The organism is Peribacillus sp. FSL E2-0159 (assembly GCF_038643155.1).
GTDB lineage: Bacteria > Bacillota > Bacilli > Bacillales > DSM-1321 > Peribacillus > Peribacillus simplex.
Window position 1 is genome coordinate 32,501 of sequence record NZ_CP152053.1, and the last position, 230,686, is coordinate 263,186.

Annotated in this window: 209 protein-coding genes, 20 tRNA genes, 17 rRNA genes, 3 pseudogenes and 2 other annotated features (2 of these 251 cut by a window edge); of the genes and pseudogenes, 220 read left to right on the forward strand and 29 right to left on the reverse strand. The window is 42.0% G+C overall.

The genetic code is table 11. The features are described 5' to 3' along the window. The 13 genes from NYE63_RS00160 to rsmI form a co-directional block, all read left to right on the forward strand. A 23S ribosomal RNA gene (locus tag NYE63_RS00160) occupies nt 1–876 on the forward strand; it begins 2,057 nt to the left of the window's first position. Nucleotides 877–942: 66 nt separating this feature from the next. Then, nucleotides 943–1,058: ribosomal RNA gene (gene rrf, locus NYE63_RS00165) — 5S ribosomal RNA — on the forward strand. A gap of 207 nt (nt 1,059–1,265) precedes the next feature. Beyond that, the gene (locus NYE63_RS00170; protein ID WP_081113081.1) at nt 1,266–1,484 is read left to right on the forward strand and encodes a sigma factor G inhibitor Gin; all 219 of its coding nucleotides are present in this window, start codon (nt 1,266–1,268) and stop codon (nt 1,482–1,484) included. A gap of 237 nt (nt 1,485–1,721) precedes the next feature. After that, a complete protein-coding gene (locus NYE63_RS00175) occupies nt 1,722–3,176 on the forward strand; it encodes an aminotransferase class I/II-fold pyridoxal phosphate-dependent enzyme (protein WP_342603692.1) in 1,455 nt (484 codons plus the stop codon). A 39-nt stretch (nt 3,177–3,215) separates the two neighbouring features. Continuing rightward, nucleotides 3,216–3,857, forward strand: coding sequence for a dTMP kinase (tmk, locus tag NYE63_RS00180; protein ID WP_342603693.1), 642 nt, complete (start codon nt 3,216–3,218; stop codon nt 3,855–3,857). A 101-nt stretch (nt 3,858–3,958) separates the two neighbouring features. Next, complete coding sequence (locus NYE63_RS00185; RefSeq protein ID WP_063235895.1) at nt 3,959–4,288, forward strand: cyclic-di-AMP receptor; 330 nt, start codon at nt 3,959–3,961, stop codon at nt 4,286–4,288. Nucleotides 4,289–4,312: 24 nt separating this feature from the next. Continuing rightward, a complete protein-coding gene (locus NYE63_RS00190) occupies nt 4,313–4,753 on the forward strand; it encodes a YaaR family protein (RefSeq protein WP_342603694.1) in 441 nt (146 codons plus the stop codon). 14 nt (nt 4,754–4,767) lie between these two features. Next, nucleotides 4,768–5,766: a DNA polymerase III subunit delta' gene (gene holB / locus NYE63_RS00195; RefSeq protein ID WP_063235939.1), complete on the forward strand. Its 999-nt coding sequence runs from the start codon at nt 4,768–4,770 to the stop codon at nt 5,764–5,766. A 1-nt stretch (nt 5,767) separates the two neighbouring features. Continuing rightward, nucleotides 5,768–6,598 (forward strand): stage 0 sporulation family protein, encoded by an 831-nt coding sequence (locus NYE63_RS00200; RefSeq protein ID WP_061440314.1) that lies wholly within the window; start codon nt 5,768–5,770, stop codon nt 6,596–6,598. A gap of 14 nt (nt 6,599–6,612) precedes the next feature. Further along, complete coding sequence (yabA, locus tag NYE63_RS00205) at nt 6,613–6,987, forward strand: DNA replication initiation control protein YabA (RefSeq protein WP_063235896.1); 375 nt, start codon at nt 6,613–6,615, stop codon at nt 6,985–6,987. A gap of 178 nt (nt 6,988–7,165) precedes the next feature. After that, nucleotides 7,166–7,909: a tRNA1(Val) (adenine(37)-N6)-methyltransferase gene (locus tag NYE63_RS00210; protein ID WP_063235897.1), complete on the forward strand. Its 744-nt coding sequence runs from the start codon at nt 7,166–7,168 to the stop codon at nt 7,907–7,909. Beyond that, nucleotides 7,896–8,156 (forward strand): GIY-YIG nuclease family protein, encoded by a 261-nt coding sequence (locus tag NYE63_RS00215; RefSeq protein ID WP_342603695.1) that lies wholly within the window; start codon nt 7,896–7,898, stop codon nt 8,154–8,156. Before NYE63_RS00210 ends, NYE63_RS00215 begins: the two co-directional genes overlap by 14 nt. 1 nt (nt 8,157) lies before the next feature. Then, a complete protein-coding gene (rsmI, locus tag NYE63_RS00220) occupies nt 8,158–9,039 on the forward strand; it encodes a 16S rRNA (cytidine(1402)-2'-O)-methyltransferase (RefSeq protein ID WP_342603696.1) in 882 nt (293 codons plus the stop codon). A 49-nt stretch (nt 9,040–9,088) separates the two neighbouring features. On the opposite strand, the gene NYE63_RS00225 is transcribed toward rsmI, so the two are convergent. Beyond that, the gene (locus tag NYE63_RS00225) at nt 9,089–9,373 is read right to left on the reverse strand and encodes an AbrB/MazE/SpoVT family DNA-binding domain-containing protein (RefSeq protein WP_063235900.1); all 285 of its coding nucleotides are present in this window, start codon (nt 9,371–9,373) and stop codon (nt 9,089–9,091) included. A gap of 631 nt (nt 9,374–10,004) precedes the next feature. On the opposite strand from NYE63_RS00225, the gene metG reads away from it, so the two are divergent. From metG to NYE63_RS00375, 30 genes are all read left to right on the forward strand, one after another. After that, nucleotides 10,005–11,966, forward strand: a complete 1,962-nt coding sequence (gene metG, locus NYE63_RS00230; RefSeq protein WP_342603697.1) for a methionine--tRNA ligase — start codon at nt 10,005–10,007, stop codon at nt 11,964–11,966. Between the two features lie 209 nt (nt 11,967–12,175). Continuing rightward, entirely contained in the window at nt 12,176–12,943 is a 768-nt protein-coding gene (locus NYE63_RS00235) for a TatD family hydrolase (protein ID WP_063235902.1), read from the forward strand. Between the two features lie 278 nt (nt 12,944–13,221). Continuing rightward, nucleotides 13,222–14,376 carry a ubiquitin-like domain-containing protein gene (locus tag NYE63_RS00240; protein ID WP_342603698.1) on the forward strand — a complete coding sequence of 385 codons (1,155 nt, stop codon included), beginning with the start codon at nt 13,222–13,224 and terminating at the stop codon, nt 14,374–14,376. Nucleotides 14,377–14,627: 251 nt separating this feature from the next. Next, complete coding sequence (gene rnmV / locus NYE63_RS00245) at nt 14,628–15,191, forward strand: ribonuclease M5 (RefSeq protein ID WP_342603699.1); 564 nt, start codon at nt 14,628–14,630, stop codon at nt 15,189–15,191. Then, on the forward strand, nt 15,184–16,062 hold the full coding sequence (rsmA, locus tag NYE63_RS00250; protein WP_342603700.1) for a 16S rRNA (adenine(1518)-N(6)/adenine(1519)-N(6))-dimethyltransferase RsmA: 879 nt from the start codon (nt 15,184–15,186) through the stop codon (nt 16,060–16,062). The genes rnmV and rsmA overlap by 8 nt, the downstream gene beginning before the upstream one ends. Before the next feature lie 192 nt (nt 16,063–16,254). Next, nucleotides 16,255–17,133: a sporulation peptidase YabG gene (yabG, locus tag NYE63_RS00255; RefSeq protein ID WP_342603701.1), complete on the forward strand. Its 879-nt coding sequence runs from the start codon at nt 16,255–16,257 to the stop codon at nt 17,131–17,133. Between the two features lie 314 nt (nt 17,134–17,447). Then, a complete protein-coding gene (locus tag NYE63_RS00260) occupies nt 17,448–17,699 on the forward strand; it encodes a Veg family protein (RefSeq protein ID WP_061440325.1) in 252 nt (83 codons plus the stop codon). A gap of 151 nt (nt 17,700–17,850) precedes the next feature. Continuing rightward, nucleotides 17,851–18,027 carry a small, acid-soluble spore protein, alpha/beta type gene (locus NYE63_RS00265; RefSeq protein WP_342603702.1) on the forward strand — a complete coding sequence of 59 codons (177 nt, stop codon included), beginning with the start codon at nt 17,851–17,853 and terminating at the stop codon, nt 18,025–18,027. A 323-nt stretch (nt 18,028–18,350) separates the two neighbouring features. Beyond that, nucleotides 18,351–19,220, forward strand: coding sequence for a 4-(cytidine 5'-diphospho)-2-C-methyl-D-erythritol kinase (ispE, locus tag NYE63_RS00270; protein ID WP_034316338.1), 870 nt, complete (start codon nt 18,351–18,353; stop codon nt 19,218–19,220). A gap of 61 nt (nt 19,221–19,281) precedes the next feature. After that, nucleotides 19,282–20,106: a pur operon repressor gene (purR, locus tag NYE63_RS00275; protein WP_289314096.1), complete on the forward strand. Its 825-nt coding sequence runs from the start codon at nt 19,282–19,284 to the stop codon at nt 20,104–20,106. Nucleotides 20,107–20,119: 13 nt separating this feature from the next. Continuing rightward, the gene (locus NYE63_RS00280) at nt 20,120–20,494 is read left to right on the forward strand and encodes a RidA family protein (protein WP_063235909.1); all 375 of its coding nucleotides are present in this window, start codon (nt 20,120–20,122) and stop codon (nt 20,492–20,494) included. A gap of 193 nt (nt 20,495–20,687) precedes the next feature. Beyond that, entirely contained in the window at nt 20,688–20,984 is a 297-nt protein-coding gene (gene spoVG, locus NYE63_RS00285; RefSeq protein WP_034316332.1) for a septation regulator SpoVG, read from the forward strand. A 637-nt stretch (nt 20,985–21,621) separates the two neighbouring features. Further along, on the forward strand, nt 21,622–22,995 hold the full coding sequence (glmU, locus tag NYE63_RS00290) for a bifunctional UDP-N-acetylglucosamine diphosphorylase/glucosamine-1-phosphate N-acetyltransferase GlmU (protein ID WP_342603703.1): 1,374 nt from the start codon (nt 21,622–21,624) through the stop codon (nt 22,993–22,995). Nucleotides 22,996–23,010: 15 nt separating this feature from the next. Continuing rightward, a complete protein-coding gene (locus NYE63_RS00295) occupies nt 23,011–23,964 on the forward strand; it encodes a ribose-phosphate diphosphokinase (RefSeq protein WP_057276495.1) in 954 nt (317 codons plus the stop codon). 310 nt (nt 23,965–24,274) lie between these two features. Next, entirely contained in the window at nt 24,275–25,255 is a 981-nt protein-coding gene (locus tag NYE63_RS00300; RefSeq protein WP_342603704.1) for a sulfonate ABC transporter substrate-binding protein, read from the forward strand. A 13-nt stretch (nt 25,256–25,268) separates the two neighbouring features. Then, on the forward strand, nt 25,269–26,435 hold the full coding sequence (ssuD, locus tag NYE63_RS00305) for an FMNH2-dependent alkanesulfonate monooxygenase (RefSeq protein WP_342603705.1): 1,167 nt from the start codon (nt 25,269–25,271) through the stop codon (nt 26,433–26,435). Then, a complete protein-coding gene (gene ssuC, locus NYE63_RS00310; protein ID WP_342603706.1) occupies nt 26,410–27,186 on the forward strand; it encodes an aliphatic sulfonate ABC transporter permease SsuC in 777 nt (258 codons plus the stop codon). Before ssuD ends, ssuC begins: the two co-directional genes overlap by 26 nt. A 13-nt stretch (nt 27,187–27,199) precedes the next feature. Further along, a complete protein-coding gene (locus NYE63_RS00315) occupies nt 27,200–27,952 on the forward strand; it encodes an ATP-binding cassette domain-containing protein (protein ID WP_342603707.1) in 753 nt (250 codons plus the stop codon). Nucleotides 27,953–28,124: 172 nt separating this feature from the next. Then, a complete protein-coding gene (locus tag NYE63_RS00320; protein ID WP_342603708.1) occupies nt 28,125–28,763 on the forward strand; it encodes a 50S ribosomal protein L25/general stress protein Ctc in 639 nt (212 codons plus the stop codon). A gap of 257 nt (nt 28,764–29,020) precedes the next feature. Further along, the gene (gene pth, locus NYE63_RS00325) at nt 29,021–29,581 is read left to right on the forward strand and encodes an aminoacyl-tRNA hydrolase (RefSeq protein WP_342603709.1); all 561 of its coding nucleotides are present in this window, start codon (nt 29,021–29,023) and stop codon (nt 29,579–29,581) included. A gap of 105 nt (nt 29,582–29,686) precedes the next feature. Continuing rightward, nucleotides 29,687–29,917, forward strand: coding sequence for an anti-sigma-F factor Fin family protein (locus NYE63_RS00330; RefSeq protein WP_034316319.1), 231 nt, complete (start codon nt 29,687–29,689; stop codon nt 29,915–29,917). A 160-nt stretch (nt 29,918–30,077) separates the two neighbouring features. Continuing rightward, nucleotides 30,078–33,614, forward strand: coding sequence for a transcription-repair coupling factor (gene mfd / locus NYE63_RS00335; protein ID WP_342603710.1), 3,537 nt, complete (start codon nt 30,078–30,080; stop codon nt 33,612–33,614). 187 nt (nt 33,615–33,801) lie between these two features. Beyond that, nucleotides 33,802–34,338, forward strand: coding sequence for a stage V sporulation protein T (spoVT, locus tag NYE63_RS00340; protein WP_063235918.1), 537 nt, complete (start codon nt 33,802–33,804; stop codon nt 34,336–34,338). A 222-nt stretch (nt 34,339–34,560) separates the two neighbouring features. Then, complete coding sequence (locus NYE63_RS00345) at nt 34,561–36,183, forward strand: polysaccharide biosynthesis protein (protein WP_342603711.1); 1,623 nt, start codon at nt 34,561–34,563, stop codon at nt 36,181–36,183. Then, entirely contained in the window at nt 36,176–37,648 is a 1,473-nt protein-coding gene (mazG, locus tag NYE63_RS00350; RefSeq protein ID WP_342603712.1) for a nucleoside triphosphate pyrophosphohydrolase, read from the forward strand. The genes NYE63_RS00345 and mazG overlap by 8 nt, the downstream gene beginning before the upstream one ends. Nucleotides 37,649–37,671: 23 nt before the next feature. Beyond that, complete coding sequence (locus tag NYE63_RS00355) at nt 37,672–37,935, forward strand: RNA-binding S4 domain-containing protein (RefSeq protein ID WP_034316386.1); 264 nt, start codon at nt 37,672–37,674, stop codon at nt 37,933–37,935. Nucleotides 37,936–38,010: 75 nt separating this feature from the next. Next, entirely contained in the window at nt 38,011–38,319 is a 309-nt protein-coding gene (gene yabP, locus NYE63_RS00360) for a sporulation protein YabP (protein WP_207439951.1), read from the forward strand. Next, nucleotides 38,316–38,948, forward strand: a complete 633-nt coding sequence (yabQ, locus tag NYE63_RS00365) for a spore cortex biosynthesis protein YabQ (RefSeq protein WP_342603713.1) — start codon at nt 38,316–38,318, stop codon at nt 38,946–38,948. The genes yabP and yabQ overlap by 4 nt, the downstream gene beginning before the upstream one ends. A gap of 13 nt (nt 38,949–38,961) precedes the next feature. Next, nucleotides 38,962–39,348, forward strand: a complete 387-nt coding sequence (locus tag NYE63_RS00370) for a septum formation initiator family protein (protein WP_063235923.1) — start codon at nt 38,962–38,964, stop codon at nt 39,346–39,348. An 81-nt stretch (nt 39,349–39,429) separates the two neighbouring features. After that, on the forward strand, nt 39,430–39,885 hold the full coding sequence (locus NYE63_RS00375) for a S1 domain-containing RNA-binding protein (protein ID WP_342603714.1): 456 nt from the start codon (nt 39,430–39,432) through the stop codon (nt 39,883–39,885). 165 nt (nt 39,886–40,050) lie between these two features. On the opposite strand, the gene NYE63_RS00380 is transcribed toward NYE63_RS00375, so the two are convergent. Together NYE63_RS00380 and NYE63_RS00385 are read right to left on the reverse strand one after the other, a co-directional pair. Beyond that, nucleotides 40,051–40,122 (reverse strand) — tRNA-Glu (locus tag NYE63_RS00380). Between the two features lie 20 nt (nt 40,123–40,142). Then, nucleotides 40,143–40,216, reverse strand: a tRNA-Met gene (locus NYE63_RS00385). A 327-nt stretch (nt 40,217–40,543) separates the two neighbouring features. Here NYE63_RS00385 and spoIIE point away from each other — a divergent pair. The 98 genes and pseudogenes from spoIIE to rpsI all read left to right on the forward strand — a co-directional run bounded on the left by spoIIE (nt 40,544) and on the right by rpsI (nt 122,379). Further along, complete coding sequence (gene spoIIE, locus NYE63_RS00390; protein WP_342603715.1) at nt 40,544–43,018, forward strand: stage II sporulation protein E; 2,475 nt, start codon at nt 40,544–40,546, stop codon at nt 43,016–43,018. A gap of 188 nt (nt 43,019–43,206) precedes the next feature. Then, nucleotides 43,207–43,944, forward strand: coding sequence for a VWA domain-containing protein (locus NYE63_RS00395; RefSeq protein ID WP_342603716.1), 738 nt, complete (start codon nt 43,207–43,209; stop codon nt 43,942–43,944). Then, a complete protein-coding gene (locus NYE63_RS00400; protein WP_342603717.1) occupies nt 43,910–44,908 on the forward strand; it encodes a protein kinase family protein in 999 nt (332 codons plus the stop codon). Before NYE63_RS00395 ends, NYE63_RS00400 begins: the two co-directional genes overlap by 35 nt. A gap of 93 nt (nt 44,909–45,001) precedes the next feature. Further along, complete coding sequence (tilS, locus tag NYE63_RS00405; protein WP_342603718.1) at nt 45,002–46,396, forward strand: tRNA lysidine(34) synthetase TilS; 1,395 nt, start codon at nt 45,002–45,004, stop codon at nt 46,394–46,396. A gap of 31 nt (nt 46,397–46,427) precedes the next feature. Further along, on the forward strand, nt 46,428–46,967 hold the full coding sequence (hpt, locus tag NYE63_RS00410) for a hypoxanthine phosphoribosyltransferase (protein WP_101225937.1): 540 nt from the start codon (nt 46,428–46,430) through the stop codon (nt 46,965–46,967). A 117-nt stretch (nt 46,968–47,084) separates the two neighbouring features. Continuing rightward, nucleotides 47,085–49,145, forward strand: coding sequence for an ATP-dependent zinc metalloprotease FtsH (gene ftsH, locus NYE63_RS00415; RefSeq protein WP_081113083.1), 2,061 nt, complete (start codon nt 47,085–47,087; stop codon nt 49,143–49,145). A 167-nt stretch (nt 49,146–49,312) separates the two neighbouring features. After that, a complete protein-coding gene (locus NYE63_RS00420; protein WP_342603719.1) occupies nt 49,313–50,092 on the forward strand; it encodes a type III pantothenate kinase in 780 nt (259 codons plus the stop codon). 26 nt (nt 50,093–50,118) lie between these two features. Next, a complete protein-coding gene (hslO, locus tag NYE63_RS00425) occupies nt 50,119–51,000 on the forward strand; it encodes an Hsp33 family molecular chaperone HslO (RefSeq protein ID WP_063235929.1) in 882 nt (293 codons plus the stop codon). Between the two features lie 18 nt (nt 51,001–51,018). Then, nucleotides 51,019–51,915 carry a peptidyl-prolyl cis-trans isomerase gene (locus tag NYE63_RS00430; protein ID WP_342603720.1) on the forward strand — a complete coding sequence of 299 codons (897 nt, stop codon included), beginning with the start codon at nt 51,019–51,021 and terminating at the stop codon, nt 51,913–51,915. A 130-nt stretch (nt 51,916–52,045) separates the two neighbouring features. After that, nucleotides 52,046–52,972: a cysteine synthase A gene (gene cysK, locus NYE63_RS00435; protein ID WP_251436639.1), complete on the forward strand. Its 927-nt coding sequence runs from the start codon at nt 52,046–52,048 to the stop codon at nt 52,970–52,972. Between the two features lie 163 nt (nt 52,973–53,135). After that, nucleotides 53,136–53,972: a dihydropteroate synthase gene (folP, locus tag NYE63_RS00440; RefSeq protein WP_342603721.1), complete on the forward strand. Its 837-nt coding sequence runs from the start codon at nt 53,136–53,138 to the stop codon at nt 53,970–53,972. 1 nt (nt 53,973) lies between these two features. Further along, a complete protein-coding gene (folB, locus tag NYE63_RS00445) occupies nt 53,974–54,333 on the forward strand; it encodes a dihydroneopterin aldolase (RefSeq protein ID WP_063235933.1) in 360 nt (119 codons plus the stop codon). Between the two features lie 2 nt (nt 54,334–54,335). Next, complete coding sequence (gene folK / locus NYE63_RS00450; RefSeq protein WP_342603722.1) at nt 54,336–54,863, forward strand: 2-amino-4-hydroxy-6-hydroxymethyldihydropteridine diphosphokinase; 528 nt, start codon at nt 54,336–54,338, stop codon at nt 54,861–54,863. After that, complete coding sequence (locus tag NYE63_RS00455; RefSeq protein WP_063235935.1) at nt 54,815–55,027, forward strand: helix-turn-helix transcriptional regulator; 213 nt, start codon at nt 54,815–54,817, stop codon at nt 55,025–55,027. Before folK ends, NYE63_RS00455 begins: the two co-directional genes overlap by 49 nt. Nucleotides 55,028–55,050: 23 nt before the next feature. Next, nucleotides 55,051–56,049: a tRNA dihydrouridine synthase DusB gene (gene dusB / locus NYE63_RS00460; RefSeq protein ID WP_342603723.1), complete on the forward strand. Its 999-nt coding sequence runs from the start codon at nt 55,051–55,053 to the stop codon at nt 56,047–56,049. Nucleotides 56,050–56,237: 188 nt separating this feature from the next. Beyond that, nucleotides 56,238–57,737: a lysine--tRNA ligase gene (gene lysS / locus NYE63_RS00465; protein ID WP_342603724.1), complete on the forward strand. Its 1,500-nt coding sequence runs from the start codon at nt 56,238–56,240 to the stop codon at nt 57,735–57,737. A gap of 424 nt (nt 57,738–58,161) precedes the next feature. Continuing rightward, a 16S ribosomal RNA gene (locus NYE63_RS00470) occupies nt 58,162–59,712 on the forward strand. Nucleotides 59,713–59,888: 176 nt separating this feature from the next. Next, nucleotides 59,889–62,821 (forward strand): 23S ribosomal RNA (locus NYE63_RS00475). Between the two features lie 63 nt (nt 62,822–62,884). After that, nucleotides 62,885–63,000: ribosomal RNA gene (gene rrf / locus NYE63_RS00480) — 5S ribosomal RNA — on the forward strand. Nucleotides 63,001–63,010: 10 nt separating this feature from the next. Then, nucleotides 63,011–63,086: transfer RNA gene (locus tag NYE63_RS00485), tRNA-Val, on the forward strand. Between the two features lie 11 nt (nt 63,087–63,097). Continuing rightward, nucleotides 63,098–63,173, forward strand: a tRNA-Thr gene (locus tag NYE63_RS00490). 42 nt (nt 63,174–63,215) lie between these two features. Then, nucleotides 63,216–63,291 (forward strand) — tRNA-Lys (locus NYE63_RS00495). Nucleotides 63,292–63,300: 9 nt separating this feature from the next. Further along, nucleotides 63,301–63,382 (forward strand) — tRNA-Leu (locus tag NYE63_RS00500). A gap of 5 nt (nt 63,383–63,387) precedes the next feature. After that, nucleotides 63,388–63,462, forward strand: a tRNA-Gly gene (locus NYE63_RS00505). A 12-nt stretch (nt 63,463–63,474) separates the two neighbouring features. Further along, nucleotides 63,475–63,563 (forward strand) — tRNA-Leu (locus NYE63_RS00510). Between the two features lie 9 nt (nt 63,564–63,572). Next, nucleotides 63,573–63,649: transfer RNA gene (locus tag NYE63_RS00515), tRNA-Arg, on the forward strand. Between the two features lie 8 nt (nt 63,650–63,657). Further along, nucleotides 63,658–63,734: transfer RNA gene (locus NYE63_RS00520), tRNA-Pro, on the forward strand. Nucleotides 63,735–63,744: 10 nt separating this feature from the next. Next, nucleotides 63,745–63,820, forward strand: a tRNA-Ala gene (locus NYE63_RS00525). A gap of 158 nt (nt 63,821–63,978) precedes the next feature. Continuing rightward, a 16S ribosomal RNA gene (locus tag NYE63_RS00530) occupies nt 63,979–65,529 on the forward strand. 176 nt (nt 65,530–65,705) lie between these two features. After that, a 23S ribosomal RNA gene (locus NYE63_RS00535) occupies nt 65,706–68,638 on the forward strand. 63 nt (nt 68,639–68,701) lie between these two features. Beyond that, nucleotides 68,702–68,817, forward strand: a 5S ribosomal RNA gene (gene rrf / locus NYE63_RS00540). Together the 16S, 23S and 5S rRNA genes with 9 tRNA genes alongside form the textbook arrangement of a ribosomal RNA operon. A gap of 360 nt (nt 68,818–69,177) precedes the next feature. Beyond that, a complete protein-coding gene (locus NYE63_RS00545) occupies nt 69,178–69,639 on the forward strand; it encodes a CtsR family transcriptional regulator (RefSeq protein ID WP_098373579.1) in 462 nt (153 codons plus the stop codon). A gap of 21 nt (nt 69,640–69,660) precedes the next feature. After that, nucleotides 69,661–70,212, forward strand: a complete 552-nt coding sequence (locus NYE63_RS00550; protein WP_342603725.1) for a UvrB/UvrC motif-containing protein — start codon at nt 69,661–69,663, stop codon at nt 70,210–70,212. Then, nucleotides 70,209–71,285, forward strand: a complete 1,077-nt coding sequence (locus NYE63_RS00555) for a protein arginine kinase (RefSeq protein WP_342603726.1) — start codon at nt 70,209–70,211, stop codon at nt 71,283–71,285. Before NYE63_RS00550 ends, NYE63_RS00555 begins: the two co-directional genes overlap by 4 nt. Before the next feature lie 130 nt (nt 71,286–71,415). After that, on the forward strand, nt 71,416–73,857 hold the full coding sequence (gene clpC / locus NYE63_RS00560; RefSeq protein WP_063235778.1) for an ATP-dependent protease ATP-binding subunit ClpC: 2,442 nt from the start codon (nt 71,416–71,418) through the stop codon (nt 73,855–73,857). 198 nt (nt 73,858–74,055) lie between these two features. Next, a complete protein-coding gene (gene radA / locus NYE63_RS00565; protein WP_342603727.1) occupies nt 74,056–75,444 on the forward strand; it encodes a DNA repair protein RadA in 1,389 nt (462 codons plus the stop codon). Between the two features lie 2 nt (nt 75,445–75,446). Then, entirely contained in the window at nt 75,447–76,520 is a 1,074-nt protein-coding gene (disA, locus tag NYE63_RS00570) for a DNA integrity scanning diadenylate cyclase DisA (protein WP_063235780.1), read from the forward strand. Between the two features lie 226 nt (nt 76,521–76,746). Continuing rightward, nucleotides 76,747–77,844, forward strand: coding sequence for a PIN/TRAM domain-containing protein (locus tag NYE63_RS00575; protein WP_063235781.1), 1,098 nt, complete (start codon nt 76,747–76,749; stop codon nt 77,842–77,844). A gap of 21 nt (nt 77,845–77,865) precedes the next feature. Then, nucleotides 77,866–78,552, forward strand: a complete 687-nt coding sequence (gene ispD, locus NYE63_RS00580) for a 2-C-methyl-D-erythritol 4-phosphate cytidylyltransferase (RefSeq protein WP_342603728.1) — start codon at nt 77,866–77,868, stop codon at nt 78,550–78,552. A 14-nt stretch (nt 78,553–78,566) separates the two neighbouring features. Further along, a complete protein-coding gene (gene ispF, locus NYE63_RS00585) occupies nt 78,567–79,046 on the forward strand; it encodes a 2-C-methyl-D-erythritol 2,4-cyclodiphosphate synthase (protein ID WP_342603729.1) in 480 nt (159 codons plus the stop codon). A 90-nt stretch (nt 79,047–79,136) separates the two neighbouring features. After that, the gene (gene gltX, locus NYE63_RS00590) at nt 79,137–80,594 is read left to right on the forward strand and encodes a glutamate--tRNA ligase (protein ID WP_342603730.1); all 1,458 of its coding nucleotides are present in this window, start codon (nt 79,137–79,139) and stop codon (nt 80,592–80,594) included. 42 nt (nt 80,595–80,636) lie between these two features. Beyond that, nucleotides 80,637–80,885: a binding site (T-box leader), on the forward strand. An 84-nt stretch (nt 80,886–80,969) separates the two neighbouring features. Then, nucleotides 80,970–81,620: a serine O-acetyltransferase gene (cysE, locus tag NYE63_RS00595; RefSeq protein ID WP_342603731.1), complete on the forward strand. Its 651-nt coding sequence runs from the start codon at nt 80,970–80,972 to the stop codon at nt 81,618–81,620. A 1-nt stretch (nt 81,621) separates the two neighbouring features. Continuing rightward, nucleotides 81,622–83,019 carry a cysteine--tRNA ligase gene (gene cysS, locus NYE63_RS00600; protein WP_342603732.1) on the forward strand — a complete coding sequence of 466 codons (1,398 nt, stop codon included), beginning with the start codon at nt 81,622–81,624 and terminating at the stop codon, nt 83,017–83,019. Between the two features lie 3 nt (nt 83,020–83,022). Beyond that, complete coding sequence (locus NYE63_RS00605) at nt 83,023–83,445, forward strand: Mini-ribonuclease 3 (protein WP_034305071.1); 423 nt, start codon at nt 83,023–83,025, stop codon at nt 83,443–83,445. Next, nucleotides 83,442–84,185 (forward strand): 23S rRNA (guanosine(2251)-2'-O)-methyltransferase RlmB, encoded by a 744-nt coding sequence (gene rlmB, locus NYE63_RS00610; protein ID WP_063235788.1) that lies wholly within the window; start codon nt 83,442–83,444, stop codon nt 84,183–84,185. The genes NYE63_RS00605 and rlmB overlap by 4 nt, the downstream gene beginning before the upstream one ends. Before the next feature lie 4 nt (nt 84,186–84,189). Next, nucleotides 84,190–84,699 (forward strand): NYN domain-containing protein, encoded by a 510-nt coding sequence (locus NYE63_RS00615; RefSeq protein WP_144480974.1) that lies wholly within the window; start codon nt 84,190–84,192, stop codon nt 84,697–84,699. An 85-nt stretch (nt 84,700–84,784) separates the two neighbouring features. Further along, entirely contained in the window at nt 84,785–85,417 is a 633-nt protein-coding gene (gene sigH, locus NYE63_RS00620; RefSeq protein ID WP_094246690.1) for an RNA polymerase sporulation sigma factor SigH, read from the forward strand. 203 nt (nt 85,418–85,620) lie between these two features. Next, nucleotides 85,621–85,770: a 50S ribosomal protein L33 gene (gene rpmG, locus NYE63_RS00625; protein WP_101225867.1), complete on the forward strand. Its 150-nt coding sequence runs from the start codon at nt 85,621–85,623 to the stop codon at nt 85,768–85,770. Between the two features lie 51 nt (nt 85,771–85,821). Next, nucleotides 85,822–86,004 carry a preprotein translocase subunit SecE gene (gene secE / locus NYE63_RS00630; RefSeq protein ID WP_214751063.1) on the forward strand — a complete coding sequence of 61 codons (183 nt, stop codon included), beginning with the start codon at nt 85,822–85,824 and terminating at the stop codon, nt 86,002–86,004. 257 nt (nt 86,005–86,261) lie between these two features. Then, complete coding sequence (gene nusG / locus NYE63_RS00635; protein ID WP_063235790.1) at nt 86,262–86,795, forward strand: transcription termination/antitermination protein NusG; 534 nt, start codon at nt 86,262–86,264, stop codon at nt 86,793–86,795. A gap of 174 nt (nt 86,796–86,969) precedes the next feature. Next, nucleotides 86,970–87,395 (forward strand): 50S ribosomal protein L11, encoded by a 426-nt coding sequence (rplK, locus tag NYE63_RS00640; RefSeq protein WP_063235791.1) that lies wholly within the window; start codon nt 86,970–86,972, stop codon nt 87,393–87,395. 104 nt (nt 87,396–87,499) lie between these two features. Continuing rightward, a complete protein-coding gene (gene rplA, locus NYE63_RS00645; protein WP_061440375.1) occupies nt 87,500–88,195 on the forward strand; it encodes a 50S ribosomal protein L1 in 696 nt (231 codons plus the stop codon). A gap of 46 nt (nt 88,196–88,241) precedes the next feature. Further along, nucleotides 88,242–88,392: a sequence feature (ribosomal protein L10 leader region), on the forward strand. A gap of 39 nt (nt 88,393–88,431) precedes the next feature. After that, a complete protein-coding gene (gene rplJ / locus NYE63_RS00650; RefSeq protein WP_063235792.1) occupies nt 88,432–88,932 on the forward strand; it encodes a 50S ribosomal protein L10 in 501 nt (166 codons plus the stop codon). Nucleotides 88,933–88,995: 63 nt separating this feature from the next. Then, nucleotides 88,996–89,355 (forward strand): 50S ribosomal protein L7/L12, encoded by a 360-nt coding sequence (rplL, locus tag NYE63_RS00655; protein ID WP_053349071.1) that lies wholly within the window; start codon nt 88,996–88,998, stop codon nt 89,353–89,355. A 194-nt stretch (nt 89,356–89,549) separates the two neighbouring features. Next, the gene (locus NYE63_RS00660; RefSeq protein WP_342605653.1) at nt 89,550–90,155 is read left to right on the forward strand and encodes a class I SAM-dependent methyltransferase; all 606 of its coding nucleotides are present in this window, start codon (nt 89,550–89,552) and stop codon (nt 90,153–90,155) included. Nucleotides 90,156–90,393: 238 nt separating this feature from the next. Continuing rightward, complete coding sequence (rpoB, locus tag NYE63_RS00665; protein ID WP_342603733.1) at nt 90,394–93,963, forward strand: DNA-directed RNA polymerase subunit beta; 3,570 nt, start codon at nt 90,394–90,396, stop codon at nt 93,961–93,963. A gap of 184 nt (nt 93,964–94,147) precedes the next feature. Beyond that, nucleotides 94,148–97,747, forward strand: coding sequence for a DNA-directed RNA polymerase subunit beta' (rpoC, locus tag NYE63_RS00670; protein WP_342603734.1), 3,600 nt, complete (start codon nt 94,148–94,150; stop codon nt 97,745–97,747). 291 nt (nt 97,748–98,038) lie between these two features. After that, nucleotides 98,039–98,287 (forward strand): 50S ribosomal protein L7ae-like protein, encoded by a 249-nt coding sequence (locus NYE63_RS00675; RefSeq protein WP_342603735.1) that lies wholly within the window; start codon nt 98,039–98,041, stop codon nt 98,285–98,287. Between the two features lie 104 nt (nt 98,288–98,391). Continuing rightward, nucleotides 98,392–98,814: a 30S ribosomal protein S12 gene (rpsL, locus tag NYE63_RS00680; RefSeq protein ID WP_034305038.1), complete on the forward strand. Its 423-nt coding sequence runs from the start codon at nt 98,392–98,394 to the stop codon at nt 98,812–98,814. A gap of 41 nt (nt 98,815–98,855) precedes the next feature. After that, nucleotides 98,856–99,326, forward strand: a complete 471-nt coding sequence (rpsG, locus tag NYE63_RS00685; RefSeq protein WP_034305035.1) for a 30S ribosomal protein S7 — start codon at nt 98,856–98,858, stop codon at nt 99,324–99,326. A gap of 44 nt (nt 99,327–99,370) precedes the next feature. Next, complete coding sequence (gene fusA / locus NYE63_RS00690; protein WP_061440380.1) at nt 99,371–101,449, forward strand: elongation factor G; 2,079 nt, start codon at nt 99,371–99,373, stop codon at nt 101,447–101,449. A gap of 120 nt (nt 101,450–101,569) precedes the next feature. Continuing rightward, the gene (gene tuf, locus NYE63_RS00695; RefSeq protein WP_063235794.1) at nt 101,570–102,757 is read left to right on the forward strand and encodes an elongation factor Tu; all 1,188 of its coding nucleotides are present in this window, start codon (nt 101,570–101,572) and stop codon (nt 102,755–102,757) included. 422 nt (nt 102,758–103,179) lie between these two features. Beyond that, complete coding sequence (gene rpsJ / locus NYE63_RS00700; protein WP_019244375.1) at nt 103,180–103,488, forward strand: 30S ribosomal protein S10; 309 nt, start codon at nt 103,180–103,182, stop codon at nt 103,486–103,488. 40 nt (nt 103,489–103,528) lie between these two features. After that, entirely contained in the window at nt 103,529–104,158 is a 630-nt protein-coding gene (rplC, locus tag NYE63_RS00705; protein ID WP_034305028.1) for a 50S ribosomal protein L3, read from the forward strand. Nucleotides 104,159–104,183: 25 nt separating this feature from the next. After that, on the forward strand, nt 104,184–104,807 hold the full coding sequence (gene rplD, locus NYE63_RS00710; protein WP_053349064.1) for a 50S ribosomal protein L4: 624 nt from the start codon (nt 104,184–104,186) through the stop codon (nt 104,805–104,807). Continuing rightward, complete coding sequence (gene rplW, locus NYE63_RS00715; protein ID WP_057915217.1) at nt 104,807–105,091, forward strand: 50S ribosomal protein L23; 285 nt, start codon at nt 104,807–104,809, stop codon at nt 105,089–105,091. Before rplD ends, rplW begins: the two co-directional genes overlap by 1 nt. Nucleotides 105,092–105,117: 26 nt before the next feature. Next, nucleotides 105,118–105,948 (forward strand): 50S ribosomal protein L2, encoded by an 831-nt coding sequence (gene rplB / locus NYE63_RS00720; protein ID WP_053349063.1) that lies wholly within the window; start codon nt 105,118–105,120, stop codon nt 105,946–105,948. A 60-nt stretch (nt 105,949–106,008) separates the two neighbouring features. Further along, nucleotides 106,009–106,287, forward strand: a complete 279-nt coding sequence (gene rpsS / locus NYE63_RS00725) for a 30S ribosomal protein S19 (protein WP_034305018.1) — start codon at nt 106,009–106,011, stop codon at nt 106,285–106,287. A 17-nt stretch (nt 106,288–106,304) separates the two neighbouring features. Then, nucleotides 106,305–106,646 carry a 50S ribosomal protein L22 gene (gene rplV / locus NYE63_RS00730; protein ID WP_034305017.1) on the forward strand — a complete coding sequence of 114 codons (342 nt, stop codon included), beginning with the start codon at nt 106,305–106,307 and terminating at the stop codon, nt 106,644–106,646. Nucleotides 106,647–106,649: 3 nt separating this feature from the next. Continuing rightward, complete coding sequence (rpsC, locus tag NYE63_RS00735) at nt 106,650–107,306, forward strand: 30S ribosomal protein S3 (protein WP_063235795.1); 657 nt, start codon at nt 106,650–106,652, stop codon at nt 107,304–107,306. 1 nt (nt 107,307) lies between these two features. Then, complete coding sequence (gene rplP / locus NYE63_RS00740) at nt 107,308–107,742, forward strand: 50S ribosomal protein L16 (RefSeq protein WP_053349061.1); 435 nt, start codon at nt 107,308–107,310, stop codon at nt 107,740–107,742. Continuing rightward, nucleotides 107,732–107,935 (forward strand): 50S ribosomal protein L29, encoded by a 204-nt coding sequence (gene rpmC, locus NYE63_RS00745; protein ID WP_034305010.1) that lies wholly within the window; start codon nt 107,732–107,734, stop codon nt 107,933–107,935. The genes rplP and rpmC overlap by 11 nt, the downstream gene beginning before the upstream one ends. An 18-nt stretch (nt 107,936–107,953) precedes the next feature. Continuing rightward, on the forward strand, nt 107,954–108,217 hold the full coding sequence (gene rpsQ / locus NYE63_RS00750) for a 30S ribosomal protein S17 (protein WP_034305007.1): 264 nt from the start codon (nt 107,954–107,956) through the stop codon (nt 108,215–108,217). Between the two features lie 41 nt (nt 108,218–108,258). Next, nucleotides 108,259–108,627, forward strand: a complete 369-nt coding sequence (gene rplN, locus NYE63_RS00755) for a 50S ribosomal protein L14 (protein ID WP_061440386.1) — start codon at nt 108,259–108,261, stop codon at nt 108,625–108,627. 43 nt (nt 108,628–108,670) lie between these two features. Continuing rightward, nucleotides 108,671–108,982 (forward strand): 50S ribosomal protein L24, encoded by a 312-nt coding sequence (gene rplX / locus NYE63_RS00760; protein WP_063235796.1) that lies wholly within the window; start codon nt 108,671–108,673, stop codon nt 108,980–108,982. A 29-nt stretch (nt 108,983–109,011) separates the two neighbouring features. Next, nucleotides 109,012–109,551, forward strand: coding sequence for a 50S ribosomal protein L5 (rplE, locus tag NYE63_RS00765; RefSeq protein WP_063235797.1), 540 nt, complete (start codon nt 109,012–109,014; stop codon nt 109,549–109,551). A gap of 25 nt (nt 109,552–109,576) precedes the next feature. Then, a complete protein-coding gene (locus NYE63_RS00770; RefSeq protein WP_034304998.1) occupies nt 109,577–109,762 on the forward strand; it encodes a type Z 30S ribosomal protein S14 in 186 nt (61 codons plus the stop codon). A 30-nt stretch (nt 109,763–109,792) separates the two neighbouring features. After that, nucleotides 109,793–110,191: a 30S ribosomal protein S8 gene (rpsH, locus tag NYE63_RS00775; protein WP_034304995.1), complete on the forward strand. Its 399-nt coding sequence runs from the start codon at nt 109,793–109,795 to the stop codon at nt 110,189–110,191. 30 nt (nt 110,192–110,221) lie between these two features. Then, nucleotides 110,222–110,758, forward strand: a complete 537-nt coding sequence (gene rplF, locus NYE63_RS00780; protein ID WP_063235798.1) for a 50S ribosomal protein L6 — start codon at nt 110,222–110,224, stop codon at nt 110,756–110,758. 32 nt (nt 110,759–110,790) lie between these two features. Further along, nucleotides 110,791–111,153, forward strand: coding sequence for a 50S ribosomal protein L18 (gene rplR, locus NYE63_RS00785; RefSeq protein WP_063235799.1), 363 nt, complete (start codon nt 110,791–110,793; stop codon nt 111,151–111,153). Nucleotides 111,154–111,175: 22 nt separating this feature from the next. Continuing rightward, nucleotides 111,176–111,676 (forward strand): 30S ribosomal protein S5, encoded by a 501-nt coding sequence (rpsE, locus tag NYE63_RS00790; RefSeq protein ID WP_034304987.1) that lies wholly within the window; start codon nt 111,176–111,178, stop codon nt 111,674–111,676. Nucleotides 111,677–111,692: 16 nt separating this feature from the next. Next, nucleotides 111,693–111,875: a 50S ribosomal protein L30 gene (gene rpmD, locus NYE63_RS00795; RefSeq protein WP_063235800.1), complete on the forward strand. Its 183-nt coding sequence runs from the start codon at nt 111,693–111,695 to the stop codon at nt 111,873–111,875. Nucleotides 111,876–111,907: 32 nt separating this feature from the next. Further along, entirely contained in the window at nt 111,908–112,348 is a 441-nt protein-coding gene (gene rplO, locus NYE63_RS00800; RefSeq protein ID WP_063235801.1) for a 50S ribosomal protein L15, read from the forward strand. Continuing rightward, entirely contained in the window at nt 112,348–113,643 is a 1,296-nt protein-coding gene (gene secY, locus NYE63_RS00805; RefSeq protein ID WP_057276478.1) for a preprotein translocase subunit SecY, read from the forward strand. The genes rplO and secY overlap by 1 nt, the downstream gene beginning before the upstream one ends. 58 nt (nt 113,644–113,701) lie before the next feature. Further along, nucleotides 113,702–114,355 (forward strand): adenylate kinase, encoded by a 654-nt coding sequence (locus NYE63_RS00810; RefSeq protein ID WP_342603736.1) that lies wholly within the window; start codon nt 113,702–113,704, stop codon nt 114,353–114,355. Nucleotides 114,356–114,426: 71 nt separating this feature from the next. After that, nucleotides 114,427–114,878, forward strand: a pseudogene (locus NYE63_RS00815) (M24 family metallopeptidase); the annotation flags it as partial. 42 nt (nt 114,879–114,920) lie between these two features. Then, the gene (gene infA, locus NYE63_RS00820; RefSeq protein WP_028390440.1) at nt 114,921–115,139 is read left to right on the forward strand and encodes a translation initiation factor IF-1; all 219 of its coding nucleotides are present in this window, start codon (nt 114,921–114,923) and stop codon (nt 115,137–115,139) included. 40 nt (nt 115,140–115,179) lie between these two features. Continuing rightward, a complete protein-coding gene (rpmJ, locus tag NYE63_RS00825; protein WP_003156543.1) occupies nt 115,180–115,293 on the forward strand; it encodes a 50S ribosomal protein L36 in 114 nt (37 codons plus the stop codon). A gap of 22 nt (nt 115,294–115,315) precedes the next feature. Next, nucleotides 115,316–115,681 (forward strand): 30S ribosomal protein S13, encoded by a 366-nt coding sequence (gene rpsM / locus NYE63_RS00830; RefSeq protein WP_063235804.1) that lies wholly within the window; start codon nt 115,316–115,318, stop codon nt 115,679–115,681. 22 nt (nt 115,682–115,703) lie between these two features. After that, nucleotides 115,704–116,093 (forward strand): 30S ribosomal protein S11, encoded by a 390-nt coding sequence (gene rpsK, locus NYE63_RS00835; RefSeq protein WP_028390438.1) that lies wholly within the window; start codon nt 115,704–115,706, stop codon nt 116,091–116,093. Between the two features lie 177 nt (nt 116,094–116,270). Continuing rightward, entirely contained in the window at nt 116,271–117,215 is a 945-nt protein-coding gene (locus NYE63_RS00840) for a DNA-directed RNA polymerase subunit alpha (protein WP_034304976.1), read from the forward strand. 83 nt (nt 117,216–117,298) lie between these two features. Beyond that, on the forward strand, nt 117,299–117,661 hold the full coding sequence (rplQ, locus tag NYE63_RS00845; RefSeq protein WP_034304973.1) for a 50S ribosomal protein L17: 363 nt from the start codon (nt 117,299–117,301) through the stop codon (nt 117,659–117,661). A 366-nt stretch (nt 117,662–118,027) separates the two neighbouring features. Then, nucleotides 118,028–118,867, forward strand: coding sequence for an energy-coupling factor ABC transporter ATP-binding protein (locus NYE63_RS00850; RefSeq protein WP_144480972.1), 840 nt, complete (start codon nt 118,028–118,030; stop codon nt 118,865–118,867). Beyond that, a complete protein-coding gene (locus NYE63_RS00855; RefSeq protein ID WP_063235806.1) occupies nt 118,843–119,709 on the forward strand; it encodes an energy-coupling factor ABC transporter ATP-binding protein in 867 nt (288 codons plus the stop codon). The genes NYE63_RS00850 and NYE63_RS00855 overlap by 25 nt, the downstream gene beginning before the upstream one ends. After that, a complete protein-coding gene (locus NYE63_RS00860) occupies nt 119,709–120,506 on the forward strand; it encodes an energy-coupling factor transporter transmembrane protein EcfT (RefSeq protein ID WP_342603737.1) in 798 nt (265 codons plus the stop codon). Before NYE63_RS00855 ends, NYE63_RS00860 begins: the two co-directional genes overlap by 1 nt. 14 nt (nt 120,507–120,520) lie before the next feature. Further along, nucleotides 120,521–121,261, forward strand: coding sequence for a tRNA pseudouridine(38-40) synthase TruA (gene truA / locus NYE63_RS00865; RefSeq protein WP_342603738.1), 741 nt, complete (start codon nt 120,521–120,523; stop codon nt 121,259–121,261). A 267-nt stretch (nt 121,262–121,528) separates the two neighbouring features. Then, the gene (gene rplM / locus NYE63_RS00870) at nt 121,529–121,966 is read left to right on the forward strand and encodes a 50S ribosomal protein L13 (protein ID WP_034304960.1); all 438 of its coding nucleotides are present in this window, start codon (nt 121,529–121,531) and stop codon (nt 121,964–121,966) included. Nucleotides 121,967–121,986: 20 nt separating this feature from the next. Beyond that, nucleotides 121,987–122,379, forward strand: a complete 393-nt coding sequence (gene rpsI, locus NYE63_RS00875) for a 30S ribosomal protein S9 (protein ID WP_034304957.1) — start codon at nt 121,987–121,989, stop codon at nt 122,377–122,379. Between the two features lie 226 nt (nt 122,380–122,605). Here rpsI and NYE63_RS00880 read toward each other — a convergent pair whose 3' ends face one another. Then, the gene (locus NYE63_RS00880) at nt 122,606–124,054 is read right to left on the reverse strand and encodes a DHA2 family efflux MFS transporter permease subunit (protein WP_342603739.1); all 1,449 of its coding nucleotides are present in this window, start codon (nt 124,052–124,054) and stop codon (nt 122,606–122,608) included. A gap of 177 nt (nt 124,055–124,231) precedes the next feature. On the opposite strand from NYE63_RS00880, the gene NYE63_RS00885 reads away from it, so the two are divergent. From NYE63_RS00885 to NYE63_RS00905, 5 genes are all read left to right on the forward strand, one after another. Then, entirely contained in the window at nt 124,232–124,777 is a 546-nt protein-coding gene (locus NYE63_RS00885) for a TetR/AcrR family transcriptional regulator (protein ID WP_342603740.1), read from the forward strand. Nucleotides 124,778–125,054: 277 nt separating this feature from the next. Continuing rightward, the gene (locus NYE63_RS00890; protein WP_342603741.1) at nt 125,055–125,585 is read left to right on the forward strand and encodes an ECF transporter S component; all 531 of its coding nucleotides are present in this window, start codon (nt 125,055–125,057) and stop codon (nt 125,583–125,585) included. 594 nt (nt 125,586–126,179) lie between these two features. After that, complete coding sequence (locus NYE63_RS00895; RefSeq protein ID WP_342603742.1) at nt 126,180–126,605, forward strand: DUF2521 family protein; 426 nt, start codon at nt 126,180–126,182, stop codon at nt 126,603–126,605. An 83-nt stretch (nt 126,606–126,688) separates the two neighbouring features. Then, nucleotides 126,689–127,405 (forward strand): N-acetylmuramoyl-L-alanine amidase CwlD, encoded by a 717-nt coding sequence (gene cwlD / locus NYE63_RS00900; protein ID WP_342603743.1) that lies wholly within the window; start codon nt 126,689–126,691, stop codon nt 127,403–127,405. 139 nt (nt 127,406–127,544) lie between these two features. After that, the gene (locus NYE63_RS00905; protein ID WP_342603744.1) at nt 127,545–128,603 is read left to right on the forward strand and encodes an Mrp/NBP35 family ATP-binding protein; all 1,059 of its coding nucleotides are present in this window, start codon (nt 127,545–127,547) and stop codon (nt 128,601–128,603) included. Nucleotides 128,604–128,639: 36 nt separating this feature from the next. On the opposite strand, the gene gerD is transcribed toward NYE63_RS00905, so the two are convergent. Further along, nucleotides 128,640–129,218 carry a spore germination lipoprotein GerD gene (gene gerD / locus NYE63_RS00910; RefSeq protein ID WP_063235815.1) on the reverse strand — a complete coding sequence of 193 codons (579 nt, stop codon included), beginning with the start codon at nt 129,216–129,218 and terminating at the stop codon, nt 128,640–128,642. A gap of 137 nt (nt 129,219–129,355) precedes the next feature. Between gerD and NYE63_RS00915 the strand changes: the two genes are divergently transcribed. Next, the gene (locus NYE63_RS00915; protein ID WP_063235816.1) at nt 129,356–130,036 is read left to right on the forward strand and encodes a KinB-signaling pathway activation protein; all 681 of its coding nucleotides are present in this window, start codon (nt 129,356–129,358) and stop codon (nt 130,034–130,036) included. A gap of 92 nt (nt 130,037–130,128) precedes the next feature. Here the strand turns inward: NYE63_RS00915 and pdaB are convergent, their stop codons facing one another. After that, a complete protein-coding gene (pdaB, locus tag NYE63_RS00920; RefSeq protein ID WP_342603745.1) occupies nt 130,129–130,881 on the reverse strand; it encodes a polysaccharide deacetylase family sporulation protein PdaB in 753 nt (250 codons plus the stop codon). 132 nt (nt 130,882–131,013) lie between these two features. On the opposite strand from pdaB, the gene NYE63_RS00925 reads away from it, so the two are divergent. The 14 genes from NYE63_RS00925 (at nt 131,014) to rocF (ending at nt 138,428) form a co-directional block, all read left to right on the forward strand. Next, the gene (locus tag NYE63_RS00925; protein WP_342603746.1) at nt 131,014–131,250 is read left to right on the forward strand and encodes a hypothetical protein; all 237 of its coding nucleotides are present in this window, start codon (nt 131,014–131,016) and stop codon (nt 131,248–131,250) included. Between the two features lie 277 nt (nt 131,251–131,527). Next, a 16S ribosomal RNA gene (locus NYE63_RS00930) occupies nt 131,528–133,078 on the forward strand. Between the two features lie 176 nt (nt 133,079–133,254). Next, nucleotides 133,255–136,187: ribosomal RNA gene (locus tag NYE63_RS00935) — 23S ribosomal RNA — on the forward strand. 76 nt (nt 136,188–136,263) lie between these two features. Then, nucleotides 136,264–136,379 (forward strand): 5S ribosomal RNA (gene rrf / locus NYE63_RS00940). Nucleotides 136,380–136,424: 45 nt separating this feature from the next. Further along, nucleotides 136,425–136,499, forward strand: a tRNA-Asn gene (locus tag NYE63_RS00945). 3 nt (nt 136,500–136,502) lie between these two features. After that, nucleotides 136,503–136,575, forward strand: a tRNA-Thr gene (locus NYE63_RS00950). Nucleotides 136,576–136,606: 31 nt separating this feature from the next. Next, a tRNA-Glu gene (locus NYE63_RS00955) sits at nt 136,607–136,681 on the forward strand. Between the two features lie 19 nt (nt 136,682–136,700). Further along, a tRNA-Val gene (locus tag NYE63_RS00960) sits at nt 136,701–136,776 on the forward strand. 15 nt (nt 136,777–136,791) lie between these two features. After that, nucleotides 136,792–136,867: transfer RNA gene (locus NYE63_RS00965), tRNA-Thr, on the forward strand. Nucleotides 136,868–136,885: 18 nt separating this feature from the next. Next, nucleotides 136,886–136,969: transfer RNA gene (locus tag NYE63_RS00970), tRNA-Tyr, on the forward strand. Between the two features lie 104 nt (nt 136,970–137,073). After that, a tRNA-Gln gene (locus NYE63_RS00975) sits at nt 137,074–137,148 on the forward strand. A 3-nt stretch (nt 137,149–137,151) separates the two neighbouring features. Continuing rightward, nucleotides 137,152–137,223 (forward strand) — tRNA-Gly (locus NYE63_RS00980). Between the two features lie 21 nt (nt 137,224–137,244). Further along, a tRNA-Ala gene (locus NYE63_RS00985) sits at nt 137,245–137,320 on the forward strand. Between the two features lie 211 nt (nt 137,321–137,531). Then, complete coding sequence (rocF, locus tag NYE63_RS00990; RefSeq protein ID WP_342605654.1) at nt 137,532–138,428, forward strand: arginase; 897 nt, start codon at nt 137,532–137,534, stop codon at nt 138,426–138,428. 137 nt (nt 138,429–138,565) lie between these two features. Here rocF and NYE63_RS00995 read toward each other — a convergent pair whose 3' ends face one another. Next, nucleotides 138,566–138,751, reverse strand: coding sequence for an aspartyl-phosphate phosphatase Spo0E family protein (locus NYE63_RS00995; protein WP_342603747.1), 186 nt, complete (start codon nt 138,749–138,751; stop codon nt 138,566–138,568). Between the two features lie 170 nt (nt 138,752–138,921). On the opposite strand from NYE63_RS00995, the gene sigW reads away from it, so the two are divergent. The 10 genes from sigW to NYE63_RS01045 all read left to right on the forward strand — a co-directional run bounded on the left by sigW (nt 138,922) and on the right by NYE63_RS01045 (nt 148,796). Beyond that, nucleotides 138,922–139,485 carry an RNA polymerase sigma factor SigW gene (sigW, locus tag NYE63_RS01000; protein WP_063236211.1) on the forward strand — a complete coding sequence of 188 codons (564 nt, stop codon included), beginning with the start codon at nt 138,922–138,924 and terminating at the stop codon, nt 139,483–139,485. Between the two features lie 16 nt (nt 139,486–139,501). Continuing rightward, on the forward strand, nt 139,502–140,125 hold the full coding sequence (locus tag NYE63_RS01005; protein ID WP_063236210.1) for an anti-sigma factor: 624 nt from the start codon (nt 139,502–139,504) through the stop codon (nt 140,123–140,125). A gap of 217 nt (nt 140,126–140,342) precedes the next feature. Beyond that, nucleotides 140,343–141,167, forward strand: a complete 825-nt coding sequence (gene cdaA / locus NYE63_RS01010) for a diadenylate cyclase CdaA (protein WP_034304935.1) — start codon at nt 140,343–140,345, stop codon at nt 141,165–141,167. Then, complete coding sequence (locus NYE63_RS01015; RefSeq protein ID WP_342603748.1) at nt 141,160–142,524, forward strand: CdaR family protein; 1,365 nt, start codon at nt 141,160–141,162, stop codon at nt 142,522–142,524. Before cdaA ends, NYE63_RS01015 begins: the two co-directional genes overlap by 8 nt. A gap of 56 nt (nt 142,525–142,580) precedes the next feature. Then, nucleotides 142,581–143,930 (forward strand): phosphoglucosamine mutase, encoded by a 1,350-nt coding sequence (gene glmM, locus NYE63_RS01020; RefSeq protein ID WP_207440979.1) that lies wholly within the window; start codon nt 142,581–142,583, stop codon nt 143,928–143,930. Nucleotides 143,931–144,394: 464 nt separating this feature from the next. Continuing rightward, the gene (glmS, locus tag NYE63_RS01025) at nt 144,395–146,197 is read left to right on the forward strand and encodes a glutamine--fructose-6-phosphate transaminase (isomerizing) (RefSeq protein ID WP_342603749.1); all 1,803 of its coding nucleotides are present in this window, start codon (nt 144,395–144,397) and stop codon (nt 146,195–146,197) included. Between the two features lie 76 nt (nt 146,198–146,273). Next, a complete protein-coding gene (locus NYE63_RS01030; RefSeq protein ID WP_342603750.1) occupies nt 146,274–146,489 on the forward strand; it encodes a hypothetical protein in 216 nt (71 codons plus the stop codon). A 73-nt stretch (nt 146,490–146,562) separates the two neighbouring features. After that, nucleotides 146,563–146,934 (forward strand): iron chaperone, encoded by a 372-nt coding sequence (locus NYE63_RS01035; protein ID WP_342603751.1) that lies wholly within the window; start codon nt 146,563–146,565, stop codon nt 146,932–146,934. Between the two features lie 369 nt (nt 146,935–147,303). Continuing rightward, nucleotides 147,304–147,864 (forward strand): hypothetical protein, encoded by a 561-nt coding sequence (locus tag NYE63_RS01040; RefSeq protein ID WP_342603752.1) that lies wholly within the window; start codon nt 147,304–147,306, stop codon nt 147,862–147,864. Nucleotides 147,865–147,935: 71 nt separating this feature from the next. Next, nucleotides 147,936–148,796, forward strand: a complete 861-nt coding sequence (locus tag NYE63_RS01045; RefSeq protein ID WP_342603753.1) for a type II CAAX endopeptidase family protein — start codon at nt 147,936–147,938, stop codon at nt 148,794–148,796. 356 nt (nt 148,797–149,152) lie between these two features. Here NYE63_RS01045 and NYE63_RS01050 read toward each other — a convergent pair whose 3' ends face one another. Genes NYE63_RS01050 through NYE63_RS01060 form a run of 3 tightly spaced genes read right to left on the reverse strand, consistent with a single transcriptional unit; the run spans nt 149,153 to nt 152,588 of the window. Next, complete coding sequence (locus NYE63_RS01050) at nt 149,153–150,187, reverse strand: HAMP domain-containing sensor histidine kinase (protein WP_342603754.1); 1,035 nt, start codon at nt 150,185–150,187, stop codon at nt 149,153–149,155. Further along, nucleotides 150,184–150,858, reverse strand: a complete 675-nt coding sequence (locus NYE63_RS01055) for a response regulator transcription factor (protein ID WP_342603755.1) — start codon at nt 150,856–150,858, stop codon at nt 150,184–150,186. The genes NYE63_RS01050 and NYE63_RS01055 overlap by 4 nt, the downstream gene beginning before the upstream one ends. A 23-nt stretch (nt 150,859–150,881) precedes the next feature. Next, nucleotides 150,882–152,588 (reverse strand): ABC transporter ATP-binding protein, encoded by a 1,707-nt coding sequence (locus tag NYE63_RS01060; protein WP_342605655.1) that lies wholly within the window; start codon nt 152,586–152,588, stop codon nt 150,882–150,884. Between the two features lie 399 nt (nt 152,589–152,987). On the opposite strand from NYE63_RS01060, the gene NYE63_RS01065 reads away from it, so the two are divergent. From NYE63_RS01065 to NYE63_RS01125, 13 genes are all read left to right on the forward strand, one after another. After that, nucleotides 152,988–154,007, forward strand: a complete 1,020-nt coding sequence (locus NYE63_RS01065; protein WP_342603756.1) for an ATP-grasp domain-containing protein — start codon at nt 152,988–152,990, stop codon at nt 154,005–154,007. 13 nt (nt 154,008–154,020) lie between these two features. After that, complete coding sequence (locus NYE63_RS01070; protein ID WP_342603757.1) at nt 154,021–154,848, forward strand: HAMP domain-containing protein; 828 nt, start codon at nt 154,021–154,023, stop codon at nt 154,846–154,848. Next, nucleotides 154,811–155,710 (forward strand): methyl-accepting chemotaxis protein, encoded by a 900-nt coding sequence (locus NYE63_RS01075; RefSeq protein WP_342603758.1) that lies wholly within the window; start codon nt 154,811–154,813, stop codon nt 155,708–155,710. The genes NYE63_RS01070 and NYE63_RS01075 overlap by 38 nt, the downstream gene beginning before the upstream one ends. 333 nt (nt 155,711–156,043) lie before the next feature. Next, nucleotides 156,044–156,244: a cold-shock protein gene (locus NYE63_RS01080; RefSeq protein WP_034304915.1), complete on the forward strand. Its 201-nt coding sequence runs from the start codon at nt 156,044–156,046 to the stop codon at nt 156,242–156,244. 525 nt (nt 156,245–156,769) lie between these two features. After that, entirely contained in the window at nt 156,770–157,141 is a 372-nt protein-coding gene (locus NYE63_RS01085; protein ID WP_342603759.1) for a metalloregulator ArsR/SmtB family transcription factor, read from the forward strand. Beyond that, entirely contained in the window at nt 157,134–159,260 is a 2,127-nt protein-coding gene (locus NYE63_RS01090) for a heavy metal translocating P-type ATPase (RefSeq protein WP_342603760.1), read from the forward strand. Before NYE63_RS01085 ends, NYE63_RS01090 begins: the two co-directional genes overlap by 8 nt. A 283-nt stretch (nt 159,261–159,543) precedes the next feature. Continuing rightward, nucleotides 159,544–160,809 carry a GTPase HflX gene (gene hflX, locus NYE63_RS01095; RefSeq protein ID WP_342603761.1) on the forward strand — a complete coding sequence of 422 codons (1,266 nt, stop codon included), beginning with the start codon at nt 159,544–159,546 and terminating at the stop codon, nt 160,807–160,809. Between the two features lie 694 nt (nt 160,810–161,503). After that, on the forward strand, nt 161,504–162,868 hold the full coding sequence (locus NYE63_RS01100) for an NAD(P)-dependent oxidoreductase (protein WP_342603762.1): 1,365 nt from the start codon (nt 161,504–161,506) through the stop codon (nt 162,866–162,868). A gap of 26 nt (nt 162,869–162,894) precedes the next feature. After that, entirely contained in the window at nt 162,895–164,181 is a 1,287-nt protein-coding gene (gene preA / locus NYE63_RS01105; RefSeq protein ID WP_251435899.1) for an NAD-dependent dihydropyrimidine dehydrogenase subunit PreA, read from the forward strand. A 14-nt stretch (nt 164,182–164,195) separates the two neighbouring features. Further along, nucleotides 164,196–165,614 (forward strand): dihydropyrimidinase, encoded by a 1,419-nt coding sequence (gene hydA / locus NYE63_RS01110; protein ID WP_342603763.1) that lies wholly within the window; start codon nt 164,196–164,198, stop codon nt 165,612–165,614. Nucleotides 165,615–165,656: 42 nt separating this feature from the next. Then, nucleotides 165,657–167,141: an NCS1 family transporter gene (locus tag NYE63_RS01115; RefSeq protein ID WP_342603764.1), complete on the forward strand. Its 1,485-nt coding sequence runs from the start codon at nt 165,657–165,659 to the stop codon at nt 167,139–167,141. A 16-nt stretch (nt 167,142–167,157) separates the two neighbouring features. Continuing rightward, the gene (locus NYE63_RS01120; RefSeq protein WP_063236190.1) at nt 167,158–167,373 is read left to right on the forward strand and encodes a hypothetical protein; all 216 of its coding nucleotides are present in this window, start codon (nt 167,158–167,160) and stop codon (nt 167,371–167,373) included. Nucleotides 167,374–167,540: 167 nt separating this feature from the next. Further along, nucleotides 167,541–169,175 carry a PucR family transcriptional regulator ligand-binding domain-containing protein gene (locus tag NYE63_RS01125; protein ID WP_342603765.1) on the forward strand — a complete coding sequence of 545 codons (1,635 nt, stop codon included), beginning with the start codon at nt 167,541–167,543 and terminating at the stop codon, nt 169,173–169,175. A 126-nt stretch (nt 169,176–169,301) separates the two neighbouring features. Here the strand turns inward: NYE63_RS01125 and yhfH (NYE63_RS01130) are convergent, their stop codons facing one another. Genes yhfH (NYE63_RS01130) through yhfH (NYE63_RS01150) form a run of 5 tightly spaced genes read right to left on the reverse strand, consistent with a single transcriptional unit; the run spans nt 169,302 to nt 170,119 of the window. Beyond that, nucleotides 169,302–169,442, reverse strand: a complete 141-nt coding sequence (gene yhfH, locus NYE63_RS01130; protein WP_342603766.1) for a protein YhfH — start codon at nt 169,440–169,442, stop codon at nt 169,302–169,304. A gap of 29 nt (nt 169,443–169,471) precedes the next feature. Next, complete coding sequence (yhfH, locus tag NYE63_RS01135) at nt 169,472–169,609, reverse strand: protein YhfH (RefSeq protein WP_342603767.1); 138 nt, start codon at nt 169,607–169,609, stop codon at nt 169,472–169,474. A gap of 29 nt (nt 169,610–169,638) precedes the next feature. Beyond that, the gene (yhfH, locus tag NYE63_RS01140) at nt 169,639–169,776 is read right to left on the reverse strand and encodes a protein YhfH (RefSeq protein ID WP_328119179.1); all 138 of its coding nucleotides are present in this window, start codon (nt 169,774–169,776) and stop codon (nt 169,639–169,641) included. Between the two features lie 29 nt (nt 169,777–169,805). Then, entirely contained in the window at nt 169,806–169,943 is a 138-nt protein-coding gene (gene yhfH / locus NYE63_RS01145; protein WP_098372156.1) for a protein YhfH, read from the reverse strand. A gap of 41 nt (nt 169,944–169,984) precedes the next feature. After that, on the reverse strand, nt 169,985–170,119 hold the full coding sequence (gene yhfH / locus NYE63_RS01150) for a protein YhfH (RefSeq protein ID WP_342603768.1): 135 nt from the start codon (nt 170,117–170,119) through the stop codon (nt 169,985–169,987). Nucleotides 170,120–170,325: 206 nt separating this feature from the next. On the opposite strand from yhfH (NYE63_RS01150), the gene NYE63_RS01155 reads away from it, so the two are divergent. From NYE63_RS01155 to NYE63_RS01205, 11 genes are all read left to right on the forward strand, one after another. Beyond that, complete coding sequence (locus NYE63_RS01155; protein ID WP_342603769.1) at nt 170,326–170,523, forward strand: hypothetical protein; 198 nt, start codon at nt 170,326–170,328, stop codon at nt 170,521–170,523. A 99-nt stretch (nt 170,524–170,622) separates the two neighbouring features. Continuing rightward, the gene (locus NYE63_RS01160; RefSeq protein WP_342603770.1) at nt 170,623–171,513 is read left to right on the forward strand and encodes a diacylglycerol kinase family protein; all 891 of its coding nucleotides are present in this window, start codon (nt 170,623–170,625) and stop codon (nt 171,511–171,513) included. Between the two features lie 311 nt (nt 171,514–171,824). Continuing rightward, nucleotides 171,825–173,858: a Na+/H+ antiporter gene (locus tag NYE63_RS01165; RefSeq protein ID WP_342603771.1), complete on the forward strand. Its 2,034-nt coding sequence runs from the start codon at nt 171,825–171,827 to the stop codon at nt 173,856–173,858. A 117-nt stretch (nt 173,859–173,975) separates the two neighbouring features. Beyond that, nucleotides 173,976–174,494 carry a GNAT family N-acetyltransferase gene (locus tag NYE63_RS01170; protein ID WP_342603772.1) on the forward strand — a complete coding sequence of 173 codons (519 nt, stop codon included), beginning with the start codon at nt 173,976–173,978 and terminating at the stop codon, nt 174,492–174,494. A gap of 185 nt (nt 174,495–174,679) precedes the next feature. Further along, complete coding sequence (locus tag NYE63_RS01175) at nt 174,680–176,065, forward strand: protoporphyrinogen oxidase (RefSeq protein WP_342603773.1); 1,386 nt, start codon at nt 174,680–174,682, stop codon at nt 176,063–176,065. 168 nt (nt 176,066–176,233) lie between these two features. Beyond that, complete coding sequence (locus tag NYE63_RS01180) at nt 176,234–176,776, forward strand: XRE family transcriptional regulator (protein ID WP_342603774.1); 543 nt, start codon at nt 176,234–176,236, stop codon at nt 176,774–176,776. A gap of 63 nt (nt 176,777–176,839) precedes the next feature. Further along, nucleotides 176,840–177,949: an ABC transporter ATP-binding protein gene (locus NYE63_RS01185; protein ID WP_230301996.1), complete on the forward strand. Its 1,110-nt coding sequence runs from the start codon at nt 176,840–176,842 to the stop codon at nt 177,947–177,949. Then, nucleotides 177,939–178,742, forward strand: coding sequence for an ABC transporter permease (locus NYE63_RS01190; RefSeq protein ID WP_063236153.1), 804 nt, complete (start codon nt 177,939–177,941; stop codon nt 178,740–178,742). The genes NYE63_RS01185 and NYE63_RS01190 overlap by 11 nt, the downstream gene beginning before the upstream one ends. 1 nt (nt 178,743) lies before the next feature. Further along, the gene (locus tag NYE63_RS01195; protein ID WP_034304873.1) at nt 178,744–179,547 is read left to right on the forward strand and encodes an ABC transporter permease; all 804 of its coding nucleotides are present in this window, start codon (nt 178,744–178,746) and stop codon (nt 179,545–179,547) included. Next, nucleotides 179,544–180,617, forward strand: coding sequence for an ABC transporter substrate-binding protein (locus NYE63_RS01200; RefSeq protein WP_342603775.1), 1,074 nt, complete (start codon nt 179,544–179,546; stop codon nt 180,615–180,617). The genes NYE63_RS01195 and NYE63_RS01200 overlap by 4 nt, the downstream gene beginning before the upstream one ends. Nucleotides 180,618–180,923: 306 nt before the next feature. Continuing rightward, nucleotides 180,924–181,814: a peptidylprolyl isomerase gene (locus tag NYE63_RS01205; protein WP_342603776.1), complete on the forward strand. Its 891-nt coding sequence runs from the start codon at nt 180,924–180,926 to the stop codon at nt 181,812–181,814. A gap of 309 nt (nt 181,815–182,123) precedes the next feature. On the opposite strand, the gene NYE63_RS01210 is transcribed toward NYE63_RS01205, so the two are convergent. Next, nucleotides 182,124–182,648, reverse strand: a complete 525-nt coding sequence (locus NYE63_RS01210; protein ID WP_342603777.1) for a YtxH domain-containing protein — start codon at nt 182,646–182,648, stop codon at nt 182,124–182,126. Nucleotides 182,649–182,817: 169 nt separating this feature from the next. Between NYE63_RS01210 and NYE63_RS01215 the strand changes: the two genes are divergently transcribed. Further along, nucleotides 182,818–183,282, forward strand: coding sequence for a MarR family transcriptional regulator (locus NYE63_RS01215; protein WP_342603778.1), 465 nt, complete (start codon nt 182,818–182,820; stop codon nt 183,280–183,282). Then, a complete protein-coding gene (locus NYE63_RS01220; protein ID WP_342603779.1) occupies nt 183,283–186,399 on the forward strand; it encodes an MMPL family transporter in 3,117 nt (1,038 codons plus the stop codon). 119 nt (nt 186,400–186,518) lie between these two features. Here NYE63_RS01220 and NYE63_RS01225 read toward each other — a convergent pair whose 3' ends face one another. From NYE63_RS01225 to nagA, 4 genes are all read right to left on the reverse strand, one after another. Further along, nucleotides 186,519–187,241, reverse strand: a complete 723-nt coding sequence (locus tag NYE63_RS01225; protein WP_342603780.1) for an SIS domain-containing protein — start codon at nt 187,239–187,241, stop codon at nt 186,519–186,521. 63 nt (nt 187,242–187,304) lie between these two features. After that, on the reverse strand, nt 187,305–188,027 hold the full coding sequence (locus NYE63_RS01230) for a GntR family transcriptional regulator (RefSeq protein ID WP_342603781.1): 723 nt from the start codon (nt 188,025–188,027) through the stop codon (nt 187,305–187,307). 15 nt (nt 188,028–188,042) lie between these two features. Further along, nucleotides 188,043–188,777 (reverse strand): glucosamine-6-phosphate deaminase, encoded by a 735-nt coding sequence (gene nagB, locus NYE63_RS01235; RefSeq protein WP_342603782.1) that lies wholly within the window; start codon nt 188,775–188,777, stop codon nt 188,043–188,045. Next, nucleotides 188,777–189,955, reverse strand: coding sequence for an N-acetylglucosamine-6-phosphate deacetylase (gene nagA, locus NYE63_RS01240; RefSeq protein WP_342603783.1), 1,179 nt, complete (start codon nt 189,953–189,955; stop codon nt 188,777–188,779). Before nagA ends, nagB begins: the two co-directional genes overlap by 1 nt. Before the next feature lie 314 nt (nt 189,956–190,269). Here nagA and nagE point away from each other — a divergent pair, with 314 nt between their 5' ends. Beyond that, complete coding sequence (nagE, locus tag NYE63_RS01245; protein WP_342603784.1) at nt 190,270–192,180, forward strand: N-acetylglucosamine-specific PTS transporter subunit IIBC; 1,911 nt, start codon at nt 190,270–190,272, stop codon at nt 192,178–192,180. Between the two features lie 42 nt (nt 192,181–192,222). Here the strand turns inward: nagE and NYE63_RS01250 are convergent. Then, a pseudogene (locus tag NYE63_RS01250) lies at nt 192,223–192,438 on the reverse strand (ABC transporter ATP-binding protein); the annotation flags it as partial. On the opposite strand from NYE63_RS01250, the pseudogene NYE63_RS01255 reads away from it, so the two are divergent. Both NYE63_RS01255 and NYE63_RS01260 read left to right on the forward strand, forming a co-directional pair. After that, nucleotides 192,415–192,522 (forward strand): annotated as a pseudogene (locus tag NYE63_RS01255) (alpha/beta hydrolase); the annotation flags it as partial. The pseudogenes NYE63_RS01250 and NYE63_RS01255 overlap by 24 nt on opposite strands. A gap of 154 nt (nt 192,523–192,676) precedes the next feature. Next, the gene (locus NYE63_RS01260; RefSeq protein ID WP_342603785.1) at nt 192,677–192,865 is read left to right on the forward strand and encodes an SDR family NAD(P)-dependent oxidoreductase; all 189 of its coding nucleotides are present in this window, start codon (nt 192,677–192,679) and stop codon (nt 192,863–192,865) included. Between the two features lie 233 nt (nt 192,866–193,098). Here NYE63_RS01260 and NYE63_RS01265 read toward each other — a convergent pair whose 3' ends face one another. Then, nucleotides 193,099–194,832 carry an AAA family ATPase gene (locus NYE63_RS01265; RefSeq protein ID WP_342603786.1) on the reverse strand — a complete coding sequence of 578 codons (1,734 nt, stop codon included), beginning with the start codon at nt 194,830–194,832 and terminating at the stop codon, nt 193,099–193,101. A 250-nt stretch (nt 194,833–195,082) separates the two neighbouring features. Between NYE63_RS01265 and def the strand changes: the two genes are divergently transcribed. Beyond that, nucleotides 195,083–195,661 carry a peptide deformylase gene (gene def, locus NYE63_RS01270; RefSeq protein ID WP_342603787.1) on the forward strand — a complete coding sequence of 193 codons (579 nt, stop codon included), beginning with the start codon at nt 195,083–195,085 and terminating at the stop codon, nt 195,659–195,661. 42 nt (nt 195,662–195,703) lie between these two features. Here def and NYE63_RS01275 read toward each other — a convergent pair whose 3' ends face one another. Both NYE63_RS01275 and NYE63_RS01280 read right to left on the reverse strand, forming a co-directional pair. After that, nucleotides 195,704–196,405, reverse strand: coding sequence for an SGNH/GDSL hydrolase family protein (locus NYE63_RS01275; protein WP_342603788.1), 702 nt, complete (start codon nt 196,403–196,405; stop codon nt 195,704–195,706). Between the two features lie 129 nt (nt 196,406–196,534). Further along, nucleotides 196,535–198,049: an MDR family MFS transporter gene (locus NYE63_RS01280; RefSeq protein ID WP_342603789.1), complete on the reverse strand. Its 1,515-nt coding sequence runs from the start codon at nt 198,047–198,049 to the stop codon at nt 196,535–196,537. Between the two features lie 129 nt (nt 198,050–198,178). Here NYE63_RS01280 and NYE63_RS01285 point away from each other — a divergent pair, with 129 nt between their 5' ends. The 4 genes from NYE63_RS01285 (at nt 198,179) to NYE63_RS01300 (ending at nt 202,812) form a co-directional block, all read left to right on the forward strand. Next, nucleotides 198,179–198,658: a MarR family transcriptional regulator gene (locus tag NYE63_RS01285; RefSeq protein ID WP_342603790.1), complete on the forward strand. Its 480-nt coding sequence runs from the start codon at nt 198,179–198,181 to the stop codon at nt 198,656–198,658. Between the two features lie 179 nt (nt 198,659–198,837). After that, complete coding sequence (gene efeO, locus NYE63_RS01290) at nt 198,838–199,683, forward strand: iron uptake system protein EfeO (RefSeq protein ID WP_342603791.1); 846 nt, start codon at nt 198,838–198,840, stop codon at nt 199,681–199,683. After that, a complete protein-coding gene (gene efeB / locus NYE63_RS01295; protein ID WP_342603792.1) occupies nt 199,684–200,970 on the forward strand; it encodes an iron uptake transporter deferrochelatase/peroxidase subunit in 1,287 nt (428 codons plus the stop codon). An 87-nt stretch (nt 200,971–201,057) separates the two neighbouring features. Beyond that, the gene (locus tag NYE63_RS01300; RefSeq protein ID WP_342603793.1) at nt 201,058–202,812 is read left to right on the forward strand and encodes an FTR1 family protein; all 1,755 of its coding nucleotides are present in this window, start codon (nt 201,058–201,060) and stop codon (nt 202,810–202,812) included. A 42-nt stretch (nt 202,813–202,854) separates the two neighbouring features. Here NYE63_RS01300 and NYE63_RS01305 read toward each other — a convergent pair whose 3' ends face one another. Then, entirely contained in the window at nt 202,855–203,280 is a 426-nt protein-coding gene (locus tag NYE63_RS01305) for a DUF4395 domain-containing protein (RefSeq protein ID WP_342603794.1), read from the reverse strand. A gap of 476 nt (nt 203,281–203,756) precedes the next feature. Here NYE63_RS01305 and NYE63_RS01310 point away from each other — a divergent pair, with 476 nt between their 5' ends. From NYE63_RS01310 to NYE63_RS01330, 5 genes are all read left to right on the forward strand, one after another. Continuing rightward, nucleotides 203,757–204,188, forward strand: a complete 432-nt coding sequence (locus NYE63_RS01310; RefSeq protein WP_342605656.1) for a MerR family transcriptional regulator — start codon at nt 203,757–203,759, stop codon at nt 204,186–204,188. A gap of 189 nt (nt 204,189–204,377) precedes the next feature. After that, a complete protein-coding gene (locus NYE63_RS01315) occupies nt 204,378–205,676 on the forward strand; it encodes a hemolysin family protein (RefSeq protein WP_342605657.1) in 1,299 nt (432 codons plus the stop codon). 313 nt (nt 205,677–205,989) lie between these two features. Then, complete coding sequence (locus NYE63_RS01320; RefSeq protein WP_342603795.1) at nt 205,990–208,791, forward strand: response regulator; 2,802 nt, start codon at nt 205,990–205,992, stop codon at nt 208,789–208,791. A 28-nt stretch (nt 208,792–208,819) separates the two neighbouring features. Next, entirely contained in the window at nt 208,820–209,653 is an 834-nt protein-coding gene (locus tag NYE63_RS01325) for a protein-glutamate O-methyltransferase CheR (protein ID WP_342603796.1), read from the forward strand. A 280-nt stretch (nt 209,654–209,933) separates the two neighbouring features. Beyond that, entirely contained in the window at nt 209,934–211,076 is a 1,143-nt protein-coding gene (locus NYE63_RS01330) for a fused response regulator/phosphatase (RefSeq protein ID WP_342603797.1), read from the forward strand. A gap of 115 nt (nt 211,077–211,191) precedes the next feature. On the opposite strand, the gene NYE63_RS01335 is transcribed toward NYE63_RS01330, so the two are convergent. Together NYE63_RS01335 and NYE63_RS01340 are read right to left on the reverse strand one after the other, a co-directional pair. After that, the gene (locus NYE63_RS01335; protein ID WP_069981788.1) at nt 211,192–211,362 is read right to left on the reverse strand and encodes a CsbD family protein; all 171 of its coding nucleotides are present in this window, start codon (nt 211,360–211,362) and stop codon (nt 211,192–211,194) included. An 80-nt stretch (nt 211,363–211,442) separates the two neighbouring features. Continuing rightward, nucleotides 211,443–212,201: an alpha/beta fold hydrolase gene (locus NYE63_RS01340; RefSeq protein WP_342603798.1), complete on the reverse strand. Its 759-nt coding sequence runs from the start codon at nt 212,199–212,201 to the stop codon at nt 211,443–211,445. 644 nt (nt 212,202–212,845) lie between these two features. On the opposite strand from NYE63_RS01340, the gene NYE63_RS01345 reads away from it, so the two are divergent. The 3 genes from NYE63_RS01345 (at nt 212,846) to rrf (NYE63_RS01355) (ending at nt 217,684) form a co-directional block, all read left to right on the forward strand. Next, nucleotides 212,846–214,396, forward strand: a 16S ribosomal RNA gene (locus NYE63_RS01345). Nucleotides 214,397–214,572: 176 nt separating this feature from the next. Next, nucleotides 214,573–217,505, forward strand: a 23S ribosomal RNA gene (locus NYE63_RS01350). A 63-nt stretch (nt 217,506–217,568) separates the two neighbouring features. Then, nucleotides 217,569–217,684 (forward strand): 5S ribosomal RNA (rrf, locus tag NYE63_RS01355). Nucleotides 217,685–217,686: 2 nt separating this feature from the next. On the opposite strand, the gene NYE63_RS01360 is transcribed toward rrf (NYE63_RS01355), so the two are convergent. Beyond that, the gene (locus tag NYE63_RS01360) at nt 217,687–218,013 is read right to left on the reverse strand and encodes a DUF3951 domain-containing protein (RefSeq protein WP_342603799.1); all 327 of its coding nucleotides are present in this window, start codon (nt 218,011–218,013) and stop codon (nt 217,687–217,689) included. 567 nt (nt 218,014–218,580) lie between these two features. On the opposite strand from NYE63_RS01360, the gene NYE63_RS01365 reads away from it, so the two are divergent. The 4 genes from NYE63_RS01365 to NYE63_RS01380 all read left to right on the forward strand — a co-directional run bounded on the left by NYE63_RS01365 (nt 218,581) and on the right by NYE63_RS01380 (nt 224,538). Further along, nucleotides 218,581–220,131 (forward strand): 16S ribosomal RNA (locus NYE63_RS01365). Between the two features lie 176 nt (nt 220,132–220,307). After that, nucleotides 220,308–223,240, forward strand: a 23S ribosomal RNA gene (locus NYE63_RS01370). A gap of 63 nt (nt 223,241–223,303) precedes the next feature. Then, nucleotides 223,304–223,419: ribosomal RNA gene (rrf, locus tag NYE63_RS01375) — 5S ribosomal RNA — on the forward strand. Nucleotides 223,420–223,698: 279 nt separating this feature from the next. Further along, nucleotides 223,699–224,538: a tyrosine-type recombinase/integrase gene (locus NYE63_RS01380; RefSeq protein ID WP_342603800.1), complete on the forward strand. Its 840-nt coding sequence runs from the start codon at nt 223,699–223,701 to the stop codon at nt 224,536–224,538. 256 nt (nt 224,539–224,794) lie between these two features. On the opposite strand, the gene NYE63_RS01385 is transcribed toward NYE63_RS01380, so the two are convergent. Beyond that, entirely contained in the window at nt 224,795–227,923 is a 3,129-nt protein-coding gene (locus tag NYE63_RS01385) for an efflux RND transporter permease subunit (RefSeq protein ID WP_342603801.1), read from the reverse strand. A 189-nt stretch (nt 227,924–228,112) separates the two neighbouring features. Between NYE63_RS01385 and NYE63_RS01390 the strand changes: the two genes are divergently transcribed. The 3 genes from NYE63_RS01390 to NYE63_RS01400 form a co-directional block, all read left to right on the forward strand. Next, nucleotides 228,113–228,991, forward strand: coding sequence for a TetR/AcrR family transcriptional regulator (locus NYE63_RS01390; RefSeq protein ID WP_342603802.1), 879 nt, complete (start codon nt 228,113–228,115; stop codon nt 228,989–228,991). Nucleotides 228,992–229,123: 132 nt separating this feature from the next. Next, on the forward strand, nt 229,124–230,017 hold the full coding sequence (locus NYE63_RS01395) for a YegS/Rv2252/BmrU family lipid kinase (RefSeq protein WP_342603803.1): 894 nt from the start codon (nt 229,124–229,126) through the stop codon (nt 230,015–230,017). Nucleotides 230,018–230,145: 128 nt separating this feature from the next. Then, a protein-coding gene (locus NYE63_RS01400; RefSeq protein WP_342603804.1) for a hypothetical protein crosses the window boundary here: on the forward strand, nt 230,146–230,686 show its 5' portion. It continues 122 nt past the right edge of the window; 541 of the gene's 663 nt are visible here — the first part of the coding sequence; its start codon is at nt 230,146–230,148; the stop codon falls past the right edge of the window.

A 230,686-nucleotide genomic window follows, 5' to 3' on the forward strand; every position in this document is an offset into this window, starting at 1 on the left:
CCTGTGAAGATGCAGGTTACCCGCGACAGGACGGAAAGACCCCGTGGAGCTTTACTGCAGCCTGATATTGAATTTTGGTACAGCTTGTACAGGATAGGTAGGAGCCTGAGAAGCCGGAGCGCTAGCTTCGGTGGAGGCGTTGGTGGGATACTACCCTGGCTGTATTGAAATTCTAACCCGCGCCCCTTATCGGGGTGGGAGACAGTGTCAGGTGGGCAGTTTGACTGGGGCGGTCGCCTCCTAAAGAGTAACGGAGGCGCCCAAAGGTTCCCTCAGAATGGTTGGAAATCATTCGTAGAGTGTAAAGGCACAAGGGAGCTTGACTGCGAGACCTACAAGTCGAGCAGGGACGAAAGTCGGGCTTAGTGATCCGGTGGTTCCGCATGGAAGGGCCATCGCTCAACGGATAAAAGCTACCCCGGGGATAACAGGCTTATCTCCCCCAAGAGTCCACATCGACGGGGAGGTTTGGCACCTCGATGTCGGCTCATCGCATCCTGGGGCTGTAGTCGGTCCCAAGGGTTGGGCTGTTCGCCCATTAAAGCGGTACGCGAGCTGGGTTCAGAACGTCGTGAGACAGTTCGGTCCCTATCCGTCGCGGGCGCAGGAAATTTGAGAGGAGCTGTCCTTAGTACGAGAGGACCGGGATGGACGCACCGCTGGTGTACCAGTTGTCTTGCCAAAGGCATAGCTGGGTAGCTACGTGCGGACGGGATAAGTGCTGAAAGCATCTAAGCATGAAGCCCCCCTCAAGATGAGATTTCCCATGGCGCAAGCTAGTAAGATCCCTGAAAGATGATCAGGTTGATAGGTCAGAGGTGGAAGCGTGGCGACATGTGGAGCTGACTGATACTAATAGATCGAGGACTTAACCAACGCTTTAAAAAAATGAAACACCTTCTTCTTATTATCTAGTTTTGAAGGAACAACGTTCCTGATATGTTTGGTGGCGATAGCGAAGAGGTCACACCCGTTCCCATTCCGAACACGGCAGTTAAGCTCTTCAGCGCCGATGGTAGTTGGGGGTTTCCCCCTGTGAGAGTAGGACGCCGCCAAGCCACTTAAAAGATCAGCCATCCGGTTGATCTTTTTTTGTTTAATGCAAAGAAAAATCATTGGATATAAAGGGATTATCAATTATGGAAACTTTTATAAAGACATACACGTATTGAATTTCTTCATCATACATTGTTAAAAGCATCCCGGTTCTCTTAAACTATTTAAATTAATGTATGCGAACAATGGTTTTTGGGGAGAATGCAGGTATGGAGGTGGAGATGTTGGGGACAACAACAACCAAAACAACGGCAGGGGAAACGTGCGCGGTTTGTGAACAAATAAAAGGAATGGGTATACATCTTTATACGACTTTTATTTGTGAGGAATGCGAAAGGGATATGATCAGGACGGATACGAACGATCCCAAATACCAATATTACTTAAAGCAATTAAGAAAAATCACTAATCCTGAAATATTTTCATGAAAAAATAGTTTGTAGAAAGTTAAAGAGTCAGAGAAAAAAGAAATGGTGTGTTTCTTTATTCTCTGATTCTTTTTTTGGTACTTTAGAAGAATGCTTGGCAGTATGCTTCATATTTCTGCATGTTCCCTCCAAACAGACTGTTCGGAGTTACATAATTGCCTTTCTGTCTACGCAATGGGATAAAATTGAACTTATTTGATAAAATGAAAAAATACTATGATATGAGGGAAGAGAAAAATGAATCAATCACAGACACCATTGTTCGATGCAATGAGTGCATTTCATAAAAAAAGCCCAATATCACTGCATGTCCCAGGACATAAAAATGGATGGGTGTTTAATAAAAAGGGCCAAGCCTTATACAACCCCCTGCTTGGTATTGATGCCACGGAGATAAGCGGTTTAGATGACCTCCATGCTCCAGAGGGGGCCATTTTAAAGTCCGAGCAGCTACTCGCTGATCTATATGGGGTAAAGCGGAGTTATTTTTTGGTTAATGGGTCAACCGTAGGCAACATTGCCATGATTCTTGCTACCTGCCGTGAAGGTGATAAGGTCCTTGTCCAAAGAAACTGCCATAAATCAATTTTACATGGATTGATGTTAGCGAATGTACAACCGATTTTTTTACAACCAGTTTATTATGAGAAATGGGGCATTGCTGGCGGTTTAGGAACAAAATTAATTGAGGAAGCCTTGAGTGTACATCCAGATGTAAAAGCCATCGTTGTTACCTATCCGAATTATTATGGTCTTGGTGAAGACTTGACGGAAATGGTAAAACTCGCACATCAAAAGGGGGTCCCGGTGCTGGTGGATGAAGCACATGGCGCTCATTTTCAGTTAGGAAGTCCGTTTCCTAAACCGGCAATTTTGGCAGGGGCAGATGTAGTTGTCCATTCAGCGCATAAAACACTGCCAGCCATGACGATGGGGTCATTTCTTCATGTGAATTCTTCCTTAGTTGATGTAGATCAAGTATCATTCTATTTACAAATGCTTCAGTCGAGCAGTCCATCTTACCCAATTATGGGATCGCTCGACTTGGCCAGAGCCTACTTGGCCGCTTTTACATCTGAAGACAAAAGATTCCTTATTGAGAAGATATCAGATTTCAGAGGGGAATTAGGTGCCCTGCAAACAGTAAGGGTGCTGGAGGCTCCACTAGGCAGCTCGGCAGACCCTTTGAAAGTAGTCATTCAATCAACAAATGGTTTAAGCGGGTTTGAGTTACAGCAGCTATGTGAAGCCGAAGGCATTTTTACGGAATTGGCTGATCCTGATAATTTATTAATGATTTTACCCTTATTAAAAATGGGTACCGAATTTCCTTTTCATGAAATCGTTCAAACTATAAAAAGTGCCACTGAAGACAGAACTGGAAACAAGGAAGAAGATCTTGGGGTCCTCTGGCCCGATGGAAGGTCAATGACAAGTCTTGAAATGCCATACTCCGACATGAAGCTTAGTAAATCAAAACCTGTCGTATTACGGAAGGCGGTGGGTGAGATATCTGCCGAGATGGTCATTCCTTATCCGCCTGGCATCCCTTTAATTATGTCCGGGGAAATGATTACTCCTGAGCATATATCAAATTTGAGGAGACTGCTAGAACTGGGATCAAGGTTTCATGGCGGTTCCGCCCTTTCAAACGGAGAATTGATTGTTTATGAAAGCGGGCAGACGGGATAAAATGATATACTACAAACAAAGAACCTTGGAGGTACATCGATGAAACGTGGTATTTTTATAACAATGGAAGGGCCTGAGGGTGCCGGGAAAACAACAATTACCCAAATGCTTGGCAAGGCTCTGCAACAAGAAGGCTATCAAGTCCTATTAACGCGTGAGCCAGGGGGAGTTCCCATTTCGGAGCAAATTAGGGAAGTGATCCTTAATAAAGATAATACAGCCATGGACTCGAGAACTGAGGCTTTGTTATACGCAGCAGCAAGGCGTCAGCATTTAGTGGAAGTGGTCATGCCTGAGTTGGAACGAGGGGGAATTGTCCTCTGTGACCGATTTATAGATAGCTCGTTAGCCTATCAGGGTCATGCAAGGGGTTTGGATATAGAAGAAGTTTACAATATCAATAAATTCGCAATTGGAGATATGATGCCAGATGCCACTATCTTTTTTGATATCGACCCAGAAGAAGGATTGAGACGTATCCAGTCTAATGGGGAACGGGAAGTGAACCGGCTGGATCTTGAGGCCCTCGACTTCCATAAAAAAGTTTGTGAGGGATATCAGTTCATTATAAATAGATGGAAAGACCGTTTCATTATCGTGGATGCAGGCCGGACAATAGATGAGGTCCTCGAGGAAACGAAAGCCAGCTTGTTGAATTTTTTAGCGAAAGCAGGAAACTAAATATATAGGTTTCCATATTATTCAACCAATACTATTCCAGGCAAGGACTAGTTGCTATAATGGAGTTAGTAAAAATTCAGAGTAACCGGAGGATGATGAGAATGAAAATGATCATTGCTGTCGTTCAAGACAAGGATAGTCATCGCCTGCTGAATGAATTAGTGGAAAATAATTTCGGAACGACCAAGCTAGCCAGCACTGGCGGGTTTTTAAAATCGGGTAATACGACTTTTATGATTGGTACAGAGGATGAGCGTGTTGATAAAGCCATCCAGATCATCAAACAGAATTGTCAGTCAAGATCCCAATTAGTATCACCGGTTTCACCGATGGGTGGGAATGCTGAGTCCTATGTACCTTACCCAGTGGAGATTCAAGTAGGCGGTGCGACCATTTTTGTTCTGCCGGTTGAAAACTTTTTACAATTTTAACGGTTAGTTTCAGGGAGGTCCATTATGAAAATCAACCATGATCTCCCTATTAAGCTAGATAAATCGCGTAAGGATGCCAAACAGTTTCAAACAGGAAATGGAAGGTTTCAACAAATGGTCCAGACACAGGATCAAAAGATGCAAGTCCAAACATTAAACCGTTTGATAAGCGATATTGAAGGGGCAGGTCAGCGTTTAGTAAGATCACGTACTTTTAGGGAATTGGCAAAATATAAAACATTGGTGAAACGGTTTGTTAAAGAAGCGGTTGAATATGGACTGGAACTGAAGCAATCCACGAGCTGGAACGAATATGGACAGAGCCGGCCGTTGAAAACCGTGGAAACGATAGATGCAAGATTAGTTGAGTTAAGCGAGGAAATTCTTAATAAAGAGAAAAGCTCGCTTGAAATATTGGAAATGATTGGCGAAATTAAAGGTCTTCTGATTAATTTATATACTTAAGTGAGTTGATGGTTTTGGATAAAACATGGCAGGACATGAGTCAAATTCAGCCGCAGGTAATGACGATGCTGCAAAATAGCATAACGAAGAACAGGGTGGCTCATGCGTATTTATTTGAAGGGGAAAAAGGAACAGGTAAGCAAGAGATAAGCAATGCCTTTGCCAAAAGCTTACTATGTGAAGCCCCGACAGCAGGTTATGAGCCATGCGAACTTTGTCGGAATTGCAAACGGATTTCAAGTGGGAATCATCCTGATGTCCATTTGATAGAAAGAGACGGTCTCTCAATAAAGAAAGAACAAATTAAGGGTCTTCAAGAAGAATTTTCGAAAAAAAGCGTAGAGGCAGATCGAAAGGTTTATATGATTGCCGATGCGGACAAAATGTCGGTGGGGGCAGCCAACAGTCTATTGAAATTTTTAGAAGAACCTTCGGCTGATACTGTAGCAATATTGATGACCGAACAGCTTCAGAGGATTCTACCGACTATATTATCAAGGTGCCAAGTGATTTCGTTCAAGCCATTATCTCCTGAGAATGTGAAACGGAAGCTGATAGAACAGGATGTAGAACCACAGCTCGCCTCGGTTATCGCACACATAACACAGAATGTGGAAGCTGGAATCGAGCTTAGTCATGATGAATGGTTTGTACAAGCTCAAAAAATAGTGGTAAAATTATATGAAGTGTTAAAACTTAATTCCTTGAAGGCATTGCTGTACCTTCAGACGGATTGGTTCACACACTTTAAAGAAAGAGAACAGGTTGACAGAGGTCTTGATTTGTTACTTCTTATATATAAGGATTTATTATACATTCAGTTGGATAAAAAGGACTTCGTTGTATTCCAAAATAAACTGAAGGAATTTGAAACTCACGCTCTTCATCTTTCCCCAAGACGCCTTGCTGAACATATGGGTTGCATTTTGGAAGCAAAAAGGAAGCTGATGTCCAACACGAATCCACAGCTGTTGATGGAACAGCTTGTGCTGAATTTGCAGGAGGGATCATGATTTGTATGATGTTGTAGGTGTCCGTTTTAAAAAGGCGGGCAAAATATACTACTTTGATCCGGGTGAATTCGCTATTCCTAAGGACGATTTTGTAATAGTGGAGACTGTCCGCGGTGTTGAATTCGGTAAAGTCGTTACAGCCCGTAAACAAGTAGATGAAAACGATGTTGTCCTGCCATTGAAAAAAGTACTTCGGGTCGCTGATGCAAAAGATAAGCTGATTGTAGACGAGAACAAGGCGGCTGCAGAAGAGGCTTACTCTATATGTTGTCAAAAGGTTGTGGAGCATAAGCTGGATATGAAGCTGGTTGATGTGTCATATACTTTCGACAGAAATAAAGTCGTGTTTTATTTTACAGCGGATGGTCGCGTGGATTTCCGTGATTTAGTCAAAGATTTAGCTGCCATATTCAGAACTCGCATAGAACTGCGCCAAATTGGGGTAAGGGATGAGGCAAAGATGCTTGGTGGCATCGGACCTTGTGGCAGAATGCTATGCTGCTCCACATTTCTTGGAGATTTTGAACCGGTTTCCATCAAAATGGCGAAGGATCAGAATTTATCATTAAACCCTACAAAAATCTCAGGTTTATGCGGTCGATTGATGTGCTGTCTGAAATATGAAAATGATGAGTATGAAAGTGCGAAGGAAATGCTTCCTGATTTAGGTGAAATGATTAATACGCCTGGTGGCAAAGGCAAAGTAGTTGGGCTTAATATTCTAGAACGCGTACTTCAGATTGAACTAATCGAGCAAGAAAGAGTATTAGAGTATACTCTAGATGAGATTCTGAAAGAGGGAGCCGTTTCTATTCAAGCCACAGATTATTAAGGTGGTGGGAGAGCGTGGATAAGAAAGATATTTTTGAGTCGGTGACCAATATGGAAACCCAGATAGGCCAATTATATAAGCAGCTTGGAGAATTGAAGCAGAACTTAGCTGAAATCCTTGAGGAAAATCAGTCGCTCAAGCTGGAGAACGAGCATTTGCGCCATCGGTTGGGCCTTGTCGAAGTCGAAACTGCGCCTGCTGCAGTAAAGGTCAAACAAAAAGTGAAAAATCGTACTGCAAGTGCGGACAAGGTTATGGATATCGGCGAAGGCTATGATAATTTAGCACGTATCTATCAAGAAGGCTTTCATATTTGCAATCTGCATTTTGGCAGTTTACGAAAAGAAGGGGATTGCCTGTTCTGTTTATCTTTTTTAAACAAGAAGTGATAATGGAATAATATAAAAGATGTTCCATCTCTTTTACGTGATAGATAGACCGTTTACAATATATAGTGATTCGGGGTCTGACGCATACTATGAGTCAGACCCCTTTTTGTACGATAGTAATGTCGAAGCATGGACCCTAAACATGCTTTTTCCATACATGATTAGGAGGGTAACAGCAATGGTAGAACTTAAAGGAGATGAGCGCCTGGATTATCTATTGGCTGAGAATTTAAGAATCATCCAGAGCCCATCGGTGTTCTCTTTTTCATTAGATGCCGTTTTATTATCAAGGTTCGTAAATGTACCGATCCAAAAAGGTAAAATCGTAGATCTTTGCTCAGGGAATGGGGTCATACCTTTGCTACTGAGTACAAGAACGAAAGGGACAATTACCGGTGTAGAGATTCAAGAACGGTTATATGACATGGCCCAGAGGAGCATGGACTATAATGGCGTATCCTCCCAGATCGAGATGATTCATGGGGATATAAAAGAAATTCCAAAACAGATAGGGTATAGCAAATATGATGTGGTTACTTGCAATCCACCCTATTTCCCGACGCCATCCATCGAGGAAATTAACAAAAATGAACATTTTGCAATTGCCCGACATGAAATAATGTGTAATCTTGAGGACGTCATGCGTGTTTCAAGTCAATTGCTGCGTCAAGGTGGGAAAGCGGCATTCGTACATAGACCGGGCCGTCTGATGGATATCCTGCGTTTCATGAGGATGTACAGAATTGAACCGAAGCGACTGCAATTTGTTTATCCAAAGAGTTCAAAAGAAGCGAATACGATTCTTATAGAAGGGATAAAGGACGGCAACCCTGATTTGAAGATTCTTCCTCCGCTTGTTGTGTATAATGATCAAAATGAGTACAATCCGGAAATCAGAAGGATTTTATATGGAGAGGAATAAGCATTATTTTTATGTTTTAAAATGCAGGGACGGCAGCTATTATGCGGGCTATACAAATAATTTGACTCGTAGGATTGATGCTCATAATCAAGGCAGGGGTGCAAAGTATACACGAGGCAGGACCCCGGTTGAACTGATTTATCATGAAATATTCGAAACACAGACATTGGCCATGCAGGCTGAATATAAATTCAAGCAATTAACAAGAAAACAAAAGCAAAAGTGGATGGCAAAGGAGGATACATGATATGTGGCAGCAAAAGAGTTTTGAAAAAGAAGGATTGGAGCCAGCTCTATATCTGGTTCCTACTCCGATAGGAAACCTTGAGGATATGAGTTTCCGGGCATTAAGAATCTTAAAGGAAGCGGATGTCATTGCTGCTGAGGATACGCGAAATACGAAGAAATTATGCAACTACTTTGAAATTTCGACACCTATCGTCAGTTACCATGAACATAATAAGGAATATAGCGGGAAGCAGATGCTTGAGAGGCTTCGATCTGGAGAGGTCATCGCATTGGTAAGTGATGCAGGCTTGCCGACGATATCCGATCCGGGATATGAACTGGTCAAAGATGCCATTGCCGAACAGTTTAAAGTCATCCCGTTGCCGGGGGCCAATGCTGCATTAACTGCATTGATCGCATCTGGACTGATTCCGCAGCCTTTTTACTTTTATGGCTTTCTACAACGGGGAGCAAAAGAAAAAAAGCGGGAGCTGGAAAAATTAAAAAAAATGGAATCGACTTGGATCGTTTATGAATCGCCACATCGATTGAAAGAAACATTGAAACATATGCATGAAATTTTAGGTGACCGTCGTATAGTATTATGCCGCGAATTAACCAAGAAATTTGAAGAATTCATTCGAGGGACTGTGAGTGAAGCATTGACGTGGGCGATGGAATCCGAAATTCGCGGTGAGTTCTGTTTAATAGTAGAAGGTGGGCAATGGTCGGAGGATGAACCTGAAGAAGCTTGGTGGATGTCTCTTGACCTCGTCGGTCATGTTAATCATTATATAGAAACCAAGCAGCTCACTTCAAAGGACGCAATCAAGCAGGTCGCAAAAGATCGCAATTTGCAAAAACGCGATGTATATCAAGCGTATCACATTGATATACAATAATAATAAGCAAAAAAAAAACTTCCGAAGAACGGAAGTTTTTTTATATCATTTATTTAGCAGCAGTGAAGTTTTGTTGAATTTCTTGAATAAGTAATTCTGCACCTTCACGACTAAGAATCAATTTACCATTAGCAAGTGTAAGGTTGTTATCGGAAACTTCACCTGTAACTTGGCAAGTCATGTTTGGTTTGTATTTTTTCAAGATGATGCGCTCATCATCAACATAGATTTCAAGAGCGTCTTTCTCAGCGATACCCAATGTACGACGAAGTTCGATTGGAATAACCACCCGGCCTAACTCATCAACTTTACGAACAATACCTGTAGATTTCATTTAAAAAATTCTCCTCTCAGTTACAATCTAGTACCCTATTTCTATTTTTTTCGCCAATATTCGACAAATTTTTTTATAAATTTATAATACCAGCCATTCCCAAATTCGTCAATGATTTATTTTCATTTTTTTGTAAGAAATAGCATGGCTCATTTCGTGTAACAAAAAGGCTTTTAAAGAAGAAAAATCGGTTATGTCTTTAAAAGTAAAGAAATAGCAGGCTACAAAGAACTACTCACTTCACCACATTTCGACAAAGTGTGCATATAAAAACATACTTCACTATTATATGATTAAATATAATTTAGTTTCAAAACAAAAGTTCTGAATTAAGGACAATTTTTCGAAAAAGTTTGTGAATATGTGAGTTATTGCACAAAAAAAGAAATTTAGGTATATTTTGTTGAGGTAAGAGGTAATGCTGTCATAAGGGAAGTTCACGTCCAGGACCCTTATTTTTAAAATGAGATTTACTTATAATTTTTTTATTCTATTAACATGATGATTAGATTAGTGATTATTGTCGCGCAGAATTGTATATAGCGTTAAAATAGAGATATTAGCTTAAATATATTCTTATGGCTTGGGCCAGTCCTATAGCCGGTTTTTCAAAAGATGAGGAGGGAACGAAGTGCAAGATAAATTAAAAACATTCTATATCACGACACCCATATATTATCCGAGTGGTAATTTACATATAGGGCACGCGTATACGACAGTGGCAGGGGATGCCATGGCTCGTTATAAAAGGATGCGTGGCTTCGATGTCATGTATTTAACAGGCACTGATGAACATGGTCAAAAAATCCAGCGTAAAGCAGCTGAGGAAGGAATCACCCCACAGCAATATGTAGATAATATCGTATCAGGGATTAAAGAGCTCTGGGAAAAGCTTGATATTTCATATGATGATTTCATCAGAACGACGGAAGATCGCCATAAAGAGGTTGTAGCCAAAATATTCAAAAGGCTATTGGACCAGGGTGATATATACTTGGACCAATATGAAGGGTTATATTGTACACCTTGCGAATCTTTCTTCACGGAACGTCAGGTTGAAGAAAGCAATGGAAACTGTCCTGATTGCGGCAGGCCTGTTGAAAAGGTGAAAGAGGAATCTTATTTCTTTAAGATGAGTAAATATGCAGATCGGTTACTGAAGTTTTATGAGGAAAACCCGGATTTCATTCAACCGGAATCCCGCAAAAACGAAATGATCAATAACTTCATCAAGCCTGGATTGGAAGATCTGGCCGTTTCACGTACTACTTTCGATTGGGGCATCAAGGTGCCAGGAGATCCAAAGCATGTTATCTATGTCTGGATAGATGCTTTGACCAATTATATAACGGCATTAGGGTATGGAACGGATAATGATTCTAAATACTTGAATTATTGGCCAGCCGATGTACATCTGGTCGGAAAGGAAATCGTTCGTTTCCATACAATCTATTGGCCGATCATGTTGATGGCTCTTGACGTGCCGCTTCCAAAGAAAGTCTTTGCCCACGGATGGCTTCTCATGAAAGATGGTAAAATGTCCAAATCAAAAGGGAATGTAGTGGATCCCGTTACATTGATTGATCGTTACGGTTTGGATTCTTTACGCTACTATTTATTGCGTGAAGTACCATTTGGTTCCGATGGAGTATTTACACCGGAAGGGTTTGTGGAACGGATCAATTTTGACCTGGCAAATGATTTAGGGAATTTATTAAATCGAACAGTTGCAATGGTCAATAAGTATTTTGATGGTGTGATTCCAAAATACGAAGGATCCAATGGCGAATTCGAAAAGGCTTTGCTTGAAATGAACCAAGATACGGTAGGCAAATATGAGGAAGCAATGGAAAACATGGAATTTTCAGTTGCACTAACATCCATTTGGCAACTCGTGAGCAGAACTAACAAATTCATTGATGAGACCCAGCCATGGACTCTTGCTAAAGATGAATCAAGGAAAAAAGACCTTGCCAGTGTCATGGTTCATTTGGCGGAATCATTACGCAGGACGGCAATCCTTTTGAAACCGTTCTTGACGCAAACACCGGAAAAAATCTTTGCTCAGCTTAACATCAAAGATGATGTGTTAAAATCCTGGGACAGTTTAGCGGAGTTTGGTCAAATTCCTGCTGAAACAAAAGTCTTGAAGGGAGACCCGATCTTCCCTCGTTTGGATATGGAAGAGGAAGTTTTATATATTAAAGAACAAATGCAGGGCGGTGCCCCTAAGGCCGAGGAAAAAGTGGAAGAGACGATTCCCGAGGTTGATGAAATCACTATTGACGACTTTACAAAAGTGGAACTTCGTGTTGCTCAGGTCATGCAAGTTGAGCCTGTAAAGAAGGCGGATAAGCTTCTTAAACTTCAGCTAGATTTGGGCTATGAGAAACGGCAGGTCGTATCAGGCATTGCACAGCACTATAAACCCGAAGATTTAGTAGGCAAAAAAGTGATATGCGTAACGAATTTGAAACCTGTTAAACTTCGTGGCGAGCTCTCTCAAGGAATGATTTTGGCTGGAAGCCAGGATGGTGTGCTCTCAGTCGCTACAATAGATTCATCGATTCCAAATGGTTCAAAGGTAAAATAAACCGATGAAAACATAAAGGTGTTTCATATGAAACATTTTTATGTTTTTTTCTTTATCCTTTTGGAAAAAGTAATTTCATACAGGTTCAGTTTTTGGTTCTATATTTATTTGTTGGGCATATAGGCTCCTTTGTAATCTGTTTGTTACCTAAATGTGAAACATAAAACTTTCATTTTTATATAAAATAGTGCTAGAAAGGAAGAAAAATAATGTTATTTGACACACACGTACATGTTAATGCGGAACAATTCAATGAGGATCTCGAAGACGTAATAGAAAGAGCCAAGGAAGCAGGAGTCAATAATATGGTGGTCGTTGGTTTTGACCGGCCTACTATTATAAGGGCAATGGAATTAATAGAAGCTTATGATTTCATGTATGCCGCAGTCGGATGGCATCCTGTGGATGCTATAGATATGACAGAAGAGGACTTACAATGGATCGAGGAATTATCAAATCATCCAAAGGTTGTGGCCATTGGCGAGATGGGCCTGGACTATCATTGGGATAAGTCACCGAAGGAAGTTCAAATGGAGGTGTTCAGGAAGCAAATCCGATTGGCAAAAAAGGTGGGGCTGCCCATTATCATCCATAATCGGGAAGCGACCGCGGATATCGTGCACATACTAAAGGAAGAAGAGGCATCAAGGGTTGGAGGCATCATGCATTGCTTTAGTGGAAGTGCAGAAACGGCATTGGAATGCATCAATATGAATTTTTATATTTCATTGGGTGGCCCTGTTACCTTCAAGAATGCAAAAAAACCAAAGGAAGTGGCAGCAGCCGTACCTTTAGACCGTTTACTGATAGAGACCGATTGTCCATACTTGGCTCCCCATCCTTATAGAGGGAAGCGTAATGAACCTTCGTATGTGAAGCTTGTTGCTGAACAAATTGCAGAAATCAAACAACTCACAATAGAGGAAGTTTCCCAGGCAACAACGGAAAATGCCAAGAAATTATTCGGCATTAACTGACATTTTTTTTTACAATATCTCCCGGGATTCGCTAGCTAAAATCGCATTTTTTAAGGTTTCTACAAATCTCACTCCAACTATAAGCTTATTATGTCGAGAAGTCGCCCTTTTCTTTTCAATATGAAATATGCATAATAGGTAGTAATTTCCTGAATGAGAAGTGAATGGGTTGACAGCTTGATAACTAAGTCTATATAATCACCGGGAGGAAGGAGGAGTTTTTCATTCTATTAAAAACTATGAAAAACCTTATTCCCAAACCTTTTGGGAAGAAGAGAATGGCAATGGCCATTTGCAGTGCTATTCTTGTTTCTACAGCATTGGGAATACTAATATATCAAGGAACAAAGGATACAGTAACAATCATGCTAGACGGAAAAAAAGAGGTAGTGCGTACACACGCGGCTACTGTAAATGATATGTTGGAAGATTTAGAGATTACCGTTCAAGCCGCAGACTATGTCCACCCATCAAGAGCCACAAAGGTTGATGATGATTTAGAGGTGGTTTGGAAGCCTGCACAAAAAATCGTCATGGTACAGGATGGTAAGAGGAAGGAAGTTTGGTCCACTGCCGATACGGTAGACGAACTTTTAAAAGACCAAGATCTTAGTTTGAAGGAACAGGATAAGATCACCCCTTCAAAAAGTACGAAGCTGAAAGCGAATATGGAAGTTGCCATAGACAAAGCCTTTTCACTGAAATTAGTGGTAGGTGGAGACGAAAAGCAGGTATGGTCAACTTCGACTACTGTCGCTGACTTTTTAAAGCAACAAGGAGTAAAACTCAATGATTTGGATCGAGTTGAGCCAGAATTAACCGAAAAAGTTGAAGCTGAGAATACGGTAAACGTAGTTCGAATTGAAAAAGTCACCGATGTAGTGGAAGAACCAGTTGACTTTGCTGTCATAACAAAAAAAGATGACTCTTTATCAAAAGGGAAAGAGAAAATTGTCAAAGAAGGAAAAGACGGTCTCGTTTCTAAGAAATATGAAGTTATTAAAGAAAATGGCAAAGAGGTCAAAAGAGAATTACTTTCAGAAAAAGTAGTTAATAAAAAGCAAGATAAAGTTGTAACGGTCGGAACTCGAACGACGGTTGCCCAGGCATCACGCGGAGTAACTAACGTTAGTTCTTCGAGTGGGAAAGAAATATACGTATCATCAACGGCTTATACTGCCAGTTGTAAGGGCTGCTCCGGTGTCACGTCCACAGGTGTAGATCTAAAGAGTAATCCGGGTGCGAAAATCATTGCTGTCGATCCAAATGTAATTCCTATGGGGTCGAAAGTATATGTAGAGGGCTATGGCTATGCAGTAGCTGCTGACAAAGGCGGAGCAATAAAGGGAAATAGGATTGACGTCTTCTTTTCCTCAAAAAATGATGCCTATCGCTGGGGTGTAAAGAGAGTAAAGATTCGTGTATTGGACTAATAAGGTTTCTCTCGCAGGAGATGAATTCGTCTCCTGTTTTTTGCGTTTTATTTTCCATTTGTTGAAAAACCCCATATAAAACTGTTTTAATAAGATAGACGTCTCACTATTCCATAAGATTTCAATATATGCGTGTGAACTTTCATAAATGATACTGACTGGATTCTCTATCCAGAAAATTTTACGGGGGACCGGTTACGTTTATCCAAGAGCTAATCAAAGCGCTTGCGCTTTTCTGTATGGAGGAAACCATGAAAAAGATTAAAGAAATTATTGTTGTAGAAGGAAAAGACGATACGGTAGCGATCAAAAGGGCTGTTAATGCTGATACAATAGAAACCAACGGTTCAGCAGTGAATGAGTCCTGTATTGAGCAGGTGAGGCTTGCACAAAAGACACGTGGAGCCATCATTTTCACAGACCCTGATTTTCCAGGTCAAAAAATCAGGAATATAATTTCAGAACAAGTAAAAGGCTGTAAACACGCCTTTTTAACGAAGAAGGAAGCCCTTCCTAAGTCAGGTAGAGGAATTGGTGTGGAACATGCTTCTCCTGAGGCAATTCGTAATGCTTTAAAGGATGCCCAATTAATGGATGAAGAGGCTTCAGAAGAGATTTCACAGCAGGATTTAATAGATGCAGGTTTAATCGGGGGATCCGGTGCCAAGGAACGAAGGGAAAAACTTGGATCTATTTTAAAAATCGGGTTTACCAATGGTAAACAGTTATATAAGAGACTAAAAATGTTCCAAATATCAACTGAGGCTTTTGAGAAAGCAATTGTACAGATAAATCAGGAGGAAAAAAATGAATAAGGATATTGCAACCCCTGTCAGAACGAAAGAAATATTAAAGAAATACGGATTCTCCTTTAAAAAGAGCTTAGGCCAAAATTTTTTAATCGATACGAATATCTTGAAACGTATTGTCGAACATGCCAATTTGACAGAGGAAAGCGGCGCCATCGAAATTGGGCCGGGAATCGGGGCATTGACGGAACAACTAGCGAAAAGCAGCAAAAAGGTTGCGGCTTTTGAGATTGATCAGCGCCTACTGCCAATCTTATCGGATACACTGTCTCCCTATAACAATGTAAACATCATTCACGGGGATGTTCTCAAGGCTGATGTCAAGAAGGTCATCGAGGAAGAATTTGCTGGCTTCTCGGACTTGATGGTTGTTGCAAATCTGCCATACTATGTCACGACGCCCATCATTTTAAAGCTATTGTCCGAGGATCTGCCCATTAGAGGCATCGTATGCATGCTGCAAAAGGAAGTGGCTGATCGAATTGCTGCAAAACCTGGGACTAAGGAATACGGTTCTTTATCCATTGCCATTCAATATTATACCGAAGCCGAAACGGTGATGATAGTACCCAAAACGGTATTCATGCCTCAGCCTAATGTTGATTCGGCTGTAATCCGCCTTACTAGGCGCGTGAAGCCAATCGTCGAGGTCCTGGATGAGGATTTCCTCTTCATTGTGACCCGGGCGAGCTTTGCACAGCGTCGGAAAACGATTTTAAATAACTTAACCAGTCAGCTGCCAGATGGTAAATCGAAAAAAAAACTCATACTTGCCGCTCTCGAATCCGCAGAAGTGGATCCTTCCAGACGAGGAGAAACACTGAGCATCAAAGAATTTGGCCGCCTAAGTGATGCGTTATTGCCGGATTTCAAATAAAGAAGACTCAAGTCGGAATGGGGTAACTCCCAGCATCCGGCTTTTTTTATTTTGAAATTGGCGCATCATGATGGAACGTACCCGGAAATGTAATCAATTCCCACCTTTCACCATTCGAGAATGGTTCGCATAACTTAAGAATGAAAATAAACTAGGGCGGGCTGAAAATAAGTCTTCTCATGGGGTGGGGCCATGAATATTCAAATAAACGATATTGTTGGTCGGGTTTCTTATAAATGCGACGTGTTGTTCCGGGTAATCGATATCCGTGATATTGACGGAAGACGTGAAGCTATACTTTATGGAGAGGATATCCGACTGATTGCAGATGCACCTTTTCAAGATTTAATGATCATTAATGATAATGAAAGAAATGATCGACAAAGGTCGAATGAGGTACTTCAAGAACAATCCTACCGTTTATTAACACAAGATCTAGAGCTGCAACAACAAAAAAATGGCTATCAATCCAGTAATGGCTATCGTTATAGCGGTGAATATTTTCAGATACCAGGGAGGGTCCTCCATGTTGATGGGGATGCATCTTACTTAAGGAAATGCATGGAGCTATATCAGAAATTCAGCATTCCGGTCAATGGCATCTATTGCAATGAAAAGGAAATGCCCCAAAGAATCGGGGGGTTGTTGGAACATTATCGGCCGGACATCCTTGTTGTCACCGGTCATGATGCCTATTCAAAATCAAAAGGACCGATGTCTGATATAAATGCCTACCGTCACTCAAAGGATTTTGTACAGACAGTTAGAGAAGCGCGAAGGAGGGTTTCTCATTTAGACCAACTGATTATATTTGCCGGGGCTTGTCAATCGCATTTCGAATCGCTGATCCAAGCGGGGGCAAATTTTGCAAGTTCTCCTTCCCGTGTTAATATACATGCTCTTGATCCGGTATATATCGTCGGAAAGATAAGCTTTACGTCTTTTTCCGATCATATTCATGTTTGGGATGTCCTTCGGAATACATTAACGGGAGAAAAGGGGTTGGGAGGAATTGAGACAAAAGGGGTGTTACGGACCGGGCTGCCTTTCAAGCCATTTCAGGAAGAATGAACGAGCTGCATTTTGAAAGAATGCAGCTTGCTTTTGGTGGGGTTAGAATTCGGATATCCTCACAAAAAAACTGGTTTTTTGTTGAGTAATGTCACTAGGTAATGATTTAATTACGAAAATTCGGCTTAATAAATAATGAAATAGTTCGTTTACATAATTTTTCATTTCCCAGGATATAATAAAATTGTTCGCGATTTTGCCGAATTTCAGATAAAAATATATTGACTACATTTTTAAGTGCTGATATAATTTATTATTTTGTTTGCGTATATTTGTAAATTGTGATATACTTAACTTAGTGAGGTGGACCGAAAATGCCAAAAACTCTAGCTGATATTAAAACTGCACTTGATTCAAACCTAGGTAAAAGATTGCTCTTAAAAGCAAACGGTGGAAGAAGAAAGACTGTAGAACGATTTGGAACTTTGGCGGAAACTTATCCGGCTGTTTTTGTAATTGAGCTCGACCAAGATGAAAATGCGTTTGAAAGAGTATCTTACAGCTATGCGGATGTTTTAACGGAAACCGTAGAACTAACATTTTTAAACAAACAACAAGAGATTTAACTTAGACGAGGCAGCGAACAACTTTGTTTGCTGCTTTTTGTTTTGTATAGAATATCCTGTGAGCTCCAATTAAGGCTTAAAAAGGATGTAATGAAATAGCGTATGATGCAAACACTAGGCATGTGACGGCATGTGAAAGGGGTTGCTTCGCTTGAGCAGGAACAAAGGGATTATGTCAAATGATCTTAAAGAGGAATTGGCTAAAGAACTTGGATTTTACGATGTTGTCCAGAAAGAAGGCTGGGGAGGAATCCGGGCCAGGGACGCAGGGAACATGGTAAAACTTGCTATCGAAAAAGCACAACGTCAATTGGTGAACAAAGAGTAAGATAAAACACTTAATTGTATCATGCCGTTATGTCGAAAGATGCCGGACTCTTTATACAATGTATAGCTCTATTCATTTTTGCTTACATTGTAGTTAAGGAGTCTGGTTTTTTTATGTATCGGTGAATGCTATATGGATATGTAGCAAGTCTTTTGGGGTGCAGGAAGTGGCTGCTCTCCCAAGTACCTACATGTGTCTATTCTCCTCTAAGGGCCAATGTTAGCTTCATTACATTGAAATTACGATGAAAAAACCTTTAGAATATAAACAAATATGATAGAATAGGACAAGAACTTTTAAGAACGTTAAAGTAGGTGGACATATTGAAGCTTATGGAAAAAGCCCCGGCTAAAATTAATTTGGCTTTGGATGTGCTTTTCAAACGGCCTGATGGGTATCATGAGGTGGAAATGATCATGACGACAGTCGACCTTGCTGATAGAATTGAACTAAAGGAAATAACGGGAAATCATATTCAAATTCTATCCCATAATCGATTTGTTCCGGATGATCATCGGAATTTAGCTTATCAAGCCGCATTTATTCTAAAGGAACGTTTTGGGATCAATAAAGGTGTTTCTATAACTATAGAGAAAAATATACCCGTAGCCGCAGGTCTTGCTGGCGGAAGCAGTGATGCCGCAGCTACCCTGAGAGGCTTAAATAGACTGTGGAAGCTTGGTCTTTCCATGGATGAACTTGCGGAAATAGGAGCTGAAATTGGCTCTGATGTTTCGTTTTGTGTATATGGAGGTACGGCATTGGCCAGAGGGCGCGGGGAAAAAATCACGCATCTTCCTGCACCGCCAAAATGCTGGGTAATCTTGGCCAAACCGACGATCGGCGTTTCGACAGCAGATATATACAAAAGGCTCCAAACTTCAAAAATGGAACATCCGGATGTACCTGGAATGATTTCGGCTATTATGGAAAACAATTATCACGATGTATGTGAGGGGTTAGGCAATGTTCTGGAACAAGTGACATTGCAGTTATACCCAGAGGTTGCGAACATTAAAGATCAAATGAAGACATTTGGTGCAGATTCGGTCTTGATGAGCGGAAGTGGTCCTACCGTTTTTGGATTGGTGGAACATGATTCGCGCATGCAAAGAATTTATAATGGACTTCGCGGATTTTGTGATCAAGTTTATGCGGTCCGTTTACTGGGTGATCGAAACAATCTTGAATAGAAACGTACATTAGTGGTATAGTTGCTATATAATATTCGGAATTCACAAAGGGGGTGTCTCAATGAAATTTCGTCGCAGCGAGAGGCTAGTCGATATGACCAATTATTTATTAGAACATCCAGGGGAGCTTGTTTCGCTGACTTATTTTGCTGAAAGATATAGTTCGGCAAAGTCCTCGATCAGTGAAGATTTGACAATCATCAAGGATACCTTTGAACAACGCGGGATAGGATCTTTAACAACCGTTCCAGGTGCGGCTGGTGGAGTGAAATATATTGTGTCCATCAAGGAAGAAGAAACCAATGCTTTCATTGACGGATTATGCGATACGATTGCTAGTCCCGAAAGGCTACTTCCTGGCGGTTATCTATATATGACAGACATATTAGGACATCCGCAAACCGTGAATAAGGTTGGAAGGATAATCGCTTCAATGTATGCCAAGAAAAATGTCTCAGTCATCATGACAATGGCAACCAAAGGGATATCATTAGCATACGCCGTGGCAAATTATTTGAATGTTCCAGTTGTCATTGTAAGTAGGAATAATAAAGTAACGGAAGGTTCTACAGTGAGCATCAATTATGTTTCAGGCTCTTCAAAGAGGATTCAGACTATGGTACTCTCTAAGAGAAGCTTGGTTGAGGGTTCGAATGTATTGATTGTAGACGATTTCATGAAGGCTGGGGGTACCATTAACGGTATGGTCAGTCTATTGGATGAATTTAAGGCAACAGTTGCCGGAATTGCGGTGCTGGTCGAATCCGAACATACGGAGGAGTGCCTTGTCGAGGACTATGTTTCTTTAATCAAGTTGACACAGGTGGTCGAAAGAGACAAAAAAATCAAGGTCAGCCGTGGAAATTATTTTACGAAAAAGGAATAGGGGGAATCATTTCATGAAAACGATACATACGGATGAAGCACCGGCAGCGATCGGACCATATTCACAAGGCGTGATCGTGGATAAGTTATTTTTCAGTTCAGGACAGATCCCACTTACTGCTTCTGGTGAGATGGTAACAGGGAATGTCAAGGAACAAACACACCAGGTCTTTAAGAATCTCCAAGCTGTATTGAAAGAAGCTGGGGCTTCATTGGAAACTGTCATTAAGGCTACAGTATTCATTAAAAGTATGGACGATTTCGGTTCGATTAATGAAATATACGGAGAATATTTTTCTGGTCACAAACCTGCTCGCTCTTGTGTAGAGGTTGCTCGGCTTCCTAAAGATGCACTAGTGGAAATAGAAGTGGTAGCGCTCGTTAAATAAACGGGCGTTTTTTTATTTTTTTAAAGGGAATTCGTAATGGGTAATTTTCCTGTAATATAAGGGTGATTTTTAGTATTTTTGAAAACTAGGCTGAATTTTCTAAAAAAATTACAGATAATAGAAGGAGTTCACGTTTTTTTGTTGAATATGTACTTTAAGTTTTAACAACAACAAAAAGGGATGGTGAGCTTAAATGGAAGTAACTGACGTAAGATTACGCCGTGTGAATACGGATGGTCGTATGAGAGCTATCGCATCAATTACACTGGATAATGAATTTGTGGTTCATGATATTCGTGTGATCGACGGAAACAATGGTTTATTTGTAGCAATGCCAAGTAAACGAACTCCAGATGGAGAATTCCGGGATATCGCTCATCCAATCAATTCCTCGACACGCGGGAAAATTCAAGAAGCTGTCTTGACAGAATATCATCGATTGGGAGAACTTGAAACTGAATTAGAGGAAGCTGGAGCAGGTGCTTCTTAAAATAACCTTACTTTTAAACTTTAAATTTATAATTAGTGCATCTAGAGCCTACTTCATAAGTAGTGCTCTTTTTTATTTATTCAAAAACAGATCAGTTTAGAACTTATCCGCTTATCCTACCGACATTTGCTTAATAAATTGGTAAACATAAGTTGTTATCTTCAAAAGTTTAAGTACCCGTCCTTTTTATTTTTTAAACCTTTTTGTTCATCCTGATATTGAAATTCCCATGGGATTTAGGGGGAACCACTTACTCCATTTCATCTAATGTGCTGAAGATGAAATGAAACGGTAACCTGATTTCGGAATGGGATTTAACAAAGGGTGAAGTGCTCCTAAATGGCTTGTACATAGGGCATGGCGCGATCATGGCGATGTTTTGGGATAATGGGGGTGGCTGGTGTTATAAAGGGGAGGAGACATGGTTTCTATATTATGCTGTTCATGAAAATGACATCGACCATGATATAAAATAATGCTAAAAGGTCCAATAATAACATTTGTAAGCCTGTCGGAAACCGAACTTTTTTCACCTGATTGGTTGACAATTATATGTACTTTTAATTGTTACCTTGAAAAGCATCACTATTTGAGATAATATTTTTAGTGGATAAAAAGGTGAAAATGGAGGCCTGTTATGAGTAATCGCTATGCAATAATATTGGCCGCTGGGCAAGGTACTAGGATGAAATCTAAGCTTTATAAGGTTTTGCACCCTGTTTGCGGGAAACCAATGGTACAACATGTTATCGATCAAGTCAATCAACTTCAGATAGAAGATATTGTAACAGTCATCGGCCATGGTGCTGAAAAAGTTCAAGAACAACTTGGTGATTCATGCAAGTATGCCTTACAAGAACAGCAATTAGGTACGGCACATGCTGTAATGCAAGCGGAAAGCGTTTTATCCGTAAAGAGTGGTACGACCCTTGTTATTTGCGGTGATACGCCTCTGATTAAAGCGGAAACGATGAAAGAGCTTATAGCATTGCATGAGCAAAGTCAGGCGAAAGCAACAATCTTAACAGCATATGCAGATAACCCTGCTGGCTATGGAAGGGTCCTTCGCAGTGAAGGCGGACTTGTAGAAAAAATCGTCGAGCATAAGGATGCCTCTGATGAAGAAAGATATGTTAAGGAAATAAATACCGGTACATATTGCTTCGATAACCAAGCATTATTTAGCGCGCTGAAAAAAGTTTCAAATGAAAATGTCCAGGGAGAATATTACTTACCGGATGTTATTGAAATCTTAAAAGAGGAAGGCGAAGTGGTGACGGCCTTTCAATCCAGTGATTTCGAGGAGACATTGGGTGTAAATGACCGAGTGGCTTTATCGCAGGCGGAGCAAATTTTGCGGAAACGCATCAATGAAACGCATATGAGGAATGGTGTAACGATCATCGATCCGCTTACTACGTTCATTGAAGCGGATGTACAAATCGGACAGGATACAGTCATTAACCCTGGGTCATTCATTAAAGGAAAAAGTATTATCGGGCAGAATTGCTTGATTGGCCCGAATACGGAAATCAGTAATTGTGAAATTGGTGATGGAACGGAAGTCCTCCAATCGGTTGTACACGAAAGCAGTATTGGAAGTTTTGTTAAAATCGGTCCATTCGCACATGTTAGACCTCAATCAGATATTAAGGATTCCGTTAAGATCGGTAATTTTGTCGAAATTAAAAAGACCGTTTTTGGCGAAGGAAGCAAGGCTTCTCACTTGAGTTATATTGGTGATGCAGAGGTTGGGGAGAATGTTAATATAGGCTGCGGATCAATTACCGTGAATTACGACGGGAAAAATAAACATTTGACGAAGATTGAAGACAATGTCTTCATAGGCTGCAATTCTAATCTGGTTGCACCTGTGACGGTAGGAGAAGGGGCATATGTAGCTGCTGGGTCAACCATCACGCAAGATGTACCGCAAGAAGCCCTATCTGTTGCCCGGGCTCGTCAAGTTAACAAAGAAGATTATGTCAAGAATTTGAAATTTAATAAATAACCGACGGAGGTCATCATGTCAAATCAGTATTTAGATCCTAATTTAAAAGTATTCTCTTTAAATTCAAACTTCGATTTAGCTCAGGAAATTGCTGCTGCAATCGGTGTTGAACTTGGAAAATGTAGCGTAACAAGTTTCAGTGACGGTGAAGTTCAGATTAATATTGAAGAAAGTATTCGTGGCTGTGACGTTTACGTAATCCAATCAACAAGCCAACCAGTCAATGAAAATTTAATGGAACTTTTAATTATGATCGATGCTCTTAAACGTGCTTCAGCTAAAACGATCAATATTGTAATGCCATATTACGGTTATGCCCGACAAGATCGTAAAGCGCGTGCGCGTGAACCGATTACAGCTAAACTTGTCGCAAATCTTTTAGAAACGGCTGGTGCCCACCGTGTTATCACTTTAGATCTTCACGCACCACAAATTCAAGGTTTCTTCGATATTCTGATCGATCACCTTGTTGCTGTTCCGATTTTAGCTGATTTCTTCAAGGAAAAAGATTTAAGTGATATCGTCATCGTTTCCCCAGATCATGGTGGTGTAACACGTGCTCGTAAAATGGCCGATCGCCTAAAAGCACCGATTGCCATTATCGATAAGCGCCGTCCAAGACCGAACGTGGCTGAAGTCATGAACATCATTGGTAATATTGAAGGGAAGACAGCAATACTGATTGATGACATCATCGATACTGCAGGCACTATTACACTAGCGGCCAATGCCCTTGTGGAGAATGGTGCTAAAGCAGTGTATGCTTGTTGTACACACCCAGTCCTTTCAGGTCCTGCCATCGAAAGGATTCAAAATTCAACGATCAAGGAATTGGTCGTGACTAACTCGATTGCCCTATCTGAAGATAAGAAAATCGATAAAATTACTGGACTTTCTGTAGCACCTTTGATTGCAGAGGCGATTATTCGTGTGCATGAGGAACAATCAGTCAGCACATTATTCGATTGATAACAAAATTAATCAAAACACGGCGGGCCTTCGGGCTCGCCGTATTTTTGTTTGAAATTTTCAAAAAATATTAAATTCTTAGTTGACAGGTATGAATACTAATAATAAAATGACTATACAAATTCAATTCATATTCATGGAATGAAAACCTGTACTAACGCAAGTGCATATTGGTTAACGCCGATCGGACTACCGAAGGCTCCTTTTCACTTACCATTGAACATTAGGCATCTTTTTGCCCTATTGTTCTATTGGGAAGAAAAGGAGCCTTTTATTTTTATATAAATAGTTTAAGAAGGGTGTGCAGAATATGAAGAAAAAACGAAAGATATGGCTGCTGTCCATCTTCAGCATCATCATGCTGATAGTAAGTGCATGCGGGCAGGAAAAGAACAGTTCCACAAGTGCTGATGCAAAAGAATCGGATAAGACCATCCGAATCGGTTATCAAAAATTCGGGACATTAAATATTTTAAAATCAAAAGGGGAGCTGGAAACACATTTAAAGGAAGTGGGATATACAGTCGATTGGACTGAATTCCCTGCAGGACCTCAGCTGCTTGAAGCCTTGAATGTCGGCAGCATTGATTTTGGGCACACAGGGGAGGCACCGCCGATATTTGCACAAGCAGCCAATGCTCCGCTTGTCTATATTGCCAATCAGCCGGCAAACCCATCAGGAGAGGCCATAGTCGTACAAAAGGATTCACCCATTAAAAGTGTGAAAGATCTAAAGGGTAAGAAGGTTGGCTTGAATAAAGGTTCAAATGTTCATTACCTATTGGTCAAAGCGTTAGAGGAAGCAGGTCTTACTCTTGATGACATTCAGCCCGTCTATTTGCCACCGGCTGATGCGAGGGCTGCTTTTGAAGGAAACCAAATCGATGCCTGGGTAATATGGGATCCATTTTTATCAGCGGCGGAATTGGAACTTGAAACGAAAACGATTCAGGATGGAGAAGGGCTGGTGGCGAATCGGGAATTCTTTTTGGCAACTGATTCATTTGCCGAGAACGAAGAGGCTTTGAAGATTATCAAAGAAGAACTGATAAAAGTTGATAAATGGATTGAAGAAAACCCAAGCGACGTCGCTGAGTTTCTATCTCCGGAAATTGGAATGAGTGTGGAGGCATTGGAAAAAACATTAAATAGAAAAGAATATGGACTTGAGGAGATTTCCAATGGGGTTTTGGATGATCAACAAAAGATTGCCGATACGTTTTACAATCTTAAATTAATCCCAAGCAAGATTAATGTTCTGGATGCATCTGCAGATGTTAAAAAAAATTAAGGGGGAAATGAAAATGAAAGTATTTTGGTTTTTACCATCGCATGGGGAAAGTCGCTATTTAGGATCGACAAAGGGAGGGAGGGCAATCACGCTTCCTTATTTAAAACAAATAGCACAGGCGGTTGATCATTTGGGTTTTGAAGGGGCGTTGCTTCCGACGGGACGGTCTTGTGAGGATGCATGGGTAGTGGGCTCTTCACTGATTTCCGCAACGGAAAGAATGAAATTTTTAGTTGCGATTCGTCCAGGTTTAATGTCGCCAACCTTAGCTGCGCGTATGGCCTCAAGCTTCGACCGGCTGTCGAATGGCCGTCTTTTGATCAATGTTGTAACTGGGGGGGACCCAGTCGAATTGGCAGGTGATGGCGTGTTTCTAAATCATAAGGAACGCTATGAGCAAACAAATGAATTTCTCGATATCTGGAGAAAGGAAATGTCTGGTGAGAGTGTGGACTATGAAGGGGAGCACCTAAAGGTTGAAGGTGGAAATATTCTGTTGTCACCTGTACAAAAACCGTACCCACCGCTCTATTTCGGAGGTTCATCCGATCCAGCCATCGATATATCGGGAAAGCATATTGATGTCTACTTGACTTGGGGTGAGCCGCCGGTGCAAGTGGCTGAAAAAATTGAAAAGGTACGTAAAAAAGCAGCAGAGTATGGACGTGAGGTCAGATTTGGTATTCGCTTGCATGTCATTGTAAGAGAAACGGAAGAAGAAGCTTGGCAGGCAGCGGAGGAACTCATTAAATATGTAGATGATGAAATGATTGAAAATTCACAAAAGATTTTTGAACGATTTGATTCAGTGGGACAGAAGAGGATGTCGCAACTTCATAATGGAAACAGGGATTCACTCGAAATCAGTCCAAACTTATGGGCGGGTGTTGGTCTTGTGCGCGGTGGTGCCGGTACAGCACTAGTCGGAAGTGCAGAAAATGTTGCCGCCAGAATGAAGGAATATGAAGAAATCGGAATAGAATCCTTCGTTTTATCTGGGTACCCTCACCTGGAAGAAGCGTACCGTGTTGCGGAATTATTATTCCCTTTACTCCCTGTCGAACAGCTGCAAGTTCCGGTTTCGAAAGCGACGAGTCCGTTCGGGGAAATACTGGCAAATGACCACTACCCTACAAAAGGAAGTGAAATTGAAGATGCAGAAGTTAAACAAAAAGTTTAATAGGTTCCACCTCATATCATGGCTTGTGCCCATTCTCCTTTTGGTAACTTGGCAGCTGCTGTCTTTGTGGGGGATTCTGTCGGAACGGATATTGCCTGCACCGACTGAAGTCTTTCAAGCTGGCGTCACTTTATTGAAAACAGGGGAACTTATAGATTATATCGGCATCAGTGCTCAGCGGGCCTTCATCGGCTTTTTAATCGGCGGGATTATTGGTTTTGTACTAGGGTTGTTAAATGGGTTATCATCCATTGCTGAAAGCCTATTCGATACATCGCTTCAGATGTTGCGTAACATTCCGCATTTAGCTTTAATACCACTGGTGATCCTATGGTTTGGTATAGAAGAAGAAGCGAAAATTTTCCTTGTCGCTTTAGGGGTTCTATTTCCTATCTATTTAAACACATTTCATGGAGTGAAATCGGTGGATAAGGATTTAATTGAAGCGGCAAGGGTTTATGGGTTAAGTGGTTTTTCTTTATTCTGGAATGTTATCCTCCCTGCAGCCTTTCCATCCATTTTGGTGGGTATCCGCTTCTCCCTTGGAATCATGTGGGTCACATTAATTGTAGCGGAAACAATATCCGCTAATTCCGGAATAGGATATATGGCTATGAATGCCCGGGAATTCATGAGGATGGATATTGTTGTTCTCAGTATTCTCTTATATGCCTTATTGGGAAAAATATCGGACGTTGCGGCCAAATTAATTGAAAAAAGATGCTTAAAGTGGCATCCATCATACCAATGAGGAGGTCATTAATATGATAAATGGAAAATCGTTGGAGTTGCAGGGTGTAAGAAAGGATTTTGGGGAGTTTGAAGTGTTAAAGGGGATGGACCTCACATTTAAAAAAGGGGAATTTGTAGCCATTGTCGGTAAGAGCGGATGTGGAAAGAGCACCTTGCTTCGTCTTGTGGCAGGACTGGAAAAGCCGACGGGCGGGCAGATACTGGTGAATGGAAAGCCATTGAATGGATTAAATAAATCGTCACGTACGATGTTTCAGGATGGAAGGCTTTTTCCTTGGAAAAAAATCCTTGAAAATATTGGTGTAGGATTGAAAGGGGATTGGAAGCCAAATGCTATGGAATTACTGGAGCAAGTGGGCCTTGCAGATCGAGCAAATGATTGGCCGTCCGTTTTATCTGGCGGGCAAAAACAAAGGGTTGCATTAGCGAGGGCATTGGTGAACCAACCTGACATTCTCCTCTTGGATGAGCCGTTAGGGGCATTGGATGCTTTGACGAGAATTGGCATGCAAAGGCTGATTGAAGAACTATGGAGGAAAAGGGACTTTACTGCCTTACTTGTTACACATGATGTTGAAGAAGCCGTAATGCTTGCCGACCGTGTCATATTAATCGAAGAAGGCAAAGTCGTCATGAATAAGGAAATCAATCTGCCGAGACCGCGGAAAAAGGATAGTATTCAATATTCATCACTAGCAGCTCAAATCCTTAACCGAGTGATGCAAGTTGAGGGGGAAATGGAAAACAAAGCGATTCACGCTTGAATTAGAGAAAAAAGAATGAAAAAAGATTTTGCAGAGAATTCCTATGTTTACCATATGTTTATCCTCTTTTTGCTCCCTTTGGGTTTTACCTTCCATGTTTAATGATTCGCCATTTAGGGAAATGTTAAATATAGAGAAACTTGTAATTAATATTTAGGAAGGCGGAGGATGTATGAGTAATATATTAGCTGCAAAAGAACGTACGGATTCAAAACACTCTAATTTAAGGAATTTGAGAGAAAATGGCGAAATCCCTGCGATAGTATATGGCAATAAAAATGACAGTACGGCCATTTCAGTCAATAATATTGAGCTGCAAAAGACAATCAAGGAAATAGGCCGTAATGGAATCATTTCTTTGGACTTGGAAGGTACGAGTTATAAAGTCATGCTCTCTGACTATCAAAAGGATCCAATTAAGAACTCCATTTATCATGCAGACTTTTTAATTGTAAATATGTCCGCTCAATTACAGGCACAAGTTCGCGTTAACCTTGTCGGTGTTTCTAAAGGCGTGAAAGACGGTGGGGTCCTTCAGCAGTCCCTTCATGAAGTGACGGTTACGGCTAAACCTAATGACATTCCCGACTCCATCGATGTTGACGTTACCGAACTTCAGGTAGGGGATACAATCTATATATCCGATATCCAAACGAATAAGCAAGTTACAATCGAAAACGCTGGTGAAGAAGTCGTTGCATCTGTTTTGGCCCCTCGTCAGGAAGAGGAAATAAGTACAGGTGAACAGCAAGATGGCGGTATCCCTGAAAATGAAGAAGGCAGGGAAACCAAGGCATCACCAGAGTCATGATGTCGGGATTAAACAAGTGAATCGTGATATAATAGGCGTAGCTCTTAATGAGTTACGTCTTTTCAATCTCTGGATGCATCAATTTAAACCGGACCATTTTTCGGAAATGGTTCCTTTAATTAGGTTTTTTCCTAATTAGTTCTCCGGTCGCTTGCAGGCCAGCTGGAAATTAGGGTACTATTTTTCTAAGGTCAGATCTTGGGAAAACTTCGTCCCAGCGTAACTCCCTAAATAACCGTAATGACGGAGTGTGAATCATGAAAATTATTGTAGGGTTAGGGAACCCAGGTAAACAATATGAAAAAACTCGGCATAACGTCGGATTTGAAGTAATAGATGAGTTATCGAAAAGATGGTCAATTCCACTTGATCAAGCAAAACATAAGGGAATATATGGAGCAGGAATGGTAAAGGGAGAAAAGGTTTTATTGCTTAAACCCTTAACCTACATGAATTTGTCAGGAGAATCCATTTCGGCTGTCATGCATTTCTTTAAGGTGGATATTGCGGATGTAGTCATTATATATGATGACCTTGATTTGCCTCCAGGGAAGCTTCGCCTTCGTCAAAAAGGAAGTGCAGGCGGTCATAATGGGATAAAATCTTCAATTGCCCATTTGGGTACGCAAGAATTCAATCGAATCAGAATAGGCATTGGCCGCCCGATTGGCCGTATTCCGGTATCTGATTATGTATTAGGGCGTTTTTCGCCTGAAGAGTGGGATCATGTCGGGGCAACGATCGAAAAAAGCGCAGCTTCTTGTGAAGCCTGGATTGAAAAACCATTTATACAGGTCATGAACGAATATAACCAATAAGCAGAGAGTAGATATAAGTAAAGAATAATATCTTCCTGTTTCGCTGAATAAAAACCCTCTACTTTTGTACATACTAACACTATTACTAAAATAGGGGGTTACCAAATGGCTCTCCATTATCGATGCCGACATTGCGGAACTAAGCTGGGCTCAATCGAGGCACACTCACTGAGTACGGAGCAGTTAGGTTTTAATCAACTTACCGATGAAGAGCGACAAGAGATGATCGTTTATGATTCTGAAGGGGATATGCATGTAAGGGCGATATGTGAAGATTGCCATGAATCGCTGCAAAGAAACCCTGATTTATATGAAAACGATTATATTATTCATTAGCGGGAGAGGGCTTTGGACAAAATCCAAAGCATTTTTCCGTTTGTCTGGAATACCAGGGCACATTGCCGTTAGTTAATAAAGAGACGCTTGGTTAAATGGCCAAGTTCAAATACAAGGATTTCAAATGTTTTTCGCACGTTAAAGAGAGGGGGGAAAGAAAATGAATGGATTGCAGAACTTGTTCTCCAAACAAGATGATGTTCATTCGTTAATAGCCGGCATCGATGAAGGACTTAAGGAGCAAATCGTCTCTGGTCTGACGGGTTCCTCGAGATCACTATTGCTGGCTTCCGTATATGAAAAGACGAATAGGCCCATTTTATTAGTTACCCATAATTTATTGCAAGCACAAAAGTTCCATGAGGACTTATCCAGTTTCATACCCGAGGAAGAATTATATATATATCCAGCCAATGAATTGATTGCGGCTGATTTGAGTGTAGCCAGCCCGGAATTAAGGGCCCAACGTGTAGAGGCATTGAACTTTTGGGCGGAGGGAAAGAAAGGGATTGTCATTGCGCCAATTCCGGGGGTGCGTCGTGTGCTTCCTCCAAAGGATATTTGGAAGAGGCATCAGCTCGCGTTTAATTTAGGGGAAGACATCGAACTTGAAGCAACACTTAATAAATTCATTGCCATGGGTTATAACCGGTCTGAAATGGTTGCTTCTCCAGGTGAATTCAGTATCAGGGGCGGTATAATCGATATTTATCCGATCACCGAACCTAATCCAATACGAATTGAATTATTCGATACCGAAATAGATTCAATAAGGACTTTTTCAAGCGAAGATCAACGGTCCATCGAGAAACTCAAGAAAGTGACGATTGGTCCCGTCAGTGAGGCTTTGCTAGAGACGGAGCATATCGAAAGAATCATAACAAGGCTCGAGAGCGGATTAAGTAAAAGCTTGAAGAAACTTAAAGATGAAAAAACGAAGGAACAGCTGGTTCAAACGGTCAGTTATGAACTTGAACAGCTGAAAATGGGGAATAAACCCGACAAAATCTTTAAATACTTAAGTTTAGCGTATGAAGATCCAGCTAGTTTAATAGATTATTTACCGGTAAATGGTTTGGTTTTCTTAGATGAAATCAGTAGAATCCAGGAAATCAATGATTCTTTGGAAAAGGAAGAGGCTGGTTGGTACACGGACCTTTTAAGTCAGGGACAAATTATCCATGACATAAAATTGGCTCACCCCATGCAGGAATTAATAATGAAATCCAGCAGGCCGTTTGTATACCTTTCATTGTTTTTACGGCATGTACCGCATACGAATCCTCAGAATATCCTGAATTTTGCCAGTAAACAAATGCAAAATTTCCACGGACAGATGAATGTGTTCAAAGCTGAACTGGAACGTTGGAAAAAAGGGAAATATACAGTCGTCATACTTGGGCAAGATGAGGAACGGGTAAAAAAGCTGCATTCAGTTTTAGCCGATTATGATATAGAGGCAGCAGAACTATTTAATGCGAACAGCATTCTTCCAGGTAAAGTACAGATTTTACGCGGCAGTCTGAATAGCGGCTTTGAATTACCTATGCAAAAGTTCAGTATCATTACGGAAACGGAATTGTTTAATAAGAAGTCAAAGAAATCAGTACGGAGACAGAAGCTATCGAATGCGGAGCGAATCAAGAGTTATTCCGAGCTGAAGATCGGTGACTATGTCGTTCATGTTAATCACGGTATTGGTAAATACTTAGGTATTGAAACCCTTACGATAAATGGGGTCCATAAAGATTACCTGAATATTCGTTATCAAGCGGATGACAAATTGTATGTTCCTGTCGACCAAATTGATCTTGTCCAAAAATATGTCGGTTCTGAAGGGAAAGAACCGAAGCTTTATAAGTTAGGCGGAACGGAATGGAAACGTGTCAAAAGCAAGGTTCAATCATCCGTTGAGAACATTGCCGATGATTTAATCAAGTTATATGCAGAAAGGGAAGCGGCTAAGGGTTATGCCTTTTCTCCTGATGGTGATATGCAGAGAGAATTCGAAACCTCATTTGCTTATAACGAAACGGAAGATCAATTACGTTCCATCGTCGAAATCAAAAAGGATATGGAACGGGAACGGCCGATGGATCGTTTATTATGTGGCGATGTTGGATATGGGAAGACAGAGGTGGCCATCAGGGCCGCTTTTAAAGCCATAATGGATGGCAAGCAAGTTGCATTTCTTGTTCCGACCACAATCCTCGCCCAGCAGCATTATGAAACATTAAGGGAGCGTTTTCAGGATTATCCCATATCGATTGGTCTTATGAGCCGTTTCCGGACTAAAAAACAGCAAACGGAGACGATTAAAGGATTGAAGGCCGGCACGGTGGATATAGTGGTTGGCACGCATAGGATTTTATCCAAAGATATCGTGTACCGCGATTTGGGGTTGCTTATCATTGATGAAGAACAGCGCTTTGGCGTTACACATAAGGAAAAGATCAAACGGTTAAAAACTAATGTGGATGTACTGACTTTGACTGCGACACCGATTCCGAGGACTCTTCATATGTCCATGTTGGGGGTGAGGGATCTGTCCGTCATCGAAACACCGCCTGAGAACCGATTCCCGATCCAAACTTATGTTATGGAGTATAATGGCTCGTTGGTAACGGAAGCGATAGAACGGGAATTGGCCAGGGGTGGTCAGGTTTATTTCCTTTACAATCGGGTAGAGGATATAGCAAGAAAAGCAGAAGAAATTTCCATGCTGGTTCCCGATGCCCGTGTCACCTATGCTCATGGGCAAATGTCAGAGCAGGAACTGGAAGCCGTCATGTTCGGCTTTTTAGAAGGCGAATATGATGTTTTGGTAAGTACAACCATTATAGAGACGGGTGTTGATATCCCGAATGTCAATACGCTTATAGTGAATGAAGCTGATAGAATGGGACTTTCACAGCTTTATCAGCTGCGTGGCCGTGTAGGGCGATCGAATCGGGTGGCATATGCATTCTTCACTTATAGGAAAGATAAAGTGCTGACGGAAGTGGCAGAAAAACGTCTTCAATCCATTAAGGAATTTACAGAATTGGGTTCAGGGTTCAAAATTGCGATGCGTGATTTATCCATCAGGGGAGCTGGAAACATTCTAGGGGCTCAACAACATGGCTTTATCGATTCAGTTGGTTTTGATCTGTATTCACAAATGTTGAAAGAAGCTGTAGATGCGAAACGTAATGACCAACCAGCCGAAGAAAAGAACAACCTGGAAATTGACGTTGAAGTGGATGCTTATATCCCTGATGCCTACATAATGGATGGACATCAGAAAATAGAAATGTATAAAAGGTTCAGAGGGATTGCTTCGCTTGAAGAAGTGGAAGAATTACAAGATGAAATGATCGATCGTTTTGGTGAATATCCAGAAGAAGTTTCCTATTTATTCATGATTGCCGAAATGAAGGTACATGCTGAAATGGCCGGAATTGAAAGCATTAAACAATTGAAGCAGGAAATCAGCATTCTCCTTAGGGAAAAGGTCAGCAGCGATGTGGATGGACAAAAGGTGTTCGAGCTGGGATCGAAGTATGGACGTATGGTGGGCTTCGGCATGGACGGCAATCGAATGAAGCTGGTCCTGCACATAAAAGGCGTAGAACAAAGCAAGTGGCTTAATATCTTATTTGAGATGGCCAAGGGTTTACAGTATGTAAAAAAAGAGACGCAAGCCACAAAAAACTGAATTGAATGATTGTCCTCTTGAAGAAATTTTTTTAGGTACCATGGTAAAAAAATGCAACAAAAAGAAAAATTTTTTCAAAGTGCATAGAACTTACCATTAGAAAAATACTAAGTACAATAGCTGGTGATGATTTTGCTGCAAAATGAGGATTTATCAAATCAATTAGATGAAAGTGAGGCAACATTAGATGAAAGCAACTGGTATCGTTCGCCGAATTGATGATTTAGGAAGAGTCGTCATCCCGAAAGAAATTCGCAGGACCCTCCGTATTCGTGAAGGAGATCCACTGGAAATATTTGTGGATAGAGACGGAGAAGTCATTCTAAAGAAATACTCTCCTATTAGTGAATTAGGCGATTTTGCAAGGGAATATGCAGAAGCACTTTATGATAGCCTTGGAAATCCAGTTATGATTTGTGACAGGGATACTTACATTGCAGTGGCAGGCGGCTCCAAAAAAGAATACTTAAATAAAAGCGTTAGTGAACTAGTGGAGAAAATCATGGAAGAAAGAAATCCTGTCCTGGAGTCTCCGAACGGACAAATTTCATTCGTTGATTCCAATGATGAAGAGGTTCAATCTTATACTGCAGCTCCGATCATTGCGAGTGGCGACCCGATTGGTGCCGTCTTGATTTTCTCTAAAGATAGTACCATTGGTGAAGTGGAACAGAAATCGGTTGAAACAGCAGCGAGTTTCCTAGCTAGACAAATGGAACAGTAACCTTGGACATGCCATTATATTTTTAAAGATGGAAAGGGCAGCAATCGCGCTGTCCTTTTTGCTCTTTCTAAAAGGTTAACTGGATGGGGGCAGACATAAAGTGGGAGAGAATATTCTTCAAGGTGAATATGGAAAATAATTAACAGTATGGCTGGGATTGAAAAATAACCATTAGATTTATGCTATAATAACTACCACATATGAGTGAAAAGGGGAAAAAGAATGGCTGAAAAGCCTTATAAAACATCAAATGAACTTTTACGAGGCGCGCTGATTTTGAGCGTAGCAGCGATTATCGTAAAAGTATTGAGTGCGGCCTATCGCATACCTTATCAGAATATTGCGGGTGACATCGGGTTTTATATCTATCAACAGGTTTATCCCTTCTACGGTGTTGCTTTTACATTATCAACAATTGGCTTTCCGGTAGTCATATCCAAACTTATTGCAGAACGGGAGTCTTCCAAAAATAACTTTGCAGTCAAGGACATTTTAGTGACATCATTCGTCGTCTTAAGTTCGATAGGAGTCATGATGTTTGCTGCACTATTCCTTGGCGCTGATTGGATTGCAGGATGGATGAAGGATCCGCAATTAGCCGGTCTGCTGAGAATCGTTGCCTATTCTTATTTATTAATGCCGATTTCCTCTGTTTTAAGAGGATATTTTCAAGGAATAAACGACATGTTACCGACGGCAGGCTCGCAGGTCGCTGAACAATGCATCCGTGTATTGACGATACTGGTTCTTTCCACAATATTCGTGTATCTTGGCTACTCTCCTTATATGGTCGGCAAGGGGGCAGTCTTCGGTTCGATTACCGGCGGCATAACTGGCCTGGTCCTGCTTATTGCTTTCGTTATTTTAAGAGTAGAATGGAAGCTTTTTTTACGAGTGAGAATTAAACCGGTAAATTTCATCAAAATTTCCAAGGTCCTGATTTTCCAAGGTTTGGCCTTTTGCATAACTGGCTTGATCCTCATCCTGTTTCAGTTCGTCGATTCACTGCACCTGTATTCCCTACTAAGGGAAACGGGTATGGGGGAAAGGGAAGCTAAGGAATGGAAAGGGGTTTATGACCGTGGACAGCCCTTGCTTCAGCTAGGTACAGTCGTGGCCAATTCTTTTGCATTGGCGCTTGTACCTGTAATATCCGGATTCGTTCAGAGGAACAGTGAACATGAATTATTGAATAAGATTAAATTGGCGCTTCGTGTAAGTGCGACGATAGGACTCGCAGCCGCGATCGGGCTGGTGGTGACGATGAAGCCTGTCAATCATATGCTGTTCATGGATGCCAAAGGGACAATTACTTTAGCAATTTTCTCTTTATCGATTTTATTCACATCCCTCATAATGGCAGAGGCGGCAGTGATTCAAAGTTTAGGCTATTCATTCGTACCGGTGATCATTACGATTGTAGGGGTGGGCAGCAAGTGGGCTTTAAACCTTGTTCTAGTGCCCCATTACAAAATCGCGGGTGCAGCCTCGGCAACAGTTCTTGCATTTATGATCATGACTGTATTATTTTATGTTGTTTTGAGAGTACATATTAAAAAGACATTAATTGATAAGAAGCACGTGTTAATAATCTTGAAGAGTGCGGTTTACATGGGTACGGCGGTTGTTTTATTCAATAGCTTATTCGAATGGATGTTTGCTGGCGAGAGCCGGTTGTTAGCTACGATCCAAGCTTTGGTCGGTGTAGGGATCGGTGCAGCCGTTTTTGTGATGACCGCCCTTCGTGCAGGCTTATTTGGTGAAGAAGAACTTTCACTTATACCCGCAGGTTCAAAGCTTAAACGATTTATAATAATGAATAGGAGTATACGAAATCATGAATGAGATTACGATAATAGGACTTGGTGCAGGGGATTTAGATCAGCTTCCACTAGGGATTTATAAAAAATTGATACAAACAGAACAATGCTTCGTCAGAACGATCGATCATCCGGTAATCGGAGATTTGAAAAGGGAAGGAATCAATTTCACGGCGTTTGACGGGATATATGAAAAGCACGACCAATTTGAAGCGGTATATGAAGAAATTGCCGGAACATTATTACAAGAGGCTTCAAACCGTTCCGTTCTATACGCGGTACCGGGGCATCCTATGGTTGCGGAAAAAACGGTTCAGCTTTTGCTCGAAAAGAGTCCGGCTCTTGGAATAGCCATTAAGCTGGAAGGCGGGCAAAGTTTCCTTGATCCATTGTTTCAGGCTGTTAAAATCGATCCGATTGAAGGGTTCCAGCTTTTGGATGGAACAGATCTTTCCCCGGATGATTTGCACATTACCCAGCATATGATAATCGGACAGGTGTATGACGCATTCAGTGCATCCAATGTGAAGTTGACTTTAATGGAAAAACTTCCGGATGACTACGAGATATATATCGTTACAGCAGCAGGCAGCAGTCAGGAAAAAGTGACAAAATGTGCTCTGTTCGAGCTCGACCGCCAGATGGAGTTAAGTAACTTGACGAGTGTTTATGTCCCGCCAGTTAAAGAAGAAGCGTTACAGTATCGGGAGTTTTCTAAGCTACGGCAGATCATCGCAGAACTTAGAGGTCCTGACGGATGTCCTTGGGATAAGAAACAAACTCATGAAAGCTTGAAGAAATATCTAATAGAAGAAGCGTACGAGCTGATTGATTCCATCGATGAAGAGGACGATGAGGGCATGGTTGGTGAACTTGGGGATGTCCTGCTTCAGGTGATGCTTCATTCGCAAATCGGTGAAGATGAGGGCATGTTCACGATCGATGATGTGATTGAAGGCATTACGGCGAAAATGATTCGACGCCACCCTCATGTATTCGGAAATGTTGAAGTGGAAGGTGAAGAAGATGTATTAGTTAACTGGCAGAAAATTAAAGAAGATGAAAAAGGGAGCGAAACAAAAGCTCTGAAATCCATACTGGATGGTATTGAGAAATCGCTGCCAAACTTACTTCGAGCCGAAGAGTATCAAAAAAGGGCTGCGAAGGTCGGATTTGATTGGGATGAGGTTTCTGAAGCCTGGAAAAAGGTCAGGGAAGAAGTGCAGGAATTGGAAGAGGAAATATTAAGCCCGAACAGGGATGTCGAAAGAATAAAATCAGAGCTGGGCGACCTCTTTTTTGCGCTTGTCAACATTTCACGTTATTATGACATACAAGCGGAAGAAGCCGTCTACAAGGCAAACCAGAAATTCCACCAGCGTTTTACATATATAGAAGAGTGCATTCAAAGGGCAGACAAAAAGTTTGAGGATTATACATTGGAAGAACTGGATTCATATTGGGATGAAGCAAAAGCTAAAGGACTTTAATTAAGGGAGAGATTTGAATGTCGATGAGATTGGATAAATTCCTAAAAGTTTCAAGGTTGATCAAGCGCCGCACACTTGCGAAGGAGGTTGCGGATAAAGGGAGAATCACGATTAACGGACAACAGGCCAAAGCAAGTTCGAATGTGAAAGATGGCGATGAGTTGACTGTAAGATTCGGTCAAAAACTGGTTACGGTACGTGTCGATAAAATTCAAGAAACGACGAAAAAAGAAGCGGCTGCAGATATGTATACCATCGTAAAAGAAGAAAAGCTAGCGGAGGAGTAAGGACAGGCTTGGTTCTAATTCCACTCTTACGGACATACACTTGTACAAAATCAGTGGTACTGTGAGGGATGAAAAATGAGCCAATATAATGATCCGAATGCTGGTTACACAAAAGGAACGATCCAAGAGCATGATGTAACGATGAAAGGCCGCCGTTTACTTGATATTACCGGTGTCAAACAAGTTGAAAGTTTTGATAATGAAGAGTTTCTGCTCGAAACGTCAATGGGATTCTTATCTATCCGGGGCCAAAACTTGCAAATGAAGAATTTAGACGTTGATAAAGGCATCGTTTCCATTAAGGGAAAGATTTTCGACCTTGTTTATTTAGATGAGCAATCTGGGGAGAAAGCTAAAGGCTTCTTTGGCAAATTGTTCAAATGACCTTAACGATCCAATTTTATACGTTGCTTGCGATGATAGGCATGGGCAGTGGCTTTGGAGCTGCCCTGGATACGTATAGCCGGTTCCTGAATCGTTCAGAAAGGAAAAGGTGGATAGTATTCATCCATGACTTCCTTTTCTGGATCATTCAGGGTCTCCTTATTTTTTATGTTTTGTTTTTAGTGAATGAGGGAGAGTTTCGCCTCTATTTATTTTTGGCCTTATTATGCGGTTTTTCAGCTTATCAAGCACTTTTCAAAGGTTTCTATCAACGTTTTTTAGAGATTTTGATAATACTTGTGATAAAGTTGGCGAGATTTATAACGCATTCGGTTTACATGCTGATATTTCTACCGATAAAATGGGTAATAGTATCTGTAATAGCCATCATCATTGGGATAGGTAAGTTCGTTTTAACATTATTAAAATGGGCGGGGAAACTACTTCTCTTTATTTTGAATATATTCTGGAGGCCATTAAAATGGATTCTGACTTATATATGGAATTTATTGCCGGTTTTTGTTACGAAAAACGTCGGGAAGTTTTATAATAAAGGAAAAGGAATTTTATTGAAAATAAAGAATTCTATATTTAGAACGCTAAATGGATGGAGAAATAAAAAGAAATGAGGAGCGATAAAAAATGAGTAGCCTGCGTAAAAGGAAAGTGGCAAAAATAGAAAATCCCTACGTCGCTCAACAAGAGAAAAAAGTACAAACCGTAGAAAAAAAGAAGCGTGGTCTTATGCGTAGATTAACTCTTTACTCAGTTTTCGCCGCTGTCTTTTTGATTTTTGCCGTTTCCACCCTCATAACGCAAAATGTTGCACTGGATGAGAAAGTTAAACAGAAGGAAGAATTGAAGGGAAAGTTAGCTGAATTGAAAAAAGACGAGACCCTTCTTAAAGAAGAAATCGTAAAGCTTAATGACGACGATTATATAGCGAAAATAGCCAGACGGGATTACTTCTTATCTGAAAAAGGAGAAATCATTTTTACCCTTCCAAAAGGGAAGGAAGATAGTGACTAATATTGACACTGTTTTTTTACTTTCGTTATAATATAGTGTGAAGAGATTTTTTTAACATTTCTAAGGAGGAACATTTTTTTTATGTCAATCGAAGTAGGCAGCAAGTTACAAGGTAAAGTAACAGGCATAACTAATTTTGGTGCATTTGTAGAGCTACCTCAAGGTTCAACCGGTCTTGTCCATATCAGTGAAGTGGCTGATAACTATGTCAAGGATATCAATGATCATTTAAAAGTGGGCGATACAGTTGAGGTGAAAGTCATCAATGTTAAAGATGGCAAGATTGGCTTGTCCATAAAAAAAGCGATAGACCGTCCTGAAGGTGAGCAAAAACCTGCATACACACCACGTCCGCGCCAAGTAAGAGGGAATGACAGCCGTTCCAAAGACTTCCGCTCTAAAGGTAATAGTTTCCAACCAAAGGAAAACTTTGAGCAAAAAATGGCTAAATTCTTAAAAGATAGCGAAGACCGCTTAACGACCCTTAAACGTAGCACCGAAACGAAACGGGGAGGTCGAGGAGGAAGACGCGGATAAAATTGCTGCTGAAAATAATAGTTTAGCAACTTTTCCTGTGAAATTATTCATAGTGTAGATAAAGGCAAGCTTGCCGGCTTGTCTTCTTTTAATTATCAACGACATAAAAAAAGCGCCTCTGAACACTTACTAAGATAAGTGTTCAGAGGCGCTTTTGGTATTTGATGACCCGTACGGGATTCGAACCCGTGTTACCGCCGTGAAAGGGCGGTGTCTTAACCGCTTGACCAACGGGCCGTGATTTTCATGATAAAAGATAGCGGCAGAGGGGATCGAACCCCCGACCTCACGGGTATGAACCGTACGCTCTAGCCAGCTGAGCTACGCCGCCATAATGATAAGTGCTACTGAAGCACAAGATATATCTTACATTCGTGAAGAAAAAATGTCAACAAAAAAAATAAAGTTTGTCGGTTTCCATTTCCTGATTATTTATTCGTGTTATTTTCCGCAAAAATAACCTAAAAACTTCGCTTTTCTTCAAAAAAAAAAGAACACCCGTTTCTGTATTAGAAAATAAGGCACAAAAACCTGTATACAAATGATTATTCAAGAAGAATTTCGTCGAACGTTTTTCTTATCCGCTTATAAAATTCTGACAAAAAAATAGACAAGCCCTCTATATAATAAAAATCACTAATACGAATGGGGTGTTGAAATGGAAAAAGTAGAAAGACCTATGATGGAACCTCTTGGAGATGTTCAGTTAAAAGAAGCGAAGGCAGGGGCCATCAATTGGATCCAACAACTGCAAATGAAGTCGGAAGATATATTCATAAAAAAAGGCATCTCTTTAGCAATTATCGGTTTTTTATTAGGACGGGCATTAATTCTTTCGCAGCTGGCACCATTTGGACTTCCGTTTTTCGCAGCCGTTTTTCTCATGAGACGTGACAGGGCGCCACTGGCTTTATTCGGATTGATTGCAGGTGGGCTGACCGTTCACTATTCGAACAGTTTAGTCATCTTTGCATCGGCGTTCCTGCTTCTGTTATTTCATAAGATTAAGAGGCCCGCCGTGGAAGGACAATTCAAGACGATGTCGATGTACGTCTTTGCTTCACTATTCCTGGTCAACCTGGCCGAGCAATATCTGGTATTTCGAACGATTCAGCTGTACGACTTGATGATGATAGGAGTAGAGGCGGGACTCGCAATGATTTTAACCTTAATCTTCATACAGTCCATCCCAATGCTGACCATTCGGACTAAGTCCCAATCATTAAAGACGGAGGAAATCGTCAGCATCATCATCTTGCTGGCTTCGGTGATGACCGGAACCATCGGCTGGATGATATATGATTTATCACTCGATCATATATTCTCGCGATACCTGGTCCTCCTCTTCGGGCTGGCGGGAGGGGCCGCCATAGGCTCCACTGTAGGTGTAGTTACTGGATTGATATTCTCCTTGGCAAGTATTGCAAGTCTTTATCAAATGAGCCTTCTCGCATTTTCAGGGCTTCTGGGCGGTTTGTTGAAGGAGGGAAGGAAGATAGGGGTTGCCGCAGGCCTCTTGATTGCTACGTTACTGATAGGTTTATATGGTGAGGGCACCAATAATATTATGGTGACCCTTTATGAATCACTTATAGCTGTGGTTTTATTTATATTGACACCGTCATCCATAATCAACAAAATAGCGAAACATATACCGGGAACAGTCGAGAATTCTGATGAACAGCAGCAGTATGCCCGAAAAGTGAGGGATGTCACCGCTCAAAGGGTGGAGCAATTCTCACATGTATTTGAGGCGCTCTCTAATAGCTTTTCCCAAGTGGATGAAAGGGGGAGAATGGAGGAAGATGAGAAAGAATTCGACTACTTCTTAAGTAATGTAACGGAAAAAACGTGCCAGCTATGTTTTAAAAAAGAACAATGCTGGTCCAAGAACTTTAATACAACCTATGACGGCATGCAGGAAATTATGCTTCAACTAAGTGAAAATAATGGTCAGCTCCCCCAAAAAACTTCGAAAGAATGGGCGAAATATTGTAGCCGCGGACCTCAGGTCATTGGGGCGATATCACAGGAGCTTACTTATTTTGAAGCTAACCAAAAATTAAAAAGGCAGGTGAAGGAAAGTCGGAAACTAGTGGCGGATCAACTGCGGGGCGTTTCGGCAGTAATGGATGATTTTGCGAAAGAAATTCAAAGGGAAAGGAAGAATCATCATGTACATGAAGAATCCATTTTGGAAGCCATCCAGGATTTTGGACTGCACATAGGTCATGTTGAAATATACAGTCTAGAACAAGGGAATGTTGATATAGAGATGAGTGTCCCATACTGTCAGGGCAGAGGGGAATGTGAAAAGTTGATTGCACCTATGCTTTCTGACATTTTAGGGGAAACGATAGTTGTTCATTCAGAAGAGTGTGCAACGTATCCAAACGGGCAATGTGAGGTGATATTTAGGTCAGCAAAAAAATTCACGGTCGAAACGGGTGTGGCTCATGCTGCCAAGGGGGGAGGGCTTGTATCAGGAGATAGTTATACAACCATGGAAATTGGCTGCGGCAAGTTCGCAATAGCCATTAGTGATGGAATGGGAAATGGGGAAAGGGCCCATTTTGAAAGTACAGAGACATTGAAGCTGCTTCAAAAATTTTTACAATCGGGAATAGAAGAAAAAATAGCCATTAAATCCGTAAACTCCGTTTTATCTCTACGCACTACCGATGAAATATTTTCGACTCTTGATTTGGCAATGATTGATCTTCAGGACGCAAGGGCTAAGTTTTTAAAAATCTGTTCGATACCGAGTTTCATTAAAAGGGGGGATAGGATAATAAAAATTGAATCAAGTAACCTCCCTATGGGAATCATCCAGGATTTCGATGTTGATGTTGTATCAGAAGAGCTGAAGGCAGGGGACATATTAATCATGATGAGTGATGGAGTGTTCGATGGCCCCTCGCATGTCGAAAATATCGAGTTCTGGCTTAAACGAAAAATCAAGGAAATGGAAACAGACGATCCTCAGGAAATCTCTGATTTAATACTGGAAGAGGTCATCCGAACAAAAGGGATCATAGATGATGACATGACAGTGGTAACATCGAAAATTAAGCATAACACACCGAAATGGGCATCCATTCCCGTTTCTCCAAAACGCAAAAAGGCCCAGTAGGGGCCGTTTATATATAATAAATAAAACCAAAAATGAGGTGGTGAAATGGAAGACGGATAAAAGGTAAAGAGATGAACTCTTTTCAATCACTCCACTTCATGATATGACTTGGTGCGATGTCTTTGGTGTATAATTTCCCCCTTTTTAGTCAATTATGGTAACAAATTGATAGGAAGGGAGAGCAAAACATGAAAGCAGGAACATTAAGACAGATTTTGCTTATAACCGACGGATGTTCAAATCATGGTGAGGAGCCGTCTGCCATGGCTGAATTAGCAAGGGAGCAAGGCATAACCATCAATGTCATAGGTGTAATGGAAAATGATGTGATAGATGAAAAGGGGCTTAAGGAAATCGAGAAGATTGCTGGTTCAGGAGGTGGCGTAAGTCAAATAGTCTATGCCCAGCAGTTGTCCCAAACCGTCCAAATGGTGACCCAAAAGGCAATGACTCAAACTATACAGGGAGTTATCAATCGCGAACTTCAACAAATACTTGGAGATTCAAAAACGATGGAAGATCTTCCGCCGGATAAACGAGGAGAAGTGATGGAGGTGGTCGATGAGCTTGGGGAAACAAGCAAGCTCGAAGTGCTGATTCTTGTTGATACCAGTGCAAGCATGAAACATAAACTTCCTACAGTAAAAGATTCCTTATTAGATCTTTCCCTTAGTATGAATGCAAGAATGGGTGACAGTCGTTTTTCCGTATTCGTATTTCCTGGGAAAAGAAATGATGTTGAAAAGTTGCTGGATTGGACCCCAAACCTTGAAGCCTTGACGGCAACTTTTCCTAAGCTTAGTACAGGGGGACTCACTCCGACAGGTCCAGCCATTCGTGAAGCTTTAACATATTTCAAGAAAAAACGTTCATTGAGGGGATTGTTATCACATGATGATGAACAATACTTTGAGGAATCAATGTAAACTCCTGCCTGGCAGTTTGGTCACCGGAAAATGGAATGAAAACCAGTACAAAATAATTAAGGAATTGGGGTGTGGAGCGAACGGGATCGTCTATTTGGTTGAAAGCGAAAATCGTCATTATGCTTTAAAGCTCAGTGATAATGGGACGTCCATTATTTCGGAGATGAATATCCTAAAATCCTTCTCAAAGGTCCAGGGGTCTACCCTTGGACCTTCCTTTTTGGAAGCGGATGATTTCATGAAAACAGGAAAACAGCTCCCTTTTTATGTCATGGAATATATCCACGGACACGATTTTTTGCGTTTCATCGATAAGAAAGGATCATCGTGGATTGGGGTCTTAATGCTTCAGCTTTTAACCAGTTTGTCTGCCTTGCATACCAATGGCTGGGTGTTCGGCGATTTAAAGCCGGAGAATTTGATCGTGACTTCACCAGCCTATAAGGTACGGTGCGTGGATGTTGGCGGAACCACCTTAATTGGGCGATCAGTTAAAGAATTCACAGAGTTCTTTGACAGAGGTTACTGGGGACTTGGATCAAGAAAGGCCGATCCGCAATATGACTTGTTCGCTGTGGCGATGATTATAATCAATTCTGCCTATCCTGGACGTTTCCACAAGAAAGGGGAAGGGTATAGACAGCTTAACGACTTGATTAAGCAGAAAAAGGAATTGCAACCATATAGAAAGATGTTGGATAAAGCACTCCATGGGCAGTATGATTCTGCCCTCCAAATGCGTGAGGATTTGGTCACGGTGCTAAGTAAGCAAAACCACTCGAAGAAAAAGGGCCCGATTCAGGCAGCGACGGGTCAGCCACAAACAATGCAACCTTCAACGAGGCAAGCAAGAAGGTCCCAAAACCTTTCAAATAAAAAAAGTGGCGGTTTTTTTGAAACTTTCTTGCTGGTTGCCATCATATCGATGCTCTATGTTCTTTACATATATGAACAGTTGTTATGATATAGTTATTAGATGAATGCCATGAAATAGTTGAAACCATTTCATGTTTGAATCGTATAATACTAATACCTGTCCATAAAGAAGGAAGATTGTATGTTAAAGGAAAAAGTTCTGAGCACCATTTATAGAAACGAATTGATTGAGGAAAACTCGAAGTTGCTAATAGGCGTTTCTGGAGGACCGGACTCGTTAGTGCTTCTCCATATCCTTAAGGAAATTCAATCTCTTTTTCATTACGAGATGATCGTTGCAAGTGTTGACCATATGTTTCGTGGTGAAGAATCGCATGAGGATTATAAATATGTCGAGCATATTTGTGAACGATGGGGCATTACATTTGAGGGAAAAAGGATCGATGTTCCTGCCCGGATGAAGCAGACGGGGGAAAGTTCACAAATAACGTCAAGAAAATTGCGTTTTGCTTTCTATGAAGAAATGATGGATAAGCATCAAGCCTCCACTCTTGTCCTGGGGCATCATGGAGATGATCAAATCGAAACGATGCTCATGCGTTTAACAAGAGGGGCGACAGGTAAGGCAAGAGCAGGTATTCCTATAAAGAGACGTTTCCATACAGGGAATCTGATCAGGCCTTTTCTTGAAATCACGAAAAGCCAAATAATCGCATATGCGGGCCTTCATAATATTGAACCAAGGTTTGATCCGAGCAATGAAACTGGTGTCTATGCAAGAAATCGTTTTAGACATGAAGTTCTTCCATTTTTAAAGAAAGAAAATAGAAAAGTTCATGAGCATTTTCAACGATTCAGTGAAGAGCTTTATGAAGATGAAGAGTTTTTTTTGAACCTGGTTTCAAGCAAAATGTCCGAGGTTTGGATCCAACAGGATAAAGATCAAGCGGTTATTCAGATTGATAAGGTTCTCGCGATGCCTAAACCTTTACAAAGAAGGGCGATTCAACTAATATTAAATTATCTTTATTTGGAGAGACCTTCATCGCTTTCGGCATTACATATTGACCAACTGTTAGTTTTGTTTTTGAATCCTCAACCATCTGCAGAATTGCATCTTCCGGAGGGCCTTATTGTGGAAAAATCATATCAAACTTGCACTTTTAGATTTTTCCGGCAAAAAAGCCATAATTATTCCCTTAAATTACAAATTCCCGGTGAGACTATTCTTCCGAATGGATATAAGATTAAGGCGCACTATATAAAAGAAGAAATTCCGGTACTTAAAGGAAATCATTCTTTTATTCTTCCCGAATCAGCTGTTCAGTTTCCTCTTACAGTCCGAACCAGGAATGAAGGCGAACGGATGGCCGTCAAGGGATTAGGTGGAACTAAAAAGTTGAAGGATATTTTTATTAATGAAAAGATTCCGATGCTAGAAAGAAATGTGTGGCCGGTCATCATCGATCAAACGGGAACGGCCATTTGGCTACCTGGTTTAAAGAAATCGAATGTTGAGCCGGATATAATTTCTGATGAAAAATCTTTAATCTACTTAGAATATAAAAAAGCTTAATTCTTCATGGGGGGCAATTAATACAATGACCATGCAAAACGACATTGAAAAGGTTTTAATAACAGAGGAAGAACTTCAAAAAAAAATCAGGGAATTGGGTGCGCAGATTGAAGCTGATTACCAAGGTAAGTTCCCGCTGGCCATCGGAGTGCTGAAAGGCGCCATGCCATTTATGTCAGATTTACTGAAGCGTGTGGATACACATCTTGAAATGGACTTTATGGATGTTTCAAGCTATGGTAACTCCACTGTATCTTCCGGTGAAGTGAAAATCATCAAAGATCTTGATACATCAGTTGAAGGCCGGGATATTTTAATCATCGAAGATATTATCGACAGCGGTTTAACTCTTAGCTATCTTGCGGAACTTTTCCGTTATCGAAAAGCAAAATCAATTAAAATCGTTACCTTATTGGATAAACCAACAGGCAGGAAAGCGGATATCACTCCGGACTATGCCGGGTTCATCGTTCCGGATGCATTTGTTGTCGGATATGGTCTTGATTTTGCGGAAAAGTATCGTAATCTCCCGTATATTGGCATATTGAAGCCTGAAATTTACTCGAATTAATCGTACCTGTTTGAAAGAGAAGACCAGATAAAAACAGCGGTGTTAAATTATTGTAATTCATTAATTTTGTATGATAGTATTTACTATAGTTTGTTTACCCGTGGGAGGAGGTAAGGGATGAATCGGATCTTCCGTAATACCATATTTTATTTACTGATCTTTTTGGTCATCATTGGGATTGTAAGCATTTTTAATAATAACAATGAACCAAACGTAAAATTGACCCAAGATGAATTCTATAAGCATTTGGAGAGTGGGGACGTTACATCACTTACGATGCAACCCGAAAGCAGTGTATTTGAAATCACAGGAAAGCTCAAAGGTTATGAGGAAAACAAATTCTTTGTGACATACGTGCCTTTCAGTGAGTATTCGCAAAGCAGGATCAATGACGCTGTAACCAAGCTGGATAAAGACATCATCACTGTCGAACCTCCAGAAAAGACAAGTGGCTGGGTGACATTTTTCACTTCCATCATTCCATTTGTAATCATTTTTATCCTCTTCTTCTTTTTACTTAACCAAGCTCAAGGCGGCGGTGGTGGCCGCGTCATGAACTTCGGGAAAAGTAAGGCGAAATTGTATAATGATGATAAGAAAAAAGTACGCTTCAATGATGTTGCCGGAGCGGACGAAGAAAAGCAGGAACTTGTCGAGGTCGTTGAATTCTTGAAAGATCCTCGCAAATATGCCGAGCTTGGAGCCCGTATTCCTAAAGGGGTACTTTTAGTTGGGCCTCCTGGTACAGGTAAAACTTTACTTGCACGAGCAGTAGCTGGTGAAGCCGGAACTCCTTTCTTCTCAATCAGTGGTTCTGATTTTGTTGAAATGTTTGTGGGTGTCGGTGCATCCCGTGTTCGTGATTTGTTTGAAAATGCTAAGAAGAATGCACCATGTATCATCTTTATCGATGAAATTGATGCAGTCGGACGTCAACGTGGAGCAGGTCTTGGTGGCGGTCACGATGAACGTGAACAGACATTGAACCAACTCCTGGTGGAGATGGATGGTTTCGGTGGTAATGAAGGAATCATAATCATTGCTGCGACTAACCGTGCTGATGTATTGGATCCGGCATTATTGCGTCCAGGACGTTTTGACCGTCAAATAACGGTAGGGCGCCCTGATGTTAAGGGCCGTGAAGAAGTGCTGAAAGTGCATGCGCGTAATAAACCTTTAGCGGAAACAGTTGATTTGAAAGCGATCGCTCAGCGTACTCCAGGATTTTCTGGTGCAGATCTTGAAAACTTACTGAATGAAGCGGCGCTTGTTGCTGCCCGTCAAGATAAGAAGAAGATCGACATGTCCGATTTGGATGAAGCTTCGGATCGTGTTATCGCTGGACCTGCCAAGAAAAACCGAGTCATTTCCAAAAAGGAAAGAAATATCGTAGCGTGGCATGAAGCAGGCCATACCATTATTGGATTGGTTCTGGATGATGCTGAAGTCGTTCATAAAGTTACGATTGTCCCTCGTGGTCAAGCTGGCGGTTATGCAGTTATGCTGCCGAAAGAAGATCGTTTCTTCATGACGGAACCTGAGCTTAAAGATAAAATCGTAGGACTATTGGGTGGTCGTGTATCCGAAGAAGTTACATTCGGAGAAGTGAGTACCGGTGCGCATAACGACTTCCAGCGTGCAACGGGCATAGCTCGGAGCATGGTTATGGAGTATGGTATGAGTAAGCTCGGACCACTTCAATTCGGTAATTCTCAAGGTCAGGTCTTCCTTGGCCGCGATTTCAACAATGATCAAAACTATTCAGATGCAATAGCATATGAAATCGATCTTGAAATTCAACGTATCATCAGGGAAGCTTACGAAAGATGTAAGAAGATTCTTACTGAAAATCGTGAAAAACTTGATTTGGTTGCAAAAACCTTGCTTGAAGTGGAAACACTTGATGCTGAACAAATCAAAAGTTTATTCCATAATGGTAAATTGCCAGAGCGGGATTATACGGCTCTGAATGGGAATTTAACCACTGATGAGAATGTCAAGGTGAACATCAATACGAAGAAGGAAGAAAAAGAGGCCCTATTAGATCCTTTGGATAAGAGAGGACCTGAGGACCTTGAAATAACGGAGGAAGGATTAAATACTCCTCCAATCAAAGAAGGTGCACCTCAAGATCAGCCGCTTTCCTTCCCGAACGAAGATGACAATAAAAAGTCTTAAGTTGACTAAATTCAAAAGGGTATTTCCGCCTCGGAAATACCCTTTTCTTAACTCTTAAATTAATTATGATAAAGTTTCTGGGAGACCTTTCGAAAAGTGCGACTAATAGCGTGGGAAATAACAGTGTGGTATGATGTTGGAGAATAATTTACCGGAGTGATGAAACGATGATTTTTGTATTGGATGTTGGGAATACGAATACTGTATTAGGCGCATACGATGAAGATATTTTAAAATATCATTGGCGAATTGAGACTAACCGTCACAAGACAGAAGATGAGTATGGAATGGTCATAAAGTCTTTGTTGCAACATGAAGATCTTTCGTTTGATCAATTTGATGGAATCATTATTTCTTCGGTAGTTCCGCCAATTATGTTTGCGCTTGAACGCATGTGCAAAAAATACTTTGGAATTAAACCGCTTATAGTTGGACCTGGAATAAAAACTGGATTGAATATCAAATACGAAAATCCCCGTGAAGTGGGAGCGGACCGAATCGTTAATGCTGTTGCAGGCATTCAGGAATATGGAAGCCCTCTCATTATCGTGGATTTTGGCACGGCAACGACATATTGCTACATAAATGAGGATAAACAATACATGGGCGGAGCCATTGCTCCGGGTATAAACATTTCTACTGAAGCACTTTATTCAAAGGCAGCCAAACTTCCAAGAATTGAAATCAGCCGGCCAGAGGGGATTATTGGGAAAAATACGGTATCCGCCATGCAGGCTGGTATTTTGTATGGGTATGTTGGACAGGTAGAAGGAATCGTTAATCGAATTAAGGCGCAAAGTAATCTAGAACCAACGGTAATAGCGACAGGTGGACTGGCAACCTTAATTGCTAATGAGTCTACTGTGATTGACGTTGTGGAGCCATTTTTGACCTTGAAGGGGCTACAGCTGATTTATAAACGTAATCGTGAGCAAGTGAAGAAGTAATACACAGCATGGAAGGAGCAAAATAAATGAAGGATTATCTAATCAAGGCGTTAGGCTATGAAGGACAGGTTCGGGCATATGCTGTTTCAACAACAGACACCGTAGGAGAAGCTCAACGACGCCATTATACATGGCCTACTGCTTCAGCTGCCCTTGGACGCGCTATGACGGCAGGCGTTATGATGGGTGGAATGTTAAAAGGTGAAGAAAAACTGACGATTAAAATCGAGGGCGGTGGACCGATTGGTTCCATCCTGGTCGACAGCAATGCAAAGGGAGAAGTCCGCGGATATGTCACTCACCCGCAAACCCATTTTGATTTGAATGAGCAAGGAAAGCTGGATGTAAGGAAAGCGGTAGGCACCGATGGATTGTTGACTGTTGTCAAAGATATCGGTCTTCGTGATTACTTTTCAGGGCAAGTACCGATTGTATCGGGAGAATTGGGTGAAGATTTCACTTATTACTTCGTTACTTCCGAACAGGTGCCTTCATCTGTGGGGGTTGGGGTTCTGGTGAATCCGGATAATTCAATCCTTGCAGCGGGAGGATTTATCATTCAGTTGATGCCAGGTACATCCGAAGATACGATTTCCAAAATCGAAAATCGACTAAGTACGATAACTCCTGTTTCCAAGATGATTCAAAGTGGCATGACTCCTGAAGAAATCCTAACCGAAATTTTAGGTGAGGGAAATGTGAATATACTAGAGAAAATGGATGTCCAATTCTCCTGTCAATGTTCTAGGGAAAGAATTGCGAATGCATTGATTAGCCTAGGGAAAGCTGAGATTCGGGATATCATTGAGACAGAGGGACAAGCGGAGGCACAATGTCATTTTTGTAATCAGACCTACCAATTCTCGAAGGAAGAACTCGAGGAACTAGAAGCAGAAACCAAAAATTAATATACGGGGGGTAAGGGATTGCCAAAACAAAAGCTTCGGGCGATTATTGCCGGCCTTGCCTTGTTGAACCTATTGACTATCATTATCTTTGTCATAAAACCACTAATCATTTCTAAATCCGTCATTGGGGAAGAAACGGCCGCAAAGGTTGGATCCAAGGATATTTCCCGGGACGCATGGATGACTGAGCTCGAAAAAAGATACGGGGAAGATGTACTTGAGGAAATGGTCGATAAAGAGGTAGTGAAGCAGGCAGCTGAAAAATACAAAGTGAAAACTTCGGATGAAGAGCTTGATCGGGAACTTAAAATGATGAAAACTATGTATGGAACTGCCGGTCAGAACCTTAATAAAAGTAACGATCAACTGAGGCAGGAAATTCAGTCGAGTCTCCTCCTCGAGAAGCTCCTCACCAAGGACGTTTCGGTTTCCGAAACAGCAATGCGGAATCATTATGATAATAATAAGGATATCTACAGAATTCCTACCGCTTTCCATATTTCCCATATTACCTCGTCAACAAAAAAGCAGGCAGACCAAATCATACATGAACTGGAGAAAGGTGTCTCCTTTGATGTTTTAGCGATGGAAAAGTCCCTTGATGAATTCACTGCCAATCAAGGAGGCGACATGGGTTATATATCAGAGGATAACGAGCAAGTCTCCAAGGAATACATCACCGCTGCCGAGAAATTGAAGGTAAAAAAGTGGAGTGATGCAATCCAAACGGAAGATGGCTGGGCCGTTCTCTATCTGCATGAAAGGATAGAGGGCAAGCAGTATGAATACGAAGAAGTTAAAGACAAGATTCACCGCCAAATAGCTCTTGAACAGATTCAGGCACCGGTCTCAGGGAAAATTTTCTGGGACGAATTTGATGTAGAATGGTTTTATGGATTGAAAGAACAAAAGTAGGTCAATGGTTGTGTAAGAAAATTTAGAATATAGTATATAATTATTGACAATGAACTATTAAAACTGGTAACTTTAAATAAATAAAACCAATAAACATACTCGGTATTGAAAATGATAAGGAGTGGAGAAAATGGCACGTATAGCTAATTCTGTAATCGATTTAATTGGACAAACACCTATCGTGAAGTTAAACAAGCTTCAAAATGAAAACAGTGCAGATATTTATCTAAAACTTGAGTATTTTAACCCAGGCAGTAGTGTAAAAGACCGTATCGCCCTTGCGATGATCGAAGCGGCAGAAAAAAATGGTAACCTTAAACCAGGTGATACGATCATTGAACCTACAAGCGGAAATACTGGAATAGGACTAGCGATGGTAGCTGCGGCAAAGGGCTATAAATCAATTCTGGTCATGCCGGAGACGATGAGTTTGGAACGCCGTAACTTGCTTCGCGCTTATGGCGCAGAGTTAGTTCTTACTCCTGGACCTGAAGGAATGAAGGGTGCAATCGCAAAGGCGACTGAGCTGTCTAAAGAAAAAGGTTACTTCATTCCACAGCAATTCGAGAATGAAGCCAACCCTGAAGTTCATCGGAACACTACAGGCCCTGAAATCGTTGAAGCCTTTGGTGATGAAGGCCTAGATGCATTCGTTGCCGGAATCGGTACTGGCGGAACCATAACAGGTGCTGGTGAAGTCCTGCGTGAAAAATACCCTGACATTAAAATTTATGCTGTTGAGCCTGCGGACTCTCCGGTATTATCGGGTGGGACTCCAGGACCACATAAAATCCAAGGAATCGGTGCAGGCTTCGTTCCAAGTATTTTGAATACAGATCTCTATGACGAAATCATTCAAGTCAATACAGAGGAATCATTTGATTATGCCCGCCGCGCGGCAAAAGAGGAAGGGATCCTCGGTGGAATTTCTTCTGGTGGCGCAATTGCAGCTGCCATTAAAGTGGCTGACAAACTGGGAAAAGGCAAAAAGGTACTTGCTATCATACCAAGTAATGGTGAACGCTACTTAAGTACACCATTATACAACTTTGAGTAAGACCAGACACTAATAATGAGAAGCGAAGTTCCTTAGGGGCTTTGCTTTTCTTTTTGTAGTAAAGTCTGCAGAAGTGTTCCAAATCTTCATGGAGCTTGCACTATGCCTATGTAAATGGGTAAACTTGTATATATAGATTTCTTTAGGCGAAGGAGAACGTTGAATGTCATTAGCTAGAGCGTCAAAAATAACATGTGGTTCATTTGATTTGGATTACAGCAATAAAACCTTAATTATGGGGATTTTGAATGTTACGCCGGACTCCTTTTCGGATGGCGGGAAATATAATCGGATAGATGCTGCTTTGAAGCATGCCGAACGGATGGTCAACGACGGAGCGGATATATTGGATGTAGGCGGAGAGTCCACCCGTCCTAACTATGAGAGGATATCGGATGAAGAGGAAATAGAGAGAGTCGCCCCGATTATTGAAGCCATATCCCGGAATATTGAGGTTCCAATATCAGTCGATACGTATAAATCAAGAGTAGCGGAAGCGGCGGTAAAGGCTGGAGCCCATATATTAAATGACATTTGGGGAGGTAAAGCCGATTCCTTGATGTCAAAGGTTGCTGCGGAATATAAGGTGCCGATTATCTTGATGCATAACAGGGATAATATGGGTTATGAACATTTTGTCCGGGATGTACTTCAAGATTTATTCGAAAGCATCATGTTGGTAAAGGCTGCGGGAGTCCAGGATGAAAACATCATTCTCGATCCAGGTATTGGTTTTGCGAAAGATTTAAAGTTAAATTTGGAAATGATGAGGAATCTTGATAAGCTGGTATCATTAGGTTATCCCGTGCTGCTAGCCACATCAAGAAAGTCCATGATTGGACATGTTCTGGACCTGCCGCCAAGTGAGCGGATGGAGGGAACAGCCGCCACAATCTGCCATGGAATTCAACAAGGCTGTCAAATGGTTCGTGTACATGATGTGAAGGAAATGGCACGGACTGCAAAGATGATGGACGCTCTATTAGGAAAAGGTGAATGAAATGGATAAGATATATGTGAATAGAATGGAGTTTTACGGATATCATGGAGTTTTTCCGGAAGAAACGAAGCTTGGTCAGCGGTTTAAAGTGGATTTAATCGTCCAGACTGATTTAGCCAAGGCTGGGAAGAGTGACAATCTGGAAGACTCAATCAACTATGGCGAGTTATATGAAGTGTGTAAAAGTGTTGTTGAGGGAGAACCTTTTAAGTTAGTGGAAGCTGTCGCTGAAAAAATTGCTTCTGAACTACTTAATAAGTATTCTTCCATCGAGACATGCACCGTGAAGGTCTATAAACCAGACCCTCCAATAGCAGGTCACTATGATTCGGTTGCAATAGAGATTGTAAGGGGACGCTGATTGTGGGAAATATTGCTTACCTTTCAATAGGATCGAACTTAGGGGATCGCCTTGAGACATTCCAGAGGGCTTTCCAATTATTGTCTAAAAATCCGCATATCAAGTTAGTGGCCTGCTCTTCTTTATATGAAACGGACCCGGTAGGATATGAAGACCAGGACTGTTTTTTAAATGCTGTCCTTAAAGTAAAAACCGATTTAGAACCCGAAAAATTACTTCACGCTTGTATGAAAATTGAACAAGATTTAGGGAGAAAAAGGGAAATTAGGTGGGGTCCCCGTACTTTAGACCTTGACATTTTGTTATATAATCATGAAAATATTGAGACAGAGATTCTTTCAGTCCCGCACCCTCGTATGCACGAGAGGGCTTTTGTTATTGTGCCTTTAATGGAAGTGGACCCTGATATATCACTTCCGCAAATGCATGCACCTTTAAGCGACCTGCTTGAACAGATTTCGGATAAAGAAGGAGTTCGATTATGGAAGGTGAAAAATGGGGAAGGCGTATTCGCGCTTTTCGAAAGTTAAAGGGTTATACCCAGGAAGGGTTTGCGAAAGAAATAGGCGTTTCCGTTTCCTTGTTGGGAGAAGTCGAACGAGGGAACCGCAACCCTTCAGAAGCATTTTTACTGGAAGTGGCGGAAATTCTTCATGTTTCCATTGAGGAGCTTCAGCCACCTGAGGATAAATGAAAGAATGCTATAGGAGGCACAACGTGTTAAAAATAGGCGATATAGAAATGAAGAATCCGGTAGTGCTAGCACCGATGGCGGGAGTCTGTAACTCAGCATTCCGCTTGACCGTCAAGGAATTTGGTGCTGGCCTTGTTTGTGCGGAGATGGTCAGTGACAAGGGAATCGTTCTTCAAAATGCTAGAACGATGAATATGCTTTATATAGATGAAAGAGAAAAGCCATTAAGTTTGCAAATATTTGGCGGTGAAAAGAAATCTTTGGTCGAAGCTGCACAATTCGTAGATAAAAATACAACTGCTGATATCATTGATATCAACATGGGCTGCCCTGTCCCTAAGATCACTAAATGTGACGCAGGGGCAAAGTGGCTTCTCGATCCAAACAAAATTTATGAGATGGTTTCAGCGGTGGTTGATGCTGTTGATAAGCCGGTAACGGTGAAAATGCGCATAGGCTGGGATGATGAGCATGTTTTTGCGATTCAAAATGCCCAGGCTGTTGAACGTGCAGGTGGTAAAGCTGTTTCCATGCATGGCAGGACACGAGTGCAAATGTATGAAGGAAAAGCTAACTGGGACATAATCCGTGAAGTGAAGAAATCGATCAATATTCCCCTTATCGGTAACGGTGATGTTGAAACTCCACAGGATGCCGAAAGAATGCTGAAGGAAACGGGTGTTGATGGAGTCATGATCGGCCGTGCGGCTCTAGGTAACCCTTGGATGATTTACAGGACTGTAAAATACCTAGAAACCGGTCAATTGATGGATGAACCTTCAGTTCGTGAAAAGATGGACGTTTGCGTGCTTCATATGGATCGTCTGATTGCGTTAAAAAATGAAAATGTCGCTGTTCGTGAAATGCGTAAGCATGCTTCTTGGTATTTAAAGGGTGTTAAAGGGAATGGTATGGCTCGTAAAGGGATCAATGATTGTGAGACAAGGGAAGATGTTGTAAGTCTTCTTTATGGACTTGTTGATGATATTGAAGCGAAGCAACAGAATATCCAAATGGTCTGATGTTTGACATTACCTTCCTATTTTCCTATAATACGCTTATCTTGAGCTGCCAGTAATCCTGGCAGTTTTTATATGTACATAAACAAGATTTTAAGATAAAAAGCTGTTGAATTCCTTTACTTTATGTAAGAATAAATAAGTATGCAAAAGAATTTTTGATTAATTATATAAGGCTTTTATTAATAAAGATGGAGATGATTTTCGTGAGTCATGAAGAATTGAATGACCAACTGCAGGTAAGACGCGATAAAATGCAGACCATGATGGATAATGGACAAGACCCTTTCGGGAGCAGATTCGAGCGCACACATAACACTCAGGAGATAATCAGTGCTTATGGTGAATTAGAAAAGGAAGATCTTGAAGAAAAAGAAATTGAAGTTACAATCGCTGGCCGTGTCATGACGAAGCGTGGGAAAGGGAAAGCGGGATTTGCCCATATCCAGGATATTAGCGGTCAAATCCAAATCTACGTCCGTTTGGATAACATAGGTGAAGATTCTTACCAAATTTTCAACCAAACCGATCTTGGCGATATCGTAGGAGTAACTGGCGTTATTTTCAAAACGAAAGTCGGGGAACTTTCCATTAAAGCTAAAGAATATGTGTTCCTTGCTAAAGCGCTTCGCCCGTTACCTGATAAATTTCATGGCCTAAAGGATGTTGAAGAGCGTTATCGGAAACGTTATGTCGATTTAATTACAAATGAGGAAAGTAAAAACACGTTGATCATGCGCAGCCGTATTGTGCAAGCCATGAGACGTTATTTGGACGATCATGGATACCTTGAAGTGGAGACGCCTCTATTGCACTCTGTTGCTGGTGGAGCTGCTGCACGCCCTTTCCTTACTCACCATAATGCATTGGATATGCCTTTGAATTTAAGGATTGCCATTGAACTTCACCTAAAACGCTTAATCGTTGGCGGATTGGAGAAAGTTTATGAAATTGGGCGGGTTTTCAGAAATGAAGGAGTATCCACAAGACACAATCCTGAATTCACATTGATTGAATTATACGAGGCTTATGCGGATTACCAAGATATCATGAGTTTAACGGAAAACCTGATTGCCCATATAGCACAAGAAGTTTTGGGGACTACTACTATCCAGTATGGGGAGTATGAGATAGAGTTAAAACCTGAATGGAAACGACTTCACATGGTTGACGCTGTAAAAGAATATACTGGTGTGGACTTCTGGACTCAAATGAGTAAAGAAGAAGCCCGACAGCTTGCTAAAGAAAATGGGATTGAAATTAAGGAATCCATGGAGTTCGGCCATATTGTAAATGAATTCTTTGAACAAAAGGTGGAAGATAAGTTAATTCAACCTACATTCATCTATGGACATCCTGTGGAAATCTCTCCTTTAGCAAAGAAAAATCCGGAAGATTCCCGTTTCACAGATCGTTTTGAGTTATTCATTGTAGGCAGGGAGCATGCAAATGCCTTCACGGAACTTAATGATCCTATTGATCAACGTCAACGCTTTGAAGCTCAATTAAAAGAACGAGAGCAAGGTAATGATGAAGCTCATGAAATGGATGAAGATTTCTTGGAGGCGCTAGAATACGGAATGCCGCCTACTGGCGGACTGGGAATTGGTGTTGACCGTTTGGTTATGCTATTGACCAATTCTCCTTCTATACGTGACGTCCTGTTATTCCCTTTAATGAGACATCGCTAATATAAGCAAAATGAGTTTTGATTGCAGGGCCGAATTCGGATGGCCGGGATCATTGGGCGTAGCTCCTGATCCTGGTAAGTCCAATTCGGTTTTTGTTTTTTAATTATAATTTCATGTCTTTTAATAGGCTGGATTATAGGGCTTGAAAGAAAAACAACATTATCTCAAAAAAACTTCATAAAAGGTATTGCGCAGTTAACGTAATGGTGTTATATTTATATCTGTCGTTACGAACGAGTTGCAAACAGATTACAAACTTTAAAAAAAGTTTTAAAAAGTTGTTGACTCGGAGTAAAGAAAATGTTATTATAAATAAGCTGTTCCGAAAGACATTGCTCTTTGAAAACTGAACAAAACAAAGCGCCAACGTTAAATTTTAAGTGAGCACACACTATTAAAAAAGCAAATGAGCAAGTCAAACATTTCTTCGGAGAGTTTGATCCTGGCTCAGGACGAACGCTGGCGGCGTGCCTAATACATGCAAGTCGAGCGAATCGATGGGAGCTTGCTCCCTGAGATTAGCGGCGGACGGGTGAGTAACACGTGGGCAACCTGCCTATAAGACTGGGATAACTTCGGGAAACCGGAGCTAATACCGGATACGTTCTTTTCTCGCATGAGAGAAGATGGAAAGACGGTTTACGCTGTCACTTATAGATGGGCCCGCGGCGCATTAGCTAGTTGGTGAGGTAATGGCTCACCAAGGCGACGATGCGTAGCCGACCTGAGAGGGTGATCGGCCACACTGGGACTGAGACACGGCCCAGACTCCTACGGGAGGCAGCAGTAGGGAATCTTCCGCAATGGACGAAAGTCTGACGGAGCAACGCCGCGTGAACGAAGAAGGCCTTCGGGTCGTAAAGTTCTGTTGTTAGGGAAGAACAAGTACCAGAGTAACTGCTGGTACCTTGACGGTACCTAACCAGAAAGCCACGGCTAACTACGTGCCAGCAGCCGCGGTAATACGTAGGTGGCAAGCGTTGTCCGGAATTATTGGGCGTAAAGCGCGCGCAGGTGGTTCCTTAAGTCTGATGTGAAAGCCCACGGCTCAACCGTGGAGGGTCATTGGAAACTGGGGAACTTGAGTGCAGAAGAGGAAAGTGGAATTCCAAGTGTAGCGGTGAAATGCGTAGAGATTTGGAGGAACACCAGTGGCGAAGGCGACTTTCTGGTCTGTAACTGACACTGAGGCGCGAAAGCGTGGGGAGCAAACAGGATTAGATACCCTGGTAGTCCACGCCGTAAACGATGAGTGCTAAGTGTTAGAGGGTTTCCGCCCTTTAGTGCTGCAGCTAACGCATTAAGCACTCCGCCTGGGGAGTACGGCCGCAAGGCTGAAACTCAAAGGAATTGACGGGGGCCCGCACAAGCGGTGGAGCATGTGGTTTAATTCGAAGCAACGCGAAGAACCTTACCAGGTCTTGACATCCTCTGACAACCCTAGAGATAGGGCTTTCCCCTTCGGGGGACAGAGTGACAGGTGGTGCATGGTTGTCGTCAGCTCGTGTCGTGAGATGTTGGGTTAAGTCCCGCAACGAGCGCAACCCTTGATCTTAGTTGCCAGCATTCAGTTGGGCACTCTAAGGTGACTGCCGGTGACAAACCGGAGGAAGGTGGGGATGACGTCAAATCATCATGCCCCTTATGACCTGGGCTACACACGTGCTACAATGGATGGTACAAAGGGCTGCAAACCTGCGAAGGTAAGCGAATCCCATAAAGCCATTCTCAGTTCGGATTGTAGGCTGCAACTCGCCTACATGAAGCCGGAATCGCTAGTAATCGCGGATCAGCATGCCGCGGTGAATACGTTCCCGGGCCTTGTACACACCGCCCGTCACACCACGAGAGTTTGTAACACCCGAAGTCGGTGAGGTAACCTTTATGGAGCCAGCCGCCTAAGGTGGGACAGATGATTGGGGTGAAGTCGTAACAAGGTAGCCGTATCGGAAGGTGCGGCTGGATCACCTCCTTTCTAAGGATAATTACGAGAGCGCTTTTGTTTTGTTCAGTTTTGAATGAGTAATTCATTCAAATAGGAAAGACAAACATCACGATGTGATGGATTCTTTCTGCTTTGTTCCTTGAAAACTAGATAATAGATAGAAGGCAATTAATTTTTTTCAAAGCATCTGTAAGATCTTTTTTAACGGTTAAGTTAGAAAGGGCGCACGGTGGATGCCTTGGCACTAGGAGCCGATGAAGGACGGGACTAACACCGATATGCTTCGGGGAGCTGTAAGTAAGCTTTGATCCGGAGATTTCCGAATGGGGAAACCCACTGTTCGTAATGGAACAGTATCTTTACCTGAATACATAGGGTACTGAAGGCAGACCCGGGGAACTGAAACATCTAAGTACCCGGAGGAAGAGAAAGCAAATGCGATTTCCTGAGTAGCGGCGAGCGAAACGGAATTAGCCCAAACCAAGAGGCTTGCCTCTTGGGGTTGTAGGACACTCAACATGGAGTTACAAAGGAACGGGGTAAATGAAGTGATCTGGAAAGGTCCGTCAAAGAAGGTAAAAACCCTGTAGTTGAAACTTCGTTCCCTCCTGAGTGGATCCTGAGTACGGCGGGACACGAGAAATCCCGTCGGAAGCAGGGAGGACCATCTCCCAAGGCTAAATACTCCCTAGTGACCGATAGTGAACCAGTACCGTGAGGGAAAGGTGAAAAGCACCCCGGAAGGGGAGTGAAATAGATCCTGAAACCGTGTGCCTACAAGTAGTCAAAGCCCGTTAATGGGTAATGGCGTGCCTTTTGTAGAATGAACCGGCGAGTTACGATTTCATGCGAGGTTAAGTTGATAAGACGGAGCCGCAGCGAAAGCGAGTCTGAATAGGGCGAATGAGTATGAGGTCGTAGACCCGAAACCAGGTGATCTACCCATGTCCAGGGTGAAGTTCAGGTAACACTGAATGGAGGCCCGAACCCACGCACGTTGAAAAGTGCGGGGATGAGGTGTGGGTAGCGGAGAAATTCCAATCGAACCTGGAGATAGCTGGTTCTCTCCGAAATAGCTTTAGGGCTAGCCTCAAGATGAGAGTATTGGAGGTAGAGCACTGATTGGACTAGGGGCCCCCAACGGGTTACCGAATTCAGTCAAACTCCGAATGCCAAATACTTATTCTTGGGAGTCAGACTGCGAGTGATAAGATCCGTAGTCGAAAGGGAAACAGCCCAGACCACCAGCTAAGGTCCCAAAGTATACGTTAAGTGGAAAAGGATGTGGAGTTGCTTAGACAACCAGGATGTTGGCTCAGAAGCAGCCACCATTTAAAGAGTGCGTAATAGCTCACTGGTCGAGTGACTCCGCGCCGAAAATGTACCGGGGCTAAACGTATCACCGAAGCTGTGGATTGACACCGTATGGTGTCGATGGTAGGAGAGCGTTCTAAGGGCGTTGAAGTCAGACCGGAAGGACTGGTGGAGCGCTTAGAAGTGAGAATGCCGGTATGAGTAGCGAAAGAAGGGTGAGAATCCCTTCCACCGAATGCCTAAGGTTTCCTGAGGAAGGCTCGTCCGCTCAGGGTTAGTCGGGACCTAAGCCGAGGCCGAAAGGCGTAGGCGATGGACAACAGGTTGATATTCCTGTACCACCTATACATCGTTTGAACGATGGGGGGACGCAGAAGGATAGGGTAAGCGCGCTGTTGGATATGCGCGTCCAAGCAGTTAGGCCGGAAACGAGGCAAATCCCGTTTCCATTAAGGCGGAGCTGTGATGGCGAGGGAAATATAGTACCGAAGTTCCTGATTCCACGCTGCCAAGAAAAGCCTCTAGTGAGATGTAAGGTGCCCGTACCGCAAACCGACACAGGTAGGCGAGGAGAGAATCCTAAGGTGTGCGAGAGAACTCTCGTTAAGGAACTCGGCAAAATGACCCCGTAACTTCGGGAGAAGGGGTGCTTTTTAGGGTGAATAGCCCAGAAAAGCCGCAGTGAATAGGCCCAGGCGACTGTTTAGCAAAAACACAGGTCTCTGCGAAGCCGCAAGGCGAAGTATAGGGGCTGACACCTGCCCGGTGCTGGAAGGTTAAGGGGAGAGGTTAGCGCAAGCGAAGCTTTGAACCGAAGCCCCAGTAAACGGCGGCCGTAACTATAACGGTCCTAAGGTAGCGAAATTCCTTGTCGGGTAAGTTCCGACCCGCACGAAAGGTGTAACGATCTGGGCACTGTCTCAACGAGAGACTCGGTGAAATTATAGTACCTGTGAAGATGCAGGTTACCCGCGACAGGACGGAAAGACCCCGTGGAGCTTTACTGCAGCCTGATATTGAATTTTGGTACAGCTTGTACAGGATAGGTAGGAGCCTGAGAAGCCGGAGCGCTAGCTTCGGTGGAGGCGTTGGTGGGATACTACCCTGGCTGTATTGAAATTCTAACCCGCGCCCCTTATCGGGGTGGGAGACAGTGTCAGGTGGGCAGTTTGACTGGGGCGGTCGCCTCCTAAAGAGTAACGGAGGCGCCCAAAGGTTCCCTCAGAATGGTTGGAAATCATTCGTAGAGTGTAAAGGCACAAGGGAGCTTGACTGCGAGACCTACAAGTCGAGCAGGGACGAAAGTCGGGCTTAGTGATCCGGTGGTTCCGCATGGAAGGGCCATCGCTCAACGGATAAAAGCTACCCCGGGGATAACAGGCTTATCTCCCCCAAGAGTCCACATCGACGGGGAGGTTTGGCACCTCGATGTCGGCTCATCGCATCCTGGGGCTGTAGTCGGTCCCAAGGGTTGGGCTGTTCGCCCATTAAAGCGGTACGCGAGCTGGGTTCAGAACGTCGTGAGACAGTTCGGTCCCTATCCGTCGCGGGCGCAGGAAATTTGAGAGGAGCTGTCCTTAGTACGAGAGGACCGGGATGGACGCACCGCTGGTGTACCAGTTGTCTTGCCAAAGGCATAGCTGGGTAGCTACGTGCGGACGGGATAAGTGCTGAAAGCATCTAAGCATGAAGCCCCCCTCAAGATGAGATTTCCCATGGCGCAAGCTAGTAAGATCCCTGAAAGATGATCAGGTTGATAGGTCAGAGGTGGAAGCGTGGCGACATGTGGAGCTGACTGATACTAATAGATCGAGGACTTAACCAACGCTTTAAAAAAATGAAATACCTTCTTATTATCTAGTTTTGAAGGAACAACGTTCCTTTTATGTTTGGTGGCGATAGCGAAGAGGTCACACCCGTTCCCATTCCGAACACGGCAGTTAAGCTCTTCAGCGCCGATGGTAGTTGGGGGTTTCCCCCTGTGAGAGTAGGACGCCGCCAAGCATTTATATATGGAGGATTAGCTCAGCTGGGAGAGCATCTGCCTTACAAGCAGAGGGTCGGCGGTTCGATCCCGTCATCCTCCACCATTTATACACTTGCCGGTGTAGCTCAACTGGTAGAGCAACTGACTTGTAATCAGTAGGTTGGGGGTTCAAGTCCTCTTGCCGGCACCATTTTCATACAAGCTTAATATAGCATATATAAATAGTTTATATGAGCCATTAGCTCAGTTGGTAGAGCATCTGACTTTTAATCAGAGGGTCGAAGGTTCGAATCCTTCATGGCTCACCATTTTATTATGCGGGTGTGGCGGAATTGGCAGACGCACCAGACTTAGGATCTGGCGCCGCAAGGCGTGGGGGTTCAAGTCCCTTCACCCGCATGTTCGCGGAAGTAGTTCAGTGGTAGAATACAACCTTGCCAAGGTTGGGGTCGCGGGTTCGAATCCCGTCTTCCGCTCCACTATTTATTTATGCCGGGGTGGCGGAACTGGCAGACGCACAGGACTTAAAATCCTGCGGTAGGTGACTACCGTACCGGTTCGATTCCGGTCCTCGGCACCATCTTAATATGCGCCCGTAGCTCAATTGGATAGAGCATCTGACTACGAATCAGAAGGTTGTAGGTTCGACTCCCGCCGGGCGCACCATATTTTTTCGGGAAGTAGCTCAGCTTGGTAGAGCACTTGGTTTGGGACCAAGGGGTCGCAGGTTCGAATCCTGTCTTCCCGACCATGATTTTTTTGGGGCCTTAGCTCAGCTGGGAGAGCGCCTGCCTTGCACGCAGGAGGTCAGCGGTTCGATCCCGCTAGGCTCCACCAAAAAAACTTGACAAGCCCATTTGGCTTTGTTATGATATGAAAGTTGATTCTTTAAGAAGAGTCAAATTGCTCTTTGAAAACTGAACAAAACAAAGCGCCAACGTTAAATTTTAAGTGAGCACACACTATTAAAAAAGCAAATGAGCAAGTCAAACATTTCTTCGGAGAGTTTGATCCTGGCTCAGGACGAACGCTGGCGGCGTGCCTAATACATGCAAGTCGAGCGAATCGATGGGAGCTTGCTCCCTGAGATTAGCGGCGGACGGGTGAGTAACACGTGGGCAACCTGCCTATAAGACTGGGATAACTTCGGGAAACCGGAGCTAATACCGGATACGTTCTTTTCTCGCATGAGAGAAGATGGAAAGACGGTTTACGCTGTCACTTATAGATGGGCCCGCGGCGCATTAGCTAGTTGGTGAGGTAATGGCTCACCAAGGCGACGATGCGTAGCCGACCTGAGAGGGTGATCGGCCACACTGGGACTGAGACACGGCCCAGACTCCTACGGGAGGCAGCAGTAGGGAATCTTCCGCAATGGACGAAAGTCTGACGGAGCAACGCCGCGTGAACGAAGAAGGCCTTCGGGTCGTAAAGTTCTGTTGTTAGGGAAGAACAAGTACCAGAGTAACTGCTGGTACCTTGACGGTACCTAACCAGAAAGCCACGGCTAACTACGTGCCAGCAGCCGCGGTAATACGTAGGTGGCAAGCGTTGTCCGGAATTATTGGGCGTAAAGCGCGCGCAGGTGGTTCCTTAAGTCTGATGTGAAAGCCCACGGCTCAACCGTGGAGGGTCATTGGAAACTGGGGAACTTGAGTGCAGAAGAGGAAAGTGGAATTCCAAGTGTAGCGGTGAAATGCGTAGAGATTTGGAGGAACACCAGTGGCGAAGGCGACTTTCTGGTCTGTAACTGACACTGAGGCGCGAAAGCGTGGGGAGCAAACAGGATTAGATACCCTGGTAGTCCACGCCGTAAACGATGAGTGCTAAGTGTTAGAGGGTTTCCGCCCTTTAGTGCTGCAGCTAACGCATTAAGCACTCCGCCTGGGGAGTACGGCCGCAAGGCTGAAACTCAAAGGAATTGACGGGGGCCCGCACAAGCGGTGGAGCATGTGGTTTAATTCGAAGCAACGCGAAGAACCTTACCAGGTCTTGACATCCTCTGACAACCCTAGAGATAGGGCTTTCCCCTTCGGGGGACAGAGTGACAGGTGGTGCATGGTTGTCGTCAGCTCGTGTCGTGAGATGTTGGGTTAAGTCCCGCAACGAGCGCAACCCTTGATCTTAGTTGCCAGCATTCAGTTGGGCACTCTAAGGTGACTGCCGGTGACAAACCGGAGGAAGGTGGGGATGACGTCAAATCATCATGCCCCTTATGACCTGGGCTACACACGTGCTACAATGGATGGTACAAAGGGCTGCAAACCTGCGAAGGTAAGCGAATCCCATAAAGCCATTCTCAGTTCGGATTGTAGGCTGCAACTCGCCTACATGAAGCCGGAATCGCTAGTAATCGCGGATCAGCATGCCGCGGTGAATACGTTCCCGGGCCTTGTACACACCGCCCGTCACACCACGAGAGTTTGTAACACCCGAAGTCGGTGAGGTAACCTTTATGGAGCCAGCCGCCTAAGGTGGGACAGATGATTGGGGTGAAGTCGTAACAAGGTAGCCGTATCGGAAGGTGCGGCTGGATCACCTCCTTTCTAAGGATAATTACGAGAGCGCTTTTGTTTTGTTCAGTTTTGAATGAGTAATTCATTCAAATAGGAAAGACAAACATCACGATGTGATGGATTCTTTCTGCTTTGTTCCTTGAAAACTAGATAATAGATAGAAGGCAATTAATTTTTTTCAAAGCATCTGTAAGATCTTTTTTAACGGTTAAGTTAGAAAGGGCGCACGGTGGATGCCTTGGCACTAGGAGCCGATGAAGGACGGGACTAACACCGATATGCTTCGGGGAGCTGTAAGTAAGCTTTGATCCGGAGATTTCCGAATGGGGAAACCCACTGTTCGTAATGGAACAGTATCTTTACCTGAATACATAGGGTACTGAAGGCAGACCCGGGGAACTGAAACATCTAAGTACCCGGAGGAAGAGAAAGCAAATGCGATTTCCTGAGTAGCGGCGAGCGAAACGGAATTAGCCCAAACCAAGAGGCTTGCCTCTTGGGGTTGTAGGACACTCAACATGGAGTTACAAAGGAACGGGGTAAATGAAGTGATCTGGAAAGGTCCGTCAAAGAAGGTAAAAACCCTGTAGTTGAAACTTCGTTCCCTCCTGAGTGGATCCTGAGTACGGCGGGACACGAGAAATCCCGTCGGAAGCAGGGAGGACCATCTCCCAAGGCTAAATACTCCCTAGTGACCGATAGTGAACCAGTACCGTGAGGGAAAGGTGAAAAGCACCCCGGAAGGGGAGTGAAATAGATCCTGAAACCGTGTGCCTACAAGTAGTCAAAGCCCGTTAATGGGTAATGGCGTGCCTTTTGTAGAATGAACCGGCGAGTTACGATTTCATGCGAGGTTAAGTTGATAAGACGGAGCCGCAGCGAAAGCGAGTCTGAATAGGGCGAATGAGTATGAGGTCGTAGACCCGAAACCAGGTGATCTACCCATGTCCAGGGTGAAGTTCAGGTAACACTGAATGGAGGCCCGAACCCACGCACGTTGAAAAGTGCGGGGATGAGGTGTGGGTAGCGGAGAAATTCCAATCGAACCTGGAGATAGCTGGTTCTCTCCGAAATAGCTTTAGGGCTAGCCTCAAGATGAGAGTATTGGAGGTAGAGCACTGATTGGACTAGGGGCCCCCAACGGGTTACCGAATTCAGTCAAACTCCGAATGCCAAATACTTATTCTTGGGAGTCAGACTGCGAGTGATAAGATCCGTAGTCGAAAGGGAAACAGCCCAGACCACCAGCTAAGGTCCCAAAGTATACGTTAAGTGGAAAAGGATGTGGAGTTGCTTAGACAACCAGGATGTTGGCTCAGAAGCAGCCACCATTTAAAGAGTGCGTAATAGCTCACTGGTCGAGTGACTCCGCGCCGAAAATGTACCGGGGCTAAACGTATCACCGAAGCTGTGGATTGACACCGTATGGTGTCGATGGTAGGAGAGCGTTCTAAGGGCGTTGAAGTCAGACCGGAAGGACTGGTGGAGCGCTTAGAAGTGAGAATGCCGGTATGAGTAGCGAAAGAAGGGTGAGAATCCCTTCCACCGAATGCCTAAGGTTTCCTGAGGAAGGCTCGTCCGCTCAGGGTTAGTCGGGACCTAAGCCGAGGCCGAAAGGCGTAGGCGATGGACAACAGGTTGATATTCCTGTACCACCTATACATCGTTTGAACGATGGGGGGACGCAGAAGGATAGGGTAAGCGCGCTGTTGGATATGCGCGTCCAAGCAGTTAGGCCGGAAACGAGGCAAATCCCGTTTCCATTAAGGCGGAGCTGTGATGGCGAGGGAAATATAGTACCGAAGTTCCTGATTCCACGCTGCCAAGAAAAGCCTCTAGTGAGATGTAAGGTGCCCGTACCGCAAACCGACACAGGTAGGCGAGGAGAGAATCCTAAGGTGTGCGAGAGAACTCTCGTTAAGGAACTCGGCAAAATGACCCCGTAACTTCGGGAGAAGGGGTGCTTTTTAGGGTGAATAGCCCAGAAAAGCCGCAGTGAATAGGCCCAGGCGACTGTTTAGCAAAAACACAGGTCTCTGCGAAGCCGCAAGGCGAAGTATAGGGGCTGACACCTGCCCGGTGCTGGAAGGTTAAGGGGAGAGGTTAGCGCAAGCGAAGCTTTGAACCGAAGCCCCAGTAAACGGCGGCCGTAACTATAACGGTCCTAAGGTAGCGAAATTCCTTGTCGGGTAAGTTCCGACCCGCACGAAAGGTGTAACGATCTGGGCACTGTCTCAACGAGAGACTCGGTGAAATTATAGTACCTGTGAAGATGCAGGTTACCCGCGACAGGACGGAAAGACCCCGTGGAGCTTTACTGCAGCCTGATATTGAATTTTGGTACAGCTTGTACAGGATAGGTAGGAGCCTGAGAAGCCGGAGCGCTAGCTTCGGTGGAGGCGTTGGTGGGATACTACCCTGGCTGTATTGAAATTCTAACCCGCGCCCCTTATCGGGGTGGGAGACAGTGTCAGGTGGGCAGTTTGACTGGGGCGGTCGCCTCCTAAAGAGTAACGGAGGCGCCCAAAGGTTCCCTCAGAATGGTTGGAAATCATTCGTAGAGTGTAAAGGCACAAGGGAGCTTGACTGCGAGACCTACAAGTCGAGCAGGGACGAAAGTCGGGCTTAGTGATCCGGTGGTTCCGCATGGAAGGGCCATCGCTCAACGGATAAAAGCTACCCCGGGGATAACAGGCTTATCTCCCCCAAGAGTCCACATCGACGGGGAGGTTTGGCACCTCGATGTCGGCTCATCGCATCCTGGGGCTGTAGTCGGTCCCAAGGGTTGGGCTGTTCGCCCATTAAAGCGGTACGCGAGCTGGGTTCAGAACGTCGTGAGACAGTTCGGTCCCTATCCGTCGCGGGCGCAGGAAATTTGAGAGGAGCTGTCCTTAGTACGAGAGGACCGGGATGGACGCACCGCTGGTGTACCAGTTGTCTTGCCAAAGGCATAGCTGGGTAGCTACGTGCGGACGGGATAAGTGCTGAAAGCATCTAAGCATGAAGCCCCCCTCAAGATGAGATTTCCCATGGCGCAAGCTAGTAAGATCCCTGAAAGATGATCAGGTTGATAGGTCAGAGGTGGAAGCGTGGCGACATGTGGAGCTGACTGATACTAATAGATCGAGGACTTAACCAACGCTTTAAAAAAATGAAATACCTTCTTATTATCTAGTTTTGAAGGAACAACGTTCCTTTTATGTTTGGTGGCGATAGCGAAGAGGTCACACCCGTTCCCATTCCGAACACGGCAGTTAAGCTCTTCAGCGCCGATGGTAGTTGGGGGTTTCCCCCTGTGAGAGTAGGACGCCGCCAAGCCATTTCAAAGATCAGCCATTCTGGCTGGTCTTTTTTGATGTTCGTAATTAAAAAAGGCTTTATATTTCCAGGGACAGCATAGGGCTGGCCTTATTTGAATTGGTTACAATATCATGAGGGGGAATGGGGCAAAATTCAAGTGGTGAAACCTTAAGAGAAGAAAGAATATCAGGTTTTGCATTTATCGTTTTAGGGTATTTATGTAAGATATTTCAACTTTAATGTTCAATGGGGTATGCAACTACATATAATTTGGAGAAAATGGATAATACAGAAAGAAAGTGCGTTTAAGTTGCAAAATGGATTATTCCTTGTATAATAATAGTCAAATATAGTCAAAGTCAGAATGGAGGAGGCTGAGTGAGAAACATATCTGATATTATCGAAACTTATTTGAAGCAAGTACTTGAAATAAGTCAAAAAGATATCTTAGAGATTAAAAGAAGTGAAATAGCAGATAAATTTCAGTGTGTTCCTTCTCAAATCAATTACGTAATCAATACCAGGTTTACCATCGAGAGAGGTTATGTTGTAGAGAGTAAGCGTGGAGGCGGCGGTTATATACGCATCATGAAAGTCGAATCACAGGATTCGGTGCAACTTATCAACCAATTATTATCGCTTATTGGTTCCAGGGTAACTCAATCGATGGCTGAAGGAGTAATTTCAAGGCTGATGAATGAAGACGTCATTAATGAAAGAGAAGCAAAGATTATGATGAGCGTCATAGATAGATCGGTGATATATATCGACCTACCTGACCGCGATGAGCTTAGGGCAAGAATTTTAACTGCGATGCTTACGACTTTAAAATATAAATGAAACTGGCAGAGGTGATGAACGTTGATTTGCCAAGAATGTCATCAAAGGCCTGCTACCCTGCACTTCACCAAAATCATCAATGGAAAAAAGACTGAAGTCATGATTTGTGAGAAATGTGCTCAGGAAAAAGGTGAAATGTTCACGGATGCAGGTGGACCTGGTTTTTCAATAAATAATTTATTAGCAGGATTGTTGAATATGGAGTCGAATATTCAACAGACAAAGGCAAATGCATTTCCCAAAACGGAAGAGAGGCGTTGCCCACATTGTCATCGATCTTATAAAGAATTTGTCCATATTGGTAAGTTTGGCTGTGCCGAATGTTATAAGACCTTCAATGAACAGTTAAATCCCATTTTAAAGAGGGTTCATAGCGGCAATACAGCACATATAGGGAAAATTCCAAAAAGGATTGGTGGCACCATATATCTTCGAAAGCAAATTTTGGATTTGAAAGAAGTTTTAAAGGTCCACATCGATCAAGAGGAGTTTGAGAAAGCGGCAGAGGTAAGAGATAAGGTTCGTTCCCTTGAAAAAAGGTATGAAGCACAAGAGGGAGGCGAGGAATTATGAGCTTGGAAAAGTTTGTAGAAAACGCCTTGAGTTCTTGGATGAGTGCCGAAGGGCCGGAAATCGACATTGTATTGAGTTCGCGGATTCGGCTGGCCAGGAATTTCAAAGACTTTACCTTCCCAACCTCCTTTTCTAACGAAGAAGCTAAAAAAATCATTGAATTGGTCAAAAAAAGAATCGAAGAGGAAGTAACTCCAGAGATTGGAAAACTAGAACTTTTAGAGATTGATCAATTGCAGCCACTGGAAAAGCGTGTTCTTGTTGAAAAACATTTAATCAGTCCTCATTTGGTTGAAGATTCAGCGAAAAGCGCATGTCTCCTTTCGGAAAATGAAGAAATAAGTATCATGATAAACGAAGAGGATCATCTCCGTATTCAATGTTTAATGTCGGGATTGCAGCTAAAGGAAACCTTAAAGATTGCAAATGTTCTTGACGATTGGATTGAAGAATCCATAGACTATGCATATGATGAAGAAAGAGGTTACCTAACTAGTTGTCCGACTAATGTGGGAACAGGATTAAGGGCTTCAGTCATGATGCATCTTCCGGGCCTGGTCCTTACACAGCAGATGAATAATATCATACCGGCTATCAACCAATTGGGGTTGGTGGTTCGAGGGATTTATGGAGAGGGCAGTCAAGCGTTAGGAAATATTTTTCAAATCTCTAATCAAATTACTCTTGGAAAGTCGGAAAGGGATATCGTTGAAGATCTAACAAGTGTAGTGCAACAAATCATAGCCCAGGAACGGTCAGCGAGGGATGCATTAGCAAGGACTTCTCACATACAATTAGAAGATAGAATTTTCCGTTCATATGGGATTTTGTCCAATGCTCGTATCATCGAGACAAAGGAAGCAGCTACTTGTATCTCCGATGTTAGGTTAGGGATAGATCTTGGGTATATAAAAAATATTTCTAAAAGCATTCTAAATGAGTTGATGATTTTGACGCAGTCGGGATTTTTACAAAAGTACGCAGGTGGCCCTTTACGACCCCATGAAAGGGATATCCGTAGAGCAGCACTCATCCGGGAACGCTTGAATTTCACGGAACCTTCCTCCTCATAGAGGTCATTGACCTCTTTAGGGAGTATTAAATTTCATGTAATAGATATGGAGCAAGAAGAAGCTTCTGCCATTACTTAGAGAATTGCCAGCAACTTTATTCAAAACGAAAATTCTTAAGGAGGAATTCCCTATGATGTTTGGTCGTTTTACTGAAAGAGCCCAGAAAGTATTAGCATTAGCCCAAGAAGAGGCAATCCGTTTAGGTCATAATAATATTGGCACGGAACATATTTTACTGGGCCTGGTCCGAGAAGGTGATGGTATTGCAGCTAAAGCGTTATATGCTCTTGGATTGGGTCCGGAAAAGATTCAGAAAGAAGTGGAAAATCTAATTGGCCGCGGACAGGATACGGCTCAAACGATACATTATACCCCAAGAGCCAAGAAAGTGATTGAGCTTTCCATGGATGAGGCAAGAAAATTAGGGCACTCATATGTTGGAACAGAGCATGTTCTTCTAGGTCTTATACGAGAAGGGGAAGGTGTAGCTGCCCGCGTATTGAATAATCTGGGAGTAAGTTTAAATAAAGCTCGACAACAAGTATTACAACTTTTGGGTAGCAATGAATCAGGTGGTCATCAAGGTTCAGCCGCTTCAAATGCAAGCACGCCGACACTGGATGGCCTAGCCCGTGATTTAACGGCGATTGCCAGGGAAGGAAGCTTGGATCCCGTTATCGGAAGAGGTAAGGAAATACAGCGTGTCATTGAGGTATTAAGCCGTCGTACAAAAAATAACCCAGTATTAATCGGTGAACCTGGGGTAGGTAAAACAGCCATTGCTGAAGGGCTTGCCCAACAGATTATCAATAATGAGGTACCTGAAATTTTACGTGATAAACGCGTAATGACACTTGATATGGGTACTGTTGTGGCTGGAACTAAATACCGTGGTGAATTTGAGGACCGATTGAAGAAAGTTATGGATGAAATACGTCAGGCGGGTAATATCATCTTATTCATTGATGAATTGCATACATTGATTGGTGCAGGTGGTGCAGAAGGTGCCATTGATGCTTCCAATATCCTTAAACCATCATTGGCCCGTGGTGAATTACAATGTATCGGTGCTACAACTTTGGATGAGTACCGTAAGTACATTGAAAAGGATGCTGCGCTTGAACGTCGTTTCCAGCCAATCCAAGTCGATGAGCCGACTATTTTGGAATCCATCCAAATTCTCAAGGGGCTGCGTGACCGTTATGAGGCACATCACCGCGTATCGATTACTGACGAAGCGATTGATGCTGCAGTCAAATTATCCGACCGTTATATTTCCGATCGCTTTTTACCGGACAAAGCGATTGACTTGATTGATGAAGCTGGTTCCAAGGTTAGGCTGCGCTCATACACAACGCCACCTAACTTAAAGGAACTTGAAGTGAAGCTAGATGATGTTCGTAAGGAAAAGGATGCTTCCGTTCAGAGTCAGGAATTTGAAAAAGCTGCTTCGCTTCGCGATACAGAACAACGCTTAAGAGAACAATTGGAAGAAACGAAAAAAACTTGGAAAGAAAAACAAGGGCAGGAGAACAGTGAAGTGACTGTGGATGACATTGCACACGTCGTATCCAGCTGGACGGGAGTGCCAGTCACTAAATTGGCGCAAACAGAGTCAGACAAACTGCTTAATATGGAGTCAATCCTCCATGATCGTGTTATTGGGCAGGAAGAGGCCGTCATTGCGGTTTCTAAAGCAGTACGACGTGCAAGGGCAGGTTTGAAAGATCCTAAACGTCCAATTGGTTCATTCATCTTCTTGGGACCTACAGGGGTCGGTAAAACCGAGCTAGCCCGTGCTTTAGCTGAATCCATTTTTGGTGATGAAGATGCCATGATCCGCATCGATATGTCCGAATATATGGAGAAACATTCGACTTCACGTCTTGTTGGATCACCTCCAGGATATGTTGGATACGAAGAAGGCGGTCAGTTAACGGAAAAAGTGCGGAGGAAACCATACTCCGTCGTTCTGCTTGATGAAATAGAAAAGGCGCATCCTGATGTCTTCAATATTCTTCTTCAAGTATTGGAAGACGGAAGACTGACAGATTCCAAGGGGCGTACTGTCGATTTCAGGAATACCATTCTGATTATGACATCGAATGTAGGGGCGTCGGCCTTGAAAACTGATAAGTATGTCGGCTTTAACATCCAGGATACTGGCCAGGACTATAAAAATATGAAAGGGAAAGTGATGGAAGAACTCAAACGTGCATTCCGTCCGGAATTCCTGAATCGTATTGATGAAACTATCGTGTTCCACTCATTAGAGAAGGATCATTTGAAACAAATCGTTACATTAATGTCAAATCAGCTTACTACCCGTTTGAAAGAACAGGAGATTTACTTGGAGCTGACAGATGCGGCTAGAGAAAAAATTGCTACGGAAGGTTTTGATCCGGAATATGGGGCACGACCAATCCGCAGGGCGCTTCAGAAGCATGTAGAAGATTATCTATCAGAAGAGTTGCTTAAGGGCAACGTGAAAAAAGGGCAAACGGTCGTAATGGATGTCGTGAATAATGAGTTTGCAATCCGACAAGGCGAGCCTGTTAATGTAAGTGAATAACCTGATCCTAAACTTCGAGGTACACGCAGATTCTTTTGCAGTGTACCTCTGTTTTTTATCCATAGGTAGATATGAGTATAAATGGGACAAGCAGGGTGAATATTTTTTTAAAAAAACTTAGCCTTAAGAAGGTTTAAATAAAACAGAGATATAATATCCTTAATATAGATATTTTTTCCAAAGGAAGAGGAGTAATTTATGGCTGTAAAGAAGAAAACGAAATTTATGTGTCAGTCTTGTGGTTATGAGTCCGCGAAATGGATGGGGAAATGTCCAGGATGCGGTGAATGGAACAAAATGGTCGAGGAAACCGAAATTGTTAAACCAGCTAGAAAAGGCGCTTTTACCCATTCAGAGGTTAGAGGTTCCGGGGAACGGGAGAAGGCAGCACCCATAACGACTATTCAATCAGAAAAAGAACCACGGATTAAGACGGATTTAATGGAATTGAATCGTGCTCTTGGGGGCGGGATCGTACAGGGATCCCTTGTATTGATTGGTGGGGACCCGGGTATCGGTAAGTCGACCCTGCTTTTACAGGTATCATCCCAATTGGCGCATAAACAGAAAAAAGTGCTTTATATATCAGGTGAAGAATCAGTCAAGCAGACCAAATTGAGAGCGGACCGGCTTGGGACCATGTCGGAAAATCTATTCGTTTATGCTGAAACCGATATGGACTACATCCAACAGGCAATTACAGAGGTAAAACCGGATTTGGTCATTATTGACTCCATTCAAACGGTATACCATTCAGAGGTTACATCTGCCCCAGGAAGCGTTTCACAAGTGAGGGAATGCACAGCCTCACTCATGCGCATTGCTAAAACGAACGGGATCGCGATTTTTATCGTCGGACACGTTACAAAGGAAGGGGCCATTGCGGGGCCACGGCTGCTTGAGCACATGGTTGACACCGTATTATATTTTGAAGGAGAAAGACACCATACATATCGAATTATACGTGCGGTCAAAAATCGCTTTGGTTCGACGAATGAGATGGGTATTTTTGAGATGAAAGAACATGGATTGGAAGAGGTCGCGAATCCATCGGAAATTTTCCTTGAAGAACGGTCGCAAGGAGCTTCGGGCTCCACAGTCGTCGCATCCATGGAGGGCACAAGGCCAGTGCTTGTAGAAATTCAAGCATTGATTTCACCAACGAGTTTTGGCAACCCAAGACGAATGGCCACGGGAATTGACCACAATCGAGTTTCGCTTTTAATGGCTGTTCTGGAAAAGAGAGTTGGATTGCTGCTCCAAAACCAAGATGCGTATTTAAAGGTTGCTGGTGGCGTCAAGCTGGATGAACCGGCAATTGACCTCGCTGTTGCAATAAGCATTGCATCAAGCTTCCGTGATAAACCAACAAACCCTACCGATTGCATCATTGGTGAAGTGGGGCTGACTGGGGAAGTAAGAAGGGTTTCACGAATTGAACAAAGGGTGCAGGAAGCAGCGAAGTTAGGGTTTGAGCGGGTTATAATACCGGCTAATAATATAGGAGGATGGACCGCGCCGAAAGGTATTAAGATCGTTGGTGTTTCATCGGTTTCGGAGGCTCTTAAACAAACGTTAGGGGGTTAAGTATGACAGATAAAAAAGGGTATGAGAAAACAAAATTGGAAATTCTGCAAATTGTAGCTCCGGGTACCCCGCTTCGGGAGGGTATTGAAAATGTCCTGAGGGCAAATACAGGTGGTTTGATAGTCGTCGGATATAACGAGAAGGTGCGAACGATCGTAGATGGCGGCTTCGAAATCAACTGCAACTGTACCCCAAGCACATTATATGAGTTGGCGAAGATGGACGGGGCCATCATTTTAAATGAAACTGCCGATAAAATCATTTTCGCAAATGCCCAATTAGTGCCGGATAATAGTACACCTTCCACTGAAACGGGAATGCGTCATAGGACAGCGGAACGTGTGGCAAGGGAGACCAAGTCGTTGGTCGTTGCAATTTCACAACGCCGGAATGTCATCACTTTATATCAAGGCAATTTCCGGTATGCCCTTAAAGATATAGGAGTCATACTTGCTAAGGCTAATTTAGCCATCCAGACCTTGGAAAAATACAAGGTGGTCCTGCAGCAGAGCATATCGGTTTTAGGAGCGCTCGAGTTTGAGGAGATCGTGACCTATGCCGACCTTTTGCAGGTATTTCACCGTTATGTAATGGTGCTCAGAATCAAGGCGGAGCTATTAACGTACCTTAATGAGCTTGGTACGGAAGGAAGATTGATCCGTTTGCAAATGAATGAAATCCTGGCAGATATTGAAACGGAAGGAAAATGGCTTATCAAGGATTATACCTCCAGTAATGATGAAAATCCTGAGGAAATCATTTTTAGGCTTCAAGAGTTGGCCATGCAGGAAAAACTGGATGAAAGCATTCTTCTAAAGGTGCTGGGCTATCATGGATACATACATCTTGATGAGTCAGTACATCCCCGTGGTTACCGTATTCTTCATAAAATCCCACGCTTGCCGGGTTTGATCATCGAAAATTTAGTGAAACAGTTCGGAAGCTTTAGTGAAGTCAATAAAGCAACGGTTGAGAACCTAGACGATGTGGAGGGTATAGGCGAAGTCCGGGCCAATAAAATCAAAGAAGGACTCCGCATTTTAAAAAATCAGCTGGTCACAAATAGAAGGATGTAAGGTGCAGCTGACCTTCAAAATTTTCCTGAATTAGCCTGAAATTGATTGGTGTTTATTTTTGACACTCAAAACTCAGGGTGCTAGGCTAATATTACGAAAAAGAGAAGAATTCATATTTGTAAATCCACTAATTCCTTAAGTGAATTTAACGTATATAATGAAAACAAATTTTCGAAGGTTTCATTTTATTTTATTGGTCAATAATGAGTAGAGGGAGGTGAAAGGGATGTTAAAACGCATTATACAAGCATGCTTCTTAATAGTCGGCGGAACACTTGGTATGTTACTTATTCCAGAATTATTAATTGTTTTACATGCAGACGATATTGCTTTAATAAACAATCCTTATGTAAGTGTACTGTTGGGTGCCATTATCTTTTATCTTATTACTTTTTGGGCAGTAGATCATGTGATCTATTTTATGAAGTGGCTGGAGGAACAGCTTGTAAAGATACCAAGTACGGATATAATCTTTGGCAGCGTCGGTCTTTTAGTGGGACTGCTTGCGGCGTTCTTGGTTGGCTCCGCCTTTAGTGCCATCAAGGTTCCTATTTTAAATACAGTGGTTCCTATCATCCTTACGCTTTTATTTGGTTATCTTGGTTTCCAGGTGGGCTTTAAAAAACGTGATGAACTATTGAATTTATTCACGAAAAGCAATAAGAAAAAGAATACTGACGGTGAAGCAAGCGAAGAGGATGAAGAGGGGTATAGCAAGCGGTTGAAGATTCTCGATACAAGCGTCATCATTGACGGTAGAATTGCGGATATCTGTCAGACAGGCTTTCTTGAGGGTACCATAGTCATTCCTCAATTCGTATTAAACGAACTGCAGCACATTGCCGATTCATCTGATGCATTGAAAAGGAATCGTGGAAGACGTGGTTTGGATATCTTGAATCGGATTCAAAAAGACCTTCCGATTAAAGTGGAGATGTACGAAGGGGATTTTGAAGACATTCAGGAAGTGGACAGTAAACTGGTGAAGCTTGCCAAAATATCGGGCGGAATGGTCGTTACCAATGATTTCAATTTAAACAAAGTATGCGAGTTTCAAAATGTGGCGGTCCTTAATATCAATGACCTGGCCAATGCCGTTAAACCTGTTGTACTTCCTGGGGAAGAGATGAATGTTCAGGTCATCAAGGATGGGAAAGAGCAGAACCAGGGCATCGCATATTTAGACGATGGCACGATGATCGTTGTCGAGGGTGGCCGTGACCATATCGGGAAACGCATCGATGTACTTGTCACAAGTGTATTGCAAACATCTGCAGGCCGTATGATATTCGCTAAACCGAAACTATTAGAAAAAGCATTATAAAGAAGAGTAGGAGAAACCGTTATGTTTTATGAAGTAGTGATACCTGCAGCTGGACAAGGCAAAAGAATGAAGGCGGGCAAGAATAAACTTTTTATTGAACTATCGGGTATCCCGATTATTGTTTATACACTGCGTGTCTTCGAAGAAGATCCTGACTGTCGGGGGATTATCCTTTCGATAAACCCGGCAGAAAAGGCTTATTTCAGTCAATTGATAGCAGCGTATGGGCTTAAAAAGGTCAAGAAGCTGGTCATGGGTGGCAAGGAGCGCCAACAAAGCGTTCATAATGGACTGCAACATGCAGGAGAAGAAATCATCCTGGTCCACGACGGTGCCCGCCCTTTTATCAATCTGGGGCAAATCAGTGAATTGACTACTGCCGCCTCCCTTCATGGCGGTGCCGTAATTGCAGTCCCCGTAAAGGATACGATTAAAAAAGCAGCAAACAAAAAGGTAGTGGAAACAGTGGAACGATCAAGCTTGTGGGCGGTACAAACTCCACAAGCTTTTCGTGTATCCATATTAAAAAGGGCATATGAACAGGCAGAAGCGGAAGCGTTTTTAGGGACGGATGATGCAAGTTTGCTAGAGCGGATCAATGAACAGGTAGTTATTATTGAGGGCAATTATGATAATATTAAAATTACGACTCAGGAAGACCTATATTTTGCAGAAGCGATTTTACATAAACAACATGGAAAACGATGATTGGGGAGAATGATATGTTTAGAATAGGACAAGGATATGACGTTCATCAGCTTGTGGAGGGCAGACCTTTGATTATTGGCGGGATTACGATTCCGTATGAGAAAGGTTTGCTAGGGCATTCGGATGCGGATGTCCTTCTGCATACTGTTGCTGATGCCTGCTTGGGGGCAATTGGTGCAGGGGATATCGGTAAGCATTTTCCGGATACCGATCCTGAATTTAAAGATGCCGATTCGGCAAAACTGCTGCAGTATATTTGGGCGATTGTAAAAAAAGAAGGATATACCCTAGGCAATGCGGACTGTACAATCATTGCACAAAGCCCGAAAATGGCACCGTATATTGAGGAAATGCGAGGCAGGATTGCTGAACTTTTAGATGCGTCGATAGACAGAATTAATGTAAAGGCGACCACTACCGAGAAACTTGGATTTACAGGCAGGAGCGAAGGAATCGCAGCACAGGCTGTGGTCTTATTGGTTAAATCAAACTAAATTCATTTTTAGAGTTGATGCCTTTATCCCAATGTATTTAAATGATAATATATACAATAGAATAGAACGACTGGGAGGTCTATATATATCATGAGCAGCGATATTCGAGTTCGCTATGCACCGAGTCCGACTGGACATTTACATATTGGTAATGCACGGACTGCTTTATTTAATTATTTATACGCACGAAATAAAGGCGGGAAATTCATCATCCGTATTGAAGATACCGACCAAAAGAGAAATATTGAAGGCGGAGAAGAAAGTCAGCTTAAATATTTGAAATGGCTTGGTATGGATTGGGATGAAGGTGTTGATGTTGGCGGTGAATACGGGCCATATCGTCAATCCGAAAGGAACGACCTTTATCAGGAATTGTATCAAGAGCTTTCAGATAAGGGTTTGGCATATAAATGCTATTGTACGGAAGAGGAGCTTGAAGCAGAGCGTGAAGGACAGGTCGAACGGAATGAAACGCCAAAATATTCAGGGAAGTGCAAGCATTTAACTGAAGAAGAGCAAGCGAAACTAGTGGCTCAAGGAAGAAAACCGAGCATTCGCTTTGCCGTTCCGGCTGGGAAGGTCCTTACTTTCAAAGATATGGTTAAGGATGAGGTTTCGTTTGAAACAGATGGCTTTGGTGATTTTGTCATCGTTAAAAAAGATGGCATTCCAACCTATAACTTTGCAGTGGCCGTCGATGATCACTTGATGAAGATTTCCCATGTCCTTCGCGGTGATGATCATATCTCCAATACTCCAAAACAATTGATGATTTATGAAGCTTTCGGCTGGGAACCGCCGGTATTCGGACATATGACGCTGATTGTAAACGAAAGCAGGAAGAAACTGAGTAAACGTGATGAGTCGATCATTCAATTCATTGAGCAATATGAAGAGCTTGGTTATGTACCTGAAGCTTTATTCAATTTCATTACATTACTAGGATGGTCTCCGGTCGGGGAAGAAGAGATTTTCACGAAGGAAGAATTCATTAATCTTTTCGATGCTGATCGGTTGTCTAAATCCCCTGCACTTTTCGATAAACAAAAGCTTACATGGATGAATAACCAATATGTGAAGCAATTGGACGGAAATCGTGCAGTGGAATTGTCAATGCCGCACTTAATTAAAGCCGGGAAGGTTTCAGGGACAATGACTGCCGAAGAAGAAGAGTGGGTACATGGGCTAGTTTCCCTTTTTCAAGAGCAGATGAGCTATGGAGCGGAAATAGTTAAGCTATCTGAACTGTTTTTCAAGGATGAGGTCGTGTTCGAGGAAGAAGCTAAGGAAGTACTGGCTGAAGAACAGGTACCTGAAGTCATGAAAGCTTTCCTTCAGGAGATCGAAGGGCTTGAAGAATTTAACGCGGATGAAATCAAGAAATCGATTAAAGCCGTACAAAAAAGCACAGGTCATAAAGGTAAAAAATTATTTATGCCGATAAGGGCGGCCGTTACGGGTCAAACACATGGTCCTGACTTGCCTAAGGCGATTTCATTACTGGGGAAAGAAAAAATTAAACAGCGTATTCAGAGTATTTTATATTAACAATTTGTCGAAAATGTAATATAGTATTTAATAATCTTACAAAAGAACGCGTAGATGGGGAGAAGTAAGTAAACGAAGCTTTTTAGAGAGAACCATAACCTGCTGAAAGTGGTTCAAGCCTCTCGTTTTCTGAAATGCACCCCTGAGTCCTTTGCTGAACTAACCTATAGTAGGCACAGGCGGAATGTCCTCCGTTACAGGGATTAAAGTTGGGGATGAAAAAACAGGAGAAAGCTTTACCTGATTCGTACATTCCAAACAGAGTGGAACCGCGCTTTAAGCGTCTCTGTCTATTTGGACAGAGACGCTTTTTTATATGCTTTAAAAGCTTCAAAAGGGGATGTTGGAAAAGGACGGAACATAGGGGGAATCATTTTGTTAAAGATGTTTAAAGAGGATATCGAAGTGGTTTTTGATCAAGATCCTGCTGCGCGCAGCTATTTGGAAGTCATATTGACGTACGCGGGTTTACATGCAATTTGGAGTCATAGGATGGCTCACGCACTATTTAAGAAGAAATTCTTTTTCCTGGCAAGAAGTATATCTCAAATCAGTCGGTTTTTTACCGGAATTGAAATTCATCCAGGGGCTACCATTGGCCGTCGTTTCTTCATTGACCATGGAATGGGGATCGTCATTGGCGAAACTTGTGAGATTGGCGACAATGTATCCGTCTTTCAAGGTGTAACCCTTGGAGGGACAGGAAAGGAAAAGGGAAAACGACATCCTACGATTAAGGATCATGTGCTGATTGCTACAGGAGCAAAAGTGCTGGGTTCCATCACTGTTGGGGAAAACTCAAAAATCGGTGCAGGATCGGTCGTTTTAAAGGAAGTGCCGCCTAATTCTACAGTGGTGGGCATTCCAGGAAAAGTGGTCATTCAAGATGGTATCAAAATCAACAAAGACCTAAATCATTCAGATCTTCCTGATCCAATCGCTGATCGCTTTAAGGAATTGGATAGTGAAATCAGGGCCTTAAGAGCGAAGTTGGCTGAACAGAAGCAGGAAGAAAGGAGTCTATAATATGGCGATTAAAATATATAACACAGCAACAAGAAAAAAGGAAACCTTCGTCCCGATTGAAGAGGGAAAGGTGAAGATGTACGTATGCGGACCAACTGTCTATAATTACATTCATATTGGTAATGCAAGACCAGCAATCGTATTCGATGCCGTTCGTAGGTATTTGGATTACCGTGGATATGATGTGCAATTCGTTTCGAACTTTACGGATGTGGATGATAAGCTGATTCGTGCGGCAAAAGAATTGGGGGAAGATGTCCCTACCATATCAGAGCGTTTCATCAAGGCTTATTTTGAAGATGTGTCAGCATTGGGCTGCAAAAAAGCGGATGCTCACCCAACCGTAATGGAGAACATGGATGCAATCATTGAATTCATCTCGGCATTAATTGAGAAAGGATTCGCTTATGAATCTGAAGGGGATGTGTATTACCGCACTCGTAAGTTTGAAGGGTATGGAAAACTTTCACATCAGTCCATCGATGAGCTGCGAGTGGGGGCACGTATTGAAATAGGGGAGAAAAAACAAGATGCCCTTGATTTTGCCCTTTGGAAAACGGCCAAGGATGATGAAATATCTTGGGAGAGCCCATGGGGGAAGGGGCGTCCTGGCTGGCATATCGAATGCTCCGCAATGGTCAAAAAGTATTTGGGCGATACAATCGATATTCATGCAGGAGGTCAAGATCTTGCTTTCCCGCATCATGAAAATGAAATTGCACAATCCGAAGCATTGACGGGTAAGACGTTTGCGAATTATTGGATGCATAATGGGTATATAAATATTGAGAATGAAAAAATGTCTAAGTCCTTAGGCAATTTCGTCCTTGTGCATGACATCATTCAGAAGCATGATCCACAAGTGTTACGCTTCTTTATGTTATCTGTACATTACCGTCATCCCATCAATTATAGTGAAGAAGTGCTTGAAAATGTAAAAGCGTCCCTTGATCGCTTAAGGACATCATATCAAAACTTAAAGCATCGCCTTCAAGTAAGTGACGGATTGACTGAGAATAATGATGTTTGGTTGGAGAAGCTGAATGAATTACATGAACAGTTCATTAAGGAAATGGACGATGATTTCAACACAGCTAATGCAATATCTATACTCTTTGAACTTTCCAAACAGGCAAATTATTACTTGATGGAGAAAAACACAGACAAGGAAGTGATTGATGCTTTCCTTGATCAGTTCAACAACTTATTTTCTGTCCTGGGTTTGTCCCTTGAAGAAGAGGGGCTATTGGATGAAGAAATCGAAGGGTTGATACAGCAGAGAATTCAAGCGCGGAAAGACCGCAATTTTGGGTTATCTGATGAAATTCGTGATCGCTTGAAAAACATGAATATCATATTAGAGGATACCCCTCAAGGTACAAGATGGAAAAGAGGGTAATTAATGCTTCATTACGATAGTAAGGTAGATGCAAAAATGCTGAACAGTCTTGCTTTAGCATATATAGGTGATGCTGTATACGAAACGTATATACGGCATCACCTCATTCAAAAAGGAGCGGTCAAGCCCAATCTACTTCATAAAAAAGCTACATCTTTTGTAGCTGCTAAAGCGCAAAATAAAATCATCCACTTTTTCCTGGAGTCAGATTGGTTATCGGAAGAGGAATCCGCTGTCGTTCGGCGCGGCCGAAATGCAAAATCCGGTACGGTACCGAAGAATACAGATGTGCAAACGTATCGCTACAGTACAGCCTTCGAGGCACTTATGGGATTTTTGTATTTATCAGGTCGAATAGAAAGAATGGAAGAACTCATCAAAAAATCCATTGAATACATTGAAGAAGAAAAGGGGAGTAACCCATGAGCGAAGAATATATCATTGGCAGAAACCCCGTATTGGAAGCACTTCGCTCCGAACGGGATATTAATAAAATTTGGATAGCCGAGGGCTCGCAAAAAGGCTCGATGCAACCACTCATCGGTCTGGCGAAGGAAAAGAAGGTATTCGTGCAAATCGTACCGAAGAAAAAAATTGACCAAATGGCAGAAGGCATCCATCAAGGCGTTATCGCACAAGTGGCTGCATATGAATATGTGGAATTGGATGACTTATTCGCAAAAGCGGCTGAACGGGACGAAGCACCTTTTTTCATGATCCTTGATGAAGTTGAAGATCCGCATAATTTAGGTTCGATCATGAGGACGGCTGATGCAGTCGGGGCCCATGGAATCATCATTCCAAAAAGAAGAGCGGTGGGCTTGACGGCAACAGTGGCAAAAGCTTCGACGGGTGCAATCGAATATATTCCGGTAGCTCGCGTTACAAATTTGGCAAGAGCAGTGGAAGAGTTGAAAGAGCGTGGGGTATGGATAGTCGGTACCGATGCGAAAGGCAGCGATGATTACCGTAACATGGATGGAAAGATGCCTATCGGACTTGTTATCGGCAGCGAAGGAAAAGGCATGGCCCGGTTAATGAAGGATAAATGTGATTTTCTCATCCGTCTCCCTATGGCAGGACAAGTAACTTCGTTAAATGCATCGGTAGCAGCCGGTTTATTGATGTATGAGGTTTATAGAAAAAGAAATCCCCTAGGGCAATGATGCAATGAATATTCTGTTGGTGGACGGTTATAACATTATTGGAGCTTGGCCGGAACTGAGAGAATTAAAAGAACGGGATCTTGCTGCTGCAAGAGATCGATTGATAGAAATGATGGCGGAATATCAAGCATTTACCGGATACCGTGTAATTGTCGTATTTGACGCTCAATATGTTCAGGGAATTGCCCGCATATTCAAAAATCACAATGTTGATGTAATTTTTACAAAAGAAAATGAAACTGCGGATGAAAGAATAGAAAAGATGGCCATTGAACTGAATAATGTCAAAACGCAAATTCAAGTGGCAACTTCCGACTTCACGGAACAGTGGGTGATCTTTGGCCAAGGGGCCCTAAGGAAATCCGCTCGTGAACTGCTTATTGAAATGGAAGAAATTCAAGGCGAAATCAAGAAAGATGTAAGAAAAACAACGACGATAAGACCCGTGGCTAAAATTCCTTTAAGTGAAGAAGTGGCAGAAATTTTTGAAAAATGGCGTCGAGGTAAAATTTGAACCATTGACGGGTAAAATTTACCTGCTGTATAATATTTCTATCTGAGTCAGGTCAGGGGGATATAATGTGGGTCTCAAATTCGGAATGAAGCTGAACGAAAAGTATCTGCAGTTTGAGGATGATGAATTGATAGGGTTGGTGCACACTGGAGACAGTGAAGCGCTGGATTATTTGATCCAAAAGTATCGTAATTTTGTAAGAGCGAAGGCAAGGACTTATTTCTTGATTGGTGCCGATAAGGAAGACATCGTGCAAGAAGGTATGATTGGTTTATATAAAGCAGTCCGTGATTTTAAAGGGGATAAGTTATCTTCTTTTAAAGCATTTGCAGAACTATGCATTACAAGGCAGATCATTACAGCTATCAAAACAGCAACACGTCAAAAACATATTCCGCTCAATTCCTATGTTTCCCTGGACAAGCCCATTTATGATGAGGAATCGGACCGAACTCTAATGGATATTATATCGGGTACGAAAGTTTTGGACCCGGAAGAACTAATCATCAACCAAGAAGAGTTTGACGATATCGAATTAAAGATGGCCGAGCTCCTGAGTGATCTTGAGAGAAAAGTGTTAGCTCTTTACCTGGATGGACAAACCTACCAAGAAATTTCGGAAGAGTTGAACCGACATGTTAAGTCAATCGACAACGCCCTTCAGCGGGTGAAAAGAAAGCTCGAGCGCTATCTGGAAGTAAGGGAAATCAGTTTATAATCCCTCCGCTTTTTCCGCTTAATTTCATCTGTCCCTTCTCCACATGGAAGTTTATTTTTTCACTAAGATTTTTTAATGGATGTTAAGTAAACCGATGTTTTGATTTCCGGTGTCCATAATGGGCTAAACCCGCTTTGATATTGACAATAAAAAACAGTCGTGATAAGGTTTTATGGATATAGTAGATAGGATAGGTGTATCTAATGCGAAAAAAAATAGTTCTTGCCTGCACTGATTGCGGTACAAGGAATTATAGTTATGAGAGCAAACAATCGACAAGCGGCGAACGACTGGAAATCAAGAAATTTTGCAGTACATGTAACTCACACTCGATTCATAAAGAAACGAAATAACGGTTTTATAAATAGATTGACAGAAGCTTCTAATGCTTGGAGGATACATTCATGAAACGTTTTACCGAATTTTTCAGCGGAGTAGCTCGCGAAATGCAAAAGGTAAGCTGGCCGAAACGCAAGGAGCTTACCAAATATACAATCGTGGTAGTAACGACTGTATTATTTATGGCTTTATTCTTTACAGTGGTCGATTTGGGCATTTCCGAATTAATTCGCTTAGTTATTGAATAAGAGATTCGAAAATAAGGTATAATAGTGATAGAATAATATGTGTCAGCAGAAAAGCCCGGAAACGGGTTTTTTAATTTGTCTTTTTTAAGAAGTGAAGAAGATCAAAATCAAGCACTGCTGTAATATGAATCATCACAATATATTCTAGTTAAGTCGGGATGACGCCGGTATGGTTTTTTGGCTAAAACGTTCAAAGATAAAGATTAATAAAGAAAATGATTGATTGCAGGGAGGGAAGGACGTTAAAGTCCTAACACATGGAAAAGAATTGGTATGTAGTTCACACCTATTCAGGTTATGAGAACAAAGTTAAGGCTAACTTGGAAAAACGTGTTGAAACTATGGGGATGGAAGACAAGATCTTTCGCGTTGTAGTTCCAGAAGAAGAAGAAACAGAAGTGAAAGATGGCAAAAAGAAAGTGACCAAAAAGAAAGTATTTCCAGGTTATGTATTGGTTGAGATCATCATGACGGATGATTCATGGTATGTTGTCCGGAATACGCCTGGCGTAACAGGCTTCGTAGGTTCATCTGGAGCTGGGTCAAAGCCGACTGCATTGCTGCCGGAAGAAATTGAAGTCGTTCTTAAACGAATGGGCGTAGATGAAAGTAAAATCGAAGTTGATTTTGAACTCGGTGATACGGTTCAAGTTAAAGAAGGACCATTTGCAACCTTTGCAGGGCCGATTGAAGAACTTGATAAAGACAAAGGGAAAGTAAGGGTTCTAGTCAATATGTTCGGCCGTGATACACCGGTTGAACTTGATTTTAATCAAGTGGAAAAATTATAAACGGAAAAAAACTTGAAATTACCTTTTGAAAGTGGTAAAATTTCAAAGGTCAGTATGTTTCAATTTTTAGGCCTCAACGATACAAGCATTCTTTATTAATATATAAAGAATTCAAGATGAGTGGGAGGGTATTACCCTATTACCACATCACGGACTTATAAGGAGGTGTGTCTCGTGGCTAAAAAAGTAATTAAAATGGTTAAATTGCAAATTCCTGCTGGTAAAGCGAATCCTGCACCGCCGGTCGGTCCTGCATTAGGTCAAGCTGGTGTAAACATCATGGGATTCTGTAAGGAGTTCAACGCTCGTACAGCAGATCAAGCTGGTCTAATTATTCCTGTTGAAATCACGGTATTTGAAGACCGTTCATTTACATTCATTACAAAAACTCCACCGGCTGCAGTATTGCTTAAGAAAGTAGCTGGTATCGAGTCTGGTTCTGGTGAACCTAACCGTAAAAAAGTTGCTACAGTCAAGCGTGATCAAGTGCGCGAGATTGCTGAAACTAAAATGCCTGACCTAAACGCTGCAAGCGTTGAAGCTGCAATGCGTATGGTTGAAGGTACTGCTCGCAGCATGGGTATTGTCATCGAAGACTAATCCATGTAATTGCTATTTGTTTCTACGGGGTTGCGATTGATACTCGCAACCTTTATTCGTGGGAGGTCATTCCGTTAAAACCACAATTTAGGAGGATTTATATCATGGCGAAAAAAGGTAAAAAGTATCTTGAAGCAGCTAAGCTTGTAGAAGTTTCTAAGGCTTATGCTGTAACTGAAGCAATCGAAGTTGCTAAAAAAGCAAACTTCGCAAAATTCGATGCGACTGTTGAAGTTGCTTTCCGTTTAGGTGTAGACCCTAAGAAAGCTGACCAACAAATTCGTGGAGCTGTTGTGCTTCCGAATGGTACTGGTAAAACTCAACGCGTATTAGTGTTCGCTAAAGGCGAAAAAGCAAAAGAAGCGGAAGCTGCTGGTGCTGACTACGTTGGCGAATCTGACTTCATCAACAAAATCCAACAAGGATGGTTCGAATTCGATGTAATCGTAGCGACTCCAGACATGATGGGTGAAGTTGGTAAACTTGGCCGTGTATTAGGACCTAAAGGATTAATGCCTAACCCTAAAACTGGTACAGTAACATTCGACGTAACGAAAGCTGTTAATGAAATCAAAGCTGGTAAAGTTGAATACCGCGTAGATAAAGCTGGTAACATCCACGCTCCAATCGGTAAAGTATCTTTCGAAGATGCTAAACTAGTGGAAAACTTCACGACTATCTATGATACATTAATGAAAGTTAAACCTGCGGCTGCTAAAGGGACTTACATGAAAAACGTTTCTGTAACAACTACTATGGGCCCTGGCGTGAAAGTTGATCCTTCAACTTTCAATAAATAATTGACATTCCAAAACTATTATTGTTATAATAAGTTTTGTTGTGAATAAATGAATATCATTTGTACCGTAGACAGTAGGTGCTCGTTACGAGCTTAATTCCCTGCCGAGGTAATTCGATAATAATAGTCCTTGACTATGACTTTTGAAATTACTGCCTTCATGTCTGCAATAGAGATGAAGGCTTTTTCTTTGAAACGGTATAAATGTTTTCAAGCAAATCTACAGGAGGTGTAAGGATGAACGCAATTATTGAACAAAAGCAAAAAATCGTTGCTGAGATTACTGATAAATTAACTGCAAGCCAATCAACAGTAGTTGTTGACTACCGTGGATTGACTGTTGCTGAATTAACAGAACTTCGTAAGCAACTTCGTGAAGCTGGCGTTGAGTTTAAAGTTTACAAAAACTCTATGACTCGTCGTGCTGCGGAAAGTGCTGAACTTAGCGCTTTGAACGAATCATTAACAGGACCAAACGCAATTGCATTCTCAACTGAAGATGTTATTGCGCCAGCAAAAATCCTTAACGATTTTGCGAAAAAACATGAAGCTTTAGAAATCAAAGCTGGAGTTATCGAAGGAAATGTTGCAACTGCTGAAGAAATTAAAGCTCTTGCAGAACTACCTTCACGCGAAGGCCTACTTTCAATGCTACTCAGCGTGCTACAAGCACCTATGCGCGGACTTGCTCTTGCTACAAAAGCAGTTGCAGATCAAAAAGAAGAACAAGGCGCGTAAGCTAATCGCTTATTTAGCCTATTGATTCAAAAAAAAACCAACCATTTCGAGGAGGAAATAAAAATGACTAAAGATCAAATCTTAGAAGCAGTTAAAAACATGACTGTTTTAGAATTAAACGACCTTGTAAAAGCAATCGAAGAAGAATTTGGCGTAACTGCTGCTGCACCTGTAGCTGTAGCTGCTGCTGGTGGCGCTGCTGCTGAAGAGCAAACTGAGTTTGATGTAATCCTTACATCTGCTGGAGATCAAAAAATCAAAGTTATCAAAGCTGTACGTGAAGTAACAGGTCTTGGACTTAAAGAAGCAAAAGAACTTGTTGACAACACTCCAAAAGCAATCAAAGAAGGCGCTTCTAAAGAAGAAGCTGAAGAAGTTAAAGCTAAACTTGAAGAAGTTGGAGCTGGCGTTGAAGTTAAGTAATCTTGCATAAACAAAAAGCTCGCTATCACTGGCGGGCTTTTTTTCTTCATTCTAAAGAAATGAAGAAAAAAAGCCGTTAATGGTTTGATTAATAGGGTTTAGTTTTTCAAACATTCCGGCGTGCAAGCATCCATTCTTCAATTCTCTTCTCTCATTAAATCTTCAATATTCCTTTCTGATAGGGGGAGATGACTCTGACAGAGCATTACTACTCACATAAACCGGATGTCGTAAGTAATCCGAAATTTTGGGATTTCACATTAAAGGGACGTGCCTTTCGCTTTAAAAGTGATAATGGTGTTTTTTCGAAAAAGGAAGTTGATTTCGGATCGCGTCTTTTGGTTGAGAGTTTTAACCTTAATGAAGCTGTGGAAGGAGATATTCTCGATGTTGGTTGCGGTTATGGCCCGATCGGAATATCGATTGCGGCAGCTTATCCCGATAGAACGATAGAAATGATTGATATAAATAGCCGGGCAGTTGAATTGTCAAAAGAGAATGCCGCTTCTAATGGAATCGCAAATGTAAAGATCTACGAAAGTGATCGTTTTGACAAAGTTGGCTCCAATCAATTCGCGGCGATTCTTACGAACCCTCCCATTCGCGCAGGTAAAAGTGTAGTCCACGAAATTTTAGAAGAAAGCTATCGCAGTTTGGTAGCTGGTGGAGAATTATGGGTTGTCATTCAAAAAAAACAAGGGGCTCCATCCGCAATGGATAAATTGGAGCAATTATTTGGAAATATTGAAGTGCCCGTAAAGAAAAAAGGTTACTATATACTATTAGCCAAAAAGGTTTGACTCTAAATTTTCGCTATGTTAGTATTATAAAATGCATATATATAATTCCGTAACTATGCAATTTTTATACCATTGGTGTATAACCAATGGATAATATGGGAAAAATATATAAATAATAGTTCGTTTTATGAGAAATAGTGGTTTTTAAAATAAAAACCATTTTCTTTTTGTCTATGGAAATGATTCCTTTTCCGAGGCAAATGGAACCTTATAACGCTTGATTTAAGGGGTGAATCAGTTGACAGGTCAACTTGTTCAGTATGGACGACACCGCCAACGTAGAAGTTATGCAAGAATCAGTGAGGTTTTGGATCTTCCGAATCTGATTGAAATTCAAACAGCTTCTTATCAATGGTTTCTAGATGTAGGTTTAAAGGAAATGTTCCAGGATATTTCTCCTATTGAGGATTTTACAGGTAATTTATCGTTAGAATTCATCGATTACAGCTTAGCTGAGCCGAAGTATTCTGTGGAAGAAACAAAAGAACGCGATGTTACGTATTCTGCACCACTTCGTGTGAAAGTGCGCCTTGTTAACAAAGAAACAGGGGAAGTGAAAGACCAGGATGTATTTATGGGCGACTTCCCGCTGATGACTGAAACAGGTACATTTGTCATCAATGGTGCTGAACGGGTAATTGTATCCCAATTAGTGCGCTCACCGAGTGTTTACTACAATGGAAAAATGGATAAAAACGGTAAGCTTGGTTTCTCTGCGACCGTCATTCCTAACCGTGGCGCATGGCTCGAATATGAAACAGACGCCAAGGATGTTGTGTATGTTCGAATCGATCGCACCAGGAAATTACCGATTACGGTATTGATGCGTGCCCTTGGATTCGGAACTGATCAAGAAATCATCGATTTAATCGGAGACAACGAATACCTTCGTAACACTCTCGAAAAGGACAACACTGAGAGTGTGGAAAAAGCATTACTGGAAATCTATGAGCGTCTACGCCCAGGTGAACCGCCTACTGTCGAAAACGCGAAAAGTCTTTTAGTATCACGCTTTTTTGATCCGAAACGTTATGATTTAGCTAATGTAGGCCGTTATAAAATAAACAAAAAACTGCATATTAAGAACCGTTTATTCGGACAACGTATTGCGGAGACTTTGATTGACCCTGAAACAGGTGAAATCATCGTCGAAAAAGGTACAATGCTTGATCGTCGGACTCTTGATAGGATTCTGCCTCATATCGAAGCTGGAATCGGATTCAAAACATTCCATCCATCAGGTGGTGTAGTAGAAGAAGAAACTCTTCTTCAACCTATTAAAGTGTTTGCACCAAACGATGCTGAAGGCGAAAAAGTGATCAATATCATCGGTAATGCTTACGTGACCGACCAGGTTAAAAACATTACACCGGCTGATATCATTTCTTCCATCAGTTATTTCTTTAACTTATTGCATGGTGTAGGAATCACAGATGATATTGACCATTTAGGAAACCGTCGTCTGCGTTCTGTTGGTGAATTGCTGCAAAACCAATTTAGAATTGGTTTATCTCGTATGGAACGTGTCGTTCGTGAAAGAATGTCTATTCAGGATACGAATACAATCACTCCACAGCAACTAATTAACATTCGTCCAGTTATTGCATCTATTAAAGAATTCTTTGGAAGCTCACAGCTTTCTCAATTCATGGATCAAACGAACCCGTTGGCTGAATTGACGCATAAACGTCGTCTATCTGCATTGGGACCTGGTGGTCTGACACGTGAGCGTGCTGGCTTTGAAGTACGTGACGTTCATTACTCCCACTATGGCCGCATGTGTCCAATTGAAACGCCTGAGGGACCGAATATTGGTTTGATTAACTCATTATCCAGTTTTGCAAAGGTTAACCCATATGGCTTCATTGAAACACCATATCGCCGTGTGGACCCTGAAACAGGCAAAATTACAAGCCAAATCGATTACTTAACAGCTGATGAGGAAGATAATTATGTAGTTGCCCAAGCGAATGTACGTCTATCAGATGACGGATCATTCCTTGATAATGATGTTGTTGCACGTTTCCGCGGTGAAAATACCGTTGTTCCGCGTGATCGCGTCGATTACATGGATGTATCTCCTAAACAGGTTGTATCTGCTGCGACAGCATGTATTCCTTTCTTGGAAAACGATGACTCCAACCGTGCCCTTATGGGAGCGAACATGCAACGTCAAGCAGTTCCTTTGCTTCAACCGGAAGCCCCTCGAGTCGGAACGGGTATGGAGTATGTTTCAGCGAAAGACTCCGGTGCTGCTGTAATCTGTAAACACCCTGGTATCGTAGAGCACGTTGAATCACGTGAAGTATGGGTACGTAGGGTAAGTGAGGTTGACGGACAGCAAGTAAAAGGAAACCTTGATAAATACCGTCTATTAAAATTCATTCGTTCTAACCAAGGAACGTGCTATAATCAACGCCCTATCGTAAGTGTTGGCGACAACGTTGTAAAAGGTGAAATTCTTGCTGATGGTCCTTCAATGGAACAAGGTGAGTTGGCACTTGGACGTAACGTATTGGTTGCCTTCATGACATGGGATGGATATAACTATGAAGATGCCATCATCATGAGTGAACGATTGGTTAAAGATGATGTGTACACTTCTATTCATATTGAAGAATATGAATCTGAATCACGCGATACAAAATTAGGACCTGAAGAAATCACACGTGATATCCCTAACGTAGGGGAAGATGCGCTTCGTAATCTTGATGAGCGCGGAATAATCCGTGTGGGTGCTGAAGTGAAAGATGGAGACCTTCTCGTTGGTAAAGTCACGCCTAAAGGTGTAACGGAACTGACTGCTGAGGAACGTCTATTACATGCAATCTTCGGTGAAAAAGCACGTGAAGTAAGGGATACATCACTTCGTGTACCTCACGGCGGCGGAGGAATCGTTCTTGATGTTAAAGTATTCAACAGAGAAGACGGCGATGAACTGCCTCCTGGTGTAAACCAACTCGCACGTGTATATATCGTTCAAAAACGTAAAATTCATGAAGGCGATAAAATGGCTGGACGACATGGTAACAAAGGGGTAATCTCCAGGATTCTTCCTGAAGAAGATATGCCTTATTTACCAGATGGCACTCCAGTCGACATCATGTTGAACCCATTGGGTGTACCTTCACGTATGAACATCGGTCAGGTGTTGGAGCTTCACTTAGGTATGGCTGCACGCGCACTTGGCATTCATGTAGCATCTCCTGTATTCGATGGTGCCACTGAGGAAGACGTTTGGGGTACGATTGCAGAAGCCGGGATGTCCCGTGATGCAAAAACTGTCCTTTATGATGGCCGTTCAGGTGAAGCATTCGATAACCGTGTATCAGTTGGTGTCATGTATATGATCAAACTGGCACATATGGTCGATGATAAACTTCATGCACGTTCAACTGGACCTTACTCCCTTGTTACGCAGCAACCACTTGGTGGTAAAGCGCAATTTGGTGGACAGCGTTTCGGTGAGATGGAAGTATGGGCACTTGAGGCGTATGGTGCTGCTTATACATTACAAGAAATCCTAACCGTTAAATCAGATGATGTCGTAGGTCGTGTTAAAACGTACGAAGCGATTGTCAAAGGTGAAAATGTCCCTGAACCAGGCGTTCCTGAGTCCTTCAAAGTATTGATTAAGGAGCTTCAAAGTTTAGGATTGGATGTTAAAATTCTCAATGCCGAAGATCGTGAAATCGAAATGCGTGATTTGGAAGATGAAGATGAAGCCAACCAAGCAGACAAATTAAACCTTGATTCAGAAACTAAAGATATGGTTGCTTCCGAAGTAGGGGCACCTGTCAAAGAATAAAATTAAATATAAACGTATCTAGTTATATATTACCTGCTCTGACTGGCAGCGAGATGTTCATTTGAAGATCATGCTGCCTCGTTAGAGCCTTATTGATTCAATCAACCATCATCCGGTGTAAGATTGCCTGATATTTGACGGCAATCAAGGGTTAAACCTGGAGATTAAAAGGGAGGTAGGCCCCTTGTTAGACGTTAATAATTTTGAGTATATGAAAATTGGTCTTGCTTCACCAGACAAGATTCGTTCTTGGTCCCATGGAGAAGTTAAAAAACCAGAAACAATCAACTATCGTACGTTAAAGCCAGAAAAAGACGGTTTATTCTGTGAGAGAATTTTTGGACCTCAAAAGGACTGGGAATGTCATTGCGGAAAATATAAACGTGTTCGTTATAAAGGCGTAGTCTGTGACCGTTGTGGCGTTGAAGTCACTCGCGCTAAGGTACGTCGTGAGCGTATGGGTCATATTGAGCTGGCAGCTCCAGTTTCACACATATGGTATTTTAAAGGAATTCCTAGCCGTATGGGACTTGTACTTGACATGTCTCCACGGGCTTTGGAAGAAGTAATTTACTTTGCATCTTACGTCGTAACTGAAACGGGCGATACAACTTTAGAAAAGAAACAGCTTCTTTCTGAAAAGGAATATCGTACATACCGCGAAAAATACGGTAAGAAATTCCAAGCTGCCATGGGTGCGGAAGCTATTAAAAAACTTTTACAAGATATTGATACGGAAAAGGAAGTAGAGTCGTTGAAAGAGGAGCTTAAAACAGCTCAAGGACAACGCAGAACCCGTGCAATCAAACGCTTGGAAGTGCTTGAAGCATTCCGTAACTCCGGAAATGAGCCTTCATGGATGATCCTTGACGTGCTTCCGGTCATTCCACCGGAACTTCGTCCTATGGTTCAACTTGATGGAGGACGTTTTGCCACATCTGATCTAAATGATTTATATCGCCGTGTTATCAACCGTAATAATCGGTTGAAAAGATTACTGGACCTTGGAGCACCAAGCATTATCGTTCAAAATGAGAAGCGTATGCTGCAAGAAGCTGTCGATGCTCTTATCGATAATGGCCGTCGAGGCCGTCCGGTAACTGGACCTGGTAACCGTCCGTTAAAATCTTTATCTCACATGTTAAAAGGTAAACAAGGTCGTTTCCGTCAAAACCTTCTTGGTAAACGTGTTGATTATTCTGGCCGTTCCGTTATCGTAGTCGGACCAAACTTAAAGATGTACCAATGTGGTCTTCCGAAAGAAATGGCGATTGAGTTATTCAAACCATTCGTTATGAAGGAGCTTGTTCAAAGAGGTCTAGCGCATAATATTAAATCCGCTAAGCGCAAAATTGAACGTTTATCTCCAGAAATATGGGATGTACTAGAAGAAGTTATTAGAGAACACCCAGTACTATTGAACCGTGCACCGACTCTTCATAGACTTGGGATCCAAGCATTTGAACCAACGTTGGTTGAAGGTCGCGCAATTCGTTTGCATCCGCTCGTATGTACAGCTTACAATGCTGACTTTGATGGTGACCAAATGGCGGTCCACGTTCCTCTATCTTCTGAAGCCCAAGCCGAAGCACGCATGCTTATGCTTGCAGCACAGAACATTTTGAACCCTAAAGATGGTAAACCTGTCGTTACACCTTCTCAAGATATGGTATTAGGTAACTATTACTTAACATTGGAAAGAGAAGGCGCTATCGGTGAGGGTATGATCTTTAAAGATACAAGTGAAGCATTACTTGCATATCAAAACGGATATGTGCACTTACATTCCCGTTGTGCCGTACATGCATCGTCACAAAATAATGAAACGTTCACTGAAGAACAAAACGGACAACTTCTAATTACAACTGTCGGTAAATTGATCTTCAATGAAATTTTGCCAAAATCATTCCCGTATATTAACGAACCGACACGATATAATTTGGAAACCAAAACTCCAGAGAAATATTTTGTGGAAAAAGGCGCTAATATTCCTGAATTGATTAAGGCTCAACCTGCTATCGATCCTTTCAAGAAAAAAATTCTTGGAAATATCATTGCAGAAGTCTTTAAACGCTTTAAAATTACCGAAACATCCAAAATGCTTGACCGGATGAAAGATCTTGGATTCAAATATTCGACAAAAGCTGGTATTACCGTTGGTGTGGCTGATATTGTCGTTTTAAAAGAAAAACAAGAAATCATTACTGAGGCTCAAACCAAAGTGGATAACGTCTTGAAACAATTCAGACGTGGTCTTATTACAGAGGATGAGCGTTATGATCGCGTCATTTCAATTTGGAGTGCTGCTAAGGATACCATTCAGTCCAAACTTATGGACTCACTGGACCGACGCAACCCGATCTTCATGATGAGTGACTCCGGTGCCCGTGGTAATGCTTCCAACTTTACGCAGCTTGCTGGTATGCGTGGTTTGATGGCCAACCCGGCTGGACGTATCATTGAATTACCGATCAAATCAAGTTTCCGTGAAGGTTTAACAGTGTTGGAGTACTTCATCTCTACACATGGTGCGCGTAAAGGTCTTGCCGATACAGCACTTAAAACTGCCGATTCTGGTTACCTTACCCGTCGACTTGTTGACGTTGCCCAAGATGTCATTATCCGTGATGACGATTGTGGAACGGACCGCGGCTTGAAAATTTCAGCCTTGAGAGAGGGTACTGAAATAATTGAGCATCTTGAAGAGCGCCTAGTGGGCCGTTATGCAAGAAAAGCGATCAAACATCCAGAAACAAATGAAGTAATCGTGGCTGAAAACGATCTTATTACTGAAGATCTTGCTAATTATATTGAATCACTTGGAATTGAAACAGCATGGATCCGTTCTGCCTTTACATGTAACACCAGCCATGGTGTATGTAAAAAATGTTATGGACGCAACCTGGCTACAGGTCAAGAAGTTGAAGTGGGCGAAGCAGTCGGTATTATTGCCGCTCAATCAATCGGAGAACCTGGTACACAGTTAACGATGCGTACATTCCATACAGGTGGTGTTGCTGGGGATGATATCACTCAAGGTCTTCCTCGTATCCAAGAAATATTTGAAGCGAGAAATCCTAAAGGTCAAGCTGTCATTTCCGAAATCGAAGGAACGATTGTTTCGATTAATGAAATTCGGGATAAACAACAGGAAATCGTTGTTCAAGGTGCAGTAGAATCACGCACATATACTGCGCCATATACTGCCCGTCTAAGAGTAACTGTTGATACTCCTGTCCGCCGTGGTGAAGAGTTAACAGAGGGTTCCATCGATCCGAAAGAATTGCTGAAGGTTACAGATGTGCTTACTGTTCAGGAATACCTGCTTCATGAAGTTCAAAAAGTATACCGGATGCAAGGTGTTGAGATCGGTGATAAACATATCGAGGTAATGGTTAGACAAATGATGCGTAAAGTCCGTGTGCTTGATGCAGGCGAAACTGAAGTGCTTCCAGGAACATTATTGGATGTTAACCAGTTCACTACTGCAAACACAGATGCATTGCTGACTAACAAATTACCAGCTACAGGTCGCCCTGTATTGCTAGGTATCACAAAAGCATCTCTAGAAACGGATTCCTTCTTGTCCGCAGCGTCATTCCAAGAAACAACCAGAGTCTTGACTGATGCAGCAATAAAAGGAAAACGTGATGAATTGCTTGGACTTAAAGAAAATGTCATCATCGGTAAACTTGTCCCTGCAGGAACAGGAATGCTTAGATACAGAAAAGCAAACCCTGTCGTTGTTGGTGACGAAAGTGCCGATACAGTAACAGTGGATTAAAGGAAAAAGGACCAGCTCAATAATTTAAACTGAAAACCGCACTCCTGTATGATGGGAACTGAAGGATCAGGATTTATTGAGCTGGTCTCTCTTATTACTCTTGGCTGAATAAAAAGCTGTATGAGGATTTGATATATTCCCTTTAGGCAAATTGATTATCTTAATAGAATTATGTAAGGAAAACCTTTTGCTGAAATTATTTTTTTGAAAGAAGTTGACAGTATCCGACTAATAATGATACTATAGCAAAGGTGCTCCTATGTTACCCTGTAACTTTGGAGGATATGGACCATGTCTTATGAAAAAGTAATACAGGCAAAGTCAGTGATTATAGGGACGAAACAAGCAGTTAGAGCTCTTAAAAACAATTTAATTCAAGAAGTTATCATCGCTGATGATGCAGATATATACTTGACTGGGCGTGTCGTTGAGACCGCTAAAGAATTGGATGTTCCTATCACATATGTTGATTCGATGAGATTGCTTGGCAAAGCATGTGGTATTGATGTCGGAGCAGCAACTGTTGCCATTAAAAAGTAAAAATGTTTTTGCAATTATATTTGCAAAGACTTTGTTTTTACCCATTTATGAACCACCTGGATGTGTGGTACTAGAAATGAAAACGTGAAGGGAGGAAAAATGTAATGCCTACTATTAATCAATTAGTGCGTAAAGGACGCGAGTCTAAAGAGGTTAATTCAAAATCTCCAGCACTTAACAAAGGCTACAACAGCTTTAAAAAAGCACAAACTAACGTATCATCTCCGCAAAAACGTGGTGTTTGCACTCGTGTGGGTACTATGACACCGAAAAAACCAAACTCCGCGTTACGTAAATATGCGCGTGTACGTTTAACAAACGGTATCGAGGTAACAGCTTATATCCCAGGTATCGGTCACAACCTACAAGAACACAGCGTGGTTCTTATCCGTGGCGGTCGTGTAAAAGATTTACCAGGGGTACGTTACCATATCGTACGTGGTGCTCTTGATACTGCTGGAGTTAACAATCGTATGCAAGGCCGTTCTAAATACGGTACTAAGCGTCCGAAAGCAGCAAAAAAATAATCTTAAACAAAAATTGAACTTTCTTGAAAGGAGGAAATATAATGCCTCGTAAAGGACCTGTAACGAAAAGAGACGTATTACCAGATCCAATTTATAATTCAAAACTTGTGACTCGCTTAATCAACAAATTAATGGTTGATGGACAAAGAGGTAAATCACAAAAAATTCTTTACTCTGCATTTGATTTAATCAAAGAACGTACTGGCAATGAGTCAATCGAAGTTTTCGATCAAGCACTTAAAAACATCATGCCTGTATTAGAAGTAAAAGCACGCCGTGTAGGTGGAGCTAACTACCAAGTACCAGTTGAGGTGCGTCCAGACCGCAAATCAACTCTAGGACTTCGTTGGTTAGTGAAATACTCTCGTCTTCGTGGAGAAAAAACGATGGAAGAGCGTTTAGCTTATGAAATCATGGATGCTGCTAACAATACTGGAGCAGCTGTTAAGAAACGTGAAGATACACACAAAATGGCTGAAGCTAATAAAGCATTCGCTCATTATCGCTGGTAAAATATATCACTATAAAATCCTTATAAAAGGAAGGAGAAAGACAAATGGCAAGAGAGTTCTCCTTAGCAAACACTCGTAATATTGGTATCATGGCTCACATCGATGCTGGTAAAACGACAACAACAGAACGCGTTCTATACTATACTGGTAAAATTCATAAAATTGGTGAAACACACGAAGGTGCTTCACAAATGGACTGGATGGAACAGGAACAAGAACGTGGAATCACGATCACATCCGCTGCAACAACTGCACAGTGGAAAGGTCACCGTGTAAACATCATCGATACGCCAGGACACGTAGACTTCACAGTTGAAGTTGAACGTTCATTGCGTGTACTTGATGGAGCTGTAGCTGTACTTGATGCCCAATCAGGTGTTGAGCCTCAAACTGAAACAGTTTGGCGCCAAGCTACAACTTATGGTGTACCACGTGTCGTATTCGTGAATAAAATGGACAAAATCGGTGCGGATTTCCTATATTCAGTTGGAACAATCCACGATCGTCTACAAGCTAATGCTCACCCGGTTCAGTTACCAATCGGTGCTGAAGATCAATTCTCTGCAATCATTGACCTTATTGAAATGAAAGCTCATTTCTATGCCAATGATCTAGGAACTGATATCACTGTTGGTGAAATTCCTGAAGAACATAGGGAATTAGCTGAAGAATACCGTGAAAAGTTAATTGAAGCAGTAGCAGAAGTTAATGAAGACTTAATGGAAAAATACCTTGGCGGCGAAGAAATCAGCATTGCTGAATTAAAAGCAGCTATTCGTACAGCAACTGTTAACGTTGAATTCTTCCCAGTTATCTGTGGATCAGCTTTCAAAAACAAAGGTGTTCAATTAATGCTTGATAACGTTATCGACTTCCTTCCATCTCCATTAGACGTGCCGGCTATTAAAGGTACTCTACCGGATACAGAAGATGAAGTAGAACGCCATTCAGATGATTCTGAACCGTTCTCCGCTTTAGCGTTTAAAGTTATGACTGACCCTTACGTTGGTAAACTTACATTCTTCCGCGTGTACTCAGGTACATTAGAATCAGGATCTTATGTAATCAACTCAACAAAAGGTAAACGTGAACGTATTGGACGTATCCTTCAAATGCATGCAAACAGCCGTGAAGAAATCTCAACTGTATATGCAGGGGATATCGCTGCTGCTGTTGGTTTGAAAGATACTACAACTGGTGATACTCTATGTGACGACAAGAACCAAGTAATTCTTGAATCCATGGTATTCCCAGAACCAGTTATCTCACTGTCAGTTGAACCGAAATCCAAAGCAGACCAAGACAAAATGGGTCAAGCTTTACAAAAGCTACAAGATGAAGATCCAACATTCCGTGCGCATACTGACCAAGAAACTGGTCAAACGATTATCGCTGGTATGGGTGAACTTCACTTGGACATCCTTGTTGACCGTATGCGTCGCGAATTCAAAGTGGAAGCTAACGTTGGTGCTCCTCAAGTAGCATACCGTGAAACTTTCCGTGGTTCAGCTAAAGTTGAAGGTAAATTCGTTCGCCAATCAGGTGGTCGTGGACAATTCGGACACGTATGGATCGAATTTGGTCCAAACGAAGAAGGTAAAGGATTCGAATTTGAAAATGCTATCGTCGGTGGTGTAGTACCACGTGAATATATCCCTGCTGTACAAGCTGGATTAGTTGATTCACTTGACCGTGGTGTACTTGCTGGTTACCCGCTAGTCGACATCAAAGCAAAATTATTTGACGGTTCTTACCATGACGTTGACTCCAACGAAATGGCATTTAAAATTGCTGCATCAATGGCACTTAAAAATGCTGCATCTAAATGTAAGCCGGTTATCCTTGAACCAATCATGAAAGTGGAAGTAGTTATTCCAGAAGATTACCTAGGCGACATCATGGGAGATATCACATCTCGTCGTGGTCGTGTAGAAGGTATGGAAGCTCGCGGTAACACACAAATGGTTAAAGCGATGGTTCCACTATCTGAAATGTTCGGATATGCTACATCTCTACGTTCTAACACACAAGGACGCGGAACATTCTCTATGCACTTCGATCATTATGAAGAAGTACCTAAGAGCATTTCTGAAGAAATCATCAAAAAAAATAAAGGTGAATAATTGATTTTCATCTCTTATTAAAGTATAACTATCTTATGTAAGCTGTGATGGAAGAATTAGTCTTCTTTCACAGCCCTATATACTTAATCTTTTATTTATAATTTTAAGGAGGAATTCCTAATGGGAAAAGCTAAATTTGATCGTTCAAAACCGCACGTTAACGTTGGAACTATTGGTCACGTTGACCATGGTAAAACAACTCTAACAGCTGCAATCACAACTGTACTTGCTAAAACTGGTGGCGCAGAAGCTCGCGCTTATGACCAAATCGATGGTGCTCCAGAAGAAAGAGAACGTGGTATCACAATCTCTACTGCACACGTTGAGTACGAAACAGCTACTCGTCACTATGCACACGTTGACTGCCCAGGACATGCTGACTATGTTAAAAACATGATCACTGGTGCTGCACAAATGGACGGCGGAATCTTAGTAGTATCTGCTGCTGATGGCCCAATGCCACAAACTCGTGAGCACATCCTTCTTTCTCGTCAAGTAGGTGTACCATTCCTAGTAGTATTCATGAACAAATGCGACATGGTTGATGACGAAGAACTTCTTGAATTAGTAGAAATGGAAATCCGTGATCTTCTATCTGAATACGAATTCCCTGGCGATGACATTCCAGTTATCAAAGGATCTGCACTAAAAGCTCTTCAAGGAGAAGCTGCTTGGGAAGAAAAAATTCATGAATTAATGACAGCTGTTGACGAGTATATCCCAGAACCAACTCGTGACACTGAAAAACCATTCATGATGCCAGTTGAGGATGTATTCTCAATCACTGGTCGTGGAACAGTTGCAACTGGTCGTGTTGAGCGTGGACAAGTTAAAGTCGGTGACGTTGTTGACATCATCGGTTTCAACGAAGAGTCTAAACCAACTACAGTAACTGGTGTTGAAATGTTCCGTAAACTTCTTGACTATGCTGAAGCTGGTGACAACATCGGTGCACTACTTCGTGGTGTATCCCGTGAAGATATCCAACGTGGACAAGTACTTGCTAAACCAGGTACAATCACTCCACACACAAAGTTCAAAGCTGAAGTTTATGTTCTTTCAAAAGAAGAAGGTGGACGTCACACTCCATTCTTTACAAACTACCGTCCTCAGTTCTACTTCCGTACAACTGACGTAACTGGTATTTGTAACCTTCCAGAAGGCGTAGAAATGGTTATGCCTGGAGACAACATCGAAATGACTGTAGAACTTATCGCTCCAATCGCTATCGAAGAAGGTACTAAATTCTCTATCCGTGAGGGTGGACGTACTGTAGGCGCTGGCGTAGTTGCTACAATCACAGAGTAATTGATTCATAAAACAATATTGGAAGGGACGCCTTCCGGGAGAAGCAGATGGGACGCCATCTGCTTCTTTTCTATTTTCTGAAGGTTTTTCATTTTGTTCTTCTATAATATCGATAAAAAAATTAGTGGATTTATTAAGTTTCATGAGGATTTTCGAATTGAAGAAAATGGATATGAAAGACCATGTAGAATCTACTTGTAAATACTTGTGATAGTATGTATAATAATAAAAGTGTGTTGCACAAGAAAAGTTTAAGTTTAACTTGCATTTTACTTGTGCATTATGTATAATAGACAATGTTGGTCTTTGACTGCGATGATATGGAAGGTTGCTGACACACCCGGCCGCTTTGCCATGGCGAGTGTGTGGGAAATTTCCATTGAGAAGGTCTATTTTAAAATAGGCGAAAAGGAGGGAAAATTATGGCAAAACAAAAAATTCGTATCCGTTTAAAAGCATATGATCACAGAATTCTTGATCAATCTGCTGAGAAAATTGTTGAAACTGCAAAACGTTCTGGTGCGGCTGTATCTGGTCCAATTCCATTACCTACTGAAAGATCGGTATATACGATCCTACGTGCGGTTCATAAATACAAAGATTCTCGTGAACAATTCGAAATGCGTACGCATAAACGTCTAATCGACATCGTTAATCCAACTCCACAAACAGTTGATTCATTGATGCGTTTAGATTTACCATCAGGCGTTGACATTGAAATCAAATTATAATTCATATAAATATGAACAATTACTCTAGGAGGTGTGACTTATGACCAAAGGAATCTTAGGAAGAAAAATCGGTATGACTCAAGTTTTTGCTGAAAACGGTGAACTTATTCCGGTAACAGTTATCGAAGCTGCTAATAACGTGGTTCTTCAAAAGAAAACTGTTGAAACTGATGGCTATGAAGCAGTTCAAGTTGGTTTTGAAAACAAACGCGAAAAGCTTTCTAACAAACCTGAAAAGGGCCATGTTGAAAAAGCAAATACTACTCCTAAGCGCTTCATTCGCGAATTCCGCGGAACGGATCTTACTGAATATGAGATCGGTCAAGAAGTCAATGTTAGTATTTTCGCTGAAGGCGATTTAGTAGATGTATCAGGAATTTCGAAAGGTAAAGGTTTCCAAGGCTCTATCAAGCGTCATGGACAATCTCGCGGACCTATGTCTCATGGTTCTCGTTACCACCGTCGCCCAGGTTCAATGGGTCCTGTAGCTCCAAACCGCGTATTCAAAGGTAAACTATTACCAGGACGTATGGGTGGAGAACAAATTACTGTTCAAAACTTAGCTATCGTTAAAGTTGATGTTGAACGCAACCTACTATTGATCAAAGGTAATGTACCTGGTGCTAGAAAAGCATTGATCAAAGTTAAAACTGCTGTTAAAGCAAAGTAATTTCTGAGAAAGGAGGAGCAATAGAATGCCAAAAGTTACATTGTTCAACCAAACAGGTTCACAAGTTGGAGACATCGAACTAAATGAATCCATCTTTGGTATCGAACCTAATAATCATGTATTATTTGAAGCAATCATCATGCAACGAGCTTCCTTACGTCAAGGAACTCATAAAGTTAAAAACCGTTCTGAAGTTGCAGGCGGTGGACGTAAACCTTGGAAACAAAAAGGAACTGGACGTGCGCGTCAAGGTTCTATCCGTTCTCCACAATGGCGTGGCGGTGGTGTTGTTTTTGGACCTACTCCAAGATCTTACGCTTACAAGCTACCTAAAAAGGTACGTCGTTTAGCTATTAAATCTGCATTGTCTGCAAAGGCATTGGAAGAGAACATTTTGGTACTTGAAAGCTTGTCTTTCGAAGCTCCAAAAACAAAAGAATTTGTAGCAGTACTTAAAAATCTTTCTGTTGATACTAAAACGTTAGTTGTTACTGACGGTTTAGATGAGAAAGTTGCTCTTTCTGCACGTAACATCCCTGGTGTTACTGTAGTTGAAGCTGTTGGTCTTAACGTTCTTGATGTTGTTTCACACAACAAATTGATCTTGACTAAATCAGCTGTCGAAAAAGTAGAGGAGGTGCTTGCATAATGGATGCACGCGATATCATTAAGCGCCCCGTAATCACTGAACGCTCTTCAGACGTAATGGCTGAAAAGAAATATACTTTTGAAGTTGATGTTAGAGCTAACAAAACTCAAGTTAAAGATGCTGTTCAAGAAATTTTCGGCGTTAAAGTTGAGAAAGTAAACATCATGAACTACAAAGGTAAATTTAAACGTATGGGCAAACATGCAGGCTATACTAACAAGCGCCGTAAAGCTATTGTTAAATTAACTGCTGACAGCAAAGAAATCGAGCTATTCGAAGCTTAATTCATTAGAGAAGGAGGGAAATACAAATGGCGATTAAGAAGTATAAACCTACCTCTAACGGTCGACGTAATATGACAACTTCGGATTTTGCTGAGATCACTACAGACAAACCGGAAAAATCATTACTTGCTCCTTTACACAGCAAAGGCGGCCGTAATAACCAAGGTAAGTTAACAGTTCGTCATCAAGGTGGCGGCCACAAGCGTCAATACCGTATCATCGATTTCAAACGGAATAAAGATGGTATACCAGGACGCGTTGCTACTATTGAGTACGATCCAAATCGTTCTGCAAACATTGCATTAATTAATTACGTTGATGGAGAAAAACGTTATATCCTAGCTCCGAAAAACCTAGAAGTAGGTTTGGAAATTATGTCAGGTCCAGAAGCTGACATTAAAGTGGGTAACGCTCTTCCTCTTATTAACATCCCAGTTGGTACAGTAATTCATAACATCGAACTTAAACCAGGAAAAGGTGGACAATTAGTCCGTTCAGCAGGAACATCTGCTCAAGTCCTTGGTAAAGAAGGTCGTTATGTACTTGTACGTTTAAACTCAGGTGAGGTTCGTATGATTCTTGCAACTTGCCGTGCTACTATCGGTCAAGTTGGTAATGAACAACATGAACTTATCAACATTGGTAAAGCTGGCCGTAACCGTTGGTTAGGTAAACGCCCAACAGTTCGTGGATCAGTAATGAACCCGAATGATCACCCACACGGTGGTGGTGAAGGTAAATCGCCAATCGGACGTAAATCACCAATGTCTCCATGGGGTAAACCTACTCTTGGATTCAAAACTCGTAAGAAGAAAAATAAATCCGATAAATTTATCGTACGTCGTCGTAAAAAATAACGGGATTGAGCTACGGTTCATATATAGAACCGTAGAACAGTCACGAAGGGAGGTACTCGCATGGGTCGTAGCTTAAAAAAAGGGCCTTTTGTTGATGATCATTTATTGGTAAAAGTTGAAAAATTAAATGAAGCTGACAAGAAACAGGTAGTAAAAACTTGGTCTCGTCGCTCAACAATCTTCCCGCAATTCATCGGACACACAATCGCCGTTTATGACGGTCGTAAGCATGTGCCGGTTTATGTAACAGAAGATATGGTAGGTCACAAACTAGGCGAATTCGCGCCTACACGCACTTATAAAGGTCACGCAAGTGATGACAAGAAAACAAGACGTTAATGAGAGGAGGGCATCTCATGCAAGCTAAAGCTGTCGCTAAAACAGTTCGTATTGCTCCTCGTAAAGTGCGTTTAGTCGCAGATTTAATTCGAGGAAAACAAGTAGGTGAAGCAGTAGCGATTCTTCGCTTAACACCAAAATCTGCTTCTCCAGTCGTAGAAAAAATTCTGAAATCTGCTATCGCAAATGCAGAACACAACTACGAAATGGATATTAATAACCTAGTCGTTTCAGAGGCATACGTTAACGAAGGACCAACATTAAAACGTTTCCGTCCTCGCGCTCAAGGTCGTGCGAGTGCAATAAACAAACGTACTAGTCATATTACAATCGTTGTATCAGAAAAGAAGGAGGGGTAATCTGTGGGTCAAAAGGTAAATCCTATCGGTATGCGTATCGGGATCATTCGTGATTGGGAATCCAAATGGTACGCTGATAAAGACTACGCTACTCTTTTGCATGAAGACATTAAAGTTCGTGAATATATTGCGAAACGCTTAAATGATGCTTCTGTATCCAAGGTTGAAATCGAACGTGCTGCTAACCGCATCAATGTATCAGTTCATACTGCTAAACCAGGAATGGTTATCGGTAAGGGCGGTACTGAAGTCGAAGCACTACGTAAAGCTTTGAACCAGCTAACTGGCAAAAGAGTTCATATCAATATCATTGAAATTAAAAGAGCAGATCTTGACGCAAAATTGGTTGCTGAAAACATCGCTCGTCAATTAGAAAACCGTGTTTCATTCCGTCGTGCTCAAAAACAAGCTATTCAACGCACTATGCGTTCTGGCGCAAAAGGAATCAAAACACAAGTTTCTGGTCGTCTTGGCGGTGCTGATATTGCTCGTGCTGAACATTACAGCGAAGGAACAGTTCCACTTCACACACTTCGTGCTGACATAGATTATGCTCATGCTGAAGCAGATACTACTTACGGTAAGCTAGGCGTGAAAGTTTGGATCTACCGTGGAGAAGTTCTTCCTACTAAGAAGAAATCTGAGGAAGGAGGAAAATAATATGTTATTGCCAAAACGCGTAAAATACCGTCGTGAACACCGCGGTAAAATGAGAGGGATGGCTAAGGGCGGCACTGAAGTTCATTTCGGAGAATTTGGACTTCAAGCTCAAGAAGCTTCCTGGATCACGAACCGCCAAATCGAAGCAGCTCGTATTGCGATGACTCGTTATATGAAACGTGGAGGAAAAGTTTGGATCAAAATCTTCCCAAGCAAACCTTACACAGCTAAGCCGCTTGAAGTACGGATGGGTTCCGGTAAAGGTGCTCCTGAAGGTTGGGTAGCAGTAGTTAAACCGGGCAAAGTATTGTTTGAAATCTCTGGTGTATCTGAAGAGGTGGCAAGAGAAGCATTGCGCCTTGCAGCACACAAACTTCCAATCAAATGTAAGTTTGTAAAAAGAGAGGAAATTGGTGGTGAAACAAATGAAAGCTAATGAAATCAAAGATCTAACCACTGCTGAAATTGAACAAAAACTAAAATCTCTTAAAGAAGAACTATTTAATCTTCGTTTCCAGTTAGCTACTGGACAACTTGAAAATACAGCTCGCATCCGTGAAGTTCGCAAATCGATTGCTCGTATGAAAACAGTTGTTCGTCAAAGAGAGATCGGTGTCACTAATCGATAATGAATGGAGGTTTGCAGAATGAGCGAACGCAACCAACGCAAAATCTACACTGGACGCGTAGTATCCGACAAAATGGATAAAACAGTAACAGTTGTCGTAGAAACCTATAAAAAGCATTCTTTATACGGTAAACGCGTGAAATACTCTAAAAAGTTAAAAGCTCATGACGAGCTAAACGAAGCTAAAGCAGGCGACGTAGTACGTATCATGGAAACTCGTCCACTTTCAGCTACAAAACGCTTCCGTCTTGTAGAAGTAGTAGAAAAAGCAGTAATCATTTAATATAGTTCGGATTAAGCTAATTCCGAAGGGAGGTACCGTACATGATTCAACAAGAATCTCGTTTAAAAGTCGCTGACAATTCAGGTGCTCGTGAAGTGCTAACAATTAAAGTCCTAGGTGGTTCTGGCCGTAAAACTGCAAACATCGGTGATGTCATCGTTTGTACAGTTAAACAGGCAACACCAGGAGGCGTTGTTAAAAAAGGTGAAGTCGTTAAGGCTGTTGTTGTCCGTACAAAACGTGGTATGCGTCGTCCTGACGGTTCTTACATTCGTTTTGATGAAAACGCATGTGTAATTATCCGTGACGATAAGAGCCCACGTGGAACTCGTATTTTTGGACCTGTTGCTCGTGAATTACGTGACAATAGTTTCATGAAGATCGTTTCTCTAGCTCCAGAAGTTCTATAATATGTAAAATTTGTATAAAGCCTTTCAAGGAGGTGCCAAGCTAATGCATGTTAAAAAAGGTGACAAAGTCGTAGTCATCTCTGGTAAGGACAAAGGCAAACAAGGAACAATTCTTTCTGCATATCCGAAACAAAATCGTGTACTTGTTGAAGGAATTAACATCGTGAAAAAGCATTCCAAGCCATCTCAACTTAATCCACAAGGTGGAATTATCAGCAGAGAAGCTGCTATTCACGTATCCAATGTAATGCCACTTGATCCTAAATCAGGTAAACCGACTCGTGTTGGATATAAGATTGAAAATGGTAAAAAAGTACGCGTAGCTAAAATATCAGGTGAAACTTTAGATAAATAAGTCATAAATGAAGGGAGGTACACTAAGCAATGAGCCGCCTTAAAGAAAAATTAAAAAGTGAAATTACACCATCATTGATGGGCAAATTCAACTATCAATCAGTAATGCAAGTACCAAACATTGAGAAAATCGTTATTAACATGGGTGTGGGTGACGCAGTATCTAACTCGAAAGCTTTAGATACAGCTGTTGAAGAACTTACATTGATCACTGGTCAAAAACCTGTTATAACAAAAGCAAAAAAATCAATCGCAGGCTTCCGTTTGCGTGAAGGTATGCCTATCGGAGCGAAAGTTACATTACGTGGAGAACGTATGTATCAATTCCTTGATAAGCTAGTATCTGTATCTTTACCGCGTGTACGTGATTTCCGTGGCGTTTCAAAGAAATCTTTTGACGGACGTGGGAACTATACATTAGGCGTTAAAGAACAACTTATCTTCCCTGAGATTGATTACGATAAAGTGAGCAAAGTTCGTGGTATGGACATCGTTATCGTAACGACTGCCAACACTGACGAAGAAGCTCGTGAACTACTTACTCAAGTTGGAATGCCGTTCCAAAAGTAATCTCTAAATAAAGGGAGGCGAAATCGTGGCTAAAAAGTCTATGATCGTAAAGCAAAAACGCGAACAAAAGTTTAAAGTACAAGAATATACACGTTGCGAACGTTGCGGACGTCCACATTCTGTATTACGTAAATTTAAACTTTGTCGTATTTGTTTCCGCGAACTTGCATATAAAGGACAAATTCCTGGCGTTAAAAAAGCTAGCTGGTAAAACCCGAGTTTGGGAAGGAGGTAAAATATAATGGTCATGACAGATCCTATTGCAGATATGCTTACTCGCATCCGTAATGCGAATATGGTTCGTCACGAAAAACTGGAAGTTCCTGCTTCAAAGATCAAAAAGGAAATTGCTGAGATCTTAAAAAGTGAAGGCTTCGTACGTGACTTTGAATTAATCGAAGACAATAAACAAGGTATCATCCGTATCTTCTTAAAATACGGTGCAAACAACGAACGTGTTATCACTGGTCTAAAACGTATCAGCAAACCTGGTTTGCGTGTATATGCAAAAACTGGAGAGGTACCACGCGTTCTTAACGGTTTAGGTATCGCAATTGTTTCTACTTCTCACGGAGTTTTAACAGACAAGGAAGCTCGCTCTAAACAAGTTGGCGGAGAAGTTTTAGCATACGTTTGGTAATACATTTTCACAAGAATGGAGGTGCACATTATGTCTCGTATAGGTAAAAAACCTATTGAAATCCCTGCAGGCGTTACAGTTACTGTTACTGGAAGTGAAGTAACTGTTAAAGGACCTAAAGGTGAATTAACTAGATCATTCAATCCTGACCTTTCAATCGTTGTTGAAGAGAACGTGTTAACTGTTACACGTCCGTCTGACGAGAAGAATCACCGTTCTTTACACGGTACTACTCGCGCACTTATCTCTAACATGGTTGAAGGTGTATCAACAGGATTCGTAAAATCACTTGAACTTATTGGGGTTGGGTACCGCGCACAAAAGCAAGGTACTAAGCTTATCCTTAACGTTGGATATTCCCACCCTGTAGAAATAGAGCCAGAAGCTGGCGTTGAAGTCGAAGTTCCTTCTAATACAAAAGTAATCATCAAAGGTGCAAACAAAGAACGTGTAGGAGCTCTAGCAGCTAATATCCGTGATGTTCGCCCACCTGAACCGTATAAAGGTAAAGGGATTCGTTACGAAGGCGAATTCGTTCGTCGTAAAGAAGGTAAAACCGGTAAGTAATGCCGCATAAGTAAACGAAAGGAGTGACGTAAATGATTACGAAGCTTGATAAAAATGCTACTCGTCAGAAAAGACATGCGCGTGTACGTGCTAAGCTTTCTGGAACGGAAGCTCGTCCTCGTTTAAATGTGTTCCGTTCAAACAAACACATTTACGCACAATTAATTGACGATGCAAAAGGCGTAACATTAGCAAGTGCTTCAACTCTTGATAAAGAGATCAGTATCGAAGCTAGTAGCAATGCTGAAGCAGCTCAAAAAGTTGGCGAACTTATTGCGAAACGTGCTGTTGAAAAAGGTTTCAAAGCTGTGGTATTTGACCGCGGTGGTTACCTCTTCCATGGTCGTGTTAAAGCATTGGCTGACGCTGCTCGTGAAAACGGCTTAGAATTTTAATGGATAAGGAGGGACATAACAGATGCGTAGCATTGATCCTAATAAATTAGAACTTGAAGAACGCGTAGTTACAGTAAATCGTGTAGCTAAAGTTGTTAAAGGCGGACGTCGTTTCCGTTTCACTGCACTAGTTGTTGTTGGTGATAAAAATGGTCATGTTGGATTTGGTACTGGTAAAGCTCAAGAAGTTCCGGATGCTATCCGTAAAGCTATTGAGGATGCTAAGAAAAATCTAATTACTGTACCAATGGTTGGAACTACTATTCCTCACCTTGTGAACGGTCGCTATGGCGCAGGTCACATTCTATTGAAACCAGCTTCTGAAGGTACAGGAGTAATTGCTGGTGGTCCTGTTCGTGCGGTACTTGAATTAGGCGGAGTAAGTGATATCTTGTCTAAATCACTAGGTACTAATACACCTATTAATATGGTTCGCGCAACAATTGAAGGATTGAAGCAATTGAAACGTGCTGAAGACGTAGCTAAGTTACGTGGGAAATCAGTACAAGAACTGTTAGGATAAGGAGGGAAATCGAATTATGGCTAATAAATTAGAAATTACCCTCACTCGCAGCTTGATTGGTCGTCCTGAAGATCAACGTGTTACAGTTAACACTTTGGGTTTACGCAAAATGCATCAAACGGTTATTCAAGAAGATAACCCTGCGATTCGCGGTATGATTACCAAAGTATCTCATCTTGTTACTGTAAAAGAACAATAAAATAATTTTTAACTTAACAAGGAGGTGCCAACATGAAACTTCATGAGTTAAAAGCTGCAGAAGGTTCTCGTAAAGAACGTAAACGTAAAGGTCGCGGTATTGGATCTGGTAACGGTAAAACAGCAGGTAAAGGACACAAAGGACAAAACGCTCGCTCCGGCGGCGGTGTGCGTCTTGGATTTGAAGGGGGTCAAACTCCTCTATTCAGACGTTTGCCTAAACGTGGATTTACCAACATCAACCGTAAAGACTATGCTATCGTGAATCTTGATACGTTAAATCTTTTCGAAGACGGTACTGAAGTAACACCAGCTCTTTTACTAGAGACTGGAGTTGTAAGTAAAGAAAAAGCAGGAATCAAAATTCTTGCAAAAGGAAGCATTGAGAAAAAGCTTACTGTTAAAGCTCACAAATTCTCTTCTACTGCTAAAGAAGCTATCGAAGCTGCTGGCGGTAAAACAGAGGTGATCTAATGTTTCGCACGATCTCCAATTTTATGCGCGTGGGTGAAATAAGGAATAAGATTATTTTTACCCTTCTAATGTTAATCGTCTATCGCATCGGTACATTTATACCTGTACCGCATGTGAATGCCGATTTTCTCGCTGAACAGGACCAGCTGAGCGTCATCGGTCTTTTAAATACCTTTGGCGGCGGAGCACTGCAAAACTTTTCCATATTAGCGATGGGTATCATGCCGTACATCACGGCATCTATCATCGTTCAACTGTTACAGATGGATGTTGTTCCTAAGTTCACTGAATGGTCTAAACAAGGAGAAGCAGGGCGCCGTAAATTAGCTCAATTCACTCGTTACTTCACTATTATCCTAGGATTTATCCAAGCAGTTGGTATGTCTTATGGGTTCAATAATATGTCAGGTGGCCAGTTGATTGAAAATCCTGGAATTGCAACATACTTGCTTATTGCGACTGTCTTAACGGCAGGAACAGCTTTTCTTTTGTGGTTAGGGGAGCTGATCACTGCTAAGGGTGTGGGTAATGGGATTTCCATCATAATCTTTGCTGGTATCGTAGCTAGTTTGCCAAATACGGCAAATCAGATTTACGCCCAACAATTTGAAAATGCCGGTGATCAATTATTCTTACGAATCATAACGATTATCCTCATTGTTTTAGCAGTATTAGCAATCGTGGTTGCTGTTATCTTCATTCAGCAGGCATTACGAAAAATTCCTATTCAGTATGCGAAACGTGCTGCGGTAGGTCGTACACAAATGGGTGGCCAGTCTACTCATTTACCATTGAAAGTAAATGCTGCGGGGGTTATTCCGGTAATCTTTGCAATGGCATTTATCATTACTCCCACTACAATCGCTTCTTTCTTTGGAAAGAACAGCGTGACTAGTTGGATATCAACAAATCTTGATTACACCAAGCCAATTGGTATGATCATATATGTTGCTCTTATCATTGCTTTTGCGTATTTTTATGCATTCATTCAGGTTAACCCTGAACAAATGGCTGAGAATTTGAAAAAGCAAGGTGGCTATGTGCCGGGGATTCGTCCAGGTAAGAGTACACAAGAATATTTAACACGTGTTTTATACCGTTTGACGTTTGTAGGCTCAATATTTTTAGCCATCATTGCCGTTTTACCGGTATTTTTCATTAAGCTTGCTGATCTACCTCAATCTGCACAGATTGGTGGTACCAGTTTGCTGATCGTAGTGGGGGTTGCCCTTGATACGATGAAGCAGCTGGAATCACAACTTGTGAAGAGACACTATAAAGGCTTTATAAAGTAATGAGTTTTGGGAACGGCTTGTTCCCTTTACCCATTATAGAGTTTGAGGGGGAAGAAAATTGAATCTAGTGTTAATGGGTCTGCCGGGTGCTGGTAAGGGCACTCAAGCTGAACAAATCGTAGAAAAATATAATATCCCTCATATCTCTACTGGAGATATGTTCCGAACAGCTATCAAAGATGGAACAGAATTAGGTCTAAAGGCGAAATCATTCATGGACAAAGGCGAATTGGTACCTGATGAAGTTACCATTGGCATCGTACGTGAGCGTTTAAGCAAGGAAGACTGCCTAAAAGGATTTTTGCTTGATGGATTTCCACGTACTGTGGCACAGGCAGAGGCACTTGAAAGCATTCTTACTGATTTAGATCGCAATATGAATTTTGTCATTAATATCGATGTTGATAAAAACATCTTAATGGAAAGATTGACAGGACGTCGTATTTGCAAATCATGTGGTGCGACATACCATCTTGTATTCAATCCTCCTGCTAATGAGGATGTATGCGACCGCTGCGGCGGAGAATTATATCAACGTGCCGACGATAATGCAGAAACGGTTCAAAATCGCTTAGATGTGAATTTGAAACAAACCAAGCCACTTCTTGATTTCTACGGAGACAAAGGATACTTGGTCAACATTAACGGACAGCAAGATATTAATAAGGTATTTGAAGATATCGATGTGTTGCTTGGTGCTTTACAAAATTAATCATTCGTATTGATTTATGAAATTCATACCATTTTTATAACTTACTAGTTAAACTTGGTGCATTCCTATAATACAAAGGGTATAATGGATTTCGCGAGAGCATTCGCACATTTATTAATCAGGTTCTTGTACTTGGTATTCCCTGAATTGGGCGATTACTTTTTAAGTGATCTTCATGGACATATCCGGTCGGCAAAATTGATGAAGAAATGCAGTGACTCTATTGGGATTCCTAAAGAGTCGTGATATAGAGGGTTGAAAGAAGCTATGTCAGGCGTGCGCCTTTCAAACATCTCCCATGCTATTCAAACCTATGTCGAGACTAATTGCTTCTCTATTTCGAGAGTATGTCGGTCACGGAATCGGTCAAGACTTACATGAGGACCAATAAAATCCTCATTTCGGTCCAACTGATAAAGGTCCTCAGTTTAAGCCTGGTTCTACAAAATGGTGAATACTTGATGCAGAATTGTAAGACTTATGAGGATAATTGGACTGTAGTAATGTTGACGGAAAGATGTGTACCTTTAATAGGTTCACGCATAGAGAAGGGAGAATCACTTTAATGGCGAAAGATGATGTAATTGAAGTAGAAGGCACAGTACAAGAGACTTTGCCAAATGCAATGTTTAAGGTAGAATTAGAAAATGGTCATACTGTTTTAGCTCATGTATCCGGTAAAATTCGTATGCACTTTATTCGCATTTTGCCTGGAGATAAAGTTACGGTTGAGCTTTCCCCGTATGATCTAACTCGCGGCAGAATCACATACCGGTTCAAATAATCCGGTTACGCTCCGATCTGTATAAGGAGGTTAGATAGCAATGAAAGTCAGACCATCAGTCAAACCAATCTGCGAAAAGTGTAAAGTTATCCGCAGAAAAGGTAAAGTTATGGTTATTTGCGAAAACCCTAAACATAAACAAAAACAAGGCTAAATAGAAGGAGGTGCACTCAAGCATGGCACGTATTGCTGGAGTAGATATTCCCCGTGACAAACGGATTGTTATCTCATTAACATATATATATGGTATTGGAAAACAAACTGCGATTAAGATTCTTGCAGAAGCAGGCATTTCTGAAGAAACTCGCGTTCGTGACTTAACGGAAGACGAATTGAACAAAATTCGTGATATCATTGACAAGCTTAAAGTAGAAGGCGACCTTCGTCGTGAAATCTCCCTAAACATCAAACGTTTAATGGAAATCGGTTCTTACCGTGGTTTACGTCACCGTCGTGGTCTTCCTGTTCGCGGTCAAAATACAAAAAACAATGCTCGTACGCGTAAAGGACCTCGTCGTACTGTAGCTAACAAGAAAAAATAATTAGTAAAGGAGGTTACTTTTCATGGCACGTAAAACTAATACACGTAAACGTCGTGTGAAAAAGAATATAGAAACTGGTATTGCACATATTCGTTCAACATTCAATAACACTATCGTTACGATCACTGACTCTCATGGTAATGCTATTTCTTGGTCAAGTGCTGGAGCTCTAGGATTCCGTGGATCTCGTAAATCCACTCCATTTGCTGCACAAATGGCTGCTGAAACAGCTGCTAAAACATCAATTGAACATGGTATGAAAACTCTTGAAGTTACAGTTAAAGGACCTGGTGCTGGACGTGAGGCTGCTATTCGTGCACTTCAAGCTGCTGGCCTAGAAGTAACTGCAATTAAAGATGTAACTCCAGTTCCACATAACGGATGCCGTCCACCAAAACGTCGCCGTGTTTAATTTTTCTGTATAGATTTTGTATTCCTGTCAATAATGGGATATAATACTGAGTTTGCGTTCTTACAGAGGATTAATTTTCAGTTGTTGCGCACAGCGGGAACGTATACATGGGGAATTTCGGTTTAAGTGAATTCGTTTACTTGCCGGGGTTTTGACGTTTTGAAGGAGGGTTTGTTGATGATCGAAATAGAAAAACCAAAAATCGAAACGGTTGAAATCAACGACGATACCAAATACGGTAAATTCGTCGTAGAGCCACTAGAGCGTGGGTATGGTACTACATTGGGTAACTCCTTACGTCGTATCCTTTTATCCTCACTCCCAGGTGCTGCTGTCACAGCTATACAAATTGATGGAGTGCTACATGAGTTCTCAACAATTGAAGGCGTCGTGGAAGATGTAACATCTATCATTCTTAATGTGAAAAAACTAGCTCTTAAGATTTACTCTGATGAAGAGAAGACGCTGGAAATTGACGTTCAAGGTGACGGAGTCATCACGGCTGCTGATATCACTCATGATAGTGATGTAGAAATTCTTAATCCGGATTTATATATTGCTACAATTGGTAAAAACGGTCATATGCGTATGCGTTTATCTGCACGTCGCGGCCGCGGCTACACTCCTGCTGTTCAAAACAAGAGAGAAGACCAGCCAATTGGTGTAATTCCAATCGATGCTCTTTACACTCCAGTTTCACGCGTATCTTTCCAAGTTGAAAATACACGTGTTGGACAGTTGTCTAACTTTGACAAGTTAACGTTCGATGTTTGGACTGATGGCAGTACTGGTCCGCAAGAAGCGGTAGCACTTGGAGCTAAGATTTTAACAGAGCATTTAAATATCTTTGTTGGTTTAACCGATGAAGCTCAAAATGCTGAAATCATGGTTGAAAAAGAAGAAGATCAAAAAGAAAAAGTTCTTGAGATGACGATCGAAGAATTAGATCTTTCTGTTCGTTCTTACAACTGCTTGAAACGTGCTGGAATCAATACCGTTCAAGAGCTAGCTCATAAAACGGAAGAAGATATGATGAAAGTACGTAATCTAGGTCGTAAATCACTTGAAGAAGTGAAAGCGAAACTAGAAGAATTAGGCTTAGGTCTTCGTAAAGACGACTGATAACATGGCGGAATCAATCCATTATGTTGTGAGCCTTGTTTTAGACACACAATATAGAACTTCAACAAAGGAGGGAATCTCTAATGGGTTACAGAAAGTTAGGACGCACTAGCGCACAACGTAAAGCATTACTTCGTGATTTAGCTACGGATCTTATTATCCATGAGCGCATTGAAACTACTGAAGCACGTGCAAAAGAATTACGTTCTGTAGTAGATAAAATGATCACTCTTGGTAAACGTGGTGACTTGCATGCACGCCGTCAAGCTGCATCATTCATCCGTAACGAAATCGCTGACGCTGAGAATGGCACAGATGCCCTTCAAAAACTATTCAGTGACGTGGCTCCACGTTATGAAGAACGTCAAGGTGGATACACTCGTATCATGAAAGTTGGTCCACGCCGCGGTGACGGTGCACCAGTCGTGGTTATTGAATTAGTTTAATAACAACGATGAAAAAGGGCGGGACAAATGAATATACTCACTTGTTCTATGCCCTTTTTCTTTTTTTAAATAGAAATTCTGTCATTTAGAAATTCGCATTGAGTGTTACGATGGCTGGCGGAACCTGTATTATGCAGGGAGCCTTCACGTCTAGCTCAAGCATCCCTTCCCGCTTTTGATAAGCGATTATAAGATAACCTGTTTTTCGTAACAGGCCCGCTGTTAGCTGCTCTTAATTTACCGAAAATTCTTTCGGTGGAAGGGGTGCAGCGTTTTTTTATATTTTCAGAAGGAAAAACTACTATATTTATATTGAGTGAGCAGAGTTTAGATTAGACGAGTGCAGTCGAGGATGAGGAGGGCCACATAGTGAAGAAGCTGGTTTCTTTAAATAATATTGTTTTTAAATATGAGGGTCAGTCTCGAAACGCCTTGGATGATGTTTCTTTTGATATTCATCAGGGGGAGTGGCTTGCGATTGTCGGGCATAATGGTTCTGGCAAGTCGACATTAGCGAAGTTATTGAATGGTCTTCAGTTCGCTAACTCAGGTACCATTACTATTAATGATCAACTTTTGACTGAAGAATCCGTTTGGGATGTACGCCAGAGAATTGGCATGGTTTTTCAAAACCCAGATAATCAGTTTGTAGGCACTACAGTTCAGGATGATGTGGCTTTTGGTTTAGAAAACGCCGGTGTTTCTCAGCAGGTTATGGTGGAGCGTGTTCATGGTGCGTTAAATAAGGTTAAAATGAATGCCTTTCTTAATCAAGAGCCGCACCATCTATCCGGCGGTCAAAAGCAAAGAGTGGCCATAGCAGGTGTAATAGCCTTGCAGCCAGACATAATCATCTTAGATGAAGCAACCTCCATGCTTGACCCAAGAGGCCGTGAAGAAGTGCTTGAAACAGTTAGGGAATTAAAACTGGAAAACGAGATTACTGTTATATCAATCACCCATGATCTTGAGGAAGCTGCGAAAGCTGATCGAATGATAGTAATGAACCAAGGTCGGTTATATCGTGAAGGACCGCCTCAGGATATTTTTGAGTTAGAGGAAGAATTGATTGCTCTTGGTCTGGATATTCCTTTTTCAGTGAAACTAACCAAGGAGTTACAAAAAAATGGTGTTCGTGTAGTTGATGGGCATTTGACAGAGGAAGAGTTGGTGAAGGATTTATGCGAATTACACTCGATGATGTAGAATACCGCTATCAGGTGAATACTCCTTTTGAACATCTAGCCCTTCATGATGTCAATATTTCAATGGAGCCGGGAACCTATACCGCAATCATCGGGCATACAGGGTCCGGGAAATCCACGCTACTGCAGCATTTGAATGCTCTATTAAAACCGACGAAGGGTCGGGTCTTCATTGGGGATCGGACGATTGAGGCCGGAAAAAAAGAGAAGGCGTTGCGGCCAATTAGACAAAAGGTCGGTATTGTTTTTCAGTTTCCGGAACATCAGCTATTTGATGAAACGGTTGAAAAGGATATATGTTTCGGACCCATGAATTTTGGCGTTTCTGAAATCGATGCTAAGAAACTGGCCAGGAAAGCCATCGCGCAAGTCGGATTGAATGAGGAAATTCTTGAAAAATCCCCATTCGATTTATCCGGCGGACAAATGCGACGGGTTGCCATCGCTGGGGTACTTGCCATGGAACCGGAAGTATTGGTACTTGATGAGCCCACAGCGGGACTGGATCCGCGAGGACGCAAAGAAATCATGGATATGTTTTATGATTTGCATAAAGCAAGAGGCATTTCAATGATTCTGGTGACACATAGCATGGAGGATGCAGCCAAATACGCGGATGACATAATTATCATGCATAAAGGTACGGTGTTCAAAAAAGGTACCCCTCAGGAAATTTTCTCAGAGCCGGAACAATTAATGGAGCTTGGTCTGGATGTTCCTGATACGGTCCGTTTTCAGCTAAAGCTCCAGAAGGAACTTGGTGTTCGATTCGATCATCCATGTCTTAATATCGGTGATTTAGCGGTAGAAATAGATAAAGCCATGAAACGGGGGAACCGCTGATGCTGGATAAAATGATTATCGGCCGTTATGTCCCTGCAAATTCACTGATGCACAAGATGGACCCAAGGGCTAAATTGCTCCTGGTTTTCCTGTTTGTTTGTGTCGTCTTTTTGGCGAATAATGTCGTTTCTTACGGTTTGCTTGCTGTATTCACCATCCTATTGATCAGTCTTTCCAAAATACCGCTTCGCTATCTTTATAATGGGTTAAAACCAATCTTTTTCTTGATCGTATTTACATTCCTTCTCCATATATTGTTTACGAAAGAAGGGGAATTGCTTTTTGAATACGGTTGGTTTGAAATCTATGAGGGCGGTCTGATTCAAGGTCTTTTCATATCCGTTAGATTTACTTTACTAATCCTTGTTACGTCACTTTTAACTTTGACGACTTCACCGATATCCATTACAGATGGCATGGAAGAGCTGTTGGGGCCCTTGAAAAAGTGGAAGATGCCTGTACACGAACTGGCATTGATGATGTCCATCGCCCTTCGATTCATTCCAACGCTAATGGAGGAAACGGAAAAAATCATGAAGGCCCAAACTGCAAGGGGCGTTGACTTTTCATCTGGCCCGATAAAGGACAGGGTTAAATCGATTGTACCGCTGCTTGTTCCTTTATTTGTTAGTTCGTTCAAACGGGCGGAAGAATTGGCAACTGCCATGGAATCTAGAGGATACCGTGGCGGGGAAGGCCGCACGAAATATCGCAAATTGGACTGGAAGACTATTGATAGCCTTTTGATGGTCTCAATAGGTATTCTAACGGTCATGTTATTTTTATTACGTTCATAATAAGGAAGAGAACTATGCCAAAATATAAATGTGTGATCGCTTATGACGGCACGGAATTTGCGGGTTATCAGGTGCAGCCTGAGAAACGCACCATACAAAGTGAATTCGAGGCAGTCTTGGCCCAAATGCATAAAGGCACAATTATAAAAGTGACTGCTTCAGGCAGGACAGATTCAGGGGTCCATGCAAAGGGGCAGGTACTTCACTTTGAATCGCCCCTTACATTTCCTACGGGAAATTGGGTAAAGGCGTTCAGCGCCCTTCTTCCGACCGATATCATCGTTCTGGAAGTTGAAATCGTACCAGACGATTTTCATGCGAGGTTTCATACGACTGGGAAAGAGTACCGTTATATTATAGCCCGCTCGAAACTACGGGATCCGTTTAAGCGGAATTACGCCTATCATTATCCCTACCCATTAGATGGGGAGGCGATGAGGGAAGCAATCTCCTATTTGATAGGGACACATGACTTTACAAGTTTTTGTTCGGCAAAAACGGAAGTGGTCGATAAAGTTCGAACGATACAGGAAATGGATTTTGAAGAGAGCGATGGTTTCATGGTTTTCCGCTTCGTTGGCGAAGGTTTTTTGTATAATATGGTGCGTATCCTGGTTGGGACGCTCCTGGATGTCGGCAGCGGCAAGATGTCACCCCGGGATATGATCGGGATATTGGACAAAAAGGACCGCAGCTTTGCAGGAAAAACAGCACCAGCCCAAGGCTTGTATTTATGGAAAGTATTTTACAAATAAAAATATTTTCGAAGTGATACCAGTTTTTTTACAAATGGGAAACGGGATGAAATCAGTAATGGAGCGGTTTGACGCTATACAGACCTTTTCATGGAGTTGCAGAGAGTGTTTTATAGACAACTTATCCTAGTGTAACATTCCCTTGACAATGAATCTGGGAGAAGTTAATATAATATGGTATGTATTTTAATCCCACGATAAGCCCCGGAAGTTTATTGTGATTGAAAATAAATATAAAAAATTAAAAAGTTTTTTAGGAGGTTAACCATGCGTACGACATTTATGGCGAAAGCTAATGAAGTAGAACGTAAATGGTATGTGATTGACGCTGAAGGCAAAACTTTGGGTCGCCTTTCTACTGAAGTAGCATCCATTCTACGTGGTAAACATAAACCAACTTTTACACCGAACATTGACACTGGTGATCATGTAATTCTTATCAATGTTGAAAAAATCCATTTGACTGGTAAAAAATTGACTGACAAAATTTATTACCGTCACACTATGCATCCAGGCGGTCTTAAAACTAGAACTGCTCTTGAAATGCGTACAAACTACCCTGAGAGAATGCTTGAACTTGCTATCAAAGGTATGCTTCCAAAGAATTCTCTTGGTCGTCAAATCTACAAAAAATTACACGTATACGCTGGAGCTGAGCACCCACACGCTGCTCAACAACCAGAAGTATACGAATTACGCGGATAATTACTAAGGAGGTTACTATCTTGGCACAAGTTCAATATTATGGTACTGGTCGCCGTAAGAGCTCAGTAGCTCGTGTACGTTTAGTACCAGGCGAAGGTCGCATCGTTATTAACGGTCGTGACATCAATGAATATATTCCTTTCGCAGCATTACGTGAAGTTGTTAACCAACCACTAGTTGCAACAGAAACTACTGGAAATTACGACGTTCTAGTAAACGTTAGCGGTGGTGGATACACTGGTCAAGCTGGAGCAATCCGTCACGGTATCGCTCGTGCATTGCTTCAAGTTGATCCAGAATACCGTCCATCTCTTAAAACTGCTGGTTTACTTACTCGTGACCCACGTATGAAAGAACGTAAAAAATACGGTCTTAAAGGCGCACGTCGTGCACCTCAGTTCTCAAAACGTTAATTCTATTACCGTTTCAAGGCTCTCAACCATTTTGGTTGGGGGTCTTTTTTATGCCCGGAAAAAGCTTTTGACCGTCACATCATGCTTCATGAACCTTTGGATTTGGCAGTTTCTTTTGTTTCAGTATCTCTTTCAGTTTCACGTTATTATTCAGTGATGGATTGTGTGGAACTGAAAGATATTAAAAAAACAAAGCATATCTGAGATATCCCAGATATGCTTTGTTTTAAATATGTGATTTACTTTCGTTTTTTTTGATTGCGGCTTTTTTAGGCATGAAGCATGTAAAAATTAACGCCACAAAAGATAAGATTAACATAAAAACATAGGCATCACTTGAGCCAAAGATAGAAGCTAATGCCTCTAGTTGTATAGCTGGAATGTTTGCATTTTGCATTGATAGCTCAGAGGCATGTATAGTTGCTTGCATTGTATACACTGTGATGACGACTGCTGTGCCAATAGCACCTGACAATTGGCGAATGGTATTATTTACGGCTGAACCATGGGAACCCAATTCTCTTGGTAAAGCATTTAACCCAGCAGTATTTAAAGGCATGGTTATAAAGCTTAATCCAATTCGTAAAATAATGGTGCGAACCATTAAATAGATATAGGTTGTGGATTCGTTTATATCAATGACTCCCCACATCGAAACAATGATAAATAGTAAACCTGTAATAAAGAGTGGTTTAGCACCGTATTTATCATACATCTTACCTGTGATGGGGGATAAGAAGGCATTAATGACAGCTCCAGGTAATAACAGTAAACCTGCTTCAAATGCTGTAAAACCTCGTCCATTCTGCAAGTAAAGTGGTAAAAGTATTAAATCCGCATACATAATCATTGTAATTAGGACGTTGATGAAAGATGTGAGAGTGAAAATTTTATACTTAAATACGGATAAATTTAATAATGGATCATTGGATTTCATTTGACGTATACAGAATAGAGTCGTCACGATTATTCCGACGATAATGGTAGTTATGACAACGAGATTATCCCATCCCTTGCTTCCTGCGCTACTAAATCCAAATAAAATACAGCCAAAACCAATCGTTGATAAAATGACACTTGTGATATCTAACCTTGCTTTTGTTGTCTCCGCAACATTCATTAAATATTTGAATGCTAGAACAATGACGATTAATATAAAAGGGGTTAACCCAATAAATAGCCATCTCCATGAAATATACTCAATGATAAAACCAGATAAAGTAGGAGCGATAGCAGGAGCAAAAATCATCGCAAATCCGATTGTCCCCATAACACTTCCACGCTTTTCGCTAGGATATAAATACAAAATAACTGTCATCATTAGAGGCATAATAATCCCGGCACCAATTGCTTGAATCATTCTTCCCGTTAACAACATGCCAAAATTCAACGCACATGCACAAAGTACAGATCCAATGAACAAAAAGAACATCGAGCTAATAAATAGCTGCCTTGTTGTAAACCGCTTCATTAAAAAAGCCGTAATCGGCACTAAAACACCGTTTACTAGCATAAAGCCTGTTGATAACCATTGTACAGTTGCAGCCGTTACATGAAATACGTCCATTAAGCCACTCAATGCAACATTTAATAAAGTCTGATTTAATGTTGATAAAAAACAGCCAGCAATCAATACAATTAATAAAACTTTTTTATTTCCTTCTGTTATGTCCATTTCTTTCGACAACCCCTTTATTTTTGACTTGCATTCTCAACATCGTGTCGATAAAATCGATGGTAACAAAAATATGTGTTCCTTACCATGAACAGTTTTCTTGAAGATGTTCACTAATCGACATAGAGAATATATGCTGTTGTGGAAGTCAGGGAAAAATCTATAAAGGAGTTTAAAATGTCTATATCTAAAAAAGAAGATCCTCGTACAATTCGGTCAAGGGAAATGTTTAAAAATGCGGTCATTGCTCTCTTATGCGAGGATCCCGCAATTTCAAATTTAACGGTTCAGAAAATTGCAGCCAAAGCAGGATTAAATCGGACAACATTCTACTTACATTATCAGGATATTCAAGATTTACTAAAGCAAATCACGGATGAGATTTTAAATGAGCTTTCTGATAAAATTGTTGCTTTAATACATGCAAAAGATTTATCAGAAAAACAACAGCTAACACAATTGCTTGATTATTTATATATCCATCGAAATTATTTACTTATTTTATTTAAAATGAATCAGTTCGAGGACCAATTGTTTTCATTATTAAAGCAATTAGTAGAAATAAGAAGGAAGAATACCAAGAAGGATTTACCTGCTGATTATGTTGACTTTGATATTAAAACGGCCTCATTGGTAGGCATTATAATATGGTGGTTAAGAAAGGGGCTTCATTTTAGTTCAGATTATATGGCCAATCAAATTTATTTGATGTACAGAGTGTAATGATTCTAAATTCGTTTGTATGAACCTTGAATTTCATTAAGGGCGCAGTTTCGTTCAATTATTTGGTTGGGTGTGTTTTTTTATGCCCGGCAAAAGATTTGACCACATTTCCAGCATCGGATGCAAATGAAACGCCGCGGAGACGTTGGTGATAGTTGAGTTCCATTTGTTTACACATGAGTTTATTTGTGTAATACAGAATTTTTTGTAAAATCCATATTTATTAAGTTTCCGATTAGGAGTATGATAATACTTAAAAAAAGAAAGAGGACTTCATATGAATTCAACATACTCACCGATTGTAACAACTAAAACAAAAGCCTTGGTCATCAATGCGCTATTCATTGCATTAACCCTTGTAGCGACAATGTTCATCAACATCAAGCTCCCAATAATGGGTAACGGAGGCCTAATCCATCTGGGTAACGTTCCCCTTTTTATAGCAGCTTTGGTATATGGCAAAAAAACAGGAGCGATAGCAGGCGCCTTCGGTATGGCCTTCTTCGATCTTTTCTCTGGTTGGGCAGCATGGGCACCGTTTACATTCGTCATCGTGGGAGCTATGGGCTTTCTAGCCGGCCTTATATCCGAAAAGGTACCGGGCAAAAGAGAATTAGTATACACTTTCGCCGTTGCCGTTGCATTGATTATAAAAATCGTCGGCTACTATTTTGTTGAAGTTATTCTTTATGGAAACTGGATACAGCCATTTGGCTCCATCCCCGGAAACGTAATGCAGGTCGTGATAGCCGGTATAATTGTAGTGCCGCTTGCTGGACGATTAAAGAAAAGAGCTGGACAGATATAAAGTGAAACAAATATAGGAAGCCATTTCAAACTTTGTATTGCACCACCGTTTAAATGTTGTAGGGCGCTCTGAATAAAAGACATCCTGCTAAGTAAGCGGGCATTAAATGACTTTTGTTATATCATGTTAGAAAAGGACATCCGTTTACCAGGGATGTCCTTTTTATCTTAATAGATCACAAAGCCTGAAGGTGCCATACAGGTTGGCTGGATAATTAAAGGATAAACACGACATAAATCATTAGTATTGATCAAAGTCCAAAGGGACATGCGCAGTGAGCGGCCCAAGTCAGCAAGGTCAGCCTCGGGTAGCAGCTTGAGTGGCGGGTTACGGGGGATAACTCCAAGCTTTCCAGGACCATTATTACCCTTGCAGGAGACTTTCATCATCCGAAATGTGCAGTCAGCACTTTAACAGGTTTCTTATAGAAGATAGCATATCGCATACCGATAGGCCTTTTTCAATTACCAGACAATCCTATCCTGATTATTTTTTGCCAATGGAATAAATGAATGGTTCAAAATAGAACGCAAAAACTAAATTATGTCTTGGGAAATAATTTTGGGAAATGGGGAATCGCCCCGGAGGTGAAATATGGCTGTGATATTAGGTTTACAGGAGATGCAAAGGGAAAGGCAATTGAAGTTCGAACGTAGATTGCTCAGGGAACTTTCCATCGAGGATATGAAGGGAAGGATTCAGCGTTACTTTGGACAGGATTTGATGGATGTTTTGGAGGAAGGCTACTTTGATGTTGCCATCGAGGCTTATTTATTAGGAGCGAACTATAGTAAGTTTGGCTATTATGGTGAGTCGGAAGAAGATGTAAGGGCCAGGTGTTGGAAGGAAGAGAAGTTTTTGGTCGATACGCTTTTTAACTTTATTTTGTATTGGCGGGAAGTTACAGCGAATAACGCTTTCGATGAAGGTTTATTTTATTGCTGTGAAGGGTTTGTGGGGGATTGGTGGCTGGACGGCTTTAAGACTGGAGAAAAACGATATAAAATGAAACTGCATTAAGAAGGCAAAAATCCCATTCCTTGTTCTAATTCCATGGTTTGTCCCATACTTTTTAGTAGAGAGATCATGGAAGGGGAACGGTCATGCGCAGAAAGCTGAAATATACAGGAATCGCTATGGGATTGTTTGTCCTTTTTTTAATTGTGACTTTTAAATTTGTTGAAGATGATTCATGGGACTCCTGGAACCTTCCGTTGGCAGGTAAGGTCATCATTCTGGATGCAGGTCACGGAGGAATGGATGGCGGGGCAAATGTACAAGAGGTAATGGAAAAGGAAATTGCCCTTTCCGTTTCATTAAAGGTCAGGGACTATTTACAGGAACAGGGTGCCCTTGTCATCATGACCCGTGAGAAGGATGAGGATTTGGCACAGGGTAATACGAAGGGGATCCGCCAGCGAAAACAAGAGGACTTACGGAATCGGGTTGAAATGATCAATGATTCGGAAGCGGACTTATTCTTAAGCATTCATTTGAACTCTTTTCCATCAGCGTCATCGAAAGGTGCACAGACATTTTATACAAGCAGGTTCGAGGAAAATGAACAGGTGGCAAAATTCATTCAGACTGAAATCATTAGAAACCTGGAAAATACAAAGCGTGATGCAAAAACGATTAATAATGTGTATTTGATGAATAATGCAAAGAAACCGGGAGCACTTGTGGAAATTGGATTTCTTTCCAATTCTGAGGAAAGGGAACGTCTTATCAGTGATAAGTATCAAGAAAAGGTTGCCAGTTCGATATATATGGGTATTTTACGGTACTTTACAGAGGGGAAACTATCTGATGAAGAGTGATGTCTGGGTCTTGTAAGGTACAAGGCCTTTTTATTATGGGAAAATAATCTGGTTTCGGATGCAGGGTAGATAATAAGCTTTCTTTTCGTAATATGTTATACTGAAAAATGGGAAAATAAATTTCAAAGGGGTGCTCGACTTGTTAACAGAAGAGAAAGTGCTGAATTTATTAAAGGATCTAAAAGACCCTTTTCTACATAAAAACCTTGAAGAGACAAATGGAATTATAGAAATCAAAATAAAACCTGAAAAGAATCATGTAAGCGTTAAACTTGCGATTGCGAAAACGGGGACTGCCGAACAAATGCAAATGCAATCGGAAGTTGTGGACTTGCTGAAAACGAACGGAGCGGAATCTGTAGGCATCCGTTTCACGGAACTTTCAGAAGAGGAGTTAGCTAAGCATCGTGAAAGCATTCCTCAGGATGAGGCGGGCCAAGGTTTGCTTGGGCCTAACAGCAAGACACAATTCATTGCGATCGCCAGTGGTAAAGGCGGGGTGGGAAAATCTACGATTTCAGTTAATTTCGCTACTTCACTTGCTCGTTTGGGTAAAAAGGTCGGACTGGTTGACGCCGATATTTATGGATTCAGCGTACCTGATATGATGGGGATAACAAAAAGACCGGTTGTTCGCGGGGAAAAAATCATTCCTGTAGAACGCTTTGGCGTCCAAGTTATCTCCATGGGCTTTTTTGTAGAGGATAACGCGCCGATCATCTGGAGAGGACCGATGCTGGGTAAAATGCTTAACAGTTTCTTTAATGAAGTGGAATGGGGAGATTTGGATTATTTGGTCCTTGACTTACCGCCGGGTACAGGTGATGTTGCTTTGGACGTTCACACGATGCTCCCTTCATGTAAAGAAATCATCGTTACGACACCGCATCCGACTGCAGCCTTCGTTGCTGCTAGAGCTGGTGCCATGGCCATCAAGACAGAACACGAAGTCATTGGTGTCATAGAGAATATGTCATTCTTCGAAAGTAAAACGACTGGTGAAAAAGAATATGTATTCGGAAAAGGCGGCGGCGTGAAGCTTGCAGAAGAGCTTCGGACAGAAGTTTTAGGTCAACTTCCCCTGCAACAGCCAGATTGGAATGAAGAGGACTTTGCTCCATCGATTTACGCAGCGGACCATAGGCTTGGCAGGATTTACGAGGACATTGCTAAAAAGGTCATTGAAAAACTACAATAAAATGAAGGCTGATTCCAATTGGAATCAGCCTTCATTTTATTCTTTTTCCTTTTTCTCCTTGTTTTCCTTCTCTACCGCTTTAGTGGCTGCTTTATCCAATCTTTCTTGCATTTTCGCTTGAACGAGCGGACTCTCCATTGTTTCGATGATCAGCTCTTTATAGACGGCACGCATTTCTTTGGTTTTTAATAATTTATTCATTTCTTTTTCCATATCCGGTTCTTTCATTATTTCCATGAGCATTCCACGATACTGAGGATCAGCAGTTAAGTCCTTCAATACCTTTTTATGTTCATCTTCTAATGCTTTAGCATAAGCGGAGGCAAATTCAGGATCATTAAATGTCTTTTTCCAAAATTCCTTCCCTTTATCTGAAGTGACCATATCTTCAATGGATTTCTTAATGACATCGGAATCCATAATAAGTTCAGCTTTCGTTTTATCATCAGCTATGATATCCTGGATGGCTTTTTTTCCATCATCTGTCTTCAAGATATCAACGACCATTTTCTTTGTCTCTTCATACTCCATTTTTTCTGCGCCTGTTCCATTTTGTGCACAACCGGAACAAACGAGTAAGAATGACGTGAAAAGCAAAGCAACTCCCACTCTCATACGCAGGGCCCCTTTCATACTTCATATTGTTAATATGGTTCCAATCGGCGATATTATTCCTTGGTGGAATAAGTGGATTTTTCCAAATTTGGTTGGTACAATTAAGGAAATGAAATAGAAATGTATGGAGGAAAACAATGAACAGCCGTAATTTAGTTAAATTGTTTTTAACAACATTGCTTATAGGTGGCGTAACGGGCGGAGTTGTAGGGTTCTTGGCTCGATGGAGTGAGTTTAAGCCTTATTTTTCTTCTTTTGAAGTCAGTGCCATCCTATCAACTTTTATTTGGTTATTCGGTGTTGGATTAATTTTCAGTGTCATAAGCCAAGCCGGCTTTTTTGCCTATTTAACGATACATCGTTTTGGTCTAGGGATATTTAAAAGCGCTTCCTTATGGAATGCCGTTCAGCTTGTACTCATTCTTTTTGTTGTATTCGATCTTGTTTACCTGCGATATCTTAGCTTTGGTTCAGGCGAGGGGATCAGTTCCTACATCGTGTTAGCATTGGTTGTATTGGCCGCGGGGCTTGTTACAGCTTATTTTAAAATGAAACAAACGAATAAACAGTCGTTTATACCGGCCTTATTTTTCATGGTCGTGGTCACGGTTTTGGAGTGGATACCTGTCCTAAGTGCCAATGATGAAAGCTGGCTTTACTTCATGCTGTTTCCGTTGCTAGTCTGCAATGCTTATCAATTATTGGTCCTGAGCAAATTGATTGAACGGTCACAAAAGGAATTGGCCAGTAAAAGAGGGCGTAAGCAAACTCCAGCAAAGGGAAAAATGAAGGCCGGTGAATTAGGTAAAGGCAGCTAACCTATATGTAAGTCGGGCCATACATAGGGAAGTCAAAACAAAAAACTGCGTACTAAAGGTTCATGGAAACCATTAGTACGCAGTTTTTTCATTCAGCGGATTTCCTCACTGCTTGCTGATGAATTGGAAATCATTTCGGAAACGTTAACGAAGTTTAAATTTTTTGTTCGTAGTTCACTTATTAACTCTGGCAATGCCTTATTCGTTTGTTTTGCTGAGTCTGAAGCATGTAATAAGATGATATCACCCTTTTGGGCCTTGGTGATGTTCTGAACGATCCGTTCCACACCTGGATTGGTCCAATCCTTTGAATCGATGCTCCAATGGACAACGGTGTATCCGAATTTCTCACTGATCTTTAAGAGGCGTTTATCAAAGTGACCGGTGGGAGCGCGTAAAAGTTCTATATTTTTTACGTTAAGCTTTTTAAATGCTTCCTGGGCTTTAGAAATATCCCGGATGATTTCTTGATCTTCCATTTCGGAATAATCCTTATAATCATAACCGAGGATGCCGATTTCATATCCTTCTTTCACAATTTCGGCTACTATATCCGGATGACGTTCAGCCCAAGATCCCGATAGGAAAAAAGTGGCAGATTTAATCTTTTCACTTTTTAATGTCTTTATTATCGGAGCGGCTTTCTCATCACCCCAGCCAATATTGAACGTGATCGCAACATTCTTTTCCCCTTTATAAACCGCTTTCGGCCCATCCTCTGTAGAAAAAACGGGGGCATGAAGAATGTTTTGTACAAAAAGGAACCAAGCGGTAAAAAGTGCCGTAAGTAAAATTAACGAATAATATTTGATGTTCTTGGCTCGAAGCACCATGAAAAATTTCATTAATCCATCCCCTTGTCCATAAGACTCTTGTCTTCAAATTTATGCGCGAGGATTATTGTTATGCAAAAAAATCAGTTGAAAATTCATAAAATTGATGGGAATGGGGAAAGCTGTCTGATGGAGGTGTGAACCATGCTGGGTTTATTGATTAATGACAAAGAAAAGATGGAATTGGAGTACCTTTTAAAAAGAGAGATGGATGAAATATTATTCGATTTGCAGGATGACAGAATTGACCACTTAGTAAAAAGGGCAATAAACGAGAAATATAACATCCTTTTCAGGCTGTTTAAAAGGGTGAGCACCAAGGAGGAATGCCTAATGTATATGAGGGGAAAAACGAATTTATCCAAGTGGAATCAGTCATAATATTTAAAAGTGAATTATATTCAAAAAATCTATTGACTATTAATTTATACGCTGTTATATTATAAAAGTTGCTGCAACATAAAAGCTTTTGAAAAAGAATGAAAAAAACTTTTTTAAAAAACTTATTGACGAAGTGGCAATAAGATGTTAAGATATTAAAGTCGCTAAGAGAGATGGCGAACAAATTGCTCTTTGAAAACTGAACAAAACAAAGCGCCAACGTTAAATTTTAAGTGAGCACACACTATTAAAAAAGCAAATGAGCAAGTCAAACATTTCTTCGGAGAGTTTGATCCTGGCTCAGGACGAACGCTGGCGGCGTGCCTAATACATGCAAGTCGAGCGAATCGACGGGAGCTTGCTCCCTGAGATTAGCGGCGGACGGGTGAGTAACACGTGGGCAACCTGCCTATAAGACTGGGATAACTTCGGGAAACCGGAGCTAATACCGGATACGTTCTTTTCTCGCATGAGAGAAGATGGAAAGACGGTTTACGCTGTCACTTATAGATGGGCCCGCGGCGCATTAGCTAGTTGGTGAGGTAATGGCTCACCAAGGCGACGATGCGTAGCCGACCTGAGAGGGTGATCGGCCACACTGGGACTGAGACACGGCCCAGACTCCTACGGGAGGCAGCAGTAGGGAATCTTCCGCAATGGACGAAAGTCTGACGGAGCAACGCCGCGTGAACGAAGAAGGCCTTCGGGTCGTAAAGTTCTGTTGTTAGGGAAGAACAAGTACCAGAGTAACTGCTGGTACCTTGACGGTACCTAACCAGAAAGCCACGGCTAACTACGTGCCAGCAGCCGCGGTAATACGTAGGTGGCAAGCGTTGTCCGGAATTATTGGGCGTAAAGCGCGCGCAGGTGGTTCCTTAAGTCTGATGTGAAAGCCCACGGCTCAACCGTGGAGGGTCATTGGAAACTGGGGAACTTGAGTGCAGAAGAGGAAAGTGGAATTCCAAGTGTAGCGGTGAAATGCGTAGAGATTTGGAGGAACACCAGTGGCGAAGGCGACTTTCTGGTCTGTAACTGACACTGAGGCGCGAAAGCGTGGGGAGCAAACAGGATTAGATACCCTGGTAGTCCACGCCGTAAACGATGAGTGCTAAGTGTTAGAGGGTTTCCGCCCTTTAGTGCTGCAGCTAACGCATTAAGCACTCCGCCTGGGGAGTACGGCCGCAAGGCTGAAACTCAAAGGAATTGACGGGGGCCCGCACAAGCGGTGGAGCATGTGGTTTAATTCGAAGCAACGCGAAGAACCTTACCAGGTCTTGACATCCTCTGACAACCCTAGAGATAGGGCTTTCCCCTTCGGGGGACAGAGTGACAGGTGGTGCATGGTTGTCGTCAGCTCGTGTCGTGAGATGTTGGGTTAAGTCCCGCAACGAGCGCAACCCTTGATCTTAGTTGCCAGCATTCAGTTGGGCACTCTAAGGTGACTGCCGGTGACAAACCGGAGGAAGGTGGGGATGACGTCAAATCATCATGCCCCTTATGACCTGGGCTACACACGTGCTACAATGGATGGTACAAAGGGCTGCAAACCTGCGAAGGTAAGCGAATCCCATAAAGCCATTCTCAGTTCGGATTGTAGGCTGCAACTCGCCTACATGAAGCCGGAATCGCTAGTAATCGCGGATCAGCATGCCGCGGTGAATACGTTCCCGGGCCTTGTACACACCGCCCGTCACACCACGAGAGTTTGTAACACCCGAAGTCGGTGAGGTAACCTTTATGGAGCCAGCCGCCTAAGGTGGGACAGATGATTGGGGTGAAGTCGTAACAAGGTAGCCGTATCGGAAGGTGCGGCTGGATCACCTCCTTTCTAAGGATAATTACGAGAGCGCTTTTGTTTTGTTCAGTTTTGAATGAGTAATTCATTCAAATAGGAAAGACAAACATCACGATGTGATGGATTCTTTCTGCTTTGTTCCTTGAAAACTAGATAATAGATAGAAGGCAATTAATTTTTTTCAAAGCATCTGTAAGATCTTTTTTAACGGTTAAGTTAGAAAGGGCGCACGGTGGATGCCTTGGCACTAGGAGCCGATGAAGGACGGGACTAACACCGATATGCTTCGGGGAGCTGTAAGTAAGCTTTGATCCGGAGATTTCCGAATGGGGAAACCCACTGTTCGTAATGGAACAGTATCTTTACCTGAATACATAGGGTACTGAAGGCAGACCCGGGGAACTGAAACATCTAAGTACCCGGAGGAAGAGAAAGCAAATGCGATTTCCTGAGTAGCGGCGAGCGAAACGGAATTAGCCCAAACCAAGAGGCTTGCCTCTTGGGGTTGTAGGACACTCAACATGGAGTTACAAAGGAACGGGGTAAATGAAGTGATCTGGAAAGGTCCGTCAAAGAAGGTAAAAACCCTGTAGTTGAAACTTCGTTCCCTCCTGAGTGGATCCTGAGTACGGCGGGACACGAGAAATCCCGTCGGAAGCAGGGAGGACCATCTCCCAAGGCTAAATACTCCCTAGTGACCGATAGTGAACCAGTACCGTGAGGGAAAGGTGAAAAGCACCCCGGAAGGGGAGTGAAATAGATCCTGAAACCGTGTGCCTACAAGTAGTCAAAGCCCGTTAATGGGTAATGGCGTGCCTTTTGTAGAATGAACCGGCGAGTTACGATTTCATGCGAGGTTAAGTTGATAAGACGGAGCCGCAGCGAAAGCGAGTCTGAATAGGGCGAATGAGTATGAGGTCGTAGACCCGAAACCAGGTGATCTACCCATGTCCAGGGTGAAGTTCAGGTAACACTGAATGGAGGCCCGAACCCACGCACGTTGAAAAGTGCGGGGATGAGGTGTGGGTAGCGGAGAAATTCCAATCGAACCTGGAGATAGCTGGTTCTCTCCGAAATAGCTTTAGGGCTAGCCTCAAGATGAGAGTATTGGAGGTAGAGCACTGATTGGACTAGGGGCCCCCAACGGGTTACCGAATTCAGTCAAACTCCGAATGCCAAATACTTATTCTTGGGAGTCAGACTGCGAGTGATAAGATCCGTAGTCGAAAGGGAAACAGCCCAGACCACCAGCTAAGGTCCCAAAGTATACGTTAAGTGGAAAAGGATGTGGAGTTGCTTAGACAACCAGGATGTTGGCTCAGAAGCAGCCACCATTTAAAGAGTGCGTAATAGCTCACTGGTCGAGTGACTCCGCGCCGAAAATGTACCGGGGCTAAACGTATCACCGAAGCTGTGGATTGACACCGTATGGTGTCGATGGTAGGAGAGCGTTCTAAGGGCGTTGAAGTCAGACCGGAAGGACTGGTGGAGCGCTTAGAAGTGAGAATGCCGGTATGAGTAGCGAAAGAAGGGTGAGAATCCCTTCCACCGAATGCCTAAGGTTTCCTGAGGAAGGCTCGTCCGCTCAGGGTTAGTCGGGACCTAAGCCGAGGCCGAAAGGCGTAGGCGATGGACAACAGGTTGATATTCCTGTACCACCTATACATCGTTTGAACGATGGGGGGACGCAGAAGGATAGGGTAAGCGCGCTGTTGGATATGCGCGTCCAAGCAGTTAGGCCGGAAACGAGGCAAATCCCGTTTCCATTAAGGCGGAGCTGTGATGGCGAGGGAAATATAGTACCGAAGTTCCTGATTCCACGCTGCCAAGAAAAGCCTCTAGTGAGATGTAAGGTGCCCGTACCGCAAACCGACACAGGTAGGCGAGGAGAGAATCCTAAGGTGTGCGAGAGAACTCTCGTTAAGGAACTCGGCAAAATGACCCCGTAACTTCGGGAGAAGGGGTGCTTTTTAGGGTGAATAGCCCAGAAAAGCCGCAGTGAATAGGCCCAGGCGACTGTTTAGCAAAAACACAGGTCTCTGCGAAGCCGCAAGGCGAAGTATAGGGGCTGACACCTGCCCGGTGCTGGAAGGTTAAGGGGAGAGGTTAGCGCAAGCGAAGCTTTGAACCGAAGCCCCAGTAAACGGCGGCCGTAACTATAACGGTCCTAAGGTAGCGAAATTCCTTGTCGGGTAAGTTCCGACCCGCACGAAAGGTGTAACGATCTGGGCACTGTCTCAACGAGAGACTCGGTGAAATTATAGTACCTGTGAAGATGCAGGTTACCCGCGACAGGACGGAAAGACCCCGTGGAGCTTTACTGCAGCCTGATATTGAATTTTGGTACAGCTTGTACAGGATAGGTAGGAGCCTGAGAAGCCGGAGCGCTAGCTTCGGTGGAGGCGTTGGTGGGATACTACCCTGGCTGTATTGAAATTCTAACCCGCGCCCCTTATCGGGGTGGGAGACAGTGTCAGGTGGGCAGTTTGACTGGGGCGGTCGCCTCCTAAAGAGTAACGGAGGCGCCCAAAGGTTCCCTCAGAATGGTTGGAAATCATTCGTAGAGTGTAAAGGCACAAGGGAGCTTGACTGCGAGACCTACAAGTCGAGCAGGGACGAAAGTCGGGCTTAGTGATCCGGTGGTTCCGCATGGAAGGGCCATCGCTCAACGGATAAAAGCTACCCCGGGGATAACAGGCTTATCTCCCCCAAGAGTCCACATCGACGGGGAGGTTTGGCACCTCGATGTCGGCTCATCGCATCCTGGGGCTGTAGTCGGTCCCAAGGGTTGGGCTGTTCGCCCATTAAAGCGGTACGCGAGCTGGGTTCAGAACGTCGTGAGACAGTTCGGTCCCTATCCGTCGCGGGCGCAGGAAATTTGAGAGGAGCTGTCCTTAGTACGAGAGGACCGGGATGGACGCACCGCTGGTGTACCAGTTGTCTTGCCAAAGGCATAGCTGGGTAGCTACGTGCGGACGGGATAAGTGCTGAAAGCATCTAAGCATGAAGCCCCCCTCAAGATGAGATTTCCCATGGCGCAAGCTAGTAAGATCCCTGAAAGATGATCAGGTTGATAGGTCAGAGGTGGAAGCGTGGCGACATGTGGAGCTGACTGATACTAATAGATCGAGGACTTAACCAACGCTTTAAAAAAATGAAATACCTTCTTATTATTATCTAGTTTTGAAGGAATGAAAATTCTTCAAAAATGAATATAGTCTGGCAATGATGGCGAAGAGGTCATACCCGTACCCATTCCGAACACGGAAGTTAAGTTCTTCAGCGCCGATGGTAGTTGGGGGTTTCCCCCTGTGAGAGTAGGACGTTGCCAGGCTATTCATTTAAATCTTTAAATGGGTTTTAGGAAACATTATATTATTCCGCAGTAGCTCAGTGGTAGAGCATTCGGCTGTTAACCGAACGGTCGTAGGTTCGAGTCCTACCTGCGGAGCCATATGCTTCCATAGCTCAGTAGGTAGAGCACTTCCATGGTAAGGAAGAGGTCAGCGGTTCGAATCCGCTTGGGAGCTTCCCAATCTATCTATGAACACAAAACAGTTCGGCCCGTTGGTCAAGCGGTTAAGACACCGCCCTTTCACGGCGGTAACACGGGTTCGAATCCCGTACGGGTCACCATTTCTTAATTCATTAAAACGGAGGATTAGCTCAGCTGGGAGAGCATCTGCCTTACAAGCAGAGGGTCGGCGGTTCGATCCCGTCATCCTCCACCATTTTATTCTTTACTTGCCGGTGTAGCTCAACTGGTAGAGCAACTGACTTGTAATCAGTAGGTTGGGGGTTCAAGTCCTCTTGCCGGCACCATTTACAACCATATAGTGCGGAGGGGTAGCGAAGTGGCTAAACGCGGCGGACTGTAAATCCGCTCCTTCGGGTTCGGCAGTTCGAATCTGCCCCCCTCCACCATTTTAATAAAATCCTGTGGATCAGTTATATATTCTCTGTATTGGGGAAATGTATGATTACCACCTTTTTATTTTGTTGACCATTAATCTTTTCATAACATATATTGGGCTATAGCCAAGCGGTAAGGCAACGGATTTTGATTCCGTCATGCGAAGGTTCGATCCCTTCTAGCCCAGCCATTTGCGGAAGTAGTTCAGTGGTAGAATACAACCTTGCCAAGGTTGGGGTCGCGGGTTCGAATCCCGTCTTCCGCTTAATATATTTTAAATCCCTTAGGGGCCTTAGCTCAGCTGGGAGAGCGCCTGCCTTGCACGCAGGAGGTCAGCGGTTCGATCCCGCTAGGCTCCACCATCAACTACATACACCAAAACTTACGTCTTAAACCAAAAATGGTTTAAGACTTTTTTTGTTTAAGAAATAGTTGGGTATACTAATCCCCAGAAAATATTTTTTTCAAAAAACATATGTGATAGTCAAACGTGTATCTTTATACATGAAAATGTCGAGTTGAACCACTCGGCATATACGATATAAAATGGTGGAAAGGGGGAATTGTATGTCTATTCAGAAAATTTCCGTCATCGGATTGCCTATGGACCTCGGTCAAGCAAGGCGAGGGGTGGATATGGGACCTAGTGCCATTCGCTGCGCAGAGATTGTCGAGCGTCTTGAAAAGTTGAATATAGAAGTAGAGGATTTAGGGGATATAATTGTAGGGCGTCCTGAAAATGCAGATGAGCCTGGGACAAATCTAAAAAACTTACAGCTTGTTGCAGAAGGGAACACCCAGTTAGCTACAAGAGTTGATGAAATAATAGAAGGAGGTTCCTTTCCGCTTGTATTGGGGGGAGACCATTCAATAGCTATAGGTACACTGGCAGGTGTCGCAAAGCACTATGAAAGTTTAGGTGTGATTTGGTACGACGCACATGGGGATTTAAATACGGAAGATACTTCACCATCAGGGAATATACACGGGATGCCCCTAGCTGTCAGTATTGGGGTTGGACACCCGGACCTAATCAATATCCATGGTTTTGCTCCAAAAGTGAAACCGGAAAACATCGTAATAATTGGAGCAAGGTCATTGGACGAAGGGGAAAAAGAACTTATCCGTGAGAAAGGGATTAGAGTATTCACGATGCATGAGATCGACCGTATGGGAATGGCACGGGTCATGGAAGAATGTATTGATTATTTAAGGGAAAGAACGGATGGAGTCCACCTTTCATTGGATTTGGATGGAGTTGATCCAGCAGATGCACCCGGAGTGGGGACACCGGTGATTGGTGGTATAAGTTATCGGGAAAGTCATTTGGCCATGGAAATGCTTGCGGAATCCAACTTGATTACATCCGCTGAATTCGTTGAAGTGAATCCCATTTTAGATGAGCGAAATAAAACGGCGATCGTTGCCGTGGCCCTAATGGGTTCGCTATTTGGAGAAAAGTTATTATAACCAATAAATAAAAGAAACAGTAACCGGCTTGTAATGGGTTACTGTTTTTTATATGCTATAAGACGTAGGTTTATTTTCCAGGGTGTATGTAACAGGAACATATCTATAGATAGATGGTTGCAATCTTATTTCCATATTCACTTAAGAGCACGACTGTCTGTGAGATCTCCATTTTTAGTTAAATGGATGTATTGGGTGATTAAAGAATCCAGTTTGCTGCTAACTTCAACAACTTCATTATCCACCATCGAAGAACGGGAAGCCAAAAACATCATTTTCTGTCTGTATTGTTCAATATGGTCTAAAATTTGTTCTGCAGTCATATAGAGAATCACTCCCTTGAATTTCAATTTCTTACTATATAGCCCTGTTTTTTTTTTCTTAAACATAAAATGTAAAACTTTGTTAAAATTAATGTATTAAATTTTTGAAACCTTTTAGCTTACGATTCGTAGTAATCGTATAGCCGCATGAGCGGGGGTAATACCGGAAAATGGATGCACTCATTAAAGAGAGAATTAATCAAGTATTAAAGGGAGACCATAATGCATTTGGGGAAATTGTCGAAATTTACAAGGACAAAGTATTCCAAATATGTTTTAGGATGCTCGGAAACAGGCAAGAAGCAGAAGATTTGGCCCAAGAGGCCTTTGTAAGAGCCTACGTGAATATTCGAAGTTTCAATATACAAATGAAATTTTCTACATGGTTATATCGGATTGCGACCAATCTTTGTATTGACCGGCTTCGGAAGAAAAAACCGGATTATTATTTAGATGCAGAGGTGGCAGGAACAGAGGGATTGAATATGTATTCCCAAATTGCATCGGATATGGCGAAACCTGAGGAAGAGGTTGAATCTTTAGAACTACAGGAAACCATTCAAGTGGAAATAATGAAATTGCCCGAAAAATACCGATCGGTAATCGTATTGAAGTATATTGAAGAGTTATCTTTAAAGGAAATCAGTGAAATACTCGATTTGCCGGTCGGTACGGTTAAGACGAGGATACATCGCGGTCGGGAAGCCTTGCGTAAACAACTACGCCATTTATAAAAAGAAGGTGAGAAAAATGAACTGCCATGAGGAAATCATTGAATATATGCATGATTATTTAGATGAGGACATCAAACCGGAGCATAAAGAAGTTTTACGAGAGCACTTGCATAACTGTGCTGAATGCCGGGATTACTTTCATGAAATGAAAAAGGCGGTCGCTCTTGTACAAAGCACTTCCCATATAAAGGCCCCGGATGACTTTACAGCAAAGGTTATGGCTCAATTGCCAAAGGAAACGAAAACAACAGGTGCCAAACGTTGGTTCAAAAGCCATCCCTTCATGACAGCGGCAGCGATGTTCATCATATTGATGACAGGATCTGTTTTTTCCACTTATAATCAGGACGAACATTTTTCAGTATCTAAGCAGCCGAACTTAGTGGTCGAAGGTGAAACGGTGATTGTTCCTGAGGGTGAGACGATCAAGGGAAATGTGGTAGTTCAAAATGGTAATATTCAAATAGATGGTGAAGTAGAGGGAGATGTGACAGTCATAAATGGGCATAAATATATGTCTAAAGCAGGGAATGTGACTGGGAGCATCCATGTTATTGACCAAGCCTTTGAGTGGATGTGGTATAAAGTAAAGGATACTGCAACCTCGTTGGTTCCTGCTAAAGAGGAGAAAAAGGAATAAGGAATGGTAGCTGGGAGGGGCATCGTTTTTCATTTACGGTGACTTCGCTCAGCTTTATTTTTTAATGGGAAATGAACCATTTTTCATGATGCGTTTTTCCTATGTAAATTTCTCACACTAGTTTTTAGATGTATCATTTAAAAAATGGTATACTATTAAGGTTATCTTATAAAGAATGTAATTGGTATTTGGAGTAATACTGACTGGAGGAAACAACATGTCTTTAACCAATTTGACTGTTTGGGACTATGTAGTAAATTTCATTGATATTCTCCTTGTATGGTTTGTGATATATAAATTGTTAACTATTATTCGAGGAACGAAGGCTATTCAGCTGCTAAAAGGAATTTTTGTAATTGTCATTGTAAAAAGCTTAAGCAACCTGTTTGGTTTCAATACACTCGGATGGTTAATGGCACAAGTCATGAATTGGGGAGTATTGGCGATTCTCGTCATTTTTCAACCTGAACTGAGAAGGGCACTCGAACAATTAGGACGCGGGAAGCTCTTTGCAAGGGGCACCGTTCCAGAAGAGAATCAGCAAGAGCGTTTAGTCGAAGAAATCCTAAAGGCGTCGACTTATATGGCAAAAAGGCGGATTGGGGCCTTGATTACTATAGAGAAGGGTACGGAGCTGGGGGATTATGTTGAAACGGGGATACCCCTAAAATCCTATATTTCTTCAGAACTGCTCATTAATATCTTCATCCCTAATACGCCGCTCCATGATGGCGCAGTTATTTTACAAAATAACCAGGTGGCGGCTGCAGCTTGCTACTTGCCATTATCAGAGAGTCCATTCATATCAAAGGAGCTTGGCACACGGCATAGGGCAGCCATAGGCATGAGTGAAGTTACGGATAGTCTTACGATTGTCGTTTCAGAAGAAACGGGAGGGATATCCGTCACTAAAAACGGGGAACTTTACCGGGATTTGAATCAAGAATCATTTAGAGCCATGCTTACAAGTGAACTGGTAGTGGAAAACATCAAATCAACTTCCTCAAGCATCTTTAACTGGAGGGGGAAAAAGAATGGATAAATTCACCAATAGCGCTTGGTTTATGAGAATCGTAGCTTTTGCCTTGGCAGCACTTTTGTTCATTTCCATTAACTTTGAGATGGAGTCGGATAAAAAATCCCTTGGTTTATCGACAGCCCCTGAAATCAGTACGGAGACCATCGAAAATGTACCGGTTGAAGTATACTATGACCGTGAGAATCTAGTGGTGAGCGGAGTACCGGAGACGGTTGATGTTACTCTAAAGGGAGCAAAAAGCCTATTGATAAATGCGAAAAACCAAAGGGACTTTAAAGTGTATGTAGACCTTTCTGATCCTGCAATATCAATGGGGGACAGAACCGTCACATTTAAAATAAGTGAGTTGAATGAAAAGTTAGTGGCGACGATCGATCCGGAATATGCGGAAGTCAACGTTCAGGAACGGGTGACGAAGGAATTCTCCGTTGAAGCCGAGTATAATAGCTCTTTACTTGAAGAGGGATATACCGCTGGTCAGCCAACAGTCAGCCCGAAAACTGTCAGAATAACGGGTGCTAAAGATGCGATTGAACAAATTTCCTATGTAAAGGCAAACCTTGAAATAAGTAAGGGACTTAACGAAACGGTGAACAGCAAGGCAACCGTTAAAGCCCTGGACAGGGACTTGAATAAGCTTGATGTGACGATCGAGCCATCTTCTGTTGCAGTTTCCTTGGAAGTGAGCATACCTTCCAAGACGGTGTCGATAGCACCGAAGCAAATGGGCAAGGCAAAGGATGGCATCAGGATCACGAGTATAAGTGTCGACCCAAAAGAGGTTACCTTATTTGGTTCGGAAACGAGCCTGGAAAAAATAGATGGAATAAATCTTCCTGTAAATATCTCGAAAATTGATGGTGATACAGAACTTGAACTCGATCTTAATAAACCGGAAAGTGTACAAAAAATGTCCTTGGGTAAGGCCAAGGTCAAGATTCGCACAGAGAAAGTTGATGTAGATGAAGATGAAGAGAATGCAGAGCCAGTCGTAGAAGAGGAAGAACCGGAAACTGAACAAAAACAAGAAGAACAAGTAGTCGAAGAAGAAACAGAAGAAGATGAACCGGCTGCCATTGAGTCTAAAACTTTCAACAATATACAAATAGTGCCTGTGGGCATACAGGATGACCAAAATGCCGAATTGGAATCCGATGTAACAAGCATCACTTTGCTTGGTGAGGCGGATGATTTGAACAAAATAACTAAAGACGACATTAATCTTACAGTAGATGTGAGTAATTTAGATGAAGGTACGCATGATGTGGATTTGGCGGTAACAGTGCCTGAGGGAGTGGAATGGGAACTGGATTCTAAAACGGTTTCGGTCACCATCACACAAAAAGACGAAGAGACATGACCTTCCTTTAACATCATCATTAAATTCAGTAACGATTCGAAGAAGGAGCGATAAAGATGGGTAAATATTTTGGAACAGACGGAGTCAGGGGTATAGCGAATAGCGAATTAACACCGGAGTTGGCATTTAAACTAGGCCGTTTTGGTGGCTACGTTCTTACTAGAAATACAGAAAAACCCAAAGTGCTGATAGGGCGCGATACTCGTATTTCAGGTGAAATGCTGGAAGGTGCGCTTGTTGCCGGTCTTTTATCCATTGGGGCTGAAGTGATGCGCCTGGGTGTCATTTCGACACCGGGAGTTGCCTATTTAACAAAGGCCTTAAGTGCTGAAGCAGGTGTCATGATTTCCGCTTCGCATAATCCGGTAGCGGATAATGGCATTAAATTCTTTGGACCGGATGGGTTTAAGTTATCCGATGATCAAGAAGCTGAAATTGAAACACTATTAGATATGGAAAAGGATGAACTTCCACGCCCGGTTGGCGGAGATTTAGGCCATTTGAACGATTATTTCGAAGGAGGGCAAAAGTATCTCCAGTACTTGAAACAATCAGTGGATGAAGATTTTACAGGCATTCATGTTGCTCTTGATTGTGCACATGGGGCGACATCTGCCTTGGCCATGCATCTGTTTGCAGATCTTGATGCAGACATCTCTACAATGGGGGCATCGCCAAATGGCTTGAACATTAATGATAAGGTAGGTTCTACCCACCCTGAAGCACTTGCTGAATTCTTAAAAGAAAAAGGTGCGGATGTTGGACTTGCTTTCGATGGGGACGGGGACCGCGTCATTGCGATAGATGAAAAAGGAAATATAGTGGACGGCGACCAAATCATGTATATCTGTGCGAAATACTTGAAAGAAAATAATCGTCTGAAACAGGGAACAGTGGTTTCTACGATCATGAGCAACCTTGGTTTCTATAAAGGTCTTGAAGAGCATGGTATACAAAGCGCCCAGACGGCAGTGGGAGATCGCTATGTGGTCGAGGAGATGCGAAAAGGCGGCTATAACCTTGGTGGCGAACAATCCGGACATATCATCTTCCTGGACTATAACACGACAGGTGATGGCTTGTTGACAGGCTTACAGCTTGTGAACATCATGAGTGACACCCAAAAAACCTTATCGGAGCTCGCTGGCGAGATGAAGAAATATCCTCAAACGCTGATCAATGTCAGAGTTACCGATAAACACGCTGTAACCGATAACGAAAAGGTACAGGAAGTCATCAAGGCAGTCGAAGGGGAAATGAACGGAAACGGCCGTATTTTGGTGAGACCATCCGGCACTGAACCACTAGTCCGTGTTATGGCTGAAGCACCGACAGCTGAGGAATGCACTAATTATGTAGATCGCATCGTCGCAGTTGTAAGAGCGGAAATGGGTATGAACGAATAAGCAATCCTATGCATAAAGGGAACGAAATTTCCTTTTATGCATATTTTTATAAAGAAGTACTTTTTTTAGGTATTGGTAATAAAGAATTGACCTATGTCCCTTGTTTAAGGTATGATTATCCTGATTTACAACTCATTTTCTAAAAATGGTTGTGTTAAAAAGGAGGGTAGGCAGGGAGAAACGGATTCACAAAAGCGCCTGAACTAAGTCTGGACGAGAAATGGCTTAGTTGACGAGGAGGAGGTTTATCGAATGATCGGCGGATACCTCCCGGCTGAAGTGCACAGCCGCAGTAATTCCAATCTTAAAACAGTAGGGCAACTTACTGCACAAAGGATTGGAAATGCACAATGGGAAAAAGTGCTTTAGGGCATTTCCTTTATAAAAATATATATCAGAGATGAGGGGGCAGGGATGCCCCCGTGCATTCCTGTTCCCTCGAATCGGTTGGAGGAACAGAAATTATGTGTGGAATTGTTGGATATATTGGACTTAACGATGCTAAGGAAATTTTATTAAAAGGTCTTGAAAAACTTGAATACCGCGGTTATGACTCTTCAGGGATTGCTGTGAGAAATGAAGCAGGCGTGACAATCTTTAAGGAAAAGGGAAGAATCGCGGACTTACGTGAAGCCGTGGATGAAAATACCATGGCACATACCGGAATAGGACATACGCGCTGGGCCACCCATGGTGTGCCAAGCCGTGAAAATGCCCATCCCCACCAAAGTAATTCAGGTCGATTGACTTTAGTCCATAATGGGGTCATTGAAAACTATGCGATTCTAAAACGTGAATATTTGAAGGATGTTGCCTTTAAAAGTGAAACGGATACGGAAGTCATCGTTCAACTCATAGAGAAGTTCGTGAACGAAGGTATGGAAGTGGAAGAGGCGTTCCGTCAAACACTCACTCTTTTAGAAGGTTCATATGCCATCGCCCTATTGGATGCTGAAAATGATGAAACCATCTTAGTCGCAAAAAATAAAAGCCCGCTGCTAATCGGCGTCGGAAATGACTTTAACGTTGTTGCTTCGGATGCAATGGCCATGTTGCAAGTCACAGATCAATTCCTTGAACTGATGGATAAGGAAATGGTTATCGTGACAAATGAAAAGGTAACGATCAAAAACCTTTCCAACGAAGAAGTTATGCGTGCTCCATATACTGCTGAACTGGATGCAAGTGATATTGAAAAAGGTACGTATCCTCACTATATGCTCAAGGAAGTCGACGAGCAGCCAGCTGTCATACGTAAAATCATTCAAGCATACCAAAATGAAGAAGGTAAACTTGCAATCGATTATAGCATTACTGAAGCTGTAAGTGAGGCTGACCGTATTTATATCATTGCTTGCGGAACCAGCTATCATGCAGGATTGATTGGTAAGCAATTCATCGAAAAAATGACGGAAATTCCGGTTGAGGTCCATGTGGCATCGGAATTCACTTACAATATGCCGTTATTATCGAAAAAACCGTTATTCATCTTCATTTCACAAAGTGGTGAAACTGCAGATAGCCGTGCCGTGTTAGTGTCCATCAAAGCGCTTGGTCATAAAGCCCTGACTATCACGAACGTACCTGGCTCTACATTGTCACGTGAAGCGGATTATACGCTCTTGCTGCATGCTGGCCCTGAAATTGCCGTTGCATCAACAAAGGCCTACACAGCTCAAGTGGCAGTCTTATCCATCTTAGCGAATGTAACTGGCCAATTCCGTAACATGGAGCATGATTTCGACCTTGTAAAAGAGCTTGGAATCGTTGCGACAGCAATGGAAGCCCTTTGTGATTCGAAAGAAGAGATGGAAGACATTGCCCGTGAATATTTGTCCGTTACGAGAAACTGCTTCTTCATTGGCCGTTCCCTTGACTACTATGTTGTTCTTGAAGGGGCCCTTAAGCTGAAGGAAATCTCATACATCCAGGCGGAAGGCTTTGCTGGCGGAGAGCTTAAACATGGAACGATCGCCTTGATTGAAGAAGGTACACCTGTCGTAGCCCTTGCTACGCAAGCAGGCGTCAACCTAAGCATCCGTGGTAATGTAAAGGAAGTGGTTGCCCGAGGCGCCAACCCTTGCATCATTGCCATGAAGGGGCTTGAAGAAGAGGATGACCGTTTCGTCATCCCGGAAGTGAATGAACTATTAACACCCCTTATCTCTGTTATCCCGCTGCAGCTCATTGCTTACTATGCAGCCTTGCACCGCGAATGTGACGTGGATAAACCACGTAATCTTGCGAAAAGTGTAACTGTTGAGTAAGTTGGAATGAATGCAATGTATGTTATGTAATATTGAATTAACCCCTTTAGATAATATTTTCTAAAGGGGTGTTTTTATGTCTAAAAGAGCAAGAACATTGCAAGTAGAAAAATGGATTAAAAAAGGCCCAGGAATAGGCATCGGTGTGCAGTGTAATAAATTCGTTTGCAATCTATCAAATTCATCGGTAGGTAATCGCGGCATCTTTAAGAGCAAAGTTAAAGATTTGGATAAGGCGTTGGCTTACAAACGATTGTATGGTGGATTGTTGAAAGAAAAAACGATGTGGTAGATGGCGATTTAATTCGTATTAGCATGAATAATTCCATCCTCAAAAATAATTTTAAATCTTAGGAGAGAATGACATGGAAGTTTTTGCGGAATTTTCAGCGAATATTGATAACCCGCAACATAGGGAGCGAACGGAAGAAGTCTTGGCTTGGGTAACTAAGAAATTTCCATATTTAATGCCGAAGATTGCGTGGAATCAACCTATGTTTACCGATCATGACACATATATTATTGGCTTTAGTGTAGCCAAACATCATTTGGCTGTTGCCCCTGAAAAGGCAGGGATTGATCATTTCTCAGATGAAATCGTGCAGGCTGGCTATGATCACACCAAGCAGTTGGTACGTATCAAGTGGGACAGTCCGGTTGATTATTCATTACTTGAAAAAATGATCGAGTTTAATATTTTTGATAAGGCAGACTGTTCAACTTTTTGGAGGAAATAAATAAAAAATCGGATTAGTTAAGGGTGAATTAAACCTTTATTAAAGTGTCCATTATTCGGTGTTCTGTTCAATATTAGAAGTGAAACGATGTGGTCCTGAGGTTATAAGACCCCCATATCTTCCGTCTGATCTAGCTCCATAGGCAAAAAGGCAGATTCTCCGTCCTTAATGACCTTACTTTTACGGTTGCGATTCCTTAAATAGTTTAAAGTTCAAAAAAAGCACAAGGAGTTCCAAATTTGGAACTCCTTGTGCTTTTGGTTTTTGATAAAATCGAGATATACAAATATTACAACCAAACTACTTAAGTTATTAAAACAAAAAATTCACAGTGGGTATTCTAGGGAAAATATTAGATGAGGTGAAGGAATGAAGAAGTTACTATATCTTTTTATATTAATAATTCCTGTATTTTTGTTTGGATTTAATCCCGTATCAACCTTTGCAAGTTCTCTAACTAAAGAAGTTGATTTAAAAGAGGAAAGCCAATCAGGTGGGTTTCTGACAGAATATACAACTCTATCAGGCACTGATGTACCCTTAGGTCAAGAAATACCCATACTAGTAGATGAAAAAACAGGAGAAATGACTAATAATAGAATTGGTATATCTCCGGTGTGTGCTACTTGTAATCGATATACTTGGAAAACAGCCACAGATAAACGACAATCAAGTGTCTTTCACAAAAAAGTGACTGATGATACAAAATGGAGTCTTAACCTTACCTTTAATAAGGTGGAAATAGCTGGTATAATAGCTGTTTCTGGTGGGGGAGAAAAGGTATATTCGGCATCGAAAAAATGGAACCAATACAAAGAAACATGGAAATTGACTGGAACTCTAAAAACATATAACCCAACTGGTAATTTGATAAAAACAGAACAAAGAAATGAAACTTACATTAAATATAAAAAAGTAGCAATAAAATAAGTTAGAAATAGTGCAAATGCAAACCCTTATAGAGAGTTTTTTTGAATTTTTCATATAAAAAAGGGGTAAGAATGGTTACTAATATTAAGCAAACTCATCGCTTTATATTATATATAACAATACTAATTATGATTATTTTTCCTTTTGCACAACTTATATTACAAGAACTTTTTTTGCAAATAAACAAACAATTATTTTTCTTTTTAAGTAAACTGGTTATTATCTATGTGCTTTTTCTTTTCTTAAAAAAGAAAAAAATAACCTTATCGAGCATTAGGCTTAAAAAGGTACATATAAAATATATACTTCTTGGTATTTTAATGGGTATTATAGTTCACATGATAACTATGTTTTTTTGTAGGATTCAATATTATCTACTAACCGGCGAATGGCTTACTGCTGAAAAAATTGTTAATACACTTATGGAGAGTAGTAAAAACATAAGTTTTTACAGCATTATCATGATTGGCTTTTCAGTGGCGATTAGTGAAGAAATTCTTTTTAGAGGCATATTATTAAAACAATATCAGAGAATGAACATAAAGTCGGCCATAATTTTAAGTGCTCTTATTTTTAGCATTTATCATATGACGGTGGGAAACTTGGTTTTTGCATGTGTAATTGGTATCTCTTTTGCACTATTAACCATCTATACAGGAAGTATTGTTCCGGCTATCTTTTTTCACTTTTTAGTGAATGAAATAATGAGGATCATCATGCATTTCCCAGAAAAGGTTACTGAAACTTATTTTAAGGTAATGGTGTCTCCAATTACTACCATAACAGGTTTAATATTTTTTCTATCTATATTAACTTTTTTATTTATAAAGATAAGAAAAAATAATCAATTTCAAAGTGAAAAAGTTAAATTCTTTGATGGATATATTATTTTGTTGTTTTTGATGTATGTTCTTTTCCTAACAATAAAATAAATTTTAATCAAAGATAATACAGGTATTAAAATGAACCTAATTCATAACGATTTCATTTAAGAGGATTTCTTTGAGGTCGATGTCCATAGTATAGCCACCAACAATTCTTCCGGCTTGTTAACCGTTGGGTATCGAACCCGATTTGAACCCAACGATCTGATTAAATCTCCATTTCCTATTTCAATCTTTTTTTGCAAATTTCCCCATAATCACCTGTTCTGGATAGCCATTTTCTTTTATAGAAGCGTTGATATTACAAGATAATCATCAACGAACTGGGCAGTGTTGTTAACAATAAGGCAGCATTGATGGTCAACCTTTTATATAAAGCAGGTTAGTAACAATCACAAAGTACTTCACGAAATAGGAAGCAGAATGGTGAAAGTCGTTCCCTTATCGAGTTCACTTTTCACGGATATGGTACCTTCATGCATCTCAATAATTCTTTTCACGATCGATAGCCCTAAGCCGCTGCCGCTCTTTGTGCGTTCCCTTGCCAGGTCGGCTTTATAGAATCGTTCGAAAATGTGAAACTGATCTTGGTCTGAAATACCAATGCCGGTATCGGATATCGTTATCGATGCTTGATCATCAACTTGTTGGAGCCGGATCGTGATTCTGCCATGATGCCGGGTGAACTTGATGGCATTGTGGATTAAGTTGGTCCATACTTGGCTCATTAAATCTTCGTCTGCGAAAATCGAAACCTTTTCTAAGGATATATCCAACTCGAGTTCTTTTTCCAGCCAGGCGGGTTCACAAGCCAAAATAATGGTTCGTATTTGCTGATCCAGCCGGAAGTCTGTTCTTTCAAAAGGATGATGCTCCGATTCAAGGGATGTAAGCTTTAGAAGGTTATCACTTAATTTAGATAATCTCCTGCTCTCTGTCTCAATTATATGAAGATAATGATTTCGTTCTTCGATTGTCAGTTTATTAAACTGTAGAGCTTGGGCAAATCCTACAATGGAGGTAAGGGGCGACTGTATTTCATGTGAGACGTTAGAGATGAATTCCTGCCGCATATCTTCCATTTGCTTCAATTGCTTGGCCATGTGATTGAAGTGGTTAATGATATCCGACATTTCGTTTTTCTTTCCCATTTTAAAATCCAATTGTACATTATAATCGCCATTTGCTATTTTCCTTAAGGCATCTATGATCTCGAGGTATATATTTACCCGTTTATTGTGATGGATAGCGCGGATAAGATAACCGATGGATATCATGATTGCGATGCTTGTCATGATAGTGGCCAGAAACCGAACATAATCGGTTAATCTTAAGGGCAATAGTTCAATGATATAATAACCGGCAGAAAAACATATAGAAATATATGCAATAAAAAACAGTGTGCCAAGCATTTGTTTGAAAAATCGATTGCTTCTCATCTCGTTATCTCCAAACGGTAGCCCAATCCCCAGATCGTTTTAATCCGGAAGGGGAAATCCGATTCAGGAAACCGTTCTCGCACTCTTTTAATATGAACGTCGACAGTTCGTTCATCACCTTCATAATCATACCCCCAAATGTCTTCGATAAGATTTTCCCTGGAGAACGTTTTTCCAGGATAGCTTGCTAATTTAAACAACAATTCGAATTCTTTTAATGGAATCGTATATTCCTGTTCTTTGAATGACATTTCATGAGTGTTGCGATTCATCTTTAATTCGCCGATAGTTAATGTTTGTGAAATAGTGATTTTATAGCGTTTTAATAATGCCCTTATTCTAAGAACCAATTCGATCGGTTCAAATGGCTTTACAAGATAATCATCTGCCCCAAGCCCGAAACCTTTTACTTTCTGTGTTGTTTCCCCTTTTGCAGTCAGCATTAAAATGGGGATATCACTAAATTCCCGTAACTCCTTGCATAATTGCCATCCATCCATGTTAGGCATCATAATGTCGATGACTGCCAAATCGATTTTCACTTTCTCCATTACTTTCAATGCTTGCAGTCCATCTGAGGCCTCATATAGATCAAAGCCTTCTTTTCTTAACAACAGGTTTATAAGTTCGCGAATATATGCATCATCATCGACAATTAATATTTTTGTCATCCTTCTTCTTTCCTTTCGGTGAATTAGGCCAGTTCAAGTTTGTGTAACTGCTGTTCAGCAAATTCGCGATATAATGAGTGCGTATTATATAGCTCTTTATGTGTTCCTCGGCCTGTTATTTTCCCTTTTTCAAGGAAGATAATTTGATCTGAACCAACAACTGTCGATAGGCGATGGGCGATAACTATTGTTGTTCGGCCTTTCATTAAATCATTTAATGCCTGTTGAACCACTTTTTCTGATTTGCTGTCTAGGCTGGAGGTAGCTTCATCAAGCATTAATATTTTGGGGTTTCTTAAAAATGCACGAGCGATCGCAATTCTTTGTCTTTGGCCGCCTGATAATTTCATGCCCCTCTCACCAACCTCTGTATCATATCCGTTCGGAAGCTCAGAAATAAACTGATCTGCATACGCCATTTTAGCTACTTGATTTAATTCCTCATCTGTTATATCCCGATCGATACCATAACAAATATTATCTCGAATTGTACCTGATACAATCGGGCTTTCTTGTGAAACATATCCAATCTGGCTTCTCCATGAAAGCAGTGTGAAATCATTTATGGATTTCCCGCCTATGGATATGGACCCTTGCTGGGGTTTGTAGAAACGCTCGAATAATGAAAAAAGTGTTGTTTTTCCACTGCCGCTTGGGCCGACAATTGCAGTGACCTTACCGGCTTCAACGTTAAAGCTTATATCTTTAAGTACCTGTTCTCCATTATTGTAACTATAGTTCAGGTGATCCACGCTGATTGATTGACTTATATTTTGAACTGGCTGCTTCGCATCTTCTTCCTCCACTGAATCCAGAATGGAAATGATGCGCTCTGTTGCACCCGTTGCTTTTTGGAATTGTGTAAAGAAACTGGCTAATTGAGCCATTGGCATGATTATTTGGAAAAGATACATGATGAATGCAACTAATGCTCCAGCTGTCAGAGCTCCTGAAGAAACGCGCATTCCCCCATAACCTAAAATCAGCACGAGTAATGCCATCATGACAAAACTCATCAGCGGCGCAATCAACGCTTGGATTTTTGCCTCTTTTAATCCGAATTGAAATAATTTATGGATTCCTTTTTTTCCATTTTGATATTCTATGGCTTCTGCATTCGATGCTTTAACAAGACGTATTTCCGTTAGCACCTGCTGGAGGACTGAGGTGAAGCTTGCTGTCTCGTCCTGCATCCCTTTTGAGATTTTATGCATTTTTTTCCCTAGTGGCATTAATATCAAAATAGATAGTGGAATTGCAGTGAACATCAATAATGTCATTTTCCAATCCAGTACGAATAACACGATCATGGAACCTACGATGGAAATGATTCCTGTAACGAAATTAGAGAGGTGTTCAGAGATTAATCCCTTCACTACAGTTGTATCATTTGTCATTCGGCTAACTGTTTCGCCCGATGGATGTTCATCAAAATAACTCACGGGTAATACGAGTAATTTTTTCCATAATTGATCCCGGATACCCGCCACTACAGATTGACCGATCCGATTTAATAAATAGATGGAAAATCCACTGGCCAATGCTTGAACAATAATGGCAAGAACGAGAAGTGTGATCCTTTCGGTGCTTAGTGAACTGATTGAAAAATCATTAATTAGATTTTTTGTGAATAAAGGGACCAATAAACCTACACCTGTTGTACCTAGGCTTAATGCTAATGCAATCCCTATCATTAGTTTAGAAGGCTTCGTTTGTTGAACTAACCGAATGAACTGGCGCCATCCGTTTTGTTTTTTTCTTCTGACATATGTAAATACATCCTTTCTTGATCTTTATTACAGGGCAAGTATATAAAGAAGTTATGAATTGAATATGAACTCCTAAGTATTTTTCAATTAAGCCTTAGTTATTCCACGAAAATATTGGTGAACCATTTCTGAATGATAAAGTTGAAAGTATATGGCTGACACTTAAAATAGTGTCGGCTTTTTCCATGTCCTCAAATGATTTTCAGATTAGGTCAGATAGAAAAAAAGATACATTTATATCTTGCCTTTCAATGTATTTTTGATAATAAATACCTATATAAGCTAAATACTTACCGGTTTTAACCGATTAAATATGAAGAAAAGCTAAACATTCAAAAGGATACAGAATTTTTCAAGTCCATGGAAATGGACCAAAGAATCCTTACAAACTCTGAAAATGGCATAACATTATTAGGTTATTTTCAACCAAATAGCAATGAATACATTTGGTCAAAGTTATTGAAGGATAAGAGTCAGGTACGAAATTTGACGAAATCTTTATATCCTGATTTCTATTTCCAAGATATTGATTTATCCATAATAAGTGAACTGGATAAAAATCAAATACCGTTTCCGGTAGTTATCAAACCCAATATTGGCTATTCAAGTGTAGGGGTGCACAAAGTCAAGAATGAGCAGGAATGGGATAAAGCAGTGAACCAGCTTAAAGAGGATTTAGTTCATTCGGATGGACTATATGATTCAGAAGTGGTCGGCTCCCAGACCGTTTTAATAGAAGAGTGGATTCAGGGTGAAGAGTATGCCATTGATGGTTTCTACAATCAAGGTGGTGAACCGGTCATTTTGAATGTCTTCAAACGATTATTCAAGGTTGATTACGATACTTCCGATCGAATTTATTATACTTCGAAGTTGGCCATTAATGAAATCTATCATGATGCATTAAAGTTCATGAGGAATATCCAAACGGTCCTTCCACTTAGGAATTACCCTGTACATTTTGAAATTCGCAAAATAGGAAACCGGGTGATACCCATCGAAATCAATCCCCTGCGTTTTGCTGGAGCGGGTACAACGGATCTGGGTTACCATGCCTATGGAATGAATATGTATGAACACTATTTTTCAGGAACGAAACCCGATTGGGATCGGATATTGGAAGAGATGGACGATCATATATATAGCTTTTTCTTTGCAGAGGTTCCACTGGAACTAAATCTGGAAGATGTTGCACGTATAGATCATGGTGGACTTCGTCATGAGTTCGAACATGTTTTGGAATATAGGCAGCTTCCTTTCCAAAATGACCGGAGCATGGCAATCATCTTTTATAGAAGTGAGAATTTGAATGAAAATCTCCAATTGCTTCATTTGGATTTAATACCATATTTGACTATAAAACACCTGGTTTTCAACTAAGGGGGGCATGAAAATGAGATTTTCAAAGCTGAATCCTAAAAAATCTCTATTGGCAAAACTATTCTTGTTTTATATTATTCCTTTCGTACTTTTCGCAGGGGCCATGGGCCTTTGCTTTTCCTATATTACTAATAAAATGATCAATGAGAATGTCCTTCCGCAATTCGATGATCGCCTTTCTGAAAATGCCCACAGTTTAGCGGCAAGCCTCAATCCCACTTTGATAAACAAAGCTTCGGTACGGGGAGAAGAGATTAAGCGGAAGTTAGATGCCTTTGTTAAAGATAAAAAGGGAATCGAATATGTTTATGTTTTGAAGCGGGAGAATGATGCCGACATGATTGTAGCCTTGAACGGCAGCGAGGACTACATGGTGAAATCCCCTTTCACCCCGGAACAGGCAAAATCGATAAATGGAAAAGAAGATATATTAAGTGAAATATATAAAGATAAGTGGGGTACACACAAGTCATACTATACGCCAATCGAAGGAACGGATGCGATTGTCGGAATCGATATGGATGCAAAATTTATTGGTGAATTGAAAAGCAGAGTGATATTCTATAATATCTTATTTCTTGCTAGTGCCATAATATTAGGGGTGCTGTGCGCCGTTGTCATCGGGAAAAAGATCTCGGGTCCCGTAAATGAACTTGTTGGTTACACGAATGAAATGGCAAAAGGGGACTTAAGTAAATCAATTCCCGTTGGTAGACAGGATGAGATTGGCGATCTTTCAAATGGATTCGAAGATATGAGATTAAGCCCATATTATCCAGAATGTCCGCGAACATGCTCAAACGATGAATCAAACGACAGTGTCCATTCAGCAATCCTTTGAAGAGATGGTGGAATCCTATGGCCAGATAGTGACGGGGACAACGGAAGAAGCAAAACCTTCAGAAGAACGTGCCCATCATATTGACCGAATTTCCAATATGATCAGTGACTTATCTGATACAATCCGTTTAATGAACGAGCAAACGAATGAAATGAATGAATTTACCATGCATACGAATACACTTGCTGAACAAGGAAGTAAGCAAGTGCAAGATGTAACGAGCCAGATGGATAAAATCATGGAAAACGGCCAAGCGAATAAAGCCAATTTGGTGAGCCTGGAAGAGGATGTAGTGAAGATAAATGAAGTGATTGGTTTAATAAGGGTGATTGCTTCTCAAACGAACCTGCTATCCCTGAATGCTTCCATTGAAGCGGCACGGGCGGGGGATGCAGGCAGAGGCTTTGCCGTAGTCGCTCAAGAGGTGCAAAAATTGGCTGTGCAAACAGATGAATCCATCGATATCATTTCAGAATCCATTATGCGGATTAATGAACAAACAGCCAAAGTCATCCAAAATAATGATGCGAGTTTTCAGGATATATTAAATGGTGTTTCCTTAGTGGAAAACAATGGCGAGATTTTCAATAAGATATTTGAATCCGTAGAGAAATTGCTGAAAGGCACAGAACAATTAGCCGCCCATTCGAAAAAAATCAATGAGTCCTCGGATGAAAGCCTGGCATCCATTCAGGAAATTGCGGCGATTTCAGAAGAAGGAGTCGCAACAACGGAGCAAATCTCGGCAGCTGCAATTCAACAAAATATCATTATGACTGGATTGAAGGAACAAAATGAAGATTTAGCAAATGAATCGGCGATTCTAGAAGAACTGGTAGAAAAGTTCATTACCGAAAAATAAATATTTGATGTGAACATTTACAAAAACCATTCGTTATTACGAGAGGTTTTTGTTTGGATGAATGCATGTGAGCGATCATTTGAGCCATTAGCTGTGATAGATAGAGCCACTTTGGTTACTGCTTAATTTTTAAGCGAATTTAGAGAGTATTAAAAATTGCTGGAAAAAAGTTTCCCCAAACTATTTGCAATCGCTACCATTTAATGTTATGCTTAGTCTTAATTATTTTTGTTCGGTACTAAGGATACTAAAAGTACTACTTTTCGTTTTCGATGATGACTTAGAGCAAGGATAGTAATACATTGTGCTTAGATGCACTAGGAGGCAACAACAATGGAACAAGGTAAAGTAAAATGGTTTAACGCAGAAAAAGGTTTTGGATTCATCGAACGCGAAAACGGAGACGACGTATTCGTACATTTCTCAGCTATCCAAAGCGAAGGTTTCAAATCTTTAGACGAAGGCCAAGAAGTTACTTTTGAAGTAGAACAAGGTCAACGCGGACCTCAAGCTTCTAACGTTCAAAAAGCATAATTTCAAAAACAAAAAAGACGGATCCTTGTTATAGGGTCTGTCTTTTTTGTTGTGTGAAAATACATAACAAAAAACCCTGCTCAACGATAGCAGGGTAAATGGTACAAGTAAAGTAAAACGCTTAAAAAGGTTTGACTAAGTATATCATAGTTTTTCTAAAAAATACTAAATTAAATACATTATACTTAATGTGGTACTGATAGGGAATTACTGAAATCATTGGATTGAAGGGACATGAAGGAATTTATGTCCCTTCTTTTTTTCGCATAAAGATAAGTTTCGGTTCAGGAGATTCATGGGGTTCCTGGGAGGATGACAGGATGACCTTTTTGTTCAGCAAATTTCCGGGGGAGCAACTCCGAAGTGAAACAAAAAAACGATGGCCCACATATAAAGACATTAGGGCCCTTTCACTAACTTGGAGGAAGGAGAAAAGATGCTTATACATTCAAATATAGATTTGAATATTCAGCGAATTATGTTATATTATAATCAAACGAAGATTTGAATGAGGGGTGTGAGAAGATGACGGAAGTGAAAGATATATGTGATGTCCACCTGCATGATGAAGTGAAGGTTAATCGCATTCAAGAGGAAATGAGCCTGGTTAATATATCCAGCATATCGAAGCTGTTTAAGGTTATAGGCGATGAAAATAGGGCGAAGATAGCTTATGCGCTCTGTACGGATGAGGAATTGTGTGTGTGCGATCTGGCCAATATCATTGGTGCTTCGATGGCGACAACGTCACATCATCTTCGTACCCTTTATAAACACGCAATCGTAAAATACCGTAAAGAAGGAAAGTTGGCTTTTTATTCTTTGGATGATCACCATATAAAGCAATTAATTCTCATTGCATTAGAACATCAGCAGGAGGTAAGGATCGATGGCTGATTCCCCATTATTGAAAACATATCGTATCCAGGGTCTATCCTGCACGAATTGTGCGGCTAAATTTGAGAACAATGTCCGTGAACTAGAGGGTGTGAAGGATGCCAAAATCAACTTTGGGGCCTCGAAGATTTCGGTACAGGGAAGCGCGACTATCGAAGAGATTGAAAAGGCGGGAGCTTTTGATAATCTGAAGATCCGCGGTGAACAGGAACAGGTAAAGCAAAGGGAACCATTTTGGAAACAAAAAGAAAATATTAAAGTGGTGTTCTCGGTTATCCTTTTGCTAATCAGCTGGATATTGGATAGTCGATATGCTGATGGAAGCATAATGCCGGTAATCGGTTATGCAGCTGCAATCATAGTTGGAGGATATTCATTATTTGTCAATGGATTGAAAAATCTTGTCAGACTTCGCTTTGATATGCACACCCTTATGACGGTTGCCATCATCGGGGCGGCCGTGCTTGGTGAATGGGGCGAGGGGGCGACCGTCGTCATCCTATTTGCGATAAGTGAAGCACTGGAAAAATATTCGATGGATAAAGCCCGTAATTCTATAGAATCATTAATGAACATCGCACCTAAAGAAGCCTTGATCCGTAGGGGGCATCACGAAATGATGGTTGCTGTCGATGAGATTGAAGTGGGCGACATCATGATCGTTAAACCGGGTCAAAAGCTTGCTATGGATGGTAGGATCATGAAAGGGGCCTCGACACTTAATCAAGCGGCTATTACTGGGGAATCCGAGCCGGTTTTTAAAACGGTTGAGGGTGAAGTATTTGCCGGAACCTTAAATGGTGAAGGGTTGCTCGAAGTGGAGGTCACGAAGCGAGTCGAGGATACGACGATTGCAAAAATCATCCACCTTGTTGAAGAAGCACAGGCCGAAAAGGCCCCTTCCCAAGCCTTCGTGGATAAATTCGCAAAATTCTATACGCCGGCGATTATGCTCATTGCCTTGGCCATTGCCGTGTTACCCCCGATTGTGATGAACGGGGATTGGAGTGAATGGATTTACCGGGGGTTGGCTGTACTGGTTGTCGGTTGTCCTTGTGCTTTGGTCATTTCTACGCCCATCGCCATTGTGACAGCTATCGGAAATGCTGCGAAACATGGTGTGCTGATTAAAGGCGGGGTCCATTTGGAGGAAGCAGGAGCCTTAAAGGCGATTGCGTTTGATAAAACGGGTACTTTAACAAAGGGTGTACCTGAAGTCACTGATTTCACAGTGTTATCTGATGAGTTGAATGAAAAGGACGTGCTGGCTATCGCTGCTGCTTTAGAAAGCAGATCACAGCACCCTCTTGCCACGGCCATTCTTCAAAAGGCTGAAAACCACGATGTGGACTATCATTCTTTATTGGTAGAGGATTTTACTGCGATCACCGGTAAAGGTATAAAAGGGAAAATCAATCAAGGAATCTATTACATTGGTAAACCCCACCTTTTTGAAGAAGAGGCAGGTTTAGATTTCTCTGATGAGGTGCTTAAATTAATCAGCGGCTATCAAAATACAGGGAAAACGGTTATGGTGCTTGGCGATCAAGTGAAGCTCCTGGCACTCATCGCCGTGTCTGATGAAATAAGGGAAAGCAGTAAGGAAGCAATTCGGAAACTGCATGCATTGGGCATTGAAAAAACGATCATGCTGACCGGGGATAATATCGGAACTGCAAAAGCAATTGGAGCGGCAGCTGGCGTTCATGAGATTGAGGCGGAGCTATTGCCACAAGATAAATTGACCATCATCAAACGATGGAAACAAAAATATGATCGAGTGGCCATGGTAGGCGATGGTGTCAATGATGCGCCAGCCTTGGCAGCTTCCACGGTAGGGATCGCAATGGGCGGGGCGGGTACAGATACGGCCCTTGAAACAGCCGATATTGCCTTAATGGGGGATGACTTATCGAAGCTGCCTTATACAATCAGCTTAAGCCGCAAAACATTAAAAATCATTAAGCAGAACATCACGTTTTCATTGGTGATAAAAATCCTGGCCTTATTATTGATAGCGCCGGGCTGGTTAACACTATGGATGGCGATTTTTGCCGACATGGGTGCGACGTTATTAGTTACATTGAATAGTCTTAGGTTATTGAGAGTAAAAGAATAGAATAATATGGGCTCCCTGGTGCATCTTAAGGTGCACCAGGGAGCTTTTATTTATGAGATTTCCAATTGTTTCATGTGAAACTTTGAAAAAATTTATCGGTGCTGTTCTTTTTTTTGTTGAATTTTCTTTTGTAGTAAAAGGAAGTCGAATAAAACACATGCTTGGGCAGCAATCGTTATGCAAGTGATGTCTGGTTTGCTATAATGTGGCTGGCTTTTAGGCAGCATGATACGTTTGTTGAAGTATAATATAGGGAGTAAGGTATGTACGGAAGGGATTTGAAATGATGGAATTACAGCAGAGGGCAATCTTGGTTGGAGTTAATCTCAATGGTCAAAAGGATTTTGAGTATTCAATGGAGGAATTGGCCAATTTAACGGAAGCATGTGAGGTAGAGGTTGCAGGGACCATCACACAAAATTTGCATCGGGTGAACTCATCACATTTTATTGGTACCGGGAAGATCGAGGAAGTAAAAAATCTCGTTGAGTATAAAGAAGCCAATGTCGTCATTTTTAATGATCAACTCTCCCCTTCGCAACTTCGTAATCTGGAGAGGGACATGGATTGCAAGGTGATCGACCGGACAATCTTGATTCTGGATATCTTCGCGCATCGGGCGAAAACGAAGGAAGCACAGCTTCAGGTAGAAGTGGCAAAGCTTCAGTATATGCTCCCGCGTCTCGTTGGTTTGAGGGAGTCATTAGGGCGTCAGAGTGGAGGAGTCGGTACGAACAAAGGAGCAGGTGAAAAGCAGTTAGAGCTTGACCGCAGGAGAATCGAGGAAAATATAAGTGTTTTGAATAAAGAACTGGAAGACCTTGTTGCGCACCGGCAAACGCAGAGGAAACAGCGGAAAAAGAATGCCATCCCTGTCGTATCCTTAGTCGGTTATACCAATGCAGGTAAATCTTCGATCATGAATGCCCTGATTGAGATGTTCCATCCAACAGCCGAGAAGCGGGTGTTGGAGAAGGATATGCTGTTCGCTACGCTTGAGACATCCGTACGAAACATTCCGCTGCCGGATAAAAAGGAATTTTTACTGACGGATACGGTGGGATTTGTGTCTAAATTGCCCCATCATCTCGTGAAAGCATTCCGATCCACATTGGAAGAAGTGGTAGAAGCGGATCTGTTGATCCATGTTGTCGATTTTTCCAATCCTAATCATGAGCAGCAAATAGAGATAACGGATAAGACTTTAAACGAGATAGGCATTAAAGGGATTCCGACGATTTTTGCCTATAATAAAGCGGACCTTACCGATTTGGATATCCCTCAGGTCAATCGTGGCTCTGTGTATATGTCAGCAAAAAACAAAGTCGGCATCGAGGAATTGATAGATCAAATTCGCAAGCATATTTTTGTCGACTATACCCGCTGTGAAATGCTGATTCCATTTGATCAAGGGCAGCTGGTTTCTTATTTCAATGAAAATGGTCACATCACGGAAACTGAATATGAGGAAAACGGATATCGAATAAAGCTTGAGTGCAAGAAAACGGATTATGAGAAATATAAACGATACGTTATTCATCCAAAATGAACCTGCTTGTTGATAAATTGTTAACGGTTTGTTGATAAGTGGAAAAGTCTGTTTATTAATGTGGATAACTTTTGTTGAAATGCTTCTGTTCCGCAAAAACAAAGAGAATAATGCCATATAATATGTGAATAAGTTGTGGATAAAATTGAAAAGACCCAGGAAACCAAAGATTGAGTTTCTGGGCTTTTTTTTATGTGGACAAAGTGTTGATAAGTTGGTTTTCAGAACAAATCATCCAAAGAGTATCAGTAAGTATGATTAAAAGTAAGTTTGAATGTAGAAAAATGCCGATGTTTATCACTTATTGTTAGGAAATATAACATGAATATTACATATTGCATATCCACCAGATGGAAATACTTTACACTTTGTATAATGTAACTTGCTTTTTAACATTATAAAATAAAGAATACTCAATTCTCTGATCCATCATCAGGATTTGAGTTTTTAAGATTAGTAGGGGGGGCTTTTTGTGGCCGAAGGAAGCAGGGACAGAGGCGTGACCAGTGAGAGAATGATAGAAAATAATAATAAACGGAACGAGAATTTTGGCTAGGAAATCGCCATGACTGTTTGTTGTATAAATTGAAAAACCATGTTGGCAATGCTTTTAATATGAGGACAGTAGAGAGAAATGCATGCAATTCCTCCCTTTTTATTTATTAAAATAAATTTTTGGAAGGAGAAATAGTGGATGAGTATGACGAGCCCGTTAAAAGGTGGCCTAGAGATTAACTTTCAGGAAGCGGAGAGGGGTTTATCCCCAAGGGAAGCTTTGGAAGAATCGAATCGATGTTTATACTGCTATGATGCACCATGTATCCAAGCCTGTCCGACCGGAATAGATATTCCAGGTTTTATTAAGAAGATAGCTTCAGGTAATTTTAAGGGATCGGCCAAAACGATCATGACGGCCAATCCTGTCGGTGCCAGCTGTGCGCGGGTATGTCCGACTGAAGAGTTATGTGAGGGGGCATGTGTCCTGAACCATTCTACAAAGCCAATCATGATTGGCGATCTCCAGCGTTATTCCACAGATTGGGCCATCCAAAATAAACAAGCCCTATTCAAGGCCGGGAAGAAGAATGGCAAAAAAGTTGCCATTGTAGGAAGCGGTCCGGCGGGGTTGTCTGCAGCAAGGGAATTAGCCTTGCTTGGCTACAGTGTAACCATTTTCGAAGCGGAAAAGAATCCAGGCGGATTAAATACTTACGGAATTGTATCGTTCCGTTTGCCTCAGAGAATTTCTTATTGGGAAGTTGAACAAGTAAAGAGTTTGGATGTCGATATTAAAACGAATACACGGGTCGGAGTGGATGTTTCCGCAAATCAGCTGACTGCCGACTATGATGCGGTCATTTTAGCGATCGGCATGTCCGACGTTCCTAAGCTTGGAATTGAAGGGGAGGAATTGGCTGGAGTTTATGATGCAATCGATTTCGTAAAAGCAACGAAAACAGGAGAAATCACTGATAAATTTATTGGGAAGAAGATGGCGGTAATAGGGGCTGGAAACACGGCGATCGATGCCGCGACCTGTTCTGTACGCCTGGGCGCCGAACAGGTGAGCATTATTTATCGTCGTACCCAAAAGGAAATGACAGCCTATGATTTTGAATTTGAGTTTGCCAAACAAGAAGGTGTCGGGTTTCACTGGCTGACTGCCCCCTCCAGGATCCTATCGGATGAAAGCGGTCAAGTAACGGGCATTGAGTGCGTAAAAATGGTGCTAAGCGAGGCAGGGGAAGATGGCCGGCGCCGTCCAGTCCAAATTCCCGGTTCAAAGTTCGTCATACCGGTCGATGGGGTCATTCGTGCTATAGGCCAATCCAGGTATGTAGGATTGATTGAACAGTTCGGCATTCAACATGATGATGGCGTCGTAACATTGGAGGGGGATTCCTACAGGACATCGAATGAAAAGATCTTTGCGTGCGGTGACGTGATCTTCGGAAAAGGACAAGGTGAGGCAATGGTTGTTTCAGCTGCCCAGCAAGGGAAGAAGACGGCCTATGAAATTGACTCGATTTTGATGGGCGAAGCGGTGGATATTGCTTAATAACTATGAAAATTAGGAGGCTTATAATGGCTGATTTATCAATTGATCTTGCAGGTATTAAATCTCCCAATCCTTTTTGGCTTGCTTCAGCACCACCTACTAATTCGGGTTATCAAGTCCAGCGCGCATTTGAAGCTGGCTGGGGAGGAGCGGTTTGGAAGACATTGGGTGATCCCATCCTGAATGTCTCATCACGTTTTGCAGCGGTCAGTTTTAATGGACAGAGAGTTGCCGGGTTCAACAATATAGAATTGATTACGGATCGTCCGCTTGAAGTGAATCTGAAAGAAATATATGAAACGAAGAAAAGGTTCCCTGATCATGCGATCATTGCATCGGTAATGGTTGAGCCACAACAGGAAAAGTGGCATGAAATCATCAAGCGTATAGAAGATGTAGGGGTCGATGGTTACGAGTTGAACTTTGGCTGCCCGCACGGTATGGCAGAGCGTGGGATGGGAGCTGCTTCGGGACAGGTTCCCGAACTTGTGGAAAAGCAAACATACTGGGCGAAGGAAGCTGCATCCAAACCCGTCATCGTCAAGCTTACACCCAATATAACCGACATTACGGTTACGGCTGAAGCGGCGGTTCGCGGCGGTGCGGATGCAATAAGCATGATCAATACGATCAACAGCTTGGCAGGAGTGGATATCCATTCATGGAATACGATTCCCCATGTAGGCGGCAAGGGGGCTCACGGAGGATATTGTGGTCCCGCTGTGAAGCCGATCGCTTTGAATATGGTGGCAGAGTGTGCAAGGAATAAAATGATCAATGTTCCCATTTCCGGAATAGGCGGCATTTCAAATTGGCAGGATACGGTGGAATTTTTATTGATGGGTTCGACTGGAGTGCAAATTTGTACGGCTGCCATGCATCACGGTTTTAGAATAGTAGAAGACTTGATTGATGGCCTGTCCAATTATCTTGATGAAAAAGGGATTTCTTCCGTGATGGATATTGTCGGTAAGTCCGTACCGCGCTATTCCGATTGGGGGAATTTAGATCTTAATTATAAGGTCGTAGCGCGCATTAATAATGATGTGTGCATTAACTGCAATAAATGCCATATTGCGTGTGAAGATACATCTCATCAATGTATAGATATGTTAAAGGACACGTCAGGCAGCTCCTTCTTGAGAGTGCGCGAAGAAGATTGCGTAGGCTGTAATCTTTGCTCGATCGTCTGTCCGGTCGATGGGGCGATCGATATGATCGAATTGACAAATGAATTACCGCCAATGACGTGGAATGAACGCCAATCGTTCCTTGGGGGCATAGGCAGTGAAAGTGTTGATTTCGTAAAATGATGGAGGGGTCGAATATGAAGAAAATTATTAAAAATGGAACGATTGCAACGGCTGCAGATACGTATCAAGCGGATATATTGATTGAAAATGAGAAGATTGCAATGATTGGCAAGGACCTGCCGGCTGAGGGGGCTGAAATCATTGATGCAAAAGGCGCTTATGTTTTTCCGGGGGGCATTGATCCGCATACCCATCTCGATATGCCGTTTGGCGGGACAACGACAAAGGATGATTATGAAACGGGTACGATTGCTGCTGCATATGGAGGCACGACAACGATCATCGACTTTTGTCTGACCGAAAAAGGGGTGCCGTTAAAGAAAGCAATTGAAACATGGCATGAAAAGGCCAATGAAAAAGCGGCGATAGATTATGGTTTTCATTTAATGATCAGTGAGATTAATGATGATGTATTGGCTGAGTTGCCAAGTATCATCGATAATGAAGGGATTTCTTCCTTTAAAGTGTTCATGGCTTACAAGAATGTTTTTCAAGCTGATGATGCCACGTTATACCGCACTTTGTTGCAAGCAAAGGAACTTGGCGCACTTGTCATGGTTCACGCTGAAAATGGTGATGTCATCGATTATCTTACAAAGCAGGCGCTCGCTGAAGGTAACACCGATCCAATTTACCATGCATTAACAAGGCCTCCGGAACTTGAAGGGGAAGCAACTGGACGGGCAGCTAAACTGACGGAAATGGCAAATGGTCAGCTCTATGTCGTTCATGTCACCTGTGAAGATGCGGTGGAAAAGATCACTGAGGCAAGGAATAAAGGGGTGGATATTTGGGGGGAGACTTGTCCGCAATATTTAGTTCTTGACCAGTCTTATCTTGAAAAGCCCCATTTCGAAGGATCTAAGTATGTGTGGTCACCGCCGTTAAGGGAGAAGAAAAACCAGGAAGTGCTGTGGAATGCTTTGAAAACGGGACAGCTGCAAACGATTGGCTCTGATCAATGCTCTTTTGATTTTAAGGGACAGAAGGAACTTGGACGAGAAGATTTCACGAAAATACCGAACGGCGGTCCAACGATTGAGGACCGCATGAGTATCCTCTTTTCTGAAGGGGTCATGAAAGAGCGTATTACCTTGAATCAATTCGTCGACATGACCTCTACGCGTGCTGCCAAACTATTTGGATTATTCCCGAAGAAAGGGACGATTGCAGTAGGTTCGGATGCTGATATTGTCATTTTTGACCCGAAAGTTGAAAGGGCCATTTCTGTAGATACTCATCACATGGCTGTGGATTATAATGCGTTTGAAGGTATGGAAATTACAGGTGAACCGGTTACCGTTTTATCGAGAGGTCAATTCGTCATTAAAGACAAACAATTTGTAGGCGAAGCAGGAAAAGGGAAATTCTTGAAACGGGCAAAATATAATGCGGCGCTGAAGCCGGATGCCGGGAAAAAGCTTCCAGTCTAACTTCGGTAAGGAATCTTGCAAATTAATTTAGGGGGATTATCTATGAGTGAGAAGAAAGATTATTTAAAGTCTCCCGATTTGCTGCCTATACCTCATAGTGAGAAAAATATAAGTGCAGCCGGATTTGGTTTCATTTGGGTGGGCATGGCTGTAGTATTGGCTGCCTTCGCAATCGGTGGGAACGGTGTTCAAAGTTTATCCTTAGGCTGGGTCGTTCTTGCAACGGTCATTGCCTGTGTGGTTCTCGGCTTTTTGATGACAATGACAGGGGATATTGGTGTTGAACATGGAATATCATTCCCAGTCTATATGAGGGCGCCGTTTGGTACGATTGGCACCCACATCCCTTCGGTTGTACGGGGTTTTGTAGCGTCATGCTGGTTCGGCCTCAACACTTACTTTGGAGCTACTGCAATGAACGCTATCTTCACAACCCTTTTTGACTTTGATAATTGGTTTATCTGCTTCCTCATTTTTGCTGTTTTACAATTAGTCAACACGGCAATGGGAATAAAGTCGATAGAACGATTCGCTGACTTGGCGGCGCCCGTTATCATATTAATTTCTGGCTGGATGTATTTCACTCTATCCGATCAAGCTGTGGACCAAGGAAGAGATGTATGGTCCTGGATTGAAAGTCCGGTCACTGGCGGGGCTGCCGCCACGGCTTTCATGGTCGTCATTATGGCAAATATGGGATTTTGGGGTACGTTGACTGCAGATATGCCCACGCTTTCGCGCTATATAAAGGCACCAAAAAATGAAAAAAATTGGTTCAAGCGCAATAAGGGGCAAATAATTGGGAATATTATCACCTATCCCATCACTCAGACGTTCATGGTGATTATCGGAGCGGTTTCTTATATGGCTGTTTCCAATTATGATCCTGTAGTTGCCATACAGGGATCAGCAAGTGGAATTGCTCTCGGCGTCCTTTTAATCATGATCGTATTTGCTCAATGGTCGACGAATACTACGGCCAATGTAATTCCCGCAGCTACCATTTTCTCCAATGTAATGGGTCCTAAAATGCCATTTTGGGCGGGAGTCGTTGTAGCGGGGGTTATTGGTATAGTAGTTCAGCCATGGAGCCTGTTCGGCATCATAATAGAAGTTTTATTAATAATAGGTGGAATCCTGGCATCCATTGTCGGCATCCTGATAGCGGATTACTATTTCCTCCGTAAACGGAGAGTGAATGTACAAGAACTCTATGAAAGTGAAGGCCAGTATAAATACTTGAATGGAGTGAATTGGGCAGGAATCATTTCTTGGGTGATTGGTGGAATTGGTGCCACGATTTTTTCAAATTATTCGTTTATTATTGGCTTTCTTCTCGGCGGTGCAAGTTATTATATATTAGCTAAATATTGGTGGTTCAAGCAATATGAGCAAGCTGAAATCATTGATCCCAGCGATGAGAAATATTTAGGTATTTCAGTTGGAAGAGATTGGAAAATCGGAAAAGGTCCAGAACTTGAGGAAGAGATTGTTTTTACGACTTCAACCGGCAAGGAGAACGTGTGAAAAAGGGGGAATGGAAATGTCCGAATATCAAGAGTATCGCTTGGAAAGGGAACAAATCGATTTTTTACTTGAAAGAGGATATCGAATCACCCGGGTTTCCGAAAGTTTAAGTGGAGCTTTTCTCGATTTTGAACTGATTGAAGGAACGAAGCAGGAATGGAAGCAATTGAACATCAAAACCCCGGAAGGAAGGAAATACTTCTCTACATTGCTTTTCAAAAAATTGAATTGAAATAGTTATGAACCGGGCCCATTCCTCACGAATGGGTCCTTTTTTCTTGTACCTGTTCGAGTTTTTTGTAGAATTTTGACGTTAGATATTCTAACAAGTGTCTGGAGATTTAAGGATTGTCCGTTTATAATAGATTTTAAAGCAGTTTTATAAAAGGATGTGGATGGATGAATACATCGATTACAATCGAGGAGATTCTAACACGCAAGCATTTTAATCTGACGGATATAATTGCAGGTAGCAGTGGGATAAAGCGTCAAGTGAAGTGGGTCCACTGTATGGAAGTCACCCAAATCAGCCATTTGTTAAATGGAAATGAACTGATTCTGACTACCGGTTTAGGGTGGAAAGATTGCGATGACACATTTCTATCCTACTTAAGACAATTAATTGAATGCGATGCAGCTGGCCTCTGTATAGAGATTGGCGCCAACACCATGGCAGTGCCGCAATGTGCCATTGATCTCGCAAATGAACGGCAATTCCCTATCATCCTATTTCATGAAGAAGTCCCTTTCGTAGAAATCACGCAGGATATTCATTCCCTTATCATAAATAAACAATATCAGATGATCTCCAACTTAGAAAACTACTCCCAGCAGTTAAATAAAAATCTCCTCGAAATTGACCATTATGAACCAATTCTAAAATTTCTCCACAGCTATTTAAATGTACAGGTTATTCTTATCTTTAATGAAAATGATATAGCCAGCATTCCAAAAATAAAGAAAAAAATAACCTATCAAATGGTAGCGGACATATACGAAGAGAAGCGGAAATTGGATAAAACCGTTCTTGGACAGCCGATTCAAGTGCTCGGTGAAAATTATGCGGAACTGCTCATTTGCAGCAACGACAGAGAGTTGACCGATTTTGATTCACTGATCTTGGATCGAACGGCTACCGCATTGGCACAGCATCTATTAAGAGAGTTATATATAGAAGAAAAGAAAATGTCGGAAGAAAGTAAATGGCTTACAAATTGGATTGAAGGTGAATATAGTGACGAGGCAATTCGGGAGAGGCTTTCCTATATTGATCCGAAAATGCAGTTGGATGGCGGAATTGTTTGCATTTGTAAACAACACCAAAAATATAATAAAAGTTCCACAAAATTAGATGGAACCTATTTTAAGATAATGTTTAGAACTGTTTTTGAACAGTACGGCTTTCAGATATTTTCCATGGAAATACATCAGCATCTTGTTTTTATTTTAGGTGATAATCGTTCATCTGAAGATTGGAAATCAAGGGTTTCAAGCGCGGTGGATCGAATCATGAAAATGGATGTAAGCGGGCGTAATCGTATGAGTCTGCTTTCCATTGGGTTTGGAAAGCATGTTCAAAGGTTAAGTGAGATTTATAAAAGTTATGAAACGGCCCGTGAGACTTTGCTGCTTCAGGATACACTACCAGAGGATAACAGAAGCTTCTTTTATCAGGACTTACATATGCATCGCATGATTTCGCTCATAAATAAACATGGTAATCTGGAGGAAACGGTGTACGAATATTTAGGTCCAGTCATTGAATATGACAAGCAAAACAATGGTGAGTTAATGCCTACTCTGAAGACCTATCTTGCTTGTAACGGTTCTAAACAGGAAACATCTAAACAACTATTCATCGTCCGGCAAACGCTATATCATAGGCTTGAAAAATTGGAGAAACTGCTAGGTTCTGATTTTATGCGTTCAGATAAGCGTCTAGGCCTTGAATTCATGATTTTTGCATTGGACTTCTTACAATACAGCAGCAGGAAGATCAGTGGAAAATATGTAGACAAATATATTGGGAGATAAATAATAAGTACGGCTGAAGGGTGTCCCGAGGACATCCTTTTTTGAATGCAAGGAAAGGGAAGCTAATACAAAGTTAATGCTGACATCAAATTGGCCTACATAGCTCCTTGATGTCAGCATCTTTTATTAATATTCATCTTTTTTGGAAAGGCAGCGGTCACATTCCAAGAGGTAGGATTCAGCTTGTTCCATGATATGGGTCCCGCATTCTGAACATTGTTTAGGCGGCAGTGTTCTGAAGAATTCCAATGGGTTTTTAGTTTGCATGATGATTCCTCCTTTATGATTTGGTTTAATCAGTCTTCATGTTTCGAAAGGCAGTGATCACATTCCAAGAGGTAGGATTCAGCTTGTTCCATGATATGGGTCCCGCATTCCGAACATTGTTTAGGCGGCAGTGTCCTGAAGAATTCCAATGGGTTTTTAGTTTGCATGATGATTCCTCCTTTATGATTTGGTTTAATTAGTCTTCGCGTTTGGAAAGGCAGTGGTCACATTCCATTAAGTAGGATTCAGCTTGTTCAGTGATATGGGTTCCGCACTCCGAACATTGTTTAGGCGGCAGTGTCCTGAAGAATTCCAATGGGTTTTTAGTTTGCATGATGATTCCTCCTTTATGATTTGGTTTAATCAGTCTTCGCGTTTGGAAAGGCAGCGGTCACATTCCATTAAGTAGGATTCAGCGTGCTCAATAATATGGTCACCGCACTCGGGGCAATGTTTAGCAGGGATATTGTTAAAAAACTCAATGGATTTTTTCATTTGCATGATATTTCCTCCTTTAATATTAGATATATTTTCCGGTCGCTTTATTCTTCACGTTTGGAAAGGCAGCGGTCGCATTCCATCAGATAGGAATCTGAGAGGTCCACATGTGTTTCACCACATTCCGGGCAATGTTTAAATGAATCGATTATTAATAAATCTGATTGATTTGCTTGCATGTCTCGCTCCTCCTCTTTATAGTACAGTTTTTGGTGTTTGTTTGTTGTTATAATACAGTATATACCCGAATTTGGAAAATGTATAGGTATTTTACAGAAAATTTAAAATTTATTTCGAGGATAGTCTGAAAACCCTATAGGAAAGGGATTTATCATCTGTTTATTTTTGTATTTTTCTTCGCGGCAAGTAGGAAATTGAAGAAATAGTGCTTTTTATAAAAGGGAAAAACAAAGTGGGAGCGAAAGGGACATACGATTTTCAATTAATTGAGATAGGTATTAATGTAACAGATGGGGAACAGGAAAGTTCTGTGATCAATGAATGGCTGTTTCACAGTCCATGTAACATAAAAGAGCTTGTTCTAAAAGGTCAGCAAAATTCAATTGGCAGAGATTATTTGTGAGTTACTGGAAAATTGCTTACAGAAAAGTTGTCCTTGTGGTTTTATTACATCAGTAAAGAGGTAACTTGCTAGTAGAAGTACAATAATGGGAGGTAGCCTATGTTGAAAGCGATGATTATCATCAATCCATCTTCAGGTAAGGAAAAGGCAGGAAAGATTTTGCCGAAAGCGGAAACGACACTTGGTGAAATTTTTGATGAGGTATGCGTTCGTAAAACGGAAGGAGAGGGGGATGCTACGGACTTTGCTAAGGAGGCATGTGCAGAAAAGTTCGATGCTGTCATTTCCATGGGTGGGGATGGAACCGTGAACGAGATAGTGAATGGCATGGGCGAGCAGCGACATCGGCCTATTTTCGGAATCATTCCACTAGGAACCATTAATGATTTCGCGAGATCTTTGGGAATACCCATGAATCCCGATGCAGCCATTGAGATATTAAAGGATATGCATATTAAGGAATCGGACATAGGGAAGATCAATGATCGTTATTTCATGAATGTGTTGGCAGTAGGGGCGATCGCCGAGGCTACCTATAATGTTACCGTTGAACAAAAAACCCGTCTGGGGTCTTTTGCATATTTCATTGAAGGAGCAAAAGCGATCATTAAAAAGACTCCGTTTCCTTTAACGGTTGAACATGATCAGGGAAAGTGGATAGGTGAGGCTCATTTACTAATTGCAACAATGACTAACTCTGTCGGCGGTTTCGAACAACTTGCACCAGAGGCGGAAGTGAATGATGGAAAGCTGCACACATTCATTATTAAGGATTTATCTCTTCCTCTCATCGTTAAGATCATTCCCAGTTTAATCAGGGGGGAGATCAAGGGGCATGATGAAGTTGAATATATTAAAACATCCAAGCTCCATTTAGCCACATCAGAGGAACTTGCAGTCAATATCGATGGCGATGAAGGCATTCTTCTTCCTTTCCAGGCAAATGTACTGCACAAACATCTTCGTCTCTTTGTCCCGGGAACTAAATAAGTTTTTTAATCCCAACTTCTTATGTGGGTTGTCTTTCATCATGTGGGAAAAGCTGATTATGGTTAGCCAATCGGCTTTTTTCTGTTTTATGCGGTTACCCAAGTTTGTTGATGGAGTAGATTTTGTAAACATCCAATCACCTCGATCTTCATGATGGTTCATCGCGTACAACGCAAGCTCCTTTGCTTTTATAAAAGGTATCATTATTCAGGAGGATTCTAGGTTAGAATAGTTAATGCATGAATGAATGGGTATAAATATGTTACGCTTATAGTTATGAAAATAGATGAGAGAGGAAGTTTGATGTTTGTATGGAGTTTTTTCTTGTTATATTAGCCCTTCTTATATTGATTGGAGTGTCTAATGTAATTAACCATTTTATACCCTTTATACCTGTACCATTAATACAAATAGCACTGGGTGTCATATTGGCACTTTTACCCCTGGGTATACATGTTGAGATGGAGACGGAACTATTTTTGCTGTTATTCATCGCGCCCCTATTATTCAATGATGGCAAAAATGTACCCCGAACAGCACTATGGAAGTTGAGAGCACCCATTCTAATGCTTGCACTAGGCCTGGTATTCATAACGGTTTGGGCAGGCGGCTATTTAATTAATTGGATGATCCCTTCGATACCATTGCCGGCAGCGTTCGCTTTAGCGGCCATTTTGTCACCTACGGATGTTGTGGCAGTAAGCGCTTTGGCGAGTCGGGTCAAGTTACCAAAGAGCATCATGCACCTTCTCGAAGGAGAAGGGTTAATGAATGATGCCTCAGGTTTAGTTGCCTTTAAGTTTGCCGTTGCAGCTACAGTCACTGGTGTTTTCTCCTTAGTCGACGCAACCTTCAGTTTCATATGGATTGCAATTGGTGGGTTTGTAGGTGGAGCAATACTTGCTTTCATCATTATCAGGCTTCGTTTATTTCTTCGCCGTTTAGGGATGGAAGACGTCACGATGCATATGCTGATCCAAATCCTAACTCCTTTTATTATTTTCCTCGCTGTGGAACATTTCCACCTTTCTGGGATTTTAGCGGTCGTGGCCGGGGGAATCGTCCATGCCATTGAACGAGATCGGGAAATATCACCAACTGTAGAACTTCAAGTCGTTTCAAAGAGTACATGGTCCGTCATTTTATATGTATTGAATGGTCTTGTATTCGTTTTGCTTGGCTTGCAAATCCCAAGCGTTGCGAAAACTATCTTTCAAGATCCAGCCTTCAATAATGGACAAGTGATTCTATATATCGTGATCATTACACTTTTCCTCTTCGCTTTACGATTCATTTGGCTTACGGCTGCCTGGTCGATTGGTTGGATGACGAGAAAAGCAGGCGCCCAAAAACCTGACTTCAAAGCGGCTGGAATCATTACCATTTCCGGTGTTCGGGGAGCTGTAACGTTAGCGGGTTCGTTCTCGATTCCGTATGTGTTAGCAGATGGAAGTCCTTTTCCTGAGCGTTCGTTAATCATCTTCATTGCAGCAGGTGTCATATTGCTTACCTTGATTGTTGCGAGTGTATTTCTGCCAATCGTGGCACGGTCAGAAGAAGAGGAAGTGGTGGACAATCAGGCTGATAAAACGAAAGCTGCTGCTATTCACTCCCATCAAGCGGCCATTCGGGTGATTGAGTCCCAAATGACAGATGAAAACCGGGAAGCGGCTTTATCAATCATTTCTAGGTACTGTACCAAGATCAATGAATTGTCCTATGTTGAACAGGAGAAAGAACCGGCTGCATTAAGGGAAGAAGAGAAGGTCCTTCGCTTTAAGGCCCTTGAAGCAGAGCAAAGATTCCTGGATAAACTTATTAAGGATGAAAAAGTGGACCGGGAAACGGCGTATATATGCAAGGAATACATCCAGCGTATGGAAGGTGCCGTAACAAATCGAATGAAGTTCCGTTTTTTTAGGTCAGTAACGCTTTTCAGAAGAAGTATGCTGAGGGTTTTAAAATTATTTTTCCCTAATAAAAGAGAAATAAGAAAAATCAATCTTGAGAGATTGGAAAAGGTCAGGGACCTTAAAATAAGGATGTATAAAGCTGCCATCCAAGAGATACAAGCTGGAATTATACCTGATAATCATGAGACATCCTCGATGATCATAGAAGAGTATAAAGTGTTGATTTTAAAATGCAAACGTGAAAATAGAGGCCGTACCCCTAGTAAAATGGTCGAATATGAAAGAGAGCTTTTCTATAAAGCGATCCAGGCAGAACGGGATGAGGTGCAGGATATGTTTGAAAAACGACAAATTTCCCGTGATGTTGCCAACATACTTCGCCAGCAAATCAATTTACGAGAAGCACTAACAATCAATGAAAATACACATTGATAACTTAAGGAGCACTGCCGATATATTCGGCAGTGCTCCTTTCGGTTTGTGAAGGGAATATCGGGCGGGGCATCGAATCATTAATGTATCCAATAATTGATGAAAGAGGGTGTGCTAATGAAACAGGACAAGGAAATCGAGACCACCACCTTAACGCCTTATTTACCGGAACATCTTCACGGGCTTTCCCAGTTTTATTTACCGGATACACAAACCCCTTTTTCTGCTCTGCCCGAAGAGTCACTGAAATATTGCCGGGAAGATTGCGAAAGGCATCCTATCGTTATATTGGCTGAGGGTATCCCAGTTGGCTTTTTCGTTTTACACATTGGCGAGAACATCACCCTTTTCACCAACGATAAAAAGGCGATATTACTCCGTGGATTTCTTGTTGATCAAAAGCATCAAGGTAAAGGGATTGCGAAGAAAGCCTTGCAAATCCTTCCGGAATTCGCAAAAGGGATTTTCCCAAACAAGGATTCGATCATTCTGGCAGTGGACGTCATGAACGTGATTGCAAAAACGCTTTATGCGAAATTGGGATATCAGGATACAGGGATTAGGAAGGAAGGCAGAAGCGGGTTGATGGAGATAATGGAATATAGATTAGATATGATGAACAAGGATATGGAATAAGGAACGAAATAACAAATTCTATATGATGGCATGTGGACTTTTCGAATGAGGAAGGGTTTTTTTTGTCCAATTTGTTACAGGCTTCATTATGAAACCAATGATTTAGAAGGGCCGCTTTTAATAATGCCGCTGCCTTATGGTACACTTTACTTAATGTAAAATTCGTTAATCGAGGTGTAGTCCTAATGAAAACAGTCGTAGTCGTAGGTGGAGGCATTACCGGTTTATCAACCATGTATTATTTACAAAAAACAGTTAAAGCGAGGAGTCTCTCCATACGATTGATATTAATAGAAGGAAATGAGGAACTAGGCGGTAAAATAAGGACTGTGCACGACGGTCCTTTTAAAATTGAAGCGGGTGCCGATTCGATTGTCGCCAGAAAACAAAATATAAAGCCATTTCTTAAGGAATTGAACCTAGAGGAACAAGTTGTCTATAATGCCACGGGAAAATCATTTATCCATACAGATGGGATGCTAAAGGGAATCCCCGAAGATGCCCTATTCGGAATACCGATGAGCCTGGAATCGCTGGCGAAAAGTGATCTGGTTTCCGCCCAAGGGAAGGTTGACGCCTTAAAGGATTTCTATACAAAAAATGAGACGTTTACGAAGAATGACTCAATCGGTTTATTTCTTGAAAGCTTCTTAGGTAAGGAATTGGTGCAAAAGCAGATATCGCCTGTCCTATCGGGTGTTTACTCAGGAAAATTAAATGAATTGACGATTGCCAAAACGCTGCCAGAGATGCTGGATTATAAAAATGAATATGGAAGTATAATACGCGGTCTATCAGAGAATAAGCAGAAATACCAAAGCAAAGGAAATAAGAAGTTCCTTTCGTTTAAAAATGGATTATCAGCATTGGTGGAACGAATTGAGGAAAGCCTCGATATGGTGGAGATTTTAAAAGGGGTCAGTGTAAATGAAATTGGAAGAAATGATGAGGGGTATATCATTTCATTGGCAAACGGTGAAACTCTGGAAACGGACTTTATCGTATTGAGTACACCGCATACTGTTGCCCAGAAACTATTGGGTGATCGGGAGTTGGATGAGGACTTCGACGGCTTGATCAATAGTTCGATGATTAGCGTTTATCTTGGATTCGATATCCCTGACAGTATGCTTCCCAAAGACGGGACAGGTTTCATTGCAGGTGATAATAGTGATTTGGTCTGCAATGCATGTACCTGGACAAGCCGGAAATGGGAGCATACTTCTGAAAACAGTCAGCTTTTGGTAAGGCTTTTTTATAAAAGCTCAAGTCCGGACTATGAACGATTACGGTCCCTTACAAACCAGGAATTGATCAAGGTGGCTTTACGCGATATCAAGAACAGTCTAAGCATTTCCGGGATTCCAATTACGAGTGAAGTAACGAATTGGCATGAAAATATGCCGAACTACCATATTAAACATCCTCAAATCGTTCAATCACTGGAGGCGAAAATCTCCGAGAATTATCCGAATGTTTTACTTGCGGGCTGTTCATATAATGGTGTCGGAATCCCGGACTGTATTGCTGATGGAGAAAAGAAAGCGCAAGAAATATGTCTGAAGTTGTAAAAGGGGGACTGCCAGGTGGCAGCCCTTTTTTAGCATGACTGGAAATTCCGTTTGAAGTTTCCGGCATTTCCTGTATAATGATATTCGTAAAATTAAACTGAAAGTTTACTTATATAAAACTTTATTTACTGTGGGTTTACTATAAGTAAACCGATTGAGGGTAATGGGATGCAAATTGGGAAAAAAATAAAGAACCTTCGCTTGAAAAAAGGATTGACCCAGGAAGAATTGGGGGAAAGAACGGATTTAAGCAAAGGATATATTTCACAGTTGGAAAGGGATCTTAGTTCCCCTTCAATTGAAACTCTTTTTAATATTTTAGAAGTACTCGGCTGCAAGCCGAAGCAGTTCTTCGATGAAGAGGATCAGGTCCAAAAAGTGGTGTATGAAGAAGAAGCACAAACATTTTTCATCGATGAAGAACGCGGGTATCAAATCCAGTGGCTCGTGCCTGAGTCGAATGAGAAGGAAATGGAACCTATTCGACTGACTCTCCAGGAAAAAGGGGAGTTCAAACAATTTGAACCATCCCTGTCGGAAACATTCGGTTATGTATTAAGCGGAAGAGTCATTGTAAAGCTTGGTACACATACGTATTACGTCAAGGCAGGGGAATCGATTTATTTTCATGCTTCAGATGAACATCAAATCATCAATGATTTTGAAGGTCAGTCGGAGTTAATACTCGTGGTGACGGAATCATACTTATAGTATTCAAAACAAATGCAATCGTTGAAGATTGATGAGTAAGGTAATGGAGAGAGGGAAGAAGCTATGGCAAACGGGAATATAATACGCTTCGATCAGGTTACGAAGCAATTTGATGATGAAACGGTAGTTCTCGATAATGTTAGTTTTGAAATCGAGAGAGGGAAGTTCTATACGCTCTTGGGTCCTTCCGGATGTGGGAAGACCACCATCCTTCGCTTGATTGCCGGGTTTACGGAAGCCTCCAAAGGTGATATTTACTTTGAAGGAAAAAAGATCAATGATGTGCCAGCCAATAAAAGGCAAGTGAATACGGTATTTCAAGATTATGCACTTTTTCCGCATTTAAATGTGTTTGAAAATGTAGCATTTGGTCTTCGGATCAAAAAAATGAAGAATTCGGAAGTGGAAATCAAAGTGAAGGAAGCCCTCAGCTTTGTTAACTTGGAGGGTTATGAAAAACGGGAAATCAGGGAAATGTCCGGCGGTCAGCGGCAACGGGTAGCGATTGCCAGGGCGATTGTTAATGAACCTGAAGTCATCCTTCTGGATGAACCGCTATCTGCCCTCGATTTGAAATTACGTACAGAAATGCAATATGAATTGCGGGAGTTGCAACAGAGGCTTGGAATCACGTTTATCTTCGTCACTCATGACCAAGAGGAAGCATTAGCGATGTCAGATGAGATTTTTGTCCTTAACAAAGGGAAAATTCAGCAAAGTGGGACCCCTACGGATATTTATGATGAACCGCTGAATCGGTTCGTTGCCGATTTCATCGGTGAGTCTAATATTGTAAAAGGGAAAATGATTGAAGATTACCGCGTGGAATTCGTCGGCAGACAGTTCGAATGTGTCGACCAAGGATTGAACAGTAATGAAGCTGTCGATATTGTCATCCGCCCGGAAGATTTAGAGATTACTTCCGTCGATCGCGGAAAACTCCAAGTTCGGGTGGACTCCCAGCTATTTCGCGGTGTTCATTATGAAATCAGCTGTTATGACCATGATGGAAATGAATGGCTTGTCCAATCAACGAAAAAAGTGGCAGTAGGAGATGAAATAGGTCTTTATTTCGATCCAGAATCGATTCATGTCATGCGATTGGGTGAAACTGAAGAAGAATTCGATAAGCGTCTGGAAGCGTATCATGATGGGGAAAGTCATGAAGAATAAAATATCCCGGAACATTTACTTCATACCCTATGTCTTATGGATCGCTTTATTCGTGATCGCACCCATTTTGTTAATCCTTTACTATTCCTTCTTTGACATTGAAGGCAATCTATCTTTGATTAACTATCAAAAGTTCTTTACGCCAGTATACTTAAAAATGACTTTAAGCTCATTTTGGTATGCTTTCCTGATTACGGGAATATCCCTTTTAGTCGCTTACCCGACCGCATATTTGTTAACGAAAACCAAGCATAAGCAGTTGTGGCTTTTGCTGATTATCGTCCCTTCCTGGATCAATTTACTTTTGAAGGCTTATGCCTTCATTGGTATTTTTGGCACGTATGGTGTGGCAAATGGTTTTCTAGAGGCTGTAGGAATCGGAAAGCAGCAGATTCTCTTTACGGATTTCAGCTTCATATTCGTTTCGGTTTATATTTTCATCCCGTTTATGATCTTACCGATATTCAATGCGCTTGATAAAATGAATCCAACCCTTTTGGATGCGGCCAATGACTTGGGAGCGTCCCGATGGATGACATTCCGCCGTGTCATTTTTCCATTGACATTAGATGGTGTAAAGACAGGATGCCAGGTAGTCTTCATCCCGGCACTTTCATTGTTCATGCTTACAAGACTGATTGCCGGTAACCGCGTGATTACGCTTGGTACGGCTATCGAGCAGCACTTCCTTGTGACACAGGATTGGGGAATGGGTTCCACAATCGCGGTATTCTTGATTATTATAATGTTCCTGATTATGTTTGTAACGGGTAACCGAAAGCAGGGTGTGTAAATTGGGCAATAAATTATCACCAATATCAAAAGCGTTTCTCGTTTTGATTTTTCTCATACTCTATGCACCGATTTTCTTTTTAGTCTTTTACTCTTTTAACAGCGGTGGAACGATGTATGACTTTAAAGGGTTCACGATGGAGTGGTACAAGGAGCTATTCCAAGATACAAGGCTGTTGATCATTGTATTGAATACACTTGTGATTGCTTTATTATCTGCACTGATCGCAACGATCATAGGGGTGATAGGGGCGATTGGAATTCGGTCCTTTACGAGCAGTAAAGCTAAGAATACAGTATTGTCATTGAATAATGTATTGATTGTCAGTCCCGATGTGATCATCGGTGCTTCCTTCCTGATTTTATTCACAATGGCCGGGATCAAGCTTGGATTCTACTCTGTACTGTTGTCGCATATCGCCTTCAGTATCCCGATCGTTGTTCTGCTGGTCCTTCCGAAACTTCAGGAAATGAGCCCTACTTTAATTGATGCGGCCCGAGATTTAGGGGCAAGCCGGTGGGATGTATTGACAAAGGTCATCCTTCCATACATCTTACCAGGTATCTTTGCTGGTTTTTTTATGGCATTGACTTATTCACTTGATGATTTTGCGGTTACGTTCTTTGTGACCGGTAATGGCTTCTCCACTCTTTCTGTGGAAATCTATTCCTTGGCCCGCCGTGGTATTTCATTGAATATCAATGCACTATCGACACTGCTGTTCGTCGTGACACTGCTGTTGGTTGTCGTATATTACTTTATAACTCAACGTGTAAGGCAAACGGGAATGGGGGGGAAACGATGAAAAGGCTTGTCCAAATGTTTTTAATCATTTCCCTCGTATCCGCTTTTCTGCTATATGCGATTTCAAGATTGAATTCATCGCAGGGGTTTACGAGCAGCAATACGCTTACCATCTATAATTGGGGCGATTACATCGATACGGATCTAATCGAACGTTTTGAAGAAGAAACAGGTATAAAGGTCATTTATGAGACGTTCGATTCGAATGAGGCAATGATGACTAAAATCGAACAGGGCGGTACGACTTATGATATTGCCATTCCGTCTGAGTATATGATCGATAAGATGAGGCAAGAAGACTTGTTGGTTCCCTTGGATCATTCCAAGCTTCCGAATTTGAAAAATATCGATGAGCGATTCATCGATCTGCCATTCGATCCGGAGAATAAATATTCCGTGCCATATTTCTGGGGAACGGTTGGAATTGTTTACAATTCCAAGATGCTCGGTGGCAAAGAAATAACGGCCTGGGCGGATTTATGGGATAAAGATTTAAAAAATGAAATCCTATTGACGGATGGGGCTAGAGAAGTGATGGGCATGGGTCTGAACTCTTTGAATTATTCATTGAATGATATAGATGAAGAACACCTTCAAGAGGCAAAATCCAAACTTGATGCACTCACTCCGAATATTAAAGCAATAGTAGGAGATGAAAGCCGCATGCTATTGGAAGCCCAGGAAGCGGCGATTGGCCTTGTTTGGTCGGGAGTTGCTTCTGAAATCATGGCTGAAAATGAAGATCTCGAATACGTTGTTCCAAAAGAGGGGTCCAATTTGTGGTTTGATAATATGGTCATCCCGAAAACAACCAAAAATGTCGATGCGGCTCACCAGTTCATCAACTTCATGCTTGACCCGAAAGTTGCGGCACAGAATGCCGAATATGTAAGTTACTCGACACCTAATAAAGAAGCACTGAAATATATGCCTGAAGAAGTGGTGAAGGATGAACGTTTCTATCCATCACCGGAACTGACAAAGAAACTGGAAGTGTACGAAAACCTTGGGAAGAAAAACTTGGCCCATTACAACGAACTCTTCCTTGAATTCAAGATGCATCGTAAATAACACTATAAAAAAAGCATGGTGTAGGAATTCCCTCCGTACACCATGCTTTTTTCGTTTCTGTGTTTTTGGCACTCAGTTACCTAAATATCAAAAGACGATATAACGGTATAACTTCGTTTTTTTGAAATGATCAACAAAAATCTCAATGTAAATTGGTCGCAGAATGAAATACTCTAAAATATCTGTAGGGATATAAGTATGTTAGTATAATGATGGGGTTAGTACATATTGAAGGTTGAAGTAAAATCTTAAGGATTAATTAATATTTCCAAGCTATCATAATAGAAAAATTAAGGGAGAGTATTCATGAAACTTTTAAGAAGCACGAAAGCATATATTTGGGCAGGGAGCATTTTAATCATTGCCGGGATCATGGCATTTGCGATGATTTCGTCCACGGATAAGACAATGGCCAGTATCGATGGCGAGAAAATCAATAAGGATGAGCTGTATGACGCACTTATTGCGGGATACGGAGCAGATACGTTAGACCTGTTAATTACGAATAAATTGGTTGAATTGGAAGCGGAAAAAGCAGGAATCAAAATTAAGGATGAAGAAATACAGAAAGAAATCGATACCATGGTAGAGTCCTATGGTGATGAAAAGTCGTTAAAAGAGCAATTGGAAGCAAGCGGTTCTTCCATGGAAGCCTTAAAAAAGGACATCGTGGTTTATCTGCAAACGAAAAAACTGGTCGAACCGAGAATAACCGTGACGGACGATGAAATCAGTACGTATTTTGAAGATAACAAAGATACATTTGCTCAAGCTGAACAAGTGGAAGCTAGTCATATTTTAGTCGAGGACGAAAAAACGGCTAAAAAAGTTGCGAAGGAAATCGCAGAAGGCGGTGATTTCGCTAAATTGGCAGCTGAATATTCCACTGATACTGAAACGGCGGATAACGGTGGAAGCCTAGGGTATTTTGGGAAAGGTGATATGGTGGAAGAGTTTGAAGATGTTGCCTTTGATCTTGATATAAATAAAGTCAGTGATCCAGTCAAATCCGATTATGGGTACCATATCATAAAAGTAACCGGTAAGAAGGAAGCAAAAAAAGCTAATTTAGAAGACAGTAAAGATGTAATTAAAGAAACGCTTCTTTCTGAGAGATTACAAGAGGAATATCCCGTTTGGTTAGCTGAAGTGAAAAAAGAGCATGAGATAACGAATAAATTAGAGAGTTCTAACTAAGGTTATCAAGTGAAGTGATATATGAAAAAACAAAAGGGTTCCGGAAAATGTAACTTTCATCAAATGATGTTCCCGAACCAATTGACCCACAGTTTGTAGACTTCTATCTAAATGTTACAACAGAGGTGATTGGAGAGGAAGGTACGAGACTCCTGCGGCAAAAGCGTGTCAAGGGGAGACCCCCACAGGCGGAAGCCGAGGAGGCTCCACGACCGCCCGCGGAAAGCGAGTGCCTGGAGCGGAAACCAACATCCCAATTGTACAAGCGATAAAAAAAGCTGAGGCGTAATGCCTCAGCTTTTTTATATATTAGAAGTTGGATGAAATGGATTTTTGATTGGATAATCCTGATTTTTTAACGATTTCATCACTCTCTTTTTCACCTTTAATATTATCGGATTTCAATGATTGTGATGGTGTTTCTTTTAGTTGTTTACCGGCAACGACCACTTTTGAACTGATGTCTTTCAATTCACTTGTTGCGTCCTTAGCTGTACCAAGGGCATCAGTGGAGATATCCTTTACTTCGGATACTTTACCCACCACGTCTTCATTGACGGTTTCATATAGTGTTTCAACGTCATTGATTGCCTCTTTAATTGTCTCGGTTGCCCCTTTGACACCTGATACCATCTGTTCCTTCATTTCGCCGGGATTTTCCTTTACCTGTTCAATCATATTCATGGAGTTGTCTTTTAAAAGGACGGCTGAACGCTTTACTTTATTTCTTGTGTTGGAGTCAAGCAAGGTCAACGCACCACCAACAAGCCCCCCGATTAGAATTCCTTTTAGAAGTTTGCTATTCGTTTGAGTTTCGATAGTTGATTGAGTCATTTATATTTCCTCCTTTAGAATAGTAGATTGTTTGCTTACTTTGGGTTTTCCCTTATTTACCATAAGTTAAACTGGAAATAATAAACTGTCATGGGATTGACATAATAAATAAAACAATAGTAATCTACATATAGTTAAATGACTGAACTACTTTTTGGGAGGTGCAACGATGAATAATGAAAAAGTTTCTGGCTTGATTGATCGATATATGAAGGTTTCCTTCCATGTCAATAAGATGGGGGAGCTTTTAATAAAAGATCAGATTTGTGATGTGCTGACGAACGAACAATACTATACTTTACGATTCATTCAACAACAGCGGTTGTGTACATCGACGGAAATCAGTGATGCCTTTTATATTAATAAGAGTGCCGTCACGTCCAACATCAATAGGCTGGAAGGCAAAGGATTGATAGAACGGGAACAGGACCTGGTTGACCGAAGGGTCTTTCACTTGAAGCTTTCCAAAGAGGGGGAAGCATTGTTACAGGAAACGGAAAATAAGATTCATAAATTGGTAGAGAGCATCATGACGAAATTCGATTATGAAGAGATTGTTAAATTCCTTGATACATATGAGAAGCTTTCACAAATTTTCATTCAAATGAAGAATGAGAAATGGGAGGGAATATAAATGAGGGGGATCATAAAGGGAAGATGGCTGGTCATTATCGCTTGGGTTGCAATTACGGCAGGTTTATTGTTTACGGCACCGAATATGGCGGACCTTGTCCGGAATAAGGGACAGCTGGATGTACCGGCAGAGTATTCCTCTGGGATGGCCAATGAGCTATTGAAAGAGATCCAGGATGAGGATGAGTCACAAGTGGCTCTCGTATTTCATGGTGATAATAAGTTGTCTTCCTCGGAATTGAAAGAGATTGAGGTAGCGACCCAAAAGCTTGAAAAGAATAAAACAGAGCTTGGCATCAAAGAGATCATGACCCATTTTAAAGAGCCCTCGCTAAAAGGTCAGTTGGTCTCGGAGAATGAATCAACAGTTTTGACATCCATTACGATGGTCAAGGGGGACCGGGAAGCAAAGGAAGTGATCGATGCCCTTTATAAAGAGTTGGAACAAGTGGATGTCGAGCATTATTACACAAGCAGCTGGATGATCGATGAAGATCTTAATACCAATTCCCAAGAGGGGCTGAAGAAAACTGAAGGCATCACGGTTGTCTTCATTCTGGCTGTATTGCTGATAGTCTTCCGTTCAGTGATGACACCGATCATTCCGTTAGTAACAGTCGGTTTCACTTATTTATGTTCACAATCCATCGTCGCATTCCTGGTGGATAAATGGGACTTTCCGATTTCGTCTTACACCCAAATATTCCTGGTAGGTATTTTATTTGGAATCGGGACTGATTATTGCATCCTGCTTCTTAGTCGTTTCAAGGAGGAGCTATCGTCAGAGGTGTCCTTATCTGAAGCCATCGTGGAGACATACCGAACCGCCGGTAAGACGGTTTTCTACAGTGGGCTGACCGTAATGATTGGCTTTGCGGCAATTGGTTTTTCTACTTTTAAGCTCTATCAATCCGCGGCGGCCGTTGCCATAGGGGTTTTCATTTTAATGATCGCCCTTTATACAATCGTTCCATTTTTCATGGCGGTTCTTGGCAAGAAGCTATTCTGGCCGGCAAAAGGCAAGCTTGCGCATAGTGAAAGTAAACTATGGGGAATTTTGGGCAACTTCTCTTTGAACCACCCATTGTTGGCGCTAATGATCGTTGCAATCGTCTGTGTTCCCTTTTTGTTTATGTATGATGGGAAGATTTCTTATAACTCCCTTGAAGAAGCGGGTGATGACGTTCCTTCCATCATGGCATTTAATATCATTTCCGATGAATTCGGCCCGGGACAATCCATGCCAACACAGATTGTCATAAAAAATGACGAACGTATGGATTCGGAAGATTACGTCGCACTTGCTGAAAAAATCAGCCAGGAAGTCGTCAAGGTGGATGAAGTCGATGTAGTTCGATCCATGACTCGCCCGACAGGTGAACCCATTAAGGACTTATTTGTCTCCAACCAAGCCGAAACTTTGGAAAAGGGAATCGGGGAAGGAAATGAAGGCATTAAACAAATCAGTGATGGATTAAAAACGGCAGGCAGTGAGCTTTCCGATTCAGGACCGCGCTTGAAGCAAGCGACGGACGGAATAGGGGGTCTCATTTCCGGGACCAATGAATTAAAGAGCGGCGTAGGTCAGGTGGAGAAGGCGTTAACAAGCATTGAAGCAGGCATTCGCGATGGGTCTTCAGGAACTGGGGATATAAAAAACGGACTGAATGAGGTCAAGGCAAACATGGAGAAGCTCGCCACCGGAAGCGGACAGCTCCTCGAAGGGTATAAACAATCAGCTAATGGGTTAAGTGAGCTCACAGGCGGATACAAAGAGATTCAAACTAACCTTACGGGCGTATCACAAAGCCTTTCTGGTTTAAATCCTTCCTTTGAGCAAATCGAAGCCACGCATCCAGAATTACAGACGGATGAGTCCTATCAAACGATCAAACAAACAGTACAAGGGGCACAGGGTGGTTTGGAGCCCATGGCAGCAGGCCTTTCCGAGCTCAATAGGAATCTTGGTTCAGTGTCCGGCGGTTTGAATACGGCGAATCAAAATATGGCAGAGATCGTAAAGGGTCAAACTTCTCTTGGGGAGGGCCTGAACCAATTGATTTCAGGTGTTGACACTTTACAAAAAGGTCTAAGCACCATGGCCAATGGTCAGGGTGAAGTCATAAATAATCTGTCAGGATTTAAAGGAGGCCTTACTAGCTTAAGTAATGGGCAGCAAGAACTCCTAAATGGTTTTTCAAGCCTCGGCGGGCAACTTACTGATTTGACAGATGGGTTAAATGAAAGTGCGGATGGTCTGAATGAAGTCCATGATGGTCTATCGTCTGCACAGGGTTATTTATCAGGATTGGCAAAAACGGATAAAACGGTAACAGGTATGTACATTCCCAAAGAAGTAGTCGAAAGCGAAGAATTCGGGGAAGCATTGAACGCGTATTTATCTGAAGATGGTAAAATCATGACCATGGATGTGGTATTCAAGGCGAATCCATATTCTAATGAAGCAATCGAGCAAATCGATTCGATTGAGGCAACCGTTGAAAGAGTAACGAAAGATACAAAGCTTGAAAATGCGCAGGTGGCGATAGGGGGAATCACAAGTACACATCATGACTTGGGCACGATGTCTGAGGAGGATTTCTCACGGACGGTCGTTTTGATGCTGTCGGGTATCGCAATCATTCTCTTTTTCATGCTGCGATCTCTGGTCATGCCAGTCTATTTGATTGTGTCGCTCGTTTTGACTTATTATACAGCGGCAGCCATTACAGAGTTGATTTTTGTTAATATTCTCGGTTATGCCGGCATCGGCTGGGCAGTTCCTTTCTTTGCTTTCGTCATCTTGATTGCTCTAGGCATAGACTATAGCATTTTCTTGATGGATCGCTTTAACGAGTGGAAAGATAAACCGGTCAAGGAAGCGATGTACTTGTCCATGAGAAAAATGGGAACGGTGATCATCTCGGCGGCTGTCATTCTGGGCGGAACCTTTGCTGCCATGATGCCAGCAGGAGTTCTATCGCTCTTGGAAATAGCCACGTTAATATTGGTGGGGCTTGCTTTATATGCGTTTGTCATATTGCCATTGTTTATTCCGGTGATGGTTGCGACGTTTGGTAACGCGAACTGGTGGCCGTTTTTAAAAAATAAGGAATAAAAGGGAGTACCTCTTAAATTAAAGAAGGCATCCGAAATGGATGCCTTCTTTAATATTTCATCGTGACTGCTTTTATGAGGAACATAAAAGCTTATGTATTCCTTTTTGGCTAAACCGATTCATAATTGGGGGATTCTTGTTTTATATTTCGCGATGATCTTTTGATTGTGTTCATCTGCCCCTTCGATATTACTGCTTAGGAATACGGGAGGGGTCTCCCCTGATTCAATAATCGTTTGGATGACTTGCGTAAAAATCATATTGAGGAGAACGGCCCCGATCACGGTCGACCCAGAACCAAAAGATATATTATTTGATTTCAGTAATGTGTCACCTTTGGCAATGTGATTGTCTATGACCAAATCAACGACATCGTGGAGATAATGCTTCTGTTTATGCCTTGAAGGACAACTTTTTGCATACTCCGGTGATGTTAGTCCAATGACAAAGGCCCCTTTTTCTTTTGCGATCGTGGCGACATCTATGGGAACGGGATTTACGCCGGATGATGAAATGACGATACAGACATCACCAGGACGGATATCCTCATCTTGCATGAATTTCTCTGATAGGTCATTTTGCCGTTCGAGTTGGGAAGACCTTGAAGCACCCTTAAAAAGCATCAAATCTTCAACGAAAATAGGACGAATTGCGGCTAACCCACCTGCCCTGTAGAATACCTCTTCCGTCAAAATATGAGAGTGTCCGCTTCCGAATAGATGGATGATTCCATCTGACATCACTGCTTTTGAGATATGTTCCACAGATTCCTTAATTGATTGCTTTTCCTGTTCTCCTACAATTGTGAGTAAAGCCTGCACTTCTTCAAAGTATGAGTTCATATATGTGACACCCTCCGATTACCTTTGGCAATTATAAGACTATAGTGATGAAAATATTCAATTTTATCTGCTTATAGTGATAGTGAACTTATACCTGTCCGCACGATAAGCCGATTTAACATATTCAAGGGGAGTTCCATCTATTAGGAACGTATGCCTTTGAATGAATAATATGGGGGAGTGTTTTGGAATTGCTAAATGGGTGACTTCTAATTCAGAAGCAATCGATGATTCCAACGTTTGTGTAGCATAGTCTATTTTAAGTTTAATGTAATTCTCCACATATTGGTAAAGGGAAAGGTTTATGATTTCTTCCGTTAATCCTTTAATTAAATTGGCGGACATGTACACGGTCTCGAGCGCCATTGGAACATCATCAGCCAACCGAATGCGTTTTATTTCATAAACGGGAGCATAAATAGAAATGTTCAATTCACTGGCAATTTTCTTATCAGCCGGAATGATTTCAAAGCTCAGCAGCTTACTGCTTGGGTTTAATCCCCTGGCTTTCATGTCCTCGGTAAAACTGGTCAACCCATTGAGCTGCTGCTCCAATTTCTTATCGGCGACAAAAGTTCCCCTTCCTTTTTGACGATATAAGTATCCGTCATTCACCAAATTATTTATGGCTTGCCGGACGGTCATCCGGCTAATTTTGAATTGCTCGGCATATTCACGTTCAGATGGAAGGGCATCGTGCGCTTGGAACTCACCGTTTTCTATTTGTCTTTTTATTTGTTCTTCGATTTGAAAATAAATCGGAAGAGGTGAGTTTTTATCAATCATCGACTTTCGCTCCTTTTAGGGTATTATCACTCCGGATAACGCTTTTTGGTCTGCGATAATTGTAACACTATTATGTTTTTTAAGGATAGATGCAGGGAATTCCTCGGAAATGTCACCGTGTATTAATTTCTTCAAGGTTTCGGCTTTTTCATCACCAGATATCAGCAGCAGAATTTCCTTGCTTTTCATGATTGTTGAAATGCCCATCGTAACGGCATGTGTAGGAACTTCGTCAATGGAATCGAAATAACGTGCATTCGCTTGGCGCGTTGAATCTTCAAGTGTCACGACATGTGTACCGGATGTGAAGGAAGTTCCAGGTTCATTAAAACCAATATGGCCATTTTGCCCAATACCAAGTATCTGAAGATCGATCCCTCCTACGGAATCAATCATTTCGTCATACCGGTTACATTCTCCGTTGGTGTCGTCGGCTGTGCCATTTGGTAGGTGAGTGCGTTCTTTATTTATATTGATGTGAGTGAATAAGGAGTCATCCATATAATAATGGTAACTGTTTGGATCATTTGGTTTTAATCCGATATACTCATCGAGATTAAAAGACGTTACATTTTCATAAGAAGTATGATTACGCATGTGATCTTCAATCAAATTATCGTACATTCCTTTAGGGGTACCGCCTGTTGCAAGGCCCAATTTGATATTTGGATTTGCTTTGACTTTTCCGGTCACTATTTCTGCAGCTGTCCGGCTCATTTCCTTGTAGTCCTGCACTTGTATGATTTTCATTATACATTCTCCTTTTTAAAAGCTAAATTTCCTCTGCAGAACGTCATTTCAACGTCCAAGCGGTCATTCAATATTACAAGATCGGCGTCTTTGCCGACCTGGATGCTTCCTTTTCTGTCAAAAATCCGAAGCTGTTTGGCAGGGTTTTCTGCCGTCATTTTTATAATGTCAGTCATGGAACAATCGGTATATTCCAGTGTGTTCTTGATGGCATCATTCATTTTCAATATACTGCCTGCCAGTGTACCGTTTGAAAGCGTTGCTTTCGTTTCGTTAACATACACAGGCTGACCACCTAAATCATAGGTTCCCTTTTCAAGCCATTTGGCACGAAGCGAGTCCGTTATCAAGATCATGCGTTCACTGGTAATCTGGTTATATGCCAGCTTCACCATTTCCGGCCTGCAGTGAATGCCGTCAGCAATAAGTTCAACATATAGCTCGTCTCGAAGATAAGCAGCTCCCAAAACACCAGGTTCGCGGTGATGGAGTCCCCGCATTCCATTATAAAGATGTGTCACGTGGGTAGTCCCAGCCTGGATAGCCTCATTTATTTGGTCATATGTTGCATCTGAATGTCCAATGGAAGCGACTACGCCAGTTCCCCTTAAGTGAGCGGCAAGGTCTAATCCGTTTGGTTGTTCAGGAGCAAGCGTTACAAGCTTGATTTGATTTTCGGCCATTTCCTGCCACCTTTTAAATAGAGTGACATCAGGATCAACGATATAATCCTCAGGCTGTGCTCCTTTACGGGCCGGTGAAATGAAAGGACCTTCTAAGTGGATCCCAACTATTTCAGCGTGTTCTTGAGTTTGATTTTCGATATATTTACCAGCATTAAGAAGTGCTGATTCAATGGCTTCGGTAGATTGAGTCATTGTAGTGGCCAGAAAGCTGGTGGTTCCTTCGTTGGGAAGAGTCTCTGCCATTGTGGATAATGCTTCATGTGTGGCATCCATTGCATCGGAATTGGATGCTCCGTGAATATGAATGTCGATAGCACCGGGAATTAACTGATAATCCGGTGAAAGAGTAATTACCTTGGCATCATCATCCTGTTTGTATTGGCTGACTGGACCAACTTCGGCAATTTTTCCATCCACGACTTTAATATACCCATTTTTGTATGTTTCCTTTTCGCCATGAACTATTAGATTATTAATAATGAATGTTTTCATACATAATCTCCTTTATGAAAGTAAAACTTAATGAATGAGTCATCATGAAATGGTCTCATATATTTTGCACTCATTTTATCGTTTTTATTAGAAGTTGTCTAGACCAGTTAAGGGGTATCAGGAATAAAAAAGATATATTTGCTTTGTTTTCGAAGAATATAGTATATTTTCAAGTAAATTGGTATAGACATCTATATATTTTCTGTGCTAGTATAAGCCAAAGAAATGTTATTATATTGATAAAATGAAAACGCTTTATACGTCTTTTCGTTCTGCTGAATTAAAAGAAGTTAGGAACAAGGGAGATGAGTTCGATGTTAAATTTTTTACAAAAGATAGGGAAAGCTTTAATGTTACCGATTGCCGTTTTGCCAGCAGCGGCTTTATTGCTTCGTTTAGGGCAACCGGATTTACTTGATATTCCATTTATGGCTGCCTCGGGACAAGCGATTTTTGATAACCTTGCCATATTGTTCGCTTTAGGTATAGCGATTGGATTATCTAAAGATGGAAGCGGTGCAGCGGCATTAGCAGGTCTTGTTGGTTACTTTGTTTTAACTAATGGTACACAAGCGATTAATAAAGATATCAACATGGCTGTTTTAGGCGGTATTATATCGGGTATAGTTGCAGCTCTTCTATATAATAGATACTCCGACATAAGACTCCCTGAATGGCTTGGATTCTTTTCAGGGAAACGATTCGTCCCGATCATCACTTCGCTTGCGATGATTATACTTGCAGGAATATTCGGTTTTGTTTGGCCTCCGATTCAAGATGTAATCAATAGTGTCGGAGACTGGATTACAGGTGCAGGGGCATTGGGTGCCGGCGTATTCGGCGTATTGAATCGTTTATTGCTTCCAGTAGGATTGCATCATGTCTTGAATAGTATGGTTTGGTTCGTTTTTGGTGAATACAATGGAGCGACAGGTGATATAAATCGTTTCTTCGCAGGGGACCCGACTGCTGGGCCATTCATGACCGGGTTTTTCCCAATCATGATGTTCGGCCTTCCAGCTGCAGCATTAGCGATGATTGCAGCTGCTAAGAAAGAGAAACGTAAATTGGTGACGGGGATGCTTGTTGGGTTAGCTTTCACTTCTTTCCTTACAGGAATCACTGAACCTATTGAATTTCTGTTCATGTTCATCGCACCGGTGTTATATGTAATACATGCCCTTTTAACCGGGGTATCTTTGGCACTAGCCGTTATATTGGACATCCATCATGGATTTGGATTCTCCGCAGGAGCCATTGATTATTTCTTGAACTTTGGCATAGCGCAAAAACCTCTATGGTTAATACCTATTGGCTTAGTATACGCGGCAGTTTACTTCGTGATTTTCTATTTTGTCATCAAGATCATGGATTTAAAAACACCTGGCCGTGAAGACGATGAGGAAGTTGTGGAAGAAGAAACTATTGTGAAAACAGGGGATAAATATACCGATATGGGATCGCTTTTCATTCAAGATCTTGGCGGTAAAGAGAATATAATGCTAATTGATAACTGTGCAACACGCTTACGTTTACAAGTGGCCGATTCAGGAAATGTGAATGAAGCAGCCTTAAAAAGGCATGGTGCGCGCGGTGTCATGAAGTTGAATAAATCGAGTGTGCAGGTCATTGTTGGAACGAATGTTGAATTCGTTGCAAATGCGATGAAACAACTTGTCAAGAATGGCGTTAACCCAAGCCAAGTGAAAACAAGTCCATCTGCGCAAGTGGCAGAGGATAGAATGGAAGAAAACCAAGTTTTGGGTGCAAATGACTTTGTCCTTCCAATTGAAGGAAACGTTTTACCGATAGATCAAGTTCCGGATCAAGTGTTTGCTATGAAAATGATGGGGGATGGCTTTGCTATCGAGCCAGTCAACGGAAAACTAGTATCCCCAATCGATGGGGAAGTCCTAAGTATCTTCCCGACAAATCATGCACTTGGATTGAAAATGGATAATGGTCTGGAAATTCTGATCCATGTTGGCTTAGATACAGTTAAATTAAATGGCGAAGGGTTTACATCTCTTGTGCAAGAAGGTCAAAGAGTAACAAAAGGAACACCTCTTTTGGAAATTGATTTAGATTTCATAAAAAAGAATGCACCATCAACGGTCACTCCTATTATATTCACTAACTTACCAGAAGGAACGGCAGTGAAATTGCAAAAGTCAGGGATCCAGAAACAAAATACACCAGATATCATCCAGTTGGAAAAACTATAAATTTGTAAAAAAAGGGGTGTCGATATGTCGACACCCCTTTTTTTAATTGGATGAAACGGCTTCTTTGTATACTTCTTGCTGTGATAAATTGTCATAACCAAAACAAACGGGTGCACCATTGGCAGGATCTATCATGACTCTTGCATGAATACGAAAGACTTCTTCTAAAACGGCAGGTGTAATGATTTCGCCCGGGGTACCGATTTTAACGATTTCTCCTTCCATCATTCTGAACGATATTATGATTTCACTCTCCCTGTTGTGGTCAGTGAGTTACCTGTAAGACCAGACGGAAGTCCATGGCCTTCGCATGGAGGAGCGGAAAAATTTCTGAAATTCATATCTGCCAAGGGGATTGTATTTGAGCTGCCATCGAATTCTTTGATTTTGATTAGGAAAGGGAGTGTCAAGGTGGACTTTTTGGAATGTAAAGGGGAAGTTGCGCTTGTAACGGGAGGTGTTATTGGAGGTGCCGTTGTTCAGGCTTTAGCCAAGCTTGGGGGCGGCCATTGATTATAATGCCGAACAGCTTGATAAATATGTAAGTGAATTAAAGTCTCAAGGCCTGGAGGTATATGCCTTTCCAGCAGACGTGAGCGACAGTAATGCAATCGATTGCATAGTTGATCAAAATGAGAATGAAATTGGTCCAATAGAGACACTGGTCAATATTGCCGGAGTGTAATGGGAAGAAGTACAAACCAAGAAAGGCAAATAACAAATATTGTTCTTTGGATTGCAGCAACAAGGGGAGGAAAAACCGTAAAAGATCATATCGTGTTGACTAGTATGAGGAATTTCCATCTGGTTAATTCATTTCCTTGTCTTGAGGCCATATATGATAAAAAAAAGAGCCTGTTCGATTGGAAACAGGCTCTACATAGTATATTAGGTCTTATGACTCAGAGAAAAAGAGTATTATGCATTCGAGCATACGGTGGTTATTTCTGATGCATCGACAATACGCTGAACCTCTGATCCCTCGAGTGTCTCTTTTTTCAATAACTCTTCAACGAGCTCTTCATATTGTAAGCGATTCGAATCAATCAACATTTCCGTTTCAGAAATCGCTTTCGTGAATAATTCCTGCATCTTTTGCTCCTTCTCACCTTTATTAAAGGTGAGGGTAAATCCATCTTGAAGCATTCCGGTATCGACCATTTGTTCAAGCAGGTGCTTCGCCTGTTGTACATCTCCGCCTACACCGATGCTATGTTCTCCTAAATACATTCTTTCCGCCACGCCACCTGCTAAGATCATTTTGACTTGATCAAGCAATTCACTGGCTGTTGCCAGATGGAGTTCTTTTGGTATTGGCGCTACATATCCAAGGGCTTCCCCACGCGGAATAATGGTCGCCTTTCGAACGGAACCGGGCTTTGTCAAAGCTGCAATCAGGGCATGTCCACTTTCATGAATGGCCACGCGCCGCTTCGTATCCACATCATTCAAGGTACGTGATGTCGCTCCAAGTATCGTACGGTCAATGGCGTAATCAAGATCCTGTTTACGAATCATATCCTGTTCATTCCTAAGGGCATGACGTGAGGCAGTATCGAACAGGGAGCTTAAGTCAGCACCGGAGAAACCGGATGTACTTTCAGCCAACTCATCCAGGGAAGCAAGGACATCTGTCGCCAGACGCTTTCCCTTCGTATGGATATCGATGATTTCCTTTCTTCCTTGTGTATCTGGAAGTGGAACTTGGAAAGAAAAATCGATCCTGCCCGGACGTAGAAATGCCTCATCGAGCATATCTTTCCGGTTGGTCGCTGCAATGAATAAAATGCCTTCATTTGGATGGCCTCCATCCAATTGCACAAGCAGTTCAGTTAACGTTTTTTCGCCTTCTTCCCCGCCATGAGCTTTCCTTTTACCAGCCAACGCGTCCACTTCATCGATGAAAATGACAGCTGGCGATTGCTTACGTGCATTTTGAAAAAGGCTGCGGACACGGGCTGCACCGACTCCAACAAACATTTCGTTGAAGGCTGAACCGCTCGTTGAGAAGAAGTTTGCACCAAGCTCTTTTGCAATTGCCTGTGCAAGCAGCGTTTTCCCCGTACCAGGGGGGCCATATAATAAAATGCCTTGAGGCGGCTTAATTCCAATTTTAGCTGAACGTTCAGGTTCCTTCAGTGTAGTGAGTGTCTGTAGGATTTCCTGTTTGATTTCGGATTGCAAACCGCCTACATCATCCAAAGTTATCTCTGGCAGGGGTTTTGGGGTGGAAAGGCTTTGTTTTTTACTGCCGACCCGCAATCCATTCTTTGATTTTTTCTGTATTATGACAGCGGTTGTGACGAGAGCCGCCATTAATCCGCCTAAAATCCATAATGCAGATTTATTAGTTGATGAAAAAGAATATTGAACGTTATAAGTTTCGACAAGTTTATTGATCATTTGACTGTTGGGAGGAATATTGGAAACATATTCTCCATCTGGCGTGGAGATGTGAAGAGTGCCATTTCTTTTTTCTTCTATGGTGACAAGGGCTCCATTTTGGGCTTTAATCGTCTTTTCTACCGAAGAAAAGGGAATGACCATATCCTTTGACTGAGTAACAACATACCAACTGACTCCAGCAATTATCACAATGAGAGCCGTAAGGAACGGCAGCAATTTCGAAACTAATTTAGAGTTCGAGTTCAATTTTTCATCTCCTTTTAAGAGTATATATCCAGTATAAAATTTTTAAACATGTAATCTATAGGTCTTTATACCTTAAATTAAAGGTAAATAATGTGAAATGCAAGAAATCATACTTATTATGGAAGTTTAAAGAGTCCGGAATTTAGAGATATTTAATCTAACCAGCATATTAGACTTTTTAAAAGCGAAATGCTAAAGTGAAATGGTCTAAGTCATGAAAAAATAAAATGGTAGAAGAGTGTGAAGTTCTATGAGTAAATTTATAAAAGACTATATGATTACGATGAAGGATATCGTTAGAGAAGGGGATCCCATTCTGCGTCAGGTAACGGATGAAGTTAGCCTGCCGATTTCAGATGAAGATCGTGAAACGTTGGAATGCATGATGCAATACCTGAAAAACAGCCAGGACCCAAAACTCCAAAAGAAGTTCAACTTGCGTGAAGGAGTTGGGTTGTCTGCAAATCAGATAGGCTTGAATAAACGCATGTTCGTCATGTATTTTCCCGACGAAAATGGGAAGCTGTTTGAATATGCCCTTGTGAATCCGAAAATCATCAGTCATTCGGCCACAATGATTTATTTACCGCAAAGTGAAGGCTGCCTTTCTGTCGACCGTGATATTAAAGGTTATGTACCGCGTTATGAACGGGTTAAAATTAAAGCGGTGGATGGTAATGGTGAGGAAATAGTGATGCGGCTGAAGGGCTTTGCCGCAATCGTGTTTCAACATGAGTTAGATCATTTAAACGGGATGATGTTTTATGACCGGATCAACACCGAAAACCCTTTCAAGCTTCCGGAAAACGTGGAAGTGAAAAGTCTGTAAGGCCAGAAAAGGCAAAGCGCCATGCTTTGCCTTTTTACTGTTTTATGGCTGAGGAAGCATATCCTCTTCCATATGCTTCCTCAAATCACTGAATATGGCCATGCTCATTTGCTGGTACCCTTCTGAAGTGAGGTGGATGCCATCATCGCTAATCAAGCGATCCAAGTCGCCAGAAGATTTAATATAGGAACGGACATCAATCAGAGGCACCTTTAGCTCCAATGCAAGGTTTTTCAATTGACGATTATACATCCCATGCCAATGTTCAATACCACCGACATGGGAAACGAAATGCCCTATCGAATGACCGAACTTATCAGCGATAGATCTGTAATACCTGGCAGGATCAAGTGGCGGGAGAGTTAAAAGAAAAGGTGTTACATGCTTGTCCTGAACCTGCTTGACAAGTTGTGTGATATTTTCCAGATAGCGTTCGATTGGAACGATAGGCTCATGGTCGCCTTCTGGATTCTTGGCCACTTCATCCCAATGGAAGTTACAGTCATTTCCACCGACCTCTATTAATACGATATCGGGATTTTCCGACATGACGTCTTTCTCGATCCTGCTAACCAACAGGTCGGAGTTGTCATTGAAAACCCCTTTATTCAAAACTTCCACGAATGGCAAAGATTCTGTTAGTTTAGCTAGAGAGTTTGGATAATTATCTTTAATGATGCGAAGGCGCCCCTTAACATAAGAAATGCCTCTGGTTAAACTGTCTCCAAAACATACGATCTTCAAACTTCTCACCTCGGTATGTGAATGTGTTACTTATATTTTAGTAGTGGAATGATTTTTCGGCAATCTTAACCTCCTTTATAGAAGGGAGATGACAATAACAAAAAGCGCTGGAAGATCAGCGCTTTTTGTTTATTGCAATGATTCCTTTTTTGAAGATGTTTCCACTCTTGTTTTTCCCATGAAGAACACAGTAATTGCTGCAAGACCGATCGGAATGAGAGCCAAGGTGAATATTAATGAAATCGAATCGGACATCGCATGAACGATTTTATCCAGGATAAAGTCCGGAATCTCCGCACGTGCTTCCGATTGGAAGAGCTGACGTGGGTCCTCCATCAATCCGGCTGTATCAGGACTTCCTTGCATTCCTTTAAATGCGGAAGTCATTTTACTTGTGAATACATTGGTTTGAATCGCTCCATAAATCGTTACACCGAGTGTCATCCCAAAAGAACGGAGGAATGAGTTTGTTGAGTTGGCCGACCCCCGGAATCTAGGTTCCAAGTTGTGAATGGACGCAATAGGCAAAAGGGAGAAGGAAAAGCCCATGCCAAATCCAGTCAGAATCATATACAAAGTTAATAAAGTCCTGCTGGTATCAGGCGTGATGGTCCCTAATAGAAGCATTCCTGCAAAATAACAGATGACGGAAATCGTCATTAAGTTGCGAAAGCTTGTCTTTGTATTGAATATCCCGCCAACTGCACTGCCGAATACAGAACCAAGCATCATGGGAGTGAGGATCAATCCGGCATTTGTTGCGGAACCGCCGTAAACTGCCTGCACGAAAATCGGGATATAGACGGTTAAAATAATGAATGTACCGCCATAAAGAATGGCTAAGATCTGAGAAGTGGCAAATAATCGCCTTTTAAACAGCCATAATGAAATGATTGGATCTTTTGCTCTTTTTTCGAAAAAGAAAAATGAAACGAAGAAAACCACAAAACTGGCAAACAGACCTATGATAGGAGAGGAACTCCAGCCATACTCGCCGCCCAGTTCGAGAGCGAACATTAAGCTGATAACGGCAATGACGAGAGTTGCTGCGCCACCCCAATCAATTTTTTGCTCTTGGGTGTTGGGTGACTCCTTGTAATAATTCCAGATGAAAAATAAAGAAATGATCCCAATCGGAACATTGACGTAGAAAATCCAGTGCCAGCTGGAGTATTCAGTAATATAAGCACCTAAAAGTGGTCCCAATACGCTTGAGGCCCCAAATACAGCGCCGAAAAGGCCAGTTAATTTTCCGCGTTTTTCAGGTGGGAAAATATCAAAAATGATCGTAAAGGCTATAGGCATCAAAGCGCCTCCGCCTATCCCTTGGATTGCACGGAAGATACTTAACTGCACTATGCTCTGAGCCATACCACATAATGCCGAACCGATTAAAAAGACTATAAGTCCAAAAATAAAAAACCTCTTTCTTCCATACATATCGGAAAGCTTACCGAATATAGGCATACTTGCCATCGTGGCGACCATATAGGCAGATGTCACCCACACAAACTTATCAAATCCTCCTAAATCGGAAACGATCGTTCCCATTGCAGTCGCAACAATCGTATTATCCATTGCTGACATCAAGATACCCAATAGTAAACCGGCAACAATGAATTTTTGTTTTTTTTGAACGTTCATTTATTTTCCTCCTTCGTATCAACCAACTCATGAATTTCCTTTACATGGTTGAAGGGTAAACGTTAAGATGAAACAAAACATTTATCTCGAAAATCAAGATAAATTTAAGTGTAAAAGGGGTGGCATTTTATGTCAAGCGATAATAGGGTGAATGCAGCTCTGTTAGAGAGTTTAACACGCAGTTTGCAGCGGTATGGAATGAGATCCGTTTTATTTCAACAAAATATGGCCCTAAAAATAGGGGTTTCCCATACGGACTTAAAGAGTGCTGAAATATTGAATGAAACAGGACCGATAACCGCTGGTGAATTATCCAAAATTACAGGATTGAGCACGGGCTCGGTTACTGCACTGATCAATCGGCTTGAGAAATCCGGTTATGTTAAAAGAGAACGAGATCAATTGGACGGAAGACGGGTAATGATCGCACCGATACCCGAAAGACAGGAACAGATTAAGTCGCACTATCAATCGCTCTCTGTGGCCACAAAAGATTTATGCTCCGCTTATAATGTGCAAGAACTAATTTTGATCAATCAATTTGTTGAGGATATCACAAAAATAATGGATAAAGAAAATGACAAGTTAATGAGTGAGCGTGAAAGGTAGCTGATATGCAGGCTGCCTTTTTTATTTTTAGCCAGCTGACAGCTCCTTATCCTACGAAAGCAAAAGGGATAGAGTTGTTTTTATGAATAATGTCACGTTTTCATTAAAATATATATTGATAATGATTTTCATTATCTGCTAATATGAATCTACAAATCATTTCAAAGGGAGAATACAATATGAAGAAAGCAAAGGCGTCATTAGCAGTCTTACTATCAACCAGTCTATTATTTGGCTGTGCGCAGGAAAAGGAAGGAACTAAGCCGGCAGATGATAACGCCAAAGAGGCAAGTGCTAGTAAGCTTGATGATGTATCCAGCGAGTACCGGGAATATGCGATTGGTGAAATAGAAGAGTTTGTAGACGCAACGGAAGAATTCACTACGGCCGTATCTGCCGGTGATATTGAAAAGGCGAAGGAATTATACGCACCAGCCCGCATGCATTATGAGAGAGCGGAACCCATCGCTGAAGTATTTGGGGATCTTGATCCCAAAATCGATGCGCGTGAAGGGGATGTCAAAGATGCGGAATGGGGCGGTTACCACCGGATTGAAATGGGGTTATGGCAAGAAAATACAACGAAGGGATACGAAAAGTATGCAGGTCAATTAATGAGTGACGTCAATTTGCTTCGTGCCAAAGTTGAAACGGTAGAGGTAACACCTGATTTGTTGATCACGGGTGCTGTTGATTTATTGAATGAGGTTTCCACCAGTAAAGTGACAGGAGAAGAGGACAGATACTCTCATACCGATTTATATGATTTCGTGGCAAATGTTGAAGGTGCAGAAAAGATCTATGAACTGCTTACTCCAGCTCTAAAAGAAAAGGATGCGAAGCTTGCTGCGGAAATCCAAAAACGTTTTGACGATGTATACGGCTTGCTTGAAAAGCATAAGGAAGGGAATGGCTACATCTCATATACGGATTTAAAGGAATCTGAAGTCAAAGAGTTAAGTCAAGCAATTGATGCATTGGCTGAACCACTTTCGCAAATAGGGATTGTAACGGAGGAATCTTAATTGAAAGAACATACGCCGAAAGATGAAACCGGGATTTTTACAAAAAAGGTGAGTCGTCGAAACATGTTGAAAACGGCAGGAGTCGGTGGAATCGGAGTCGTGATAGGAGCATCCGGATTTGGTGGGCTTCTGACACTTTCTGAACAAAAGGCGAAGGGACAAACTAAGGATATTGTTCCTTTTTATGGAGCGCACCAAGCTGGTATCACTACTGAAGCGCAAGATAACCTTTACTTCGCATCATTAGAAGTAACCACGGATAAAAGGTCAGACTTAATCCAGTTATTTAAGGACTGGACAGAGGCTGCGGCTCAGATGACCGCGGGGAATTTGATTGGTGATACATCACTTAATACGAATATGCCTCCAAAGGATACAGGGGAAGCGAAAGAATTATCACCTTCCAATTTAACGATCACTTTTGGAGTGGGTCCGACCCTGTTTTCGAAGGATGGAAAAGATCGATTTGGTTTGAAATCGAAAAGACCTGCTGAATTAAAGGACCTGCCCCAATTCCCTTTAGATGCTTTAGAAGAAGAATGGAGCGGTGGGGATATTTGTATTCAAGCATGTGCAGATGATCTTCAAGTGGCTTTTCATGCCGTCCGGAACTTAGTGAGGATCGGCAGAGGGAAAGCGATCATTCATTGGGCACAAACAGGTTTTCAACGGACTAAGCAAGCCGATTCACAAAAAACGACACCGCGGAACTTATTCGGGTTTAAGGATGGGACGGTCAATCCGGATACGAATGATAACAAGGAAATGAATGAGCATGTTTGGGTGAAGGCTGGGGACGGTCCTGACTGGCTTGTTGGAGGCAGTTATATGGTGGTGCGCCGAATCCAGATGTACATTGAGGTTTGGGACCGGACAATATTGAAGGAACAAGAAAATACGTTTGGCCGTCATCGTGACAGCGGAGCTCCACTAGGGATGAAGAATGAGTTCGATACCGTGGATTTCGAAGCTAAAGACCCGAATGGAAACCGGATCATTCCAGAAGATTCGCATATGAGTCTCTCCAGGGGGGACGGAAAAGCAAAGATATTGCGGCGTCCCTATTCATATGCAGATGGAATGGATCCTAAAACAGGGAGCTTCAATGCGGGCTTGCTATTCATTTGTTTTCAGCGAAACCCAAGTAAACAATTCATTCCAATACAAGAGCGACTAGCGAAAAATGATAAGCTCAACGAATATATCGTTCACAGAGGCAGTGCCATGTTCGCTTGTTTACCAGGTGTGAAAAAGGGTGGCTATATTGGGGATTCACTTTTTGGATAAATATAATTTTAAATGAGGACGTGAAAATCGCCAGCATGGATCTTATCCGGGTTGGCGATTTTAGTTCGTGAATAAGGAGGGACCAGTATGACCGTTTCTAAATGGAAGAGTGGGATATTGGTTTTAATAGTCAGTCTTTTGTTTCTTTCATCTGCTGTAAGGATTGCTTCGGCGGGTGAAAACCATGATCAGCTTTTTGTTTATATTGGCGATAGCCTAATGAAGGTAAAATCCGGAGACCTTGAGGAAGTATCGAAAAATATCGATCTATTCGAGAAAGATTGGAAAACGATTAAAACGGGCAGCGAAAGTGCGAGGAAAGTCGACGAGCGACTATCTGCCGTAAAAACTGCTGTGAGCGGCCAAGCCTCCACAGATGAAATCAAAAAGCGATTATCGGCATTATCGAGTACTCTTGTTATTTATGATACTGACGAAAACCCTGTTGACAAGACGGACTATAAAGAACGGTTAGAAGCGATACTTCCTTTAATAGATGAGTTGGACGCTTCGATAACTGAAAGTGACTTTGATCAAGCTAAAGTTCAATATACCAACCTGTTGGATCAATGGACCGATGCAGAGGTCATTGTCAGGGAGAAAAGTGTAGCTGCATATGGTGAAATTGAAACGAAAATGGCCTTTGTACGAATAGCGGTTACCCAAGACCCGCCTGATCCGGAAAAAGCCCAAAAAAATCTAACTGAATTGAAAGGTCTAATCGAGGATTTCCTTGCTGGTAAAGTTAAAGAAGGAAGTCAGAAGAATACCTATTCACTTGGGGATGTAACGCAACTCTTACAAGGAAGTGCAACGGATATTGAAAAGGGTGACTTCGATTCCGCCGTTGAACAGCTAAATGAAATTTTAACAATTTGGCCTAATGTCGAAGGGGAGGTTTCCACAAGGGACAGCAAGCTTTACAGCGATATGGAAACGAAAGTCCCTACCGCAATCAGCCTATTGCAGTCGAAAAAGGTAAAGACGGAGGAAGCGAAGGGAATCGTATCCAATTTAAACACAAGGTTACTCCCTTTAATTGAAGATACGGGTTATACAACATGGGATGCCGCGCTGATCCTTTTACGGGAAGGGTTAGAAGCACTCTTGATTGTAGCTACTTTATTGTCTTTCCTAAAGAAAATCGGGCAAGCGGACAAACAAAAATGGATTTGGACAGGGGTTGGTGCGGGTTTAGTTGCCAGTTCCATATTGGCGGTCATAATCAATATCGTTTTCTCTCAGATCACGGCTGCGTCAAGCCGGGAATATATTGAGGGAATCACTGGGATAATAGCCGTATTGATGATGTTGACAATTGGTCTTTGGCTTCATAGTAAATCGAATGTCCATGCATGGAACCGGTATATCGACAAGCAAATGAACCAAGCCATTGCGACGGGAAGCATCATCTCTTTCGCTTTAATCAGTTTTCTATCCATATTCCGTGAAGGTGCCGAGACCATTATCTTTTATGCAGGAATGGCTCCTTATATGGAATTAAAGCAGCTGCTGAGCGGGATTTTTCTTGCCTTCCTCATATTGGTGATAATAGGTTTCGTCATGCTGCGGTACAGTGTGAAATTACCAATGACCCTATTCTTTAAAGTGGCAACGATACTCATATATGCCTTGGCTTTCAAGATTCTTGGAGTCTCCATCCATTCGCTTCAGGTATCGCAAATGATACAGACAAATACGATCAGCTCCTTCCCGTTTATAGAAACGATAGGTCTTTATCCAACAATGGAAACGCTGGTACCGCAAGCTGTATTAATTTTGCTGATTGCATTGGCCACCATTTGGGTCAAAAAGAGTAATTCCTTACGTGTAACCGAATAATAAAATGGGACTGACGCATGTCAGTCCCATTTATGTGCAGTTTTAGCGAATAGATCGGCGATAGGAGTATTGCTTCCATTGATAAAGGATAAAGCAGCCGATGCAGAATCCAAGAATTGCTATGAGAGAAGCCATTCCGACCATCAAGGTGAAAATATAACCGGTAACATTCCAACCCAGCAAAAAAGAAGTGAATCCAATTCCTAAGCAAACGACTGCAATGGCCTGATTGAATTGTTGCTGTGAATGATCTTCAGGAATATAATCGGAGGTTTTCTTTTTGAGAAAGAGCTTGGCGAGACGCATCACAGGATTGAAATTAAAGAGGAGACCTAAAAGTCCTGCTGTTAAAGGAATCGCTAATATCCACATTTGTCCCGTTAATAAGGCGGTGGCTACGCTTAACAAAATGACCCATTGGTTCGTTCGGACTAATGGACGGGGAATGGAGCGAATTTCATTCTTCATACTAATACCAACCTTCCTGATGTGTTTTGTTTATATTTTATCACTTATGAAGTGAAAAGCTAATAAAACAAAATAAAAAAACTCCTTATTTATAATAATTTTAATTTAGTATTGATTATCATTATAAAAGTAGTATAATATGTATAACAAGCAAATAAAGTAAGGAGGACGGTATAAATGGTAGCAAAAGTTTGTGAAACATGCGGAACACCAATAAAAAAGCTTAAGCATTCTTCCCTATGCCAATGCGGTCCTAAGATATTGCGCAATCAATTCTCAGTTAAAACAAAAAAATAAAGTTTCGTGGATTAGATCATAAATAAAACCGATTATTCAATTAATCGGTTTTTGTTTTTCCAATGAAGGGTAAAGGTAATGATAAATATTTTTCATTTCAATTAAAATAATGTACCATTATGGAATAGAATAAAACGTCATGGAGGAAAAGACATACTTTCAGTTTGTCAAACCATCACGTGACGGTTAGGAGGGGTTATGTTGGGAACGAGACTTTAAAAATTGGCGAGTTGGCGGAAATGGCGAATGTTACGAAACGAACCGTAGATTATTATACGAACTTAGGCTTGCTTAAAGCAGAACGTTCCGCCTCTAATTACCGTTATTATTCAGTCGGTGAACTTGAAAGGCTTCGCCGTATCGAGGGATACAAACGAGAAAACCTTTCATTGGAAGATATTAAAGAAATACTTAAAAAGGATAAGGAAGCCGCATCAGCAATTGAGGAAAAAGGTCTTCAACTCAAGAATAAAATGGATGGCCTGAACGATGAACTTCAGGAATTCATCAGCTTGATTGAAAAGGACGGAAAAAGTGAGCTTCTTCTAAAAAAACAGATATCCCGTGAAAGCATGGCCTTGATCCAATCATTACTAGTGTTGCTGGTATGATTAAAATTTATCTCTATAGTTTTATGCACAAAGGTGCATATTAACGATATAGGCTAAATGGTTTTGGTTCATGTTATAAGGCAAAAATCGCTTTTTGAAACGATAATAACCATTTATACAGGAGGTGCTTGGGATTAAGCCGTACATGTCTATCCGAAGGATAGGCACTATATGGCGAACCCGCACATATTGGAGATTTTTATAAAATTATTAGCAGTAGCTGTATTAATAGCATTAACCGCGTTTTTCGTTGCATCGGAATTTGCAATCGTGAAAGTCAGAAGTTCCCGAATCAATCAATTGATTGAAGAAGGGCATAGAAATGCCCTCGCGGCCAAGAAAGTGACATCACATATCGATGAGTACTTATCTGCCTGTCAATTGGGGATTACAGTAACCGCCTTAGGTTTAGGGGTGTTGGGTGAACCGACGGTAGAGGCGATCTTAAAACCATTATTCACTAAATGGGGATTAGAGGAATCCGTAAGTCACATCATCTCGTTCCTGATCGCTTTCGGTTCTGTAACATTCCTTCATGTTGTAGTAGGCGAACTGGCACCGAAAACGGTTGCGATTCAAAAGGCAGAAGAGGTAACCTTGCTTTTTGCAAAGCCGTTAATTCTCTTTTACCGCATTTTGTACCCTTTCATTTGGTTACTTAATGGTTCTGCGCGTCTCCTGACGGGTATATTCGGATTAAAGCCTGCATCTGAGTCCGAAATGGCCCATTCTGAAGAAGAGCTACGCATCATTTTATCGGAAAGCTATAAAAGCGGTGAGATCAACCAATCGGAATACAAATATGTAAATCAAATATTTGAATTTGATGAGCGTATTGCCAATGAAATCATGGTTCCCCGTACGGAAATGACCGTTATCGAAAAGGGCATGCCATTATTGGAAGTTGTTGAACTGATTCAAGAAGAACAATACACAAGGTATCCGGTCATAGACGGTGATAAAGATAATGTCGTGGGAATGGTCAATATCAAGCGACTTTATACAGCGACGATTACAGAAGATAATGTAACAGCTTTGACGGTGGATTCCTTTGTAACGCCCATCATACGTGTTCTTGAAACGATCGCCATTCATGATTTGCTGCTGAAAATGCAGAAGGAACGGATCCATATGGCTGTTTTGACTGATGAATATGGCGGAACTGCTGGTCTTGTTACAGTTGAAGACATCCTTGAAGAAATCGTTGGGGAAATCCGTGATGAATTTGACCAGGATGAACGTCCGCTCATTCAAAAAATTGATGAAGGTCATTATGTATTCGACGCTAAAACATTGGTTGAAGATGTCAATGATACCCTTGCGATCGATTTGCCTGAGGAAGATATCGATACATTGGGAGGATGGTTCCTGACAGGCAGATTTGAGATTGCTGTCGGGGATAAAATTGAATACGCCGGATTTGAATTTACTGTAAAGGAAATGGACGGCCACCATGTATTATATGTTGAAGTGAAGAAGATTAAATAAACAGGATCACAACAAGAGCCGAAGGTGGAAACTTTCGGCTTTTATTAATGTTCTTAAGTTCGAACAATTCAATTTGGTGTTTATAACAATCGTTAAGGCAAACTGTTGCACAATTGGAAAAGGAATTAATTTTAAATAACACTGTAGGTAACCATTTTGGTTTGGGAAATGTTAAAATTGAGTTTGAACAATGAATCTATCTATATATCATTTTAAATTACCAAGAATATAAGGGGAATTCTGTATTAAGTTATATTTTGCAATGCCGTTTATTTTTGGCTGGTATAAATAAGTATCGAAGGTGGGCGGGAAAATGGGTTTTAAGAAGAAGCAAATGTTGGGATTTGGCTTGATCTTGCTTTTCTTGGCTATTTTACTTTCTTTCATGATGTTTACGCTTAGCAATTTAAAGAGCAGCATGACTGAAATAGTTGAAAATCGCTATGAAAAAGTTCAAGCTTCAATGGAAATCCGACAGCTTTTTTCCAGGTCGGACCGTGAGATCCTGTTTGCAGCTAATGACGCAAACAAGGAAGAAAGAGCAGAGAGCCTCGAAATCATCAATGAGAATCATAGTTTGATTGAATCAAAAATTGCCGGGTTATCAGGAACGTTAAATAAGGCGAAAGCAAAGCAATTATTGAAAGAGTTTGAGACTCAATATGCTTCTTACTCCATAACAGAGGCTGAGATTATCCAAAAGATAAAATCGGGAGACTCTTCGGATAATCTTTCAAGCCTGATGGACGACCAGAGGGAAAAACGAACGAAAGTCATCAGTACGATGGATGACTTTAAGGATTACCAAGAAGGTGTCATGAAAGATACATTGAGTAATTCGAAACAAACCTACGAAGATATGATCGGTTTTGTGATTTTTGCGGTTATTCTCAGCATTTTGGTTATTTCCGTAACGGTTGTTTGGATGATTCGCAGTACATCGAAAGATCTGCAATCGATTACGAAGGTCATCAAAAATATCGATTTTAAAAATTTATCGGTCATACCAAGAATTCCGGTTCGGACTACTGATGAAATTGGTGATATAGCGAGATCGTTCAATGATATGGCGGAATCGCTTGAAGTTTATAATCAAAAAGAGAAAGATTTCACTGAAAAAATCAGTGAACAGAACTGGATCCAGACTCGTGTTGCTGATATAGCTACCATGTATCAGCGCATTGTTGATGTGGAAGTTCTGGCTGACCGGTTCATTACAAGACTTGCACCGATGATGGGAGCTTCAATTGGAGCTTTTTACGTCAAACGGGGTGAAGGTGTGGATATGCGTTTTGTGAAGCTTGCCAGCTTTGCTGGAGATGGCGAAGATTCGGGCAGACGTGAATTCCGTATGGGTGAAGGTTTGATCGGACAATGCGCACTTGAAAAGAAATCGAAGGTCATTGATGATATCCCTGAAGATTTCCAATTGGTTACAACAGGATTAGGGGAAGTCAACCCGAAAAGCATTGCCATCGCGCCAGTCGTTTTTGAGGATGAAGTGGTCGCAATGGTTGAACTGGCGAGTTTGGAGGCCTTTACGAAGCTGCAAAAACATTTCTTGAACCAAGTTCTTGATACTCTGGGCATCACGATTAATAATGTAGAGGGCCGGATGGAAATAGAGCGTTTATTGAAAGAATCACAGGCACAGACCGAAGAGTTACAGGCTCAATCGGAAGAATTACAATCACAGTCAGAGGAAATGCAAGCCCAATCAGAGGAACTGCAAACACAGGCTGAAGAGTTACGAATGATCAATGAACAATTAGAAGAGAGAAATCGTGAAACTGAAGAAAAATCGAAAGAGCTTCAAGTCGCTAAACTAAATCTTGAAAAACAAGCGGAAGAATTAAAGTTAAGTTCAAAATATAAATCCGAGTTCATGGCAAATATGTCCCATGAATTGCGGACACCGCTCAATAGTATTCTGATTTTATCAGAAATGCTTTCAGATCCGAATGATAGTAAATTAAATGAAGAGCAACAGGAATTCGCTCGTGTCATTAATTCATCAGGCCAAGACTTATTAACGTTGATCAATGACATTTTGGATTTATCAAAAGTTGAAGTCGGAAAGCTTGAAGTGGTCTTTGACGAAATGAATTTGAGTGAACTTCCTGAGTTATTGCACCGTAACTTCGATCATGTAGCGAAGAAAAAGAACATTGACTTTATAATAGAAAAGAGTAAAAACGTTCCGGATATTTTCTTTACAGATGAACAGCGCTTCCAGCAAATTTTGAAAAACCTATTATCCAATGCATTTAAATTCACGGAAAAAGGTTATGTGTCTGTCCAAATCCAAAAAGCTGATGAAGAAAATGTAGCACAATGGATCCAGACAAAAGGAGCTAGCAATTGGGTTGAAATTAAGGTGACGGATACGGGCATCGGAATTTCAAAAGAGAAGCAAAAACTTATCTTTGAAGCGTTCCAGCAAGGTGACGGAGCTACAATGAGAAAATACGGCGGTACGGGACTAGGGCTATCGATTTGCCGGGAGTTTGCCAAACTTCTGGGAGGCTGGGTCATTGTAGATAGTGAAGAAGGGCAAGGCAGTACCTTTACTTTCTTTATTCCAAGTATGCCAGAAGGCTTCAAAAATGTCGGTGAAGCAATAGCTGCTTCTCCAGAAGTGGCAGCGGCTAACCACGATGATTCTGCCGCGCCTATTGGCGGTCAAGGAGAACCGGATGTAGTTATAATGGATGAAGAAGATCGGGATAAGGCCAAACCATTCTGCAATAAAACAGTACTGGTCGTCGATGATGATCACCGTAATATATTTGCTCTGAAAAATGCGCTGAAGCATGAGGGGATGGAGATCCTTACAGCTGAAAACGGCTACGAATGTTTGGAACTCCTTGAAAAAGGAAACGATATAGATGTTATTTTGATGGATATCATGATGCCGGGCATGGACGGTTACGAAACGATGACCAGAATTCGCGAGCAAAGTAAGTTCGAGGATCTTCCAATCATCGCGCTAACTGCGAAAGCGATGAAAGGCGATAGGGAAAAATGCCTGAAGGCCGGCGCTTCCGATTATGTCAGCAAACCATTAAAATTGGATCAGCTACTATCCGTCCTAAGAGTATGGCTGACTAATTGATTGATAGTACGGGTAAGGAAGGTTTTGCATGAAGGATACTTTAACGATTGAAGAAAGAGAAGATTTAGAACTCGAATTATTGTTAGAGGCCATTTATTCCGTATCTGGCTTTGACTTTCGCAAATATATGCGTTCGTCAATAAAAAGAAGAGTTGAAAATAGAATGAGACTGGACCATATTCGCAGGATTAGCGGAATGATAGAAATGGTTTTATATGAAAAAGGGTATGTCGAGAAGCTTTTGAAAGATTTTTCAATAAATGTAACTGAAATGTTTCGCGATCCGGAGTTCTTTAAAGCCTTTCGTTTAAATATTGTACCTCTCCTGAAAAAACTTCCTGAAATCAGGATTTGGCATGCGGGTTGTTCGACCGGTGAAGAAGCCTTTTCCATGGCGATCATCCTCAAGGAAGAAGGACTTTATGATAAGGCGAGGATTTATGCCACTGATATGAATGATGAAGTACTCCGTCATGCGGAAAAAGGGATATTACCTTTAAATAGAATGCAGTCTTATACGAAAAACTATTTGCATGCTGGAGGTAACCAGGAATTTTCGGAGTATTATACAACCGATTATCAAAATGCTTATCTTGATTCGAATCTCCTTAAAAACATTGTGTTTTTCCAGCATAATTTAGTTACTGATGGTTCGTTCAATGAGTTTCATATCATCATGTGCCGGAATGTGATGATTTACTTTACAAGTGAATTACAGACTTATGTTAATCAGTTGTTTTATGACAGTCTTTGTAAAGACGGCTTCCTTGCGGTTGGAAGCAAGGAAACACTTCATACATCATCCTTTTCGGAAGATTATGAGGACTTTGACTCAAAGGAACGAATTTATCGGAAATTGTAAAAAGAAAGAGTTCGCAAATAAGCGGACTCTTTCTTTTTAATTTAGTGCATCATTTTTCACTTTTTTTGCATTTCTATGTTTAAGGTATCGGAAGAAGGGGTATAAATAATGAGTTGGTCTCCATCTAGAATCACTACCGTGGTTTATTTTTATTAAAAGAGACTGAACTTCGTTATAATATAATAGAAAAATCCCTATTAAGGGAGCTTTATTAAAGTAATGATTCATTTAAAAGAGATAAATGTTGCCGCTCGATATAAGCCAAAAGGGGAATGAAAGAATGACGATTTTAATCGTAGATGATAACCAGGTTAACCTTTTCGTTATAGAGAAAATTCTAAAACGAGCTGGCTATACGGATTTTCTATCATTAACTTCAGCTGTTGAGATGTTTGAATATTTACAGGTGGATAGTCCGCAACCTAAAGAGACTTCAGTTGATATCATTCTGCTTGATATCATGATGCCTGAGATCGATGGGATAGAGGCGTGCAGGAGACTTCAAAGTATTCCTCACCTTAGAGATATACCTGTCATTTTTGTGACCGCCCTTGAAGATTCAAACAAGGTGGCCGAGGCACTTGATGTTGGCGGGATTGATTATATAATGAAGCCTATCAATAAAATAGATTTACTTGCGAGGATTCGCGTGGGGTTAAGACTTAAATATGAAAAAGATTGGCATAAAATGCAGGATGAAAAAATCCGCAATGAATTGGATCTTTCCATGCAGGTTCAAAGCAGTTTATTAAGTGAACCGATTATAAATGACCACTTAACTATCAGGGCATCATACTTACCTGCGAATAAATTAGCAGGGGATATGTACTATTGGCACCGCATCGATGAAAATCGGTATGGGATCATCCTGTTGGATATGATGGGGCATGGCATATCCGCCTCACTTGTGTGCATGTTCATTTCCTCTGTATTGAGAGATGCCATCAGGACACATACGGATCCAGTTGCAGTAATAAACGAAATGAATCACTGGATGAGTACCCTTAATAAAGAAGATAATCAAGTGCATTATTATTTTACAGCGATTTATATGATCATTGATACAGAGCAAAAGACGGTGGAATATGTGAATGCCGGACATCCTCCAGGATTTGCTTTAATGGACGATGGAAAAGTGGCCTCACTTTCGAAAGGGACTTGTCCTGTTGGGTTCTTCACCGAGATGAAAATAGAGAAGTCCGTCATTCATTATGAAGAGAAGATTCAGCTTATGTTATTTACGGATGGAGTCATGGAAGCAATAGATCGTGAAGGGACGGAAGGACTCGACCAAATAAAAGAAGCGGTCTCGACGAGATGGTTTGATTGTAAAGAGTCTCCCCCTATCGATTTTTTGATGTCCCCGGAAATGCAGAAAGATCAACCTGATGATATGTGTGTTGTTGTTATTCAAGCAAATTGAAGAAGAAAAGAGGCGGCAGATTATCTGCCGCCTCTTTTCTATAAAAGGGGGGTCACTTTTATATGAAATGAGAATGTTCGTTAAGAGAGTTAATCATGTAATCGGCTTTTTGCAATTAACGGTCATTTTTCAATTTACTAATGCCATCTTGGAGATTGCCTTTTAATTTATCGACTTTACCTTCTGCTTGTAAGTGAGGATCATTTTTCGCGTTTCCGACTTGGTCTTTCGTTTCACCTTTAACTTTATTTACAGTACTTTTTACTTTGTCTGATAAACCGCTCATTATGTTACCTCCTTTTTCTTTATATACTATATATACCCATGAAGTGTTTGGGTAAACCTGATTTATATGGAGAAAGGAGTTTAAGAAGCGATTATTGCCCTGTTACTTAACTTTTGAATGAACTGATATGACCGCTCAATGATATGATCTTTGTCATGATCCAACGAGGCCACATGATATGAATTTTCAAGAGAGACCATCTCCTTATCACCGGACACAACAGTATCGTAAATATGATAGGAACACGAGTCTGGTACAACGTGATCTTCTGGAGAATGGAAGAGAAGTATCGGGCACGAAACGTCTCTTAGTTTTTGACTGGTATATTCCATTATATCAAGCAATTGATTAATCGCTTTTGACGGAACTTGATCATATGTGATTTCTTTGGGTGTATCGTCTTTTATGTCAGGCTTGCCTTCAGGAACGAAGCGTGGAACCGATTGGTTACGATATATTTCATATTCAGGAACTTGGAGGGCGGCATTGATGGTGAGAATTCCATCGCAAGCCACTTTTGTCGCTAAGTCGAGAACAAGGGCGCCTCCCATAGATTGTCCAATGGCGAATACATGGGTGCAGGTTCGTTTTAATTTTGCATAAGCCATTTCAACATCTTGTATCCACTCCTGATAATGACTTGTTTCCATTTCATATTCATCCGTTCCGTGGCCCGCCAGTCGAGGAGTGAAGACAGTAAAGCCTTTGGCAGCGAATTTTTCACCTAAATACCTTACGCTTTGTGGTGTTCCGTTAAAACCATGGCAAATAAGAATGCCGATAGAATTGCCGGGTAAGAAAAAAGATTCCGCACCTGGTATTACCATTGCTGCTGTCATATTCCCATCTCCTTTAATTTAGCTAAGTTTTGTTGAAAGAAAGTTTATGAATAAAATTAACTATTCCGATTATTTTACTTGGTTATATAATAGCATAATGAAAATTGTGAAGTCAACTTGGTTATATTTCAAACTTCATTATTCATTAAGAAGCATTTAAAAAGGATATAAGATACTTATTAGGTCTATTCCATGTATGGTTGCTATTCATTCTATTATATAAGTACTGTCTTGGAATCGTTGATAAACTGAAGAAGCTAATAACCTGTGCAAGATATAAAAATAAGAAATGGAGAAAAAGCGTTGACATTATGGTAGGAAAGGATTAATATAAATAAGCACCAACTAAGACAAACGAAAAACTTCATCGCTTTTGGCTGATTGCTGAAAAGAAATAATAACTATTGACTTCTTACTATGAAAATGATAAGATGAAATGGTCGCTGAAAAACACAGCGATTTAAAATAAGTTAAAAACTTCGCAGAAGTTGACAACTAATCAATAAGATGTTATGATGAATAAACAGCCGTTCGAAAGAACGATTGTGAAAATTGCTCTTTGAAAACTGAACAAAACAAAGCGCCAACGTTAAATTTTAAGTGAGCACACACTATCAAAAAAGCAAATGAGCAAGTCAAACATTTCTTCGGAGAGTTTGATCCTGGCTCAGGACGAACGCTGGCGGCGTGCCTAATACATGCAAGTCGAGCGAATCGACGGGAGCTTGCTCCCTGAGATTAGCGGCGGACGGGTGAGTAACACGTGGGCAACCTGCCTATAAGACTGGGATAACTTCGGGAAACCGGAGCTAATACCGGATACGTTCTTTTCTCGCATGAGAGAAGATGGAAAGACGGTTTACGCTGTCACTTATAGATGGGCCCGCGGCGCATTAGCTAGTTGGTGAGGTAATGGCTCACCAAGGCGACGATGCGTAGCCGACCTGAGAGGGTGATCGGCCACACTGGGACTGAGACACGGCCCAGACTCCTACGGGAGGCAGCAGTAGGGAATCTTCCGCAATGGACGAAAGTCTGACGGAGCAACGCCGCGTGAACGAAGAAGGCCTTCGGGTCGTAAAGTTCTGTTGTTAGGGAAGAACAAGTACCAGAGTAACTGCTGGTACCTTGACGGTACCTAACCAGAAAGCCACGGCTAACTACGTGCCAGCAGCCGCGGTAATACGTAGGTGGCAAGCGTTGTCCGGAATTATTGGGCGTAAAGCGCGCGCAGGTGGTTCCTTAAGTCTGATGTGAAAGCCCACGGCTCAACCGTGGAGGGTCATTGGAAACTGGGGAACTTGAGTGCAGAAGAGGAAAGTGGAATTCCAAGTGTAGCGGTGAAATGCGTAGAGATTTGGAGGAACACCAGTGGCGAAGGCGACTTTCTGGTCTGTAACTGACACTGAGGCGCGAAAGCGTGGGGAGCAAACAGGATTAGATACCCTGGTAGTCCACGCCGTAAACGATGAGTGCTAAGTGTTAGAGGGTTTCCGCCCTTTAGTGCTGCAGCTAACGCATTAAGCACTCCGCCTGGGGAGTACGGCCGCAAGGCTGAAACTCAAAGGAATTGACGGGGGCCCGCACAAGCGGTGGAGCATGTGGTTTAATTCGAAGCAACGCGAAGAACCTTACCAGGTCTTGACATCCTCTGACAACCCTAGAGATAGGGCTTTCCCCTTCGGGGGACAGAGTGACAGGTGGTGCATGGTTGTCGTCAGCTCGTGTCGTGAGATGTTGGGTTAAGTCCCGCAACGAGCGCAACCCTTGATCTTAGTTGCCAGCATTCAGTTGGGCACTCTAAGGTGACTGCCGGTGACAAACCGGAGGAAGGTGGGGATGACGTCAAATCATCATGCCCCTTATGACCTGGGCTACACACGTGCTACAATGGATGGTACAAAGGGCTGCAAACCTGCGAAGGTAAGCGAATCCCATAAAGCCATTCTCAGTTCGGATTGTAGGCTGCAACTCGCCTACATGAAGCCGGAATCGCTAGTAATCGCGGATCAGCATGCCGCGGTGAATACGTTCCCGGGCCTTGTACACACCGCCCGTCACACCACGAGAGTTTGTAACACCCGAAGTCGGTGAGGTAACCTTTATGGAGCCAGCCGCCTAAGGTGGGACAGATGATTGGGGTGAAGTCGTAACAAGGTAGCCGTATCGGAAGGTGCGGCTGGATCACCTCCTTTCTAAGGATAATTACGAGAGCGCTTTTGTTTTGTTCAGTTTTGAATGAGTAATTCATTCAAATAGGAAAGACAAGCATCACGATGTGATGGATTCTTTCTGCTTTGTTCCTTGAAAACTAGATAATAGATAGAAGGCAATTAATTTTTTTCAAAGCATCTGTAAGATCTTTTTTAACGGTTAAGTTAGAAAGGGCGCACGGTGGATGCCTTGGCACTAGGAGCCGATGAAGGACGGGACTAACACCGATATGCTTCGGGGAGCTGTAAGTAAGCTTTGATCCGGAGATTTCCGAATGGGGAAACCCACTGTTCGTAATGGAACAGTATCTTTACCTGAATACATAGGGTACTGAAGGCAGACCCGGGGAACTGAAACATCTAAGTACCCGGAGGAAGAGAAAGCAAATGCGATTTCCTGAGTAGCGGCGAGCGAAACGGAATTAGCCCAAACCAAGAGGCTTGCCTCTTGGGGTTGTAGGACACTCAACATGGAGTTACAAAGGAACGGGGTAAATGAAGTGATCTGGAAAGGTCCGTCAAAGAAGGTAAAAACCCTGTAGTTGAAACTTCGTTCCCTCCTGAGTGGATCCTGAGTACGGCGGGACACGAGAAATCCCGTCGGAAGCAGGGAGGACCATCTCCCAAGGCTAAATACTCCCTAGTGACCGATAGTGAACCAGTACCGTGAGGGAAAGGTGAAAAGCACCCCGGAAGGGGAGTGAAATAGATCCTGAAACCGTGTGCCTACAAGTAGTCAAAGCCCGTTAATGGGTAATGGCGTGCCTTTTGTAGAATGAACCGGCGAGTTACGATTTCATGCGAGGTTAAGTTGATAAGACGGAGCCGCAGCGAAAGCGAGTCTGAATAGGGCGAATGAGTATGAGGTCGTAGACCCGAAACCAGGTGATCTACCCATGTCCAGGGTGAAGTTCAGGTAACACTGAATGGAGGCCCGAACCCACGCACGTTGAAAAGTGCGGGGATGAGGTGTGGGTAGCGGAGAAATTCCAATCGAACCTGGAGATAGCTGGTTCTCTCCGAAATAGCTTTAGGGCTAGCCTCAAGATGAGAGTATTGGAGGTAGAGCACTGATTGGACTAGGGGCCCCCAACGGGTTACCGAATTCAGTCAAACTCCGAATGCCAAATACTTATTCTTGGGAGTCAGACTGCGAGTGATAAGATCCGTAGTCGAAAGGGAAACAGCCCAGACCACCAGCTAAGGTCCCAAAGTATACGTTAAGTGGAAAAGGATGTGGAGTTGCTTAGACAACCAGGATGTTGGCTCAGAAGCAGCCACCATTTAAAGAGTGCGTAATAGCTCACTGGTCGAGTGACTCCGCGCCGAAAATGTACCGGGGCTAAACGTATCACCGAAGCTGTGGATTGACACCGTATGGTGTCGATGGTAGGAGAGCGTTCTAAGGGCGTTGAAGTCAGACCGGAAGGACTGGTGGAGCGCTTAGAAGTGAGAATGCCGGTATGAGTAGCGAAAGAAGGGTGAGAATCCCTTCCACCGAATGCCTAAGGTTTCCTGAGGAAGGCTCGTCCGCTCAGGGTTAGTCGGGACCTAAGCCGAGGCCGAAAGGCGTAGGCGATGGACAACAGGTTGATATTCCTGTACCACCTATACATCGTTTGAACGATGGGGGGACGCAGAAGGATAGGGTAAGCGCGCTGTTGGATATGCGCGTCCAAGCAGTTAGGCCGGAAACGAGGCAAATCCCGTTTCCATTAAGGCGGAGCTGTGATGGCGAGGGAAATATAGTACCGAAGTTCCTGATTCCACGCTGCCAAGAAAAGCCTCTAGTGAGATGTAAGGTGCCCGTACCGCAAACCGACACAGGTAGGCGAGGAGAGAATCCTAAGGTGTGCGAGAGAACTCTCGTTAAGGAACTCGGCAAAATGACCCCGTAACTTCGGGAGAAGGGGTGCTTTTTAGGGTGAATAGCCCAGAAAAGCCGCAGTGAATAGGCCCAGGCGACTGTTTAGCAAAAACACAGGTCTCTGCGAAGCCGCAAGGCGAAGTATAGGGGCTGACACCTGCCCGGTGCTGGAAGGTTAAGGGGAGAGGTTAGCGCAAGCGAAGCTTTGAACCGAAGCCCCAGTAAACGGCGGCCGTAACTATAACGGTCCTAAGGTAGCGAAATTCCTTGTCGGGTAAGTTCCGACCCGCACGAAAGGTGTAACGATCTGGGCACTGTCTCAACGAGAGACTCGGTGAAATTATAGTACCTGTGAAGATGCAGGTTACCCGCGACAGGACGGAAAGACCCCGTGGAGCTTTACTGCAGCCTGATATTGAATTTTGGTACAGCTTGTACAGGATAGGTAGGAGCCTGAGAAGCCGGAGCGCTAGCTTCGGTGGAGGCGTTGGTGGGATACTACCCTGGCTGTATTGAAATTCTAACCCGCGCCCCTTATCGGGGTGGGAGACAGTGTCAGGTGGGCAGTTTGACTGGGGCGGTCGCCTCCTAAAGAGTAACGGAGGCGCCCAAAGGTTCCCTCAGAATGGTTGGAAATCATTCGTAGAGTGTAAAGGCACAAGGGAGCTTGACTGCGAGACCTACAAGTCGAGCAGGGACGAAAGTCGGGCTTAGTGATCCGGTGGTTCCGCATGGAAGGGCCATCGCTCAACGGATAAAAGCTACCCCGGGGATAACAGGCTTATCTCCCCCAAGAGTCCACATCGACGGGGAGGTTTGGCACCTCGATGTCGGCTCATCGCATCCTGGGGCTGTAGTCGGTCCCAAGGGTTGGGCTGTTCGCCCATTAAAGCGGTACGCGAGCTGGGTTCAGAACGTCGTGAGACAGTTCGGTCCCTATCCGTCGCGGGCGCAGGAAATTTGAGAGGAGCTGTCCTTAGTACGAGAGGACCGGGATGGACGCACCGCTGGTGTACCAGTTGTCTTGCCAAAGGCATAGCTGGGTAGCTACGTGCGGACGGGATAAGTGCTGAAAGCATCTAAGCATGAAGCCCCCCTCAAGATGAGATTTCCCATGGCGCAAGCTAGTAAGATCCCTGAAAGATGATCAGGTTGATAGGTCAGAGGTGGAAGCGTGGCGACATGTGGAGCTGACTGATACTAATAGATCGAGGACTTAACCAACGCTTTAAAAAAATGAAATACCTTCTTATTATCTAGTTTTGAAGGAACAACGTTCCTTTCATGTTTGGTGGCGATAGCGAAGAGGTCACACCCGTTCCCATTCCGAACACGGCAGTTAAGCTCTTCAGCGCCGATGGTAGTTGGGGGTTTCCCCCTGTGAGAGTAGGACGCCGCCAAGCCATTAAAAAAGATCAGCCATCCGGCTGGTCTTTTTTGTGTTCATAAGGTCATGAAAAAAGATGGCAGTTTTCACATACAGTGTTGCTTTCTTGACCACATAATAAAAGACTGCTTTAAAAGTCTTGTCGTTATTTGATTTCTCTTCATATTGAATGTGATGCTTGGTATCCTGTATTGGATTATCTTGTTGTATATCGTCACCTTTGATTCCCATTGTGATGTCATTATAAGGTGTGTATCTATTTGAAGGCGTTGATTCCTTTTTAATCAGCTGATAGCAAACAAAGCCTATTACAGAAATAACAAATAAAGTATAAACATATGCCATTTAATCACTCCTTAAATAAGATTACTTACTACTATATTTTATTATATCCCATAATATTCCTTTATTTGAAAACAGCAAACTTTACAATATGAAAACAGCGAGAAAGATAATAACCTTTAAGGCTTTGTCGGGATACCTTCAAGTGTGTATTTTCTTTTGGCAAAACGGACCTTGAAACCATTCTTGATCTAATTTTGAGAAAAAGAATTATTTATTGTGAAATGTGTTGACTTTATGGTGCGAAAGGATTAATATAAATAAGCACCAACTAAGACAAACGAAAAACTTCATCGCTTTTGGCTGATTGCTGAAAAGAAATAATAACTATTGACTTCTTACTATGAAAATGATAAGATGAAATGGTCGCTGAAAAACACAGCGATTTAAAATAAGTTAAAAACTTCGCAGAAGTTGACAACTAATCAATAAGATGTTATGATGAATAAACAGCCGTTCGAAAGAACGATTGTGAAAATTGCTCTTTGAAAACTGAACAAAACAAAGCGCCAACGTTAAATTTTAAGTGAGCACACACTATCAAAAAAGCAAATGAGCAAGTCAAACATTTCTTCGGAGAGTTTGATCCTGGCTCAGGACGAACGCTGGCGGCGTGCCTAATACATGCAAGTCGAGCGAATCGACGGGAGCTTGCTCCCTGAGATTAGCGGCGGACGGGTGAGTAACACGTGGGCAACCTGCCTATAAGACTGGGATAACTTCGGGAAACCGGAGCTAATACCGGATACGTTCTTTTCTCGCATGAGAGAAGATGGAAAGACGGTTTACGCTGTCACTTATAGATGGGCCCGCGGCGCATTAGCTAGTTGGTGAGGTAATGGCTCACCAAGGCGACGATGCGTAGCCGACCTGAGAGGGTGATCGGCCACACTGGGACTGAGACACGGCCCAGACTCCTACGGGAGGCAGCAGTAGGGAATCTTCCGCAATGGACGAAAGTCTGACGGAGCAACGCCGCGTGAACGAAGAAGGCCTTCGGGTCGTAAAGTTCTGTTGTTAGGGAAGAACAAGTACCAGAGTAACTGCTGGTACCTTGACGGTACCTAACCAGAAAGCCACGGCTAACTACGTGCCAGCAGCCGCGGTAATACGTAGGTGGCAAGCGTTGTCCGGAATTATTGGGCGTAAAGCGCGCGCAGGTGGTTCCTTAAGTCTGATGTGAAAGCCCACGGCTCAACCGTGGAGGGTCATTGGAAACTGGGGAACTTGAGTGCAGAAGAGGAAAGTGGAATTCCAAGTGTAGCGGTGAAATGCGTAGAGATTTGGAGGAACACCAGTGGCGAAGGCGACTTTCTGGTCTGTAACTGACACTGAGGCGCGAAAGCGTGGGGAGCAAACAGGATTAGATACCCTGGTAGTCCACGCCGTAAACGATGAGTGCTAAGTGTTAGAGGGTTTCCGCCCTTTAGTGCTGCAGCTAACGCATTAAGCACTCCGCCTGGGGAGTACGGCCGCAAGGCTGAAACTCAAAGGAATTGACGGGGGCCCGCACAAGCGGTGGAGCATGTGGTTTAATTCGAAGCAACGCGAAGAACCTTACCAGGTCTTGACATCCTCTGACAACCCTAGAGATAGGGCTTTCCCCTTCGGGGGACAGAGTGACAGGTGGTGCATGGTTGTCGTCAGCTCGTGTCGTGAGATGTTGGGTTAAGTCCCGCAACGAGCGCAACCCTTGATCTTAGTTGCCAGCATTCAGTTGGGCACTCTAAGGTGACTGCCGGTGACAAACCGGAGGAAGGTGGGGATGACGTCAAATCATCATGCCCCTTATGACCTGGGCTACACACGTGCTACAATGGATGGTACAAAGGGCTGCAAACCTGCGAAGGTAAGCGAATCCCATAAAGCCATTCTCAGTTCGGATTGTAGGCTGCAACTCGCCTACATGAAGCCGGAATCGCTAGTAATCGCGGATCAGCATGCCGCGGTGAATACGTTCCCGGGCCTTGTACACACCGCCCGTCACACCACGAGAGTTTGTAACACCCGAAGTCGGTGAGGTAACCTTTATGGAGCCAGCCGCCTAAGGTGGGACAGATGATTGGGGTGAAGTCGTAACAAGGTAGCCGTATCGGAAGGTGCGGCTGGATCACCTCCTTTCTAAGGATAATTACGAGAGCGCTTTTGTTTTGTTCAGTTTTGAATGAGTAATTCATTCAAATAGGAAAGACAAGCATCACGATGTGATGGATTCTTTCTGCTTTGTTCCTTGAAAACTAGATAATAGATAGAAGGCAATTAATTTTTTTCAAAGCATCTGTAAGATCTTTTTTAACGGTTAAGTTAGAAAGGGCGCACGGTGGATGCCTTGGCACTAGGAGCCGATGAAGGACGGGACTAACACCGATATGCTTCGGGGAGCTGTAAGTAAGCTTTGATCCGGAGATTTCCGAATGGGGAAACCCACTGTTCGTAATGGAACAGTATCTTTACCTGAATACATAGGGTACTGAAGGCAGACCCGGGGAACTGAAACATCTAAGTACCCGGAGGAAGAGAAAGCAAATGCGATTTCCTGAGTAGCGGCGAGCGAAACGGAATTAGCCCAAACCAAGAGGCTTGCCTCTTGGGGTTGTAGGACACTCAACATGGAGTTACAAAGGAACGGGGTAAATGAAGTGATCTGGAAAGGTCCGTCAAAGAAGGTAAAAACCCTGTAGTTGAAACTTCGTTCCCTCCTGAGTGGATCCTGAGTACGGCGGGACACGAGAAATCCCGTCGGAAGCAGGGAGGACCATCTCCCAAGGCTAAATACTCCCTAGTGACCGATAGTGAACCAGTACCGTGAGGGAAAGGTGAAAAGCACCCCGGAAGGGGAGTGAAATAGATCCTGAAACCGTGTGCCTACAAGTAGTCAAAGCCCGTTAATGGGTAATGGCGTGCCTTTTGTAGAATGAACCGGCGAGTTACGATTTCATGCGAGGTTAAGTTGATAAGACGGAGCCGCAGCGAAAGCGAGTCTGAATAGGGCGAATGAGTATGAGGTCGTAGACCCGAAACCAGGTGATCTACCCATGTCCAGGGTGAAGTTCAGGTAACACTGAATGGAGGCCCGAACCCACGCACGTTGAAAAGTGCGGGGATGAGGTGTGGGTAGCGGAGAAATTCCAATCGAACCTGGAGATAGCTGGTTCTCTCCGAAATAGCTTTAGGGCTAGCCTCAAGATGAGAGTATTGGAGGTAGAGCACTGATTGGACTAGGGGCCCCCAACGGGTTACCGAATTCAGTCAAACTCCGAATGCCAAATACTTATTCTTGGGAGTCAGACTGCGAGTGATAAGATCCGTAGTCGAAAGGGAAACAGCCCAGACCACCAGCTAAGGTCCCAAAGTATACGTTAAGTGGAAAAGGATGTGGAGTTGCTTAGACAACCAGGATGTTGGCTCAGAAGCAGCCACCATTTAAAGAGTGCGTAATAGCTCACTGGTCGAGTGACTCCGCGCCGAAAATGTACCGGGGCTAAACGTATCACCGAAGCTGTGGATTGACACCGTATGGTGTCGATGGTAGGAGAGCGTTCTAAGGGCGTTGAAGTCAGACCGGAAGGACTGGTGGAGCGCTTAGAAGTGAGAATGCCGGTATGAGTAGCGAAAGAAGGGTGAGAATCCCTTCCACCGAATGCCTAAGGTTTCCTGAGGAAGGCTCGTCCGCTCAGGGTTAGTCGGGACCTAAGCCGAGGCCGAAAGGCGTAGGCGATGGACAACAGGTTGATATTCCTGTACCACCTATACATCGTTTGAACGATGGGGGGACGCAGAAGGATAGGGTAAGCGCGCTGTTGGATATGCGCGTCCAAGCAGTTAGGCCGGAAACGAGGCAAATCCCGTTTCCATTAAGGCGGAGCTGTGATGGCGAGGGAAATATAGTACCGAAGTTCCTGATTCCACGCTGCCAAGAAAAGCCTCTAGTGAGATGTAAGGTGCCCGTACCGCAAACCGACACAGGTAGGCGAGGAGAGAATCCTAAGGTGTGCGAGAGAACTCTCGTTAAGGAACTCGGCAAAATGACCCCGTAACTTCGGGAGAAGGGGTGCTTTTTAGGGTGAATAGCCCAGAAAAGCCGCAGTGAATAGGCCCAGGCGACTGTTTAGCAAAAACACAGGTCTCTGCGAAGCCGCAAGGCGAAGTATAGGGGCTGACACCTGCCCGGTGCTGGAAGGTTAAGGGGAGAGGTTAGCGCAAGCGAAGCTTTGAACCGAAGCCCCAGTAAACGGCGGCCGTAACTATAACGGTCCTAAGGTAGCGAAATTCCTTGTCGGGTAAGTTCCGACCCGCACGAAAGGTGTAACGATCTGGGCACTGTCTCAACGAGAGACTCGGTGAAATTATAGTACCTGTGAAGATGCAGGTTACCCGCGACAGGACGGAAAGACCCCGTGGAGCTTTACTGCAGCCTGATATTGAATTTTGGTACAGCTTGTACAGGATAGGTAGGAGCCTGAGAAGCCGGAGCGCTAGCTTCGGTGGAGGCGTTGGTGGGATACTACCCTGGCTGTATTGAAATTCTAACCCGCGCCCCTTATCGGGGTGGGAGACAGTGTCAGGTGGGCAGTTTGACTGGGGCGGTCGCCTCCTAAAGAGTAACGGAGGCGCCCAAAGGTTCCCTCAGAATGGTTGGAAATCATTCGTAGAGTGTAAAGGCACAAGGGAGCTTGACTGCGAGACCTACAAGTCGAGCAGGGACGAAAGTCGGGCTTAGTGATCCGGTGGTTCCGCATGGAAGGGCCATCGCTCAACGGATAAAAGCTACCCCGGGGATAACAGGCTTATCTCCCCCAAGAGTCCACATCGACGGGGAGGTTTGGCACCTCGATGTCGGCTCATCGCATCCTGGGGCTGTAGTCGGTCCCAAGGGTTGGGCTGTTCGCCCATTAAAGCGGTACGCGAGCTGGGTTCAGAACGTCGTGAGACAGTTCGGTCCCTATCCGTCGCGGGCGCAGGAAATTTGAGAGGAGCTGTCCTTAGTACGAGAGGACCGGGATGGACGCACCGCTGGTGTACCAGTTGTCTTGCCAAAGGCATAGCTGGGTAGCTACGTGCGGACGGGATAAGTGCTGAAAGCATCTAAGCATGAAGCCCCCCTCAAGATGAGATTTCCCATGGCGCAAGCTAGTAAGATCCCTGAAAGATGATCAGGTTGATAGGTCAGAGGTGGAAGCGTGGCGACATGTGGAGCTGACTGATACTAATAGATCGAGGACTTAACCAACGCTTTAAAAAAATGAAATACCTTCTTATTATCTAGTTTTGAAGGAACAACGTTCCTTTCATGTTTGGTGGCGATAGCGAAGAGGTCACACCCGTTCCCATTCCGAACACGGCAGTTAAGCTCTTCAGCGCCGATGGTAGTTGGGGGTTTCCCCCTGTGAGAGTAGGACGCCGCCAAGCCATTTAAAAAGATCAGCCATCCGGCTGGTCTTTTTTTGCAGGTGTTATTCCTTCAGTATCTTTTTATTTAAACCTGTTAAAAAAAGTTGGGACTCAAAAGGACCAAATAGAAAGTTATAGGCAGCATAAATGGTAGGACATACTATAAATGCATCTGAATTTCTACAGTTACCTGTATTATCCATATCTGTTTAAGACAAAGGGACAGAATTCTTCGTTTCTGTAGGGATATATGTTAAACTTAACGTAGTTCTGAAACTGTCAATGGGGGAATAGCCGATGGATACCTCTGCTAAAGATGAAATGATTTTTTCGTTTGCTGAATGGTTGAGAGACCAAGGCAAATCAGATAATACGATCAAAACGTATACTGGTGTCCTTTCACAGTTTTGTGACCAGACACAAAAGAAATTGACGGAAATTCATTCTGAGGATGTTCAGGGTTATCTTGATTATTTGGAAAATTGCAAGAAAAGCCCGGGAACAATCGAGAAACACTATATCGCCCTAAATGTTTTCTTTAAATTTTTAGGCAAACCGCAAGTAATGCTTTCTGTGGAACGTAAGGTTAAGGAGCACAAGCTTGAGGTACCTGAAACTTTAAGCATAAATGAGCAGCAAATCCTGTTAAGGGATATAGAAGCAGAAGGAAATCTGAGGAACATTGCCATCGTCTATCTTTTGTTACATACTGGAATCCGTGTCTCTGAATTATGTGACTTAAATGGTCGTGACGTCATTATGGAAACAGAGCGAAATTATATACTTGTCAGGAACGCAAAAGGTGAAATCGATAGATCCGTTCCCCTTACACTATCGGCTATACAACATGTAAAAAATTATCTTTATTCTTTAAAAGATAAAGCAGATCCGTTATTCATCTCAAGCTATAATCAAAGGATCACTCCGAGATCAGTTCAATATATATTAAAAAAATATAATGTGCATCCACATAAACTGCGACATACCTTTTGCCAAAGGTTAGTGGATAATGGAATAGATATACAAACGATATCCAAGCTTGCCGGTCATAAAGATTTAAACGTAACGAAGCGTTATCTAAAAGAAAAATCGCTGGATCTGGCAAATGCGATAGACCAAACTTTCACGAAACACTAATCTATAGAAATTAAAAGGGAAAGCGAGTCTTTTCCTTTTTTTGTTTAAATAAGGTTTTAAAAACAAACAAATTTCCTTTGAAATGACGAATAGGACGTTTTGTCTTATGAGACGGGGCAGGTTAAAGGAAGGAATAAAGTTCCGTCAAAAGAGGTCCTGAAGTATAAGGGCTAATATTAAGGGCATATTGATCAATTGTTTGAATCAAGAAAGAGGGGATTCCTAATATAAGGAATCCCCTCTTTCTTTTTCTTCTTTACTTAACTGTTTTTTTCTTCTTTTTACCTATTTTCATTATTACTTCATATACTACCGGTACTATTACAAGTGTTAGCAATGTAGAACTCACCAGTCCGCCGATAACGGTAATTCCCAAACCTTGTGATATTAATCCACTGCCTTCCGCACCGATTGCCAAAGGTATTAAAGCGCCGATTGTGGCCAGGGCAGTCATCAGGATTGGACGTAGACGGGTGGAGCCTGCCTCGAGTAAAGCTTCCCTGGTAGATAGCCCGGATTCTTCATTTTTGATAACGCGGTCTACTAATACAATGGCGTTGGTTACCACGATGCCAATAAGCATTAGGACACCCATCATTGCCGAAACGCTGATGGTCTCACCTGCAACAAATAGCCCTGCCAATGCCCCGATTACCGTAAATGGTAAGGAGAAGAGAATGGCTATTGGTGCTAAACCACCATGGAAAGTAACGACTAGTACAAAGTATACGATAGCAACGGCCGCTAACATAGCGATACCAAGTTGAGTGAATGATTCTTGGATATCTTCCGTTACTCCGCCATAGTCTATAGAGATGCTTGCGGGAAGGTCTAATTTATCAACTTCCTTTTGTACCTCAGCTGTTACTGCTGCTACATCATCCGATTTGATTGTTGCAGACACGTCGGCATAAATTTTTCCATCACGGCGGCTGATTGTATCGGAAGCTTTGCCTTCTTCGATTTTCACAAGCTCTTTCAATGGGATTTCCATTCCCATAGGAGAAGAAATTTTCGTATTCTCAAGATCTTTTTTGTCTTCGAATGCCGTTTCTTCTGTCTCGACATATACTTTGACTTCTTCTCCATCTTTCTTAATCGTAGTTATAGCATCATCTTTATTCGTATTGGCAATGGACATACCAATTTGTGCAGCTGTCAGTCCAAGATCGCTTAGCTTTTCCTGGTCTGCAACTAGTGTATATTGCTCATAAGCATCGGAAAGACTTGTATCAACATCTTTTAAATCTTTATTTTTCTTCATGATATTTTGAATATCGTCAATTACCGGTTCAATGTCTTTTTGTGTATTTCCGTAAACAAATAGAGTGGTTTCGTTGCTTGATGTTGAAGTGAATTCTTGTTGTTTCCATGTTCCAGGTGAATCAAGTTCAGTTAAATCTTTTATGACCGTTTCTTTTTTGTCCCCGAAATTTTCGGTGTCTTCATCATAGAGTACATAGAAGAGAGCCGAGTTACTTGAGCCGCCCATCATGCCGCCCATCATGCTTTCACCAAGTGTGTATTGAACGGTCTTCACATCATCTTTATCCATGAAGTATTTTTCTACTTTTTCTGTTTGCTTTTCAATATCCTCTTTTAACTCTCCAGGTGCGGGAGTGTAAGTGACGATAATCGTTTTTTCTTCATCTGCAGGCATGAAGCTGACACCGATGCTTGGGATTAGGAATAAGCTGCCTACCAATAATACAATGGCTGTACCGAAAGTGATTAACTTATGGTTTAACGACCAATCCAGTGCTTTTCGGTAGAATGCAGATAGTTTGCTTGGTTTTTCTTCATGTGATTTTAATTCTTTTTTAGATAGTCCCTTTTTAAATAAAGAGTCTGCCATTGCCGGAACAAGTGTGATGGCGATTATTAAGGAAGCGACTAATGCAAACACCATTGTTAAGGCGAATGGCATGAAGAGTTCCCCGACAGGTCCTGTAACGCTTGCTAAAGGCAAGTATACGGCTACAGTAACGATTGTCGATGAAAGGATAGGGATGAACATTTCCTTAGTGGCAGATCGTATTAATTCGCCGCCTTTTAATTGTTCGCCTTTTAAAGCCATTCTCCTATATATATTTTCAATGACGACAATGGAGTCATCGACGACTCGGCCAATCGCAACTGTCATGGCCCCCAGTGTCATGACATTTAATGAAATATCCATTTGTTTGAGCACCAAAAGGGCTGCTAACAGGGATAATGGAATCGAAATGACGGAAATGAGAGTCGTTTTAAAGTTCCTAAGGAACAGCATGATAACAATGACGGCAAACAGACAGCCGAAGAGTGCCTTGCTGATCATGGTTTCCACAGAATCTTTAATCGGTTGGGCTTGATCAAGCGTAGTGTGTACACTTAAGCCTTTAAATTCTTCTTTGAAATTCGATACTTCTTCGTTTACTTCGTCTACGATTGCAACTGTATCGGCATCGGGAGATCTTGTAACCTGAATCCCAATTGATTCGCTACCGTTTGTTCTTGAAATCGATTCAGCCTTACCGGTGATTTTAACATCGGCAATGTCTGATAATTTGACATTTTGCAGTTGGGCAGGACCTGTTGCCATTTCAGGAGATGATTGATTGGTTTCCGGTCCGGTTTGTGCTGGCGTTCCTGTTTGAGAGCCGCCGGTTAAAGGTATCTTTATATTTTTCAGGTCTTTTAATGTGGAAATGTTTCCATCCACAACGATCGTTTTTTCTTTATCATCAAAGTTATATATGCCAAGCGGCATGTTGACGTTTGCGGCCTGGATAACCTTCTTTACGGTTTCTTCATCGAGCCCGTATTGAGCCATCTTTTCCTGGTCGAATACAAGGCTGCCTTCATTTACCTGTTGTCCGGAAATTGATACGGATGTCACGCCGTCAATTCCTTCAAGTTTAGGTACTAACACATCTTCCACATTTTTTGTAAGAGCTGGTAAATCCGAACCCTTATCTGTTACACTGAGTGCGACGACAGGAAAAGCGTTTAACTCTAATTTAGATACGCTTGGGTCATCCACTCCCTCAGGCAGTTCTAATTTCTCTAGAGCTTCTTTCACTTCTTTTACTGCATCGTCCATATCCGTATCATAATCATATTGTAATTGGATGGAAGAGGCATTAGCCATGGACGAAGAACTGACTAATTCGACTCCTGGCAAATTTGTTACTTTCTGCTCAATCTGGTCTGTTAGTTTATCTGCTACTTCTTCGGGTGCAGCTCCAGGATATACAGTGGAGATGCTTATTAAAGGAGTCGAGATGCTTGGAATTGTTTCTTGTTTCATGTTTAAACCGGAGTATAAACCAGCTGCAACGATGATGATCGTAAGCAACCAGATTGCCAATTTATTCTTTAATGAAAATTTAATTATTGAATTCAAGCTTGTACCCTCCATACATAAAATTGTGACTAGTCGGTCATAGACTCAAATATATAGTATATGGATTATGATTGCAACAGATAATATTCGTTAGGATTAACGTTGTGATTTCAAGGGTTTTGGGATACAATTTGGAAGATGTGACCCATTGGTCACCAATGGACAATTTTAAGAGATAGGATGAATTTGATGAAAGAAAAAAATAAGATGATCATAGATAAGTCTGTAGAGCTTTTCGCGGAGAAAGGCTATCATGCGACTTCCGTTCAGGAAATTGCTGAAAAATGTGGGATAGCAAAAGGGTCTTTTTATAATCATTTTAAATCGAAGGAAGAATTACTAGTCTCCATTTTTAAATTTTATTATGAAGCGTTGACGGACTCATTACTTGATCTTGAACTGGATGCTTCATTGTCCAGTAAAGACAAATTCATGAGGCAGATCACTGTTCACATTGAGCATATGACGGGAAATACCAACTTGATTCAAATGATGATGCAGGAACAAATGATTCATATCAGCAAAGAACTAGATAGATTTTTACATTATATCCATGAAGAGAGCTTGAGTTGGTTCAAGCGTAAAATCATTGAGTTGTACCCGGGACTTTCGGCTGATCTTCTGCCGGATTGCACCATAATTTTAGATTCCCTTTTCAAAGGATATATCGGAATATTGATCAGGAAACAAAATGCTTTCGATGTGGAATTATTACCTAGCTTCATATTGAACCGGATGGATTCCATTATCGCAAGCCTGCAGAACATGGGAGATCCATTATTGAAACAATTTCCCCTACCTGGATGCTCGATGCGGGATATGAGCCCAAAAGAAGAAATCCATTCGATTATCGTCAGGATGCTGGAAGTGGAAACACGTAAAGAAGAGGGAATGGAAACACGTAAAAATACGGAAGCTTTAAAGGCGATCCAGGAAGAGTTTTCAAAAGTTAGGCCAAGCCCCATCATCTTGGAAAGCCTTTTGTTATTTTTAGAAAAAAATGAAAAAAGAAGTCCCTTGTGTTCAAAGCTTATCTTAATGATGAAGGATTATTTGACGAATATATGAAGGCTTTACCGAAAGGGGCGAATAGCCTCTTTTTTTCATTTGAATCTTAATGAGTTTCAAAAGCTGGGGTTTAGGAAAAAGTATAAGTGATGGGAAGAAGACAATCCTTTCAATAATATGGGGGCAAGAATCATGCGATGGAAAAAGGGAATGCTGATTTATAATGAAAATGCCGGGAATGATAAACTCAAAAGGAATCTTGAGGGTTGTCTTCCAGTAATAGCTCCACATATTGATGAGTTCCTCATACTACAAACAAAGGAAAAAGGCGATGCATGCCGTTTTTGTTTGGAATTTGGTGAAGACATGGATGTAGTTTTCGTATTAGGTGGAGATGGAACGGTACATGAGTGTGTAAATGGCCTTTCACCACTTCGGAGGCGGCCGTTGTTTGGGATTTTACCTGGAGGGACTTGCAATGACTTCTCCAGAACATTAAAGATTCCTCAAAATGTTCGTCAAGCTGCAGAAGCATTAGTAAATGGCAGGGTTCGTTCAATTGATATTGGGCAAGCCAATAACGATTATTTTTCTAATTTTTGGGGAGTAGGACTTATTTCAGATGCATCAAGCAATATTGATGAGCAGGAAAAAAACAGGTTCGGAAAGATAGGATATTTATTAAGTGCTGTAAGGACGATTGGTGAGAATGCTCCCTTTTCCTATAAACTGGAATATGATGGGGATTCCATTGAAGGGGAAGCAGTTATGATTTTGGTCTTGAATGGTTGTTTTATCGGCACAAATTTATTGCCCTTTCCCATGGTTAGTCCAGACGATGGGCTCTTTGGCGTTGCCATCTTGGAGAATGCAAGCCTTGGTGCATTTTTAGAAATAATAGCGATGAAACGTTCATGGACTAAAGATCTGAGCCCTGACTCTGGGGTGACTTATTTACATGCCGGTACCCTGACCATTGAAACCAAGATGCCGCTTGATGTGGATATGGATGGAGAAAACTATAGACAAACGCCTGCGCGCATTAAAGTCCTTGCCCATCACTTGTCAGTATTAACTCCAAATTAGTTTGGGGATTAAATTTGAAGGGGAAGGATTATGTGTTTTTTTTGTTTATTCATTCCTTATTTCTGCAATTGTTTCCAAAATAAGATAAAATATATGATGATATATCATTTTTTGCAGGAGGACCACATATGGTGTACCAGGTCAGATTGTTAAAAGGCATTTTAGAGCCTTATCGGAGTCGTTACCAGCTGCAAAATGCAGAGGCAGTCACAAAGCTTGGATTGAAATTACTATTTTTATATTTTCTTAGTGTTATAGTATTCGCCATTGGGGGATATTTTGGCATTGGTTCAGAATCATTCTCCAAAGAAATCACGAAGATGAGTGTCAATGAATTCGAAGCAGCAAAGTTGCTGATTTTGAGCGGCAATATAATAACAGGCATAATTGACCCTTCCATATACATATTTTTAGCAGCTCTATTCTTTTGGATCGTTACTGATATCCCATATATAAAATTAGTTATCGTTCAAATGATTCTTTTTGGTTTGCAATTAGTGGAAAAAACATTACTGATTCCTCTATTCGTTTTAATGGACATAGGCAGCGATGCCAATCCTTTTTCATTGGGGATCATCAGTCAGTATGTTCTCAGAAGTGATTATTTCATTCACTTATTCAGCGAAATCACCATTTTTCAATTTCTTATTATTGCTCTGCAATATTATT

Coding starts and splice junctions, on each gene's coding strand:
- yabP (WP_207439951.1), top strand. CDS start 38,011: ATGAGCCAATATAATGATCCGAATGCTGGTTACACAAAAGGAACGATC.
- spoVG (WP_034316332.1), top strand. CDS start 20,688: ATGGAAGTAACTGACGTAAGATTACGCCGTGTGAATACGGATGGTCGT.
- NYE63_RS00605 (WP_034305071.1), top strand. CDS start 83,023: ATGCTTCATTACGATAGTAAGGTAGATGCAAAAATGCTGAACAGTCTT.
- NYE63_RS01395 (WP_342603803.1), top strand. CDS start 229,124: ATGCGATGGAAAAAGGGAATGCTGATTTATAATGAAAATGCCGGGAAT.
- NYE63_RS01285 (WP_342603790.1), top strand. CDS start 198,179: ATGTCAAGCGATAATAGGGTGAATGCAGCTCTGTTAGAGAGTTTAACA.
- NYE63_RS01200 (WP_342603775.1), top strand. CDS start 179,544: ATGAAAAGGCTTGTCCAAATGTTTTTAATCATTTCCCTCGTATCCGCT.
- NYE63_RS01230 (WP_342603781.1), bottom strand. CDS start 188,027: ATGATTGATAAAAACTCACCTCTTCCGATTTATTTTCAAATCGAAGAA.
- NYE63_RS00885 (WP_342603740.1), top strand. CDS start 124,232: ATGTCTATATCTAAAAAAGAAGATCCTCGTACAATTCGGTCAAGGGAA.
- NYE63_RS01205 (WP_342603776.1), top strand. CDS start 180,924: ATGAAACTTTTAAGAAGCACGAAAGCATATATTTGGGCAGGGAGCATT.
- rplP (WP_053349061.1), top strand. CDS start 107,308: ATGTTATTGCCAAAACGCGTAAAATACCGTCGTGAACACCGCGGTAAA.
- hpt (WP_101225937.1), top strand. CDS start 46,428: ATGCAAAACGACATTGAAAAGGTTTTAATAACAGAGGAAGAACTTCAA.
- yhfH (WP_328119179.1), bottom strand. CDS start 169,776: ATGCAAACTAAAAACCCATTGGAATTCTTCAGGACACTGCCGCCTAAA.
- glmU (WP_342603703.1), top strand. CDS start 21,622: ATGAGTAATCGCTATGCAATAATATTGGCCGCTGGGCAAGGTACTAGG.
- NYE63_RS00575 (WP_063235781.1), top strand. CDS start 76,747: ATGTTAAAACGCATTATACAAGCATGCTTCTTAATAGTCGGCGGAACA.
- pdaB (WP_342603745.1), bottom strand. CDS start 130,881: ATGAAATTTTTCATGGTGCTTCGAGCCAAGAACATCAAATATTATTCG.
- NYE63_RS01190 (WP_063236153.1), top strand. CDS start 177,939: ATGAAGAATAAAATATCCCGGAACATTTACTTCATACCCTATGTCTTA.
- NYE63_RS01125 (WP_342603765.1), top strand. CDS start 167,541: ATGAATACATCGATTACAATCGAGGAGATTCTAACACGCAAGCATTTT.
- rpsQ (WP_034305007.1), top strand. CDS start 107,954: ATGAGCGAACGCAACCAACGCAAAATCTACACTGGACGCGTAGTATCC.
- NYE63_RS00615 (WP_144480974.1), top strand. CDS start 84,190: ATGAATATTCTGTTGGTGGACGGTTATAACATTATTGGAGCTTGGCCG.
- rpmD (WP_063235800.1), top strand. CDS start 111,693: ATGGCTAATAAATTAGAAATTACCCTCACTCGCAGCTTGATTGGTCGT.
- NYE63_RS00400 (WP_342603717.1), top strand. CDS start 43,910: ATGATGATGAACAATACTTTGAGGAATCAATGTAAACTCCTGCCTGGC.
- NYE63_RS01300 (WP_342603793.1), top strand. CDS start 201,058: ATGACCGTTTCTAAATGGAAGAGTGGGATATTGGTTTTAATAGTCAGT.
- clpC (WP_063235778.1), top strand. CDS start 71,416: ATGATGTTTGGTCGTTTTACTGAAAGAGCCCAGAAAGTATTAGCATTA.
- purR (WP_289314096.1), top strand. CDS start 19,282: ATGAAATTTCGTCGCAGCGAGAGGCTAGTCGATATGACCAATTATTTA.
- rplE (WP_063235797.1), top strand. CDS start 109,012: ATGAGCCGCCTTAAAGAAAAATTAAAAAGTGAAATTACACCATCATTG.
- NYE63_RS00375 (WP_342603714.1), top strand. CDS start 39,430: ATGTCAATCGAAGTAGGCAGCAAGTTACAAGGTAAAGTAACAGGCATA.
- NYE63_RS00840 (WP_034304976.1), top strand. CDS start 116,271: ATGATCGAAATAGAAAAACCAAAAATCGAAACGGTTGAAATCAACGAC.
- NYE63_RS00295 (WP_057276495.1), top strand. CDS start 23,011: ATGTCAAATCAGTATTTAGATCCTAATTTAAAAGTATTCTCTTTAAAT.
- radA (WP_342603727.1), top strand. CDS start 74,056: ATGGCTGTAAAGAAGAAAACGAAATTTATGTGTCAGTCTTGTGGTTAT.
- spoVT (WP_063235918.1), top strand. CDS start 33,802: ATGAAAGCAACTGGTATCGTTCGCCGAATTGATGATTTAGGAAGAGTC.
- rpsE (WP_034304987.1), top strand. CDS start 111,176: ATGCGTAGCATTGATCCTAATAAATTAGAACTTGAAGAACGCGTAGTT.
- cdaA (WP_034304935.1), top strand. CDS start 140,343: ATGTCTTTAACCAATTTGACTGTTTGGGACTATGTAGTAAATTTCATT.
- rplC (WP_034305028.1), top strand. CDS start 103,529: ATGACCAAAGGAATCTTAGGAAGAAAAATCGGTATGACTCAAGTTTTT.
- NYE63_RS01160 (WP_342603770.1), top strand. CDS start 170,623: ATGTTGAAAGCGATGATTATCATCAATCCATCTTCAGGTAAGGAAAAG.
- nagB (WP_342603782.1), bottom strand. CDS start 188,777: ATGAAAATCATACAAGTGCAGGACTACAAGGAAATGAGCCGGACAGCT.
- NYE63_RS00215 (WP_342603695.1), top strand. CDS start 7,896: ATGGAGAGGAATAAGCATTATTTTTATGTTTTAAAATGCAGGGACGGC.
- NYE63_RS01035 (WP_342603751.1), top strand. CDS start 146,563: ATGGAAGTTTTTGCGGAATTTTCAGCGAATATTGATAACCCGCAACAT.
- yabQ (WP_342603713.1), top strand. CDS start 38,316: ATGACCTTAACGATCCAATTTTATACGTTGCTTGCGATGATAGGCATG.
- NYE63_RS00280 (WP_063235909.1), top strand. CDS start 20,120: ATGAAAACGATACATACGGATGAAGCACCGGCAGCGATCGGACCATAT.
- gerD (WP_063235815.1), bottom strand. CDS start 129,218: ATGAGAGTGGGAGTTGCTTTGCTTTTCACGTCATTCTTACTCGTTTGT.
- nagA (WP_342603783.1), bottom strand. CDS start 189,955: ATGAAAACATTCATTATTAATAATCTAATAGTTCATGGCGAAAAGGAA.
- NYE63_RS00555 (WP_342603726.1), top strand. CDS start 70,209: ATGAGCTTGGAAAAGTTTGTAGAAAACGCCTTGAGTTCTTGGATGAGT.
- NYE63_RS01180 (WP_342603774.1), top strand. CDS start 176,234: ATGCAAATTGGGAAAAAAATAAAGAACCTTCGCTTGAAAAAAGGATTG.
- NYE63_RS00895 (WP_342603742.1), top strand. CDS start 126,180: ATGGCTGTGATATTAGGTTTACAGGAGATGCAAAGGGAAAGGCAATTG.
- tuf (WP_063235794.1), top strand. CDS start 101,570: ATGGGAAAAGCTAAATTTGATCGTTCAAAACCGCACGTTAACGTTGGA.
- NYE63_RS01170 (WP_342603772.1), top strand. CDS start 173,976: ATGAAACAGGACAAGGAAATCGAGACCACCACCTTAACGCCTTATTTA.
- NYE63_RS01325 (WP_342603796.1), top strand. CDS start 208,820: ATGAAGGATACTTTAACGATTGAAGAAAGAGAAGATTTAGAACTCGAA.
- NYE63_RS00320 (WP_342603708.1), top strand. CDS start 28,125: ATGAGTAATATATTAGCTGCAAAAGAACGTACGGATTCAAAACACTCT.
- rsmI (WP_342603696.1), top strand. CDS start 8,158: ATGTGGCAGCAAAAGAGTTTTGAAAAAGAAGGATTGGAGCCAGCTCTA.
- NYE63_RS01045 (WP_342603753.1), top strand. CDS start 147,936: ATGGTTACTAATATTAAGCAAACTCATCGCTTTATATTATATATAACA.
- rpsM (WP_063235804.1), top strand. CDS start 115,316: ATGGCACGTATTGCTGGAGTAGATATTCCCCGTGACAAACGGATTGTT.
- NYE63_RS00675 (WP_342603735.1), top strand. CDS start 98,039: ATGTCTTATGAAAAAGTAATACAGGCAAAGTCAGTGATTATAGGGACG.
- sigH (WP_094246690.1), top strand. CDS start 84,785: ATGAAGCTGAACGAAAAGTATCTGCAGTTTGAGGATGATGAATTGATA.
- cysK (WP_251436639.1), top strand. CDS start 52,046: ATGGCACGTATAGCTAATTCTGTAATCGATTTAATTGGACAAACACCT.
- hflX (WP_342603761.1), top strand. CDS start 159,544: ATGATGGAATTACAGCAGAGGGCAATCTTGGTTGGAGTTAATCTCAAT.
- NYE63_RS01215 (WP_342603778.1), top strand. CDS start 182,818: ATGAATAATGAAAAAGTTTCTGGCTTGATTGATCGATATATGAAGGTT.
- yhfH (WP_098372156.1), bottom strand. CDS start 169,943: ATGCAAATGAAAAAATCCATTGAGTTTTTTAACAATATCCCTGCTAAA.
- NYE63_RS00225 (WP_063235900.1), bottom strand. CDS start 9,373: ATGAAATCTACAGGTATTGTTCGTAAAGTTGATGAGTTAGGCCGGGTG.
- NYE63_RS01040 (WP_342603752.1), top strand. CDS start 147,304: ATGAAGAAGTTACTATATCTTTTTATATTAATAATTCCTGTATTTTTG.
- NYE63_RS00855 (WP_063235806.1), top strand. CDS start 118,843: ATGCGAATTACACTCGATGATGTAGAATACCGCTATCAGGTGAATACT.
- rpsL (WP_034305038.1), top strand. CDS start 98,392: ATGCCTACTATTAATCAATTAGTGCGTAAAGGACGCGAGTCTAAAGAG.
- glmS (WP_342603749.1), top strand. CDS start 144,395: ATGTGTGGAATTGTTGGATATATTGGACTTAACGATGCTAAGGAAATT.
- NYE63_RS00370 (WP_063235923.1), top strand. CDS start 38,962: ATGAGTAGCCTGCGTAAAAGGAAAGTGGCAAAAATAGAAAATCCCTAC.
- NYE63_RS00235 (WP_063235902.1), top strand. CDS start 12,176: ATGTTATTTGACACACACGTACATGTTAATGCGGAACAATTCAATGAG.
- rplA (WP_061440375.1), top strand. CDS start 87,500: ATGGCGAAAAAAGGTAAAAAGTATCTTGAAGCAGCTAAGCTTGTAGAA.
- NYE63_RS00185 (WP_063235895.1), top strand. CDS start 3,959: ATGAAAATGATCATTGCTGTCGTTCAAGACAAGGATAGTCATCGCCTG.
- NYE63_RS00915 (WP_063235816.1), top strand. CDS start 129,356: ATGAACAGCCGTAATTTAGTTAAATTGTTTTTAACAACATTGCTTATA.
- NYE63_RS01070 (WP_342603757.1), top strand. CDS start 154,021: ATGAGATTTTCAAAGCTGAATCCTAAAAAATCTCTATTGGCAAAACTA.
- NYE63_RS00315 (WP_342603707.1), top strand. CDS start 27,200: ATGATAAATGGAAAATCGTTGGAGTTGCAGGGTGTAAGAAAGGATTTT.
- NYE63_RS00300 (WP_342603704.1), top strand. CDS start 24,275: ATGAAGAAAAAACGAAAGATATGGCTGCTGTCCATCTTCAGCATCATC.
- NYE63_RS00455 (WP_063235935.1), top strand. CDS start 54,815: ATGGAAGGTGAAAAATGGGGAAGGCGTATTCGCGCTTTTCGAAAGTTA.
- NYE63_RS00170 (WP_081113081.1), top strand. CDS start 1,266: ATGGAGGTGGAGATGTTGGGGACAACAACAACCAAAACAACGGCAGGG.
- rpmG (WP_101225867.1), top strand. CDS start 85,621: ATGCGAAAAAAAATAGTTCTTGCCTGCACTGATTGCGGTACAAGGAAT.
- NYE63_RS01380 (WP_342603800.1), top strand. CDS start 223,699: ATGGATACCTCTGCTAAAGATGAAATGATTTTTTCGTTTGCTGAATGG.
- NYE63_RS01360 (WP_342603799.1), bottom strand. CDS start 218,013: ATGGCATATGTTTATACTTTATTTGTTATTTCTGTAATAGGCTTTGTT.
- rplO (WP_063235801.1), top strand. CDS start 111,908: ATGAAACTTCATGAGTTAAAAGCTGCAGAAGGTTCTCGTAAAGAACGT.
- NYE63_RS00355 (WP_034316386.1), top strand. CDS start 37,672: ATGAGATTGGATAAATTCCTAAAAGTTTCAAGGTTGATCAAGCGCCGC.
- rpsJ (WP_019244375.1), top strand. CDS start 103,180: ATGGCAAAACAAAAAATTCGTATCCGTTTAAAAGCATATGATCACAGA.
- ispD (WP_342603728.1), top strand. CDS start 77,866: ATGTTTTATGAAGTAGTGATACCTGCAGCTGGACAAGGCAAAAGAATG.
- NYE63_RS01030 (WP_342603750.1), top strand. CDS start 146,274: ATGTCTAAAAGAGCAAGAACATTGCAAGTAGAAAAATGGATTAAAAAA.
- yabG (WP_342603701.1), top strand. CDS start 16,255: ATGAATATTCAAATAAACGATATTGTTGGTCGGGTTTCTTATAAATGC.
- NYE63_RS01065 (WP_342603756.1), top strand. CDS start 152,988: ATGGAAATGGACCAAAGAATCCTTACAAACTCTGAAAATGGCATAACA.
- glmM (WP_207440979.1), top strand. CDS start 142,581: ATGGGTAAATATTTTGGAACAGACGGAGTCAGGGGTATAGCGAATAGC.
- NYE63_RS01100 (WP_342603762.1), top strand. CDS start 161,504: ATGAGTATGACGAGCCCGTTAAAAGGTGGCCTAGAGATTAACTTTCAG.
- rplJ (WP_063235792.1), top strand. CDS start 88,432: ATGAACGCAATTATTGAACAAAAGCAAAAAATCGTTGCTGAGATTACT.
- NYE63_RS01115 (WP_342603764.1), top strand. CDS start 165,657: ATGAGTGAGAAGAAAGATTATTTAAAGTCTCCCGATTTGCTGCCTATA.
- NYE63_RS00925 (WP_342603746.1), top strand. CDS start 131,014: ATGCTGGGTTTATTGATTAATGACAAAGAAAAGATGGAATTGGAGTAC.
- yhfH (WP_342603768.1), bottom strand. CDS start 170,119: ATGCAAGCAAATCAATCAGATTTATTAATAATCGATTCATTTAAACAT.
- rplW (WP_057915217.1), top strand. CDS start 104,807: ATGGATGCACGCGATATCATTAAGCGCCCCGTAATCACTGAACGCTCT.
- spoIIE (WP_342603715.1), top strand. CDS start 40,544: ATGGAAAAAGTAGAAAGACCTATGATGGAACCTCTTGGAGATGTTCAG.
- NYE63_RS01330 (WP_342603797.1), top strand. CDS start 209,934: ATGACGATTTTAATCGTAGATGATAACCAGGTTAACCTTTTCGTTATA.
- NYE63_RS00420 (WP_342603719.1), top strand. CDS start 49,313: ATGATTTTTGTATTGGATGTTGGGAATACGAATACTGTATTAGGCGCA.
- NYE63_RS01225 (WP_342603780.1), bottom strand. CDS start 187,241: ATGAACTCATACTTTGAAGAAGTGCAGGCTTTACTCACAATTGTAGGA.
- NYE63_RS00190 (WP_342603694.1), top strand. CDS start 4,313: ATGAAAATCAACCATGATCTCCCTATTAAGCTAGATAAATCGCGTAAG.
- cysS (WP_342603732.1), top strand. CDS start 81,622: ATGGCGATTAAAATATATAACACAGCAACAAGAAAAAAGGAAACCTTC.
- NYE63_RS01185 (WP_230301996.1), top strand. CDS start 176,840: ATGGCAAACGGGAATATAATACGCTTCGATCAGGTTACGAAGCAATTT.
- NYE63_RS00330 (WP_034316319.1), top strand. CDS start 29,687: ATGGCTCTCCATTATCGATGCCGACATTGCGGAACTAAGCTGGGCTCA.
- secY (WP_057276478.1), top strand. CDS start 112,348: ATGTTTCGCACGATCTCCAATTTTATGCGCGTGGGTGAAATAAGGAAT.
- fusA (WP_061440380.1), top strand. CDS start 99,371: ATGGCAAGAGAGTTCTCCTTAGCAAACACTCGTAATATTGGTATCATG.
- rnmV (WP_342603699.1), top strand. CDS start 14,628: ATGAAAAAGATTAAAGAAATTATTGTTGTAGAAGGAAAAGACGATACG.
- rpsK (WP_028390438.1), top strand. CDS start 115,704: ATGGCACGTAAAACTAATACACGTAAACGTCGTGTGAAAAAGAATATA.
- NYE63_RS01220 (WP_342603779.1), top strand. CDS start 183,283: ATGAGGGGGATCATAAAGGGAAGATGGCTGGTCATTATCGCTTGGGTT.
- rplQ (WP_034304973.1), top strand. CDS start 117,299: ATGGGTTACAGAAAGTTAGGACGCACTAGCGCACAACGTAAAGCATTA.
- rplV (WP_034305017.1), top strand. CDS start 106,305: ATGCAAGCTAAAGCTGTCGCTAAAACAGTTCGTATTGCTCCTCGTAAA.
- rpsH (WP_034304995.1), top strand. CDS start 109,793: ATGGTCATGACAGATCCTATTGCAGATATGCTTACTCGCATCCGTAAT.
- tmk (WP_342603693.1), top strand. CDS start 3,216: ATGAAACGTGGTATTTTTATAACAATGGAAGGGCCTGAGGGTGCCGGG.
- NYE63_RS00175 (WP_342603692.1), top strand. CDS start 1,722: ATGAATCAATCACAGACACCATTGTTCGATGCAATGAGTGCATTTCAT.
- NYE63_RS01165 (WP_342603771.1), top strand. CDS start 171,825: ATGGAGTTTTTTCTTGTTATATTAGCCCTTCTTATATTGATTGGAGTG.
- rplN (WP_061440386.1), top strand. CDS start 108,259: ATGATTCAACAAGAATCTCGTTTAAAAGTCGCTGACAATTCAGGTGCT.
- efeO (WP_342603791.1), top strand. CDS start 198,838: ATGAAGAAAGCAAAGGCGTCATTAGCAGTCTTACTATCAACCAGTCTA.
- sigW (WP_063236211.1), top strand. CDS start 138,922: ATGGATGCACTCATTAAAGAGAGAATTAATCAAGTATTAAAGGGAGAC.
- nusG (WP_063235790.1), top strand. CDS start 86,262: ATGGAAAAGAATTGGTATGTAGTTCACACCTATTCAGGTTATGAGAAC.
- rplX (WP_063235796.1), top strand. CDS start 108,671: ATGCATGTTAAAAAAGGTGACAAAGTCGTAGTCATCTCTGGTAAGGAC.
- ssuD (WP_342603705.1), top strand. CDS start 25,269: ATGAAAGTATTTTGGTTTTTACCATCGCATGGGGAAAGTCGCTATTTA.
- gltX (WP_342603730.1), top strand. CDS start 79,137: ATGAGCAGCGATATTCGAGTTCGCTATGCACCGAGTCCGACTGGACAT.
- rplD (WP_053349064.1), top strand. CDS start 104,184: ATGCCAAAAGTTACATTGTTCAACCAAACAGGTTCACAAGTTGGAGAC.
- tilS (WP_342603718.1), top strand. CDS start 45,002: ATGTTAAAGGAAAAAGTTCTGAGCACCATTTATAGAAACGAATTGATT.
- rplB (WP_053349063.1), top strand. CDS start 105,118: ATGGCGATTAAGAAGTATAAACCTACCTCTAACGGTCGACGTAATATG.
- rplR (WP_063235799.1), top strand. CDS start 110,791: ATGATTACGAAGCTTGATAAAAATGCTACTCGTCAGAAAAGACATGCG.
- hydA (WP_342603763.1), top strand. CDS start 164,196: ATGAAGAAAATTATTAAAAATGGAACGATTGCAACGGCTGCAGATACG.
- mfd (WP_342603710.1), top strand. CDS start 30,078: ATGAATGGATTGCAGAACTTGTTCTCCAAACAAGATGATGTTCATTCG.
- NYE63_RS01305 (WP_342603794.1), bottom strand. CDS start 203,280: ATGAAGAATGAAATTCGCTCCATTCCCCGTCCATTAGTCCGAACGAAC.
- mazG (WP_342603712.1), top strand. CDS start 36,176: ATGAATGAGATTACGATAATAGGACTTGGTGCAGGGGATTTAGATCAG.
- NYE63_RS00880 (WP_342603739.1), bottom strand. CDS start 124,054: ATGGACATAACAGAAGGAAATAAAAAAGTTTTATTAATTGTATTGATT.
- NYE63_RS01085 (WP_342603759.1), top strand. CDS start 156,770: ATGACGGAAGTGAAAGATATATGTGATGTCCACCTGCATGATGAAGTG.
- folP (WP_342603721.1), top strand. CDS start 53,136: ATGTCATTAGCTAGAGCGTCAAAAATAACATGTGGTTCATTTGATTTG.
- NYE63_RS01075 (WP_342603758.1), top strand. CDS start 154,811: ATGAATCAAACGACAGTGTCCATTCAGCAATCCTTTGAAGAGATGGTG.
- ssuC (WP_342603706.1), top strand. CDS start 26,410: ATGCAGAAGTTAAACAAAAAGTTTAATAGGTTCCACCTCATATCATGG.
- rplF (WP_063235798.1), top strand. CDS start 110,222: ATGTCTCGTATAGGTAAAAAACCTATTGAAATCCCTGCAGGCGTTACA.
- NYE63_RS01050 (WP_342603754.1), bottom strand. CDS start 150,187: ATGAGAAGCAATCGATTTTTCAAACAAATGCTTGGCACACTGTTTTTT.
- NYE63_RS01320 (WP_342603795.1), top strand. CDS start 205,990: ATGGGTTTTAAGAAGAAGCAAATGTTGGGATTTGGCTTGATCTTGCTT.
- NYE63_RS00260 (WP_061440325.1), top strand. CDS start 17,448: ATGCCAAAAACTCTAGCTGATATTAAAACTGCACTTGATTCAAACCTA.
- NYE63_RS01080 (WP_034304915.1), top strand. CDS start 156,044: ATGGAACAAGGTAAAGTAAAATGGTTTAACGCAGAAAAAGGTTTTGGA.
- NYE63_RS01390 (WP_342603802.1), top strand. CDS start 228,113: ATGAAAGAAAAAAATAAGATGATCATAGATAAGTCTGTAGAGCTTTTC.
- secE (WP_214751063.1), top strand. CDS start 85,822: ATGAAACGTTTTACCGAATTTTTCAGCGGAGTAGCTCGCGAAATGCAA.
- NYE63_RS01335 (WP_069981788.1), bottom strand. CDS start 211,362: ATGAGCGGTTTATCAGACAAAGTAAAAAGTACTGTAAATAAAGTTAAA.
- rplM (WP_034304960.1), top strand. CDS start 121,529: ATGCGTACGACATTTATGGCGAAAGCTAATGAAGTAGAACGTAAATGG.
- ftsH (WP_081113083.1), top strand. CDS start 47,085: ATGAATCGGATCTTCCGTAATACCATATTTTATTTACTGATCTTTTTG.
- NYE63_RS01005 (WP_063236210.1), top strand. CDS start 139,502: ATGAACTGCCATGAGGAAATCATTGAATATATGCATGATTATTTAGAT.
- hslO (WP_063235929.1), top strand. CDS start 50,119: ATGAAGGATTATCTAATCAAGGCGTTAGGCTATGAAGGACAGGTTCGG.
- rpmJ (WP_003156543.1), top strand. CDS start 115,180: ATGAAAGTCAGACCATCAGTCAAACCAATCTGCGAAAAGTGTAAAGTT.
- ispF (WP_342603729.1), top strand. CDS start 78,567: ATGTTTAGAATAGGACAAGGATATGACGTTCATCAGCTTGTGGAGGGC.
- NYE63_RS01280 (WP_342603789.1), bottom strand. CDS start 198,049: ATGAACGTTCAAAAAAAACAAAAATTCATTGTTGCCGGTTTACTATTG.
- infA (WP_028390440.1), top strand. CDS start 114,921: ATGGCGAAAGATGATGTAATTGAAGTAGAAGGCACAGTACAAGAGACT.
- rpmC (WP_034305010.1), top strand. CDS start 107,732: ATGAAAGCTAATGAAATCAAAGATCTAACCACTGCTGAAATTGAACAA.
- folB (WP_063235933.1), top strand. CDS start 53,974: ATGGATAAGATATATGTGAATAGAATGGAGTTTTACGGATATCATGGA.
- NYE63_RS00210 (WP_063235897.1), top strand. CDS start 7,166: ATGGTAGAACTTAAAGGAGATGAGCGCCTGGATTATCTATTGGCTGAG.
- pth (WP_342603709.1), top strand. CDS start 29,021: ATGAAAATTATTGTAGGGTTAGGGAACCCAGGTAAACAATATGAAAAA.
- NYE63_RS00890 (WP_342603741.1), top strand. CDS start 125,055: ATGAATTCAACATACTCACCGATTGTAACAACTAAAACAAAAGCCTTG.
- NYE63_RS01015 (WP_342603748.1), top strand. CDS start 141,160: ATGGATAAATTCACCAATAGCGCTTGGTTTATGAGAATCGTAGCTTTT.
- yhfH (WP_342603766.1), bottom strand. CDS start 169,442: ATGCAAACTAAAAACCCATTGGAATTCTTCAGAACACTGCCGCCTAAA.
- rsmA (WP_342603700.1), top strand. CDS start 15,184: ATGAATAAGGATATTGCAACCCCTGTCAGAACGAAAGAAATATTAAAG.
- NYE63_RS00345 (WP_342603711.1), top strand. CDS start 34,561: ATGGCTGAAAAGCCTTATAAAACATCAAATGAACTTTTACGAGGCGCG.
- NYE63_RS01055 (WP_342603755.1), bottom strand. CDS start 150,858: ATGACAAAAATATTAATTGTCGATGATGATGCATATATTCGCGAACTT.
- NYE63_RS01340 (WP_342603798.1), bottom strand. CDS start 212,201: ATGACAGCAGCAATGGTAATACCAGGTGCGGAATCTTTTTTCTTACCC.
- NYE63_RS00240 (WP_342603698.1), top strand. CDS start 13,222: ATGGCAATGGCCATTTGCAGTGCTATTCTTGTTTCTACAGCATTGGGA.
- rplL (WP_053349071.1), top strand. CDS start 88,996: ATGACTAAAGATCAAATCTTAGAAGCAGTTAAAAACATGACTGTTTTA.
- rpsG (WP_034305035.1), top strand. CDS start 98,856: ATGCCTCGTAAAGGACCTGTAACGAAAAGAGACGTATTACCAGATCCA.
- NYE63_RS01210 (WP_342603777.1), bottom strand. CDS start 182,648: ATGACTCAATCAACTATCGAAACTCAAACGAATAGCAAACTTCTAAAA.
- yhfH (WP_342603767.1), bottom strand. CDS start 169,609: ATGCAAACTAAAAACCCATTGGAATTCTTCAGGACACTGCCGCCTAAA.
- rlmB (WP_063235788.1), top strand. CDS start 83,442: ATGAGCGAAGAATATATCATTGGCAGAAACCCCGTATTGGAAGCACTT.
- NYE63_RS01120 (WP_063236190.1), top strand. CDS start 167,158: ATGTCCGAATATCAAGAGTATCGCTTGGAAAGGGAACAAATCGATTTT.
- def (WP_342603787.1), top strand. CDS start 195,083: ATGAGTAAATTTATAAAAGACTATATGATTACGATGAAGGATATCGTT.
- NYE63_RS00395 (WP_342603716.1), top strand. CDS start 43,207: ATGAAAGCAGGAACATTAAGACAGATTTTGCTTATAACCGACGGATGT.
- nagE (WP_342603784.1), top strand. CDS start 190,270: ATGTTAAATTTTTTACAAAAGATAGGGAAAGCTTTAATGTTACCGATT.
- NYE63_RS01090 (WP_342603760.1), top strand. CDS start 157,134: ATGGCTGATTCCCCATTATTGAAAACATATCGTATCCAGGGTCTATCC.
- lysS (WP_342603724.1), top strand. CDS start 56,238: ATGGAGATGATTTTCGTGAGTCATGAAGAATTGAATGACCAACTGCAG.
- NYE63_RS00860 (WP_342603737.1), top strand. CDS start 119,709: ATGCTGGATAAAATGATTATCGGCCGTTATGTCCCTGCAAATTCACTG.
- NYE63_RS00995 (WP_342603747.1), bottom strand. CDS start 138,751: ATGACTGCAGAACAAATTTTAGACCATATTGAACAATACAGACAGAAA.
- rpsS (WP_034305018.1), top strand. CDS start 106,009: ATGGGTCGTAGCTTAAAAAAAGGGCCTTTTGTTGATGATCATTTATTG.
- cwlD (WP_342603743.1), top strand. CDS start 126,689: ATGCGCAGAAAGCTGAAATATACAGGAATCGCTATGGGATTGTTTGTC.
- NYE63_RS01175 (WP_342603773.1), top strand. CDS start 174,680: ATGAAAACAGTCGTAGTCGTAGGTGGAGGCATTACCGGTTTATCAACC.
- truA (WP_342603738.1), top strand. CDS start 120,521: ATGCCAAAATATAAATGTGTGATCGCTTATGACGGCACGGAATTTGCG.
- disA (WP_063235780.1), top strand. CDS start 75,447: ATGACAGATAAAAAAGGGTATGAGAAAACAAAATTGGAAATTCTGCAA.
- preA (WP_251435899.1), top strand. CDS start 162,895: ATGGCTGATTTATCAATTGATCTTGCAGGTATTAAATCTCCCAATCCT.